Source organism: Streptomyces sp. SCSIO 30461, assembly GCF_037023745.1.
Lineage (GTDB): Bacteria > Actinomycetota > Actinomycetes > Streptomycetales > Streptomycetaceae > Streptomyces.
In genome coordinates this window covers 1,493,548-1,724,233 of the sequence record NZ_CP146101.1, presented here as the reverse complement: position 1 = coordinate 1,724,233, position 230,686 = coordinate 1,493,548, and the positions used below count along the sequence as shown (strand labels likewise).

The following is a 230,686-nucleotide window of genomic DNA, read 5'->3' as shown; positions in this document are numbered from 1 at the left end:
GCCGCCGTCCTCGATGTTGCGCGCGGCACCGAAGAAGCGCTTCGGCGGGTAGAGCGCGGTCGAGTCGACACCACCGGACAGGATGCGTCCGGAGGCCGGGGCCGCCAGGTTGTACGCACGGCCCAGACGGGTGATCGAGTCCAGCAGGACGACCACGTCATGGCCCAGCTCGACGAGGCGCTTGGCACGCTCGATGGCCAGCTCTGCGACGGTGGTGTGGTCCTCGGCCGGACGGTCGAAGGTCGAGGAGATGACCTCGCCCTTGACCGACCGCTGCATGTCGGTGACCTCTTCCGGACGCTCGTCCACCAGGACGACCATCAGGTGGCACTCGGGGTTGTTGTGGGTGATCGCGTTGGCGATCGCCTGCATGATCATGGTCTTGCCGGTCTTCGGCGGGGCCACGATCAGGCCTCGCTGGCCCTTTCCGATCGGCGACACCAGGTCGATGATGCGGGTGGTCAGCACGCCCGGGTCGGTCTCCAGACGGAGCCGGTCCTGCGGGTACAGCGGGGTCAGCTTGTTGAACTCCGGTCGGCCGCGGCCCGATTCAGGCGCCATGCCGTTGACGGAGTCGAGGCGGACCAGCGCGTTGAACTTCTCACGGCGCTCGCCTTCCTTGGGCTGGCGGACCGCACCGGTGACGTGGTCGCCCTTGCGCAGACCGTTCTTGCGGACCTGAGCCAGCGACACATACACGTCGTTCGGACCGGGCAGGTAGCCGGAGGTCCGGATGAACGCGTAGTTGTCGAGGATGTCCAGGATGCCCGCGACGGGGATCAGGACGTCGTCGTCGGCCAGCTGCGGTTCCGGGGCGAACTCGTCACGGCCGCGGCGGCCTCGGCGGTCGCGGTAGCGGCCGCGGCGTCCACGCCGACCGCCCTCGTCGTCGAAGTCGTCCTGCGGGCCGCCGCCCTGGCGCTGCTGTCCGCCGCCCTGCGTCTGGCGCTGTCCACCGCCCTGCTGGTCGTCGCCGCCCTTGCCGCCGCGGCGGTCACGCTGGCGATCGCCACGCTCACCGCGGTCACGCTGGCGATCGCCGCGCTCACCGCGGTCACGCTGGCGATCGGCGCGGCGGCCCTCGGCCGTGTCGGCGGCTGCTTCGGCCTTGGCGTCGACCTGGGTGTCAGTCTTGGCCTCGGCGCGGACCTCGGTCTTGACGTCGCCCTTCGACTGCGCCGCGGCGGTCTCACCCTCGGGGCTGCCCGCGGGCGACGTGGCGCGGCGTCGACGGCGCTCACCGGCCGGTGCGTCATCGCTGGCCGGCTGGCCAGGGATGTCGATCTGCTGCTGGGCCGCGGCCTTCTCGGCCTTCGGCTCGGCTGCCGCGGCGCTGTCGTCGCCGGTACGGGCCTTGGAGGTGGCACGGCGCTTCGGCTTGGTCTCGGCCGCGGCGTCGGAGCCCCCGCTCTTGGCCGGGGAAGCGGCCTGGCCGCCACCGGCCTGCGCCTCCTTGATGACCTCGATCAGCTGGCTCTTGCGCATCCGCGCGGTGCCCCTGATGCCCAGGCCGGACGCGACCTGCTGAAGCTCGGCCAGGACCATGCCGTCGAGGCCGGTGCCGGAGCGGCGGCGCCGTGCGGTGGTGCCGGAGGCAGCACCTGCGGCGGGCGCGGTGGTGTCGACGCTCTTGTCGGCAGTCACGCCCATCAGATCGGTGGTGTCGCTCACGAAGGGTCCTTCCCTGGAGCGGACGTCGGCCATCTGGCTCGGCGACCGGTTGTGCTGTCCGGCACCGGTCCGTGATCTTTCGGATCGTGGACCGAGACCGGGGCGGTAGTCCCGCCGGGTAGGCGGAGGAAATGTACGTGCAAGGTCCGGCCCGAGTCCCCCTGCTCGGCCCTCTCCCGAGATGAGCGAGGGGTGTCGTGCCGTTTCCGGAGCGTGCTCGAAACTGCTCAGGCAGGCTGCTCAGGCAGTTGGGGAGGCTCCCGGAAGAATGGTGGTCCCGGATGGGGACGCAAAGCACCGCTCCACAAGAATGTGGGCTGCGTACTTGAGGTTAACACTACCGGCTCCAACAAACATTCCCCCTCTCGGTCACCGGCAATCCCGTGTCGCTATGAAGCGAGCGGCAGCACGCTCGCCCCGGCCTCGTCGAGCGCCAACCGGTTCGCCGCCCAGCCCTCGCCCGCGAGCCTCGCCACCTTGTCGGCTGCGCCGTCCTCGACCAGCGCGAGCACCGTGGGTCCCGCGCCGGAGATGACCGCCGGAACGCCATCCGCGCGCAGCCGGTTCACGAGGTCGACGCTCTGCGGCATCGCCGGAGCACGGTACTCCTGGTGCAGGCGGTCCTCGGTGGCCGGCAGCAGCAGCTCGGGACGCCGGGTCAGGGCCTCCACGAGCAGGGCGGCGCGACCCGCGTTGGCCGCGGCGTCGACGTGTGGGACGGTACGCGGGAGGAGTCCGCGCGCGGTCTCGGTGAGCACCGGATTCGACGGCACGAAAACCACCGGAACGATGGAATCCGAGGGGTCCATCCTGATGGCTCGGGCCGTGCCGGCTGCCGTCCAGGCCAGGGTGAACCCGCCGAGCAGACACGCCGCGACGTTGTCGGGGTGGCCCTCGATCTCGGTGGCGAGCTCCAGCAGCGCGGCGTCGTCGAGCCGGGTGTCGCCGCCTATGGTCACCGCGCGGGCGGCGACGATGCCGGCGCAGATGGCGGCGGACGACGAACCGAGCCCGCGGCCGTGCGGGATGCGGTTGGCGCAGACCACTTCGAGACCGCGCGGCTGTCCGCCGAGCAGGTCGAAGGCAGTACGCAGGGAGCGTACGAGCAGATGGCTCTCATCGCGGGGCAGGGTTTCGGCGCCCTCACCCGCGATGTCGATATGCAGACCGGAATCGGCCACCCGGACGACGACGTCGTCATACAGCCCCAGCGACAGGCCGAAGGCATCGAAGCCCGGCCCGAGGTTAGCGCTGGTGGCGGGGACACGCACCCGGACGGCGGCGGCGCGGAATGCGGGACCGGCCATCGCTCGACGACACTCCTTGGGTTGGTTCTGGTCGGATTCTGGTCGACGGAATTCTGACTCTGATTCGACGTGAAATGCGGGCCTGACGTGCTCTGACGAACTTGCGAGGACGAGGACCCGTGGGCCGAAACGGCAGCAGCACCGCGGCATATGCGGTGGGCCGGTTCGGCACAGCTTATCGAAGGAAGGTTCAGCGGCGACATAGGGCGTAGGGGAGGCGCGCGATGCGTGTCGCACCCCTGGCGACCACCGTCGGCTACCCGCCGGCTTCCCTCACGTCGCCGCACACGCCCCCGCGATTCCCGCGCTGCGGCGTGTTTCCGCCTGGGCGGAAACACGCCGCGAGCCCTGCGCGGGACACCACGTCGCGGCATCGGTCCCGGACTGGGGCGAACCCCCCGGCGTACGGCTCCGCCACAGAGGCGCGCCCGGCGGCGACGGCTCCGCAGCCGGCCTTCGGGCACCCGCGGCTCCCAGGCCGTCCCCGCACAGCGCGTGGCCGGGAGGGCACCTCCCAGGCGGCCTGCCCGCTCGCACTCCCGCCCGACCGCCTACGCGAGGCCCAGCCGCTCGGCCGCCACGCCCGCGTCCACCGGCACCGTGAGGGGCTGAGGAGCTCCGGCGACCGCCCAGTCGGGGTCCTTGAGACCGTTGCCGGTGACCGTGCAGACGATCCGCTGGCCCGGGTCGACCTTCCCCTCCTCGGCGGCCTTGAGCAGACCGGCCACCGACGCAGCGGACGCCGGCTCCACGAAGACTCCTTCGCGAGAGGCCAGCAGCCGGTAGGCGCGCAGGATCTGACGGTCGGTCACCTCGTCGATGAAGCCGCCCGACTCGTCCCGGGCGGCCAGCGCGTACTCCCAGGAAGCCGGGTTGCCGATCCGGATCGCGGTGGCGATGGTCGACGGGTCCTTGACGACCTCGCCACGCACGATGGGCGCCGAACCCGCGGCCTGGAAGCCCCACATCCGCGGGGTGCGAGTGGACACCTCGTCGGCGGCGTACTCCTTGTAGCCCTTCCAGTAGGCCGTGATGTTCCCTGCGTTGCCGACCGGGAGCACATGGATGTCGGGAGCGTCGCCGAGCGCGTCCACGATCTCGAACGCGGCGGTCTTCTGGCCCTCGATACGGACCGGGTTCACCGAATTGACCAGCGCCACCGGATAGTTCTCGGAGAGCCCGCGAGCCAGCACCAGGCAATCGTCGAAGTTGCCGTCGACCTGGAGGATCTTGGCACCGTGGACCAGAGCCTGCCCCAGCTTGCCCATGGCGATCTTGCCCTGGGGGATCAGCACCGCGCTGACCATCCCGGCGCGCCCGCCGTACGCGGCGGCGGAGGCGGAGGTGTTCCCGGTGGAGGCGCAGATGACGGCCTGCGCGCCCTCCTCCTTGGCCTTGCTGATCGCCATCGTCATGCCGCGGTCCTTGAAGGACCCGGTCGGGTTCGCACCCTCGACCTTGAGATACACCTCACAGCCGGTGGCCTCGGAAAGGGCTCCCGCGGCGACGAGCGGAGTACCGCCCTCGCCCAGCGTGACGACCGGCGTGGTCTCCGTCACCGGGAGCCGGTCCCGGTACTCCTCGATGATGCCGCGCCACTGGTGCGTGCGAGTACTCATGGGTGCCTACTCTCCTTCAACCCGCATGATGCTGGCGACACCGCGCACGGTGTCGAGTTCGCGCAGCGCCTCGACCGTCCCGGAGAGAGCGGCGTCGGGCGCGCGGTGGGTGACGACGACGAGTGAGGCCTCGCCGTCCTTGCCCTTCTGGCGCACCGTGTCGATGGATACGCCGTGCTCGGCGAAGACCGTCGCGACCTGGGCGAGCACACCCGGTTTATCGGCCACGTCGAGGCTGATGTGGTACCGCGTCACGACCTCGCCCATGGGACTCACGGGCAGCTGGGTGTACACGGACTCACCGGGCCCGGTGGCCTCGGCGAGCTTGTTGCGGCAGACCGCGACCAGGTCGCCGAGCACCGCCGATGCGGTCGGGGAGCCCCCGGCGCCCGGACCGTAGAACATCAGCCGCCCGGCGGCCTCGGCCTCCACGAAGACGGCGTTGTACGCCTCGCGGACGGAGGCAAGCGGGTGGCTGAGCGGGATCATCGCGGGATGCACCCGGGCGGTGACCGACTTGCCGTCGGCCGCCCGCTCGCAGATGGCCAGCAGCTTGATGGTGCAGCCCATCTTCCCGGCGGAGGCGAAGTCGGCGGCGGTGACCTCGGTCATGCCCTCGCGGTAGACGTCGTCGAGGCGTACCCGGGTGTGGAAGGAGATGCCGGCGAGGATCGCGGCCTTGGCGGCGGCGTCGAAGCCCTCCACATCGGCCGTCGGGTCGGCCTCGGCGTAGCCGAGCGCGGTGGCCTCGTCCAGCGCCTCGGAGTAGCCCGCGCCGGAGGTGTCCATCTTGTCGAGGATGAAGTTCGTGGTGCCGTTGACGATGCCGAGCACGCGGTTGACCTTGTCACCGGCGAGCGACTCGCGCAACGGCCTGATCAGCGGGATCGCCCCGGCGACCGCGGCCTCGAAGTAGAGGTCGCGGCCGTGTTTCTCGGCGGCGGCGTACAGCGTGGCCCCGTCCTCGGCGAGCAGCGCCTTGTTGGCGGAGACCACGGACGCGCCATGCTCGAACGCGGTGGTGATCAGGGTCCGGGCCGGCTCGATCCCACCGATCACCTCCACGACCACGTCGATGTCGCCGCGCGAGACGAGAGCCGTGGCGTCCGTGGTGACGAGCTCCCGTGGGATCCCCTCACGCACCTTGGAGGGGCGGCGGACGGCGACCCCGGCGAGCTCCACCGGGGCACCGATCCGCGCGGCGAGGTCATCGGCATGCGTCGTCATGAGGCGCGCCACCTCTGAGCCGACCACACCACAGCCCAGGAGCGCCACCTTCAGCGGACGCGTACGCATCATCCGACCTTCGCCTTTCATCGAACACAGCCGTTTCTACATTCAGGGTGCGAACCAGTCTCACTCACCTTTTGGCGGATTCCGGCGCACCGTCCACATCCCGAGACAGATATTCCACCACCCGGCATCACCCGACATCGAGGCGCAGTAGATCCTCCTCCGTCTCACGCCTGACGATCACCCGCGCCTCCCCGTCCCTGACCGCGACGACGGGCGGGCGCAGCGCGTGGTTGTAGTTGCTCGCCATCGAACGGCAGTAGGCGCCGGTGGCGGGCACGGCCAGCAGGTCACCAGGGGCGAGGTCGGCGGGCAGGAAGGCGTCCCGTACAACGATGTCGCCGCTCTCGCAGTGCTTGCCGACGACCCGTACGAGCATCGGTGCGGCCGTCGACGTACGCGAGACGAGAGCGACGCTGTACTCGGCGTCGTACAGCGCCGTACGGATGTTGTCGGACATCCCGCCGTCGACACTGACGTACGTCCGCAGCCCGGCGAGCGGCTTGATCGTGCCCACCTCGTACAGCGTGAAGGCCGCGGGGCCGACGATGGCCCGTCCGGGCTCGACGGAGATCCGCGGCGTACGCAGCCCGGCGGCTTCACACTCACGGGTGACGATCTCGCTGAGGGCCTTGGCGATCTCATGCGGTTCGCGCGGGTCGTCGTCCGGGGTGTACGCGATGCCGAGACCACCACCCAGGTCGATCTCGGGCAGCTCGACCCCGTGCTCGTCCCTGACCTCGGCCAGCAGCCGCACCACGCGCCGGGCCGAGACCTCGAACCCGGCCATGTCGAAGATCTGCGAGCCGATGTGCGAATGGATGCCGATCAGCTCCAGACCGTCGAGCTTCATCGCCCGGCGGACCGCTTCCGCGGCCTGCCCGTCCGCGAGCGCGATGCCGAACTTCTGGTCCTCGTGCGCGGTCGCGATGAACTCGTGGGTGTGGGCCTCGACGCCGACGGTGACCCTGATCTGGACCCGCTGGCGCTTGCCGAGCGACCGGGCGATGTGCGCGACGCGCACGATCTCCTGGAAGGAGTCGAGCACGATGCGCCCGACTCCGGCGCGCACGGCCTTCTCGATCTCCTCGGGGGACTTGTTGTTGCCGTGGAAGGCGATGCGCTCGGCGGGCATCCCGGCGTCGAGCGCCGTGGCGAGTTCCCCGCCCGAACACACGTCGAGGTTGAGCCCTTCCTCCGTCAGCCAGCGCACCACCGCGCGGCTCAGGAACGCCTTGCCCGCGTAGAACACATCGGCGTCCTTGCCGAAGGCATCGGCCCAGGCGCGGCAGCGGGCGCGGAAGTCCTCCTCGTCCAGGAAGTAGGCAGGCGTGCCGAACTCCTGGGCCAGCCGGGTCACTTCGACCCCGGCTACGCTGACGATCCCGTCATCGTTCCGTGTGACGGTGCGGGCCCACACCTTCCCGTCGAGGGCGTTGAGGTCTGCGGGCGGGGCGGAGTAGTGCCCCTCGGGCAGGACGTCTCCGTGGCGGGGACCGGCGGGGTGCGCGGAACGGCTCATTCTGTCTTTCTCACATTCCCTACACGTATTCGGGCGCGCTGATGCCGAGCAGGGTCAGGCCGCCGGCCAGCACCGTCCCGGCGGCTTCGGCGAGGGCGAGCCGTGAACGGTGGGCGGCCGAGGGTTTCTCGTCACCACGGGGGAGCACCGTGTGCTGGAACCCCAGGAAGGCGTCCGCGGTGGTCTCCAAGTGCCGCGCGAGACGGTCCGGGGCCCGGTGACGGACGGCGGACACCAGCACACGGGGGTAGTCACCGACGGCCCCGACCAGTGCGGGCGCGTCGACGGACTCCTCGATCCCGTCGTGGCGGACCGCGAAACCGAGGTGCTCGGCGGCCCGCGCCAGCGCGCGGGCGCGTGAGTGCGCGTACCGCACACGGAAGAACGGATTGGCCTCACCCTGGACGAGCAGCCCCGCGTCAAACCTCGGCCGGTCGTGCGCGGCGGCCCGCAGCATCGCCCAGCGGGCGGCGTCGGCCCCGTAGCGCCGCAGCAACTCCCCCGCACCCGCACCGGCGGCGCCAGGACGCACATCGACCTGTGCGTCCGAGGCAACCGGGTGCGTCACCACACCCAGCCGCGCCCAGCCCGCATCGGCCGCCCCCACACACCCGGCGTCCGCCGCGGCGCCCTGCGCGAGCGCCAGCCTCCGCAGGCCGTCTGCCACGACGGCGCCCCTGACCTCGGGTCCGTGCCGGTACACACAACGCTCACCGGCCATGGCGTCCCCGTGCCCGTACCGGCCGCCCTGCTCGAGCACCGTGCGCACAAGGGACCCGTCGGCCCCTGTGTCCAGCGTGATGTTGAGGAACCCGGGCCCGGTCACCTCGACCCGCGCGATCCCCGGCCGTCGCACGAGCCGCTCCGAGAGCAACTCGGCGACCCGCATCGCGGGCATCCGGGCCTCGTGGGCAAGCCGCAGCGCGGCATTGGTCGCGTAGTCCCCTCGCCCCCCGGGCCGCGGCCGCTCCACGACGACCCGGTCGGGCACCGCCACCGCTTCCCCGAGGGCACCCTCCTCGACCGCACGGCGCACAGCGCCCAGCACGGTACGGGAGAGATCTGCGGGGGTCACGGGACCAGCGTATGTGAGGAAGGGGGTGCGATCGCGAACCGATTCCGCCATGCGGTCAGCTCAGCCGCGCGCGCTCCCGGCCCAACCGGCCCCACGCCTGCCGTCGACGGGCGGCGGCCCCTCCCTGCACAGTCGATGCACCAACCGCACCAACTCGCCCGGCTCGAAAGGCTTCGCGAGAAACGCGTCGACCCCGTCCCCGGCCCCCGCCTCGTACTGCGTGCAGGCACTGACAATGACCACAGGCACCTGCCGCGTCCGCGGATCGGCCCGGAGCCGCGCGGCGGTGCGCAGGCCGTCGAGCCGCGGCATCACCACATCGAGCGTGATCACATCCGGCCGAACCCGGTGCACGACCTCCAGGCACTCGGCACCATCGGCAGCGGTCACGACCTCGAAACCCTCCAGTTCGAGATTGACCCTGATCAGCTGCCGAATGACCCTGTTGTCATCCACAACAAGCACCCGGCCGGACACGCCTGACACAACTCGAGAGTAGGTCGCACGCCCCTCCCCCGTCCGGCTTTTGCCGACTTCCACCCCCACCGGGGCATCCCCTCGCACGACCACCCGGCACCCAGGGCCCCACGTACCCGAGTCCACCCCGCTCACTGCCTGGAAATACCTGTTCACAGGCACCCCTCCGAAGCTGGTAGGGTTCTACCCGTCGCCGCCGAGAGCGGCGGACGCCCCCGTAGCTCAGGGGATAGAGCAACGGCCTCCGGAGCCGTGTGCGCAGGTTCGAATCCTGCCGGGGGCACTCCGGATCAAGGCGCTGAACAGCGGAAACGCGGTTCAGCGCCTTTCTTGTGCATGCCAAAACGCGCACGACCTACTCGGCGACACCCGCTTGGCCCAACAGGGCTGTGACCTGCGATTTCGCGGTGCCAGGCGGATGAGCAGGTACGCCACCGCAGGCCAAGGCCGCTGCGCAGCTCGTGGATGGGTCCGCCTCCGTTCAGTCCCAGGTGAGTTGGCCGCTCGGCGTGTGGGCGCGTGGTGCCGGTACGGCGGCCTCGGCGTGATGGATGCGATGGGTGAGGGCGGTGTTGCGGCGCTGGGTGCGGTTGTTGGCGATCGCGCGTTCGACGGCTTCGCTCTGGCCGATGAGCATGGCTCCGTTGCGGGCGCGGGTGACGGCGGTGTAGAGCAGGTTGCGCTGGAGCAGCATCATCCCGGCCGCGCTGATCATGGGGATGATGACGTAGGGGTATTCGCTGCCCTGGGAGCGGTGGACGGTCAGCGCGTAGGCGTGGACCAACTCGTCGAGGTCGGCGAAGGGGTACGTCGCCGCCTCGCCGTCGTGGAAGGTGACGGTGAGCCGGTGGGCTTCGACGTCGACAGCTGTGATGGTGCCGCTGCTGCCGTTGAAGATTCCGGATTCGCCACGGTGGGGGTTGTTGCGGACCTGCTGCACGCGATCGCCGAGCCGGAAGGCGGCGCCACCGTGATAGTGCTGCGGCTTGTCGTCGGCCGGAGGATTGAGGTGCTCCTGGAGGCGCAGGTTGAGGTCGGTCATACCGGCGATGTTCTTCTTGCCGGGGCACAGGACCTGGATGTCCTCCGGGCGGGCCCCGAAGTGCTTCGGCATGAGCTCGCAGACCAGGTCCACCACACGCTGGGCGGTGTCCTCGGCGGTGGGTACGGGACGATTCCAGAAGACCTTGGGGTCCTCCCTCGGCAGTTCACCGTGCAGGATGCGGTGGGCGTTGATGACGATCGCCGCGCTGTCGTCGTGCTGGCGGAAGACTTTGGTGAGCCGGGTGCGCGGGATGTCCTCGACATCGAGGAGATCGCGCAGCACGCGGCCGGGGCCGACGCTGGGAAGCTGGTCGATGTCGCCGACAAGCATCAGGTGGCAGCCGTTCCGGACGGCGGAGAACAGCCGGCGGGCCAGGGCCAGGTCGAGCATCGATGCCTCGTCGATGACCACCAGGTCGGCGGTCTCCAGAACGCCGGCGTGATCGAAGAGGGAGTCGCCGTCGGGCGGTCTGATCAGCCGGTGCACGGTCATCGCCGCCTGCCCGCAGGTCTCCTCCAGGCGTTTGGCGGCCTTTCCGGTCGGAGCGGCCAGCGCGATTACCGCACCGGCCTCGTCGGCGATGTCGACCAGAGTGCGCAGGGTATGGGTCTTGCCGCAGCCCGGTCCGCCGGTCAGGACCGAGAGAGGGCGGATCAGGGCGGTCAGGATCGCCTGGTGCTGCTCGTCGGTCAGCCCGGCCGTCTCCCGGCCCCTCAGCGCAGCCAGACGCTCGGCCCACGGAGCGAGGTCGGCCAGCGAGGAGGCGGAGCCGAGCAGGCGCCGTACGTGGAAGGCCAGTTGTGCCTCGTCCCGGTGCCGGTGCGCCAGCATGGCGATCTCGGTGTCAGCCACGGTGTCAGTTCCGTCCAGCACGGGTAGCGGCAGCGTCTCCGTGATCACCTCGCCCTGGGCGCGCAGCGTCTCCAGCGCGTGACGCAGGACCGCGTCGTCGAGGATCTCCTCGGTCGCCGGATCGTCATCGGTCAGCAGCTGACGGGTACGGACGATCAGAACGCGCACTGGCTGGTGGCAGTGGCCACTGGCTCCGGCTTGGTCGAGTTCATGCAAGAGCGCGGCCTGAAGGCGTGCGTCGCTGTGCTTCGGGATGCCGACGGCGAGGGCGATCTTGTCGGCGTTGACAAAGCCGACACCGCGTACGTCCCGGCACAACCGGTAGGGGGTACGACGGACGATGTGCATCGGGTCGTCGTCGGTGTCGGCGTACGCGGTGTAGATCTTCACTGCGAGCGCCGGAGTGATCCGGAGGCCCTGCAGGAACAGCATGATCTCGGCGATGGCCTTCTGCTCCTGCCAGGCCGCCGTGATCCGGCCCAGCCGGACCTGGCCGATCCCGTGCACATCGAGGAGCCGCTGTGGTTCGGCGTCGATGACCTTCAGGGTCCGCTCGCCGAAGGCGTCCACGATCGCCGAGGCGAGAATCGGCCCGATCCCGCAGATCATGCCCGAGGCGAGATAGAGACGGATCGCCCGCTCGTCGGCCGGCACCGTCCGCTCGCACCGCTCGGCTCTGAACTGCCGTCCGTGGCGAGGATGATAGACCCAGGCTCCGTGCAGCCGCAGGCTCTCCCCGGGCCGCACCCCGAAGAGCGCCTTGCCGAGGGCGGTGATGCTTTCCTCACCGCCCGTTGTGGCGGTCAGCCGCAGTACCGTGCGCTCATCGAAACTGACGTGCAGCAAGTGGTCGACCACGCCCTCGATGACTTCCGAGGCGTCCAGGGGCACTTGGTGGGGCACGCGCACCATCTCCAGAGGTACGTACGGCTGCGGATCAGGTGGCGCTGCCGGGATACTGCAAGATCAGCATGCGTCCCCAGGTAGCCGTCTGTCGCGCGCTTGAGGAATTCCCTTCACCCCATCGAGTGACATCATCCAGATGGGGCCGCCGTGCAGCCGCCGGCGACGGGGCGCGCCCCGGACAATGCGGGCGCGTGTTCCACGAGTGATGCCTCACGAGGGCTCCGCACGCACCGGGACGCATTGCTTCTCGGTAGGGTTTTCCTGCGAACGAACTCGCTGCCCCTGATGCCCCAACAACCGCTTACGGAGCCTTCCTTGGCACCCAGCGGGGAGAGCCGTCCGCCGCCATGTGCGAACGCTGGGCGGATGAGCACGCCGGTGATCCGGAGGAACCACGGGCACTGGTGGACGCCGGATGGCTCACGGTCCGACACGGCGAGGCCGAGGGGGCTCTGTCTCTGTTCCGGCGCGCCGCCGCCTGCGATGGCGAGTACCGCCTCGACGCCCACGTCGGCATCGTCGACCAGTTGTACGCGCTGGGCCGCGCGACGGAGGCCGAGCACACCCAGGAGGACCTACGGGCTCACCTCGACACCTGCCATGATCGGGTGCCAGCACTTCGGTGCGGGCGCCCGATTTTTTGTTCCATGACTCCAGCTCACGGGTGACGGACACCGGTCCGTCAACCAGGCAGCCCTGGATCGTCACCCGCAAGGTCAGCTCTTCTCGGGGCCGGTTGTAGCGGATCTCCAGCCCGAAGGCGCCGTAGAGCCGCCGTTGGATCTCTTCCGGAACCAGGGCAAGGTCCACAGATCAGCTCCTCTGGCGGTGGCGCTATACCTGCTTGGTCTCGGCCGGTGGGGAGCCAGCAGCCACGGAAACGTCGGAGTCACCCCAGGGCCGCGGGTCACTGCGAGCCCGGGGCCCCGCTGCTCGGAGCAGCCGCTCCAGAGGGTGTTCCACCAAGTGGTAGGCGCAGCCGGACAATGCCTGGCTAACCACGATCACCAGCAGCCATACGAGAGCCGTGTCGGGCAAGCCGTCGGGGCGGCCGTACACACCCAGCCAGGTTCTGATGACGATCTCGTGGATGAGGTACCACGCGAACGACCAGTGGCCGAGGCGCACGGACCAACGGCCTCCCAGGCCGGTCCTGCGGCCGTCCAAATCCGCACGCGCAGCCGCCGCGACGAGCAGGGCGAACACCGGCGTGGACAGGAGGTGCGAGGCATGCAGCGGGCCGTACCACAGAGCGTCGGGGGCATACCACGACCAGGGGATCAGCACGAGGTGCCAGGCAGCCGTCAGCAGCACAGCCGACCAGAGACCGAGAGGCGGTCGCCAGCCACGAGCCACCGCAAGCCCCGCGGCCACTCCGAGCATGAACTGCAGCATGCGCGTCAGAGGCAGGTAGTCCAGCAGCCACACTCTCGTCGCCGTATCGGTGATGAGGGAGCCGCTCAGCCACACCGCGAGCACACCTGCACAGGTCAGAAAGCAGATCCAAAGGCGGCCACGGCTTGAGCGGAACGCCGGGAGGACCATCAGCAGCGGGAAGATCAGATAGAACCAGGCTTCATCACTGAGAGACCAGGCGGCCGGGTTGGCACCCTTGAGGGTTTCGGGGATCCAGGCGTGGATGAGGAGCAAGTTCGCGATCACGGCTTTCACTGACACCGCCTTGCCCAACCAGAGCCACACCCCGACGGACGCAGCGCCCGTGACGGCCATGAGTGGCCAGATACGGGCGAAGCGCCGCCAAAGGAAGACCTTCGCGGGGACCATCGCACCGTCGTAGGTCCATGCCAGGACGAAACCGGACAGCACGAAGAAGAAGGTGACGCCGCTGCGGCCGTACCACACCGTCTGGCTCAGGCCGGGTATCTCCCCGACCAGACGGGACAGGTGATACAGAACGACGAGGAGTGCCGCCCAGAAACGGAGCCCCGTCAGAGACGGCAGCCTGTCCCTGCCCGACAGGTCCACCGTCGGCCGACGGTGGGCGTGAGTCACGAGTTGCATCCCGCGATTATCAGCCCTGACGTGCGGCGCCGAGACCTGCCCTCCGAGCAGCCCGACGCTACCGGCAAGGAAGCACCCTCGCATTCCGCCTTGAAGATGGACATGTCAGCCACGTGCCGGACATTCTCCCTCCATACCAACGGCGTGGGATGCGATGCAGGCCAGTACGCCCGCGGCGGTGCGACTCCCGACCTGGCCGAGCAGGCCACGGTGCCGCGCGCGTCGACGAAGCCGGTGTGCCACCGGTCGCGACCAGTTGCCACAAGCCGGTGATGGGGCCTTTTTCCCAGCGCGGCCGTCTGCGCCCGGGGCTCGTCGATGCCCAGCACCTCCACCTCGAGCAAGAGCGTCACGTGACGTTGCGGGCGGCGGTGCGGAAGGCATCCGTCACCGTCGGCCAGGTCAGGCGCAGGTCACGGGCGGCCCGGACGGTAGTGGACCCGGCATCGCGTATCCGGCGCCCGCCGTGCCCGTTGAAGCACGCGATGCAGCAGCATCGCGGCTGTGCGAGCCTTGCCGTCCGGGATCGTCCCAGGTCAGACGGCGAAATCCGGCTGGAGTACGGGCCCGGCCCCTACATCCCGCGCCAGCTCATGAACTCATGCCGGCCCCTGCCGAGAGCCGTTCGCTGAACGGGTTCACCTCGCCGGTCAGTACCGCCACGCAGAACGACGCCATACCACCGTCGAACACGGTCCAGCGGTTCATCCGGACTGCGCGAGGGGGCCGATGTCGAGCAGATCGCGGACACGGGACCGGACCACGGCAAGGTCCCCTCGGGCGCTCGCGGCCCGCAGCTCCAGGCGCTGCCGCAACTGCCGGTCCTCGCCGATCTGTTCCCTCAGCACAGCGAGCAACTCGTCCTTGGACAGGGCGGACAGCCAACCGTCGAGGTCCTGCGCGCGCTCCCGAGCCGCCTTCCGCTGCCGTGGCAGGCTCTCCCGCTGGGCGAGCACCGTCAGGCCGAGGGCGACCAGGTGCTTGCAGAAGTTGCCCTCCAGGCCGTACGGGCAGTCGCACTCGCCGGCCAGCGCGCCGGGCCCGTCCAGGGTCAGCTCCACCTCGTACCGCTCCGTGCCGTGGACGCTCGCGGTGACCCAGCCGTCACCGACCTCGACCCCGGACACCGCGTCGAGGTACCCGCGGCCGCGTTCGAAGGAACGAGCACCGGCCAGCGTCCTGAGGTTCGCCTCGGTGAGGCCGCGCATGATTCTTTTCCGCCCTGCTGTGGTTGTGGAGTCGATACTCCGCCACCCTAGGAGGGCTGGGGGTGCGAGTCGACGACTTCAGTGGGTTTATCCTCCAACTCGACCAGTGCCAGGGAGGGTTATCCCCGTGAGCGAGTACCACCTTCCACAAGCAGGAAAGGGCTGGGGTCCCCCGACCAGGACACGTACAGGCCGTCGCGGGCCCGGGTGCAGGCGACGAACAGCAGGCAGCGTTCGGCCAGCAGGTCGGCTTCGTGCTGGAGACGGTCGACGTCCACGGGCGTCAGCGCCTTGGGGTGGGGCACGGCGCCGTCGCGGACGCCGACCACCGCGACGCACCGGTACTCCAGGCCCTTGAAGGAGTGCATGGTGCCGACATTCACGGCGTCGGCGGCTGACGGCCGGTCCGCCCGCAGCCGCTGAGCGGGGATGCCTGCCGCGGTGAGGTGTTCCGTCACCTGGTCGCAGGTCCGGTTGGAGCGGGTGCTCACGCCGATGTCACCGGGGGCGATTCCGTCGTCCAGCCAGCCGCGCACGCGCTCGACGAGCGCCGTCAGCTCCGCTTCCGGGGAACCCGCCCCATGGGTCTCGGGGCCGCTCCCGCGCAGGGCCGAGCGGTAGCCGAGCAGGGTTTCGTGGCGGGCGTCGTCCTCCAGTTCCGCGAAGGGGCGGCCGACGAGCAGCGCGGTCGACCAGCTGAGGATCTCGTGCGTGGAGCGGTAGTTCCTGCGCATCTTCGTCGACCGCCCTGTCACCCTGATCCCGACCGCCTTCAGGGAGACCCTGCTGTCGTAGATCCTCTGGTGCGGGTCCCCGGCGATGAACAGGTCGTCCGGGCTGACCGGAGCGGCAGCGCGCAGCAGACGCCACTGGGCGGGATGCAGGTCCTGGGCCTCGTCGACGACCACGTGCCGGTAGCGCGGCCCGGTCCGCTCCAACAGGTCCGCGGCCTCCGCGCAGGTGCCGAGGTGGGTCCGCAGCCCGTCGGAGGCCAGCCGGGCGGTGAACTCCTCGATGGCGGCCCACACCGGCGGCCGGGCCGCGGCGGGCAGCGCGCTGCCGCGCCCCTTGCGCTCGGCGGCCTCGTACTCCTCGTACGTCCGCAGGTTCCGGGCGAGGACCACGTGCTTGTACTCCTGGGCGAGGAACTGCGGGCTCCCGGTGGAGCCCGCGGCCCGCGCGGCCCGTGCCCAGCGAGCCTGCTCCTCGCCTGCACGCAGCGGCCGGCGGGAGGTGGACAGCACCCGTCCGGCGAAGGCGTCGACGGTCATGACGTCCACCCGGTCCCGGAGCGTCGCGTCGTCGACGAGCTCGGCGAGGCCCGAGCGCAGAGCGGCCACCAGAGTGTTCGTGTAGGTGGTGAGCAGGATCCGGTCCCCGTCCCGGAGGTGGCCGAGCAGGTGGCGTACGCGGTGCAGGGCGACGACCGTCTTGCCCGTGCCGGGTCCTCCGGTGACCTGGGCAGGTCCGGAGTACGAGGCCCGGTAGGCCACCTTGTGCTGGGACGGGTGGAGGAAGACCCGCCAGGCGGCGAAGGGTTTGTCGAGGATCTCGCTGAGCTCGTCCGATCCGGTGACCAGGGCGATGCGGGTGCGGGTGTGCCGGATGGCCGTCTCGTAGTCGGCGGGGTTCACGGGCCCCGCGCTGTCGGCGGCGGCGAGGTGGACGGCGACCACGTCCCGCCAGACCTCCTCCACCGTGAAGCCGGCGGCGAGGTATTCGAGCACCTCCCGCTGGTCCTGGGGAAAGAACGGTGCAAAGGCCTCCAGTTGCTCCAGGCTGGTCAGGACCCGGGCCTGGCGCAGGGTGGTCCCGTCGATGCCGAGGGCCGCGAGATCGCCGTCCGAGTGCGCGGCGAAGAGCCGCTGTTCGGGGGCGGGTGCGGTCCGTTCGTACGCGGGGGTGAGCTCCTCCAGGACGGCGATGTCGCGGATCTCGACGGCCCGGGTGACCGTGTTGATGGACGCCTTCTGCTTGACCGCCCACGCGTTGGCCTCGTCGTGCGGCAGTACCCGCAGCAGGACATAGGTGTCCCCGCTGTCGGGTGCCAGCACGACCCCTCGGGTGCCGCGGTCGATCCTGATGGTCCGGATGAGCGGGTCCCGGGCGTTCGTGAGCGACTCCAGTTTCAGGCCGGGATCCTTGAACAGCTGCTTCAGGGTGAGCCGTTCGAACTTCCCCCAGGCGTCGAAGACCCCCTTGCGGACCGTGCCCTGGAGCTTGGGGAGCTGGGCGCAGAAGGCGATGTCGAAGGCGAGGCGGGGCATGGCGGAGCGTCTCTCCCGGTGGTTCTACTGGTCGGTCGGATCCGCACCCGGCACGGGTTCGGTGGGATCGGAGGGTTCGTCCGCCTCGTCGAGCGCGTTCAGGGCTCCCCAGGCGAGGTCGGCCAGCGTCGTACCGGCGACGTCGGGTTCGCCCATGGACTCGGGGTCGAGGAGCCTGAACACCATGTGGGCGACGAGGTAGGCGCCGTGCTCGGTGAGCGCGGCGCCGCGCCCCTCGTAGCGGCGGCGGAGTTCGAACCCTGGGCCAGGGCCTCGGCCACCGCCCGCACAGTCTGGGCGCCGTTCACCACGCTCGCGTTGTGCAGGGTCAGGGCGAGCGGGCGGTGCTGCGGGGCGCGGGCGGACCGCTCGACCTTCTCGACCCGGTCGCACAGCACGGTGATGCCGTTGTTGTAGTACCAGAAGTGCGCGGGCTCCTCGGTGAGGGTGTGGACGAGGGCGTTGTTGATGACGGTGCGGCCCAGCGGGTTGCGGATGTTGAGGCTGAACAGGCCCGCACCGTGTCGGGCCCACTCCCCCACCTGCTCGGCGTCCACGACTCCCTGGTAGGAGTCGTGGAGTGCGTCCGAACCCATGCCGAACCAGGGGTACAGCTCCGCCGTGAGGACCACCGGCTCGGGGGCCTGGTCGCTCCGTACGGACGCCCACACCTCGGGGGCGAGGATGATGCGGTTTCCCAGGACGTTCCCGAAGCGGTTGAATTCGTTCTCCCCGTTGGCGATCACCTGCAGGAAGCCCTGTCCCGGCTGGTCGGGCCGCATCAGGACCACGACCTGGGTGACGGGCACGGGGCCCTTGTCCATGACGGTCTTGGCGTACTCGGCCAGTTGCCGACCGCGCGGGTTGAACGGCGCGAAGTCCTCGTCGTCGATGAGCCGCAGTCCCGCCAGGAGTTCGAGGACGGCCTTGCGGTCGGCTCCGGCCCGCCCCTCGGGGCTCCATTTCGCCTGGACGAGATACACGTGCGGGTCCGGGCCATCGACGACCGCGATGGCGTCGATGCCCTGGTCGGCATGCCCGTCGATCACCGTGGCCGCCGCCTCGGCATGGCTGAAGCCGGTCACGATGCGCACGGCCTGTGCCGTGAGGGCCCGCGACAGCATGCGGTTGTCGTAGGCGTCCCCGGTGTAGCCTTCCAGGTCGTCGATGTCGAGGAGCCCTTGATAGGTGCTCTTCAGAGCGCTGCCCACCTGTCGGACCTGGGTGGCCACATTGGGCGGGGCGCCCGGGCCGTGTGTCGCGCTCATGTTCTTTCCCCTCCCGCCTGCCGGGCCGCGTCGCCCGCCGGGTCGATCGTTCCGGTGGTGTCCCGCCGGTTCAGGCATCCCCGCCGTCGAGGTCGAGCCGTATCAGCGCCAGCGCCTCGGCGACCTCCGCGGTCAGTTCGTCCGCCGGGCCGTAGACGACGTTCAGGTCGGCATGCAGTGGTTCGAGGACGACCGCGGCGTCGGCGGCCCGGCCCTGGGCGAGCAGCAGCATGCCGATGTCTCGGCGGAGCTCCACGGCTTCCTCGCTGACGTCGCTGTCCACGACCCGGACCACGGCAAGTACGGCTTCCAGCGCCGTGAGCGCCTCCGTCACCTGTCCGAGTTCGGCACGGCATCGGGCGGCCTGGGCGCGGCAGCCGCGGGCATGCTCGCTCGTGGGCCCCGCGATGCGGCCGTACGCGTCGGCCAGCGCTGTGAACTCGGGCAGGGCGGCACGGTAGTCCCCGCCGAGCAGCCGGACCGCCGCCCGCTTCGTACGCAGTTCGAGCACCTGCCGGTTCTCGGTGCCGAGGGCGCGGGCGGCGGGTTCGATGACCTCGCTGAGGACCTCTGCGGCCTGTGTGAAGCGCTCCTCTTGGAGGAGGGCGTCGGAGTGCGCGTGAGCGTCTTTGATGTCCGCCCTGAGTTCGTCCGGTACGGGGGCGGGCGCGGGAGCCTGCTTCCCCGAGGGCGTCGGGGCAGCCACCGGCCGGGGCCGGGAGCGGGGCGCGTACGGGTGGCGGAACAGCCCGGTCGGGTCCGGGGCGCCGGCCGGGCCGGGTCCACGTAGACGGACAGCGGGACGCCCTCGACCAGCTCCATGACGAGGAACAGACGCTCGTGGGTGTCGTCGAGCACGGCGTCGTAGACCTGCGGCACACCGGGGTGCCGGATGCGGGCCGTGATCTGGGCCTCGCGCCGGAACCGCTTGGCGAGCTCGTCCGCCAACTGCGGCGAGGTGACGGCCTGGGACCGGATGAGCTTCACGGCCACGGGCCGGTCCAACACGGAGTCGTAGCCGCGCCAGACGTCACCCATGCCGCCGTGGCTGAGCTCCTCCAGGAGTTCGTAACGTCCGTCGATGATCCGCTGCGGCACCGTACCCCTGCCCCGTGGTGTTGCTGTCGCCGACGTGCTACCCGAGGTGGTGTCGGCCGGCCCGACATGTCGGAACCGGTGTGGTGGGCGTGGCGATCTTCCGTCCAGGGAGGTGTACGAGGTCTGTCACATCTGGCCGAGAACCGTCTGTGCGTCGTGGTTTCGCCTGTCGTACTCGGCCCACACGACCTTGCCGGGTGCCTCGCGAAGCCGTGGGCCCCAGCCCCATCGGTCGGCGAGGGCGGCGACGAGGAAAAGACCGCGCCCGTCGGTACGGTCGGGGCCGGGGAAGTGCTGTGCGGGTTCCGGGAGCCGCTCGCCGCGGGTGTCGGCCACCTCGATCCGCACGGTGGAGAACGGCTGTGCGGGCACGGTGAGGCGCACGTGGAAGTCCCGGCCCGGCACGCGGCCGTGGTGGACGGCGTTCGCGGTGAGCTCGGCCACGAGGAGAGTCACGGCGTCATGCGCCTCGGTGCCGTACGGGAGCCCCCAGGCGTGCAGCCGCTCCGCGCACAGCCGGCGGGCGAGCCGGGCGCCGCGGGGCGTGGAGGTGAAGCGCATCTCGAAGTGGTGTGCGGGCATCGTGGGTTGGGTGGGGTCGGCAGTGCCGGTGGGGTTGTTCGTCATGGCTCCACGGTGGGCCGCGGTGGCGTAGCGTGACCATGGGTGACGCGCCGTCGCGTTCCGCTTGTACGCGGGCAGGCGGTGCGGTGTACGCGCGCGGAAGGGTGGCGGCTGTGCGGGAAGATGACGCGAGGGCCGGACGGGAGCCGGAGGAGCCGGAGGAGCGGCCCGGGTCGGCGGGTCCGGTGGGGCAGCGGCCGGAGGAGGAGCCTGGGCAGGGCGTGGTCACGGCGTTCGGAAGGCAGTTGAAGCTGTTCCGGACCCGGGCCGGGCTGGAACGGGCCGAGTTCGGGAAGCTGGTGGGATACGCGGCGCAGTCGATCGCCTCGTTCGAGCAGGGGCGGCGTATCCCGCCGCCGAGGTTCATCGACCAGTCGGACGACGTGCTGGACGCGGGGGGTGTACTCAAGGCGCTGAAGGAGGAGGTGGCGCGGGCGCAGTATCCGGCCTTCTTCCGGGACATGGCGCGGTTGGAGGCGGAGGCCCTTGAGCTGTTCCTGTACGCGACGCAGGCCGTGCCTGGGCTGCTGCAAACGGAGGAGTACACGCGCGCGCTTCTCGCTATGCGGCGACCACTGTTGGATGAGGCCACCATCGAACAGCGCGTTGCCTCTCGGGCAGCCAGACAGGACATCTTCGGCCGATGGCCTGCCCCACTGATGAGTTTCGTCATCGATGAGGCAGTGCTGCGGCGCCCATATGGTGGGACAGTTGTGCTGCGCGGTGTGTTGGAACAGATTCTTCTCATCGGGCAGAAGCGCAATGTCGAGATCCAGGTCATGCCTGTCAGCCGCGAGGACAACGCGGGGGTCGACGGGCCGTTCACTCTGATCACGACCAGGACCGGTGACCACGTGGCGTACCTGGAGGTCCAGGGGCGCAGCATCCTGCTCACAGATCGCAACGAGGTCCGCTCTGTGGCGGCGCGTCATGGGATCATCCGATCGCAGGCGCTCACGCCTCAGGAGACCACGGAACTCGTCGAGAAGTTGCTGGGAGAGCTATGAACACGGCACGAACTTCACCCAAGGAACCGGAACTCCTGTGGCGGAAGAGCAGCTACAGCAGCGGCGAGGGCGGTCAGTGCGTGGAGGTCGCCTGGCGGAAGAGCAGCTACAGCGGTGCTGAGGGCGGCGAGTGCGTCGAGGTGGCCGCCACCCCCGGCACCGTGCACGTCCGCGACTCCAAGCAGCTCGGCGGGCCCGTGCTGAGCGTGAGCCCCCAGGCGTGGGCCGGGCTCGTGGAGTTGGCGGCCGAGCAGACAGCCTGACGCGGAAGGGGCCTCGTACACCGCCGAGGTGTACAAGGCCCCCGACTCATGCCGAGGGCGGCTACGCCGCGTCGTCCACACCCTCCTCGCGGCGGATCATCCGCCACGCGGCGCGGCGTGCGCTGCGGTCCAGGCTGGACTTGAAGTTCCGGTCCGCGCCGAAGTACTGGCGGCCGAGACCGGCGATGGAGTCGACGTGGTCGGCCATCTTGTCGGCGAAGACCTTGTCGAAGACCCTGCCGAAGTTGTCCTCGTCGTTGACGACGGCCGCGGCCCGGACCTTGGCGTCGGCCTTGGCCTCCTCGAAGGGCCGGATGACGTCCTGTTCGGTGAATTCCGTGCCGAACTTGGCGTGCGGACAAGTGTGGTGGATGGGTGCGAAGTTCGGGTGCGGTTCAGGCCGGTTCGGTGTCGGCCGACGGCCCGGCCGTGACCGAAGGCGGGCCCTCGGTCGGGAGCAGCGCGCCGCCCGTGAGGCCGTCCGCCAGCAGGGCCGCCGTCTCCTCCGCGAGCCGCGCGGCCTGCCGTGCCCGGGCGCGCAGGTCGTGGACGTACCGGAAGGCCTCGCCGTAGCGGCGCTGCTCCTCCAGTGGGAGCAGCGGGACCCGGAGCCGGCCCGGGGCGACGTGCAGGACGGTGCTGCCGGTGGAGGCCCCGGCGACGTTCTCCGCCGAGCCGACGAATCCGGCCAGGAACCAGGGGTCCAGGCGGGCCGGGTCGGGGCGCAGGAGGTGGACCTGAGGGCCGAGGAGTGCGCCCGCGTCCGCGTCGTCGGCCACCCGGGCCATCGGCCCGGCACCGCCGACGACCGCCCGGACGAGGACATCTCCGGCGGCGATCACCGGTGCGGTGGCGGTCGCGGAGCCCAGCTCCGTCGGGTCGCCGGTCGGGCCCGTCCCCCGGGCGATGTCGGCCCCGGTGAGGACCGGCGCGGCCGTGGGGTCCCCCCCGTCCGGCTCCGGAGCCTTGGTGTCCGGCACGGTACGGAGCAGGGTCAGTGCCCCGCCCCGGGCGAGGTCGGAGGCGGTGGCCGTTCGCCAGTCCCGGGCCGAGCGGCCGGGTGCCGTCCAGCCGGTGTGGTCAGCCGTGTCGAGGAGGGCGCGGGCGGCCTCGGTCAGCTCTCGGCGGCCCGTCTCCGTACGGGTGGACAGCTCGACGGGGTCGACGTCCGTACGCGAGATGCGGACCAGGCGGGCCGGGGTGAGGTCGACGAGGTCGTCGAGGAGGTCGAGGACCGGTACCGCGCGTGCGGTGCCGGGCTCGGCCTCGAACCGGTCCGGGTCGGCGGTGAAGGCCTCCCAGTGGGCGAGTGTCCGGGTCGTCAGTCCGGGCCAGTCGATCGGGGCCCGGGAGGAACTCGTGCGCGGCCCGCCCGTGGCCCGCTCCCCGGTCTCCGGCGAGGGTGCGCCGGCCGTGTCGACGAACAGCACCGACCTCCGCTCCGGACCGCCCGGCTCGGGCCGGCACAGGACCCACAGGTGCAGGCCCACGTGCAGGGGTGGCGCGGCACCTGCCGGGAGGGCCAGCACGGCCCGCACGGCGCCGCTGCGCACCAGCTCGGCCCGGACCCTGCGCCCGGAGGCGCGGGAGGCGGTGGCGGGCGGCAGGATCAGCACGGCCCAACCGCCGGGGACGAGGTGGGCAAGGCAGTGCTGCACCCAGGCGAGCTCGGACTCGGAACGCACCGGCACGCCGTACGCCCAGCGCGGGTCGTAGGCGAGCTCGTCGTGGCCCCAGTCGCGGTCGCCGTACGGCGGGTTGCACACCACCGCGTCGGCCGTCAGATCGTCGAAGGCGTCCGCGCGCAGGCTGTCGCCGATGCGCACGGTGACCTCGGCGCCTGGCGCGACGATCCTCAGCCCGGCCGCGGCGCGCTGGGCCTGCACGGGTACGGAGTCCTGGCCGAGGAGTTCGGTGACACCGCGCCCGGCGGCGGCCGCCAGGAGCGTGCCGCTGCCGCAGGCCGGATCCAGGACGCGCGCGACCCCGGCCGGGAGCAACGCCTCGACCAGCTGCGCCAAGCGCTCCGGAGTCCCGTACACGCCGGTCGTGGCACCGTCATCGAGCTCCCTTTCCGCGAGCACCGTGAGGGCGGCCGGACCTCCCGCCTCGCGCACGCAGCGCAGGAGCGCGCGCAGCGTGGTGCCGTCGGGCGCGGAGAAGAGAGGGCCTGAGGGTGTCGTCGGACCGGGGAGCGAGGCAAGGAGTCCGGCCGCCTCCTCGGAGGCGCGAGCGGCGAGTTCGGCGTCCGTGAGGTCGGCGAGCGCCGCCGTCTCGTCCGGGGCACGGCGGGCGAGCGCGAGGACGAAGCCGATGCGGCCGGTCGTTCTGTCCGGGTCGGACGTCTGGAGGCGGACCGCGGTGCGGAGTTCCTCCCGGGCGTCGGCGACGCGCGGGTGACCGCGTGAGCCGAGCCATGCCCGGACCGCTCCGAGTTCGTAGAGCGGGCTGGTGTCGGTGCCGCCGGTCGGAGCGGGGAAGTCGTCGTGCCGCCTGCGCCAGTTGCTGACGGTGGCCCGGGTGACACCGGCGATGCGGGAGATATCCGCGGCTGTCACATGGGCTGTTGTCTCGGGCATGGCCGGGCGACACCTCTCCTCGGAGTGAACAGCTCACAGACTACACCACAGCCAAAAAGGCAATTCTTGTTTGACAGTGCTTTCATGACACCCCGGATGGCGGACCGGCGACGCTTCGTCGCTCATGAGGTGGGCTTCCGATACCGGGTGCAGCATGGAAGTACCAGCGATCAGGAGGTGCGTGATCATGGCCGAGTTCATGGACGTTCACCACGGGATGAAGGGGATCACCAGCGAGCAGCTGCAGGAAGCGCATCGCGCGGACCTGGCCATCGAGGGCGAGGAGCGGGTGCACTTCAAGCAGGCCTGGGCAGACCCTAAGTCCGGCGAGGTCTACTGCCTGTCGGAGGCGCCGTCGGCGGAGGCGGTGCGGCGCATTCACGAGCGCGCCGGCCACCCGGCGGACGAGATCCACCCGGTGCCGCTGACGGCCTGACACCGCGCCCGGCGCGGAAATGCGCGCACAAGTTCCGCATACCCCAAAGGGGGCCCTCCTTGCGCGGAGGGCCCCCTCGGTCGCGTGGGCGCGGACAAGGCGCCGTCACCAGCGGCGGCGGAACGGGTACCGGCCGGTCCGCCGTGACCTCGCGGGACTTGAGCCCCCGCCTGCCGTGACGCCTGCCGGAGTCAGTCCACTTCTCGCCGACCACCGGCCGGGTCTCCCGGAGGGTGAGAGTGAGGGTCGGCAGCTCACCGGCCGTTGCGAAGACGAAGACCGGGCGGGACGCATGACACAGTTGCCCACCGGCGGAACGGGACACCAATCGGCAGGCACTTTTCGTCACCGCGGACCCAAGGGCCACCGGCCGAGAAGCGACCTGCGGGCCGGTGATCGCGCGGGCGACCGCTCACAGCACGATCACACGACGGTGGCCCGTCAGCCCGGATGGGCTGACGGGCCACGATGGCGCCGTGCAGGGGCGTCCTCAGGCGGTCGCGAGCTTCGGGTTCTCGCCGTACTCGTTCGCCTCCGGCTTGCCCTCGCCGGCCATGAAGACCAGCACGATGATGGGGCCGACCAGCGGGATGATGCCGAGGAGCACGAACCAGCCCGAACGGCCGGTGTCGTGGAGGCGGCGGACGGTCACACCGAGGCTGGGGAGGAACGTCAGGAGAACGTAGATCGGGCCGAGGATCCCGAGGCCGAGAACTCCGTAGTCGAGGCCCATCAGCACCAGCTGGACGATCACGTTGATGAGCGTGAACATCCAGAACTCCTGGCGGCGCGCGCGGCCGCTGAACACGGCGTACTTCTTGAGGACGTCGAGGTACCAGTGCATGGGTCTTCCCGGGGATCGAGCGGCGGAGCGCCGGTGTGTAAGAACAAGCCAGCGCGGAATGTAGATGGCCTGATGTGCACTGGTCAATAAGTTATCCGGATGCCGCCGATCGGTAACCAAGATCAGCGCCATCTGCCCTGATTTACTCTGATTTGCTCTGACGTTGACGCCATAACGATCGCCGCATCCGCGAGGAGTGCCGACCCGGGTCAGCGCCGATGTCGACACTTCCCCCGCCGGTTCGACACTCCCGCCGCCGACGCCGTAGCGGACGGAGCACCGCGAGCCTGTTTTTTCATTACCCCCATTTCCATGAATAGCCGCGATATGGCGGAGGAATTGGCACAACGCTCGAATGAGTGTTCAGCGCATCATCCCTTCACCGGGCCACCACTAACCCGTTCGGCCCATTCCCGGCCGACGCCGCGCAAGCTCCCCAACCCGGGCCGCATACGCCCCCTGCGTGCGGAAGGCGCTACCGGGCAGGCCGACACGAGTGGCTTCGAGTGGCACCGCGACCAGGGGCGACGGAGACTAGGGGCAGGGTTTTGTGATCAGAAAAGAGAGACTCGCATGGAGGAAAAATCTGTCGAGGTCTTGACGCCCAGGCCGGGTCAATCGGAAATAACGAAAAGCGGCAGCGCGGATCCGGCCAATGGTACCGAGCAGATTTTCGCCGAGGTGCTGGCTGAGGTCGTCAGCATCGAACGGGTGTCTGTCGACAGCCACTTCTTCAATGATCTGGGGGCCAATTCACTGGTGATGGCGCAGTTCTGCGCCCGCGTCCGGAAGCGGGACGACCTGCCTTCGGTCTCGATGAAGGACGTCTACAAGAACCCGACGATTCGCAGCCTCGCGAGCGCACTCATGGAAGTGGAAGTGACGGCGCCGCCTGCCGCAGTCGAGGAGTCGGCCGCCGAGCCGGCGACCGAACCCGGGGCGGAAGCAGCGCGAGCGGACGGCGCCGGGGCCGAACCCGGCCACCGGCCATGCGAGGGCGCGCGGGCCGCGGGGTCGGCCTATGTGCTGTGCGGGACCGCGCAGTTCCTGATCTTCCTCGGCTACTGCTTCGCCGCCGGTACGGTCACCGCCGCCGGGTACGGGTGGGTGTCCACCGCCTCGGGCGCTCTGGACGTCTATCTGCGCTCCATGGTGTTCGGCAGTGCCGGGATGATCGCGCTCTGCACGTTCCCGATCGTGGCGAAGTGGCTGCTCATCGGGCGCTGGAAGCCGCGCGAGTTCCCGGTGTGGGGCCTGACGTATCTGCGTTTCTGGACCGTCAAGGTGCTGATCCATGCCAGCCCGATGGTCCTTCTGGTCGGGAACCCGCTCTATGTGCTGTACCTGCGGGCCCTCGGCGCGAAGATCGGGAAGAACGTCACACTGCTCTCCCGCACCATCCCGGTCTGCACCGACCTGCTGACCATCGGCGAGGGGACGGTGGTACGCAAGGACTCGTTCCTCCTCTGCTACCGGGCGCACGCCGGGCTCGTCCAGACCGGCCCGATCACGCTGGGACGGGATGTCCTCATCGGCGAGAAGACCGTGCTCGACATCGACACGTCGATGGGTGACGGCGCACAGCTGGGGCACTCGTCCGCGCTCCAGAGAGGCGAGCACATCCCGCACGGCGAGCACTGGCACGGGTCCCCCGCCGAGCGCACGGAGATCGACTACTTGCGGGTGGCCCCCGCGAAGTGCGGGACGCTGCGGCGGGCGGGCTACGGCCTCGCCACCCTGCTCCAGATGTTTCTGCTGTATGTGCCGTTGGGTATCGGCGGGGCCTACATCCTGGTCACGGAAATCCCCTCGCTGGGCAAGCTGCTGGACCCCGGGGCATCCGCGGTGACGTCGCCGGCGATATACATCGACGCACTTGTCGTTTCGCTGGTGCTGTTCGGTGGATTCGTCATCCTCGGCCTTGCAGGAATGCTCACCGTGCCCCGGATGATGAATATCTTCATCAAACCGGACAAGGTTTATCCGCTCTATGGATTCCACTATTCGGTGCATCGGACGATCTCCCGGTTCACCAACATCAAGTTCTTCAAATGGCTATTCGGTGACAGCTCCTACATCGTCTACTACCTCAAGGGGCTGGGATACGACCTGTCACGGGTCGAGCAGACCGGTTCGAACTTCGGTACCGAAGTGCAGCACGAAACTCCCTTTCTGAGCACCGTCGGCAGCGGCACGATGATCGCGGACGGTCTCTCCGTCGTGAACGCGGACTTCTCCAGCACGTCTTTCCGGGTCTCCCGGGCGACCATCGGTGCACACAATTTCTTCGGCAACAACATCGCCTTCCCCTCCGGTGCCAGGACCGGCGAGAACTGCCTGCTGGCCACGAAGGTGATGGTGCCGCTGGACGGCGAGATCCGTGAGGGCGTGGGGCTTTTGGGGTCACCGTGCTTCGAGATCCCCCGGTCGGTGGAGCGCGACTCGCGGTTCGACCACCTCAGGACCGGGGACGAACTGCACCGGCAGCTGGGGGCGAAGAACCGCTACAACCTGCGCTCGATGGCGTTGATGCTCTCCATGCGCTGGTTCATGTTCTTCGTCATCACCCTGATCGGCCTGACCACGGTCGACCGCTACGGCGCGCTCGGGCAGGGGCTGATCGCCGTGTCCCTGGCCCTCGTGCTGGCGTTCACCATGCTCTACCTCGTCCTCGTGGAACGCGTCATCGGGCGGTTCCGGCCGCTCGAGCCGCAGCTGTGCTCCATCTACGACCCGTACTTCTGGTGGCATGAGCGCCTCTGGAAGGTCCCCAGCGAGTACTTCAACGTCCTCAACGGCACCCCGTTCAAGAACGTGGTCTGGAGACTGCTCGGGGTGCGGATCGGCAAGCGCGTCTTCGACGACGGCGCCTTGATGACGGAGCGGACCCTCACCACCATCGGCGACGACTGCACCCTCAACGCCGGCAGCAAGGTCCAGTGCCACTCGCAGGAGGACGGCACCTTCAAGTCCGACTACAGCGTCATCGGGTCCGGCAGCACGCTCGGTGTCGGTGCCCATGTCCACTACGGCGTGTCGATGGGCGACGGTGCGGTGCTCGCCGCCGACTCCTTCCTCATGAAGGGCGAGGAAGTGCCCGCGTACGACCAGTGGGGCGGAAACCCGGCAGCCCAGTTGCGGGACGCCCGCAGCACCCGGTCTTGAGTCTCGACAGGAAAGGTCCGATGGGAATGCGCATGGAGACCGCCATCGACGCCCGGGACAGCGCCCGGGACTTCTGGCGCGGTGTGCTGGGCCCAGGCGGTTTCGCCGCCGTACCGCGCTGGACGTCGGATCCGGTGCCCGGGGTGGGCGAGCGGGAGTCCCTGATCCCTGACGAGGCCGCGTCGGCGCTGCCCGGGCTTGCGGCCCAGCTGCGGGTTCCGGTGGAGTCGGTGCTGCTGGCCGCGCATGCCAAGGTGCTGTCGGCCCTGTGCGGTGAGGACGACGTCCTGGCCGGAAATGTGGTCGCGGCGGGCGGGCCGGCCGCTCCGTGCCGGCTGGATCTGACGGCGTCCTCCTGGCGGGAGCTGGTGCTGGGGGCGGACCGGGCCGCCCGTGATGTGCAGGCCCGTCTGGGCTTTCCCTGGCGGGAGCTGGGCGGTGAGCTGGGCTTCTCCGGGGCGCCGTTCGAGGTCGTCTTCGACCCGTACGGCGGGGAGGCCGCACCGGATGAGCACTCGGTGCTGTGCGTCGCGGCCGTACGCCGGGGCGGGCGGTGGGCCATACGGGTGCGCTACCGCACCGACGTCCTGGACGATGAGGCGGGCGAGCGGATCGCCGGGTACCACGTCACCGCGCTGGGGCTGCTGTGCGCGGACATCGACGCGGGGCACACCGGTGAGGGGCTGGTGGGCGCACAGGAGCTGCGCCACCAGCTGGAGGAGCTGGCAGGACCTGAGCGGGTGCTGCCGCAGACCCGCGCGCACGAGTTGTTCGAGCAGCGGGCACGCGCCCACCCGGACGCGGTCGCCGCCGTGCGCGGTCAGGACTCCCGGACGTACGGGGAGTTGAACGGACGGGCGAACCGGCTCGCCCGGGCCCTGCTCGCCGCCGGCCTACGCCCTGAGCAGCCGGTGGCGGTGGTCACCGAGCGCAGCCTGGACTGGCTGACGGCGGTCTGGGCGGTGTTCAAGGCCGGTGGTGTCTACCTGCCCGTCGAACCGCACTTCCCCGCCGAGCGGATCCGCGGCGTCCTCACCCGTGCGAACTGCGCGCTGGTGCTCACCGAATCCGGCAGCACCGACCACCTGGAGGAAGCGCTCGGCCGACTGCCGGACGTACGGCGGCTGCTGATCGACGACGCCGTGAGCACCCAGCGGGACGAAGGCGACCTCGATGTGGTGGTGGGGCCCCACCAGCTCGCGTACATCTACTTCACCTCCGGCTCCACCGGCGAGCCCAAGGGCGCGATGTGCGAGCACGCCGGAATGCTCAACCACCTCCACGCCAAGATCGACGATCTCGGCATCAGTGCGGGCTCGGTGGTCGCCCAGACCGCGCCGCAGTGCTTCGACATCTCGCTGTGGCAGCTCATCGCCGCCCAGTTGGTGGGCGGACGCACCGTACTGGTGGACCAGGACACCATCCTCGACGTACCGCGCTTCATCGACACGGTCGACCGGCACAGGGTCGACGTCGCACAGCTCGTGCCGTCGTACCTGGAAGCGGTCCTCACCCACCTCGAACGCCACCCCCGGCCGCTGCCCCACCTGCGCTGCGTCTCGGTGACCGGGGAGGCCCTCAAGCGTGAACTGGCGGCCCGCTGGTTCGCCGCCCAGCCCTCGATCGCCCTGCTCAACGCCTACGGGCTGACCGAGACCAGCGACGACACCAACCACCAGCTCATGCGCACCGCCCCCGACCGCATCCTGCTGGGACCTCCGGTCCCCAACGTACGGGTGTACGTCGTCGACGAACACCTCCACCCCGTGCCCCTCGGCGCGCCCGGCGAGATCGTGTTCTCCGGCGTCTGCGTCGGCCGCGGCTACATCAACGACCCCGAACGCACCCGCGCCGCCTTCGGCACCGACCCCTACCGCCCCGGCGCGCGTCTCTACCGCAGCGGCGACCGCGGCCGCTGGCACCCGAACGGGGCGCTCGAATTCCTCGGACGGCGCGACACCCAGGTCAAGATCCGCGGTTTCCGCATCGAGATCGGCGAGATCGAGAACACCCTGCTCACTCTCCCCGGAATCCGCGACGCGGCCGTCATCGTCAGCGACCACCCGGCCACCGGCCCTCATCTGACGGCCTACTACACCCGCCACACCGCTCTCGAGCAGAGCGACGACCAGAACGAACTCGCCACCTCGCTCGCGGCCCACCTGCCCGCGTACATGGTCCCGACCGTCTACCACCACCGCGAGGAACTGCCCCTCACCCCCAATGGCAAGGTCGACAAGAAGGCGCTCGCCCGTGAAGGCGCGCAGGCTCCGGCCCGGGACCCCTCCCCGGACACCGCGGCGGGCGGCGCTCCCGACACCCGCACCGAACAGCGCCTCGCCCTTGCGTACGCCGCCATCCTCGGTGTTGCCGCCGACCGCGTCAGCCGTGACGACCACTTCTTCGACTGCGGCGGCACCTCGCTCTCCGCCGTCAAACTCGCCATCGCCCTCGACCGCGCCATCACCCTCAAGGACATCACCGCCCACCCGGTCCTCTCCGACCTCGCCGGCCTCATCGACACCAGGTCCGGTGCGGCACACGAACAGCCCGGCGGCGGGGACCACCACGTACTGCGTACCCGCCCCACCGGGGCGGCCGACGCCGTACTGCACACCGCCGACCGACCGACTGCCTGAAGCCCCGAACCGACCGAAAGGAAACACGCGATGTCGTCCTCACCCCCCGCACCGCTGCTGGAGGCGGAGGTGCCCGCGGGCAAGCCGCCGATGCTGCGCGTCGACAACCCCGGCGATGCCACCACCTGGGCGGCCCGGCACCGAGACGCGCTGCGGGCGACCGTGGCCGAGCACGGGGCGCTGCTCGTCCGCGGTCTGGGCATCAGCGACACCACGCAGGCTGCCGGGGTGTTCCACGTCTTCGCACCTGAGCTGATGGACAACAAGGAAGCGTTCGCGGCGCGCGAGGACTACGGCCGGGGCGTCTATTCCTCCGCGACCTGGCCGCCGAACCAGCCGATGTGCATGCACCATGAGCTCAGTTACGCCCTCACCGTGCCGTCGCTGCTGATGTTCGCCTGTCTCAAGGCGCCCGCCGACGGCGGTGCGACCGGTGTCGCCGACGCCGCCGAGGTCTGCCGGGCACTGCCCGCCGAACTGGTCGACCGGTTCGCGCGGCAGGGCTGGCTGCTGGACCGCTGCTACAACGACGAGATCGGCGCGTCGGCGGCGGAGGCGTTCGGCACGGACGACCGCTCGGCCATCGAGGAGTACTGCCGCGCCAACGCGATCGAGTACACCTGGGACGAGGACGGCAGTCTGCGCACCCGTCAGCACCGCCAAGCCGTCGTCGACCATCCCGCCGACGGGCGCCGCTGCTGGTTCAACCAGATCGCGTTCCTGAGCGAGTTCACCCTCGCCCCCGAGGTACGCGAGTACCTCATCGACGTGTACGGCGCCGACGCCCTGCCGTTCACCACCCGCTACGGCAACGGCGACCCGCTCGACCAGGACACCGTCAACCTGATCAACAGCGTCTACGACGCCCACACCCGACGTGAGCCCTGGCAGGACGGCGACCTGATGCTGGTGGACAACCTGCGCACCGCGCACAGCCGGGAGGCCTACGAAGGCGACCGCAGCGTCCTGGTCGCGATGGCCCAGCCCCATCCCGCCACCAGTCCCGAGGGGCACGGGGGGAGCGCGCGATGACCACGGACACGAACCCTCAGACCGGGCCCGGGGCCGCCACGGGCACAGGCATGCACATGGGCGTGCCGCCGTTCTCAGTGATCTCAGGCGCCCAGGTCCAGCGGGTCCTGCAAGGCCACGAGAAGCACATCGTGGACCTGGTCGAGGCCACGTACCTGCTCCATGGCGCCGGGAAGACCGTCAACCCGCCCTCGTACTTCCTGCGTTTCCCCGACCGTCCCGGCTCGCGCATCATCGCGCTGCCCGCGTCCATCGGGGGAGCCGACGCCGTCGACGGCCTGAAGTGGATCTCCAGCTTCCCCCACAACGTGGAGGCGGGGATCCCCCGCGCCTCAGCCGTGCTCATCCTCAACGACCATGAGACCGGCTATCCCTTCGCCTGCCTGGAGAGCTCCATCATCAGCGCCACCCGCACCGCCGCGTCGGCGGCGCTGGCCGCCGACCACCTCACCCGGCACACCGCACGGCCCACCCGTGTCGGCTTCTTCGGCACCGGTCTGATCGCGCGCTACATCCACACCTTCCTGAACACCACCGGCTGGAGCTTCGACGAGATCGGCATCCACGACCTGTCCGCCGACAGCGCCGCCGGGTTCCGCCGGTACCTCGAAGAGCACAACACCCCGGGTCGTATCACCATCCACGACAGCGCGGAGGAGCTGATCCGCGCCGGCGACCTCGTCGTCTTCGCCACCGTCGCGAGCCGGCCCCATGTCACCAATCCCGCCTGGTTCGGCCACCACCCGCTCGTCCTGCATGTGTCGCTGCGCGATCTCGCCCCCGAGATCCTGCTCGACGCCACCAACATCGTCGACGACGTCGAGCACTGCCTGAAGGCCGACACCTCGCCCCACCTGGTCGAACAGCAGACCGGGAACCGCGACTTCCTCAGCGGCACGCTGGAGGACGTCATCAGCCGGCGGGTCGGTGTCCCCACCGACCGGACCGTCGTGTTCTCACCGTTCGGCCTCGGCGTGCTCGACCTCGCCGTCGGCAAGTACGTCTACGACGAAACCGCCCGCGCAGGGGAACTCCATACCATCCAGGACTTCTTCCACGAACGACGCAGACACGGATAGGAGCCACCACGAACCGCCCACGGCCGGATGTGGGGCATCCGCACGGCCCTGCTTCCTGAGGAGGCCATCGTGCCAGTCATATCCGATCCCTACGCCTTCAACGAGGACGATCTCTATGTCGACCTCAAGTCGGTCTTCGGAGACGGGCATGCCCTCTTCCTGAAGTGCGAGGGATTCAACTTCGCAGGTTCCATCAAGCTGAAAGCGGCCGTGGAGATGGTGGAGGCCGCGGAACGGGACGGCACCCTGGGTCCGGACTCCATCCTGGTCGAGTCGTCTTCCGGCAATCTGGGCGTCGCGCTGAGCATGATCGCCGCCAGTAAGGGCTACCAGTTCCTGTGCGTCACCGACTCGCGCTGCAACCTCTCCACGAGACTGATGATGGAGGCCCTGGGCAGCCAGGTGCATGTCATCGCGGGCCAGGAGGCGAACGGCGGATTCCTGGGCGCCCGGCTCGACTACGTCCGTGCGCTGTGCGCGTCCGACTCGCGGTACGTATGGCTCAGCCAGTACACCAATCCGAGCAACTGGAAAGCCCACCACCGTACGACCGCCCCCGAGATCGCCAGGAGCTTCCCACAGCTCGACGTGCTGTTCATCGGGGCCGGCACCACCGGGACCCTGATGGGCTGCGCGCGCTTCTTCAGGGAGTGGCACCGCCCGGTGCGGATCATCGCCCTGGACAGCGTGGGCTCGGTGGCCTTCGGGGGCCCGCCCGGACGCCGGATGATCCCCGGCCTCGGCATGAGCATGCGCCCCCCGCTGCTCGACGAGTCGTACGTGGACGAGGTGATCCGCGTCGAGGAGGTGGACACCATCCGGGCCTGCCACCGCCTGGCACGGCACGGGTTCCTCTTCGGGGGCTCCACCGGCACGGTGGTGAGCGGGGCGCTGGGATGGCTCGACCGGCACTGGACGCCCGGGCTCACGGCGGTGGCGATCGCCCCTGACCTCGGCGAGCGCTATCTCGACACCGTCTACCACGCCAACTGGCTGGAGGACCTGTACGGGGACGAGCTGTTCAACGCGGCCGCCGATACCGACGCCGAGGCGGAATCCGGACGCATGCCCGCGCCCGAACCCGAGACCGCCGACGATCCGTCCGGTGGGATGTGAACCCCGACGTTCCTCAGCCGGTAGCGCCGTGCAGTCGGACGGGCAACGCGACGAGGCGGTGGTTCACATCGCCCCGCTGCCAGGCGAGTTCGTCCTCCGGCACCGCCAACAGCGCGTCAGGGTAGCGCCGGGTCAGCTCCTCGACGGCCACGGCGATCTCGATCCGGGCCAGGGCTGCGCCCAGACAGCGGTGCATACCGTGCCCGAACGAGAGGTGCGGGTTGTGGGACCTGCGGAAGTCCAGCCGGTCCGGGTCGGCGAAGACGGACTCGTCCCGGTTGGCCGACGCGAAGGCGAGGAAGACGGCGTCCCCGGCCGGGATGGTGACCCCGCCGATGGTGATGTCATCGGTGGCGATACGGGGCAGGCCTGAGGTGTCGTCGCCGAGCAGGTTGACTCCGCGCAGCAGCTCCTCGACGGCCTCGGGCACCTCCTCGGGGTGCTCCCCCAGCCGCCGCCAGACGTCGCGGTGGCGGGAGAGCAGGGTGAGCACCGAGTTGGCGAGCTGGCTCGCGGACGAGTCGCCGCCCGCGCCGAGCAGGGTGTAGCCCAGCCCGATCAGCTCCTCGGTACTCAGCCGGTCGTCGCCGAGCCGGGCGGCGATCAGGGCGGAGAGCACGTCGTCGCCGGGGGCCTGTGCCCTGCCCGTCACCAGGCCTGCCATATAGGCGCCCAGCTGCTCCCGGGCCGCGACCGCCTCGTCCTGGGATCCGCCCACGTCGGCGAACTGCCGTATCCAGCCGTGGAACACCGTCCTGTCCGCTTCGGGGACGCCCAGCAGTTCGCAGATCACGGACAGGGCCAGCGGCCCGGTGAAGGCGCCGAGCAGATCCACCGGCCCTTCGGCCGCCTCCTTCTCGGCCAGGCCGAGCAACTCGTCCACGAGCTGCCGCACCCTCGGCCGCATGCGCTCGATCCGTTCCGGCGAGAACGCCTGGACGGCGAGCGCCCGAAGCCGGGTGTGGTCGGGCGGGTCCAGCGAGATGATCATTCCCGGAGGCGCCTGGAACAGCCCATCGAACTGCGGCGCGGACGGTTCGTAGGTCGCGGCCCGGCTCAGGCGCGAGTCCTCCAACGCGGTGCGGATGTCCTCATGTCGGGTGATCAGCCAGGCCGGCGTGCCGTTGGCGGTGGTCACCCGGACGACGGGCCGCTCGGCTCGCAGCCGACCGAAGAGCGGGTCAGGGCCGCGATGGCTCGATCCTGGGAACGGGAACCGGGGAAGATCTTCGGAGCGGGCCATGGCGGGGGGTCTCCTCGGGCGGCGCCTGCGCGGCGGATGTCGCGAAGGACCCTAGGGACGAGCGCTGGAGTGCCGATGGAGGAAGCAGCGAAGCCGACGGCCCATGGCCGGAAAGAGCCGGTAGCGGAACGGCCACGCATGGCCGGAAACCAGCTCTGATGATCCGCTCTCCCCTTCAAAAGCGCAGCCAGTCAGCAGTGTCCGGCTCCACCCGAGCCCCCCTCGACCGGCATCCGAGGTCTAACCGGAACGGTGCTTCAAGTGGTCTAGGCCGTCATGGCCGCCGACCGCACGCCCCGTCTCACGGGGCCATCGAAAGCACGTCATCGACCACGGGAGTTTCTCGTGACCATTCTCGTCACTGGAGCGCGCGGCAACATCGGCAGCCAGGTCGTCACACGCCTGCACGCCGCCGGAGGGTCCCTGCGCGCCTCCAGTCGCAGATCCGGTGATCTCGCCGTCCCCCCGGGTGTGCAGACCGTCACACTCGATCTCCGGGAACCGGGCACCTACCGTGCCGCGCTGGACGGTGTCACCCGGGTGTTCCTGTACGCGGAGCCGGACGGCGTCGCGGACTTCCTGAAGGCCGCGGACGAAGCGGGCGTACGGAAGGTCGTGGTTCTGTCGTCCAACACCGTGCTGCTGCCCGGCGCCGACCAGGACCCCCTGGCACGGCACCACCGCGTAGTGGAGGAGGCCGTCTTCGCCTCCGGACTGCCCCATGTACTGCTGCGGCCGGGAGCCTTCGCCAGCAACGCACTGGGCTGGAGCACCGACATCCGGGAGGGCCGCGCGGTACAGCAGCCGTTCGCGGATGCCCAGATGGCTCCGGTGCACGACGCCGACGTGGCGGACGTGGCCGCGGCGGCGCTCGCCGAGGGTTCCGGGATGCCCGAGGCCGTCCCGCTCTCCGGGCCCCAGTCGCTGAGCTTCCGCGCCGAGGTAGGCATCATCGCCGACCTGCTGGGGCGGGAGATCCACGTACGCGACATGGACCGCGCCGAGGCGGCGGAGACCATGGGCAGGTTCGTGCCACCGCCGGTGCTCACCTCGTTGCTCGACCAGTGGGAGGCGGCGCTCGCCCAACCCGCCGACACGTCCGCCACCTGCGAGCCGTGGACGGGCGCGCCCGCGCGCACCTTCCGGCAGTGGGTCGAGGAGCATCTCGGTGCGTTCGGGGACGCACCCGCCGGTTAGGCGCTGACCGCGGGAGAGCCGGGAAGACCCGGGAACAGCCGGTCCACAGCGGGAACGGATCGGAGCGGCCCGCAACACCGGGAACGGTTGGGAGCAGTCGGCACAGAAGCGAAGGAGGACGCCAGGGCGTTCCGCTCCGAACGGCCGGCCAGGGTGATCACGACCCGGGTCGGCCGTCCGGCATGCCCGGGTCGTTCCGGTACGTCTCCACCTGTCCTGGACATGGTGTCGAGCACCTGCGGGGACCCTACGCCCACCCAACAGCCCGCACCCCGGGCCTGATCCGAGGAGACGCACCGATGAGCGCTACCACCCGGACACGTGTCAGCCGCCGCGCCACGGGCGCGGTCGCGGCCGTGCTGCTCGCCATGATCGTGCCGGCAGCCGTTCCCGCCACCGCCGCCGCCGGCAGCGTCGAGCAGTCCGTGTCCGCCGCCGCGGCCCACAAGGCGGCGAGCCCGGTCGGGAAGTGGGACGTGGTGATAACCATCCACGCCCAGGACCCGCCGCTGTACTCCTGGATCATCTGCGACGTGACCGCGGACCAGAGGATCCGCTGTGTCAACAAGCCGGGCTCCGCCACACCTCCGCTGGAGGGTACGGGCATCTGGAAGAAGGGTTCCGGGAAGTCGTTCAGCTTCTGGATCACGCACCACGCGCACCGGGACGAGAACGGCAACGAACTCGGCTCCATCAACGCCGTCCACGTCGGCAGCTTCGACAAGAAGGGCTTCACGACCGACGGGACCGCCTTCATCGACATGGAGGACGGCACTCCCTGGACCGGCCCGATCGCCGTCGAGTCGAAGGCCACCCGCATCGGCTGATGCGGCACGGACACACACGAGGAGGCCTCCGGACCCTTGGTCCGGAGGCCTCCTCGTTGTGGTGTGGTGTACCGCGCCGCCGGACTCGTCCGGAGACGCGCCCGTCAGAGCGGCGCCGGTCAGGTCAGCCCTGGCCAGGCGCGCTCACCCGGCGGGGCAGCGCACCCGCCGCGAGGAAGGCGACGACGATGAAGCCGAGGCCGGTGTACAGGGTGAACTGGAAGGCGCCGGAGAAGGTCCGCGCACCTGCCTGCTGCTCGTACGACCGCACCGCGGCGACGGCCTTCTCGTTGCCGCGGACGGCCGGTGCCACGCAGTCCGCAGGCTCCTCGGAGGCGTTCTCCCCGCCGAAGCGCTCGTTGACGCAGTGCTGGTAGGCCGTGGTGGCGGCGCCGAGTTGCTCGGCCGGGACACCGGCAGCAACCAGCTCCTGGCGCAGCTTGGGTGCCAACTCGTCCGCGCTGCCCGTCGCGGCGGAACCCAGCGGGGCGAAGAAGGACAGCGAGACGACGGCGATACCGATGGTGAAGCCGAGCTGCTGCATGGTGTTGATGAGACCGGACGCCGATCCCGCGTCCTCGTGCGGCACGTCCTTGAGGCCGAACAGGGAGATCGGGGTGGCGGCGGCACCGAAGCCCAGACCGATGACGAACAGGGCGGGGGCGATGCTCCAGCTGGTGATGTCCCCGTCGCTGCTGCCGTTGATCCACAGGAACAGTCCGAGACCGAGGGCGATGCCCACCGCGCCCATCTGCACCACGGTGCGGCCGAACTTCGGAACGAGCACGATCACGGAGGCCGAGGCGGTGATGAAGGCGCCGAACGCGAAGGCCAGCAGGGTCACACCGGCGCGCAGCGCGCTCCAGCCCAGACCGAGCTGCATGTACATGTACAGAGCCAGCATGAACATGCCGGTGAAAGTGAAGCAGGCCAGCATCAGCCCGAGGGCCGAGCTGAAGCTGCGCGCCTTGAACAGGTTGAGCGCCACCAGCGGCGAACCGTTCGTCAGGCTCCTGCGGCGCTCGTACGCCACGAAGCCGATGAGCACCGCGACTCCGGCGACCATGGAGGCGAACGCCCAAGCCGGCCAGCCGAGCTCACGGCCGAAGGTCAGCGGGGCGAGCAGCAGCAGCAGACCCAGGGTGGCGAGTGCGACACCGGGGAGGTCCACACGGAGCGCGTGCGGCGCCTTGGACTCGGGGATGTACTTGAGGCCGAGGAAGAAGCCGACGACGCCCAGCGGCACGTTGACGAGGAAGATCGGGCGCCAGTCCCAGCCGAAGATGTCGGCCGCGACGATCACACCGCCGATGAGCGGGGCGATGGTGGCGGCGATACCGCCGACGGTGCCGTGGACGGCGAAGACCGTCCCCTTCTCGTTGTCCGGGAAGGTCACGTGGATGATGGAGAGCACCTGCGGCACCATGATGCCCGCCGCGGCGCCCTGCAGCAGCCGGGACGCGATGAGCATTTCGGGGTTCATGGCGATGCCGCAGAGCAGCGATGCGATGGTGAAGCCGGCGACACCGAGCAGGAACATCTTCCTGCGGCCGTAGATGTCACCGAGCCGGCCGCCGGTGATCAGCATCAGGGCGAACGCCATGACGTAGCCGGCGGTGATCCACTGGACGGCGCCGTAGCTGGCGCCGAGCTCGTGCTGGATGGTCGGGATGGCCACGTTGACGATGCTGCCGTCGAGCATGTCGAGGAACGTGGCGACGGTCATGATGACGAACGCCGCCCAGCGGCGCTTGTCCGGGGCGGGCGAAACCCCCGCCCCGGAGGGCTGCACCGCGACGGCTTCGGCCGGAGGCGGAGACTCGCTGTCGGTGTCCGTCGGCCGGATGTTGGTGGAGGTCACGTCTCACTCCTCGTGGTGACAGGTGGTCATCACTCGGTATAGCCAGCGTCATTGGAGGCGTGCTCGAATATGCCTGGAGTACTTAAAGGATTACGCGGGCGAAGCGAGCGCCGGCCGGGCGCCGGTTCGAGACGCGCTCAAGGTCCCCGCGAGCGGAACAGGGCAGAGTGGGGGGTGCACCGCATGTCCTCCGCCGCGTCTCACGGCACCCCAGACACTGCCACAAGGGGCGTTCCATGACCACACTCGGCCCACGCGCCCTGAACCGTGCGCTGCTGGAGCGCCAGTTGCTGCTGCGCCGACAGCCGCTGACTGCGGCGGAGGCCATCGCCCGGCTCGTCGGTATGCAGGCCCAGGCGCCCGCGCCGCCCTACGTGGGCCTGTGGACCCGGCTGACCGGCTTCCGCCACGAGGAGCTCGCCGAGTTGCTCACCGGGCGGGAAGCGGTTCGTGTCGCGCTGCTGAGGGCCACCGTGCATCTGGTCACCGCCGAGGACTGCCTGGCGCTGCGCCCGCTGGTGCAGCCCGTGCTGGACCGGCAGGTACGCGGGGTGGCGAGGTTCGCGAAGGCGGTCGCGGACCTGGAGCCCGACGACTTGGACACGGCCGTTCGTGAGGCGCTGGCCGATGAGCCGCTGACCACCAAGGAGCTGGGAGCGGCACTGGCCGCGCGTTGGCCGGAGCGCGACCCCGACGGGCTGGCGAACGCCGCCCGCGGCCGGCTCCCGCTGGTGCAGGTGCCGCCACGCGGCATCTGGGGCGTCGGCGGCTTGACCCGGTACGCGACGGCGGAGGCCTGGCTGGGCCGGCCGCTGGGCACCGGAGCGACCGTGGACGACCTGGTGCTGCGCTATCTGCGCGCGTACGGCCCGGCATCGGTGAAGGACGTCCAGATGTGGTCGGGACTGACCCGCCTGCGTGAGGTGGTGGACCGGCTGGGCTCACGTCTGCGGGCCCTTCGGGACGAGGACGGGCGGGAGCTGTTCGACCTGCCGGACGCGCCCCTGCCGGATCCCGAGACCGAGGCACCGGTGCGGTTCCTGCCGGAGTTCGACAACGTGCTGCTCGCCCATGACGACCGCTCCCGCATCCTGGACGAGCGGCGGCGGTCGGCGATCTTCACCCGCAACGGCATCATCCGGGCGACGTTCCTGGTCGACGGGTTCGTGGCGGGGATGTGGCGGGTCACTCGCGAGCGCGGCACGGCGACCCTCGTCCTCGAACCGTTCGGGCGCCTGCCGAAGGCGTCCCGAAAGGCGCTGGAGCAGGAGGGCGCGGATCTGCTGGAGTTCATGGCGCCTGAGGCGCCCGACCGCACGGTGAGCGTCGAGCCGTCGACGTCCTGAACGCGCCGAGGGGACCGCGGGACGGGCCGACCGGAGGCCGGGAGCCCGACCGGTCAGGAGGCCTTCTTCCGCGGCGTCGCCTTCTTCGCCGTGGGCTTCTTGGCCGTGGACTTGGCGGTCGCGGACTTCGCCCCCGACGCCTTCTTGGCGGCCGTGGACTTCGTCGACCGTGACGCGGCGGTCTTCTTCGCGGTGGACGTGGACTTCTTGCCGCCCGTCTCCTTGGGTGTGGCCTTGGCAGCCTTCGGGGCGGACTCCGCCGCTTCCTTTGCTTCCTTGCGAGGCCTCAGCTCCGTGACATCACCGCCGGCTGCCTCCGCTTCGGCGCCGCGCGCCTCCTTCGCCGCCCGGACACTGCTCTCCAATGCGGCCATCAGGTCGATGACCTTGCCGCCACCGGCGGCCGGGGCGCGCTCCGGCTCCAGCTCCACGCCGTCGGCCCTGGCGGCGATCAGCTCTTCGACCGCCGTCCGGTAGTCGTCGTGCAGCGAGGCGAGATCGACTTCGCCGAGGGTGTCCATGAGCGCGTCCGCGAGGTCGAGCTCGGCGTCGCGGACCGTCACATCGGTCTCCGGGGCCACGCCGTCGGGCTGGCGGATCTCGTCCGGCCAGAGCAGTCCGTGCATGGCGATCACATCGCCGACCACCCTCAGCATGCCCAGCCGCTCCCGCCCCCTGAGCGCGAACTTGGCCACCGCCACCTTCTTGCTCCGTTTGAGTGCCTCGCGCAGCAGCGTGTAGGGCTTGGCAGCCGGGACCCCGTTCGCGGAGAGGTAGTACGCCGTATCCATCTGGAGCGGGTCGATCTGGTCCGCGGCGACGAACGCCACGATGTCGATCGTCTTCGCGGTCGGCAGCGGAAGCGAGGCGAGGTCCTGGTCGGTGATCGGGATCATCGTCCCGTCAGCGTCCTCGTACGCCTTGCCGATCTCCGCCGTCGGGACCTCCTCGTCCTCCAGCTCGCAGACCTTGCGGTAACGGATCCGCCCTCCGTCACTGGTGTGGATCTGCCGGAAGGAGATCGAACGGTTCTCGGTGGCGTTCACCAGCTTGATCGGGATGCTGACCAGCCCGAAGGAGATCGCGCCGTTCCAGATGGATCGCACGTGCCATCCCTTTCATCCGGAATTCAGAGTTTTGAGATGTATGTATGGGATTCTCATCGTATGACGCCCATCACAGAGGTGGAGGGGCGGCGCCTGGCGCTCAGCAACCTGGAGAAGGTCATCTACCCGGCGACCGGGACCACCAAAGGGGAGGTGCTGCACTACTACGCCCTCACCGCCGATCCGCTGCTCGCGCATCTGAGGGACCGCCCGCTGTCGTTCCTGCGCTACCCGGACGGGCCGGGCGGCCAGCGGTTCTTCACCAAGAACCCGCCGCCCGGCACACCTTCCTGGGTGCGTGTCGCCGAGGTTCCCCGCTCCTCGCGCGAGCGGGGCGAGCAGGTGGTCGTGGCCGATCTGGCCGGGCTGATCTGGGCGGCGAACCTCGTGGTGGAATTTCACACTCCGCAGTGGCGGGTGGAGGAACCCGGCAGGGCGGACCGGATGGTCTTCGATCTCGACCCCGGTGATCCGGCGACCGTGGTCGAGTGCTGTGAGGTGGCCATGTGGCTGCGCCGGCGGCTCGGCACGGACGGCCTGGACGCCTACGCCAAGACCTCGGGCTCCAAGGGTCTGCACCTGCTGGTACCGCTGGAACCCACGCCGTCCGCCGCCGTGTCGGCCTACGCGAAGTCCCTGGCCGTCGAGGCGGAGACGGAGCTCGGCGGCCTGGTGGTGCACCGGATGGCCCGGGCACTGCGCCCGGGGAAGGTGTTCGTCGACCACAGCCAGAACGCCGCAGCCAAGACCACGGCGACGCCGTACACACTGCGCGCCCGACCCCGGCCCACCGTTTCCACTCCCGTGACCTGGGAGGAGATCGAAGGGTGCAGCTCCCCCGATGAGCTGGTGTTCGAACTGGGCGACATGACGGGAAGGCTCGAACAGTACGGGGATCTGCTGGCACCGCTGTTCGATCCCGAACGTGCGGGCGGCCTGCCGTGAGCACCCACCCACCCAGGACGGGAGCAGGGGCGGGAGCGCGGGCGGGGCCGCTCAGGCCGCCGCTGAAGGTGGCGCTCGCCCGGTCCGTGGCAAGGCTTCCACGCGGAGAAGGGCTCGCCTACGAACCGAAGTTCGACGGCCATCGCATCCTGATCTTCGTCTCCGACGGAGAGGCCACCCTCCAGGCCCGCTCGGGGCGTATCGTGACGGCCGCCTTCCCCGATCTGGCGACGGCAGCACGCGCGCTGCCCGACGGCACGGTCCTGGACGGCGAGGCGGTGGTCTGGAACGAGGGACGGATCGACTTCGCCGCCGTACAGCGCCGAGCCGCCGCGACGCCGCCCAGGGCCGGGCTTCTCGCGCGCCGACTGCCCGCCTCCTACGCCGCCTTCGACCTGCTCGCGACCGGCGGCGACGACCTGCGCGCGGCGCCCTACACACACCGCAGAGAACGCCTTGTCGACCTCGTCGGACCGTTGGGCCCACCGCTCCAGCCGGTGCCGATGACCACCGACCCGGAGACCGCTGCGACCTGGTACGAGACCCTCGTCGCGCGCGGGATCGAAGGACTGGTGGTCAAACGACTCACCGGGCCCTACCGGCCCGGCGGCCGGGACTGGCGCAAACTGCGGCACACGGCCGTCCAGGATGCCGCCGTGGTCGGCTTCACCGGCACGCGGGACCGCCCCAGTGCGCTGGTGCTCGTCCTGCCGGACGATGACACGCCCGTGGTGTCCGGCCCGCTCCCGCCCGCACTGCGGGGCTCGGTCGCGGCGGTGCTGGCCGCGCACACGGCCCATGCGGCCGGGGCCGGGGCGAAAGAACCGCCGGAAGAAGGCGCGAGCACAGCCACCGCGAAGGCCACGGCGACGGCGACCGCGGTCGGGGTGGGCGAGGTGCCGTACCGGAGAGTGCCGGAAGGACTGACGGCCGAGGTGGAGCGTGGGACCACCCGGCACACGGTGTCGACGGTGCTGCGCATCAGGGACGACCTGCCGCCCTGAGCCTCACCCGTTCTCCGACCCTCCCATTAATCAAGTTTGACTACTTCACACGGGAGCAGTACGGTCCCACAGCAAGTAGTCAAACTTGATGAGAGGAAGCGCATCGATGATCCAGCTCCCCGAGACCGGCTACACCCCGACTGCCGACGAGCTCGCGGACATCGAGAAGTGGTTCGCGGAGTACGACGGGGCGAGCGGCCGGCGTGACATCGAGCGGATGGCCGATATGGCGGTCTTCCCACTCAACCTGGTCAGCGACGACTCCACCGGGCAGGGCGTCAGCGCCCAGTGGGACCGGGAGCAGTTCGTCACCGTCATGACCCAGGTGATGGGAGAGGGTTCGCAGGACATCACGTTCACGTCGACACGCACGCCGGTGTTCCTCACGGCGGCGATGGCGGTGGTCTTCACCGACTCCGTCATGACCATGGACGGCGCCGAGCAGCGGTTGCGGTACGCGGACATCCTGATCCGGCGCGACGGGAAATGGGCCTTCCAGACGATGCTCCAGGGCGGCTGGGGCGACAACCTGCGGTGATCACGGCCGCGTGCCCGGACAGACGGGCCGCCCGGGCACGCGCCGGGACCGGCAGGTCCCGGCGGCAGGCCGGAAAGGCACGATGGCGTGCCGGTTTTCGAAGTCCTCGGCGCGGCCCCCGTGGTGCACACTCTCCCCAGGCACCTGGCGTGTGGGAGGCAATGGCGTGTTGGCGGGTATCGACGAGGTCGACTGGTCGTCACTCGGACATGCGTACGGCCCCGCGGATGATGTCCCCGGACTGCTGCACGGGCTCGCGTCGCGCGATCCGATGGAGCGCGAGGCCGCGCTGGACGCCATGTACTCCGCGGTGCACCACCAGGGCGAGGTGTACGACTCGACGCTGGCGGCCATCCCGTTCCTGCTGGAACTCGCCGCCAGCCCCGAAGTCCAGGACCGGGGAGCGATCGTCGAGTTGCTGACCAGCATCGGCGGCATCGAACTCGACGGCGACGACGAACCCGAACCGGGTGCCCACGAGGAGGAGTTCGAGGAGGTCGCCAACTACGCGATGGCCGCGGCCGCGGTGGCGTCGGGGGCTGAGGTGTTCGTGGGCCTGCTCGCGGACGACGACCCCGGAGTGCGGCTCACGGTGCCCTGCGCCCTGGCGATGCTGCACCACGAGCCCGCGCGTGCACTGATGTTGCTACGGGCGCGGCTGGACGCCGAAGGGGACGCGGATGTGCGGCTCGCGCTGGTGGAGGCGGTCGGGCGGATCGCCCTGCGGCACACGGAGATGCACGCCGAGGCGGTGCCCTGGCTGATCGGGCTGCTGGCCCCGGCCCACCCGGCGGGACTGCGCCTCGCCGCGCTGACCCAGCTGGCGCGGTGTGCCCCCGGGAGCCTGCCGCCCGACGCGACCGCGACCGCGCTGCTGCGGGGGACGGACGAGCAGGATGCCGTCGCACGCGGAACCGGCGCACGCGAGGCCTCCGCCGGGACGGTCGACGGAGCAGGAGCGGTCGACGGAGCAGGAGCGGTCGACGGAGGAGAAGACGAAGCGGAGGGCGGCGGGGAACCCCTCGCCCGGGATCACCGGACGCGGGCGGCCGGTGATCCCGGTGCGGAGGAGACCGGCACCGGCACAGGGGCGCCGCGGGGAACCGGCCCACGGCAGCCGGCGCGATCTGGGCGTCCCGGCGACGACGCGGAGCTCCGCTCCGGGGCCGACGAGCTGCTGTGCACCCTCTACGCGGCACTCGGCGACCGGGTCGACGAACGGATCGCGCTTCTCGTCGGGCGCCTGAGCAGCGGCGACCCGGCGCAACGCACAGACGCCGTGTGGATGTGCCACGGGCTGATCCGGACCTGGCGCGGGCCCTACGACGAACTGGTGCGGTGCGTGGGAGCCCAGCTCGGCCACCCCGAACCACAGCTGCGGGCGGCCGCGGCCAGCCTGCTGGAAAGCCTGTCCGCCCTGGCCCTGCCCGCCGCGGACGCGCTCGCCGCGCGGCTCTCGCGGGGCACATCAGACACGGCGGCGTCCGACGAGGCGGGCGAGGACCGCGCCCTGATCGCGCTGGCCAGGCTGGGCGATCCACGCGCCGTACCGGCGTTGGCTGCGGCCCTCGATGAACCCGAGCTGCCCCGCGACGCCGCCTTCGCGGTGCCCTACCTGGGGGCGGCGGCAGCGCCACTGGTACCACTGCTTCGGCGCAGGCTCGCCCGGGTGGAGCTCGACGAGAACCTCTTCGACCTGGCCTGCCCACTACTGCCCGCGCTGGGGGCGCTGCGCGCGGCCGAGGCCCTGCCCGAGGTGCTCAGGGTGCTGCGCGGCGCGTCGGCCCGCGGCGGCGCGTGGACGATGGAGTCGGTGCTGGAGACCGCCCTGCGGACGCTCGCCGCCTTCGGGCCCGCGGCACTGCCGGCGGCGCCTGAGCTGCGTGCGCTGCTGGGCAGCGCCAACCCCTCGGTGGCCACGGCCGCGGCGCGGGCGTTGTGGGCGGTCTCGGGCGACGCGGACGGCGCTGCCGTACTGGCCCTGCTGCTGGAACTGCTCACAGCGGACGGCCCGGACGAGCGCCGCTCGGCGGCGGCGGCGCTGGGCTGCCTCGGCCCGCGGGCAGCGACCGCGGCGCCCGCGCTGCGGTCGCTGCTCGCCGCCCGTGAGCGCTGGCTCCGGATGGACGCTGCGATCGCGCTGTGGCGAGTCACGGGCGAGGCCCGGGACGCCCTTCCCGTACTGACCGCGGCCTGGGAGGAGAACCGGTACGGCCGTGTCGAGGTCGCCGAGTGCCTGACCGAGATGGGTCCCGCGGCCGGACCGGCGGTGCCGCTGCTGCGTGCGGAGCTGAGCCGCCCGCGGCGGCACAACGTGCTCGACGGCGGTTCGGGTACGCATGACATCGAGCAGGACGAACGCCTGCTGACGCTGTGCAGAAGGGCTCTGGCCGGCCCGGGGCTGAGCACCGCGACGGGCCGCTGAGGCTGCCGCCGCCGCCGCAGCCGTGCCGTCCGGCACCCCCGGTGGCGCTCCCTCGGCAGCCCGGTGGCAGCCCTCCGCCATCGGCGACGTTGCCGTCGCCGTTACCCAACCGATGGTTCACCGCAATGGCGGATGACTATCCTCGAAATTTCGCATATGCCTTCAAACCACCCAGCGCCCTGTGTCTCCGCATACTGTTGCCGGAAGATCGACCGGCGAGGAGCCCGCACGTGAAACCGACCCGCACCGCCGTCCGCGCCGCGCTCGTCGCCGCGGCCGGCCTGGCACTGCTCACCGGGTGCGGGGACGCGGGCGGCCTGGAGAGCGCGGGGGCGACCCCCACCGCCGAGGGGCCCCAGCAGCTGTGGCCGGAACTCCCCGCCATCTCCGCTCCCCCGGTCGACTACGGGGAGAGCGACACCGCCCGCATCCCCGGCGTCACCGCGCCGGACGGCGATGTGCGGGCGGTGAGCCCGGTGAAGGTGGTCCAGGCTGATGTGGCGGCCCACCCCGAGCAGATCACCGGGGCCGACGGGCTGTACCGGCAGACCGCGGACCAGATCCGCGACTGCGGCACACGGCCGAAGGAATGCCCCGTACTCCGGCCGTACTACCACGATCTCACCGGCGACGGCAGAAAAGAACTGATCGTCGCCATCAGGATGCCGGGGCAGCAGACCGCGATGCGGGTCTATCTCCCGGACAAGGACGGCCGCTTGACGCGGGTCATGACGTACTCGGACGCGATCGTCGGAGTGGAGCTGGCCGGCCGGGACCTGATCACCCGTGCCGTATCCGCGGGCATCCCCGGGTACGAGTACCGCACGGCCTGGTCCTGGGACGATCGCCAGGACGTGATCCTGCCGACCCGAGACGAGATCATCCGGGTCAAGCCGACCACGCCCCCGACCTCTTCCGCCGCACCGACCGCGACCGCTTCGGCCGCACCGACCGCGACCGCTTCCGTGCCCCCGCCCACCGGAGCCCCCCGGTGACGGCCCCGCGCAAGGGCCGGGCCAGGCTCCGGCTGCCCGCCTGGACGGCAACGCTGACCTGGAAGGCGGCGTTGTTCATCACCGTGATGTGCTGCGCCCTCGCCGCGCTGCTCGGTGCACTCGTCCATGCGTCCGTGACCCGTGAGACGGTCTCCGACGCCCGCGAGAAGGCCCTCGTCCGGCTCGACGAGGTCACCCACGCGTATGAGATGGGCGAGCCGCTCGGCGGCTTCGGCACCATCGACCCGCCGGGGCTCCCCGACCGGTTGCGCGCCCTCGCTCTCTCCGGTCAGCGCGGCACGGTCGTCTCAGACTTCCAGGGCCGCCCCACCATGTGGGCCGCGGGGCCCGCCGACGGCAGGGCCATCGCCGTGCGGGTCGACTACTCGGTCGGTGCCGAGACCATCGGCAATCTCGACCGGGCCATCCTCGGCTCCTCCGTACTCGCGATCGGGGCGACCCTGCTCGTGGGGGCGTTCGCGGTGACCCGGGTGACCCGCAGACTCCATCTGACCGCGCAGGTCGCACGGCGGATCAGCGCGGGCGATCTGGACGCCAGGGTCAACGACCCCCGCACCAAGGACCCGAGCCGGCCCGAGGACGAAGTCGCCACGGTCTCGGGGGCGCTGGACGCCATGGCGTCCACGCTCCAGGGGAAGCTGCTCAACGAGCAGCGTTTCACCGCCGATGTGGCGCACGAGCTGCGCACTCCGCTGACCGGCCTGTCCGCCGCCGCCGAGTTGCTGCCGCCCGGACGACCTTCGGAACTGGTCCAGGACCGGGTGCGCACCATGCGTGCGCTGACCGAGGACCTGCTGGAGATCTCCCGGCTGGACGCGGGCGGCGAGACCGTGGACATGGACATCCACGAACTCGCCCCGCTCGCCGAACGGGTCGTCCGGGCCGTACGCAGCACGGGCTGTGAGACAGAGGTGAACATCAGCGGCCCGGCACGGGTGCGGGTGGAGACGGACCAGCGGCGGCTCGAACGGGTGCTGGCCAACCTGATCACCAACGCCCACAAGCACGGCGCCCGTCCGGTGGTGGTGACGGTCGACGGGCCGACGGTGACCGTACGGGACCACGGCGTCGGCTACCCGCGGTATCTGCTGGAGCACGGCCCCCAGCGGTTCCGTACGGACTCGGGCGGCAAGGGTCACGGTCTGGGACTCACCATCGCCGTGGGGCAGGCCGCGGTGATCGGGGCGAAGCTGGAGTTCGCCAACGCACCTGAGGGCGGGGCGATCGCCCGGCTGAGCCTGCCGGAGTACACGCACACCGATCACGAGCACACCGATCACGAGCACACCGCCCAGGAACGCACGGAGCACGAGCGCACAGACCAGGAACGCACCGGCCGCAAGCCCGGTGGCACGGGCCCGCACCGCGATGCCACGGGGCACGAGAGCACAAGCCGCGACACCCCTGGTTCCCCGGATAAGGGGACATAACACCCCCGCTTGCTACGTTGCCGGTCATGACCGCACCGGCAGCGGACGCTCCCTCGCCAGTCCCGCCACCACCGCCCGCACCGCCCGCACTTCGGATGCCGAAGCGGCGCGGGGTCGAGCTCTCGCTCCTCGTCAGCGCCGTCCTCATCTGCGTGTACGGCTACACGGCCGTCGGCCTCACCCGGTCCGGAGCCGTCCCGCCCGACGCCGCAGCCTACGGCGCCGGACTCGGCCTGCTGGCGCTGTTCGCCCATCTCGCCGTGCGCTTTCGCGCTCCGTACGCGGACCCCCTGCTGCTGCCGATCGCGGTCCTCCTCAACGGCCTCGGCCTGGTCCTGATCTACCGGCTCGATCTGGAGACCCCCGGAGACCGTGCCGCCCCCGCGCAGTTGGTGTGGTCGACACTGGGAGTGGCCCTCTTCATCGGAGTGGTGCTGGCACTGCGCGACCACCGCCTCCTCCAGCGCTACGCCTATGTCTCGGTCGCCGCCGCCCTGGCCCTGATGATGCTGCCGATCCTCTTCCCACCCGTGAACGGAGCGCGGATCTGGATCCGGTTCGGCGGTTTTTCCTTCCAGCCGAGCGAGTTCGCGAAGATCCTGCTCGCCGTGTTCTTCGCCGCGTACCTCGCCGCCAATCGCAACGCGCTCGCCTATACCGGGCGCCGCGTCTGGAGGCTCCAGTTCCCCACCGGCCGGGTGCTCGGCCCGATCGTCACCATCTGGCTGCTCAGCGTCGCCGTGCTGGCGCTGGAACGGGACCTCGGCACCTCGTCGCTGTTCTTCGGACTCTTCGTGATCATGCTGTACGTCGCGACCGGACGCACCGGCTGGATCGCCGTGGGCCTGCTGCTCGCCGGGGTGGGCGCCTTCGCTGTCGGAGCGTTCGAACCCCATGTGCGCGTACGGGTCCAGGAATGGCTGGCCCCGTTCGCCTCCATCGACGCGGGCCTGGGGCCGAGTCAGCTGGCCCAGTCACTGTTCTCCTTCGCCGCGGGCGGGATGCAGGGCACCGGGCTCGGCGCCGGGCACTCGACCCTGATCGGTTTCGCCGCAAAGTCGGACTTCATCCTGGCGACGGCGGGCGAGGAACTCGGGCTGATCGGGCTGAGCGCACTGATCCTGCTCTACGGGCTGCTGGTGGCCCGCGGCTACCGCGCGGGGCTCGCCCTGCGCGATTCCTTCGGGCGGCTGCTCGCCATCGGTCTCGCCTCGATCATCGCCGTCCAGGTATTCGTCATCGCGGGCGGAGTGACCGGCTTGATCCCACTCACCGGAATGGCCATGCCGTTCCTGGCCCAGGGCGGTTCGTCGGTCGTCACCAACTGGATCATCGTGGCACTGCTGATCCGGGTCAGCGACTCGGCCCGCGCCCAGCCCTCCGACGGCGAGGGCACCGACTCCCCCACTCTGGCCGAGATGACCACCGCACCAGGGAGCGGCCGATGACCCGCTACATCCGGCGCGCCGCGACGCTGTGCCTGGTGATGCTGGCGGCACTGCTGGTCAACGTCGTACGGCTGCAACTGCTCCAGGCCGGCGAACTCCGCGAGAACCCGGCCAACCGCCGTCCTCTCATCGCCCGTTACGCCGATCCGCGCGGCGACATCGTGGTCGGCGGCCGGACGGTCACCGGCAGCAAGGACACCCGGCAGCAGCTGCGATACGAGCGCACCTACCACGACGGGCCGCTGTACGCGCCGGTCACCGGCTACTCCTCCCAGCTGTACGGCACCACGCTGCTCGAACACACCGAGGACGAGACCCTGGCCGGAACGGACCCGCTGCTCGCCCCGCTCCCGTTGTGGAACGACCTCACCCGCTCGCGGCAGCCCGGCGGCAAGATCGTCACCACGATCCGGGCGTCCGTACAGCGAGCGGCGTACCAGGGACTCGCCGGGCGGCGCGGCGCGGTCGCCGCGCTGGAACCGTCGACCGGCAGGATCCTGGCGCTGGTCAGCAGCCCCTCGTACGATCCCGCCCTGCTGTCGGGGAACAGCCCGGCGGTGGTCGCCGCCTGGCGGCGACTGAACACGTCCCCCGACCGCCCGATGCTCAACCGCGCCATCCGCCAGACCTATCCGCCCGGATCGGCCTTCAAGATCGTGACGGCGGCCGCGGCGCTGGACGCCCGGATCGTCACCGACCCGAACGCCGCGACGGACGCCCGCGACCCGTACATCCTCCCCGGCACCCGCACCCGCCTCCCGAACCGGGCACCGCGCTGCGACCGCGCCTCGCTGTCGTATGCCCTCCGCTACTCCTGCAACACGGTGATGGCGCACCTGGGGGTGAGGGTGGGCCTGCACCGGATGCGGGAGACGGCTGAGAAGTTCGGTTTCAACGACGCCGGTCTGCGGATCCCGGCCCGGGTCGCCGCCTCCACCTTCGACCGCGAGATGGGCCCGGACCAGCTCGCGCTGTCCTCCATCGGCCAGTTCGATACGGCCGCCACCCCCCTTCAGATGGCGATGGTCGCGGCGGCCGTCGCAAACGGAGGCGAGCTGGTCCGCCCGTACCTGGTGGACCGCGTCACGACCCGGGGCGGCCGCACCGTGAGCGCCGCGCTCCCCCGCACGTACCAGCGCCCCATGAACCCGGTCACCGCGCAGGTCCTCCAGCGCCTGATGATCCAGGCGGTCGAGAAGGGCGGCGGCCGACGCGCCGCGGTCCCCGGGGTCCGGGTGGGCGGCAAGACGGGCACGGCACAGCACGGCGTGGCCAACGCCGGTGTGCCGTACGCCTGGTTCATCGCCTGGGCACAGCAGCGGGAGGCGAGCCGCCCGGCGATCGCCCTGGCGGTGGTGGTCGAGGACGCGGAGGCGAACCGCGAGGACATCAGCGGGGGTGGAGACGCGGCGCCGATCGCGAAGGTGGTGATCGAGGCGGCGCTGAAGGGGCGCGGTGGCTGAGCCCGGCCGCTTCCCCCGGCACCGCCGCGACCGGGTGGGCCGTGCCGACAGCCGCACCCGGCATCCGCGACGTCCGGCGCCCCGCGGGCGCCCCCGGCCGGTCGCGGCGCACGCCGTAAAACGCCCGGTCAGTCCCCGCCCTCGGCGATCGCCTGCCGCACCTCCGCCACCCGCGCCGCCTCCTCAGCCGCGAAGCGCTCCTTGTCCAGCTCCTCCGCCACCTGCTCGTCCTGGCTCATCAGCAGGTCCAGGTTGGAGTCGCCGAGCTCGAACACCCCCATGTCGACATAAGCCCGCTGGAGCCGCTCGCCCCACAGCCCGATGTCCTTCACACACGGCACGATCCGGCTGAAGAGCAGCTTCCTGAAGAGGTGCAGGAACTCCGACTGCTCGGTGTACTCCTCGGCCTCCTTGCGCGAGACACCGAAGTCCTCCAGCACCTCGATGCCCCTGATGCGGTCCCGCATCAGATAGCACCCCTCGATGACGAACTCCTCGCGCTCGCGCAGTTCCGCGTCCGTCAGTTGCTTGTAGTAGTCGCGCAGCGCCATCCGCCCGAAGGCGACATGCCTTGCCTCGTCCTGCATCACATACGCCAGGATCTGCTTGGGCAGCGGCTTGTCCGTGGTGTCGCGGATCATGCCGAACGCGGCCAGTGCCAGGCCCTCGATGAGGACCTGCATGCCCAGATAGGGCATGTCCCATCGCGAGTCGCGGAGGGTGTCGCCGAGCAGGGCCTGGAGGTTGTCGTTGATCGGGTAGAGCATGCCGATCTTCTCGTGCAGGAACCGCCCGTAGACCTCCGCGTGCCTGGCCTCGTCCATGGTCTGGGTCGCGGAGTAGAACTTGGCGTCGAGGTCGGGGGCCGACTCGACGATCCGGGCCGCACAGACCATCGCGCCCTGCTCGCCGTGCAGGAACTGACTGAACTGCCAGGCGGTGTAGTTGCGCCGCAGCTCGCCCTTGTCCTTCTCGGTCATCTTCGGCCAGTGGCGGGTGCCGTAGAGGCTGAGGGCTTCGTCCGGGGTACCGAGCGGGTCGTACGGGTCCACTTCCAGGTCCCAGTCGATCCGCTTGGCGCCGTCCCACTGCTTGTCCTTGCCCTTCTGGTACAGGGCGAGCAGGCGGTCTCGGCCGTCGTCGTATTCCCAGGTGAAGCGGGCGGAGCCGGACGCGGGGACGGACCAGGCCATATCGTCAGGGGTGTTGGTGTAGAAGTCACGTGTCGGCACGAACAGCTCCTTCGCAGTCCGTTGACCGCCCGGCATGTCCCGTTGACCGCCTGACGGTCTGTCTGACGTCTTCCGGCAGGCTCACACGTTGGTAGACGCCGGGTCAACAAGTCCCACGCAAGGGATTGACGACTTTACTGACACGCAGTCTCATAAAGGCCATGACGATGGTGACCCCACGCGACATCACACTCCTCCGCGACGCCCTCGGCCCGCTCAGGGACCGCGAACAGGTCGCCGCACGCCTGCTCGAGTCCTCGTCCAAGCACTCCTTCGACCCGGACAAGGAGCTGGACTGGGAGGCTCCGTTCGAGAACGGCAAGTGGTTCTGGCCGCCTGAGCTGGTGTCCCTGTACGGCACCCCGTTGTGGAAGCGGATGTCCGAAGAGCAGCGGATGGAGCTGGCCCGGCACGAGTCGGCCTCGCTTGCCTCGCTCGGCATCTGGTTCGAGATCATCCTGATGCAGCTGCTGGTGCGGCACATCTACGACAAGCCCGTGACCAGCAACCACGTGCGCTATGCACTCACCGAGATCGCGGACGAGTGTCGCCACTCCATGATGTTCGCGAGGCTGATCCAGAAGGGCGGCACCCCGGCCTACCAGGTACCGCGGGCCTACCACAACCTCGCCCGCGTCATGAAGACCACCTCGACCACCCCCGGCTCGTTCGCCGCGACCCTGCTCGGCGAGGAGATCCTGGACTGGATGCAGCGGCTCACCTTCCCCGATGAGCGGATACAGCCCCTGGTACGCGGGGTGACCCGTATCCATGTGGTCGAGGAGGCCCGCCATGTGCGCTACGCACGCGAGGAGTTGCGCCGCCAGATGGTGACCGCCCCACGCTGGGAGCAGGAGCTCACCCGGGTCGGCTGCGGCGAGGCGGCACGGATCTTCTCCATCTGCTTCGTCAACCCCGGGGTGTACGAGAACGTCGGCCTGGACCGCCGCACGGCCGTGGCCCAGGTCAAGGCGAGCGGCCATCGCCGCGAGGTGATGCAGACCGGGGCCAAACGGCTCACGGACTTCCTGGACGACATCGGCGTACTGCGCGGGGTGGGCCGCAGGCTGTGGCAGAGCTCGGGACTGCTCGCCCGATGACGCCGGGCCGGCAGCCGACGGGACCCGATCGGCGCGAAGGGCCAGAAGGGACCGAAGCGTCTGAAGGCCGCCCCCAGGATCCCGCGTCGCCGGTTACGCTGCCGGTATGACCACTCCCAGTGCCCAGAGCGCTCCGAGTGCTCCCGCGGAGACCCGCGCCTACCGGAGGCTGAGCGTGGAGGAGCGCCGCAGCCAACTGCTGGGTGCCGCCCTCACACTGTTCGCACACCGGGCGCCGGAAGACGTGTCGCTGGACGACGTGGCGGAGGTGGCCGGAGTGTCCCGGCCACTGGTGTACCGCTACTTCCCGGGTGGCAAGCAGCAGTTGTACGAGGCGGCGCTACGCAGCTCGGCCGACGCCCTCGTGCTCTGCTTCGCCGAGCCGCCGACCGGGCCGCCCACCGAGCGACTCGGCCGGGTGCTCGACCGCTACCTCGACTTCGTCGCGCAGCACGACGCCGGATTCAGCGCCCTGCTGCGCGGCGGCAGCGTCGCCGCGACCTCCCGCGCCCACGCGATCGTGGACGAGGTACGCCGTGCCGCCGCCGAGCAGATCCTGGTGCACCTCGGGGTGCTGCCCGGCCCGGGCCCGCGGGTACGGATGATGGTCCGCACCTGGATCGCGTCGGTGGAGGCGGCCTCGCTGATCTGGCTGGACGAAGAGGAACGCCAGCCGGCCGACCGGCTGTGCGACTGGCTCATCGACCACCTGCTCGGGCTGCTGGCGGTGACGGCGGCATCCGACGAGGAGGCAGCGGGCGTGGTCAGAAAGCTCCTGGCGCTGGAGGACGCGTCGGGCAGGGCGGGGACACTGGGGCGGCGACTGCTGCCCATCGTGGGCGACGCGGCACACCTGCTGTGACACTGGAGGGGTGAGAAGCGAGAACACCCCCTTCGTCGGCGGGCCGCTCGACGGCCGGGTGCTGCCCGTCCTCGTCGGCCCGACCGGCAACCCCCCGCTGTGGTACGAGGTGCCCGTGCCGGACGACGCGGGTGGGCAGCCCACCGTGCACGCCTACCGCAGGGTCCCGGCGGGCCATACCAAGCGGCTCGCGCTGCCGCGCGGCTGGAAGTACGAGTACGCGCCCGAGGGCCGCGAGCGCCGCCGGATCAAATGGCCCTGGTCCAAACCGGAACGCGACGCCCCCTAGGATCGTCATGTCCCAATCAGCACGGCGCCACCATGGGGGAACTCGCCGATGAAGCCGCTTCAGCAGGATGATCCGCGCCGCATCGGCCCGTTCGCCGCCTTCGCTCGACTACGCGAGAGCGCGAGCGCGGTGCGGTACCTCGCGCACCGCGCAGACGGCGGCGCGGACGCGCCCGTCGTCGTCTCGCTCGCCCGGCCGGAGCTCGCCGCGCTGCCCGAATTCCGGCAGTGCTTCGAGGACGAGGTCCGCACCGCGGATCGGCTCGCCGGCAGCTGGGTGCCGCCGCGCGCGGGTGCCTCGGCCGCGGACGACGCGAGCGGGAACGCGAACGCGCCACAGCTGTGGACGGCGTGGCCCTATGTGCCTGCCGTGAGTGTGGCCGAGGCCGTCGCCCTTGCGGGCCCGCTCCCGGAGCACGCGGTGCGCACCCTGGGCGCAGGGCTGGCTGAGACCCTCTCGCGAGCCCATGCGACCGGCACGGTGCTGCACGCACTGAATGCCGAAACGGTTCTTCTGTCTGCTGGCGGCCCCCTCCTCACGGCCTTCGGTGCGCTCGGCTCCGCCGCTCATGTCGAGGCGGGTGACGACGGCCGGCTGTCCACCCACCCAGTCTGCCCCTCACCGGAGCAGCTTTCGGGCGACCGGCCCGGCACCCCGGCCGACATCTTCGCGCTGGGCCTGCTGCTGGCCTACGCGGCGACGGGCAGGGCCCCGGGGCTCGCGCAGGACGGAGCATGGAACGGGACGTTCGACGCCGCCGAACTGCAGGGCGTTCCGGAGGCGTTGCGCGGCCTGGTGGCCGACTGCCTGTCCTGGAACGCGGCGCAGCGCCCCACGGCCGGCGCGGTGGCCGCCGCCCTGTCCCTGGCGGGCGCGGCGGCTCTGGTCACGGAGGGCTGGCTGCCGGAACCGGTCACCGCAGCGCTGGCCACGCAGGCCGCAGCGGTGTCCGGGGCCGGGGAGCAGGACGGCGTACGACGCGGCCCTCGTGGCACGGCGCAGAGCGGTGCGTCCGGCACGGCATGGAACGGCGTACCCGGCGCGGCACCGGACGTGGATGTGCGGGGAGCCGCCCAGCACCCGCTGTCGGGCGGGCCGTTCGCCCCGGCCGGCCCCGGTCCCCAGGCGGCGCCACCTGCCCCCGGCACGCCCGCGCCGCCCGGATTCGCAAGCCTTGAGGGACCCGCGCCTTCGGGCATCGGCGGCACGGGTACGGCCGCCCCGCTTCCGGGTCACGGACACCCCGGCGTTGAGGGCCCCGGCGACCAGGGCGCCACCGCACCGCTGTTCCCGGCGGCGCGGACCCCGTCCCCGGCCGAAGCCAACGACTATCTGCTCCCGACGGCGGCCGCCGCCTCCGCCTCGCCGTTCGGCACCGGTGGCGACTCCATGGCATCCGCCCCCAGGTCCACTGTCACTGCCTCCGTCCTGGCGGCCCGGGCCGATGCGCGCCGGCGCGTGTTCGTGGCCGCCGGCGTGGCGGGTACGGCGGGCCTGCTGCTGGGTGGGGGCATCGGATTCGGCGCCGCGAGCGGCTTCTCGAAGGAATCCGATGGCACGGGATCATCGAAGCCCCGCACCGTCCCGGGTGCGCCGCCCGCCCCGCTGTGGTCGTACCAGCACTCGGGCGAGGAATCCGTCGAGCCCGTCGTCTGGCGCAACCGGGTGCTGGTACTCGCCGAGGCGCACCAGTGCACAGGGGTGGACCTGCGCACCGGTCGCCATCTGTGGACGCAGTCGCGTGGCCGTGCCGCGTTCGCTCCCGTGCTCGTGGGCGACAGTGTGTTCGTGGTCGGCCCGACCGAGTTCATCTGGCTCTCTGCGGACGACGGCGCCGTCGAATCGACCTCGACCGCTCCCGGGCACGTCACCGCCATCGCCGGTTTCGAGGGCTCGGTCGTGTGGTTCAGCGGCACCGTGGGCGCGGCCACGTATCTGTTCGCGTACGACATGAAGGCCAAGAAGGAACTCTGGCGCTCCCAGGTCCCGAACGGGCGTTCGCGCAGTGCCCTGCCCGAGTACCAGGCAGTCGCCGTGATGCCCGACGGCATCCTCGTACGGCAGGACAGCGATTCCCTGACGCAGCAGCAGACGAAGGCGAGCAAGGGCCTGGCCCTGTTCTCGCTGCACGACCGCAAGTCCGGGCAGCGTGTGTGGAGCAAGTACCTCGTGGGGGTCAGCGACGAGGCCACCGTCGTCGGCGACGCATCGGGCCGGGTGTACGCACCGGTCCGCAACGACCTCCAGGCATTCGACACGACCAGCGGCAAGAGCATGTGGCAGGCGTTCGGCCCCGCCACTCCGGGTGCCAACAAGGGCGGCGGCTTCGGCAAGGGCGTCATCCAGGACGGGACGCTCTACCTGGGCACCGACGACCACGATCTGTACGCCCTGGAGACGGCGACAGGCAAGATCCGCTGGTCCCGTTCCACGGAAGCGAGCGGGAGCGGGCGGCCGCGCCTGCTGCTGTCCGCCGGGACGGCGCTGACGCTGGAGGAGAACCAGGTGACGGCGTTCAGCACGCGGGACGGCCGGCGGCTGTGGAAGTTCCAGTCCGCGGGTTCGGCCGACCGGCCCACGAAGTCGGGCCGCTACCGCGGGATCGTCGCCGGGGACACGGCGGTGCTCTGGCGGGACACAACCTTGTACGCGCTGCCCCTCGGCCAGTAGCCCCGGCGCCATCCGCGATCATCCATCCATACGACAAACCTACTTGGGGTGCTCGGGTGGTGGACCCGCGTGGCGCGGCCAGCCTCACGCCCGACAGGAGCCAGTCGCAGCATCATCCCTCCCGTGACCAACGGGAGGTGAACGGATGCCAGACAGACTGCTGCGCACGCTCCGGACCACGGCGCTCGCCTCGGCGATCGCCGTCGTGTCCGTGACAGCGCTCGCGGCGGGGCCTGCCGCGGCCGTGCCGGACGGTCCGGCAGAGCCGCGCACCGTACGCGAACTGCTCCCCGTACTCCGGGACCTGTACCGGCAGGCGGAGGAGGCGGGTGAGGCTTACCACACGACCGCCGAGCGGCTGGTGGTCCAGCGCGCCGAGACCAGACGGCTCCAACTCGCACTCCGCCAGGCGCGCAGCGCGCTGAACGAGAGCCGCGACGAAGCGGGCCGCCTCGCCCGCCGCCAGTACCGGGGCGAATCGGAGCTCTCCGCCTACCTCGGACTACTGCTCGCACGCGACCCTCAGCAGGCTCTGGACGAAAGGCACTTGATCGAACGGGCGAGCAGCGGCAGCGCCGCCACCATCGCCCGTCTCAGGAACAGCGAGCTGCGCGCGGACGATCTCGCCGCCCGCTCCCGCGTGGCACTCACCGTCAAGCGGTCGCTCGCCGACCGCCAGCGCAGGCAACACGACAGGCTTCAGGAGAGGTTGGAGTCGGCGCAGGCGCTGCTCGCCAGGCTCTCCGCCGTCGAACGCACCCAGTTGGAGCGGCTGGAGCAGTCCGAGACGGACGAGGCCCAACGCAGACTTCTGGAGTCGGGCGCGCTGGGCGCGAGCACGCGGAAGCCGTCCCGGATGGGCGGCTTGGCGGTCGAGTACGCGGTACACCAGATCGGCAGGCCGTATGTCTGGGGCGCGACGGGGCCGTACGGGTTCGACTGCTCGGGCCTCACATCACGGGCCTGGGCCACCGCGGGTCGCCCCATCCCCCGCACCAGCCAGGAGCAGTGGGCGCGGCTGAGCAGAGTCCCGCTGGGCGCGCTGCGCCCCGGCGATCTGGTGATCTACTTCCCCAAGGCCACCCATGTGGCGATGTACCTGGGCAACGGCCTGGTGGTGCAGGCGCCTCGGCCCGGCACCCGGGTGAAGGTGTCCCCCATCGCCGCCAACCCCGTCCTGGGGGCCGTCCGCCCGGACCCGGCGAGCGGCCCGCTGCTGTCATACGCGCCGCCTATGCTCCCGAAGCACGCGAGGGCGGGCTCGGACAACGGGTACGCCTCCGCCACGGCGCCCTGAGCCGGAAGTCCGGCGCCGCGCGATGACTTTCGCGCGGCGCACCGGTCTTCACCGGTGCCGCCCACCCTGGAGCGAGGAACAGGAGCAAGTCCCCATGCGCATCGTGATCAGTGAGTTCATGAGTCTCGACGGTGTCGTGCAGGCCCCTGGCGGCCCGAACGAGGACACCGACGGCGGCTTCACCCACGGCGGCTGGTCGCATCCGTTCTTCGACCCGGAGGTGGTCGGCGGCGCGTTCGACGCCGCGCTGACCGGCGCCGACGCCCTGCTGTTCGGCCGCCGCACCTGGCAGAACATGGCCGCCGCCTGGCCCGGGCGTGCGGGCGACCCGTTCGCCGACCGGATGAACGCCATCCCCAAGTACGTCGTCTCCAGCAGCCTGGGCGAGGACCGCCTGACCTGGGTGAACACCCGCCGGATTCCCGGCGATGAGGCCCTTGCCCGTATCGCGGAACTCCGCGCGACGGAGGGCCGCGACCTGCTGGTGATGGGCAGCCCGACGCTCGCGCGGACGCTTCTGGAGGAGGGCCTGGTCGACGAACTCCGACTGATGATCATGCCGCTGCTGCTCGGCGGCGGAAAGACGATCTTCCCGGCAGGCGGCACCCGCCACACACTGGAGCTGGTGTCGGCGGTGACCAGTCCCACGGGTACCCAGGTGTGCACATACCGTGCGGTGACCGGGGGGTAGCTCGGCGGGACGCGCCTCCCGCGCGACGGGCGCCTCCGCGGAGCATGGCCTCCGGGGTCCGGCTCCGGCCCCCTTCCGCGCTCTCACCGACCGGTCTCTCCTTCCCGTGGCCTCGGAGGCACACGGAAAAAGCCGAGTGGAACGTCCGCTCGTGTCAGGCCTGCGCCGCGTCGGCGCCCGCGACCTCGCCCAGGTAGGCCGCCGTCTTCTCCGGGTCGTAGAAGTAGTCCTCGAAGTCCGCCGGGTCGTTGAAACCGTTGGCGAACCGGGCTGCCACAGGCGGGAGTTCACCAGCGGCACCGAGCAGGTCGAGTACGTGCTCCGGCGGCGGGGCCAGCATCGCGTTGGTCCACTTGGTGGCGTGCCGGGCGGTGGCCCAGTAGCGGTCGAACGCGGACTGCATCCACGCCTCGTCGAAGGGGCGGTCCCCGTGCTCGGTGATCGACGCCAGATAGGATGCGGCGCACTTGGCGGCCGAGTTGGCTCCCTGGCCGGTGATCGGGTCGTTGGCGACGACGACATCGGCGACGCCGAGTACGAGTCCGCCACCGGGGAGCCGGCCGATGGGATGGCGGACGGTCGGGGCGTAGCGTCCGGCCAAGGTCCCACCGGCATCGGTGAGTTCCACCTTCGTGGCCCGGGCGTACTCCCACGGGGTGAAGGTCTCCATCAGCTCCAGCGTGAGCGCCACATGCTCCGCCGGGTCCTTGACGCCCTGGAAGACGTCGAGCGGACCGCCGGGGACGCCCTCCCAGAAGAGGATGTCGGCGCGGCCGGAGGTGGTGAGGGTCGGCATCACGAAGAGCTCGCCGACGCCGGGCACGACATTGCAGCGGACCGCGTCGAAGTCGGGGTGCTCCGGACGCGGGGCGAGGCCGTGGACGTAGGAGACGGCGAGGGCGCGCTGCGGCTCGGTGTAGGGCGAACGGGCGGCGTCGCGGGCGAACATGGAGACCAGCTCGCCCTTGCCCGCCGCGACCAGCACCAGATCGTAGGTGCGCGAGAAGTAGTCCAGGTCGGAGACGGCGGCGCCATGGATGACGAGCCGGCCGCCGCGCTGGGCGAACGTGTCCATCCAGCCGGCCATCTTCACCCGCTGGTCCACGGACTGGGCGTGGCCGTCGAGCATGCCCACCCAGTCGATGACCCGGGCGGCATCGGGCCCGGCGACGGAGACGCCGAGGCCGTCGATGCTCGGGGCCTGGGACTCCCAGAAGCCGAGCTGGAGGTCGCGCTCATGTCGGAGGGCCGTGTCGAACATGCACTGGGTGGACATGACCCGGCCCGAGAGGATCTCGTCCGCAGTCCGGTTGGACATGAGTGTGACGTCGTAGTTCTGCGCCTGCAGACCGAGGGCGAGCTGGAGTCCGGACTGGCCGGCACCGACGATGAGGATCTTCCGCATGGCCGCTCTTTCGTTGACGGGCAGAATCAATCGGGTGTGACATCGAGCGCATGGCGCAGCAGTGCGAGCAGCGACTCGATCACTGTGATCCGCTGGCGCGCGTCCATGATGACCACCGGGATGTCCGAAGGGATGCTCAGGGCCTCCCTGACATCCTCCGCCTCGTAGGCGGGAGTTCCCTCGAAGTGGTTGACGGCCACGGCATACGGCAGCCCGCAGCTCTCGACGTAGTCGAGTGCGGGGAAGCAGTCCTTGAGCCGCCGTGTGTCGGCCAGCACCACGGCGCCGATCGCCCCGCGCACCAGGTCGTCCCACATGAACCAGAAGCGCTGCTGGCCCGGGGTGCCGAAGAGGTACAGCACCAGGTCGTCTTCGAGCGTGATGCGGCCGTAGTCCATCGCGACGGTCGTGGTGTGCTTGTCCGGCGTCGCGCTGAGATCGTCGGTCGCCTCCCCGGCTCGGGTCATCAGCGCCTCGGTCCGCAGCGGGGTGATCTCGGAGACCGAACCGACGAAGGTGGTCTTGCCGACACCGAAGCCGCCCGCCACCACGATCTTGGTGGCGATCGGGGCTCGGCTGCGGTCGTTCTGCCAGGACTGTACGTTCTCGTCCTCCACCGCGATGGGGAGTTCACAGACGGCGGAGTCCACTCAGCACCCTTTCAAGCAGTGCGCGGTCCGGGTGACCGGTGCCGTGCCCGGTCCCGTACACACGGATCTTTCCCTGGTCCGCGAGATCGCTGAGCAGCACCCGGACCACGCCCAACGGCATCCTCAGCATGGCCGCGATCTCGGCTACCGTACGCATCCGGCGGCACAGCTCCACGATGGCCCGCATCTCCGGCATCACCCGGTTGGCGAGAGTGCCGTTCGGCAGCTCCCTGCGGGTCTTCCCGGCCGGAAGCGCGCGTTCGGCCGGGTCGAGCGTGGCGACGAACGTCTCGACCAGCAGCACATGGCCGAAGCGGGTGCGGCCACCGGTGAGCGAGTACGGGCGCACCCGTGCGGGGCGCTTGCCCTCGCCGCGTACGGGAAGCCGGGGCGCCAGTCCGGTGGAGGGCGTCACCGGACGCCCTCCACCGACTTGCGCAGTTCGCTGCGGACTTCGGGCGTCAGGACGTGTCCGGCCCGCCCGACGAACAACGCCATGTGGTAAGCGACGACGCTCATGTCGCAGTCGGGGGCCGCGTGCACGCCGAGTAGCGAACCGTCGCTGACGGACATCACGAAGAGGCTGCCGTCCTCCATCGCGACCATGCTCTGCTTCACCGCGCCGCCGTCCATCAGCTGGGACGCACCGATGGTGAGGCTGCCGATGCCCGAGACGATGGTGGCGAGGTCCGCGCTGGAGCCGCGCGGACTCCGCGGGCGGGGGGTATCCGTGGGAGCGGCGTGCGCGGGGTCGGACGACAGCAGCAGGAGTCCGTCCGACGACACGACGGCGACGGATCGCACTCCCGGCACCTCCTCGACCAGGTTACCCAACAGCCATTGCAGGTTGCGGGCCTCACTGCTCAGCCCGAATGTGCCGGTCGCGGTCAACGTCGTGCCTCCTCCTCGGTGGTCCCCCCGGCTTGTGCTCTTCCTCGGTCTGGTGCTGGTCGATCCGATGTCGGCTCTCGTACAGGTCTTCCACCGCCGAAAGCTCCGCCGCCACATCCCGGCGGCCTTCCTTCGCGCCCTGCTGGAAGCCGCCGAGGCGGCGGCGCAGCTCCTCCGCGTCCACGGAACCACCGGGCCCGCGGGGTGCGGCGGGCTGGGTGACGAGCTTGGGTGTGCGCTTGGGCAGGCCCTTGTCCGTGACCGGTTCCCGCGCGTCGTCCGCGTCATCCGGACCGTCCGCCGCGGTCGGGGCGTCCATGTCGGGCGCCTCATCGGCGACGTGGTCTGCCCGATCGTGGGTGTCCGGCTCTGATGGCGGCCTGGGAAGGCGGAATCGGAGGGTGGTCTCGGCGCTGCCCTCGGCAGCCTCCGGCTCCGGCTCGGACGCCGGCCGTGGTACCTCCGTACGGCGCGCCGGCAGGGCGTTCGAGTTGGCCTCGGCCACTGAACCCGGGAGGTTCAGCGTGGGCGCCGCCCCCGGTACGGGCGCCGACTGCGGGGCCGCGGTGGGCGGCGCCGTCGGCAGCACGGCCTCGGGGAGGACCACCACCGCGGTGGTGCCGCCCTGCTTCTGTTCCCGCAACTCCACGCGGACACCGTGTCGGCGGGCAAGCAGCGCCGCGACCCGCAGGCCGAGTCCTTCCCCGTCCCCCGCGGCTGTGGCACGCGGATCGTCCGCCTCGAGCCGGGCGTTGAGCTCGGCGAGCCGCTCCGGGGTGATGCCGATGCCCGCGTCCTGGATGGAGAGCATCACCTCGCCGCTCTCCAGCAGCCAGCCGGACAGCTGGACCTGTGCGTCGGGCGGCGAGAAGGACGTGGCGTTCTCCAGCAGTTCGGCGACCAGATGGCTGAGGTCGTCGGCGGCGAACCCGGCCACCTGTGTGTGCGGTGGCAGCGACCGGATGGTGACGCGTTCGTAGCGCTCGATCTCACTGACGGCCGCGCGCATGACGTCGACCAGCGGTACGGGACCCGGGTGGGCGTTTCCGTGCTCGGCGCCTGCCAGCACGAGCAGGTTCTCGCTGTGGCGGCGCATGACGGTCGCCATGTGGTCCAGCTTGAAGAGGGTGGCGAGCCGCTCGGTGTCCTGCTCGCGCTGCTCCAGCTTCTCGATGACGCCGAGCTGCCGCTCGACCAGCCCGAGGGTCCGCAACGAGAGGTTCACGAAGGTGTGGTTGACCAGCTCGCGCAGCCGCTCCAGCTCAGCGGTCAGCTCGGCCGTACGGGTCCGGAGCTCGGTGCGCTGGGCGGACAGCTGCCCGCGGGCCTCCGTCAGGTCCTCCCGGGAGGAGTCCAGCCGCACGGTCCGCGCCGCGAGGTCGGCGAGCTTGCCATGGAGCGTGTTGAGGCTCCGCACCACCTGGGCGAACTCGTCGTTGCGGCCGGTGAAGCGGACCGGTTCCTCGGACTCCGGGGCGGGCGCGGCAGCGAGCCGGGCAGCGCCGATGCGCAGCACCGCGAGCGGGCGGGTCAGCGTACGGGCGACCGCCGCGCTGATGCCGACGGCGATCAGCAGACAACCGCCGAGAAGTGCGATACGCAGTTCCAGGGCGGTGACGTCGTCGTCGCGCAGCTGACCGATCCGCTCGACCTGTGCGGTGGCGAGCGCCGACTCGACTCCGCGCATCTGCTCGATACGGGCGGAGAGCGCCGACTCGACCTTGTCACGGTCCCCCGCGTCCTTCGCGAGTTCGAGATCGCTGTCGGAGAGTTCGGGCCGGTCGGTGAGGCGGGCGAGGTACTCCTCGGCGGTCTTGACCTCGGGGCCGCTGACCGTGGACGCGAACCGCTCCCTGGCTTCGGGGCGCGCGGCCTGTCCGAAGTCGGCGAGCGCTGCCAGCTCGCGCACCCTGGCCTGCTGGGCGGCTCCGCTGAGGGCGTCGCGGGCGGCTTCGGTCGCTTTGGCGGCCTTGTCGTTCCGGTCGTTCCCCGTGTCCTCCAGGGGCAGGCCGGTGACAGGGTCGAAGGCCGGGCCATCGTCCTCGAGCAGCGGCAGGGACAGCGCGGCGGTCAGCAGTCCGCGGCTCGCCGCCGCCTGTTCCACGGCGAGGCCGAGTGCGGCGGGCGCGCGCACCGCGTCGGCGGCGCGCGGCGGGGTCTGCTCGGCGAGCTCGTCGGCGAGGGCGTGCAGGGCTTCGACGATGCGGGTGTACGCCCGGTGCGCCTCCAGGGCGCTGCCCTTGCCGCTCAGGGCGGTACGCCGGATGGACGGCACCCTGCCGAGGTCGCGGGCCAACTCACCGTGCTCGGCGGCCACACCGGGGCGGATCTCGTCGATCTGCCGGTCGACGCGGGCGCTACGGCTCTGGGAGACCCGCCGGTGCTGCTGCCTGTCGCCCTCCTGCCCGTCCCGGCCCGCGGCGATGTACGCGGTGAGGTCGTCGCGCTCGTCGGCAAGCGAGTGGGCGAGCGTGACCGCCTGCCGGTTCAGTTCGGCGAGAGTGACCAGCCGCTGGGAGTCGTTCAGATCGGCGGATGCGGCGAGCACGGCCGGGGTCCCTGCGGCGACCACGGTGAGGGAGACGGCGGCGACACCTGCGACGAGCCTTCGGCGGACCCGTACGGGGCGGCCGCCCGGGAGGGATCCGGAGGACGCGCTTTCGGGCCGGACCTGAGAGGTCTCGGGCGTGGCGGGAGCCCCGGGGGCGGCTTCCCGGCCCGGTTGACCCGGCGACTGACCCGGCGATGCCGTACCGGGCATACCGCTTGTGCCCCGAGGCCGTTTCTCCTGCACCGGTGCTCGCAATCTCGACTCGTCCACCCATGAAGCAGAGGTGACGGCCGGTCATTCTCGCGACATGCCCCCACCCTGGTACGGCTTACGACCATTCCAGCGCTTTTGGGAGCGGGACGCTGATCACTCGGTCCGCCACCCGAACGAGTGAACATCACTCCGGAGTTGGTCAACAACTTGTCAGCAGGATGGCCGGACGAGCCCGCGGAGCTCCGGGTGGACCTTCGGCGCAGGCTTTGACAGGATGCGCGCCCGCACCCGGGGCGAAGTGATCATTCCGGCCAAAACCGCTGGTCGGAGTGGGTGGTAGCGACCGATGGCGGCATATGGCGGAGTTCGTGAAGGTGCGGTGCCCGCTGGGGCAGACTGCAGTTCATGCACTGCACGCTCGCCGCACTCACATCCGAGCCGGGCCACCCCGAACGCCCCAACGAGGACTGGGCTTCCGTCGCCGTCCCGGCTTCGGGCCTGGGAGGTTGCCTGGTCGTACTGGACGGGGTGACACCGCCGCCGGGCGACGACGGCTGCGCACACGGTGTTCCCTGGTTCACCGCACGACTCGGTGGCACGCTGATCGAACTGTCCGGTTCGCTACGGGATATCCGACTGTCCGAGATCCTCGCCCTGTCCATTCGGCGCACCGCGGACGCCCACTCGAACGACTGTGACCTTTCTCACGTGCGCACACCACAGGCCGCCGTGGTCGTCGCACGCTGGGGCGAGCGGTGGGTCGAGCACCTCGTGCTGTCCGACTCGACCCTGCTGCTGGAATCGCCGGACGGTGAGGTGTCGGCGGTACGGGATGACCGTCTGGACCGGATTCCGCGCGAGACGCTGCGTTCGCTGAGCGCGACGGACGCCCTGCGCAACCAGGAGGGCGGCTTCTTCACGGCCGCGGCCGATCCCTCGGTGGCGGACCGCGCGGTGACGGGCCGTACGCCGCGCTCCCGGGTGAAGGCGCTCGCGGCGCTCACCGACGGGGCGTCGAGGTGGACGGACCTGTTCGAGGCAGGCGGCTGGCAGCAGTTGATGGGGTTGCTCCGCCTGGAGGGTCCTCAGGGGCTGATCGGGCGGGTACGGGCCCTGGAGCGGGAGGACGCCGGCCCCGAACCGGGCACGAACACGGAGGCAGGCGCAGAGGCGGTACCCGAGGGAGCACGGCCCCGGGCGAGGCGCTCGAAGGTCCACGACGACGCGACCGCCGGGTACGTACGGCTGTGAGCCCGCCGAGTGGACCCGCGGGACGCACGGCGGCGGGCCGCGGGCCCGCACGACGGCGGTCGGCGGCCGGTTCCGGCGCTCAGCCCTCGGCGCGCTCGTTGAGCTGGTGCAGCAGCCGGGCGAGCTCGGCGACTTCGCCGCGGTCCCAGTCGGCCAGCTTGTGTACGTAGGTCTGGCGCCGTGCGTTACGCACACTGCGGAACCGCGCGAGGCCCTCGTCGGTGAGCCGCACCAGCGAGGCGCGGCCGTCGGCCGGGTCGGGCTCGCGGGCGACGATGCCGAGCTGCTCCAGTGCGCGGAGCTGACGGCTCATGGTGGCCTTGCCGACTCCGAAGTAGACCGCGAGATCGGTGGCCCGCTGACGGCCGCACTCCTCCAGCCGCACCAGCAGACCGTAGGCCGCGGGCTCCAGCTCCGGGTGGACCTCGCGGGCCATCTCGCCGGAGTTCGCCCGGGCCCGGCGCAGGAAGACCGCCAGCTCGCGTTCCAGGGCGAGGAACTCCTCGAAGTCGCGGTCCACGTCACCGCTTCCCGTGGGCTCCGCTTCACTCCCGGCACCGCTTCCGTGCACGCCAGCACTCCTCGCACGCTCAACTGACGAAGATGGTCTCCTCGCGGCGGTCAACGCCGCAGCTCGTCCAGTATTTCGCAGTCGAGGTGCGGCGGAGGCCCCCGGCACCTTCCCGGTCACTCCGGGAGGATTTCGGCACATGCCAGCGTCAGTACCGGGCCGGGGGAACGGTCCGCACCGGCGCATGGATGGAGCCCCCGGCGGCGGCGAGGCCGCGCCGGGGGCTCCGGTCACTGCGGGGGACCGGGGTCGGTCAGCCGCAGAGTCCTGCCGGACGGCTCCGGGTGACCAGGTCGGTCCAGCCGGTGGACCCGTCGAGCCAGACCACCTGCTTGCCCGTGAGGGCCGCCGGGGAGAGTTGCTCGCCCCGGTTGCAGGAGACCCGCTCCAGACGGCTGCCGTCCGTGGTCATCTGCCACAGCTTGGGCAGGGACTCGTTGCGGAACCGCGTGTCGGGCAGCTGGCTGTTGACGGTGACGGCCTCGTCGGACGCCGTCAGGTCGAAGGCGATCAGCGCCCTGGGCTTGGCCTCGGGGTTGATGTCCACGACATTGCCGCCGTCGAGGTCCGCGCGGCGGACGCCCATCTGGCCCTGGTCTTCCATGATCTCGTCGGTGAGCCAGAAGACGTGGCTGCCGTTGATACCGGTCTGCCCGATGCCCTGCGGATCGCCGAGCTGCCCGGTCAGCTTCCTGTCACCGGTCTTCAGGTCCAGGACCTCGATACCGAGCTTGAACTCGAAGCCGTCCAGGTAGAGCTTGGCGTACGCCAGCCTGCCCTTGGCGATGGACGGCAGTGCGGTGCCGTCGAACCAGCCGCCGCCGTCCACGAAGGTGGGCCGGGTGTCGCCGGGGCGCAGGTAGGCCACGTGCCGGTCGCCGAAGAAGCCGTACGACTCGAAGACCACCACGCCGTTCTCCACGCGCAGGCCGGAGACGTCGTTGTACGAGGTGTGCAGCTTCTTGATCGGGCCGCCCGCGAGCGGGCGGGACAGGATGTCCAGGCTGGTGGTGCCGTACGCGACCCACACGACCGTCTTGCCGTCGGTGGCCGGGTACACGTGGTAGCGCCCGTCGTTGGGGCTGATCAGCTTGGGTGACCCCTTGCCGTCGGCGCGCCCGGCCCAGACCGAGTACGGCTCGGAGCCGTCGTCGTTGGACTGGGAGACGGCGTACCAGCCGCCGCCCGCCTGGACGCCGGTGCCGCTGATGTTGAGCTTGCCGAGCAGCCGGTCGGAGTCGACGCCCATGGCGTCCTCCCAGCCGGGCACGATGCCGTGGGCGCTGAACGACTTCTTGACGACGTTCAGCTGCTTCGCCGTGACCTTGAGGTCCTTGGCCGCGGCGAGCACCGCGTTGCGGCCCTCGGTGAAGCCGTCGAGCGGGGTCATGTACTCGGACAGCGCCTTGTAGGCGATCCTGTCCGCGAGCTCGCCGCCGAGGTCCTGCCGGATGTCCCACAACGCACCGGAGAAGATGGTGGAGTTGAGGTGGACTCCGCCGTTGTCGGTGCCGAAGGTCACGCCGAGGAAGTTCTTGGACGTGGTGGCGCCGTCGTTGAGGTCGCGGAACGCGCAGTCGCCCGCCGCCTTGGTGCGGCACAGGTCCTCGCCGATCAGCCCGGCGTCGGGGTCGTCCATCGACTGCCCGGAGGCGGTGACGTCGATCGCGTTGCCGAAGTAGTCGGCGATGGCTTCGTTGAGGGCACCGGACTGGCCCGCGTAGACGAGGTTGGCGGTGTTCTCCACCACGCCATGGGTCATCTCGTGGCCGACGACGTCGAGATCTGCCGACAGCGGCCGGAACTCCTCGTCTCCAGAGCCGTACACCATCTTCTGGCCGTCCCAGAAGGCGTTGACGTACGAGCCGCCGAACAGGGTCACACCGACGAGGGAGTTGACGGTGGAGCCGCGTCCGTCCAGGCCGTTGCGGCCGTGGTTCTTCTTGTAGTAGTCGTACACCTGGCCTGCGGCCCAGTGCGCGTCGACGGCGCCCGCGTCCGTCGCCGCCGTACCGAAATCGGCGGCCGGGGAGCCGAACACCTTGATGCCCTCGGGCCAGACTCCGGCGACGTCGTTGACATCGCGGTCCGACGCGTCCCAGGTGCTGAGGGTGTTCTTGGTGCTGTCGGCCATTCGCGCGAAGTCGGTCATGACGTACTCGCCGCGGGCGGTGTCCTGGTAGAGCTCCAGGGGCACCTTGGCGCCGTTCAGACGGACCCCGCTGCCGGTGGCGCCGGGATGGGCGGCGGGCTCGTCCGCCGCCGCGCCCGTCCTGCCGGCCGCGCGTGCCTTGGCATCGACCACCGCCTCGGCGGGAGCGGTCAGTGTCCTGATCCCGCTGAACTGCAGCACCGGATAGCCGGACCCGGCGTCCACGTACACCTGCTGGAGCACAGGCTCGCCGGTGGCAGGGTTCGTACCGCGCACCGTCACGTGGTAGGCGAGCACGCCCTCTCCGCGCGGGATGACGACGAGTCCGCCGACGGAGCCGCTGAGCGCCTGCGCCTTCTCGGACTTCTCGCCCTCCTTGCGGATGGCGTCGGCCTTGGTCAGCTTTCCGCCGAGTTGGCGCGCGGTGGCGCCGATGGCGCGCTTCAGCGCCAGGTCCTTGGCCACGGTGGGCTCGGTTTCGGCCCTCAGCCCGGTGAAGTACTTGCCGGAGGTGCCGGTGACGACGCGCCTGCCGTCCGCGCGCTCCATCCGCACGACGTACTGGCCGCCGAGCACCGGCACCCCGTGGTGCTTCTGCTGGAGCCGTACGATCTCGTCGTCGCCGCGCCTGACCGTCGCCAGCGGGGCGAGGTCGCGCTGGGGCTCGGCGATGCGGTAGCGGCTCTCCTTGGCGGTGAGGTGGCCGATGGCCGCGGCGGCGGGTGTCGCCTTGGCGTCCACGGCCTCCCGCAGCCCGTCGACGAGGGCGGGGGTCGCCGTGTCCTCGCCGGGGATGACATCGGCGTGCGGCGCCTGGGGCGCCGCAGCGGTCACTGCCTGGGCCGGCACCGCGGTGACGAGGAGCCCCGCCGCGGCCAGGAGCGCGGCGATACCCGCTCCCCTCGGTATCCCGGTTCCGGGTCTCCCGTGGTTGCTGCTGAACGTGCGCACAGTACGTACCCCTCCAGTGGCTTGGTCAGAGCCGGTTCAGGTGGTCATGGCCATGCAACAGCTGGGGCGCGGACGCGACAATGAGCCAAGTGCGTTCACAAGTGGGCATGCACACTTGTGTGTCCTGTGAATTCGCTGTGAGAATCCGGCGCATGATCGAGGCGGAATGGCGCACCCTCGGCCTGGAAGCGGCCGAGGAACGCGCATACGAGGCCCTGCTCACCGAACGCGCCACGGAAAAGGAGGAGTTGGCGCAGCGGCTGGAACTGCCCCAGGACCAACTGCAATCGGCACTCGACCGGCTGGTGGAGCACGGACTCGCCCTGCCGCCGCCGTCCTGCGGCGCGCTGCCCCGCCCGGCGGCCCCGGCCTCCGCGATCCGCACGCTCATCCACCGGCGGCAGGCCGAGCTCCACCTGAAATCGGCCGAGCTGGAACGCCTGCGGATGTCCGCGGACCAACTCGCCGACGCGCTCCTGCCGGGCAGCGGCATCGAAGTGATCGCCGGACGCCGGGAGATCGCGGAGCGGGCCGGGGTGCTGCTCGCGTCGGCCGAGCACGAAGTGGTCATCCTGGACCACCCGCTGTCCGGTCTGGACATCGACGCACTGCTGGAGCGTGGGGTGACCGTGCGGGCGGTGCTCGACCGGGAGCGGCTCCCGGGACCTGAGCGGACGCGTGTGCTGACAGCACTGGTGGAACGGGGCCTCAAGGCCCGGGTGGCACCCGCCGTACCCACCGGGCTCATCGCCGTCGACCGGCGCACCACGCTCCTGCCACCGCACGAGTCGGCGGGGTCGACCGCATCGGCGCTGGTGATCGATGACGCACTGCTGCGCAACGCACTGGTGCCGCTGTTCGAAACCGTATGGGAACGCGCCACTCCACTCGGCGGTGGCACACCCGACGGTCCACTGCCCGCGCCGCAGCGGGAACTGCTGTCCCTGCTCGCCGCCGGCCTCAAGGACGAGGCGATCGCCCGCAGGCTGGGGGTCCATGTGCACACGGCACGGCGGCGGATCAGCAGGCTGCTGGAGTCGCTGGGCGCCGAGACGCGCTTCCAGGCGGGCGCGCAGGCGACGTTACGCGGCTGGCTGGCCACCGAGTGACGTCTTCGCGCCCCTTCCCTAAGGGCTGTCCCGTAATCCGCGGTGGATCAGAGCGCGGCGTCAGGTGCGGTGCAACGCAAGGCGGAGGGTCGCCCGCATACTGGGTGTATTCGGGCGATTCGACAACGCAGCGGGGTGCCGTAGCTGTCGTCGCGCGCCCGCCGGGGATTACGGGACAGCCCTTAAGCCGTCCGGGCGGGGCACGGCTCCGTACGGCACTGTCGAGCGGCGACAGCCCCTGGGCTGCTACCCCGGGCTGTCACGGAGCAGGAACACCCTCGCCGTCGGTGACATGGACGCCGGGACCGTCCGGCGACCGTGAAGGTATCGGTCACCGACACCGAACCACCACAGATGCCGGCGGCATGGACCCGCTTGCCTTCCGGCGGACTCCCGTGAAGTCGGATCGCACACCGCTCCTGACCGGCCCGGTCGACCGGCACCCATGGATCGAGGCGATCAAGACATCAGGTGAGGTTCCGGCTGTCGGGCAACACACGCACCGCGCTCACCCGGCCGAAGCGGAGGCAGGGGGCCGGGCTCCACGGCGAGCGGAAGACGGGAGGGTGGCGAGGGGTCGGGCCTCGGCGGATCTCACCGACTGTCGGGCAACACACGCACCGCGCTCACCCGGCCGAAGCGGAGGCAGGGGGCCGGGCTCCACGGCGAGCGGAAGACGGGAGGGTGGCGAGGGGTCGGGCCTCGGCGGATCTCACCGAGGCCCGACCCCTCGCCGGGTGCGGCCCTGAACCGGCCCTGGGTCACGCCACCGCCGGAACCGGCACCTGTGCCGGAGCGAGAGCCAGTTCCAGGACCTCCCGCACATCCGTCACCGGGTGGACCTCCAATTTCTCCAGGACCTCGGCCGGGACGTCGTCCAGGTCGGCCTCGTTCCGCTTCGGGATGACCACCGTGGTGATGCCCGCCCGGTGCGCGGCGAGCAGTTTCTGCTTCACCCCGCCGATCGGCAGCACACGCCCCGTCAGCGACACCTCACCCGTCATCGCCACACCGGCGCGGACCAGCCGCCCGGACAGCAGGGACGCGAGCGCCGTGGTCATCGTGATGCCCGCGCTCGGGCCGTCCTTCGGGACCGCGCCCGCCGGGAAGTGGATGTGTGCGCCCCGGTCCTTGAGGTCGGCCACCGGCAGCTCCAACTCCGCGCCGTGGGAACGCAGGAAGCTCAGCGCGATCTGCGCCGACTCCTTCATCACATCGCCGAGTTGACCGGTCAGGGTCAGACCGGCCGCGCCGGTCTCCGGGTCCGCCAGCGACGCCTCCACGTAGAGGACATCGCCACCCGCCCCGGTGACGGCGAGACCGGTGGCCACACCAGGCACAGCCGTGCGGCGCTCGGCCGGATCCTGGGCGGACTCGGGGACGTGGTGCGGACGGCCGATCAGCCCGCGCAGGTCCTCGTCCCTGACAGTGAACGGCAGCTCCCGGTCGCCCAGTTCGTGCTGGGCTGCGACCTTGCGCAGCAGCCTGGCGATCGAGCGCTCCAGGTTCCGTACACCCGCCTCACGGGTGTACTCCCCCGCCAGGCTGCGCAGTGCGGACTCGTCCAGGCCGACCTCGCCGTCGGCCAGGCCGGCCCGCTCAAGCTGGCGCGGGAGCAGATGGTTCCGGGCGATGACGACCTTCTCGTCCTCGGTGTAGCCGTCGAGCCTGACCAGCTCCATACGGTCGAGCAGGGCCTCAGGAATGGCCTCCAGTACGTTCGCGGTGGCCAGGAAGACCACATCGCTCAGGTCGAGCTCGACCTCCAGGTAGTGGTCGCGGAAGGTGTGGTTCTGCGCCGGGTCGAGCACTTCGAGCAGCGCGGCGGCCGGGTCTCCCCGGAAGTCGGATCCGACCTTGTCGATCTCGTCCAGCAGCACCACCGGGTTCATGGACCCGGCCTCCTTGATGGCCCGGACGATACGGCCCGGCAGCGCGCCGACGTAGGTACGCCGGTGGCCCCGGATCTCCGCCTCGTCCCGTACGCCGCCGAGGGCGACCCGGACGAACTTCCGCCCCATGGCGTGCGCCACCGACTCACCGAGTGAGGTCTTCCCGACCCCGGGCGGCCCCACCAGGGCGAGCACCGCTCCGCCGCGCCGCCCGCCGACCACACCGAGTCCGCGGTCGGCACGCCGCTTGCGGACGGCCAGGTATTCGGTGATCCGTTCCTTCACGTCGTCCAGTCCGGCGTGCTCGGCGTCGAGCACGTCCCTGGCGCCCCGGATGTCGTAGGCGTCCTCGGTATGCTCATGCCAGGGGAGTTCCAGCACGGTGTCGATCCAGGTACGGATCCAAGGGCCCTCGGGACTCTGCTCGCTGGCCCGTTCCAGCTTCTCGACTTCCTTGAGCGCGGCCTCGCGGACCTTCCCCGGGAGGTCAGCCGCCTCGACCCGGGCACGGTAGTCGTCGGGCTCGTCGCCCTCGGACTCGCCGTTCAACTCGCGCAGTTCCTTGCGGACCGCTTCGAGCTGACGCCGGAGCAGGAACTCGCGCTGCTGCTTGTCCACGCCCTCCTGGACGTCCTTGGCGATGGACTCGGCGACATCCTGCTCTGCGAGGTGCTCGCGCAACTGCTCGGTGGCCAGCCTGAGCCGGGCGACCGGGTCGCCGGTCTCCAGCAGCTCCAGCTTCTGGGCGGTGCTGAGGAACGGCGAGTATCCGGAGTTGTCGGCGAGCGCGGACACGTCCTCGATCTGCTGGACGCGGTCCACCACCTGCCAGGCGCCACGCTTCTTCAGCCAACTGGTGGCGAGCGCCTTGTACTCCTTGACCAGGTCGGCCACCGAGCCGGGGACGGGGTCGGGGACGCTCTCCGCCATGACGGTGCCCTCGACCCAGAGGGCGGCGCCGGGGCCCGTGGTCCCCGCGCCGATGCGCACCCGGCTGCGGCCCCGGATCAGGGCACCCGGGTCGCCGTCGGAAAGCCGGCCGACCTGCTCGACGGTGCCGAGTACGCCGGTGGCGGTGTAGGCGCCGTCGATGCGCGGCACGAGCAGAACCCGCGGCTTACCGGGTTCGGTGCCGGCCGCTGCCTGGGCGGCTTCCACCGCGGCCCGTACATCGGTGTCGGACAGGTCGAGCGGCACCACCATCCCGGGCAGCACGACCTCGTCGTCGAGCGGCAGCACAGGCAGGGCAAGAGCGGTGTCGTACGCCGAGGACTCAGCAGCCATGATCTCCCCTTCTGCATTCAAGTTGAGCTGTACCGACTCAATGCAGAGGACGGCCGGGATGTTCCCGACCCGCTGTTCGCCAGGAGCGATCAGAGGCGCGGACCGCTCGGCCGGGACAGCTCGGCCGGGATCCGGCGACAGGAACGGACGGGGCGGGCGGGTCGGGCCAGGGCGGCCGGAACAGGTGGTGCCGGAACGGGTGGTGCGGGAACGGCAACCGCCGGAGAGCAGACCTGGATGCGCGCCTACGGGGCACGGGAAAGGCCGTGGACACCTCCGGTATCCGCGAAAGGGTTTGTCCTGCCGGGTCCGCCACGGACAGGATGTTCTTGATCCGCGCCGTCCCACCAGCCGCCGGAGGTTCCCGACATGCCGTCCCTCACCCAGACCCCGCCCGCCGAACCCCACCGGCCGGTCACGCTCGACCGGCGCGAAGGACCCCACGGGGAGGTCGTCCTGCGGCTGCGGCAGGAGGCGCACGGGGACCGCACGGTCTACGAGATCATCGCCAACGGCTGCTTCCTGATGGACACATCCGACGGCCGCTCCGAGCGACTGCTGATCGACGCAGCACGCGAAGCCCTGGGCACGGGCGAGCCGATGGAGGACCGCACGGCGCCCCGGCTGCTCATCGGCGGCCTCGGAGTCGGCTTCTCCCTCGCCCACGCCGCCGCCGACCCGTTCTGGTCGCGGGTCGCCGTGGTGGAGCGGGAGCAGGCGATCATCGACTGGCACCGCACCGGACCGCTGTCCGTGCTCTCCGCCGACGCACTGGCCGACCCGCGTACCGAGATCATCACGGGGGACCTCGTCGACTACGTCCATAACGCTTCGGACACATACGACGCGCTCTGCCTGGACATCGACAACGGTCCCGACTGGACCGTCACCGAGGACAACGCGAGCCTCTACTCACCGGCCGGGCTGGCGGCCTGCGCAAGGAGGTTGACGCCGGACGGAGTGCTCGCCGTATGGTCTGCGAGGCCGTCCGCCGACTTCGAGGTGTCATTGCGCAATGCCGGATTCACCAGGGTAAGGACCGAAGAGATCCGGGTTGCCCGAGGCGTACCTGACGTGGTCCATCTCGGCGTTCGCCCTGCGTAGCCGCGAGTCGATCGATGCCTTTACGCTGCTGACCTAGCTGACACACCGATGTACACGATGCACACACATATCTACACGCAGACCGATCAACACCAGCTCGCGGTGCGCGACAAGGGCGGGGCGATGGAGCAGACACACACCAGCAACAACGGCGCGGCGGCGCACTCGACGGCCAGTGCCCAGCGCCGGGTGCTGGTGGTCGAGGACGACACCACCATCGTCGAGGCCATCGGGGCGCGGCTGCGCGCCGAGGGCTTCCTGGTGCAGACGGCATCGGACGGGCCCGCCGCCGTGGAGGCGGCCGAGGCCTGGCAGCCGGATCTGATGATCCTCGACGTGATGCTGCCCGGTTTCGACGGTCTCGAGGTGTGCCGCCGGGTGCAGGCCCAGCGGCCGGTGCCGGTGCTGATGCTCACGGCGCGGGACGACGAGACCGACATGCTGGTCGGTCTGGGCGTCGGCGCCGACGACTACATGACCAAGCCGTTCTCGATGCGCGAGCTTGCCGCCCGGGTGCACGTGCTGCTGCGCCGGGTGGAGCGGGCCGCGCTCGCCGCGGTGACGCCGCGCAGCGGGATACTGAGGCTCGGCGAGCTCGAGGTCGACCACGCGCAGCGCCGAGTGCGGGTCAAGGGCGAGGACGTCCACCTCACGCCGACCGAGTTCGATCTGCTGGTCTGCCTGGCGAGCACCCCCCGCGCGGTGCTCTCTCGGGAGCAGCTGCTCGCCGAGGTGTGGGACTGGGCCGACGCCTCCGGGACGCGCACCGTCGACAGCCACATCAAGGCACTGCGCCGCAAGATCGGCGCCGAGCGGATCCGTACCGTCCACGGCGTCGGCTACGCGCTGGAGACTCCGGTCCCGTGAGCCCCGTGACCGGGCCGCGCGGACCGAGGCGACCGTACCCGGCGGGTCGGCTGCGGCCCGGAGCAGGTCGGCTGCGGTCCCGAGCCGCGCCGTCGGAGTCCCGCTCCGAGCACTCGCGGTCCGGCCGGCCCCCGTCCGAACAGCCTCCTTCCCCGTCCGACCGGGCGAGGCAGCCGTCCCGGTCGGACCGACTGCTGTCGGAGCTCGGGCGGCTGCGGTCGGCGCTGGGCGCGGTCGCGATCTCGATCAAGACCAAGCTGATCGCCCTGGTCGTGACCTCGGTGCTGATCACCTGCGGGCTCGCGCTGGTCACCATCAGGACCGGGGCCGAGCTGCGGTACATCACCGTCTTCGCGATGATCACCACCCTGCTGATCACCCAGTTCGTGGCGCACGGGCTGACCGCGCCGCTGGACGAGATGAACACCGTGGCGAAGGCGATATCCCACGGTGACTACACCCGCCGGGTGAACGGCGCGGACCGGCGTGACGAACTCGGCGACCTGGCGACCACCATCAATCTGATGGCGGACGACCTGGAGGACGTGGACCGCAACCGCAAGGAACTGGTCGCGAACGTCTCCCACGAGCTGCGCACCCCCATCGCCGCCCTACGCGCGGTGCTGGAGAACGTGGTGGACGGCGTCAGCGCCGCCGACCCCGAGACGATGCGTACGGCGCTGAAGCAGACCGAGCGCCTCAGCCGCCTTGTGGAGACCCTGCTGGACCTGTCGCGGCTGGACAACGGCGTGGTCATGCTCAAGTCGCGGCGCTTCGAGGTCTGGCCCTATCTGTCGGGTGTGCTGAAGGAGGCCAATCTGGCCGCCGGGCAGCGCAGACTGCCGTCCGGCTCCGGGAGCCACACCCGCAAGGACGTCCATCTGCACCTGGAGGTGTCGCCGCCCGAGCTGACCGCGCACGCTGACGCCGAGCGGCTGCACCAGGTGGTGGCGAATCTCATCGACAACGCGGTGAAGCACTCCCCTCCGCACGGCCGGGTCACCGTACGGGCCCGCCGCGGGCCGGAGCCCGGGTCGCTGGAGCTGGAAGTGCAGGACGAGGGTCCGGGTATCCCTCGGTCGGAGTGGCACAAGGTGTTCGAGCGGTTCAACCGCGGCAGCGTCCCGGCGCCGCACGGACCGGGCAGCGACGGCGGTACGGGTCTGGGGCTCGCGATCGCCCGCTGGGCGGTCGATCTGCACGGCGGGCGGATCGGGGTGGCCGAATCGGCGCGGGGCTGCCGGATCCTCATCAGCCTTCCGGGAATCCCACAGCGCCGAGGTTGACGTAGGGTTCGAACCGGAAGATCGCGTTCGGCTCGAGGCGGGTTCGCGCTCAGCGAATGTTCGAAGCCGTTCGGCGCGCGTTCGGTACGTGTGCGTGGCGTGTTCGGTGCGTGTTCGCCCCGATACACGGCCGGGATGCGGTCCAGTGGGCCGTAGCCGCGCTACCGCACACCCGTTTCCCAGCGCAACCTCGCTTGTTTCCCGCCATTTCCCGCCCCGAAACCGACTGTCCGGTGTGACTTAGGCGACGAAGGACGTGCCCGGCCTGCACCTCCCGCCCGGGGAGGCGTAGCCTTTATTTCCGCTGTCCATCACCTTGTGAAGCGGAAGAGGGCGGTTACCGCCGTGTCGTCTCAGTCCCCCAGTAACACGAGTTCTTCGACCGACCCGGACGGGCAGGGGAAGCACCCCACTGCCGCGTTCGGCGCCAACGAGTGGCTCGTCGACGAGATCTACCAGCAGTACCTCCAGGACCCGAATTCGGTCGACCGAGCCTGGTGGGACTTCTTCGCCGACTACAAGCCGGGTGGTTCCACCGCCGCCGAACCGACGCCGGGCACCGCACATGCCCCGGCGCCCGCCGCCCCGGCGAAGCCCGCCGCCCCGGCTGCCCAGGCCCCCGCGGCCCCGGCTGCCGCGCCCGCGAAGCCCGCCGCCGTACCGGCGCCCGCCGCCCCGGCGAAGCCCGCCGCCGCCCCGGCTGCCGCGCCCGCGAAGCCCGCCGCCGCGAAGCCGACCGCAGCCGAGGCTCCCGACGGTCCCGAGCTGCTCCCGCTGCGCGGCCCCGCCGCCGCCGTCGCGAAGAACATGAACGCCTCGCTGGAGCTGCCGACGGCCACGTCCGTGCGCGCGGTCCCGGTGAAGCTGCTCTTCGACAACCGGATCGTGATCAACAACCACCTCAAGCGCGCCCGGGGCGGGAAGATCTCCTTCACCCACCTCATCGGCTACGCGATGGTGCAGGCGATCAAGGCCATGCCGTCGATGAACTGGTCGTACGGGGAGAAGGACGGCAAGCCGGTCCTGGTGAAGCCGCCGCACGTCAACTTCGGCCTCGCCATCGACCTGGTCAAGCCGAACGGCGACCGCCAGCTCGTCGTCGCGGGCATCAAGAAGGCCGAGACGCTGAACTTCTTCGAGTTCTGGCAGGCCTACGAGGACATCGTCCGCCGCGCCCGCAGCAACAAGCTGACGATGGACGACTTCACGGGCGTCACCGTCTCGCTGACCAACCCCGGCGGCCTCGGCACGGTCCACTCCGTGCCGCGTCTGATGCCCGGCCAGTCGGTGATCATGGGCGTCGGCTCGATGGACTACCCCGCCGAGTTCCAGGGCACCTCCCAGGACACCCTGAACAAGCTGGGCATCTCCAAGGTCATGACCCTGACCTCGACCTACGACCACCGGGTCATCCAGGGCGCCGCCTCCGGCGAGTTCCTGCGGATCGTCTCGAACTTCCTCCTCGGCGAGGACGGCTTCTACGACGGCATCTTCGAGTCCCTGCGCATCCCCTACGAGCCGGTCCGCTGGCTCAAGGACATCGACGCCTCGCACGACGACGACGTCACCAAGGCCGCCCGGGTCTTCGAGCTGATCCACTCCTACCGGGTGCGGGGCCATGTCATGGCCGACACCGACCCGCTGGAGTACCGCCAGCGCAAGCACCCCGACCTGGACATCACCGAGCACGGGCTCACCCTGTGGGACCTGGAGCGCGAGTTCGCGGTCGGCGGCTTCGGCGGCAAGTCGATGATGAAGCTCCGCGACATCCTCGGCGTGCTCCGCGACTCGTACTGCCGCACCACCGGCATCGAGTTCATGCACATCCAGGACCCGAAGCAGCGCAAGTGGATCCAGGACCGTGTGGAGCGCGGCCACTCCAAGCCGGAGCGCGAGGAGCAGCTGCGCATCCTGCGCAGGCTGAACGCCGCCGAGGCGTTCGAGACCTTCCTCCAGACCAAGTACGTGGGCCAGAAGCGGTTCTCGCTGGAGGGCGGCGAGTCCGTCATCCCGCTGCTCGACGCGGTCATCGACTCCGCGGCCGAGTCGCGTCTCGACGAGGTCGTCATCGGCATGGCGCACCGCGGCCGGCTCAATGTGCTGGCGAACATCGTCGGCAAGTCGTACGCGCAGATCTTCCGCGAGTTCGAGGGCAACCTCGACCCGAAGTCGATGCACGGCTCCGGCGACGTGAAGTACCACCTGGGCGCCGAGGGCACCTTCACCGGTCTGGACGGCGAGCAGATCAAGGTCTCGCTGGCCGCCAACCCCTCGCACCTGGAGGCGGTCGACCCGGTCCTCGAGGGCATCGCCCGCGCCAAGCAGGACATCATCAACAAGGGCGGCACGGACTTCACCGTCCTGCCGATCGCCCTGCACGGTGACGCGGCCTTCGCGGGCCAGGGTGTCGTGGCCGAGACCCTCAACATGTCGCAGCTGCGCGGCTACCGCACCGGCGGCACGGTCCACGTCGTCATCAACAACCAGGTCGGCTTCACCGCCGCCCCGGAGTCGTCGCGTTCCTCGATGTACGCGACCGACGTGGCCCGCATGATCGAGGCCCCGATCTTCCATGTGAACGGCGACGACCCGGAGGCCTGCGTACGGGTGGCGCGGCTCGCCTTCGAGTTCCGCCAGACGTTCAACAAGGACGTCGTGATCGACCTCATCTGCTACCGCCGCCGCGGTCACAACGAGGGCGACAACCCTCAGTTCACCAACCCGCAGATGTACAGCCTGATCGACAAGAAGCGCTCGGTGCGCAAGCTCTACACCGAGTCGCTCATCGGCCGCGGAGACATCACGCTGGAAGAGGCCGAGCAGGCGCTCCAGGACTTCCAGGGCCAGCTGGAGAAGGTGTTCGCGGAGGTCCGCGAGGCCACCAGCCACCCGGCCCCGGCCCATGTCCCGGACGCCCAGGCCGAGTTCCCGGTGGCCGTCACCACCGCGGTCTCCCAGGAGGTCGTCAAGCGGATCGCCGAGTCCCAGGTCAACATCCCGGACCATGTCACGGTCCACCCGCGTCTGATGCCGCAGCTCCAGCGCCGCGCCGCGTCGGTCGAGGACGGCACGATCGACTGGGGCATGGGCGAGACCCTGGCCATCGGTTCGCTGCTGATGGAGGGCACCCCGGTCCGCCTCGCCGGCCAGGACTCCCGCCGCGGCACCTTCGGCCAGCGCCACGCGGTGCTGGTGGACCAGGAGACGGACGAGGACTACACCCCGCTGCTCTACCTGTCCGACGACCAGGCCCGCTACAACGTCTACGACTCGCTGCTCAGCGAGTACGCGGCGATGGGCTTCGAGTACGGCTACTCGCTGGCCCGCCCGGACGCGCTGGTCATGTGGGAGGCCCAGTTCGGTGACTTCGTCAACGGCGCCCAGACCGTCGTCGACGAGTTCATCTCCTCCGCCGAGCAGAAGTGGGGCCAGACCTCCGGCGTCACCCTGCTTCTGCCGCACGGCTATGAGGGCCAGGGTCCGGACCACTCGTCCGCCCGTCCGGAGCGCTTCCTCCAGATCTGCGCCCAGAACAACATGACGGTCGCCATGCCGACGCTGCCGTCGAACTACTTCCACCTGCTGCGCTGGCAGGTCCACAACCCGCACCACAAGCCGCTGATCGTCTTCACCCCGAAGTCGATGCTGCGTCTGAAGGCCGCGGCGTCCAAGGTGGAGGAGTTCACCACCGGCGGCTTCCGCCCGGTCATCGGAGATGCGTCGGTGAACCCGGCCGACGTCCGCAAGGTCGTCTTCTGCGCCGGCAAGGTCTACTACGACCTGGACGCCGAGCGGCAGAAGCGCGGGGTCACGGACACCGCGATCATCCGCCTCGAGCGCCTTTACCCGTTGCCGGGTGCGGAGCTCCAGGCCGAGATCGCCAAGTTCCCGAACGCCGAGAAGTACCTGTGGGCGCAGGAGGAGCCGGCGAACCAGGGCGCCTGGCCGTTCATCGCGCTGAACCTGATCGACCACCTGGACCTGGCTGTCGGCGCGGACGTCCCGCACGGCGAGCGCCTGCGCCGGATCTCCCGGCCGCACTCGTCGTCCCCTGCGGTGGGCTCGGCGAAGCGTCACCAGGCTGAGCAGCAGCAGCTGGTGAACGAGGTCTTCGAGGCCTGACGACAGGCCCCGGTCGCCTCTGATCCGGAACGGGAGCGTCCCCCCACCGCGTTGCCGCGGTGGGGGGACGCTCCCGTTCGGGCTCAGGCCCTCAGACCACGACCGCTCATCGCGGCGGGTGGCTCGTCACCATCCCGTTCGGGCGTCCGGTACGCAGTGCCGCGCGGCACGCGTTCACGGCAGCGGTCTCGGCACTCCTGGGCGCGCCGGCCGTGCCCCCGGGGTCGCTAGGCTGTTCCCATGTACTTCACCGACCGTGGCATCGAGGAGCTTGAGAAGCGGCGCGGCGAGGAGGAGGTCACCTTCGAGTGGCTCGCCGAGCAGCTGCGTACGTTCGTGGATCTCAACCCGGACTTCGAGGTGCCCGTCGAACGGCTGGCCACCTGGCTGGCACGGCTCGACGACGAGGACGACGAGTAGGCCGGCTCGCCCCCTCCCGGCCCCCGCGCGCATCCCACGGACGGGGGCCTTCGCTGTGCCGGGCCGTGCCGTGCCGCTCTGACGCCTATCGCGATACCTCTTGACTTCCCAGTCTCGCGATATATCGTATCTACATCAGGAGACGCGATATATTGCGTCATCGCCGCCGGGAGGTCAGCACCATGCCAGAATCGACGTGGACCGTTGCCGAGCCCCAGAAGCTCGCGTTCGACGAACCCGTGACAGCCCTGAACGTGCGCATCGTCAACGGGGCGGTGAACGTGGTCGGCACCGACGAGCCGACCGCCCGCCTGGAGGTATCGGAGCTCGACGGCCCACCGCTGATCGTGACCCTCAGCGGGTCCACGCTCACCGTGGCCTACGAGGACGTGCCCTGGCAGGACTTCATCAAACTCTTCGACCGCAAGCGCTGGCAGCGCCACGCCGTGGTGTCCCTCGCCGTGCCGTCGAGCGCAGCCGTCGAGGTGGGTGTCGTGGGGGCCGGGGCAGTCGTCTCCGGTATCCACGGCCGCACGGACGTACGCGGCGTCAGCGGGGACACCACGCTGGTGCGCCTGTCCGGACGGATCGACGCCGAGACGGTCTCGGGCGGTCTCGAAGCCCAGGAGGTGACTGGGGAGCTGCGCTTCAGCTCCGTGTCCGGCGATCTGACCGTGATCGACGGCGCGGGTCCCTCGGTGAAGGCGAAGACCGTCAGCGGCGACATGGTGATCGACCTGGACGGGACACCGACGGACGTCCAGGTCAGCAGCGTCTCCGGAGAGGTCGCGATCCGGCTTCCGCACCCCGCGGACGCACGGGTCGAGGCCAACACCACCAGCGGGGCGGTGTCCAGCGCCTTCGAGGACCTGAAGGTCACCGGGATGTGGGGCACGAAGAAGATCACCGGCACGCTCGGCTCGGGCGACGGCTCACTCAAGGCCACCACACTCTCCGGGTCCATCGCCCTGCTCCGGCGCCCGCCCACCGAGGACGAGTACGGCGAGCCCGCCCGCACTGGAAAGGTGCTCTGAGATGCCACCCGTCTTCGCCCACGGCAGGCTCCGGCTCTACCTGCTGAAGCTGCTGGACGAGGCACCCCGCCACGGCTACGAGATCATCCGGCTGCTCGAGGAGCGCTTCCAGGGGCTGTACGCGCCGTCGGCGGGCACGGTGTACCCGAGGCTGGCCAAGCTGGAGGCCGAAGGGCTCGTCACCCACGCCACCGAAGGCGGCCGGAAGGTGTACTCGATCACCGACGCCGGCCGGGCGGAGCTCGCGAACCGCGGCGGGGAACTCGCCGACCTGGAGCTGGAGATCCGCGAGTCCGTCTCTGAACTGGCCGCGGAGATCCGCGACGACGTACGCGGCGCGGCGGGCAAGCTCCGCAGCGAGATGCGGGCCGCCGCGTCGGAGAACCGGCGCGCGGACGCGGGCCTCGGTGACGGCGACACCTGGCGCACGGCCAAGGAGGAGCTGCGGCGGGCCAAGGAGGAGTGGAAGGAGCAGGCCCGCCGGGCGAAGGACGAGTCACGCCGCGCCCGCGAGGACGCGCAGAACGCGCGCCGCCAAGCCAAGGAGGCCCATGAGCAGGCCCGCGAGGAGGTCCAGCGCATCGCCCGCCAGGTCCAGGAGCAGGTACAAGGGCACTTCGCCCGGGGCGACTGGCCGGCCGGCGTCCGGGACGGCATGTCCGAACTCGCCGGCCAGCTGGGCAGTCTGGCCCGGGGCACGACGGCATGGTCTCCGTTCACCAAGCCGGAGCCCGCCGGCGCCGACCCGGACTGGGCGAAGGACGCGGCGGAATCGGACGATCCGGCTCGCGATCTGGAGCGCCTGCTCGACCGCCTGCGCGACGACGTACGTGACGCCGCCCGGGACCACGGCGTGAGCGCGGCCCAGCTCGCTGAGGCACGCCGCCACCTGTCATCGGCGGCGGCCCATGTCATCGCGCTCCTGCGCAACACCTGACCCGGCGGGCGCGGATTCGTGTGGTGCACCGCGCTCCTCGCGGTGCACCACCTGCCCCGGCATCCCGTGCGACACCTCGACCCGCCCCCCCTCCCGCCCGCCGGAAGCGACACCGGGCGACGCCAGGGCTGGCGTCGTACGAGAGCCGGTACACCCCGGCCGGGGAGTCCCACTCCTCGCCTCGCACCACCCCCGCGACCGCCGGGGCGTGGGGGCTCCGCCGTCTGCTCCTTGTCGCTACGGAAGCGGCCGCCCTCGTCCACGGCGCAGTAGCCGCTCCCGTAGCACCACACAAAGCCCGCCGGCCGGAGCTGTGGCGAGCGAGGCAAGAGCCAGTCCTCCCGGTCGACGGAACGCACCGGGTCCGCGAGCCGGTTGTACATCGCCGCGAGCTGCTCGCGTTCGATACGGAGGGCAGTCCTCACCCTCCCGCATCTCCCCCATCGGCTCATTGATCAGGTCGCAGCCGAGCACGACGGGATGCTCAGCGAAGCGCCCGGTCAGCACCCGCCACATCCGGGCCTGCGCCCGCCGTGGGTCGGGGTCCTCTCGGTGACGGCGGACAGAGCCTGGCCGCCCATCAGGAGTTGGTCAGGACGATCTTTCCGAACAGCTCGCCGGCCGCCAGCTTCTCGAAGCCCTCGCGCGCTCTGTCCAGCGGCAGCGCCTCGTCGATCACCGGGCGCACCCCGGTGGCATCACAGAACGCCAGCAGGTCTTCCAGCTCGTCCTTGGAACCCATGGTGGAACCGACGACCTTCAGTTCGAGGAAGAAGATCCGGGTGAGCTCGGCGTGCGAGGGGCGGTCGCCGCTGGTGGCTCCGGAGATGACCACGGTGCCACCGGGGCGCAGCGACTTGACCGAATGCGACCAGGTGGCGGCGCCGACTGTCTCGATCACCGCGTCCACCCGCTGCGGCAACCGGGCGCCGGGCTCGAAGGCGTCCACCGCGCCGAGTTCCACGGCCCGCTTGCGCTTGGCCTCGTCGCGACTGGTGGCGAAGACGCGCAGTCCGGCGGCCTTGCCGAGCGCGATCGCCGCGGTGGCTACGCCGCCGCCCGCGCCCTGGACGAGCACCGAGTCGCCCGGGCGCACCCCTGCGTTGGTGAAGAGCATGCGGTAGGCCGTCAGCCAGGCGGTCGGCAGACAGGCGGCCTCCTCGAAGGAGAGTGCCTTCGGCTTGGGCAGCACGTTCCAGGCCGGTACGGCGACCTGTTCGGCGAAGGTGCCCTGGTAGCGCTCGGTCAGAATGGAGCGGGGCTCGTTCGGGCCGACGCCGTGACCCGTCTGGCCGATGACGGAGTGGATCACGACCTCGTTGCCGTCCGGGTCGATGCCTGCGGCATCGCAGCCGAGGATCATCGGGAGCTTGTCGTCGGAGAGGCCCACACCCCGCAGCGACCACAGGTCGTGGTGGTTGAGGGAGGCGGCCTTGACGTTCACGACCGTCCAGCCCGGGGGCACGTCGGGCGCCGGGCGTTCGCCCAGTTCGAGTCCGGTGAGCGGCTGGTCACGGTCGATGCGTGCGGCGTAGGCGGCGAACATGACCTTGACGATAGGGCTGGCGGGCACACGGCGGGAACCGCCGACGGATGTGACACACACCCTCTTTTCACGGCGGGCCCGAGTTGCTCCCACCCGCCAAGGCCCGGAAAGGAGCGGGGCCGCGCCCGGCACCCCGCAAGGTGCCCGGCACGGCCCGGTCGAACCAACCGGGGCTGGTCAGCGCCTGGCCACACCCTCCGCACGGGCCGCCGCCGCCACGGCCGCCGTGACCGCCGGGGCCACTCGCTCGTCGAACGGCGAGGGGATCACGTAGTCGGCGGCAAGGTCGTCACCCACCACGTCGGCGAGCGCGTTGGCCGCCGCGATCTTCATGCCCTCGGTGATCCGGGAGGCCCGCACCTGGAGCGCGCCCGCGAAGATGCCGGGGAAGGCCAGCACGTTGTTGATCTGGTTCGGGTAGTCGCTGCGGCCCGTCGCCACGACCGAGGCGTACTTGTGCGCCACGTCCGGGTGGACCTCCGGGTTCGGGTTGGCCATGGCGAACACGAAGGCGCCCTCCGCCATCGAGGCCACCGCAGCCTCCGGCACCGTTCCGCCGGAGACGCCGATGAAGACGTCGGCGCCGACCAGCGCGGTCTCCAGCGAGCCGCTGAGCCCGGCGCGGTTGGTGAGCTCGGCGAGCTCCCGCTTGACCGGGGTGAGGTCCTCGCGGTCCCGACTCACGATGCCCTTGCGGTCGGCGACCGCGACATCCCCGAGCCCGGCCTCCAGCAGGAACTTGGCGATGGCCACGCCCGCCGCGCCGGCGCCGGAGATCACCGCGCGCAGGTCGCCCAGCCCCCGTCCGGTCAGCTTGGCCGCGTTCCGCAGGGCCGCGAGCGTCACCACGGCCGTGCCGTGCTGGTCGTCGTGGAAGACCGGGATGTCGAGCCGCTCCTGGAGCTTGCGCTCGATCTCGAAGCAGCGCGGCGCCGAGATGTCCTCCAGGTTCACCCCGCCGAAGGAGGGGGCGAGCCGGACGACGGTGTCCACGATCTCGTCGGCGTCGGTGGTGGCCAGCGCGATCGGCACCGCGTCGACCCCGCCGAACTGCTTGAACAGGATCGCCTTGCCCTCCATCACGGGGAGTGAGGCCTCCGGGCCGATGTCACCGAGCCCGAGCACGGCGGTGCCGTCCGTGACGACCGCCACGACCTGGGACTTCCAGGTGTAGTCGTGGACCAGCTCAGGCTGCTCGGCGATGGCGGTACACACCCGGGCGACGCCGGGCGTGTAGGCGAGGGACAGGTCGTCCTTGTCGCGAATCGGCACCGTGGACCGGACGGCCATCTTGCCGCCGCGGTGCAGGGCGAAAGCGGGATCGAAGGCGTCGCCGGACGCCCTCGCGACACCCTCCGCTTCCGCCTCGCCGGCGCTCTCACTATGGGGATTGACGATCTCGGCTGCCATTTTTGGTTGACCCCTTAAGTCTTCATCGTTTGAGGGTTGCCGCTCCTGGTTGAGGAGGGGTGGGCGGGCACCGCGTCCGTGCCCTGCGCGGGGCGGTTGGCCCGCCCGGCAGGGAGAGGTACGTACGCGCGGGCGCGCCGCACAACGCGCCCTGAGCCCCGGATGAGGGGTGTAAGGATCCTTCTTACCTGACGCACGGTATCGCCGACGAGTCCGTTAGACCGGCTCGGGGCTCCAGCACGACGACCCTTCGCGACATAACCTGACAAAAAGCATCAAGCAACTGAACATGTCACATAAAGTCGATCAACCATCACTCTTCGAGTCGCCCACATCGTGGGACAACCAGAAGATTTTTCCGTCATGGGAAGGTAAAGCCGCAGATGATGCGGCTGGTCCGGTCGTGTTGTACCGGCCTGTAGTGGTTCGGGGGTCACCCGTTATCCGATTTTGACATGCTGAGGCCACTGAATGGGCTAGTCCGAATGGCAAGATGCCGGAAACACACAGGGTCGTAACACTCAATGGCGAGTTCGCGACCGACTTTGGCTACACCCCGACATGCCGGAGGACCACGATCATGACCGCAAGCACCACCCGTCGTACGACCGCCGCACGGTCCCGGATCGCCGCGGTCGGCGCGATCGCGGTCGCCGGCGCGCTGGTACTCACCGCCTGCGGTGACCAGACCAACTCGGCATCGACCTCCACCAAGGAGAGCGGCGCCGACAGCTCCGCCCCGCTCTACTCCAAGCTCCCTAAGAAGTACCAGGAAGCCGGTGAGATCAAGGTCGGCACCGACGCCGCGTACGCTCCGATGGAGTACGAGGAGAGCGGCAAGATCGTCGGTATCGACCCCGACATCGCCGCCGCGCTGGGCAAGGAGCTCGGTGTCAAGTTCGTGTTCACCAGCGGCACCTTCGACGGCCTCATCTCCTCCCTCAACACCGGCCGCCAGGACATCGTGATGTCCGCCATGAGCGACACTCCGGCGCGCCAGCAGGGTCTGGACGACACGGGCAAGAAGGTCGGCGAGGGCGTCGACTTCGTCGACTACTTCACATCCGGCGTCTCCCTGCTGGTCAAGAAGGGCAACCCGCAGAAGATCACCTCGCTCGACGACCTGTGCGGCAAGAAGGTCGCCGTCCAGCGCGGCACGATCTACGAGGACACCTTCAAGACGCAGGCCGCCAAGTGCGTCAAGGACGGCAAGGGCAAGCTCACCATCGAGGCGTTCGACACCGACGCCGAGGCACAGACCCGGGTGAAGTCCGGCGGCGCCGCGGCGGACCTGAACGACTACCCGGTCGCCGCGCACATCGCCAAGACCGCGGGCGGCGGCAACGACTTCGAGGTCGCCGGCGACCAGACCGCCGCCGGCCCGTTCGGCATCGCGGTGGACAAGGACAACACCGAGCTGCGCGACGCCCTCAAGCTGGCCCTGGCCGCGATCATCAAGAACGGTGAGTACGGCAAGGTCCTCGAGAAGTGGGACGTCAAGGACAGCGCGGTCACCGAGGCGACCATCAACGGCGGTAAGTAAGTCGCGGCGTCACCGCCTCGAAGCGTTCCACTGAAGGGCAGTCACTGTGACTGACAAGTTCGACAAGACGCCCGCCGACGAGCCACCGGCGGACAAGCCGTCGGCCGGCTCGCCGGAGAGCAAGGGCGACAGCACGGTCAGCGAGGAAGCCGCCATCGCGGCGCACCCCGAGCAGATCAAGGCCATCCCGGTGCGGCACTACGGGCGCTATGTGTCCGCCGTGATCGTGCTGGGCCTGCTCGGCTGGCTGGGCTACGCCTTCTCTCAGGGCGACATCCGCTGGGCCACGATCGGCGAGTTCCTCTTCGACTCCCGAATCGTCGAGGGCGCGGTGAACACCCTCTTCATCAGCGTGCTGTCGATGATCATCGGCCTGGTGCTGGGCATCGTCTTCGCCGTCATGCGGCTCTCGAAGAACCCGGTGACGGGTGCGGTGGCCTGGTTGTACATCTGGTTCTTCCGCGGGACCCCGGTGTTCGTCCAGCTGCTGCTGTGGTTCAACCTGGCGCTGATCTTCCCGATCCTGAACATCGGGTTCTACAAGGACGAGATGGTCGATGTCATGACCCCGTTCCTTGTGGCCCTGCTGGGTCTGGGTCTGAACGAGGGCGCCTATATGGCCGAGATCATGCGCGCCGGCATCCAGTCGGTCGACGAGGGCCAGACCGAGGCCTCGCACGCGCTGGGCATGTCCAACGGCAAGACCATGCGCCGGGTCGTGCTGCCGCAGGCGATGCGGGTGATCGTGCCGCCGACCGGCAACGAGTTCATCAACCTGCTCAAGACCTCGTCCCTGGTCTCCGCCGTGCAGTACGTCGATCTGCTGCGCGCCGCCCAGAACATCGGTTCGACCTCGTTCGCCATCATGGAGATGCTGATCGTCGCCTCCATCTGGTACCTGGCTCTGACCAGCGTGTTCAGCGTCGGTCAGTACTACATCGAGCGGTACTACGCCCGTGGCTCGCTGCGTCAGCTGCCCCCCACCCCGTGGCAGCGTGTCAGGGCGAACCTGATGATCCTTCGACGCCCCAAGGCGGTGATGTGACATGACCGCCATGGTGAAGGCCGAGGGCGTACACAAGTCCTACGGCGCGGCCCACATCCTCAAGGGCATCGACCTCGAAGTCGCCCCGCGTGAGGTGTTCTGCCTCATCGGCCCCTCGGGATCGGGCAAGTCGACCTTCCTCCGGTGCATCAACCACCTGGAGAAGATCAACGCCGGCCGGCTGTACGTCGACGGCGAGCTCGTCGGCTACCGCCAGAAGGGCGACAAGCTCTACGAGCTCAAGGACAGCGAGGTCGCGCTCCAGCGCCGGGACATCGGCATGGTGTTCCAGCGGTTCAACCTGTTCCCGCACATGACCGCCCTCGAGAACGTCATGGAGGCGCCGGTCCAGGTCAAGGGCGAGGCCAAGGCCGTCGCCCGCGAGCGGGCCCTGAAGCTGCTCGACCGGGTCGGCCTCGGGGACAAGGCCGGGAACTATCCCTCGCAGCTCTCCGGCGGTCAGCAGCAGCGTGTCGCCATCGCCCGTGCGCTGGCGATGGAGCCGAAGCTGATGCTCTTCGACGAGCCCACGTCCGCCCTCGACCCGGAGCTCGTCGGTGACGTCCTCGACGTCATGCGCGACCTGGCCGAGAGCGGTATGACGATGGTGGTCGTCACCCACGAGATGGGATTCGCCCGCGAGGTGGGCGACTCCCTGGTGTTCATGGACGGCGGTGTGGTCGTCGAGTCCGGCAACCCGCGCGACGTCCTGGGCAACCCGCAGCACGACCGCACGAAGGCCTTCCTGTCCAAGGTGCTCTGACGGTCACACCACCGGAGGGCGGGTGCCCGCGCGCGATGCGCGGGCACCCGCCCTCCGCGTCTCACCGCCCGCGCTCACCTCAGGGCGAGCACCATCGAGTCGGAAGGGGACGCCCAGACTCCGCGCGCCTCGGCGAAGCCCGCAGCGCACAGGGTGCGGGCGTGCCAGTCGAGCGAGGGGATCTCCCCGTCGGCGTGCTCGCCGTAGATCTCGAAGCGGCGTGCGGTGGGGGCGGCCAGCACCGGGTCCTTGGCTGCCAACGCCCACCACCCGGCCCAGTCCGGCACACCGGCGGCCTTGGCCCGGTCCATGGCGGCATGGCGCTGGGCGCGCTCGGCGGCATTGATCCGGGGTGTGCTCTCGTCCTTCATGTGGTCGGCGTTCATGAAGACCCCGCCGTCCGCGATGAGCCCGGCGAGCTGCCCGTACAGGGTTGCCAGCGGGCCCGGACGCAGCCAGTGCAGGGCTGTGGCGGTGAGGACTGCGTCGTACGAGTCGTGTGGCAGCGCCGCGGTCCAGTCCGGATCGGTGAGGTCCGCGCTGACGAAGGTGACGCGGCCGTCGCCCTCGAAATACCCCTCGGCGATGGCGAGCAGCGCCGGGTCCTGGTCGACTCCGACGCTCACCGCGTCGGGGAACCGCCTGAGCAACCGGTCCGTGATGCTTCCGGTTCCGCACGCGAGGTCCAAGACCCTCGGCTCGGGCCCGACAACGGCCTCGACCATGTCCAGCATCACCCGGAACCGTTCCTCGCGGTCGGGCAGGTACCACTCCTGCTGCCGGTCCCAGCTTTCCTGCCAGGCCCGCCAGTCGGTGGTGGCCTCTGCGTGTGCCGCGCCGGCTGCTGACTCCATCACGGGAAAACCTCCCCTGGGTAATACCCTGTTTGGAGAGACATCCATTACCTCCCCGGACGCTGACACTAGACCCGATCCGTAAGGACTACAAGTGGAACTTGCCCATTACTCGGACTATGCCGTGCGTCTGGTCAACACCGAGGAGCCCGCCCGCAACAAGGACACACTCAACTCCGTGGAGGCGGTACGCGAGCTGTTCGGCGTATCCGTCCAGGCCGCCCGCCGCGCCACGGACGCGGACGTGACCCGGTTCCGCTCCGTACGTGCCAGGCTGCGCGCGGTCTTCACCGCGGCCGACGCGGGTGACCACACCCAGGCCGTCGACCTGCTCAACTCACTGCTGCTCGAGTTCCCGGTCAGCCCCCAGATCTCCGGCCATGACCACCTCGACGGCGAAGGCCACCCGCGCTGGCACATGCACCTGGCCGAGCACCCGTCCAACGCGACGACGGGCTACGCGGCGATCGCCGCGATGGGGCTGGCCTTCCACCTCACCGAGTTCGGCGCGGACCGGCTCGGCCTCTGCCAGGCCGCCCCCTGCCGCAACGCCTACCTCGACACCTCCACCAACCGCTCCCGCCGCTACTGCTCCGACCGCTGCGCCACCCGCGCCAACGTCGCCGCATACCGCGCCCGCAAGCGCCTGGAGACCGAGCGGTCACCGGACACCGGCCGCACCGCGGACACCAGCCAGAGCGTGCGCGAGCGCAGCGAGCCCTGATCCGCGGCGCGCGGCCGGAAGCGGAGCCGGACCCGGCCGAGGAGCAGTTCGTCGGGCACCACCCCGAACAGCCTGCTGTCCCCCTCCGTGTACGGGTTGTCTCCGAGCACCCACCAGCCACCCTCACGGCGCTCGACGAGCCGCTTCACGATCAGCAGATCCTGCTGCAGCGGATGCCGCATCACCGCGACGTCCCCGGCCCGGACCTCGACCCCGTAGCGCACCAGCAGCCGGTCGCCGTGCGTCAGCGTGGGGTACATGGAAGGCCCCGTCACCTCCGCGACCCCGAAGCGCGCTCCGGGCTCCCGCCCCAGGTCCGTCATCATCCACCTCTCGGCTCCCACCGTACGTTCCGCGGAGGTCCCGGCACCCCCCGGACTTTTGACCCAAGCCCCGGGGGCACTCGCGAAAACGTCTCTCTCACGGAGTAATCTCCCACCTGAGAAGACGATCACGAGGAAGGACAGCTCAATGCTCTCCCGCCTGTTTGCCCCCAAGGTGAAGGTCAGCGCGCACTGCGACCTCCCCTGCGGTGTGTACGACCCGGCCCAGGCCCGTATCGAGGCCGAATCGGTCAAGGCCGTCCAGGAGAAGATGGCCGCCAACGACGACGCGCACTTCCAGGCCCGTGCGACGGTCATCAAGGAGCAGCGCGCGGAGCTCGCGAAGCACCACGTCTCGGTGCTGTGGAGCGACTACTTCAAGCCGCCGCACTTCGAGAAGTACCCGCAACTGCACCAGTTGGTCAACGACACCCTCAAGGCACTGTCCGCGGCCAAGGCGTCCACCGACCCGAAGACGGGCGAGAAGGCGCTTGAGCTCATCGCCGAGATCGACCGCATCTTCTGGGAGACCAAGAAGGCTTGATCTTTGCCTAGGCCGTCTGACCTGCGGTTTCGCGGGTCTGGCTACCTACCTGTCCGCACCCGGTCCGCAGGCCGCCGAGCACGGCGTCCATGACGGGCCGGGTGCGGTTTCTTTCCTCGCCGCTTCGATGCCGCTGGAGTTCGCGGAGATGCTGGCCGCGATGGACCGCGACATCGCCGAGGGCGCCGAAGACCGCGTCAGCGACACCGTCGAACGTGTCACCGGTCGACCCGCACGGAGCTTCCGCGCCCTGCTCACGGCCGGGCAGGACCAGGTATGACAGCGGCGGGACCGGAAGCCTCACTCCGGCCCCGCCCACTTCGAGGAACGCGGTGCGTATCGCGGGTCAGGCGCTTTCGGGCAAGCTCCGTCCGTAGTCCGCACCGTGGGGCAGCCGGCGTCGGATACGAGCCAGCGCCTCGTCGAAGTCACCGCCCGCGATCCCGGATTCGTACGCCGCGCCGCCGAAGTGCAGGGTCAGATTGAGATCGGCCCGGTCCGGCCGTCCGTCGGACCCGCGTTCGCCGAGCGTCAGCAGGCAGCTGAGCGTGGCCTGATGCTCGGTCCCAGCCAGGGTGACCGGCAGCGGCAGGTCCCATTCCAGTACACAGCCGGCGAGCGGTTCGCCCGAATCCGCCGCGGCCAAGGAGGCGAATCCCGAGCCCCCGTAAGCGATTCCCCTGATGCGGGTGCGCACATCCCGCCCGTTCACGGCGACCGCGATGGCGATCGCTTCCGCACCACGGCGGTCCCGGTACCAGCCGGTCCATACGTCCGTCGACTCCGATGACATGGCGCGGACTGTAGCGGTATGACTGGCTCCACCGTGCAGCCGGTCACCCCTTCGAATGCGTCGAACGCCCGAACGGAGCACCGGAAACCGATCTACGGCGACCCTTCGGTACTCCTGGTGCGTTCATGCCTGGCCGCCCGTGCCGGCCCCGGGGGCCCCACCGGCTCTTCGGCGCCGAGCGCACAAGCCTCGTTGTGACAGGGTCCCGGCACCCACTCGGGGACGAACGCGCCCAGAACCTTGCGCCGCTTGATGACGGTACCGACAGGCTTCCCGCAGACCGGGCACGCGTACTCGACCTCCGGGCTGCGGACGGTCCGACGCCCTTCGCTGCCCATGCGTTCCAGCATAGGTCGGCATGCTCAGGACGTACACCTGGTGTACGTGCGCACGAGCGCCCCGTTGCCGAACACGCGCACATCGTCCAGCGAGAAGTCGGTGGGCGAGAATCCGGAGCCGAACATCGGCATACCGGACCCGTACACCTGCGGATAGGTCTTGATCACAAGCTCGTCGATCTCATCGACCAACTCGCCAGCGATCTCCGAGCCACCGCACAACCAGATGCCGAGCCCCCCGTCTTCCGCCTTGAGCTCACGGACCGCGGCGACGAGGTCGCCTGACAGAATCCGCACATGGGGATCCGGGGACGTCTCAAGGGTGCGGGAGGCCACGTACTCGCGCAGATGGCCGTACGGGCTGGTCATCCCGGCGTCCAACCCAAGCTGATAGCTACCGCGGCCCTGGATCACCGTGTCGAAGCGCACGTTCTCCAGTCCGTCGAGTCCGAGCAGCCTGCGACCCTCGGCCGAAATGGTCTCCGGGTACTCCGCCTTGAGGAATTCCAGGAACTCGTCGTCGACGAAGGCGAACATGGACGAGGCATCGCCCTTCGGATCGCCGATGAAGCCGTCGATCGAGCAGGCGATGAAGTACGTGAGCTTACGCAAACCGGTTCCTCCTGTCACAACCACTACGCTTAGAGTGCTTCATATGTAGTGGTTAGTAAAGAGCGATTTCCGGACAGCCGGAGTGAAGAGGAGGTGGCCGCGACGGTGGCCAGAAACCCTGAGCGCAGGATCGCGCTGGTGGACGCCGCCATCGAGGTGCTGGCGCGGGAAGGAGCCCGCGGCCTCACCTTCCGGGCCGTGGACATCGAGGCCGGGGTACCGACGGGGACAGCGTCCAACTACTTCGCGAACCGCGATGACCTGTTCACCCAGGCGGGAGCCCGGATCCATGTGCGTATGGCCCCGGACCCCGCGGATGCGGACGCGGCGATGCGGCAGAGCCCGACCCGCGGGCTCTACGTCGATCTGATGCGATGGCTGCTGCGGCGCATGACGGCCGAGCGCACCGGCTATCTCGCCCTGCTGGAGATGCGCCTGGAGGCCACGCGGCGTCCCACACTGGCGGCCGAGCTGAACAAGGCGGTCCGTGCCGAGCTCGATGCCAACCGTCTGCTGCACCTCGGCTCGGGCCTGCCTGGCGACGCGGACGCGTTCCTCACCCTCTATCTGGCCATGACGGGGCTGATGCTGGAGCACTTCACACTGCCCGGAGTGCTCGCCGACCGGGAGCTCGACCAGCTCGTGGAGACCATGGTCAACCGGATCATCCCGGAGAGCTGACCGGGAGCACCGGCCCTCGGCGCTTCCCCGATGGGGTCCGTCAGCCTCCCGACGGGGCGGTGGCGGGCTCCCGCCACATGGGCCACATGCACGGGCCGTCCGGCAGCTCGATCTCGCGCCCCGTGAAAGCGAACCCGAGGCGCTCGTAGAGCCTGCTGCTACGGAGGCTGCTCGCCTCCAGATACGCGGGGACCCCCTCCCGGTCGCAACGCTCCAGCACCGGGGCGATCAGCGCGGTACCCAGCCCCTCGCCCTGGCGCTCCGGGGAAACGGCGATGAGCAGCAGGTACTCATGGGCCCGGTCGTGTGGATGGACCGCGCCGGTGAGCCGGCCGACCATCTCGGCGCGCTCGTTGTCCGGGTCCGCCACCTCACGCATCCGGGCCGGTGTGTCGTCGTCGGGGTCGGGCGGCCCCGCGGGCACCTGGAGCCAGAGGGCCACAGCCTTCCCGTCCACCGTCATGTCCACCCGCCCTTCGGCGAGTGCGGTGTCGAGGAAGATGCCCATGAACACGCCGTGCACCTTGCGGCGGTGGCTCTCGTCGGGGAAGACCCAGCTGCTCACCGGGTCGTGCATGAATGCCTCGTCCAGCAGGCGTGCCACCGCCTCACGGTCGCCCGCTCCGGCCTGCCTTACCCGTACGCCCATCTCCAGACCTCTCCGCGCTCGACCAACGGATCCGCAAGGATCCTAGGGTTGGGGCCGGAGCCAGGACTCCGGCCGTGGCGGAAAGCACCCTCAGCGGGTGCGCCGGGTGACGAACTCGGCGAGAGCCAGCAGATCACCGGCCGCCCCGAGGTCCGGCACCGCCCGGGACAACTGCTGCACCGCCCTTGCCATCCGGTCCGCCGCCTCCATCTGGGCCCAGTCTCGCCCCCCGGCCCGTTCGACCGCATCAGCGGCGCGGCGCACGGATTCCGTGTCCATGGGGCGCTTGTAGAGCTCAGCCAGCTCCCCTCCCGCCGCCGTGCCCGAGCTGAGGGCCGCGACCACCGGGAGCGATTTCTTGTGCGCCGCGAGGTCGGCCCCCGCGGGCTTGCCCGTGCGCTCAGGGTCGCCCCAGATCCCGATCAGATCGTCGATGAGCTGGAACGCCAGACCCGCCTCCCGTCCGAAGGCGTCCATGGCCGCGACCTCCTCCTCGCCGGCACCCGCGTAGATGGCGCCCAGGGCGCAGGAGCAGCCCAGCAAGGCTCCCGTCTTCGCCGTGGCCATGGCAAGGCACTCGTCGAGGGACACCTCGTGCGGATCGAGCTCCTCGAAGGCGCAGTCGGTCTGCTGTCCCGCACACAGCTCGATCACGCAGGCCGCGAGCCTGGCGGACGCCGCGGCGGCGGCCGGGTGCCGGTCCTCGGCGAGCAGCCGCAGGGCGAGGGCGAGCATGGCGTCACCGGCGATGATGGCGTCGGGCGTACCGAACACGGTCCATGCCGTGGGCCGGTGCCTGCGTGTGCGGTCCTCATCGATGACATCGTCGTGCAGCAGGGTGAAGTTGTGGGCGAGCTCGACCGCGGCGGCTGCCCGCACAGCGTGCTGGGCATCCCCGCCGAGCGCCTGGGCCGCGGCGAGCACCAGCGCGGGCCGGATGGCCTTGCCCGCCGAGCCTGCAGCCGGGCTTCCGTCGGCGCGCTCCCAGCCGAAGTGATACATGGCAATGCGCCGTATGGACCCGGGCAGCGACTCCACGGTGTCCCGCAGCCGCGGCGTGACGGCTGTCCTGGTGCGCTCCAGGAGTGCCGCGGCCTCCTGGCCTTCGGTGGCGGTGTCCGTACCGGTCATCGTCACGGTGTCTCCCTCTGCTGGGGGTCGGAGGTTGGGGCGCAGGTGGGGCGGGGGCGGCCGGTGGGCGGCTCGGCCGCCCCCGCGGGTGGGGGGTGTGGCTTGCGGTATCCGACTCAGCGGCGCAGTTCTGCGCCGGCGATGTCGGGAGTGGTTCGGCGGCACCCCGTAGGACGCGGGAGTCCACGCAGTACTCGGGCCGGGCCCGGCCTGAGCCGACCTGCCTGAGGCGCGCCGTCCGCCCGGAGAGCGGGGCTCGCGGCATCTGGTGCGTGCGATCGGAAGGCGGAGACTCATCCTCGTACTGGACGCACTTGGATGAGTCCGACAACGCAGCGAGTGTGCGTGCCAGGCGGCGCGAGCCAGGCGGGACTTCCGCAGTACGGCCTAGCGCCAGCGGCTCACCTCGACGTTCTCCAGCACACCCAGGGCGTCGGGAACCAGAACGGCAGCCGAGTAGTAGGCGGTGACCAGGTAGGAGATGATCGCCTGCTCGTCGATGCCCATGAAGCGCACCGACAGGCTCGGCTCGATCTCGTCGGGGATGCCGCTCTGCCGGAGCCCGACCACGCCCTGGTCGTCCTCGCCCGTACGCATACAGATGATGGAGGTCGTCCGGGCGTCCGAGATCGGGATCTTGTTGCAGGGGAAGATGGGCACACCACGCCATGCCGGGATACGGCTGCCGCCGATGTCCACGGTGTCCGGGTAGAGGCCCCGCTTGCTGCACTCGCGTCCGAAGGCGGCAATGGCACGCGGGTGTGCGAGGAAGAGCTTGGAGCCGCGCCGACGGGACAGCAGCTCGTCCAGGTCGTCGGGACCGGGCACCCCGTCGTGCGGCTGGAGCCGCTGATCGTAGTCGCAGTTCGCCAGGAGCCCGAACTCCCTGTTGTTGACGAGCTCGTCCTCCTGGCGCTCACGCAGCGCCTCCACCGTGAGCCGCAACTGCTGCTCGGTCTGGTTCATCGGCTGGTTGTAGAGGTCGGCAACCCTGCTGTGCACCTTCAGGACGGTCTGAGCGACACTCAGCTCGTATTCGCGGGGCGCCGCTTCATAGTCGACATAGGTATGCGGAACAACCGCCTCGCCGACATGCCCCGCCGACAGGTCGATGGCGGCCTCGCCGTACTTGTTGGTGCGCTGGTGCGGCAGGGACACCATCGACACCAGATGGGCGGCCAGCGTCTCGGACCGGTCGGCGAGGGTCAGCACATCCTGGCGGGTCAGCTGGAGCACCACACATGTGGTGGCTGCCCTGGCCGTGGAGTCCCAGACCGCGTCGCCGTCGACCAGCGACCGGTCACCGAGGTAGGAGCCGTCGGCCAGGACTCCGAGCACCGCCTCGTCGCCGTAGGGTCCGGTGCCGATCCGCTCCACGCGGCCATGGGCGATCAGGAACACCCGGTCCGCCGTCTCCCCCTTCGTGGCCAGCACCTCGCCCGGCGCGAACTCCCGCTGCCGGCATCGCTGCGCCAGCTCGGCCAGCACCGCCGCGTCCTCGAATCCCCGCAGCGAGGGAAGCTCCCCGAGTTCCGCCGGGATGACCTGCACCTGACCCCCGGTCTGGATGAAGGTGACCCTCCCGTCGCCCACGGAATAGCTGAGACGGCGGTTCACCCGGTACGTACCGCCCTGGACCTCGACCCACGGCAGCATCCGCAGCAGCCACCTGGAGGTGATCTCCTGCATCTGGGGCGCCGACTTGGTGGTGGTCGCCAGGTTCCTCGCGGCGGCCGTGCCAAGACTCTGCTGAGTCACCGCCGCGTCCTGGCCGCCGTCGCGGACCTCGCCACCAACCGAACCAACCGAACCGACCGACATGCGACTCCTCGCAATCAGAACAATCATGGTTTGACCTGCGAGAAGAAGCCTTCCATCACGGAGAGTGCGGCCGCCATTACACAAATGAGTGGGACTAGTCCCGCACCAGCGGGGCATGGCGGGGGCGTTTCCACCCGCCCGGCCCAGCCCGGAGGCGCAATCTGACGCGGGCGCGACAATGGCCAGGTGAACGCGATCGACCTCGGCAGTCTCCGACCCCGGCTCCCCTCCCCCCTGGAGCCGGTCGACGACGAGCGCTTCACCCGGCACGGCGTCAGGTTGCTGCTCAAGCGCGACGACCTGATCCACCCCGCCCTGCCGGGAAACAAGTGGCGCAAGCTCGCGCCGAATCTGACCGCCGCGGCCGGCCGGCCCATACTCACCTTCGGCGGGGCGTACTCGAACCATCTGCGCGCCACCGCCGCGGCGGGACGCCTGCTGGGCTTCCCGACCATCGGGATCGTCCGCGGCGAGGAACTCGCCGGCCGCCCCCTCAACCCCTCGCTGGCCCGCTGCGCGGCGGACGGCATGGTGCTGCGCTTCGTGGACCGGGCCACGTACCGCCGCAAGCACGAACCCGGCGTGCCGGCCTCCCTGGTCGAGCGATTCGGTATCGGGCAGGAAGGCGACGGCTGCTACGTCGTCCCCGAAGGCGGCAGCAACGCCCTTGCCGCCCAGGGCTGCACGGACCTGGGACGCGAACTGCGCGGTGCCACGGACGTGGTAGCCGTGGCCTGCGGTACGGGCGGGACACTCGCCGGACTGGCCGCCGGGCTGGCCCGCTCCGCGCAGGTGCCCGCGAAGAGACCCGCGAAAGCCCTGGGCATCCCCGTACTCCGGGGCGGGTTCCTGGCCGAGGCCGTCGCCTCCCTCCAGCGGCAGGCATTCGGCGGCCGGACGGGCGACTGGCGGCTGGACGACCGGTTCCACTTCGGTGGCTACGCACGGACCACTCCGGAGTTGGACGCCTTCGCCGCGGACTTCGAGCAGCGGCACGGGCTCCCCGTCGAGCGCCTCTACGTCGCCAAACTGCTCTACGCCCTTGTCACACTCACCGGCGAAGGCGCCTTCCCCTCCGGGACCACCGTGACCGCCGTGATCACGGGAAGCCCGGACCCGGCAGCGGCACGATCACCGGGAGAGGACGCTCAGTCCGCGCCCTCCCGGTAGGCGGCCGCCTCCTCCAGGTCCAGCCGCCGCAACAGGGTGCGCATCATCTCGTCATCGATCCGCCGCTCGTCGCGCAGCTGCACGAAGACCGCACGCTCGGCGTCGATCACCTCCCGCGCGAGCCGCCGGTAGGTGTCGTCGGCGGACTCCCCCGTGATGGGATTGCCCGCGCCCAGCCGCTCCCACACGGCGTTCCTGCGGCGCTCCAGCACCCCGCGCAGGCGGTCGGCGAGCGGGCCGGGAAGCGTGTTGCGTTCGTCGGCCAGCAACGCGTCGAGACGCTCCTCGGCCTTACGGGAAGCCTCGCTCTGCGCCTGGGCCTCGGCGAGGGTCTCGGCCTGTACGTCACGACCCGGCAGCCGCAGCGCCCGGATCAGCGGCGGAAGGGTGAGGCCCTGCACGACCAGGGTCCCGATGACCGTCGTGAAGGTCAGGAACAGCACCAGGTTGCGGGCGGGGAAGGGCTCCCCGCCGTGCACGGCGAGCGGGATCGAGAAGGCGATGGCCAGCGAGACCACGCCGCGCATCCCGGCCCAGCCCACGATCACGGGCGCCTTCCAGCTCACCCCGGGCTCACGCTGCCTGATCCGGCTCGACAGTGCCCTCGGCAGGAACGTGGCGGGGAAGACCCACACGTAGCGGATCACCACCACCATGACGAACACGGCGACGGCGTACCACATGGCCTGCCCCATGCTGTAGTCCCCGAGTCCCTGGACCACGTAGGGCAGTTGCAGTCCGATCAGCATGAAGACCGAGGTTTCCAGGAGGAAGGAGACCATCTTCCACACGGCCGCTTCCTGTAGCCGGGTGGCGAAGTCCACCTGCCAGGCACGATGCCCCAGGAAGAGCGCTACGACGACGACCGCGAGCACTCCGGACGCCCCGACCTGCTCGGCGGCGGCATAGGCGACGAAGGGGATGAGCAACGACAGGGTGTTCTGGAGCAGCGCTTCCTTCAGATGTGTGCGCAGCCAGTGGATCGGCACCATCAGGATCAGCCCGACCGCGATCCCGCCGACGGCCGCGAGCAGGAACTCGCCGACGGCCCCCGCCCAGGTCACCCCCTCGCCGATGGCAGCGGCCAGCGCCACCCGGTAGGCGGTGATCGCGGTGGCGTCGTTCACCAGGGACTCGCCCTGGAGGATCGTGGTGATGCGATGCGGCAGTCCGAGGCGACGGGCGATGGCGGTGGCCGCCACCGCGTCCGGGGGCGCCACGACGGCACCGAGCACCAACGCGGCGGGCAACGGCAGATCGGGCACCAGAAGATAGGCGAGATAGCCGACCGCGAGGGTCGCGAACAGCACGTAGCCCACGGACAGCAGGGCGATCGGCCGGATGTTGGCCCGGAGGTCGAGGTACGAGCTCTCCAGCGCGGCCGTGTGCAGCAGCGGAGGCAGCACCAGCGGCAGCACGATGTGCGGGTCGAGGGTGTACGACGGCACGCCTGGCACGTACGAGGCGGCCAGCCCCACGGTCACCAGCAACAGCGGCGGCGGCACCGGCGTTCTGCGGGCCGCCGCGGCGATCACCGCGCTCGCCGCGATCAGTGCCACCAGGGGCAGTGCGTCCATATCGGCGACCTCACGTCCGTCCCGCTCGTCGTAGTCTGGCAATCATGAGCGAGTGCCCCCATGTTCTCGACCTGCCGCGCCCCGAGCCCGCACAACTGAGCGATACCTGCCGGGAATGCCTGGTGGACGGAACGCACCCCGTACAGCTGCGACTCTGCCTGCACTGCGGGCATGTGGGCTGCTGCGACTCCTCGGTGAACCGGCATGCCACCCGGCACGCCGAAGAGGAGGGTCACCCGGTCATCCGGACCCTGGAACCCGGGGAGAGCTGGCGCTGGTGCCACACGGACGGTTCGATCGTCTGAGGTCTGGGTACGTCAACCCTCCGCCGGCTTATCTCAATTGGGCGACGCACACCTCTAGCCACTGTGCGTACCCATGGGCTTACCATGAGTGACAGCGTCGGGTAAGGGTCCGGCGACACGGCACCATGGATCGCGATAGCGTCGCCAGTCCAGGTAACCGACTGCGTACCGACGCGCAGCAACCGGCTCCGGGGCCGTCCCCCCGGAGCCTCGATCGACCTTGTGCCACTTTGGAGGTGAGGGTGTCCCAGATCGCAGGCGAGCCCGGGAACCAGGACTTCGTGGAAGTCCGGCTGCCGGCTGCGGGTGCCTACCTTTCCGTGCTGCGTACGGCCACCGCCGGACTCGCGGCACGCTTGGACTTCACCCTCGACGAGATCGAGGACCTGCGCATCGCGGTCGACGAGGCCTGCGCGATCCTGCTCCAGCAGGCCGTCCCGGGATCCGTCCTCAGCTGCGTCTTCCGGCTCGTCGACGACTCCCTGGAGGTCACGGTCTCGGCCCCGACCACCGACGGGCGCGCACCGGAGCGCGACACCTTCGCCTGGACGGTGCTCTCGGCACTGGCCGGCAAGGTCGACTCCTCCGTGGCCGACGACCGTACGGTGTCCATCAGCCTGTACAAACAGCGCGGCGCGGGACCCGGGCCGGCGTGAGCGACGGGGAAGGTCCGGTGCGGGACGAGGAGCGCGTTCCCGGTACGCCGCACGACGGACGTGCGGCCCCGGCGGATCCGGGGTACGCCCCAGCGGGCATCCCGGAGCAGCAGGCCAGGCCCCACCCGGCGGTGGACGGACATGACGGCGTGTCGGCGGTGCCGGAGGCGCCGGAGCAGGCGCAGGCTGGGGGTACCTCCCAGGCGAAGGACTGGGGGAGGGCGGCCCATATGAGCGAGCAGCACGAGCAGCACTCCGAGAACCACCCGGATCGCGCGGACGACCCGGCCCGGTCCGGCCCCGCCAGTCAGGCGGCCCGCACGGACGCCGGTCGCGCGCGCTCCGAGCCGAACACCCGGAGCGACGACCGAAGCGAGGCGCGGTCGATGTTCATCACCCTGCGGGGGCTGCCCGAGGGCTCCCCCGAGCGGGCGGAGCTGCGCAATCAGCTGGTTCGGATGCATCTGCCGCTGGTCGAGCACCTGGCCCGCCGGTTCCGCAACAGGGGCGAGCCCCTGGACGATCTGACACAGGTCGCCACCATCGGCCTGATCAAGTCGGTGGACCGGTTCGATCCGGAGCGGGGTGTCGAGTTCTCGACCTACGCCACGCCCACGGTCGTCGGTGAGATCAAGCGCCATTTCCGTGACAAGGGCTGGGCCGTCCGGGTGCCGAGGCGGCTCCAGGAGCTGCGGCTGTCGCTGACCACGGCGACGGCGGAGTTGTCGCAGCAGCACGGACGCTCACCGACCGTGCATGAGCTGGCCGAGCGGCTCGGCATCTCCGAAGAGGAGGTCCTGGAGGGGCTGGAGTCGGCCAACGCGTACTCCACGCTGTCTCTTGACGTGCCCGACACGGACGACGAGTCACCGGCGGTGGCCGACACCCTGGGCGCGGAGGACGAGGCGCTGGAAGGCGTCGAGTACCGGGAGTCGCTGAAGCCGCTGCTGGAGGATCTGCCACCGAGGGAGAAGCGGATCCTGCTGCTGCGGTTCTTCGGGAACATGACGCAGTCGCAGATCGCGCAGGAAGTCGGGATCTCGCAGATGCACGTGTCGCGACTGCTGGCACGGACGCTGGCGCAGCTGCGCGAGAAGCTCCTGGTCGAGGAGTGAGCGCTCGACTGGCGGCGGGGTCCGGTGCGTCTGAAGGCGCCCCGCGCCCGTAGGGGAGTCCGCCTCAGACCTCAAGGGCCGGTTGGGCAGGGAGCGCAAGGCCTCCTGCCGCGCCATCCGCAGCACTGGGCGGCGGCACAACGGCGGACGTCACCCGCGCCGGAGGCCCAGCTCATGGGTGGTCGAGGGGCTCAGCAGCAGGACCAGACCGGTCACCGCGACGGCCGCCAGCGCGATCCCGGCGGGGATCATCGCGCCGGAGGATCGAAGCAGTGTCCACGCGACGGGGAGAGCCATCAGCTGGGTGATGATCGCCGGACCGCGGCTCCAGCCGCGCCGCAGCAGCAGACCTCGTGCGGCCAGCAGCGGGATGACACCCAGGGCGATCAGCGTGGCCCCGCCCGATTCCGCCTGGGAGGTGCTCTCGGGGGTGCCCACGAACCCGCTCACCAGGAGATGGATTCCGCCGACGACGAGCGCCAGTGCCTCCAGCGCGCAGACGGCGGCCGCGGCGGTCAGCCTGGGCGGGCGGGGGCCGGGCACGGCGTCGGGTGACGGCTCGACGGACTGCTCGGGGGTCTGGTCAGCGCTGCTCACCCCTGCAGGGTAGCCCTCGGCCGCCGGGCCGGGGGCCGGGCGGGACCCGTACCCGCCGGCCGGGAGACCCGGCCGGTACACGCGGTACCCCCCGGTAGGTACCCTGGCGGCCATGCGCGCACTCCTTGTGGTCAATCCGGCAGCAACCACCACCAGTGCCCGCACACGTGACGTGCTGATCCACGCCCTCGCCAGCGAGATGAAACTGGAGGCCGTCACCACGGAGTACCGCGGCCACGCCCGCGACCTCGCCAGGCGCGCGGCGGAGTCCGCCGACATCGACCTGGTCGTGGCCCTCGGGGGCGACGGCACCGTCAACGAGGTCGTCAACGGGCTGCTGCACGCAGGCCCCGAACCGGACGCCCTCCCCCGGCTCGCCGTGGTCCCCGGCGGCTCCACCAATGTCTTCGCTCGGGCACTCGGGTTGCCCAACGATCCGGTGGAGGCGACCGGCGCCATTCTGGACGCGCTGAGCCTGCGCAGTGAGCGCACCATCGGACTCGGGCTGACGTCCGGCACGCCAGGTACGGACGACGAGGGGGCTCCGCCGCGCTGGTTCACCTTCTGCGCCGGATTCGGCTTCGATGCCGGAGTGGTCGGCCGGGTGGAACAGCAGCGCGAGCGCGGCAGGAAATCGACACACGCCCTCTACATACGCCAGGCGGCGCGCCACTTCCTGGACGACCCGCATCGCCGCCGTGGCGCGATCACCCTGGAGGGCCCCGGCATGGAGCCGGTGCGCGATCTCGCGCTGTCCATAGTCTGCAACACGTCCCCCTGGACCTACCTGGGCAATCGCCCGGTGTACGCGGCACCCGACGCATCGTTCGACACCGCCCTGGACGTCCTCGGACTGCAGCGGCTGTCGGCCCCCGCGCTGGCCCGCTACGCCACCCAGCTGCTCACTTCGACCCCGGAGCGCGGCCCTCGCGGCAAGCACGTGGTGTCACTTCACGATGTAGCGGAGTTCACCTTGCATTCGAAGGCTCCACTACCCTTCCAGATGGATGGTGACCATCTGGGCCTGCGCACGAGCGTGACGTTCACAGGCGTTCGCCGTGCACTGCGTGTGATTGTGTGAGTGGAAGACCCTGATCTCCTTACAGTCGAACGTTTAGACGCGGATCCACCCCATAGAAGTACGGCTGTGATCTAGTCGACACCAAGGAATCAAAAAAAACTTTCCGGAAGGGGTTGTATCCGCCGCCGAGGTTTGCGAATCTCTACGTGGCGATCGGGACAGCCCGCAGGATCGGCACCCAGAGAGCCAGAACCCCTCCTTATCTCAGGACCGCAACCAGTTCAGCTGGGCGTTGGCCCTTCCCGTGCGGAGGGATTCGTGAAAGCGTTCACATTCACAAGCAATCAGTATGTAATACCGAGAGAGGTAGCAGCCATGGACTGGCGTCACAACGCCGTTTGCCGCGAGGAAGACCCCGAGCTCTTCTTCCCCATCGGCAACACCGGTCCTGCGCTGCTGCAGATCGAGGAAGCCAAGGCCGTCTGCCGCCGCTGCCCCGTCATGGAGCAGTGCCTGCAGTGGGCGCTCGAGTCCGGCCAGGACTCCGGCGTCTGGGGTGGCCTCAGCGAGGACGAGCGGCGCGCGATGAAGCGCCGCGCTGCTCGTAACCGGGCGCGCAACGCCAGCGCCTGACCGCCACCGCTAAGAGCCTGAGGCCGGCGGCGCGTACGGCGAGTACGCATTCACCGCCCCCGAGCCGCAGCGCGCAGCAGTAACTCACAGCATTCGAGCCCCGGACCGTATCGATACGGTCCGGGGCTCGCTGCTGTGTCCGGGGGTCTGCGGAATGGTTACTTCTGGCTCTGCACGGGGATGTCGAGGACCACGTGCGTGCCACGCCCCGGCGCCGGCTTCATGTCGAAGGAGCCGCCGAGCTCTCCCTCCACCAGGGTTCTGACGATCTGGAGCCCGAGATTGCCGGCCCGCTGCGGGTCGAAGCCCTCGGGCAGTCCGCGGCCGTCGTCCTGCACGGTGATCAGCAACCGCTCGGCGCCGCGCGGTCCGCCGCGCACCGCCGTGACGTCGACCGTGCCCTGCTCCCCCGGCGCGAAGGCGTGTTCAAGAGCGTTCTGCACGACCTCGGTGAGCACCATCGAGAGGGGGGTGGCCACCTCGGCGTCGAGGATTCCGCAGCGACCGCTGCGACGGCAGACCACCTTGCCCGGGGCGATCTCGGCGACCATCGCGAGCACCCGGTCGGCGATCTCGTCGAACTCGACCCGCTCATCGAGGTTGTGGGACAGCGTCTCGTGCACGATCGCGATGGAGCCGACGCGGCGGACCGCCTCGTTGAGCGCCTCCTTTCCCCGCACCGAATCCATCCGGCGGGCCTGGAGACGCAGCAGGGCGGCCACCGTCTGGAGGTTGTTCTTGACCCGGTGGTGGATCTCCCGGATGGTGGCGTCCTTGGTGATCAACTCCCGCTCGCGTCGGCGGAGTTCGGTGACGTCCCGGAGGAGCACCAGGGAGCCGATACGGGCCCCCTTGGGCTTGAGCGGGATGGCCCGCAGCTGGATCACGCCGCCGTTGCCCTCGACTTCGGTCTCCCGGGGCGCATAGCCGCTGGCCAGCTTGACCAGGGCCTCGTCGACCGGTCCCCGGGACGGGGCGAGTTCCGCGGTGATCCTCCCGAGGTGCTGTCCGACCAGGTCGGCGGCGAGCCCGAGGCGGTGGTACGCGGAGAGCGCGTTGGGCGAGGCGTACTGCACGACCCCGTCGGCGTCGAGGCGGATCAGCCCGTCACCGGCGCGCGGGGACGCGTCCATGTCGACCTGCTGCTCGGGGAACGGGAAGGCACCCGCGGCGATCATCTGGGCCAGGTCGGATGCGGACTGAAGGTAGGTGAGCTCCAGCCGGCTCGGGGTGCGGACCGTGAGCAGATTGGTGTTCCTGGCGATCACGCCGAGGACCCGGCCCTCGCGCCGCACAGGGATGGACTCCACCCGGACCGGCACCTCCTCGCGCCACTCCGGGTCGCCCTCGCGGACGATACGGCCCTCGTCGAGCGCCGCGTCCAGCATCGGCCGGCGCCCGCGCGGAACCAGATGCCCCACCATGTCGTCCTGATAGGAGGTGGGCCCTGTGTTGGGGCGCATCTGGGCGACCGAGACATAGCGCGTGCCGTCCAGAGTGGGGACCCACAGGACCAGATCGGCGAAGGAGAGGTCGGAGAGCAGCTGCCACTCCGAGACCAGCAGATGCAGCCACTCGAGGTCTGATTCACTCAGAGCGGTGTGCTGGCGTACGAGATCGTTCATGGAGGGCACCTTGTGAGCGTACCCTCGGTGTGAACCGGTCCGATCGGGGCTCCGTGACGAAGGATGACCTCGGACTTCTCTCCGCGTGGATGTCTAGTCCACAATGAACGTCAAAGCCTCCGCCCTCCCCGCACAGGAGGGTGGACCCGGGTACCCGCGCTCTCTGCCCTGACTGCGCGGATGCCCCCCAACGGCCGTACGGGAACGCACACCCGTCGGCCGGGTAACTCCGGGCTGCGGTGCCGGACGGGTTGAGGGTCCCGTCCCGGCGCCGCGGCCCGCGGGTGTTTCTGCGCCTGGTTTCCGGGGACCCTTCTGATATATTGGTCTATACCAGATGGCTTTCGTATCCTCCGGCGATAGGCAGGCCCAGTGTGGAAGTCGTCATAGTCCCGGACGCCAAGGCGGGTGGCGAACTCGTCGCCCGGGGCATCGCGGATCTCCTGCGCCACAAACCTCACGCGCTACTCGGCGTGGCCACCGGGTCCACCCCGCTGCCTGTGTACGAGGCGCTCGCGGCGCTGGCGCGGACAGGGCGGGCGGACATGTCCCAGGTCCGGATCGCGCAGCTGGACGAGTACGTGGGCCTGCCCTCCGGGCACCCCGAGTCCTACCGCTCCGTCCTGCTGCGCGAGGTCGTCGGACCGCTGGGCCTGAGCCCCGAAGCCTTCATGGGGCCCGACGGTACGGCCGTCGACCTACCGACCGCCTGCGCGGCCTACGACTCGGCGCTCGCCGAGGCGGGTGGGGTGGACCTCCAGTTGCTCGGGATCGGCACGGACGGGCACATCGGGTTCAACGAACCGTGCTCGTCATTGGCGTCCCGTACGAGGATCAAGACGCTCACGCAACAGACCCTGGCGGACAACGCGCGTTTCTTCGACGGCGACGTCGATCAGGTGCCGCAGCATGTGATCACCCAGGGGATCGGCACCATCCTGGAAGCCCGGCACCTGGTACTGCTCGCCACCGGCAAGGGCAAGGCGGAAGCCGTCGCTTCGGCCGTGGAGGGGCCGGTGGCGGCGGTGTGCCCCGCCTCCGCGCTGCAGATGCATCCGCATGCGACGGTGGTGGTGGACGAGGCGGCGGCGGGCGGGCTGCGCCTGGCCGGGTACTTCCGCCACGCATACGCGAACAAGCCCGAATGGCAGGGGCTGTAGCACCGGCTCACGGTGTGCCCCGTGGGCACGGGGCATCACAGGCGCCTCGCGCCCTGGCTACAGCTGGCGCCGACCGCAGATCGCCTCCGCCGCCGCGACCCCGCACACGCGTGCCGCGCCCCGCGTCGCCACATGGAGGGCGCCGCGCGGCGGCGCCTGGTCGAGGCCCATCTCGACCACGATCGTGTCGGGACGGACGGACAGCAGGGCGTCGAGGGCGGACAGCATCCACGGGTGGCGGTGGGCGTCGCGGACCACCGCGACCACGCGCCGGTCGCCCGCCGCCCGCAGCACCTCGGCCGTCGGGGCGGACGCGGCATAGGTGTCCGTGCGGGTGCCGGGAAACACACGGGCCAGTTCGGCGGCGATGCCCCAGGGAGTCTCGTCGCCCACCGCGATATTGGCCACCGGGGTGAAGGCCGCCACATAGGGCGCGGACACAAGGGGCTCAGGCCGCGGCCCCCGGGTCACCCGTACCGCACGGCGCGCCGCGGCGAGGCCGATCGGATCGGGGCGCGGTGCGGCAGAGCTCTTCTCGGTGCCGGGCGCGGTCCCCTCCTGTGAAGCCGCGCCCGGCTCCGATGCCGCCCCCCTGGCCCCCCTGGTCCAGTCCGCGAGCGCGCGCACGCGCGCAGCCGCGTCGGCCAGTCGTTCCTCGGGCAGCTCGCCCTCCCGTACCGCGGTGACGAGCGCGTCGCGCAGCCGCAGCACGGTGTCCTCGTCGGCCAGGCCGCCGCCGACACAGATCGCGTCGGCACCGGCGGCGATCGCGAGGACACTGCCGCGCTCGATCCCGTAGGTCGCGGCGATGGCCTTCATCTCCATACCGTCGGTGACGATCAGGCCTTCGTAGCCCAGCTCCTGACGCAGCAGATCGGTGAGGATCCGCGGGCTCAGGGTCGCCGGGTGATCGGGGTCGAGCGCGGGTAGCAGGATATGCGCGCTCATGACCGACTTGGAACCCACTTCGATCGCCGAATAGAAAGGCAGCAGCTCACGGGAGCGCAAAGTGGCCGAATCCACATCGATCCGAGGCAGTGCGTGGTGCGAATCGACCGAGGTGTCCCCGTGTCCGGGGAAGTGCTTGGCGCACGCGGCCACGCCGGCGGACTGCAAGCCCTGGACATAGGCGGCCGTGTGCCGGGCGACGAGGGACGGGCAGGAGCCGAAGGAACGCACCCCGATCACGGGATTGTCCGGGTTCGAATTGACGTCGGCCGACGGCGCCCAGTTCAGGTCCACCCCGCAGGCGGCGAGCCGCCGTCCGAGCGCCGCGGCCACCTGTCCGGTGAGCTCGGTGTCGTCCACGCACCCGAGGGCGTAGTTGCCGGGGAAGGACGAGCCGGTACCGACTTCCAGCCGGGTGACGTCCCCGCCCTCCTCGTCGATGGCGACGAGTACGTCGTCGCGTTCGGCCCTCAGCCGGGCCGTGAGGGCGGTGAGCTGAGCGGGTGAAGCGATGTTGCGGCCGAACAGTCCCACGGCGGCGAGGCCCTCGCTGATCCGGCGCAGCAGCCAGTCAGGCGCGGTGGTGCCGGTGAAGCCGGGCTGGAGCACGGCCAGGGCGTCACGGGTGAGTGTGTCGGCTCGGTGCGCGAACGTGGTCATGGGCGACGTCATCCCTTCACCGCGCCGGCCGTCAGGCCCGCGGCCATCTTGCGCTGGACGAGGAGGAAGAGGATCACGATGGGGACGGCCATCATCGTGGCGCCGGCCATCATCGGGGCGTATTCGGTGCCGTGTTTGGTGGTGAAGTTGCCGAGCCAGACGGTGGCGGTCTGGTTCTGCTGGCTCATGAGCATCAGGGCGTACAGATACTCGTTCCACGCCTGGATGAACGCGTACACGGATGTCGCCACCATGCCCGGTGCCAGCAGCGGGAAGACCACCCTGAGGAAGGCGCCCGCACGGGTGCAGCCGTCGACCATCGCGGCCTCCTCGAGTTCCCTGGGGATGTTGACGATGAAGCCGCGCAACGTCCACACGGTGAAGGGGAGGACGAAGGTCAGATACGTGATGATCAGGCCGGTCAGCCTGTCGTACTGACCGAGGTCGTTCAGCAGTAGGAAGACCGGGATGATCATGGCGACCAGCGGCACCATCTGGACGGCCAGGATGCCGACGATCACGACCTTCCGGCCGCGGAAGGCGAACCGCGAGATCGCGAGCGCGGCGAGCATGCCGACCACGATCCCGATGGCGACCACGGCCAGCGACACGACGAGGCTGCGTCCGACCGGGCCCCAGAAGTCGGCCACGTCCAGCGCCCGGGAGAAATTCTCGGCTGTCGGTGTCCCGGGGAAGAAGTGCGGGTCCGGGTCGATGGCGTCCCTGGCCGGCTTGAAGGCCGTGTTGAGCATCCAGTAGACGGGAAAGCCGGCGGTGGCGAACACCAGCAGGCCCAGCAGGTTCCAGCCGAGCCTGCCCCGGGCCTTGCCCGGCTTCCCTGCGGCACGCACGGCGGTGCGATCGGTCTGTTCGGACACGGCACTCACTCGGCTTCTCCGATCCTGAGCATCTGTCGCATGTACACCGCGACCACACCGAGCAGCAGAAGCACGGTGACCAGCGCGATCGCCGAACCGCCGCCGTAGTCGTTGACCACGAAGGCCTTGTCGTACGAGTACGTCGTCAGCACTTGGAACTCGGCCTCGGGGTGGCCGCCCCGCATCACGAACACCTGGGGGAACACGCCCATGTCCCAGATCACCGAGAGCGTCGTCAGCATCACGATGATCGGTTTGAGAACCGGGAGGGTGACGTAGCGGAAGACGCCCCACGCCCCGGCGCCGTCGAGGCGGGCGGCCTCTTCCAACTCCCTCGGCACCTGGGTGAGTCCGGCGCTCAGCGTGATGGCCACGAAGGGCACGGCTCCCCAGACGACCAGAAGCATGATGACGGTGAGGCCCTCGGGACCGCCGGCGAACCAGTTGTGCCCGCTCATGTCGACCCCGGGAAGCCGGCTGAGCAGCCAGTTCAGCACGCCGTAATCGGTGTCGAACAGCCATTTGAAGATCGCGGTGGCGACGATGACGGGCATGCCCCAGCTCGCCACCAGCGCGATGTTGATCAGCGTCCTGACCCAGCCCGAGACCCGCTGGAGCAGCAGTGCGATCAGCATCCCGAGCACCATGGTCAGCACCACCGCGCCGGCGGCGAAGACCACTGTGCGGACGACCACCGACCAGAACTCGCCGTCGCCGAGGATCCTGGTGAAATTGCCGAAGCCCACCGACTCGGGTTCCTGGAAGCCCCACAGCTGCGGCTGGCCGAACTTCTGGAACGAGAGCGTGACCAGCCGGGCCAGCGGATAGCCGAGTACGAGCAGCAGGACGAGCAGACAGGGGGCGAGCAGCGCCCACGGCAGCCCGGCTCCGCCGCCCCCGCGACGCCGACGTCGCACTCCCCGCTGTCCCTGCCCGCCACGCCCCCTGGCCGTCTGCCCGGTGCCCGGCGGTGCCGGTGGCCTCGCGGGGGAAACCTTGGCGGTGGATGTGTCTGCGGCACTCATCAGCGCTCCTCAGCGATGCGTTGCCTCAACGCGTACAGGAGCAGGGCTCCTTCGCCCGGCCGGTGTGCCGGTCGGCCGAAGGAGCCCTGCCGGGGCGGCGGTCACTTGGTGTTGATGACCTTGTCGATCGCCTCGTCCGCCGCCTTCGCTGCCTCCTCGACCGACTTCTTGCCGGTGCCGATCTCCTGGAGCATCGTCTTGAGGATCTGGGCCTTCTCGACCTGGCCCCAGCCCGGCGCCATCGGGACGAACCAGCTGGACTCGGCGGCAATGGCCGGAACCGCCGTCTTGGGGTCGCTCTTGAGTGGGGCGAGGTCCGCCTTGTTGTTGGGCAGATTGCCCTTGGCGACCAAGCCCTTCTGTCCCTGGGCGCCGGTGAAGGCGTTGATCCACTCGACGGCCACGGCCTGCGCGTCGGACTTCACCGGGATGGCGAGGTCGGAGCCGCCCAGGAAGACGGGGAGGTTGCCGCCGGACGGTCCCGGCATGACGAAGTTCTCCAGGTTGCCCTTGAGTTTGCCGGTCTTGTCGTTCTTCGGGTCCTCGGCGGTCGCGCCTTCCCAGGCCGCTCCGAAGATCATCCCGGCATTGCCCTGGCCGTACACGATGTAGCGGTCGGACTCGTCCTTGGTCTTGTCGGCCTTCATATAGGTGTCGAGCACCTTCTTGTACTCGTTCAGGCCCTTGAGGGACTCGGGCGAGGAGAGGCCGGCCTTCCACCGGTCGCCCTCCTGCTCGGCGATGGCGCCGCCCGCGTCGTAGACGAAGGACATCGCCGCGTACCAATCGGGCGAAGGCTGGTACCAGGCACTGAACTTGGGGCCCTTCTCCGCCTGGATCCGGTCCAGGGCCGCGGTCAGCTCCGCGTACGTCTTCGGCGGGGCCTTCACTCCGGCTTCGGCGGCGACGTCCTTGCGCCAGTTGCCCACTCGGCCGCCGGCGTAGTACGGCACGCCGTACGTCTTGCCCCCGTAGCTGACGGACTCCTTGAGGCCGTCGAGCCAGGCGTCCGACTGTTCGAACTGCTTGGGGTCGATCTCGGCGAAGGCCCCGTTGACCACATAGCCGAGCATCTCGGTGTTGCCCATCTCGACCACGTCGGGGGCCTTGTCGGTGGCGAGGACGGCGTCAAGCTTGGCGTTCTTGTCGGGCCAGCCGTAGAACTCGTGCTTGATGGTGAGGCCGGGGTGCTTCCTGACGACCGCGTCGTCGGCCGCCTTGACCAGCTCGGGCCAGTTGTTCTGGGCATCGACGGTCAGCCAGACGGTGAGTTCCTTGACGTCGGCGCCGGCCTTGTCCCCGCCCTTGCCGCCTTCGGAACCGCACGCGGCTATGCCGACCACCATGCCCGCGACACCGATCGCCGCGATGAGCTTGCGCTTCACGCCACCCTCCTCAGGGATGCTGCAACCCCCACATGGCCCTATTGGTTTAGACCAGTAAGCGGAGCTTGGCCTAGACCTTTAGGGGTGTCAAGGGTGTATAAGAAGGGCTGTCGCGTCCGTTACCGGACCGACATCTGAGGGAGGGCGACGACCCGTCACCGGACCGTGCCACCATGTGATCCGCAACCAACGGAGGAGCCGGTGACGGCAGCAGCACACGAGTCGGGAAGGCGGGCCATGGCCACGGACGGGGGCGGCACGGAGACCGAGAACGGAACGGCGGCCCGGTCGGCCCGGGTGCCCAAGTACTACCGGCTCAAGAAGCATCTGCTCGATATGACGGAAACGATGCCGCCCGGCACACCCGTACCCCCCGAGCGCACACTCGCCATCGAGTTCGACACCTCGCGCACCACCGTGCGCCAGGCCCTCCAGGAGCTGGTGGTCGAAGGCCGCCTCGAACGCATCCAGGGCAAGGGGACGTTCGTCGCCAAGCCCAAGGTCTCCCAGGCCCTCCAGCTCACCTCGTACACCGAGGACATGAAGGCGCAGGGCCTCGAGCCCACCTCCCAGCTGCTCGACATCGGCTATGTCAACGCCGATGACTCGCTCGCCGGACTGCTCGACATCGCACCGGGCGGGCGGGTGCTGCGGATCGAGCGGCTGCGGCTGGCGAGCGGGGAGCCGATGGCGATCGAGACGACACACCTGTCGGCGAAGCGCTTCCCCGCGCTGCGCAGGTCACTGGTCAAGTACACCTCGCTCTACACGGCGCTCGCCGAGGTGTACGACGTGCATCTCGCCGAGGCCGAGGAGACCATCGAGACCTCGCTGGCCACCCCGCGCGAGGCGGGACTGCTGGGTACGGACGTGGGCCTGCCGATGCTGATGCTGTCACGGCATTCCCTGGACAGGGACGGCGAACCGGTCGAATGGGTGCGGTCGGTGTACCGAGGCGACCGCTACAAGTTCGTGGCGCGCCTCAAGCGCCCCCAAACGGACTGACACCCCGGACGCCTGCGCGACGAACGGTCGGCTACAGGCGCTGAGCGGCCGGTTCCGGCCGTTCAGCGGCCGTGCCGACCGCCCGGCGATTGACTGTCCGATATCCGGAACACAGGGTTCCCACACGCGAGTCCATCCCCTAGATTTCGTGCGCCACAGCAGCTCAGCGCCGGCAGCCCAGCTGCTCGGCGACTCGGCTGACCAGCGAGGCAACCGAGGGAACGGAGTCGCTCATGTCCGAAGTATCAGCGGGGAGCAGACCGGCCGTCACACCGGCACGGGTGGTGGTGGCCCTCTGTCTTATCGCGCCGTTCGTCGCGATGCTCTGGGTCGGTTCGTACGCGAGGACCGACCCCGCGTTCGCCGGAATCCCCTTCTTCTACTGGTATCAGATGCTCTGGGTGCTCATCTCGACCGCCCTGACGATGGTCGCGTACCAGCTGTGGAAGCGTGACCAGCGCGCAAGGCGCGAGCAGCGGACTCCCCGCCGCGAGCAGGATCAGGAAGGGATGTCGCTGTGAAGGACGGTGTCAACGGCGTCGCACTCGCCGTCTTCGTCTTCTTCTTCCTGGCCGTCACGGTCATGGGCTTCCTGGCCTCACGCTGGCGCCGGGCGGAGAACGAGAACAGCCTGGACGAATGGGGCCTGGGCGGACGCTCGTTCGGCACCTGGGTGACCTGGTTCCTGCTCGGCGGCGACCTCTACACCGCCTACACCTTCGTCGCCGTGCCCGCGGCCATCTACGCGGCGGGCGCGGCGGGCTTCTTCGCGGTGCCTTACACCATCCTGGTCTATCCGCTGATCTTCACGTTCCTGCCCCGCCTGTGGTCGGTCTCGCACCGGCACGGCTATGTGACGACATCGGACTTCGTCCGCGGACGCTTCGGCTCCAAGGGCCTCTCACTGGCGGTGGCTCTCACCGGCATTCTCGCGACCATGCCGTACATCGCGCTCCAGCTCGTCGGCATTCAGGCCGTACTGGACGTGATGGGCGTGGGCGGCGGCGAGAACACCCACTGGTTCATCAAGGACCTGCCGCTGTTGATCGCCTTCGGCGTGCTCGCGGCGTACACCTACTCGTCCGGTCTACGGGCGCCCGCGCTGATCGCGTTCGTGAAGGACACTCTCATCTATCTGGTGATCGCGGTGGCCATCATCTACATCCCCATCAAATTGGGTGGCTTCGGCGAGATCTTCGCCACGGCTGGTGACGCGCTCTCTCAGACCAATCCCAAGACGGACAAGCCCTTCGGCGCGTTGGTGCCGGGCGAGATGGGCCACTGGGGCTACGCCACGCTGGCACTCGGGTCCGCACTGGCGCTGTTCATGTATCCGCACTCGATCACCGCCACGCTGTCCTCGCGCAGCCGTGAGGTGATCCGCCGGAACACGACCATACTGCCCCTCTACTCGCTGATGCTTGGACTGCTCGCCCTGCTCGGGTTCATGGCGATCGCGGCCGGGGTCAAGGTGGCCAACGGGCAGCTCGCCATTCCGCAGCTGTTCGAGAACATGTTCCCCGACTGGTTCGCGGGGGTGGCGTTCGCGGCCATCGGCATCGGTGCACTGGTGCCCGCCGCGATCATGTCGATCGCCGCGGCGAATCTGTTCACCCGGAACATCTACAAGGACTTCCTGAAACCGGACGCGACCCCGGAACAGGAGACCCGGGTCTCGAAGCTGGTGTCGCTGCTGGTGAAGGTGGGCGCCCTGGTGTTCGTGCTCACCATGGACAAGACGGTCGCCATCAACTTCCAACTGCTGGGCGGCATCTGGATCCTCCAGACCTTCCCTGCCCTGGTCGGCGGGCTGTTCACCCGCTGGTTCCACCGCTGGGCGCTGCTCGCGGGCTGGGCCGTCGGAATGCTCTACGGCACGATGGCGGCGTACGGGGTCGCGAGCCCGACCCAGAAGCACTTCGGTGGCTCGTCCGCCGAGATCCCGGGCATCGGCGAGATCGGTTACATCGGCCTGACGGCGTTCGTGCTCAATGTGCTGGTGACGGTGGTCCTCACCTTCGTACTGCGCGCCGCCAAGGCCCCGGACGGTGTGGACGAGACCTCCCCCGAGGACTACACGGCGGACGCGGGTGACCCTGGGGTCGAGACGGAAGCCCCGAAACTGACCGCCGCGACCCACTGACCCGTCTGACGGCGTCTGGCCGCCGCCCTCGAAGGGGCGGCGGCCAGACGTCGTTATCCGGTGCGCTTCCCCCCGCCATGTGCGGGACACTGCCCGGATGGACGTGATCATCAGACTGGTGGAACCGCAGGAGTACAGCGGCCTCGGGGAGCTCACCGCACAGACCTATCTGGACGACGGACTACTGGCCTTCGGGAAGGACGACCCCTATCTCCCGGTGCTGCGCGACACGGCGGGGAGGGCGGCGCAGTCCGATGTGTTGGTCGCCGTCGACGGCTCGGGGCGGATCCTCGGCGGAGTGGCGTTCACATTGGGAGCGAGGCCCTACGCCGATGTCGCACGCGAAGACGAGGCCGAGTTCCGGATGCTCGTCGTCGCCACCGAAGCCCGCAAGCGGGGTATCGGAGAGGCTCTCGTCATGGCATGCCTCGAACGGGCCCGCGCTGTCGACGGCTGCCACCGGCTGGTGCTGTCGACCGATCAGCAGATGCACGCCGCACACCGCATCTACGAGCGCATGGGCTTCGTGCGAACCCCCGATCGGGACTGGTCGCCCTTCGCGGAACTGGACCCGCTGCTGACGTACGCGCTTGAGCTCTGAGAACCGGCACTTCGGGGTAAGACACCCACCGCGACACAACATGTGGGGGGCGCGGCAACGCCGCGCCCCTACATGTATGCTCGACTCCGTTGCCGCAGCAGGGGAATCCGGTGGAAATCCGGAACTGTCCCGCAACGGTGAGTCGGTCTGCATTCGCTCCTTTCGCGAACCCATGAGGCGTGCCCGTGCGGCGTACCCGTGTGCGCGCGTGCCCGTGAGTGCACACCCACGAGTCCGAGGACCTGTCGGCAACGCACCCGGTCCGACCGGCCCGGGTGCCGAGACGTCCGGGCCTCGCGGATCAGGCCGGTGGACGCGGTGCGTTGTGCTGCCCAGACACACGCCCGCACCACCTTCCCCGCCGGCCCCGAGCCGAGTGAGGGAGAGCACCCCCGTGACCATCGCGCCGCCAGACCCTGCTTCATCGCAGCTCGCCGATGGGCCAGGAACCGCGCTGCTGCGGACCCTGACCGACCTCACCGCCGACCTCCCCGACACCGACCCCGGCAGGGTCGCCGCCGCAGCGCTGCGTGGCCGCCACGCGGGCTCGGACGCGACCGAACTGCGGGAGCTGGCCACGGAGGCAGCCGCGGGTCTGATCGCCGAGGACCCGGCGTACTCGCGGCTCGCGGCTCGGCTGCTCAGCCTCACCATCGCCGACGAGGCGGCCTCGCAAGGGGCCACCGGATTCGCCGCGTCCGTGGCCGTGGGCCACCGCGAGGGCCTGATCGCGGACCGTACGCACGCCTTCGTCCAGGAGCACACCGCCCGACTCGACGCGCTGGTCGACCCGGCCGCCGACGACCGCTTCGGCTACTTCGGACTGCGCACCCTCTACAGCCGCTACCTGCTGCGCCACCCGATCACCCGCAAGGTGGTCGAGACCCCGCAGCAGTTCATGCTGCGGGTCGCCTGCGGACTCGCCGAGGACGAGTCGGTGCGCGCCGTGGACGAGGTCGGCGCGCTGTACCGGCTGATGAGCCGACTGGACTACCTGCCGTCGTCCCCGACGCTCTTCAACTCAGGCACCCGGCACCCCCAGATGTCCTCCTGCTATCTGCTCGACTCCCCGCTGGACGAGCTGGACTCGATCTACGACCGCTACCACCAGGTGGCACGGCTCTCGAAGCACGCGGGCGGTATCGGCCTCTCGTACTCCCGCATCCGCTCCCGCGGTTCGCTGATCCGCGGGACCAACGGGCACTCCAACGGCATCGTGCCGTTCCTGCGGACCCTGGACTCCTCGGTGGCCGCCGTCAACCAGGGCGGCCGGCGCAAGGGCGCGGCCTGCGTCTACCTGGAGACCTGGCACGCGGACATCGAGGAGTTCCTGGAGCTGCGCGACAACACCGGTGAGGAGGCGCGGCGTACGCACAACCTCAACCTGGCGCACTGGATCCCGGACGAGTTCATGCGCCGGGTGAACGCCGACGCCGAGTGGTCGCTGTTCTCACCGGTCGACGTGCCGGAGCTGGTCGACCTGTGGGGCGACGAGTTCGACGCCGCTTACCGCAAGGCGGAAGAGTCGGGCCTCGCCCGCAAGACGATCCCGGCCCGTGACCTGTACGGGCGCATGATGAGGACGCTCGCCCAGACCGGCAACGGCTGGATGACCTTCAAGGACGCCTCGAACCGTACGGCGAACCAGACCGCCGAGCCGGGCACCGTCGTCCACTCCTCCAACCTGTGCACCGAGATCATCGAGGTCACGAACGACGGCGAGACCGCCGTCTGCAACCTCGGCTCGGTCAACCTGGGCGCGTTCGTCACCCCTGGTGGGGACATCGACTGGGAGCGGCTGGACGAGACCGTCCGCACCGCCGTGACGTTCCTCGACCGGGTCGTGGACATCAACTTCTACCCGACCGAGCAGGCCGGCCGCTCCAACGCCAAGTGGCGCCCGGTGGGCCTGGGCGCCATGGGCCTCCAGGACGTCTTCTTCAAGCTGCGGCTGCCCTTCGACTCCGCCGAGGCGAAGGCGCTGTCCACCCGGATCGCCGAGCGCATCATGCTGGCGGCGTACGAGGCGTCCTGCGACCTCGCCGAGCGCAACGGCCCGCTGCCCGCCTGGGAGCAGACCCGCACGGCGCGGGGTGTACTGCACCCCGACCACTACGGCGTGGAGCTCAACTGGCCCGAGCGGTGGGCCGCCCTGCGCGAGCGGGTCGCCACCACGGGCATGCGCAACTCGCTGCTGCTCGCGATCGCCCCGACCGCCACCATCGCGTCGATCGCGGGCGTGTACGAGTGCATCGAGCCGCAGGTCTCCAACCTCTTCAAGCGCGAGACTCTGTCTGGCGAGTTCCTCCAGGTGAACTCGTATCTGGTGGACGAGCTCAAGCAGCTGGGCGTGTGGGACGCACAGACCCGTGAGGCGCTGCGTGACTCCAGCGGCTCGGTGCAGGGCTTCAACTGGATCCCCGCCGAGGTGCGGGAGCTTTACCGCACTGCCTGGGAGATCCCGCAGCGCGGTCTGATCGACATGGCCGCGGCCCGCACCCCGTTCCTGGACCAGTCGCAGTCGCTGAACCTGTTCATGGAGACGCCGACCATCGGCAAGCTCAGCTCGATGTACGCGTACGCCTGGAAGCAGGGCCTGAAGACCACGTACTACCTGCGCTCCCGCCCGGCCACCCGGATCGCCCGCGCCGCGTCCGGGACACCGTCGGCCGCCGCCGCGGCCCCCGCCGCCACCATCCTCCCCCGGCCTTCGGCGGGGGAAATCCCAGTACAGCAGGCCGCTCCCGACGCGGACGCCATCGCCTGCTCCCTTGAGAACCCCGAGTCCTGCGAGGCCTGCCAGTAATGTCCACCGAAGCCACCAGCGCCCCGGCAAAGCGCGAGAAGAACCTGCTCGACCCCGGCTTCGAGCTGACTCTCCGCCCGATGCGCTATCCCGACTTCTACGAGCGCTACCGGGACGCGATCAAGAACACCTGGACGGTCGAGGAGGTCGACCTCCACTCCGACGTCGCGGACCTCGCCAAGCTCTCCCCCGGCGAGCAGCACCTGATCGGCCGGCTGGTCGCGTTCTTCGCGACCGGCGACTCGATCGTCGCGAACAACCTGGTGCTCACCCTCTACAAGCACATCAACTCCCCCGAAGCGCGGCTCTACCTCTCCCGCCAGCTCTTCGAGGAGGCCGTGCACGTCCAGTTCTATCTGACGCTGCTGGACACCTACCTGCCGAACCCGGACGACCGGGCCGCCGCCTTCGCCGCAGTGGAGAACATTCCCTCGATCCGCGAGAAGGCCCAGTTCTGCTTCAAGTGGATGGATTCGGTCGAGAAGATCGACCGTCTGGAGAGCAAGGCCGACCGCCGTCGCTTCCTGCTGAATCTGATCTGCTTCGCGGCCTGCATCGAGGGCTTGTTCTTCTACGGGGCGTTCGCCTACGTCTACTGGTTCCGCTCGCGCGGTCTGCTGCACGGTCTGGCGACCGGCACCAACTGGGTGTTCCGCGACGAGACCATGCACATGAACTTCGCCTTCGAGGTCGTGGACACGGTCCGCAAGGAGGAGCCAGACCTCTTCGACGACGAACTCCAGCACCAGGTCACCGAGATGCTGAAGGAGGCCGTCGCGGCCGAGCTCCAGTTCGGCCGCGACCTGTGCGGTGACGGACTGCCGGGCATGAACACCGAGTCGATGCGCGAGTACCTGGAGTGCGTCGCGGACCAGCGGCTGGTGCGCCTCGGCTTCGCCCCGGTGTACGGCTCGCAGAACCCGTTCGCCTTCATGGAACTCCAGGGCGTCCAGGAGCTGACCAACTTCTTCGAGCGTCGCCCGTCCGCGTACCAGGTAGCGGTCGAGGGCTCGGTGGACCTGGACGAGGACTTCTGACCGTCCAGGCGCCCCTTGACTGATCCGAGGGCCCCGGGCCACCGCGCAACGCGCGTGGTCCGGGGCCCTCGGACTGCCGGCACCTCTGCGGGAACCGCCGCCGGCAGGAAGCTCGGTCCTGCGGACCGCTCAGTCGTTCGGGACGGTCTCGTAGCGGGGAGTACCCTCCGCCATCTGCTTCAGCGCGTCCTTGCGCTCCCGCTTCGACAGCCGGTCGATGTACAGCCGGCCGTAGAGGTGGTCGGTCTCGTGCTGGAGGCAGCGCGCGAAGTATCCGGTGCCGCGGACCTTGACCGGGTTGCCCTCGGGGTCCTGGCCGTGGACCTCCGCGTAGTCCGGGCGGGCCAGCGCGGCGTACGCGGTCGGGACGGACAGGCAGCCCTCGTTGGAGTCGTCCAGGACGCGCAGCTCCGGCGGCAGCTCCTGGAGCACCGGGTTGCACACGACACCGGTGTGGCGCACGCCTTCGTCGTCCGGGCAGTCGTAGACGAAGACCTTCAGGTCCACACCGATCTGGTTGGCCGCGAGGCCCACGCCCTCCGCTGCGCGCTGGCTGGCGAACATGTCGTCGATCAGTGCCGCGAGCTTGTCGTCGAACTCGGTGACGTCCTGGCACTCCTTGTGGAGCACCGGGTTGCCCACGACGGTGATGGGACGGGCCGTGCCGCGCTCGCGGTGCGCCTGCTCGCGCTCCTCGCAGTCCTCCGTGTCGACGACGAAGCCGTCGCTGATCTGCTCGTCCGTCTGCTGCGCCATGCCGCCGTAAGCCTTCCTGAAATCCCTGCTCGCTGTCCCGTACAGCCTACGGCCCTGTCCGAGGTGGTCAGCAGACTTCTTCCAGATCCCGCCACTCGCGGGTGTCCGGGCTGTCGGCGACCCAGCCGTCCAGCAGCCCCCGCACGAGTCCGGTGGGCGCGGCGATACCGCATTCGCGCTCCGGTACCCAGAGATCCCCCGCCGTACGGTGCCCGAGCGGCCCCGGGTGGCCGGGCTCGCTGTGGTCGTGCGGATCCAGGTGCTCGCCCTCGCCTTCGGCGCTCGGCATCTCGCTCTCGGAACAGGCCCGGCACAGCAGCCGCACCGACGATGACCAGTCCTCGGCCGCGTATCCGGCGTCGGCCGCGAGCCGCTCCAGGGCGTCCCGGTCCTCCTCCGCCGCCGCCTCGAGCAGCACGACCCAGGTGGGGACGGGCGAAGGAGCCCAGAGCTCGATCTCGTCGAACACCGGGAAGCTGTGCCCAGCGGCGGTGGTGCGCTCACCGTGCGGGACGCCGTCGTGCAGCACCACCTCACCCCAGCGGCGGCCGGACGACGGCAGGGGAATGGAGAGCACTTCTATCCGGGCCGGGTCGAGCCGCTTGCCCCACACGACCTCGGCCTCGCCCTCCGGCGAGAGGCGCACGGCAGCGCTGCCGAGCTGCATACCGAGGGGCTCACCGCCCATGGTGGCCTCACCGGGGACCCGCAGCCCGTACGCCTGCCAGGCTCGGCGGGCGAGCGGCCAGTCCTGGAGGGCGGTGGCGGCGATACCGACGTTCCACCAGTCGGGGGCCCCGGACTCTTTGTCCAGGAGTGCCACGGCGCGCAGACCGGCGGCCCGTGCCTGCTCCCAGTCGTGCCGGAACTTGTGCAGCAGCGCCAGGTTGAACCACGACTCCGAGAGCCAGGGCTCCAGATCCGCCGCACGGGTCAGCAGTGCGCCCGCGTCCTCGTAACGGCCGTCACCGATCAGCGTGAACGCGCGGTCGGTGGCCTGCCGCCATGAGGCGGACGGCCGATGCCGTACCTTCCCGAAGATCCTCACGATTCCCGCCTGCCGGTCGCTCGGGTCACTTCCCCCGGACACGAATGTCGTCCTGTTCGCGTGTTGCCAGTCTCGCCGTGTCGCTTGTGTCTGCCGTCAATCGCATCCAACCATGCCCGGTCGGACGCTCGCTCATTACCCATGGGTTACCCAGACCGGAGGGGATCCACAGCCCCGGCACAGCACCCGTGCGAGAGAATCCACGACTTCCGGTTGGTAGTCGTGGGCCGTGCACAGACGCAGCCGCTCCAGTGCCCCCAGTGCGTCGCCCGGGCGTGCGCCGTCGAAGTCGTCGTACGCGTTGACCGCACGGACGATCCGGGCGGCGAGCGGCTGCTCACGGTACGGATCAGCCTGCCGCTCCACAACCGCCGCGACAGCGGCGGGGGCACCGCTCTGGCGCACCACGGCCCCGCCGAGGAGTGCGATACGGCGCTGCTCCGCCTCCGGCAGCAGGGCCGTGGCACCTTCCGGTACGGGGTCGACCAGGGACAACTGCCCGATGTCGTGCATCAGCGCCGCATGCTCCAGGACCGCGAGATCGGGCCCGGCGAGACCCATCTCACGGCCCACGGCGGTGCTGAGCGCGGCGACCCGGCGGGCATGGCCGCGGGGTGTGTAGCCCGCGACCTCGGTGGCGCGGGCCAGCGAGGCGATGGTCTGCCGGTAGGTGGCGCGTGCCCCTGCGTAGCGCCGGAAGGCCACCTGGGCCAGCAACAGCGGTACGCACAGCACGGGCAGCGCCCACAGCCCGGCGACGGCGGCGCCGAGCGACATCACCGCGCCGGTCGCGCAGACGGCCGAACCGATGCCGGGGAACGCCCGCAGTTCGTCGCGGAGCAGTGGGCCGAAGGGTGTGCGGACGGCTTCCGTGCAGCGCACGCAGTGCGGGACGGCGCGGGTCCACTGGATCAGTGCGGCCAGCACGGCGTCGCAGAGCGCGGTGAGTACGAGGAGCAGCAGCAGGTACAGGGCGTAGGCCGGGCCCTTGCCGAGGCTGCCGACCAGAGCGCCGGCGTTGTAGAGCGGCTGGAAGCAGACCGCGGTGAAGCCCAGGGTGAGCACCCGGCGTGCGATGAGGTCGGGCGCCGGGCCACGACCCCTGGCGATATGCGGTGCGGCACCGGCCAGCACGCCGGTGGCCACGACCGCGACGACTTGGAAGGCACCGTGGCCCGTGCTGCGACCGGCGCATTCGCCGAGCAGCGCGTAGCCCAGTGCTCCGGCCACTCCGATGGGGGCCGGTTCCCGGCCCCAGGACCCGTAGGACATGAGCGGGCGCGCAGCGGGCGGCGCCTGGGCCCAGGGAGCGTTCGCGGGGTCGGCGGGGCCCCGGCGGGCAAGCTCGCCCGCCGCTATGAGCACCCAGAACGCGAGGGCGATGCCCGGGTCCTCGATGCCGTGCCACAGGGTCCGCACGAGGGCCGTCCCGGCCAGTGCCACGGCCGCCGTGTACAGGGCGGCCGTGGCACCGGCCGCGGCCCGTGCGGGCCTGCGCTTCATGCCCGATGGCCTCATGCCCGGTGTCCGTCGGCGGCGGTACGGCCCGAGGCCGTACGGGCAACCGGTGCCGCCGTCCGGGGGTCCCGTGGCCGAAGCCGCGGTGCTCGCGGCGGCGGTGCAGTCGGCAGGTGCGGCCCGTCCGCTGTGACCTCCGTCTGCCAGCCGTGCCGTGACAGCGCGCTGACGAGCGCGCTGACCATGCGCGGGTCGAAGTGGGTGCCCGCGCAGCGCTCCAGTTCCTCGACGGCCTCGGAGACCGGGCGCGCCCTGCTGTAGGAGCGGCTGGAGGTCATGGCGTCGAACGCGTCCGCCACGGCCACCACCCGCGCGGACTCGGGGATCTGGTTCCCGGCGAGCCCGTACGGATAGCCGCTGCCGTCGATCCGTTCGTGGTGGTGCAGGATCGCCGCTCTGGCGTCCCCGAGGAAGCCGATGCCGCGGATCATCTCGTGCCCGTACTCCGGGTGGAGCTCGATCACCCGCCGCTCCTCGGGGGTGAGAGGGCCGTCCTTGCGCAGCACCCGGGTGGGGACGCCCAGCTTGCCGACGTCGTGAAGAATGCCGGCGAAACGGATGACCTCCAGCCGTTCCCCTTCCATACCCAGTTCACGCGCGATCAGCACGGACGCCCGGCCCACGCGCTCGCTGTGGCCCCGGGTGTACTCGTCCTTGATGTCGACCGCCTGGACCAGGGCCCGGATGGTGGCTCGGTGGGTCCCGCGCTCGTGGTGGTACTGGGCGAACACCCATGAGGAGATGTAGACCGGCAGCAGCACGAACAGCGCGGAGACCGGCCCGTAGGCGCTGTGCCACAACACGGCCGCCATCACAGCGGCCAGTCCGTGGACCAGGTGCGGGGTGAGCGAGCGCGGCAGCAGCCCCGACCAGGTGGCAGCCGGTGGTGAGCGCTCGGCGGTGGCCAGGATCGCCGCGTCGAGGGCGGTGAGCACCAGGCAGAACACCAGCACGGACACCAGGGCCACTGGCAGCACCCGGGGAAAGGCCGGGGCGGCCCCGAGCCCTCCGCCCAGCACGGCGGCCCAGGAGGCGGTCCACGTCGCCAGGGCGAGTTGGGCGGCCCGCCACAGCCGCCGGGCGGCGACGGGTGTGCGGTCCACGGGCGCCGCGAGCCCACCGGGGATGGCGGCCAGCGCGGCGGCGGGGGGCGGCAGCACCAGCGCCGCGGCGAGCAGTACGGGTAAGAGCGATCCGGCACCGGCCGGCGAGGTCGTCTCATCCGGCCGACCGCGTAAGAGCCCCAAGCGTCCCAGCGAGGGGCGCAGGGGTAGTTCGCCCGCCGCGTATGCCCCGGCGAGCAGGGCGAGATCCGTCCAGGGCACCTGCGCGCCGGGGCGCAGGGCGGGCAGCGCACTCGCGACGGCGCACACCACGGCGCACAGAATCAGGGTGCGCGCCCTACCCGGAATGCCTCTCACCCGCCCGCAGCCCTCCCTCGGCGACCCCCGTCCCGACCGCCCCTGGCCATCCACCGAAACAGAGCGCCAGGCTAGCGAGTCGAACAGCGGGCAGCGACGGAAGAGCAACGGTTCGCACCATCGGGTGAAGGTACGTGACTTCGCATGACAACGGGCACACGTGAGGGGCGCATCGCGTCGATGCGCCCCTCCACGGATATCGCGTCCCCGACGGACGTACGGACGGCCGCTGCACGGCCGCCGATCGCACTCGGCCGCGGACCGGCCCCGCTATTGCGCCGGCGCGCCCGGCAGTTCCGTCCCGACCGTCACGTCCTGCTCCGGCACCGCCTCGCCGGCCCTGATCAGCTCGATCCGGCCCATGACCTTCGCCCGCAGATCGGACGGCACGTCGTCATGTCCGCAGCAGCGCTGGACGAGCTTCTTCACCGCTTTCTCCAGGCCGTACTTCTCCAGGCATGGGGAGCACTCCTCGAAGTGCGACTCGAACTTGGTGCAGTCGGCGTCGGGCATCTCACGGTCGAGGAACTCGTACAAATGGTCGAGCACCTCAGAGCAATCCGTCTCATGCGGGTCTCCGCAGCTCATGAGCCCGAGCCTTTCCGATCGTTCGTCGACTCCCCGGCGCCGGCGGGCACCAGCCCGCGCTCACGGGCGTAGTCCTCGAGCATTCCGCGCAACTGGCGACGGCCTCGGTGCAGTCGGGACATCACCGTACCGATGGGGGTACCCATGATGTCCGCGATCTCCTTGTACGCAAAGCCCTCGACGTCCGCCAGATACACCGCGATGCGGAACTCCTCGGGGATCGCCTGCAGCGCTTCCTTCACGTCGGAGTCGGGCAGGTGGTCGAGCGCCTGGGACTCGGCGGAACGCAGACCGGTCGACATATGCGACTCGGCACGCGCCAGCTGCCAGTCCTCGATCTCCTCCGCCGCGCTGCGCTGGGGTTCCCGCTGCTTCTTGCGGTACGAGTTGATGAACGTGTTGGTGAGGATGCGGTACAGCCAGGCCTTGAGGTTCGTGCCTTCACGGAACTGGTGAAACGAGCCGTACGCCTTGGCATACGTCTCCTGGACGAGATCCTCGGCATCGGCCGGATTGCGCGTCATGCGCAACGCGGCCGAGTACATCTGGTCCAGGTAGCCGAGAGCGTCCCGCTCGAATCGTGCGTTGCGCTCGGCGGCCGTCTCTTCCGTGCGGCCGTCGTCGGTCCCAGTGACCGGACCCACCTCCTCCAACGCTGGGGCGGGACCGAAAGCGGACCCGCTCGAATCGGAGGATAGACGACCAACCACTCCGCCCGCCGCCTGAACGGCTCCGCTCCTGGGTGCCGGAAGCACGGTCCAGTGCAGGTCAGAGGCGTGCGGGAGGTTCGGGCAGATGGTCGAACCCATGCGGCGGACTTCCTCTCCAAGCTCGTGCGGTGGTGTCGGGGTCAACGGACGCGACACCGCCGGTATTCCCCATGCCCACACGGATTCCCGGGCTCTTCGTGCTCCGTCGCGCCCCGGCTGCGCCCCGGCCTCATGCCAGGCCACCCGGCCACACGGCGGCGCCCCCGCCTCACACCGGCCCCCTGATCCACTTCCGGACACCGTCCACCACCACCGCCAGCGCCTCCTCCTGGCTCAGCGGCGCCCGCTTGGGCACGGAAAGCCCGTGATCGGCGGAGTCGACCGCGATCAGCTCGTACTCCCCCTCGGGGAACTCCTCCGGCCTCCCGAAGGGATCGTTCCCGCCCTGGACGACCAGCACGGGAACCCCCGCACCGAGCAGTTCGTCGGCCCGGGACCTCTCCGGACGGCCCGGTGGGTGCAGCGGGAAGCTCAGCGCGAGTACGGCCCGGGCTCCGAGCTCGCGCGCCGTACGGCACGCCACGCGCGCACCGGCGCTGCGCCCGCCCGCGACGATCGGCAGCCCCCTCTTCTCCAGCGCGGGCCACAGCCCCCGCCAGCCGGCGTCCAGGTTCCTGGGTGCGGGCGCGACCTTCTGGCCGGCCACCCGCCAGGGCTGCTCCACCAGGGCGACGGTCACCCCGGATGAGGGCAGTGCGCCGGCGAGCGCCTGCAGATCGCCCGCCTCGATGCCGCCTCCCGCTCCATGGCTCACGGCCAGCACGAGCTGGGCCTTGTCCTTTCCCCGGGCAGGGTGCCAGGTGATCCGGGCGTCCCCGGCGGGGGTCTCGACGATCTCACTCTCCGTCATGGCGGTCACGCGAGCAGTCTCACATCAGCGAACGGCGGCACCGGGAAACCGGCGGAGCGAATCAGCGGGGCGATTCGCCGGACGAACCAAGCCGGACGAACCAGCGGGACGAACCAGCGATGGCGATTCAGAAGAGCGTGCCCACCTCAGGTGCCGCCAGCTCCTCCAGCAGCTCGGGGCCGTTGTTGCGTACGTTGCTGACGGCCGTCGGCACCGGATACGCCCGCATCAACCCGCCCGGTGGCGGAGCGAGCAGCTCCCGCAGCTCGTCGACGTCGGTGTGCGCCGGGTCGAGCCAGGCGTCCCAGCGGTCCGGGGGCAGCATCAGCGGCATCCGCGGGTGGATGTCGGACAGCGACCGCGGGCCGTCGGCGGGGGCGACCGCGAGCGGGCCCGACTCCGCCTCGGTGGTGATCACCGAGCAGGTCACCCACCACGACTGCGGATGATCGTCCGGCAGGGTCCGGTCCCGCCAGAACTCGTACAGACCCGCCATCGCGAAGACCGACCCGTCGGCGGGCGTGACGAAGTACGGCTGCTTGCGCGGCCTCTTCTTCCTGCCCTGGACCTCCAGTTCCCGCTCCTCGACCCCGGTGACCCACTCGTAGTAGCCGTCCGCGGGCAGGATGCAGCGGCGGGCGCTGAAGGGCCGCCGGAACGAGGGCTTCTCGTGGACGGTCTCCGCGCGGGCGTTGATCATTCGGGCAGCGCCCTCGGGGTTCTTGGCAAAGGACGGGACCAGGCCCCACTTGAGTTTCCGCAGCTGGCGAACCGGACGGTGGTCCACCGCGTCCTTCACAGGACGTTCGAGTACCGCGTAGACCTCCTTTGTGGGAGCCACGTTCCAGTCAGGAGCCAGGGTCTCCGCCGGCTCCCACTTCTCGACCTGAAAGAGCCCCGTGAGGTCCTCGGGCCTGCGACTCGCTGCATACCTACCGCACATGAGTGCCACACTGCCACGACCGCCCGCGTCCCGAGGAGCCTCCCCGAAAATGGCCAGCAGCGAAATCTTCGGCACCCAGCCCGCCCCGGAACTGTGGCTGGTCATAGGCACCGCCGTGCTCGCTCTCGCCGCGGTCGTCCCGCACGCGGTGTGGCGGCTGTCGCGGAACGCGATCACGATCGCCCACGAGGGCGGCCACGGACTGATCGCCCTGGCCACCGGGCGGCGGCTGGACGGCATCCGGCTGCACTCCGACACCAGCGGGCTCACTGTCAGCCGGGGCAAGCCGACCGGGCTCGGCATGATCCTCACCGCGGCGGCCGGTTACACCGCGCCGCCGCTGCTCGGACTGGGCGGCGCCTGGCTGCTCGCCGCGCACCGGATCACGCTGCTGCTGTGGATCGCGACCGCGCTGCTGCTCGCGATGCTGGTGATGATCCGCAACGCTTACGGGGCGCTCACCGTGATCCTGACCGGCTCGGCCTTCCTGCTGGTGTCCTGGCTGACCGGCCCACTGGTGCAGGCGGGGTTCGCCTACACGGCGGTGTGGTTCCTGCTGCTCGGCGGGGTGCGCCCGGCGTTCGAGCTCCAGTCGAAGCGCCGGCACGGAGGAGCGCCCGACTCGGACGCGGACCAGCTGGCGCGGCTGACTCACGTGCCGCCCGCGATGTGGTTCTTCCTCTTTCACTCGGTGTCGCTGTGCGCGCTGATCGGAGGCGGTCGCTGGCTGCTCGGTCTGTGAACGGGGCCGGCACGCGACGAGAGCGCCGCGATGAGCGGGCAACACGGCGTGAGCGAGGCACACCGGCCTTCGTGACCAGCGCGAGGGCGTGATCGGCGCGGCGGCGGTGTCCATCGACCGGTCGGGGAACGGCTCCCAGGCCCGACGCCCACTAAAGTGATGGCCATGACCGACAGCTCCGTGCACCACGACCTCTGGCCCGCCCCTCACGCAAGCGGGCCCGTCCACGCGACGGTCACCGTGCCCGGATCCAAGTCGGTCACCAACCGCGCGCTCGTGCTCGCGGCGCTGGCCGCGGAACCGGGCTGGCTGCGCCGTCCGCTGCGCTCCCGCGACACCCTGCTGATGGCCGAGGCCCTGAGGGCGATGGGCGTCGGCATCGAGGAGCAGGTGTCCTCCAGTTCCACCGGCACCGGCGGACCCGACAGCGGCGAGGCCTGGCGGATCATCCCGGCCGGGCTGCACGGCCCCGCCACCGTCGACGTCGGCAACGCCGGCACCGTGATGCGTTTCCTGCCGCCCGTGGCCACCTTGGCCGACGGGCCCATCCGCTTCGACGGCGACCCACGTTCGTACGAGCGCCCGCTCGGCGGGGTGATCGACGGGCTGCGCGCGCTCGGCGCCCGGATCGACGACGACGGGCGGGGCGCCCTCCCGATGACCGTGCACGGCGGCGGCGCACTGGACGGCGGACCGGTCGAGATCGACGCCTCCTCGTCCTCGCAGTTCGTGTCCGCCCTGCTGCTGTCCGCGCCGCGGTTCAACCAGGGCGTGGAGGTGCGGCACACCGGCTCCACCCTGCCGTCGATGCCGCATATCCGAATGACCGTGGACATGCTGCGTGCGGTCGGGGCGCAGGTGGACGAGCCGGAGACCGGTGGCGAGCCCGATGTGTGGCGGGTCCGCAGCGGCGCCCTGCTCGGCCGGGACCTGACCGTGGAACCCGATCTGTCCAACGCCCAGCCCTTCCTGGCGGCGGCGCTGGTGACGGGCGGACGGGTCACGGTCCCCGACTGGCCGGAGCGGACCACCCAGCCAGGAGACGCGCTGCGGGAGATCTTCACCGAGATGGGGGGTTCCTGCGAGCTCACCGACTCCGGTCTGACCTTCAGCGGCACGGGCCGTGTCCACGGCATCGACGTCGACCTCGGCGAGGTCGGCGAACTGACCCCGGGCATCGCCGCGGTGGCGGCGCTCGCCGACTCCCCTTCGACACTGCGCGGTGTCGCACACCTGCGGCTGCACGAAACCGACCGGCTCGCCGCGCTCACCAAGGAGATCAACGAGCTTGGCGGGGATGTGACGGAGACCGCGGACGGACTGCGCATCCGGCCGATGCCGCTGCACGGCGGGGTGTTCCACACCTATGACGACCACCGGATGGCCACCGCCGGTGCGATCATCGGCCTCGCCGTCCCCGGGGTCGAGATCGAGAACGTGGCGACGACCGCCAAGACCCTGCCCGGCTTCCCGAGGATGTGGACCGACATGCTCGCGGGCAACTGAGCGGAGCAGGACATGCGCCGCTACGGAAAGCACACCGACGAGGACGACGTCCGCGTACGCCCCAACCGCAAGGGCAATCGCCCGCGCACGAACATCAGACCGAAACACGAGGACGCGGCCGAGGGCATGGTCCTGACCGTGGACCGCGGCAGGCTGACCTGCCTCGTCGACGGACGCACCATCATGGCGATGAAGGCTCGCGAGCTGGGTCGCAAGGCGGCCGTCGTCGGGGACCGGGTCGGTCTGGTCGGGGACCTGTCGGGCAACAAGGACACCCTCGCCCGAATCGTCCGCATCGAGGAACGGTCCTCCGTGCTGCGGCGCACCGCCGACGACGACGATCCGTACGAGCGGGTCGTGGTCGCCAACGCCGACCAGCTCGCCATCGTCACGGCCCTCGCCGATCCCGAGCCTCGGCCGCGACTGATCGACCGCTGCCTGGTCGCGGCCTACGACGGGGGCCTCGAGCCGCTGCTGGTGCTGACCAAGTCGGATCTGGCCGGGCCGGAGAAGCTGCTGGAGCTCTACGGGGCACTGGACATCCCGTATGTCGTGACCTCGCGCGAAGAGCTGTACGGAGGGGACGCCGCCGACCGGGTACGCGAACACCTCGGCGGGCGGATCACCGCTTTCGTCGGGCATTCGGGCGTCGGCAAGACCACTCTGGTGAACGCGTTGGTGCCGGAGGATCGCAGGCGTACGACCGGCCATGTCAACGCGGTCACGGGCCGCGGCCGGCACACCACGACTTCGGCTCTGGCGCTGCCGCTGGCGGGCACGGGCGGCTCGGCCGTCCCGGAGGTCGGGCACGAAGGCTGGGTGGTCGACACCCCCGGGGTGCGTTCCTTCGGGCTGCACCACATCGACCCCTCGCGGGTCATCCACGCCTTCCCGGACCTGGAGACGGGCACGGAGGGCTGCCCCCGCGCCTGTTCGCACGACGAACCGGACTGCGCGCTGGACGAGTGGGTGGAGCAGGGACACGCCGATCCGGCGCGGCTGTACTCCCTGCGGCGGCTGCTGTCCACGCGCGAGCGGCGCGACGGCGACTGAGGGGCCTCGTCCGACGTCACGGGCCGGTAGGGGCGCCCCGGCGGTCGCCGAGGGGGCGCCCTACCGGCTCAATGGTGCGGTGACCGCGGCACGTTCCGCATCCGCTCCTCGGCGTCCGGTGCGTCGGCGTGGCCTTCGCCGCCCAAGCGTGCAACGCCCGCCGCGATGACGGCTCCGCACAGCCCCTCGTTCCCGCGCGCCGCCCCGGACAGCGGCGACGCGGATGGTCTTGGCTCGCGCGTTTGCGGGTGCCCGCTCCTGGTAAGTGCATACTCGCACCAAGTGACACGAAGCAGTCACCGACGCGGGAGGCACACACCATGGCGTGGCTGCTCGTAGTGGTCGCCGGGCTCCTGGAGACGGGTTTCGCGGTCTGTCTCAAGCTCTCGCACGGTTTCACCCGGCTGTGGCCGACGATCGCTTTCGCGGTGTTCGCTCTGGGCAGCTTCGGTCTGCTCACCCTTTCGCTGCGCAAGCTGGACGTGGGTCCCGCGTATGCGGTGTGGACCGGTATCGGGGCGGCGGGGACGGCCATCTACGGCATGGTCTTCCTGAACGAGGTCACATCGACCCTCAAGATCGTCTCGATCACACTGGTCATCGCAGGGGTCATCGGCCTCCAGCTCTCGGGGTCGAGCCACTGATGTCGCCGGCACCAGTGGGTCCACCGATTCCCCTGGGGCTGCCGACTCCACCGGTTCCTCTCCCCCCTCTGGCGCCGCCCGCACCCCTGGCGGCGCCTGTTCCGCCGACACCACCGACCGTGTGACGGACCAGCGAGCCGACCCCTGGGCCACTCCCGGGCGGTGGCGCCACGACGCAGGACAGCGCGAGCCTGACGGCCAGTTCGCAGCGCCGCGCCAGCTCCACAGGGTCCTCTCTACTCGTACGCCCCCTGCCTTCGTGTTCGAACACGGCGGCGATGCGGTCACGCACCGCGGCGACCAGTTCCTCCGGTGCCGGATGTCCGGCGTCGGCACGCCGCTGTGCGGGGACGACGGCTCGCGACACGGAAAGGCCGGCCCGGGGAGCGGGAAGTCGCTCGCCCCAGCAGCCGGTGAGCAGGGCGTACAGCAGCGGCCGGGCGCGGGCCTCGCTCACGGTCCACTCGGCGATCACCGCCAGGCGCTCGGCGCAGTCCGCGGCCCGGCCCCGGCTCAGGATGCGGTCGATGCCGTGGATGTAGGAGTCGGCCTCACGCCGCACGAGGGCGCGGGCGAGACCCTCCTTGCTGCCGAACTCGTTGTACAGCGTCTGCCGTGACACTCCGGCCGCCACGGCGACATCGACCATGCGGATCCCTGACCAAGGCAGCTCGGACAGTGCGGTGAGGGCGGCGTACAGCAGTGCTTCGCGGGCTGTGGGCATCGTCGCCTCCCAGGCGGGGGCGGGGCTTCGCGGACCTCGTGGACCGCGCGGGCCTCACCGACTTCGCGTACCGGCATCTCTGCGCTCAGAGTTGACGTATCGGCACACATCGTCAAGAGGGCCTCGGAGTCCCGCCCTCCCCCGTCGGCAGTAGAGTGCGGCCATGGCCGACTATCACGATGATCTGCGTCTTGCCCATGTCCTCGCGGACGCCGCCGACGCGGCGACGATGGACCGGTTCAAGGCACTCGACCTGAAGGTCGAGAACAAGCCGGACATGACACCGGTGAGCGAGGCCGACAAGGCCGCCGAGGAGCTGATCCGCTCCCAGCTCCAGCGCGCCAGGCCACGTGACGCGATCCTCGGCGAAGAGTACGGCATCGAGGGCACGGGGCCGCGGCGCTGGGTCATCGATCCCATCGACGGGACCAAGAACTACGTACGCGGCGTGCCCGTCTGGGCGACCCTGATCTCCCTGATGGAGGCCGGTGAGGGTGGCTACCAACCGGTCGTGGGCGTTGTGTCCGCGCCCGCCCTGGGGCGTCGCTGGTGGGCGGCGAAAGGCGCGGGGGCCTACTCGGGCCGCAGCCTGTCGTCGGCGACCCGACTGGGCGTCTCCAAGGTGTCCCGACTCTCCGACGCCTCCTTCGCGTACTCCTCGCTGAGCGGCTGGGAGGAGCGCGGCAGGCTGAACGACTTCCTGGACCTGACCAGGTCCGTCTGGCGCACCCGTGCGTACGGCGATTTCTGGCCCTACATGATGGTCGCCGAAGGCTCGGTGGACATCTGCGCCGAACCGGAGCTGTCACTGTGGGACATGGCCGCGAACGCGATCATCGTCCAGGAGGCGGGGGGCAGCTTCACCGGGCTCGACGGCGTTCCGGGGCCGCACAGCGGCAACGCCGCGGCATCGAACGGGCTGCTGCACGCGGAGCTGCTCGATTTCCTCGACCCGCGCCGCTGACGGGTACGCACCCCGCACGCCCCCAACAGGCCACGCACCACCCCTTGTTGGCATCGCGATTCGCTGGGACTCTGAGAGTCCCCCCACTTGTGAACTTGTGAACAATTTCTCAGACGCCAGCCGCGTCGCCGAGTCCTGTCCACCGGGGGGGTTCACCCAAGGAGGTGGCTCCGTCCATGCTCGTCCGTGACGCCATGAGCACCGTTGTCCTCACCATCGGCCCCGCCCACACCCTGCGACAGGCAGCCCGGCTGATGTCCGGCCGCCGTGTCGGAGCGGCCATCGTCCTCGACCCCGACACCAGCGGCCTCGGCATCCTCACCGAACGCGACATCCTGAACTCACTCGGCGCGGGCCAGGACCCGGACCTCGAAGCGTCGGGCGCCCACACCACCACCGACATCGTCTTCGCCGCCCCCTCGTGGACACTGGAAGCAGCGGCGGGGGCCATGGCTCACGGCGGCTTCCGCCACCTCATCGTGCTGGACGACACCGAGCCCATCGGCATCGTCTCCGTGCGTGACATCATCCGCTGCTGGATACCCGCGCGTCAGCGCAAAACGACACTCACGGGGTAGCCACGCGGAGCCGGCGCGAGCGGCGACGCAGACGCGCCGATCAGGATCCGAGCGATCACAGTCAGGCATGTCGGCAGCGGGGTGAAGACGCTCCTACGGGCCCACTCCCGCTGTCGGCTGCGCCCGTTCTTACAATGGACATTGTCTAAGTCCCGCCACTGACTGTTAGGCTGATACGTATGAGTGACCTGTTGGAACGACTGCGCGGACGCGGTTGGCGCATGACCGCGCAGCGGCGCGTCGTCGCCGAGGTCCTCGACGGCGAGCACGTCCACCTGACCGCCGACGAGGTGCACGCGCGCGCCGTCGAGCGGCTGCCCGAGATCTCCCGGGCGACGGTCTACAACACGCTGGGTGAGCTGGTCTCGCTCGGAGAGGTACTGGAAGTCTCCACGGACCGGCGCGCCAAGCGCTACGACCCGAACGCGCACCACCCGCACCAGCATCTGGTCTGCTCGCGATGCGGCACGATCCGCGATGTACACCCGACGGGCAACCCGCTGACCGCCCTCCCCGACGCGGAGCGCTTCGGCTTCACGATCTCCGACGTCGAGGTCACCTACCGCGGCCTCTGCCCGAACTGCACGACGGCGTAACCCCACGTAACCCGCGCCCCCGTAAACGTCAACGTCAACCGGTGTCGTCGTCGTACGCGGCGGTCCGACCGGGGCGTACGAACGCCGAAGGCCCGGAAGCATCAGCTTCCGGGCCTTCGGTCTTGAGTAGCGGGGACAGGATTTGAACCTGCGACCTCTGGGTTATGAGCCCAGCGAGCTACCGAGCTGCTCCACCCCGCGTCGGTGAACACAACAGTACGGGAAGCCGACGGCCAGTGCAAAATCCTGAGCCCGGGCCGCGCGGCCCGGGCTCACCACCGGCCCGCACCAGGCCCGCCCGGCCGACATGAGGTGTCGGCCGGCTCGCGCGCCCCGACCCCGACGCTCAGGCCGTCAGCTCCTGACTGAGTGCGTCCCTCAGCCGGGCCGCTCGTTCGGCGACCTCAGCCGGACCCAGCGTCACCGCCCGGCCGCACCACTGCTGCGCCTCCACCAGCTCGCCCCGCCGCGCACAGAGCAGGGCCAGCCGCAGCGCCGCACGTCCGTGCCCTGCGTCCGCCGCGCGCTGCCACCAGAGCGCGGCCTCCTGCTCGTCACCCTCACGGGCGAGCAGCAGCCCGAGGTTGAACGCGCCGTTGCGGCTGCCCGACTCCGCTGCCTCCCGGTACCAGCGCACCGCGTCCACCAGGTCCCCCCGGGCGGCCGCCAGCATGCCGACACGCACTTGCGCACGCCGGTGCCCCTGCTCGGCGGCCCGCTCGTACCACTCCTCACACTCGGACTTCTCCGCGAGCGGCTCCCCGAGCACCGGCGCCCCCGGCGGTGGCTGCCGGGCGTCGAGCACGGTCGCGAGCCGGAACGCCGCTTCGGCGCTGCCGCTGCCCGCCGCGCACCGCAGATAGCGCTCCGCATGACCGTCCTCGCCGTCGCGCAGCAGAGCCATACCCACCTGGAGCGCCGCCTCGGTGTGCCCGGCCGTGGCAGCACGCTCGTACCAGCGCAGCGCGCTCCTGTCGTCGTCCCGCCCGGCGTACAGGATGCCGAGGTTGAACGCGGCGTCCACGCTGCCCGCTTCCGCGGCCTTGGAGAACCACGGCTCAGCGCCGGTCGGATCGCCCGCCTGGAGGATGAGGACCGCGAGGGCGTTGGCAGCCTCACGGTGCCCGGCGTACGCGGCGCGGCGATACCACTGCTCGGCCTGGGCCGTACGGTCCTGGGCGGCACAGAGCAGACCCAGGTTGTACGCACCGTTGACGTCGCCCGCGTCCATGGCCGCGCGGTACCAGCGCTCGGCGGTCTGCTGCTCCCCGCGGGCGGCGTGCAGTGCGCCGAGCGCGTTGGCAGCGTTGCCATCGCCCTCCTTGGCAGCCCGCAGCCACCAGACGGCCGCGGCGTCCTCATCGCCCGCGTCCCGCAGCAGGAAACCGAGCGCACAGGCGGCGCGGGGCTCCCCCTCCTTGGCCGCGGTGAGGTACCAGCGTCCGGCCTCCCTCAGCTCACCTCGCCGTTCGAGGACGGCCCCGAGCTGGAGCGCCGCTCGCCGGTGTCCTCGTGCGGCCGCCTGGCGGTACCACTGTTCGGCTTCACGCCAGAGCTCTTCGGCAGCGTCGGCGCCGTCCGCGGCATCGTCCGCGATGGCAGCGCCCGCACGCGCCGCCTGCCGGGGCACGGCCCCATCGGCAGTGAGCCGCCGCGCACCGGTGGATCCGCCCACGGACACCGTTCCGTCGCCGCAGCGCGGTGCCGGAACGGTGTCCGTCGCCGTGTCGATGGTGAGTCCCGCATACGCCGTCCGGACCGCCGGAGCGGCGGCCCGGACGGCGGCGCGCGCGCGCCGCTCCAACACGCCGGCCAAGCGGTACGCCGCCTCGCGATGCCCCCGCTCGGCAGCAGAGCGCAGCCAGCGCTCGGCTCCGGGCTCACTTCGGTGTTCCAGCAGATCCGCCAGGGCGTAGGAGCCGAGGGCGTGCCCCTGCTCCGCGGACTGGCGCAGCCAGTACTCAGCGGCGGGCTCGTCCCCGCGCTCGCGGTAGTACCGGCCCAGTGCGTGCGCGGCGGCGGCCGAACCCGCGACCGCGGCGATACGCCACCAGCCGGCGGCCTCGTCCGGGTACCCGCGCTGGTGAAGCAGCACGCCCAGGTTGTTCGCGGCGGCGCGGTCGCCTTCGGCGGTTGCGGCTCGCAGCCGGGGCTCGGCGCCGTCGAGGTCGCCCCGGCGCAGCAGTATGGCCCCGAGGACGCTCATGGACGCGATGTCACCGGCCTCGGCCGCACGGCGGTACCGCGCCTCGTCCTCCGCCTCGGCGGTGTCGCCGGCGGCGACGGAGTCGAGGCCGGCGCCGAAGCGGTCGGGGTCAGCGGGCTCGTCGGGCTCGTCGGGCTCGTCAAAGTCGTCGGACTCGGCGAGTCCGGCCGGAGCAGCGGCACCGGCGAGGTCCGCGGCACCGGCCGGAGCGGTGGCACCGGCGAGGCCGACGGGCCCGATCGGAGCGGCGGGGCCAACGGGGTCGACAGGTGCGGCCGGCAGGGGCACGGCAACACGCTCGGCAAGCCGAAGGGCGCTCCCTGCCTCGACGTCATCCACTCCGACCGCTGCCATCGCGGCTCCGGTATGCCTCTGCGCAAACCGCCCTGTTCCCAACAGAGTTACCCTGTCCCCCATAAATCCCATCGTCGCACCACCCGCAACCCGCGCACACCTGGTATATCGCAGCCAGTGAGGTCACTTCAGCGTTTTGTCGACATGCCCACAGAGAGACAAGTCAAACACGTCTCAGCCCAACTCGGCCCCCACGGCACGCGCTTCTCCCCCCACGGGTTTCCCACACATGCGAACACACAGGATCGTGCCTGCATGAAGAAGGCCCGGATCCTGATGGATCCGGGCCTTCATTTCAGTAGCGGGGACAGGATTTGAACCTGCGACCTCTGGGTTATGAGCCCAGCGAGCTACCGAGCTGCTCCACCCCGCGTCGTTGTGCGACTACCGTACCACGCCGCGTGGTGTGCCCTGGTCGGCGGCCTTGCGGACGGGCTTCGCCGCCGGCCAGGGCACGGTGCTGATCTCCGTTCAGCGCGTCAATCGCCTTACGGCGCCTGCGAAGTGGCTGCCGATGGAGCGGCTCGGGGCGTCGTCGGCGGCGCTGACGACGCGGGCGGTGACTGCGGCTGCTGCGCCGATGGCTGCGAACCGGACGACTGGGCCGCCGCCGCACGCTCCAGCGCCGCCTGAAGGTCCGCCTGGGCGCGGCCGTAAGCCGTCCAGTCGTTCTTCTTGAGTGCTTCCTGCCCCTCCTCGTACGCCTTCTGGGCATCCGCGATGGCCTGCTGCAGAGCGGCGTCGCCTGTGGCCGGCGGCGGCTGCGTGTCGCCGGGAGGCTGCGGAGTGGTCGGCGTCGGCTGCTCGGTGCCTTCGACTCCGAACACCGCGTTGAGCGCCTCCGCAAGACTGTCCTTGAAGACGGGCTTCCCGCCGTACGACACGGCGACCTTCTTCAGCAGCGGGTAATTGGCGGTGCCACCGCGTGCGTAGACCGGCTCGATGTAGAGGAAGCCTCCGTCCAGCGGCACGGTCAGCAGGTTGCCGTACTCGATGTCCGAGTCCGTTCCCCTGAGGTCGCGCACGAACGTCGCGACCTCGGGCACACCGTTCAGCTCGGACTGGACCTGCTGCGGGCCCTGCACGGTCGAGGTGACTCTCAACAGCCTTATCGACCCGTACTTGTCGCTCGTCGCATCCGCATCCACCGCCATGAACGCCCCCAGGTTGGGCCGTCCGCTCGGGGTGAAGGTCGTGGTCAGCGAGAACTTCTGCTCCGGGTCCCCGGGCATCTTGAGGCTCAGGTAGTACGGCGGGACCGTCCGGGTGTTCTTGTTCGTCGGGTCGTCCGGCACCTGCCAGGCGTCGCTGCCGCTGTAGAACTGGTCGGCGTCGGTGACGTGGTACCGGGTCAGCAGCTCCCGCTGGACCTTGAACATGTCCTGCGGGTAACGAAGGTGGGCCTTGAGGGCGGGTGCGATGTCGCCCTTGGGCTTCACCGTGTCCGGGAAGGCCTTCATCCAGGTCTTGAGGACCGGGTCCTCGGTGTCCCACTGGTAGAGGTCGACCTTGCCGTCGTACGCGTCGACGGTCGCCTTCACCGAGTTGCGGATGTAGTTGACCTGGTTCTGCTGTGCGACCACGGCCCGCTGGCTGTCGGTCAGCGAGTCGGCCGTGGTGTCGCCCAGGGTCGTACGCGAGGCGTAGGGGTAGCCGTTGGTGGTGGTGTAGGCGTCGACGATCCACTTGATGCGGCCGTCGACCACCGCCGGGTAGGCGTCACCGTCGATGGTGAGCCAGGGCGCCACCGCTTCGACGCGCTCCTTGGGCGTGCGGTTGTACAGGATCCGCGAGCCCTCGCCGATCGCACCCGAGTAGAGGATCTGCGGCTCGCTGAACGCGACGGCGTACGCCGCGCGGTTGAACGCGTTGGAGAGATCGACCCCGCTCTCGCCTCGGTAGCTGGTGGTCGCTTCCCCCTCGCTCTTGCGCTCGTAGTCGAGTTCCTTCTGCGGACCGCCGACGATCGAGTACTGCACGGTCTTCTCGCCATAGTAGATCCGCTGCTCGTACTTCCCGAACTGGCCGGTCGTGGGAAGTCCGGACTCGGTGAAGTCCGGCGAGCCGATCGTGCCCTCGTCCTCGTTCGTGATCGCGTTGGTGCCCTTGGCCGCGATCGCGCCGTAACCGTGGGTGTAGGTGAAGTGGTCGTTGATCCAGTTGTGCTTGGGGATGCCCTGGACGTTGAGCTCCCGCAGCCCGATCACCGTGTCCTGCGGTTTGCCGTCCGCACCCCGGTACCGGTCGACATCAAGGGTGGCCGGGAACTGGTAGTACTTGCGCTCCTGCTGGAGCTGCTGGAAGGCGGGCGAGACCACGTTGGAGTCGACGAGCCGGTAGCTGGCGGCGGTCGCCGCCTGCTCGCGCTGCTGCGCCTTGCGCTTGGGATCGGCCTTGCCCGAGTAGTCCTCGGCCTTGGTCTGGTCGATGCCGTACGCCTTGCGCGTCGCCTCGATGTTCTTCTCGATGTACGGGGCTTCCTTGGCCTGCTCGTTCGGCTGGACCTGGAACTTCTGCACGATCGCCGGGTAAAGGCCGCCGATCAGGATCGCCGACAGGACCATCAGACCGAAGCCGATCACCGGCAGCTGCCAGGTGCGCCGCCACAAGGTCGCGAAGAACAGCACGGCGCAGATCGCGGCGATGCAGAAGAGGATCGTCTTCGCCGGCAGATAGGCGTTGGCGTCGACGTAGCGCAGCCCCGTCCAGTTGCCGGCCGCCTTGAAGTCGCTGGACTTGACCGCCAGGCCGTACCGGTCGAGCCAGTAGGCGACGGCCTTGAACGCGACGAAGAGGCCGATCAGCACCGACAGGTGCCCGGTGGCCGCGGCGGTGGCCCGGGCTCCGGGGCTGGTGACGCGCAGCCCGCCGTACAGGTAGTGGGTGAGTGCGGCGGCGATCACCGAGAGCACGGCCGCGGCGAAGCCGAAACCGAGCAGGAAGCGGTACCAGGGCAGGTCGAACGCGAAGAACGCCACGTCAAGACCGAACTGGGGGTCCTTCTGCCCGAACGGGACTCCGTTTACCCACATCAGCCAGGTGCGCCACTGTGTGGACGCGGATGCGCCCGCGATCAGCCCGACCAGAGCGGTGATCGCGAGGAGAACCCACTTTTTGTACGGGGCGACCCCCATGCGGTACCGGTCGAGGCTCTGCTGCTCCATGGACATCGCACTGAGCGGCGGGCGCAGCCGGTAGGCCAGCCAGATGTTCACCCCGACCGCGGCCGCCATCAGCAGCCCGAAGACCGCGAAGAGACCGACCTTGGTCCACAGGGTGGTCGTGAACACGGACAAGTAGTCCACCGAGCGGTACCAGAGCCAGTCGGTCCAGAACCCGGAGAACATGACGAAGGCCATGGCCAGGACGGCCAGCACGCCCAATGTCATCAGCAGAGTGCGGGCGCGCCGGGACGGCCGACCGACTCTGATCCGTGGCCCGCTAGGGCCTCCGCCGCGGTCCGGCATCTGGAAAGCCAACGTGCGCCCCTCGAAGTTCGCGGTTGTGTAGAGCATGCGAAAGCGTGCGAGCGTACCCGCGCGCCGCGGGTATACCCGGGCCCTGGCGATCGTAGGGCCCACTCATGGAACTTACTGATGCTTTACCTAGTTCCCGACAGCGGGGGGCGAGGAGGCAGGATATTGGCCATGTCCAACGTTTCCCCTTCATCGTCCTCCTCATCGTCTGACGACCAGCCGTCCCCGGCCGGGACCCCAGTGGCGGGAAGCCCGCTGACCCGCGCGGTGCTCGAGATCGACGAGTACGCGTCCGGCCTGGGCTGGGACCAGCCCGCGCGGCTCTTCGCCCTGGTCGACACCGCACGCCTGCGCGCCCAGGAGCCGGGTCTCGCCGATCAGCTCGGGCTGGCGGAAGGCGACCAGGCCAGCGCACTGACCCCGGTGGAGCAGGACGAGATCCCGTCCGGCACCCCGCTTGACGAGTTCCTCGGGACGATCGCCTGGCCCGAAGCGGTCGCGGGCTGTGCTCTGACCGTGGAGCGGCTGATGCTGCCGCCGTCCGCGGAGGCGTCCGTGCCGGATGGCCTCGACGAGTCCGCTCTGGCCGCGTGGGTGGCCGCGCATCCGGGCCGCCAGGAGGTGCGGATGACCGTGGCCGTACTTCGCGACGGGACTCGGGAGTCGGCGCTGCGACTGCGTGAGAAGGACTCACCGACGCAGGTGCTCACCGGTGCCGGTCTGGTGCCGGGCCTGGCGGAGGCCCTTTCGGCGACGTTCGAGGCGTGACGGCCCGGCGGCAGGGGGTGGCCTCCGGATGGGCCCCCTGCCGCGGTTCCGCGCCGGGGCCCGTACCGGGGCGATCAGCCCTTCGAGCAACTGGGCAGGCCCTTGGTGTCCCCGCTGCGGATCTTCTCCAGGGACTGAACGGCATCGCTGATGGCCTTCACCTTGACCAGGGTGAGTCCGGCGGGGGTGTCCGAAGCGGCGGCCGCGCAGTTGGCCTCCGGCGTCAGGAAGAAGTCCGCGCCCGCGTCCCGCGCGCCGACCAGCTTCATCTCGATCCCGCCGATCGGACCGACGATCCCCTTCTCATCGATCGTGCCGGTGCCGGCGACGAACCTGCCGCCGGTCAGGTCGTCCGGAGTGAGCTTGTCCACGATGCCCAGCGCGAACATCAGTCCCGCGCTGGGACCGCCGACGTCGGCGAGCTTGATGTCGATGGTGAACGGGAAGGTGTGGTCCGTACCGGCGGTGATGCCGACGACGGCCCGGTCGCCCTCGCCGGACTTCACGGTCTTCACCCGCACCTCCCGGGTGGCGGACGGTTCCTTGCCCGCCTTCTCCGCGACCGCTGCCTCCTTCGCGGGCACGACGGTGAAGACGACCTGCCGGCCCGGGGTGTGCTTGGTGACGGCCTTGGCGACCTGGTCCGGTTCGTTGACCGGCGTACCGTCCACGGCCTTGATCACGTCGCCCGCGTGCAGCGTGCCCTCGGCGGGGCTTCCCTTCCGGACGGAGGAGACCACCACACGGGTGCTCACCGGGATACCGAGCTGCTTCAGCGCGGCGACCTTGGCGCTCTCCTGGGACTGGCTGAACTCTTCGGCGTTCTCCTGGCTGGACTGCTCCTCGGTCTTGCCGTCCGGGTAGAGCGTGTCGTGCGGCACCACCACGTTGTCGTGAGCCAGCCAGCCATACACGACCTCGACCAGGTTCATCCGGTACTCGGCACCCGTCACCCTGACGGTCGTCATATTGAGGTTCCCCGAGGTCGGGTAGCTCTTGCGGCCCGAAATCTGCAGCACCGGTTCGCCACCGGCGTCGCCGAGTGTGTTCACCGTCGGGCCGGGGGTCATCTCGGAGTACGGCGGCGCCATGTACACGCCGACGCAGAGCAGCACAATGAGGACGAGGGTGGAGGCGAGCATCGTCGCTGTGCGGCGTGGCATGGAACGACAGTACGGGACTGGTCCGCCAGTGCACTCGCCGGGACGGGCCGTACGAGCGCGAGAGCCCAGCGCACGTCCACTGGAACGCGCGCGCCGGTACGAGGTCGGAACGACACCGGCGAAGGAACGTCAGGCGGCGTCCGAACCGGAATGGGACTTCTCCATCGCGTCCCGGAACTTCGCATAGCCCGCCAGCTCGGCGATATCCCCGGTAGTTCGACTGCGAGAGGCCCAGCTTCCCCAGATCGCCGCTCCGACGGCGGCGAAAAGCGGAATGAGCAACCAGGCAAGTGCCGCCATCCCCTACCTCCCGACCCATGGACTGGTACAACCACCGCTACAGCTAGCCGATCAGCAGATTAACCATCCGTCTGTTCAACGCTGCTGGCAGGGTGGTAGTTACGCAAATCGGTTTCCTACCCTCGACCAGCCTGCCGCCAGTCCTTCCACGGGTACCCATGACGCACACCTGTACGCCCCAAAGAGGCGTTTAAGGGTCTATACGCAGCAAAGAGGCCCGTGCCCCGGCAGTCGAGGGTGCTACGCACCTACCCATTCATTCGTTCCGTCGGAGAAGCGCTGGTGCTTCCAGATGGGGACTTCGTGCTTCAGGCCGTCGATCAGCTTCCGGCAGGCTTCGAAGGCCTCACCGCGGTGCGGGCACGAGACCGCGACCACGACAGCGAGATCGCCGACCTCAAGGTCACCCACTCGGTGTACGGCGGCCAGGGCGCGGACCGGGTACTCGGCGACGACCTTCTCCGCGATACGGCGCATCTCCGCCTCGGCCGTGGGGTGGCAGGAATACCCGAGCGCGTCGACATCGGCGCCACCGTCATGATTGCGCACCGTGCCGACGAACAGCGCCGTGCCGCCCGCCGCCGAATCCCCGACGGCGCGGAAGACCTCGTCCACCGAGAGCGCGGTCTCGCGAATTTCCAGCAGCCGGATCGGGTCCGCCGCCGCCCGCTCACCGGGATGATCGCTCATGTCTGCCATGCCTCCATCGTGCCGCACTACGTCGACGCCCCGGAACCGCGCTTTCCCCCGGGCGCCACAGGCCGCGTTTGGAGACTCCTACAAAGAGCGGTCGCTACAGCCCTCGCCTCTTGCGTGCACGCCGCACCAGAGCTGCCGTGCCCAGCAGCGCCACGGTCGCGCCCGCCGCGCCGGCCGCCGCGGTGGCGTCCTTGCGTCCCAGACGGCGCCCGGCCACGGTGTGCCGGCCCTCGACCTCCTGCAGCAAAGCGGCGAGCACCTCCTCATTGGTCCACTGGGGCCGCCATCCGGCGTCGTGCAACCTGCCGACGCTGACCACCCAGGGGTGCATCGTGTACGCGAGGTCGCCCGCGGGGGACGGGGTGAGGCCGATCCGGTGCAGCCTGGCCGCAGCGCCCAGCGCGACCGCTGACGGCAGCTCCATCCGGCGGATGCCGCTGAGTTCCTCGACCTCCTCCTGCTCAAGCCAGCCGTCGCAGCCGACCGCGAACTCACCGTCCACCTTCTCGAGCGCCGCGTACTCCAGGGCACCCACCAGGTCCTCGACATGACAGAACTGCCAGGTCGGCCGGGATCCGGCGACGACGAGCAGCCTCGGTGACTCGAAATAGCGGGTCAGTGCCGTGTCCGTACCGCCCACCAGCACCGCGGGCCTGACCACCGTGACGTTCAGCCCGGGATGGGCGCGCGGGGCACGGCGGCCCAAACGTTCGATCTCCAGCAGATCTCCGACACCGGTGGCTTCGGCGGTCGCCCGGAGCTCGGCGTCCTCGGACAGGGGGACGTCGTTGTCGGGCAGCGCCCCGTAGACCATGGCCGAGGTACACAGCACGACCCGGTGGACGCCCGCGGCAGCGGCGGCTGTGAGCACGGTCTGGGTGCCGCGCACGTTGTACGCGGTGCGGGCGGCGGAGTCGGTCTCCAGATCCAGGTCGAGTGCCAGGTGCACGACGACATCGACGCCCCGCAGCTTCTCGGCGATCGCCGGGTCCCGTACATCGAGGATGTGCCAGTGGGCCTCCGGGATCTCGCCACGCCTCTCGTCGATGGCGATGACCTGCTTGATCTCGTCGGATTCGACGAGGCGCCCCGTCAGCAGCTCTCCGATGCCCGAAGCGGCGCCGGTCACCGCGACCACGGGGCCGCGCCCCGCGCCGGGGCTGAGGGGGTTTCGCGCTGCGCGAACCTGCGGATCTGCTGCGCGAACCTGCGGATCTGGGGAACTCACCAGGCGTCTCCAGCGGTTGTCTTCAGTACGTACGCGAAAGCCGCGCACGTACCAGGTGGCGTCCATCCTGCCGCAGCCAGCGGGTCGGCGGAGCACCCAGCCCTCGTCCGGTCCGGATCAGCCATGGTCAGGTCCGGATCCGTGCGGTCTTACGACCGGAGTCGGCCGATGACGCCACCGCGGCCAGCCAGTCCATGCTTAGGCTGGTGGTGTTGTCGGGCATTCGCCGCCGGCCGGAGTCGGCGGCCCTACGAGCCGAGGAAACCCGTGAGTGACACCCCATTCGGATTCGGCCTTCCGCCGGAGGAGCCGGAGAACGGCGACGAGGGCAAGAAGAAGGACCCCACCGGAGGTGGGCAGGGTTCCGGTGGCGGCCAGAGCGGGCCGGGCGACCCCTTCGGGTTCGGCTTCCCTGGCGCCGGAGGGCCAGGCGGCGACAACCCGTTCGCCGCGATGTTCGGCTCGCTGAATCCCAACGACCTCGGCGCGGCCTTCCAGCAGCTCGGGCAGATGCTGAGCTACGAGGGCGGCCCGGTGAACTGGGACATGGCCAAGCAGATCGCCCGCCAGACGGTGGCGCAGGGCACCCAGGACGGCACAAAGGACGCGAGCGTGGGCCCGGCCGAGCGTTCGGCGGTCGAGGAGGCCATGAGGCTCGCCGACCTGTGGCTCGACGGAGCCACGTCGCTACCGTCGGGTGCCACGAGCGCCGTGGCATGGAGCCGGGCCGAGTGGGTCGAGGCGACCCTGCCCGCGTGGCAGCAGCTGGTCGACCCGGTGGCCGAGCGGGTCGGCACGGCCATGGGCGACGTGCTCCCCGACGAGATGCAGGCGATGGCGGGTCCGCTCATCGGCATGATGCGCTCCATGGGCGGCGCCATGTTCGGCCAGCAGATCGGGCAGGCCATCGGTGTGCTGGCGGGCGAGGTCGTGGGCTCGACGGACATCGGGCTGCCGCTCGGTCCTGCGGGCAAGGCCGCGCTGATCCCACTGAACGTGGACGCGTTCGGCAAGGACCTCGGCGTCCCCAAGGACGAGGTCCGGCTGTACCTGGCCCTGCGCGAGGCCGCCCACCAGCGGCTGTTCGCCCATGTGCCGTGGCTGCGTTCGCACCTGTTCGGTGCGGTCGATGGCTACGCGCGGGGTATCAAGGTCGACACGACCAAGCTGGAGGACGTGGTCGGGCAGTTCGACCCGACGCATCCGGAACAGTTGCAGGAGGCGCTCCAGCAGGGGATGTTCCAGCCGGAGGACACCGCGGAGCAGAAGGCCGCCCTGGCTCGGCTGGAGACAGCGCTGGCACTGGTCGAGGGCTGGGTGGACGCCGTGGTGCACGACGCCGCCAAGAACCGGCTGACGTCGGCTGACGCTCTGCGCGAGACGCTGCGCCGCCGGCGCGCCTCCGGTGGTCCCGCCGAACAGACCTTCGCGACGTTGATCGGCCTCCAGCTGAGGCCGCGACGGCTGCGGGACGCCTCCCGACTGTGGGCATCGCTGACCGACGCGCGCGGGCTCGACGGACGCGACGCTGTGTGGGAGCACCCGGACATGCTGCCGACGGCGTCCGACCTCGACGACCCGGACGGCTTCGTGCACCGCGAGCAGCTCGACTTCTCCGAGTGGGACAAGATGCTCGGCGAGGCCGCGCAGGGCCGGGGTGAGGGCGGTACAGGCCACGGCGGCGGCAACAGCGACGGCGACAAGGACGACACCGACAAGTGAGCCTGTACGACGACGCCGTCCACGTGCTGAAGGACTACACGGACCAGGTACAACTGCGCCAGGACTACCTCGATCATCTGGCGGCCCACCCGGATGGCATGTGGAAGGCTTGCACGGCCGGACATCTGACGGCCAGTGCGCTGGTGATCGACCCGTCCCGGGACCGGGTGCTGCTGACCCTGCACAAGAAGCTGGGCATGTGGCTGCAGATGGGCGGCCACTGCGAACCGGGCGACACCACTCTGGAGGCCGCGGCCCTGCGCGAGGGGTCCGAGGAATCGGGCATCTCAGGTCTCGAACTACTGCCGGGCGGACCGGTGCGGCTGGACCGGCATCCGATCCCCGCGCCATGCCACTGGCACTTCGACGTGCAGTACGCGGCCGTCGCACGGCCGGACGCAGTGGCCGCGATCAGCGACGAGTCGCTGGATCTGCGCTGGTTCGGGTACGACGACGTGGCGGGGGTGGCCGACGAGTCCGTCGTACGGCTGCTGGAGCGCACTCGCGCCAGGCTGTGACGGAGTGCCCGGGAGGGGCGGGGCCTGGGCCCCGTCCCTCCCGAAGGACGCTCAGCTCCAGACGTTGCCCTGGTTCTGGGAGTGCGAGCCGTGCTGGCCCATTCCGAACTGCGCCCGCGCGCCAGGCCCGATCTGGGCGTTCTGCGGCGGAAGCAGCTCACTGGGCTGTACCAGGGCGAAGCCCTGCCCGAGGAAGCTGAGCTCCCAGCCCTCTCCTGTGTTGCCCCGGCGCCGCCACACCCCTGAGGAATGGGTCTGGGCCTGCATCTGGACCCGCAGCGAAGAGGACCAGGCGACGATCGCGTCCGCGTCCACGTTGACGTACTTGTCCGGAGTGACCTGCATCATCAGCGGCTGCCCCGATGTCATAAGGGCGACCTTGCCCCGCCCGGAGATGTTGAGCTGGTACTTCCCGGAGCCGGAGATCCCGTACTGGCTGTCCACGGCGATGACCTCGGTGTGCAGACCGGAGTCGAGCGCCAGCACATAGGCGCTGTCGACGGTCATGCCCTCCTGCTCGACGTCCACCACATGGATGTACTGCGCGAGGTTGGCCAAGTAGACCGTGCCCTGGCCGGAGCAGCGCATCAGGTCGAGGCCCTCACCGGTGCGGGCGCGGGCTCGCCGCTGGTTCCCCGACTGGTACTCGCCATCGAAGTCGACGAGTCCCTGATAGGCGACCATGGCGCCCTTGCGGGCGAGGACATCGTCGTGTCCGGTGAGCACCACCCGCAGGAGCTGCGGGTTCTGGACGACGTACCGATCCTGGGACTGCAGTTCGGCGTAGCTGAAAAGCGGGCTCTGCATGGTGTGTTCTCGCTCCCCCTCAGCCCCGGATCCGCAGGCGGTCGGTGCTGTCCTCACTAGGCTGTACGACGACGATGCCCTGGCCCGAGAAGGCCATCTGGTACGCCTCTCCGCTGCCCCGGCCGATCAGGGACGCGGCCTTGAAGCTGCGCTTGCCCTTCACCTTCAGGTTCGGGGACCAGGCGACAAGGGCGTCCGGGTCCACATAGGTCTCGTCATCGCCGCGCCCGCAATCCACCACGATGGGTGTGCCGCGCGAGGTGAGGGCGACCCACCCGGTGCCGGCCACCGTGACGTTCCACAGACCCTGCCCGGCGAACTTGGCGAGGCCCTTGACGCGTTCGACACCCCACTGGAGGTGGGCGTCGAAGGCCAGCACGCTGGTGCCGTTGACCGAGAGCGAGTCGTTGTCGAGGTTGACGACGACGACATCGGCGCCGTAGTCGGCCAGATAGAGCAGACCGTCGCCGGAGCACTTCATGATGGGCGCCCCCTCGCCGGTCACCCACTGCGAGGCGACCCGGCGGACGGCGGACGGGTTGGGCTCGTACTGGATGAAACCCTCGTACGCGACCATCGAGCCGGCACGGGCGAACAGATCCTGGCCCGTGGCCATGGCCACCTTGAGCATCGTGCGGCCGTGGTTCTCCATCCTGGCCGTGACGGCGGTCGGGGCGTAGCCCGCGAGTTGCTGGTTCATTCTCCGGGCTCCCTCAGACCTCGTAGGGCTGGACGACGATGAAGTTGCCGGGTGCGCCCCGGAACTGGAGGTTCACGGTCTCCCCGCTGTGGCCCGGGTAGGAATTGCGGCGCAGCCTGACCTGGCTGGCCAGGATCACCTGGGAGGCGGCGGACCACGCCACGATGGCGTTGGAGTCGGCGAAGGTAGTCGGGGTGACCGGGAGCACCACCGGGGTGCCGCGGGTCTTCACGATGACCGTGCCGGTGCCCTGGAAGAGCATGGTGAACAGCGCGCCGCCGGGGATGCCGTGGCCTTCGATACGGCGGACCTCGTGCTGGAGGGACTCGTCGAAGGCGAGGACGCTTTCGGCGGAGACGCAGATTCCGTCGCCCTGGAGCTCGATCGGGTGCAGATGGGCGCCTTCCTCGGCGAGGAAGACCTGGCCGCGGCCGGTGCAGCGCATCAACTGCATTTCCTGGCCCGTCGCGTTGCCGACGATCCGGCCGGCGAAACCCGCGCCCTTGTAGCTGAAGTCGATCTTGCCCTGGTACATCACCATGCTGCCCTGCCGGGCGAGCACGGGAGCGCCGCCCATGGCCAGATCGACCCGCATGAGCTGCTGGTTCTGCGGGGTCCAGCGCTGACCCGTGGGCAGCTCCTTGTAGGGCTGGAGTGCCGCCTGGAGGCCGGCGCCGCCCTGGGGCACGCCTTGCGGAACGCCCTGGGGCGCACCGGGCTGGCCGTACGGGGCGGACTGCTGGCCGAAGGCCGGAGCCTGAGTGCCCGGGGCCTGACCGGGCACCTGGCCGAACGGCGGCTGCTGGGGCGGCTGGCCGTACGGCGCCTGCGGTGGGACCGTGCCCGTGGGCGGGGTCATGGGGGCGGCGATGGTGGGCGCTGAATGCATCTGCGGGCCGCCGGGAGCCTGAGGCGCGGCCGGAGCAGCGGTGTGAGGCGCGCCGAACGCGGGCGTCGGCTGCGGGGCCACGGGTGTCCGCGGGGCCGGCGGCGCCACGAAGGACGGAGCCTGAGCAGGCGGGGCGAACCCTGGCACGGCCTGCGGCGGCTGCGCCTGCTGTGCGGCGGGCTCCTCCTCGGCAACCTCGCCGCCGAAGTTCCTCAGCAGCGCGTCGAGTCCGCCGTCGAAGCCCTGTCCGACGGCGGCGAACCGCCAGACGTCCTTGAGGTAGAGGTCGCCCAGCATCACTGCGCGCTCGGTGGAGAACTCCGAGCCGGTGAAGGCGTATCTGACGACTTCCTCGCCACCCGCGACGATCCGGATGTACCCGGGGCCGATCTGCGACATCTGTCCGGCGCCGTCGATCGTGGCGGTGAACGACAGCTTGTGGATGCTCGCCGGGACACGGTCAAGCGTGACCCGGAACGACTCGGTGTCACCGGCTTGCGCGCCGAGCAGCTGGACGGACTCCTCGGGCGACTTCGGCTGGTTGAAGAAGATGAAATACCGGTCGTCCGAAAGCTGCTCGTCGGCGTCGAGGCCGAAGCAACTGATGTCGAAGGTCAGTCCGGGCGCCGCGATCTGCACTCCCACGTACAGATCCGTACCCGGAGTGAGATCACTGATCTTGGCCTTGTGGCCCCGTTGGAATTCCCTGGCCATGCGTTACGACCGTCCCCCATCCCGACGACTGTGACTACGTCGCGCCAGGCTAACCGCTGCGGGCGACATTGAGTCGACTCGGGACAGATTCGGTACAGGATCGACAAGCCCCGTTTGCGGGTGCCTGTCGGCGAACGGCTTTCAGCCGTCGGCGAGTTGCCCGCCGGGATCGGCATGATCGGCGGTTTGGGAAAGGTCGCCGCAATCCGCGGGATCGACCGAGTCGAGGAGAGCGACGGAATCACCAGCGTCGAAACCGGCGCCGGAGCCCGGCCCGGAGCCGGAGTCGCCGGGCAGGCGCGGCAGCCGGGCAGCGGCCGCCACACCCTCGAGATAGCCGCGGGCCCGTTCGGTACGCGGATAGGCCTCCAGGAGCTTCCAGAAGCGCGGTCCATGGCCTGGTACGAGGAGGTGCGCCAGCTCGTGGACGAGCACATAGTCGACCACGTAATCCGGCATGCCCTGGAGCCGGTGGGACAGGCGGATGCTGCCCTCCGCGGGGGTGCAGGAGCCCCAGCGGGTGTTCTGGTTGGTCACCCAGCGCACGGAGTCAGGCCTGGCCCGCCCGCCGAAGTACTGCGCGGAGAGCCTCGCGGCCCGCTCCGCCAGCTCCGCGTCGCCGAGAGACCGCTTGCTCTCCTGGGCGGCGAGTTTGTCGAGCATCACCGTCACCCAGCGCTGCTCCTCCGCCTCGGACATCCGGGCGGGGATGAGCACGATCGTCCGGTCTCCCTCACGGTAGGCGGAGACCGTTCTCCTGCGTCGGGCGCTCCTGCGTACCTCGACAGCGCTCGTCGCCGAGGGCCGGGACGAGTATCGGGGCGCACTGCGCTGCCGGCTTTCGGCGCTGTGCGGGGGCTCGGCGGACACGCCCCGACGTTACCCGCTGCGCGTCGGGTAAGTCCCGCCCGCGAGCCGGATGAACCTTGATCCGTCCGGCGGGCTTCAACGACGCGCGCGATTTGGACGATTAGTACGCACCGCCTGTGGACAACTTTCCGCGTCTGTTGCCGGGGAAGAGCATTCTGCTCGTCAGACGGCTCCATCCGAAATCCGGACGGATGTCGCGGCGGGGAACGCGGTCCGCGCGGTCGGACGGGTCCCCTTTCCGGAGAGGACGGGGGAATGGTGCATCCAGTGGTGAAGCGAAGTCTTAGGCGGGCTTGGCGGGATATGCGGCATGTGCAGTTCGGTGCCACCTCGGCGCATGCGGTGGTCGTCGGACCGGTCGACGTGGCGACCGGGAGTCTGCTCTCTCTGATCGACGGCACTCGCGGGCTGCCCAGGCTGCGGGAGGAGGCCAGGGCGCTGGGACTGCCCGACGGCCGGGTGGACGCCTTGCTGGCACGGTTGGCCACAGCGGGACTGGTCGACGACCCGACAGGGGGCGGACCGGACGCCGACGCTCTGCGTAGGCGGGTCGGCCCCGCGCTCGACCGGCTGCGGCCCGATCTCGCCTCGCTCTCGGTGGTGCATCCCGAACCAGGCGCCGCGATGGCCCGGTTGGCCGGGCGGGCAGCGCTGCGCGTCCAGGTGCGCGGTGCCGGTCGGGTCGGAGCGGCGATCGCGGCGACATTGTCCGCCTCGGGTGTGGGTCGGGTCGACGTCCTGGACTCGGGCGATACCGCGCCCGGTGATGTGGCTCCCGGCGGTCTGCCCGACGGCGCGGTCGGCGAGCGCCGGGACGCCGCGGCCGGTCGGCTGGTGCGGAAGTGGGCGGCCGTCAGACCGCCGCGCGCGGCATGCCGGCAGCAGCGTGGTGGGACGGCACGGGATGAGCCGCCGCTTTCCCTGGTCGTCATCGCGCCGAGGGACGGTCTCGCGGTCTACGCCCCCGACCCCGCTGTCGCCGAGCAATGGGTCGCCACCGGCACCCCGCATCTGTACGCCGGGGTGTTGGAAGGCACCGGGATGGTGGGGCCGTTGGTGCTGCCGGGTGGCAGCGCCTGCGCGGGTTGTCTGCAGGAGGCGCGGACCGACCGTGATCCGGCATGGCCTCGGATGCTGGCGCAGTGGCGCTCGGGACGCGACGCCACCCTCGCGGGGCCCTGTGACCTGGGGCTCGCCACCGCGGTCGCAGGACTCGCCGCGGCCCACGCGCTGGCGTTCCTCGACGGCGACGTGCCGTCCGGCACCGGCGCCCGCTGGGAGGTTTCGCTGCCGCTCTTGGAGTGGAGGTCGGAGCTGTTCCGGGGCCACCCTGACTGCTTGTGTGGTGCGGTTGGGCAGACTGGGGGAGAGCGCGCAACGGGGGCCGGGGTCACCGCACGACGAAATGAACGGCTATCCCCTGCACGCGGCACGGCAGTCTGCGAACTGGAGGGGCGCAATGTCTGATCTTCCCCGGAAGGCGGTCACCCGTACCGCCAAGTTGGCCGCTCTGCCCTTGGGCTTCGCGGGTCGCGCGACATGGGGTCTGGGCAAGCGGATCGGCGGCAAGTCCGCGGAGATCGTGGCCAGGGAGCTTCAACAGCGCACAGCGGAGCAGTTGTTCCGGGTGCTGGGCGAGCTCAAGGGCGGTGCCATGAAGGTCGGACAGGCGCTGTCCGTGTTCGAGTCCGCGCTCCCCGAGGAGGTCGCGGGCCCCTATCGGGCCGCCTTGACCAAGCTCCAGGACGCCGCACCGCCGATGCCTGCGAGCAGGGTCCACCAGGTGCTGGCGGAGCGTCTCGGAGAGGACTGGCGAGAGCTGTTCCCGGAGTTCGAGGACAAGCCCGCGGCAGCGGCATCGATCGGCCAGGTCCATCGCGCCGTCTGGCACGATGGACGCGAGGTCGCGGTGAAGGTGCAGTATCCCGGAGCCGGTGAGGCACTCCTCTCGGACCTGACCCAGCTGAGCAGGTTCGCACGGCTGCTGAGTCCGCTGGTTCCGGGGATGGACATCAAACCGCTGATCGCCGAACTGCGGGACCGTATTTCGGAGGAACTCGACTACAGTCTCGAGGCCCGGGCCCAGCAGGAGCACGCGAGGAGGTTCCACGGTGATCCAGATGTGGTGGTCCCGGACGTGGTCCACCAGGGTGATCAGGTGCTGGTGACCGAATGGATCGGCGGGATACCGCTCGCCGATGTGATCAGCGACGGCACCCCGGAGCAGCGCGACCGCGCGGGGCAGTTGCTCGCCCGCTTCCTGTTCTCGGGACCGGCTCGCACGGGACTGCTGCACGCAGACCCGCACCCGGGCAACTTCCGGCTGCTCCCGGCGGGTGATCCAGGCGATGCCGATGAGGACTTCGGCTCCTGGCGGCTGGGCGTGCTGGACTTCGGTACGGTCGACCGGCTCCCAGGCGGGCTGCCCTCGACCATAGGCGAGTCGCTGCGGCTCGCTCTGGCGGGAGAGGCCGAGGCCGTCTACGGGCTACTGCGCGCGGAAGGCTTCGTCAAGGAGTCGGTCTATCTGGAGCCCGACGCGGTGCTCGACTATCTGCTGCCGATCATCGAGCCGGCCGAGGCCGACGCGTTCACCTTCACCCGAGGCTGGATGCGCGGCCAGGCGGCCCGGATCGCCGATCCCCGCTCCCCCGCCCACCAGTTGGGCAAGCAGCTCAACCTTCCGCCCGCGTATCTGCTGATCCACCGGGTGACGCTGAGCACCATCGGAGTGCTGTGCCAGCTGAACGCGACCGTCCGGCTCCGGGACGAACTGGAGGAGTGGCTGCCGGGGTTCGTGGCGGATGGCGCGGTGAAGCACGGCCATCCCGACGCTACCGACGCCGACGGCAGGAACCTGGGCGGCGACGGGAACGACGATGAAGAGGACGGCAATGACGACGAGCCGAGTGCGGCGTCCGACGCGGATGAACTGGTCGCGGGGGCCTGAGCCGTGCGTGTCCGGGTAGACGACCTTCACCACCACGAGGAGTCGAGCCGCCCCTCGATGGCTCTGATGTTGGCTCGGGCGCAGTCCTCGCAGAAGTAGCGGCGCCTGCCGTTCTCCACGGAGCAGATCCAGGTCGGTGGAGTGCCCTCGGCGACCTTGCCGCACCGGGAACACACGGCGTTCTCGGCACCCGGCTGAACAGGGTGATGAGTGTGCTGGTCCACCACGTGACGATACCTCGGACGGCTCGGGCGGCAGGGCCAACGCACCGGGGAGACGACACACCGCGCAAGGGGCGACGACCGCGGGGGCCGGTCCGCTCGGACCGGCCCCCGCGTGGGAGCTCATACTCGGGTGGCAGCCGGGCTGCCGGTCAGTGCATGACGGCCATGGCCAGCGCGCGGCGAGCGCGCAGCGACACCCGCTCGGCGCGGCGCTGCATCCGCCGGGCGGCGATCAGACGCGCGGCCTGACGTTCCGCATCGGCTTCCCGCATGCGGTCGTGCATATGCGCACGAGCCAGGGCTTCTTGGATGAGTTGCATTTCACGGGTCCTGTTCTGACGCGAGGCGTTCGCGTCGATGGTGCTGAAGGCTGGAGTCGCGGAGCCGGACGGCTCACTGGCGGAAGAGGTCATCGGGGCCTGCTTCTGGGGATCGTGCGTGAGGGGGTTGTCGATGGTGCCGATGGCGTTCATGCCGCGACCGGGTTCTTGCGCGGACGGCCACGGGGCCGCTTGCGGGCTACCACCACACCCTGGACGAACAGCTCGCCGCCCCAGACGCCCCACGGCTCACGCCGCTCCTTGGCTCCCGCGAGGCAGGCCGCCATGAGCGGGCAGGTCCGGCACAGGGACTTGGCGTACTCGACATCGGCCGGCGACTCGGCGAAGAAGACTTCCGGGTCGTAGGAACGGCAGGGGACGGGTACGCCGAGGTTCTCGATGGCGTCGTCGAGCGCGGTGAGCGCGGTGAGCGGGGTCAAGGTGGAGTCCTCTGTGGGGCAGGGCGGGGAGAGCGTCTCGGAAGGCGGTACGGACGGGGCGTGCGCTTCGAGTTGCACGGTGGTGTTTTCCTCGTCTGTTTGTTCCGGTCTGTGGACCGGGTTTCGGCTGGTACCGGGTCTTGCTGGTCCCGAGGCGCCTCCGCTTGTTTCCTCATCGGGGAAAACAGAAGGGCCGCGGATCCCGGGTGGGGTTCCGCGGCCCTGAAGGCGCCGGCCTGATCATGGATCAGGCTGGATCACTCCAGGGTTCGAGCCCACGGAAGGCCCACATCGTGTGGTGGTGCGTCTGCTTCATTCCGGCACTGGCGGCTGCGAAGCCATAGGCCTTCGCCTCTGCCTTCACTACTCCTGCTGCCAGTGCCTTGGTCGGTCGCTCATTGCGCTCCCGGACGGGCAGAGCCGCACGCGGGGAGACCGGAAGTTCGGCAGCGAAGCCGGACAGACCGGTGCCAATGAACGCCGAGCCGGAGAGACCGAGCGAGCAGGCGGAGACGACCGAGCGATCGGTCATTTCGGTGGTGCAGATGAAGCTGGTGTCGATGCTGATCACTGGAATCGCCTCCTCTCGGCGTCTCTGGGACCGGCCGGGGCCGATCACGCGTATTCGGATAAGTACAGCACGAGGACAGAGCTTCAGAGAAGCCGCTGTGCTCGTGGTTAAGAACCTATGGGGATGACCAGGGCGGGCGCAAACTATTTTCTCGACGAGTTTGCATCAGTCCTCGTCGCCGTCGCCCTCAAGCTGCTGACCTGTACAGATGGCGAGGACGTCGACTCCGAAACGCTCCAGCTTGCGGCTGCCGACACCGGAGATCACAGCGAGCTCCCCCTCGCTGCCGGGGACGGCTTCGGCGATCGCCATCAGGGTCTTGTCCGTGAAGACGCAGTACGCGGGCTGCCCGAGCTCCCTGGCCTGCCCCGAGCGCCACTCGCGCAGCCGCTCGTAGAGTGCCTCGTCCATATCGGACGGGCAGTCCTCACAGCGCATCAGCTTCATCTCGCCGGCGTCGGTCAGCGTCTTGCCGCACACCCGGCACAGCGCAGGTCCGCGCCGCTTGCGCCGGGCGGCCTGCCCACCGCCCCGCTCGGTACCTCCCGCACCGCCCGCCCCACCGCCACCGGGCGCCGACGAACCGGGACGCAGTCCGGCCAGGAAGCGGGTGGGGCGGCGGGAGGCCCGGCCGCCGGGCGCCCGGGACAGCGCCCAGGACAGTGACAGATGGAGCCTGGCGCGGGTGACGCCCACGTAGAGCAGTCGGCGCTCCTCCTCGACCTGCTCGTCGGTCTTGGCATAGGTGATGGGCATCATGCCCTCGGTGAGACCGACCAGGAACACGGCGTCCCACTCCAGGCCCTTCGCCGAGTGGAGGGAGGCCAGGGTGACGCCCTGGACGGTCGGGGCATGCTGGGCGGCGGCCCGCTCGTCGAGCTCCGAGACGAGGTCGGACAGTGTCGCCCCCGGCTTGGCTCTGACGAAGTCCTCAGCCAACCGGACCAGCGCGGCCAGGGACTCCCAGCGGTCGCGGACCGCCCCGGACCCAGCAGGCGGCTCGGTGGTCCAGCCCTTGGTCGACAGCACCGCCCGCACCTGGGAACCCAGGTCTTCGGCGTCGTCCAGCAGGGAGTCGTTCCCCCCGGCCCTGGCGGCGCCGCGCAGGGCGACCCCGGCCTCCCTGACCTCGGCACGCTCGAAGAACCGCTCCGCGCCACGCAGTTGGTAGGGCACACCGGCATCGGAGAGCGCCTGCTCGTAGACCTCGGACTGGGCGTTGACCCGGAAGAGCACCGCGATCTCACCCGCGGGGACTCCCGACGCGATCAGCTCGCGGATACGACGGGCGGTGCCCTCCGCCTCCGCGGGCTCGTCCCCGTACTCCGTGTAGGCGGGCTCGGGGCCCGGATCGCGCTGCGAGACGAGTTCGAGCCGGTGCTCGGCAGCACGGCCGCGTGCCTGCCGCAGCAGCCCGTTGGCGAGGTGCACCACCTGGGGGGTTGAGCGGTAGTCGCGCACGAGCTTGACGACCGTGGCCTGCGGATGGCGTGCGCGGAAGTTCAGCAGATGGTCCGGGGTGGCCCCGGTGAAGGAGTAGATGGTCTGGCTTGCGTCGCCGACGACGCAGAGGCTGTCCCGGTCGCCCAGCCACAGGTCCAGCAGTCGCTGCTGGAGCGGTGACACGTCCTGGTACTCGTCCACCACGAAGTGGTGGTACTGGCGGCGGACCTGTTCGGCGATGTCGTGGCGGTCCTGGAGGATGCCGACCGTGAGCAGCAACACGTCCTCGAAGTCGATGACCGAGCGGTCCCGCTTCAGCTGCTCGTACAGCGCATAGATCTGGCCGATCTCGGCCGGGTCGCGGGGGGCGTCCCTGAGTGCCTTGGTGACTGCCGCCGGATAGTCCGCGGGCACGGTCTGGGTGACCTTGGCCCACTCGATCTCGCTGGTCACATCGCGGAGCTCGTTGCGGTCCAGCCGGATCCGGCAGCGTGCCGCCGCCTCGGCGACCAGCTGGATCTTGCGCTCAAGCAGCCTGGGTAGCTCCCCACCGACGGCTTTCGGCCAGAAGTACTGGAGCTGGCGCAGGGCGGCTGAGTGGAAGGTGCGTGCCTGCACTCCGCCCGCTCCGAGCTGCCGCAGCCGGCCTCGCATCTCCCCCGCCGCCCGGTTGGTGAACGTGACCGCCAGCACACTCGACGGCTGGAGTATCCCCGCGCGCACCCCGTAGGCGATGCGATGAGTGATCGCGCGCGTCTTGCCCGTGCCGGCACCGGCCAGCACACACACCGGACCGGCCAGGGCGGTCGCGACCTCGCGCTGCTCGGGGTCGAGCCCGTCGAGCACCGCGTCGGCCGACTCGGGGACCTGTGGGAAGAGTGTGGAGTGCGTTGCTGCTGTCACGCCGCCATGCTGCCAGGTCCGGGAAGATCACCGAGTCGGTTGTCCACAGGCGGAGCCGACCGGTCGTATGAATCGGGTGTGAGGTGTGTGACGGGCGTGTGGGGAATGGCGCCGTCGTCACGTACGTTCGAGTAGCCGGACAGGCCCACGAACCGGAGGAGCGGAGAAGAAGATGCAGGGATCTCTGACGATGTACAGCACGACCTGGTGCGGCTACTGCGTTCGGCTGAAGGGCCAACTCGACCGGGAAGGCATCTCGTACGTCGAGGTCAACATCGAGGAGGACCCGGAGTCGGCGGCCTTCGTGGAGAAGGCGAACGGGGGCAACCAGACCGTCCCCACCGTTCTCGTCGTGCCGCCGAGCGGGGGCGAGAACATCGTCATGACGAACCCCAGCCTGGCCCAGGTCAAGCAGGCTCTCACCGGCTGACCCGCCTGGACCTTCACCCGCGTTCCGCGAGCCGCGCGCCACGCCCCTCCGGCACCGTCGTGACCGGAGGGGCGCTTCGGTGCGCCGACGGCGTGCGGAGGTCAGACTGCCGATCCGGGCTTCGGCAGCGGTTTGCCGAACCACGTCTCGACCAGGTGGGACGCGATCGAGATGCCGTACGGGGGCAGTACCTCCCCCGACTCGAAGGCGGCGCCCAGCTCCTCTCGGGAGAACCAGCGGGCCTCGTGCAGTTCCTCGCCGTCGACCGTGATCTCCGGGGAGGTGGCACGGGCCATGAATCCCAGCATCAGGCTGGCCGGGAAAGGCCAGGGCTGGCTGGCGACATACGAGACCTCGCCGACCGTGACACCCGCCTCCTCGTAGACCTCCCGCACCACGGCCTGCTCGATCGACTCGCCCGGCTCCACGAAGCCGGCCAGAGTCGAGAAGCGTCCCTCCGGCCAGTGCACCTGGCGCCCCAGCAGCGCACGGTCCTGCTCGTCCGTGACCAGCATGATCACGGCCGGGTCGGTGCGAGGGTAGTGCTCGGCACCGCAGGCCGGGCAGCGGCGGACATGGCCCGCCGCCGCGATGGTGGTGCGTTCGCCGCAGCGGGAGCAGAAGCGGTGCAGGCGCTGCCAGTTCTCCAGCGCGACCGCGTGCGCCATCAGGCCCGCGTCGCGCGGCGACAGGAGCAGCCCGGCCTCACGCAGTCCCGCGGGACGCGCCGACTGGTCGATGCGCCCCGGCAGGGCGTCCTTCTGCAGGGCGAAGTAGCTGACGCCGTCCTCGTCGGTGCCCAGGAAGTACCGGTGGGTCTCGGTGACGGGGGCTTCGAAGGCCGGGGTCATCACGAGTCCGGTACCGCCGTCGGGTGTGTCGTCCACGAGCACCTGACCGCCGGAGACCACGAAGACCCGGGTGGAGGGGTGGCTCCACGCCGCCGCCAGCCAGGCCTCGTCCAGCCGGTGATGGGCGGCGCGGTCGATTCCGCTCGGCGCGGTCAGCCCGATCGGCCGTCCGTCGGCAACGTGATGGAAGATGCTCACAGGTGCGTTCCACTCCCCCGGTCGTTCGGGTCGTTCGGGTCGTTCGGCGTACTGGCGTTGGGACGGTGTGCCCGCGTTCAGCTTCGGGCGGTCCGGGAGGCACTCAGCTCTCCCCACAGGTAGGCGCTCGCTTCGACGCCCTTGAACAGCAGGTCCAGCTCGACCTTCTCGTTGGGCGCGTGCCATCCGTCGGACGGAACGGAGATGCCCAGGAAGAGCACCGGTGCACCGAGCACGTCCTGGAGGTCGGCGGCCGGGCCCGAGCCTCCCTCACGGGTGAAGCGGATCTTCCGGCCGTCGAAGGCCCGGCTCATGGATCGGGCGACCGCCTGGAGGGCGGGATGCTCGAGCGGGGTCAGGCAGGGGCGAGTCGCTCCGCCGAAGGTGATCTCGTGGCGGATACCGGTGGGGATCAGGGAGGCCACCCAGTCGCGTACGGCCTCCTCCACACGGTCCGGGTCCTGGCCCGCGACCAACCGGAAGGACAGCTTGAGCATGGCGGACGACGGGATGATCGTCTTGCCGCCGGGGCCCTGGTAGCCGCCCCCGATGCCGTTGACCTCGGCGGTCGGCCTGGCCCAGACACGCTCCAGGGTGGAGTAGCCGGCCTCGCCGAGAGTCGCCCGGGACCTGGCGGTACGCAGCCACTCGTCCTCGTCGAACGGCAGCTCGGCGAACAGTTCGCGCTCCGGGTCGGTCAGCTCCGCGACCCCGTCGTAGAAGCCTGGGACGGCCACCCGCTCGTGCTCGTCGTGGAGTGCTGCGACCAACCGGGCGGCGACCGTGGCCGGGTTGGGCACAGCCCCGCCGAAGGAGCCGGAGTGGATGTCCTGCCCGGGTCCGTACAGCTCGATCTCACACTCGGCGAGACCGCGCATCCCGGTGCAGACCGTGGGGGTGGTCTCCGACCACATCCCGGTGTCGGAGACGATCACCACATCGGCGGCGAGGCGATCCCGGTGCCGCTCCACGAGCGCCCGGAAATGCGGGGAGCCGGACTCCTCCTCTCCCTCGACGAGCAGCTTCAGATGCACGGCGGGGGAGGTACGGCCCGTCGCGGCCAGATGGGCGCGTACACCCAGGGTGTGGAAGAACACCTGACCCTTGTCGTCGGCCGCGCCCCGCGCGTACAACCGGCCGTCCTCGACGACCGGTTCGAACGGGTCGGTGTGCCAGCCGTCCTCGCGTGCCGCGGGCTGTACGTCATGGTGGCCGTAGACCAGGACCGTGAGGGCGTCCGGGTCGTCGGACGGCCACTCGGCGAACACGGCGGGGGCGCCCGGAGCGGCCTCCTCCGCCGCCGGTGGGACCTCCCACACCTCGGCGGCCGGGAAGCCGCTCTCCTTCAGCTTGGCGGCGAGCCACTCGGCACTGCGCCGTATGTCCCCTGCGTGCTCGGGCTGTGCCGAGACCGACGGGATGCGCAGCCACTCGGCGAGGTCGTCGAGGAAGGCTGCGCGGTGCCCGTGTATGTAGGTGCGGACGGCGTTGTCCTGGGTCTCGCTCATGTCCCTGAGCCTATCCGGCGCCCGGCGCGGGTTCGTCTGCGCGGTCGTGCGCCGGTTCCACGACTGGGGACGGTGCTGTGAGCAGTCTTTCGAGCGCGCCGCGGCCCGGCAGGGCACCCGGGCGTACGACCTCGCCGGTGCGTACGTAGACGAAGGCGGCGGCCACGGAATCCGGCGGGAGTCCGTGCTGCTCGGCCCAGGCGAGCCGGTAGACGGCGAGCTGCAACGGGTCGGCGTCGCGCTCCCTGCTGGTCTTCCAGTCCACGATCTCGAACGCCCCGGTGGCGGCGTCGCGGTAGACGGCGTCGATACGCCCCCTGATGACCCGCCCAGCGAGGGTGAGCCGGACCGGGGCCTCCACCCGGTACGGGGTGCGGCGTGCGTACGGGGTGCGCTCGAACGCCTCCTTGAGGGCTGCGAGGTCGCGTTCGTCGGCGATGTCCATCGCGTCCGGGTCGTCCGGGTCCAGGCCCGGAAGCTCATCGGGCCCGAGCATGGGCAGCGGCAGCTCCTCGAAGCGGGACTGCACCCAGGCGTGGAACCGGGTGCCGCGGCGGGCCGCCCGCTGGGGCGGGCGCGGCATGGGGCGGGCGAGTTCCTGGGCGAAGCCGTCAGGGTCCGCGGCGAGGTGGAGCAGTTGGGATGCCGAGAGGGCCGGCGGGACCGGAACCTCGCGCACCGCGGCGCGGGCGCGACGCAGCTCGCCGGCGAGCGCTTCGAGGTCGCGGTCCCAGGAGGCGATGGTGCGGGCGTCCTCGGGGGTGAGGGGCTCACGCGGCGCCGGGTCGGCCTCTGCCGGGGCGGCCAGGACGGACCCTGCCGGACCGGCCGGCAGGTCCGCCTCGGCGCGGCGTTGGCCGGGGAGCGTGGGGGGCGCCGGGTATGCGCGGGGCGCGGAATCGTCGTGCTCCGGCCAGACCGCCGGGTCGGTGCCCTCCGCCGGGTGCGCGTAGTCGTGGGTGTCGGCGTCGTCCTCCGGCCAGGGCTCCTCGTCGGGCTCCGCGAGCTCCGCAGGCCAGAGGTCCTCGTCGTCCCCGCGGTCCGCCTGGTCGACGGAACCGGGACCGGGGCACTCGGGCTCGTCTGATGCCGCCGCCAGATAGGCCAGGACCGTGTCGGCAGCCCGACGGCGTCGCTCCTTCGCCGCCGGGTCGAGGGGCAGCGGCCAGACGTGGTCGTCGGCTGCCTCCGCGTCCGCGTGCAGGACGGGGTTCTCCGCGTCCTCGTCCGGCTCGTCCGCCCACACCTCGATCTCGCCGTGACCGGCCGCGCAGTGCTCGTACAGTGCGCGCAGGAATTCGGAGGGGCCGCGGCGCCGCTTCTGGGTCGGGCCCCACCAGTGGGCGGAGGCGAGCAGCAGGGAGCGGGGCCGGGTGAAGGTCACATAGCCGAGGCGCAGCTCCTCGATGTGCTGGTGGTCCTTCATCTCCGCCTTGAACGCCTTGAGCCCCTTCGCGTCCCAGTCCGCCACGTCGGGAAGGGTGTCCGCGTCGCCCCGCAGCGCATGCGGCAGGACCTTCGCCTGGGCGGTCCAGGACTCCCTGGCACGGGTGCTCGGAAACTGGTCGGCGACAAGTCCGGGAACGGCGACCACGTCCCATTCCAGCCCCTTGGACTTGTGGGCGGTGAGGACCTTCACCGTGTTCTCCCCGCCGGGCAGTGCGTTGTCCAGGCCCTTCTCGTACTGCTCAGCGGTGCGCAGGAAGCCCAAGAAGGCGAGCAGGCTCGCTTCACCGTCCAAGGAGGCAAAGGAGGCGGCTGTGTCGAGGAAGTTGGAGAGGGTCTCCCGTCGGCGAGCCGCCAGGGCTTGCGGAGAAGCGGAGAGCTCGACCTCCAGGCCCGTGGTGGCGAGGACGCGGTGCAGCACGTCCATCAGCGGGTCGGCGAGAGAACGGCGCAGCTCGCGCAGTTCCTGGGCGAGATGGGCGAAGCGGACCCGGGCCGCGCGGGAGAACGGCAGTCCGTCGTCGGGCTCGCTCGACTCCAGGAACGTGTCGAGCGCGTCGGCGAGCGAGACCACCTCGGCGGGGTCGGTGCCTTCGACCGCCTCGGCGAGTCGCTGGTCCGCGTCGGCGGCGGCACCGTCGCCGCCCGAGCGTGCGCGGTGGACGAGGACACGTGCGCGGCGGCCGAGCAGCGCGAGGTCACGGGGACCGATGCGCCAGCGCGGGCCGGTAAGGAGCCGCACCAGCGAGGCGTTCGCCCCCGGATCCTGGAGCACTTCGCACACAGCGACGAGATCGGCGACCTCGGGCAGGTGCAGCAGGCCCGAGAGCCCGACCACCTCCACCGGCACGTCCCGTGCGACGAGCGCGCCCTGGATCGCCGCGAAATCCCCTGCCGTACGGCACAGGACCGCGATCTCTCCCGGTTCCTTGCCCGTGCGGACGAGATGGGAGATCGAGTCGGCGAGCCACTCGATCTCCTCCGTGTGGCCGGGCAGCAGGGCGACGCGTACGGATCCGTCGCGTTCGGCACCGGGGGCTGGGCGCAGCGCCTCGACGCCTTCGTGCATGGCCCGCAGCGGCTCGGCGAGTCCGTTGGCCAGGTCGAGCAGTCGGCCGCCGCTGCGGCGGTTCTCGCCGAGGGAGTACCGGACGGCGGGACGCCCGTCCGCGAAGGCGAAGTGCTCCGGGAAGTCGTCCAGGTTGGCCACGGACGCGCCGCGCCAGCCGTAGATCGCCTGGCAGGGGTCGCCGACCGCGGTGACGGCATGGCCCGTGCCCGTGCCGAACAGGCCGGAGAGCAGCAGTCGCTGGGCCACCGACGTGTCCTGGTACTCGTCGAGCAGGACCACCCGGAACTCGTCCCGCAGGATGCGGCTCACCTCGGGGCGGGTACGCGCGAGCTCGGCGGAGAGGGCTATCTGGTCGGCGAAGTCCAGCAGGTCTCGAGCCCGCTTCGCCGCGCGGTAGCGCACGACGAGATCCAGCAGTTCACGGCGGGCTCCCGCGGCCTCGGGGACCTTGCGCAGCTCCGCGTTGGTCAGCCTGGCGGACTCCAGGTCCCGCAGGAGGGCGGAGTCGTACGCCAGCAGCCGTTCGGGGGCCACGAGATGCTCGGACAGCTCGGCGTCGAGCGCGAGCAGATCGCTGACCAGGGAGGCGAAGGACCTGGTCAGCGCCGGATAGGGCCCCGGAGCCTCCCTCAGCACACGCGCGGCGAGCTGGAACCGGGTCGCGTCCGCGAGCAGCCGGGAGGTCGGCTCCAGGCCTATCCGCAGTCCGTGGTCGGTGAGCAGCTGCCCGGCGAAGGCGTGGTACGTGGAGATTCGGGGCTCACCGAGGGGCTGGGCTTCGGTGCCGGGGCCGCCGCCCACTCCCGAAGTCGTCCCGGAGGTCCCCACGGATACCGCCTCGGGATCAACCACTCCGGCGCGGACCAGCGCCGTGCGGACACGCTCGGCGAGCTCGCCGGCGGCCTTGTTGGTGAACGTCAGACCGAGCACCTGCTCGGGGGCGACCTGTCCGGTGCCCACGAGCCAGACCACCCGGGCCGCCATCACCGTCGTCTTGCCCGAACCTGCCCCGGCCACGATGACCTGCGGGGCAGGTGGCGCCGTGATGCAGGCCATCTGCTCCGGGGTGAACGGGATACCGAGGAGCTCCTTGAGCTGCTCGGGGTCGGTGATACGTGCGGACACCCGAGAGAGGCTAACGGCAGCCGCTGACATCGACCGCCGAACCGCTCGACCGCCGTCCGGCGGGCCGCCACCCTGCTGCCCTATGGTCGCCGCCACGCCGAGGGGCACGGCTCACTCCACGACGTACCGCCCCTCGGGCCGGGCACTGCACGAGGCCCGGAAAGCACACTGACCGCAGTGCGGGCCGGTCGTGGGCGTGAATCGTTCGTCCAGCACCCGGCCCGCGGCTGTGGCGAGCAGCTCGCCCACCCATGTGCCGGACAGCGCCTCCTGGGACTGGATCTTCGGCAGGGCGTCACCGCCCTCCTTCTGGGGGGCGGGCTGACGCAGCTGTACGAGTTCGGCGCCACCCGGCTCGGGCCTGCGGCCGTCGAACACCTCGTCCACCGCGCCCTCGCGGACCGCGAGCTGGTAGACGGCGAGCTGGGGGTGGTGGGCGACCTCGTCCCTGGTGGGTGCCTGTTTGCCGGTCTTGAAGTCGACCACGTAGGCCCGGCCGTGCTCGTCCTGTTCGACGCGGTCCATGGAGCCGCGGATCCGCACCTCGTACTCCCCAGCCTCCAGGGTGACGTCGAACGCGTGCTCGGTGGCGGCGGACCGACGTCCGCCGCGGTCCATGACGTGCCAGCGCAGGAAGCGCTCCAGGGCGGCGCGTGCCTGCTCCTTCTCCTGCACGGACTTCCAGGGGGCGTCGAAGGCGAGCGCGTCCCAGACCGCGTCGAGGCGCTCCACGAGGACGGCGAGATCGGCCGGCGTCCGGCCCGACGCGACATCGTCGGCAAGCACGTGGACGACGTTCCCGAAGCCCTGCGCGGCGCTCGCGGGAGCGTCAGCCCGCACCTCGCGTCCGAGGAACCACTGGAGGGCACAGGTGCCGGTGAGCTTTTCGAGGGAGCTCGGGGACAGGGCGAGCGGACGCTCCCGGTCACGCAGCGGCACATCGCTGTGCGTCGGTTCGTTCAGCCCCCACCAGCGGTTCGGGTGCGCCGCCTGGACCAGCGGCTGCCCCTCGTCGTCGGCGAGCGCCGCAAGCCGGGCGAGCCGGCGGGCTGCCGCGTCACGCAGTTCCGGGGACGCGTTCGGGTCGACGGTGGTGGCGCGCAGCTCGGCGACCAAGGGGGCCACCGCGAGCGGGCGACGCGGGCGGCCGGTGATGTCGCGTGGTTCGGTGCCGAGTTCGGCGAGGAAGCGCGAAGGCTGGTCCCCGTCCTCCGCCGGCGCCTTGACCGCGGTGACCACCAGCCGCTCGCGGGCGCGGGTGGCCGCCACATAGAAGAGCCGGCGCTCCTCGGCGAGCAGCGCACCTGGCGGCAGGGGCTCGGCGATACCGTCGCGGCCGATGCGGTCGGCTTCGAGCAGGGACCCGCGACGGCGCAGATCGGGCCAGAGCCCCTCCTGCACGCCCGCCACCACGACGAGACGCCATTCGAGGCCCTTGGACCGGTGCGCCGTCATGAGGCGTACGGCGGCGGGGCGGGCACCTCGGCGGGTGAGCGTGTCGGCGGCGATGTCCTGGGCTTCCAGTTCCTCCAGGAAATTGAGTGCGCCACGGCCACCGGTACGCTCCTCCGCCCGCGCGGCGGTTTCGAACAGGGCGCAGATGGCGTCGAGGTCGCGATCGGCGTTACGGCCGGCGGCGCCGCCGCGCAGCGAGGCGCGCTGGAGGCGCTGCGGCCAGTTGGTGCCGTTCCAGAGTTCCCAGAGCGCCTCCTCCGCGGTGCCCCCTCCTTCGAGGAGTTCACGCGCCTTGCGCAGCAGGGCACCGAGCTGTTGAGCGCCACGGGCATACGCGGGATCGTGGGCGGTGAGCCGCTCCGGCTCGGCGAGCGCACGGGCGATGAGCGAGCTCGACGGCGCGGGCACCCGGTGACCGGCCGCGCGCTCCTCGTCGCGAAGGGCTCGGCCCAGGCGGCGCAGGTCGCCGGTGTCCATGCCGCCCAGGGGGGAGGTGAGCAGCGCGTGGGCGGTCTCGGGGTCGAGCTGCTCGTGCGGCACTGCGGCCGAGGGGGTGCGCTCGCGGATGTCCGCATCCTGCGTGCCTTCCGGGTGCTGCGTGTCCTCCGGATCCTGGGTGGCCCCCGGGTCCCGCTTGCCTTCCGGATCCTGCGTCTCCTCCGTGTGGTCCCTGTCCGCGGCGTCCCGCTCGGTGACCTCGACGCGCCCGGCGCCGGCCGAGGTGTGCCGTCCGGCGATGTCCTGCCCTCCGCGGGGCCCTGGGCCGGCGGTGTCAAAAGGCGCGGCCACCACCCGCAGCGCCGCGAGCAGGGGGCCGACGGCGGGTTCGTGGCGCAGCGGGATGTCGTCGCCGTCCGTCTCGACCGGCACCCCGGCCGCCGTCAGCGCACGCCGCGCCGACGACAGGATCCGCGCCCCCCCGCGCACCAGGACGGCCATGTCGTTCCACGGCACACCGTCCTCGAGATGGGCTCGGCGCAGGATGTCCGCGATGTTGTCGAGTTCGGTCGACGCCGTGGGGTATGTGTAGACCTCGACCCGGCCACCGGATCGGACCGGGGCCAGCGCGCGGTGGGCCCGGACCGCGTCGGCCGGCAGCCGGGACAGTGGCATGCGCTGCGTGAGCAGCCGGGTCGCCGACAGCAGCGACGCGCCCGAGCGCCGGGACGTGGTGAGCACCGCGACCGGTGCGGGGCGGCCGTCCGACCGCGGAAACGTGCTCGGGAAGTCGAGGATGCCGTTCACATCGGCGCCCCGGAACGTGTAGATCGACTGATCGGGGTCGCCGAACGCGACCACTGTGCGGCCGCCTCCGGCCAGTGCCCGCAGCAGCCGGACCTGCGCAGGGTCCGTGTCCTGGTACTCGTCCACGAAGACGGCGTCGTACCCCGGCAGTGCGGTGGTCTCGGCGAGCAGCGCCGCACGGTGGACCAGCTCCGCGTAGTCGAGCACCCCTCCCATGTCGAGGACATCGAGGTACTCGGCGAGGAACGCGGCGGCCGCTCCCCAGTCCCGGCGGCCCGCACGCTCCGCGAATCCGGCCAGTGAGCCGGGTCCCAGGCCCAGCTCGCGGGCGCGGGCGAGCACGGCGCGCACCTCGTCCGCGAATCCGCGCGTGGTCAGGCAGGCACGCAGCTCGTCGGGCCAGCGGACCCTGCCCGGCAGCCCCTCACGCTCCAACTCCAGCTGTCCGGCCAGCAGGTCGCGTACCGCCACGTCCTGTTCGGGGCCCGACAGCAGCCGCAGCGGCTCGGCGAACAGCTCCGCCTCCTGGTGGGCGCGGACCAGTGCGTAGCAGTACGAGTGGAACGTCGTGGCCTGCGGTGCCCTGGCGAATCCGGGCCCGCCCGGTCCGCCGCGCGGCTCGCGTTCCCGGCCGTCGATCCGCAGTGCCATCCGGTCGCGCAGCTCGACCGCCGCCCTGCGGCTGAAGGTGAGCACCAGCAGCCGCTCGGGGTCGGCGCCCGCCGCTATCCGCGCAGCGACCGCTTCCACCAGAGTGGTCGTCTTCCCGGTGCCCGGTCCGGCCAGGACGAGCAGCGGTCCCCGCCGGTGGTCAACCACCGCGCGTTGGGCCGCGTCCAGGAGAGGGGGATCCACCGTGCCCGGCGTGGTACGCACCAGTCGGTACGCGCCCGGGGTCCGCCCTCTGCCGTCCCCCCTCGGGCGCGGGGGAACCCCTTGCCGTACCCGACGGTGCGGTGTACGCCCGGTGGAAGAGGAGGAACTCACGTGGATCGCCGGTCCTGGTGGGTGTGCTGGTGATGAGCTGCGCGGGTGGCCGCCGTCACGGCGGCGGGAACGGATCTGCGGATGCCGCGAACGGCTCCGACGACGCTACTCCACGCGCTGCCCGACCCGCAGGTGGTCCGGTCCGGGCCTTCGCGGGTACCTCGTACGGGGATCGGGGCACTCCCCGCACGGCCCGATGGCGGAAGCTGTCAGTTGTGAGCCTCAGTGTCCGCGACGTCCGCGGCATCCGGAACATCAGCGGCGCCCGTGACGTCCGTTGCGCCGTCCCAGCGCGCCCGCCGTATGTCGAGACGGGGCATATGGCCTTCCGCGCTGCGTGCGGCTTCGCGCAGGGGTGTGCCCTCGGCGCGGTAGTGGTCCAGCGCGCTGAGCTCATGGCCCGGCAGGAGCGCACCATCCGCACGCACCACACGCCACCAGGGCACCGCGCCGCCGTACAATGCCATGACGCGGCCGACCTGGCGCGGACCTCCCTCGCCCAGCCACTCCGCCACATCCCCGTAGGTCATGACACGGCCGGGCGGGATGCGCTCGGCGGTATCGAGTACGCGCTCCGCGTACTCCGGCAGCTCCGGCGACTCCGTCGATCCCGGCATCTCGTCGCTCATCCGGCCCATCCTGCACCATGGCACCGACAGCGAGCGGGCACCCTGATGCCCCCGTACATCGACGCGGCATGCCACCATCATCCGGGCGGTGACTGGTGATACGAGATCAAGAAGAGACCGACACGACGAGGGAGCGGGGCGTGCAGCCTGCGGCAGCGGCAAGCACCTCCGGTTCCGAGTCACGCCCGGAACCGGCCGGTCCGCGAAGCGGTGAGGGGGCTGACCCGGATCGGGGCGCGGTCTCCGAGGTGAGGTCCGGCACCGAGGCAGTCGGCGGGGCCGGCGCGACCGGCAGGACCGGTGGGCCTGAGGACACTGTTGCGACCGGCGGGATCGAGGTGCCGAAGGGGAGCTCGGACGGCGATGAGTCCAAGCCCACCGACGGGTACCCCGACGAAGCCCCGGCGAACGAGGCGCCCGCAGGTGGCACCCCGACCCACGAGTCCCCCGCAGGCGCGACCCCCGACGACGACGCCACCGCCCGAACGTCCGCTGCCGGCGGCACCGCGGACGGCACGTCCACGACCGGCTCATCCGCAGCCGCCGAGACCCCGGCGGCCAGCGAGCAGGTGTTCGGTGACGCACCCCTGCTCCCGGCCCGGGTGCACCGCCCGTCCGATCTGACTCGGCTGCTGACCGGCATCCTGATGATCGCGGCCCTGCTCGCCATCGCCGCCTTCGCTCACGGCACGACGTCCGGCCTGGAGTCGGACATCTCCAAGCGCACCGGTCAGGCCCCCGATCTGCTGGTCAAGCTCGCCGGTCTGGTCTCCAGCATCGCCGTGCTGCTCGTCCCCGTCGCGTTCGCGATCGAACGGCTGATCAAGCGGGACGGACTGCGGATCGCGGACGGTGTCCTCGCCGCCGTGCTCGCTCACGGCGTGACGCTGGCAACCGACCTGTGGGTCGCCGACGCCGCGCCCAGCCAGATCCAGGACGCGCTGACCCAACCGCAGACGGGCGGCGGCCTGACCGATCCCGTGCACGGCTATCTCGCACCGGTGATCGCCTACATGACGGCCGTCGGCATGGCGAAACGCCCGCGCTGGCGGGTGGCACTCTGGGGAGTGCTGCTGCTCGACGCGTTCGCGATGCTGGTCGCGGGCTACACCACCCCGTTCTCGATCATCCTGACGGTACTGATCGGCTGGACCGTCGCCTACGGCACGATCTACGCGGTCGGCTCCCCGAACGTCCAGCCCACCGGGCAGACCCTGCTGGCCGGACTGCGCCACGTGGGCTTCCACCCGGTCACGGCCATGCGCGCGGAGGATGCTCCCGACTCCGCCGAGAACGGAGACCGTGGCCGTCGTTACCTCGTCACCCTGGAGGACGGCCCGCCGCTCGACGTCACCGTCGTCGACCGAGAGCAGCAGGCTCAGGGCTACTTCTACCGGGTGTGGCGTCGGCTCACGCTGCGCGGCATCTTCACCCGCCGTTCCACCCAGTCGCTGCGCCAGGCACTGGAGCAGGAGGCGCTCCTCGCCTACGCCGCCATCGCCGCCGGTGCCCACGCCCCCAAGCTGATCGCCACCTCCGAGCTGGGGCCCGACGCCGTGATGCTGGTGTACGAGCACCTCGGCGGACGCTCGCTGGACTCCCTCCCCGACGAGGAGATCACCGACGAGGTGGTGCGGGGTGCCTTCCAGCAGGTGAAGGCACTCCAGTCGCGACGCATCGCGCACCGCAGGCTGACCGGCGACGCGATCCTGGTGGATCGTTCCGGCACGGTGCTGCTCACCGACCTGCGCGGTGGTGAGATCGCCGCGGGCGACATCGTGCTGCGGATGGACATCGCTCAATTGCTGGCCACGCTGGGCCTGCGGGTCGGGGCTGAGCGCGCCGTGGCGGCGGCCGTGGACGTCCTGGGGCCTGACGCGATCGCCGTCTGCCTGCCCCTGCTCCAGCCGATCGCCCTGAGCCGCTCCACGCGCGCCACCCTTCGGCGGCTCGCACGGGAGCGGTCGCAGCGCGAACGGGAGGAGGTGCTGGCTGCAGCCGAAGCGGCGAAGCAGGCCAGGGCACAAGCCTCCGTAGCGGACGAAGGCGAGCAGGACGGGCGCGGCCGTAAGGCCGCCCGCAAGTCGCTACGGGCCGAGAAGCAGGCTGAGAAGCGCGCCATGGACGCGGCGCTGGACGAGGCGCGCGAGGAGGACCTGCTGGCGCAGATCAGGCGGCAGGTGCTGCTGATCCGTCCGCAGGCACCGGTCGAGCCGGTCCGGCTGGAGCGGATCAAGCCGCGCACCCTGGTCTCGCTGATCGCCGGAGCCATCGGCGCCTACTTCCTGCTGTCGCAGCTGACCCAGACCGACCTCACCGTGGTCGCCAGGGCGCACTGGGGCTGGGTGGCCGCTGCGGTGCTCTTCTCGGCGGTGAGCTATGTCGCGGCGGCGATGAGCCTGCTGGGCTTCGTACCGGAGCGGGTGCCGTTCCTCCGTACGGTCGTGGCGCAGGTCGCGGGCTCGTTCGTGAAGATCGTCGCCCCGGCCGCGGTCGGCGGGGTCGCCCTCAACACGCGTTTCCTCCAGCGCTCCGGTGTACGGCCCGGGCTCGCCGTGGCGAGTGTGGGTGCCTCCCAGTTGTTCGGGCTCGGCGCCCACATCCTGCTGCTGCTCGCCTTCGGCTACCTGACCGGCACGGAGCGGACCTCGCCGGTGACACCGTCCAGGACCGTCATCGCGGGCCTGCTGACGGTGGCCGTGCTGGTGCTTGTGGTGACCGCGATCCCGTTCCTGCGCAAATTCGTGTCGACGCGGCTGCGCTCGCTGTTCGTCGGCGTCGTCCCGCGCATGCTGGACGTGCTCCAGCGGCCGGTGAAGCTGCTCACCGGAATCGGCGGCATGCTGATGCTGACCGGCGCCTTCGTGATGTGCCTGGACGCGTCGATCCGAGCCTTCGACAACGGCAACCAGCAGCTCAGCTACGCCAGCATCGCCGTGGTCTTCCTCGCGGGCAACGCACTCGGATCGGCGGCGCCGACACCGGGTGGCATCGGCGCGGTCGAGGGCGCGCTGACCCTCGGCCTGGGCGCCGTGGGGCTGCCGCTGGAGGTCGCGGCCCCCGCCGTGCTGCTCTACCGGCTGCTGACGCTGTGGATCCCGGTGCTTCCGGGATGGGTGTCCTTCAACCACCTCACCCGAAAGGGTGCACTTTAGGGAACGCGTCAGTGGCGCGCGGCCACGGGCGTTCCTGCTGGTGTCCGCCGCCATCGGACCGCCAGAGCCCGAGAGGCGGGCCCTGCCGGAACGCCGCAGGATGGGCTCATGCCGACCTCCACCCCCCTCCTCGCAGCGGCGACCGCGGCGGCGACCGCGGCGGTGCTCCTCGCGACGACCGGCTGTTCGAGCGGCGGAGGGGGGAGCGGCGACGAGACAGCACAGAGCAAGCGGGATCTGAGCGCCCAGAAACTCGACTGGCAGCCGTGCCCGGCTCCCTCGGAGGCCGAGGGCGGCGGCCCCGCGCCCTCGCCGCTGCCCGGCGGCACGAAGTGGGAATGCTCGTTCATGGACGTCCCGCGCGACTACGGGGATCCGGACGGCGACACGTTCGAGATCGCGCTGATACGGGCGAAGGCCAAGGACCAGTCCAAGCGAATAGGTTCCCTGCTCTTCAACTTCGGCGGCCCCGGTGGTTCCGGAGTCAGCGCGCTGCCCTCGATGGCCGAGGACTACGAGAAGCTGCGCGAGCGCTACGACCTGGTGAGCTTCGACCCGCGCGGCGTCGGCCGCAGCGAGCCGGTCGAATGCGCGGACAACAGGCAGCTGGACGAGTACTACGCGCAGGACGCCACGCCCGACGACGCCAAGGAGGAGGCGGCTTACACCGACCGGCTGCGCTGGTACGCCTCAAGCTGCGAGAAGAACTCCGGCGACTACCTGCCCCATGTCAGCACCACCGATGCCGCCCGAGACATGGATCTGATGCGCCAGGTGCTCGGCGACGACAAGCTCCACTACCTCGGCTTCTCCTACGGCACCGAACTCGGCGGCGTCTACGCGCACCTGTTCCCGGAGAAGGTGGGCCGGGCCGTCTTCGATGCCGTGGTCGACCCGAACAGCACGTCGGAGCAGGGTTCGCTGGCGCAGGCCAAGGGCTTCCAGCTGGCACTGGACAACTTCGCCGCGGACTGCGTCGCCCGCGGCGACGAGTGCCAGCTGCCGGGCAGCACTGCGCAGGAGGTCGAGCAGTTCGTCGTCGACCTGCTGGCACGGCTGGAGAAGAAGCCCATCCCGGCATCCGGGGACCGTGAACTCACCCAGACGCAGGCGACGAACGGCATCGCCCAAGCCCTGTACTCCAAGGAGTACTGGCCGCTGCTTGAGCAGGGCCTGGATGAGGCGGACGGTGGCAACGGCGCGCTGTTGCTGGCCCTTTCCGACGCGATGAACGGGCGCAATCAGGAAGGCCAGTACAGCAACATCCAGGCGGCGAACACCGCGATCAACTGCCTCGACTCCAAGCAGCGCTTCTCGCTGGAGGAGACCAAGGCCAAGCTGCCCGAATTCCGCAAGGCGTCACCGGTCTTCGGCGACTACCTCGGCTGGGGCCTGATGAGTTGCACCGACTGGCCGGTGCCGGGCCAGTCGGAGCACCCGGACGTCACGGCGGCGGGCGCCGCTCCGATCCTGGTGATCGGCAACACCGGTGACCCCGCCACACCGTACGCGGGCGCCAAGGCCATGGCCGAACAGCTCGGCGAGGGGGTCGGCATCGAGATGACCTATCGCGGCCAGGGGCACGGGGCCTACGGCAGCGGCAGCGCCTGTGTGCAGTCGGCCGTCGACAGGTACCTGTTGGACGGGGTGGTACCGGCCGCCGGCACGGTGTGCGAGTGACGCCCCGCGATGCGCGACCGCGATCAGCGCGATGAACGTTCCGTCATCGTCGGCATCGGATTCCGAAGTTATCCCCAGGGATTGTCACTGTCAGTGACGGCGCCTAGGCTGGCACAGCAGTCGATCACCGAGCATCGATCAGACAGACGGGGGCGTGGAATGACGTGGCGGACACGGACACGGACACGATCGAGGATGGGCTCGAAGGCCGGAGTGACGGCGCTCGCGCTGGCCATATCGGCGGCCTGCGGGGTACTGACCGCCTGTGACACTCTCGGTGGCGCAGGCGGGAGCGAGGGCACCGGCCGCGGGCCGCAGGCGCCGCTTCCGGTCCGGAAGGGAGACGCGGCGAGCGGACTGCCCCGGGCTCTGGCCGAGCAGCGGCTCGACTGGCGGCCCTGCGAAGATGACGGCTGGACCTGTGCCGAGGTCAAGGTACCGCTGGATTACGCGGATCCGGACGGTGAGACGATTTCCCTGGCCATGATCCGTCGCGAGGCACGCGACCAAGGCGAGCGCATCGGCTCCCTGCTGTTCAACTTCGGTGGGCCTGGAGGGTCCGGAGTGCAGAGCCTGCCCGGCTTCGCCCCGGAGTTCGAGACCCTGGGCGCCCGCTACGACCTGGTGAGCTTCGACCCGCGCGGGGTCGCGAAGAGCTCCGGCGTGGTGTGCCGCAGCGACCGGGAGCAGGACGACGCGGCCACTCGGGTCGACCTCACTCCCGATAACCCGGTCGAGGAAGCGGCGTACTTCCGGGACGCCGAGTCCTTCGGAGCGGGCTGCGCAGCGCGCTCAGGGAGGATGCTGCCCCATGTCGGCACGACGAACGCCGCTCGAGACATGGATCTGATGCGCCATGTACTGGGCGACCGCAAGCTCAACTACTTCGGCATCTCCTACGGCACCGAACTCGGCGGGACCTACGCGCACCTCTTCCCGGGGAACGTGGGGCGGACGGTGCTGGACGCGGTCGTGGATCCCACGGCCGACGCCACCGGCCATGCCCGCAACCAGACCACCGGCTTCCAGCGCGCTCTGGACAACTACCTGACCGCCAGAGGGGAGGACGCGACGGCAGGGTCGCAGCGGATAGCGCGGTTGCTGGAGCGCATCGACCAGCGGCCACTGCCCGCCGGCGACGGGCGCGAGCTCAATCAGAGCCTCGCCCTCACCGGCATCGTCATGGCGCTCTACTCCGAGACCCTGTGGCCGAAGCTGACCGAGGGCCTGGAGGAGGCCGAGCAGCGTGGCCGCGGCTCAAAGCTCCTCGCACTCTCGGATCACTACAACGACCGTGACGAGAGCGGGCATTACAGCACGCAGAGCCATTCACAGCGGGCGATATCGTGCGCGGACAGCAAGGGGCGGCCGAGCGCGGCGGAGGCGAAGGCTCTGCTGCCGGAATTCCGGAGGATATCCCCGGTGTTCGGCGAGTTCCTGGCCTGGGACACGGCGGGCTGGTGCGCCAAGTGGCCGGTGCCTGGCGAGCGGTCGACCCCGGAGGCCAGCGCGCCGGGAGCAGGCCCCATCCTGGTCGTCGGCACGACCGGAGACCCTGCGACGCCTTACGAGGGCGCCCGCCGGATGGCGGACGAGCTGGGCGAGGGCGTCGGGGTGCTGCTGACCAACAAAGCCGAGGGCCACGGCGGTTACAACCCGGAGAATCGCTGTGTGACCGAGGTCGTGGACGCCTACCTGCTGAACGGCACGGTTCCTCAAAACGGGAAGACCTGCGGCTGAAGTGTGTTGCGGAAGCCCTGTCCCGCACCGCGGGAAAGACCTGCCGACAGGGGCCGACCACAGGCGCTGCAGGCCGGCCCCGCCCGCGAAGCCCGAAAGCAGGGCCGGAGGACCCGGCGGCAACGATCCAGTGGACCGGTCCGGCGGATCGGTGGAACAGATCGGCCGGACCGGCCCAAGGGGTGGTTCTAGGTGACTGGTGTTAAGCGGGTCGTCCTGGGCGTGCGGTGTCGCCGTTGGGGGTGTCAGGGTCGTGGTTGCTGGCTGGTGGTCGGGCGGCGTGTGGGCGGTTCGTGGCCGTCGTGGGGGCTGTTGAGGGCTTGGCACGGCCGCGTGCGGGTCGTTTGCATGGTCCAGGGCGCCCTCGGGACGGTCAGCCGGCGGCGACCGCCCACTTGTCACTGCCTGTGGACATGATTCCGAGCACGCCGAGCCGCGCGACGTTGACGGCGGCGGCCAGCAAGGAGAAGTCGGCGGCGATCTTGGCCCGGCCCCGCACCCGGGCGCGGCGTCCGCCGTGTCGCCGCCGCATCAGGTGGGCGATCTTGCGTTCGACCTTGGGGCGGGTGGCCCGGTAGGCGGCCAGCCAGACGGGGTCCGCACTGCGAGCCCGGCCCCGGGCCAGGTGTTCTTCGTGAGGGCCGATGGTGATGACGCGTCCGTTCCTGGCGGTAGTGCACTGCGCCGCAAGGGGGCAGGCGGCGCAGGCGGTCTTGAAGCAGGCCGCCCCACCGCCATCAGACTTCGGGCGGATCGCGGCGGTCACCTGGTTCGGGCAGGTGACCTGCCCTGCCTCCAGATCGATGGTGAAGGCGTCCTTGGAGAACCGCCCACCGGGCGCGTTGGCCGCCTGCACCTTGACCATCACCCGGGCGCCCGCGTCGTCCAGCTCGGCCAGCAGCGGCCCGGTCCCGTAAGCGGCGTCGCCGTAGACTTCGGCCCGCGCCTGGTCTGCCTGCTCGGCGGCAGGTGGTTGGAGAACGTCGGCGAGCAGGTCGGCGGCGGGCTCGGCATCGCCGGCGTTGCCCGCCGTGACCTCGGTCGCGGTGATGACCTCGCTGTCGGGTTCCTCGGCCACATGACCCTTGTAACCGTCGAAGGACCGGCGGACGGTCTTGTGGCCGTGCCGGGCCTCGGGATCAACCGTGGAGATGACCCGGTCCGCGGCCACCTTGCGGGCGATCTTGAAGACGCCCCCGTCCTGCTCCAGGTCCTGGCCCAGCACGGTGGCCAGCAACCGCGCGGCCTGGCCCACATCCCCGGGCACGGCCCGGCCGTCCAGCACGGTCAGCAGCGCGAACCCGTCACGGGCCCGCGAATCGATGAGGGCTTCCCGCTCGGCCGCGTCCGTCCAGTCGATGACCGGCTTGTCCGTGCTGGTGTAGGCGTCCCCGCTGGAGATCACCGCCCGCAGCTCGGCCCGCAGCACGTGATCGGCCGCCCGCAGCAGGCCGCGGATGGCCGAACGGATCAGCGTGATGGTGTCCTGCGTGGCCACCGCGTCATAGATCGGTGCCGAGTCCAGCACCCTCCTGCGGCCGACCAGTCCGGCCTGTGCAGCAACCTCTACCGTCCGCTCGAAGATCCGGTTCGGCCGGGCGGAAGCGGCAAGCCTCGCCCGCATGTCGACCAGCACGGTGTGCACGAACCCCGGATGGTCGAAGTCCAGCCCGCCGGCGGCGTACTTCCAGCGCACATCGAACGCGAACCGCTCGACCGCCTCGCGATCGGACAAACCCTCCAGACGCTGCAGGACCATCACGACCGCCACGATCATCGGCGGCACCGACCTGCGGCCGTCCTCGGCGAACAGATCGGCGAACATCTCATCGGGGAACAACGCCCGGCACTCGCGGTGCAGCACCGCGTAGATCGAGTTCGGCGCCAGCCGACCCTCGCAGAAACCCACTGTGGAGGAGAGCAACCCCGGCTGCATCGGAGTCCGGCCCACTGCCATCGCTCAACCTCTCCCCACACCCAGCGACCAACACCCCGCAGCCTGACACAGGACGAAGACCCAGCGCGAGCTCACGCGATTAACACCAGTCACCTAGGGCGTGTTGCGAAAGTCCCTCCTGACCCGCGACGCCTGGCACGCACGCTCGCCGCGTTGTCGGAGTCATCCAAGTACGTCCAGTACGAGGATGATCCTCCGCCTTGCGATCGCACGCACCAGACGCCACAGGCCCCGCCCTGCGGGCGGACGGAGCTACTTTCGCAACACGCCCTAGTAGATCGGCTTCTGCGGCTCGATCTGGTTGACCCAGCCGATCACACCGCCGCCGACGTGCACCGCGTCCGCGAAGCCCGCCGACTTGAGCACGGCGAGGACTTCCGCACTGCGGACGCCCGTCTTGCAGTGCAGGACGATCTTCTTGTCCTGCGGCAGCCCCTGGAGGGCATTGCCCATCAGGAACTCGTTCTTGGGGATGAGCCGCGCCCCGGGGATGGAGACGATCTCGAACTCGTTCGGCTCACGAACGTCGATGATGTCGATGTTCTCGCCGTCGTCGATCCACTCCTTGAGCTGCTTCGGAGTGATCGTCGAGCCGAGCGCCGCTTCCTGGGCCTCCTCCGACACGACGCCGCAGAAGGCCTCGTAGTCGATGAGTTCGGTGACGGTCGGATTCTCCCCGCACACCGCGCAGTTCGGGTCCTTGCGGACCTTCACCTGGCGGTACTGCATCTCCAGTGCGTCGTAGATCATCAACCGGCCGACCAGCGGCTCGCCGATACCGGCGAGCAGCTTGATCGCCTCGTTCACCTGGATGGACCCGATGGACGCGCAGAGCACGCCCAACACGCCGCCTTCGGCGCAGGAGGGCACCATCCCCGGCGGCGGCGGCTCCGGGTAGAGGCAGCGGTAGCAGGGGCCGTGCTCGGACCAGAAGACGGAGGCCTGACCATCGAAACGGTAGATCGAACCCCACACGTAAGGCTTGCCGAGCAGCACGCAGGCGTCGTTCACCAGATAGCGGGTGGCGAAATTGTCCGTACCGTCGACGATCAGGTCGTACTGGCTGAAGATGTCCATCACGTTCTCGGCCTCAAGCCGTTCCTCGTGCAGGACCACGTTCACATACGGGTTGATGCCCTTGACGCTGTCACGCGCCGACTCGGCCTTGGAACGGCCGATGTCCGACTGGCTGTGGATGATCTGGCGCTGCAAGTTCGACTCGTCCACCTCGTCGAACTCAACGATTCCGAGGGTGCCGACCCCGGCCGCTGCCAGGTACATGAGCGCCGGGGAACCGAGCCCGCCCGCGCCCACGCAGAGCACCCTGGCGTTCTTGAGGCGCTTCTGCCCCTCCATCCCGACGTCCGGGATGATCAGGTGGCGGGAGTACCTGCGGACCTCGTCTACGGTGAGCTCGGCAGCCGGCTCGACCAGGGGTGGCAGCGACACGGAGACCTCATCAATACAGCTGGTGGTCGTTACGTCAGGACGGTTGTTCTCGCTGTAACAGTGCCATGCGTCTTCTCATTCCGAGACACCCGGTCCAATACGCGAGACAATTTCGTCCCAGTAGCCGGGCAAGGAGTCAAACGCCCCGGTTCGCCCCGTGCGGTCGGTGAAGAAGATCGTGCCCGCTCCCTGCCAGCGGGCGATACGCATGGCCTCCTCCAGATGCGTCCGCGGCACCCCGTGGACGAAATGCACGAACCGCTCGGGCGGATGGTCCGCTGTCCACTCCGCGACCTGTGACCAGCGGTAGTCGGCCCAGGGTCCGGAGAAGGTGACGAGTTGGTCGGCGACCTCCGCGTAGCCCGGATGGGGGTGCGTGCCCTGGCCGAGGACCAGGTGTCCTCCGTCGAGAAGGGCGTGGAGGGTGGCCGTCAGACGCCGCACGCCGGGCAGATCCACCCGGTCCACCGGGCAGCGGCCCAGCAGGAAGCCACGGACCCGGTACCAGTCGAGGTAGCGCTGGGCGTCGGTGATGAGCTCGGCGAATGGGCGGGTGCCATGGGCCAGGTCGAGATGGCCCAGCACCCGGCTCCCGGCGTTGTTCAGCCGCCCCGCGGCCTCCAAGCAGTGCGGGTCCGGCTGGATGCCGGGGCCGCCGCCGGACACATTGAGCACCGCCCAGTGCAGCGGAGTTCCGGGCCGGGTCAGCTCGGCCCATTCCACGGGGGCCACCAGCGGATGCGCATAGCCGGGGACGCCGAAACCGAGTCGGTCCGCGTCGGGTGCGGAGAGCACGGGACCCGTGGACGTCAGATACGGCACGCCGCCTCCATCCAGATGTCCGCAAGTGACTCCTCCAGGTTGATCCGGGGCCGCCAGCCGAGCCGGTCGCGAGCCGTGCGCACATCCGCCTGCTGCCAGCTTCCGCAGCCGTCGGGGTAAGGGAAGGGGGTGGCGCCGAGTTGCTCGGCGAGGCTCTCGGGGCCGCGCGGTGCACCGATGTGACCGTGGCCGGAACGCGCGGGAAGCGCGTCCACCTCATGGAGCGCCCCGGTGAATCCGGCGACCCGGGCGAGCACGGTGGCGGCGTCCCTCAGCCGCACGGCACGGCCGGTACCGATGTTCACGACACCCTGTGCCGCGGAGAGTGAGGCGGCGTGCACGGCACGGGCCACATCCCGTACGTCCACGAAGTCACGCTGCACGCCGAGGCCGCTCAGCTTCAGCTCTCCGTCGCCGGACTGCATGGCTCGGCGCATTGCCTCAGCGAGGCGTCCCAGCGGGGATCCGGCGGGCGTGCCGGGTCCCACCGGCGAGAACACCCGCAGCACGACCGCGTCCAGTCCGGAGCCCAACACCAGCTCGGTCGCAGCCAGCTTGGAGACTCCGTAGGGGCCACCCGGCCGCGGTACCGCGTCCTCGGCCGTGGACGAGCCGGCCTGCGACGGTCCGTACTCGGACGCGCAACCGAGCTGCACGAGGCGGGCGCCGCAGCCGCTGCGGCGAAGGGCCTCGCAGACGGTGGCGACGGCCACGGTGTTGTGCCGGGTGAGATCGCGGGCTCCGCCACGGGTCGCTCCGGCACAGTTGATCACCACTCCGGGATGGACAGCGTCCAGGAAGCGGGTGAGCGCCCCCGGGCTGCCCCCCGCGAGGTCGAAGCGTACGTCGGCGTCGTCACCTCGCCCCAGAGCCGTGAGGTGCACGGCAGGGTCGGCCAGCAGCCGTTCGGCGACGAAACGGCCGAGGAATCCATTGGCTCCGAGCAGCAGCACCCTCATCGCGTGGCTCCCCGCTGCCGACGGGCCACTCGGGCCAGGACGGCCGGTGCTGGATGGGACGGGTTCATGTCGTGCGTCTCCTCAGGATGTTGCTCGATGGTTCTTCCGGTACGCCCGCGGCGTCGGCCCCGCGGGTGTTGTGTGTGTGGGGGGGCTCCGGTGGGCCCGGGAAGGCCCACCGGAGAGTCAGGGGGTGTGCGCGGACGCCCGGGACAGCGCCGCGGTGGCATGGAACAGCAGGCCGAGCGCTGCCGCTCCGCAGGCGAGCGCCGGAACGGCTCCCGGTCCCCAGGCGAGCACGGCGGACTCCACGGGCCGGGCCAGAGCGCCGCACCCGGGCAGTCGGCCGACGAGCACACAGGCCAGCGCGAGGACTTCCGCGGCAGCGGCGGCCGCGAGGCCCATGCAGGCGGACCGGGCGAAGCCATGGACCGTGAGAAGCCGCGCCAGAAAGAGCAGCAGGCCCAGGGCGACGGCGGCCACCGCGGGCACCGGCTGGACGAGTCCGACGAGTGCCACCAGGGCGGTCAGCGCGATCGCGTAGAGCGCGACGACCGCCAGCACTAGAGGCCGCACCCCGGCGGCGAAGTCCTCAAGGCCACGGCTGCCACCCAGCCTGCTGCGCGCCGCACGGGCGAACAGCCAGGCGCTGAGCGCCGCGGGGGCGACCGCGAGGGCGAGGGACAGCAGCAGGCCCACCGTCGGCTGCCAGAGGTCACCGACCTCCATCGAGTGGACCCTGCCACCGGCGAAGCGCGCCAGGAGTCCACCGCCCGCCACGGAGAAGGCGAGCAGCAGGCCCACCCAGAGCCTGCCGAAGCGCGCCGCGCGACCGGGCGCCCGCAGCGGGCCGCGCCGGAGGCTGCCGACCAGTGCCGCAGCCAGCGCCAGCGTCGCGCCTGCCGCCACGCTGACGCGTATCAGGCCGCTGCCGAGGTCAAGGGCGGTCACCCCGGCGATGGCGACGGCGCCCGGCAGCAGCGCGGGGAGCAGTGACGCCGCCCCAGGCGCGGTCTCAACCGGCCCTACCCACCCCGCTGCCCCGACGGCAGCGGATCGGGAGGTGATGGCGGGCTCACCACGGGGCACCCGGGCGTACATCTCCTCGGCCAACGAGAACACGTCCCGGTGCCGGAACCGGGCAGCGGTGCGGTCGGTCAGCCCGTGTGCTTCGAGTCCGGCCGCGATCTCCAGCGAGTCGACGGCCCGTGCGCACAGCTCGCGATGCCGGTGCATCAGCGTCTTCACGGGGTCGACGGGGCCCCGGCGGGCAGCGGCGGGGACACCCGCGGTGGTCTGCCCAAGGGGCGCCTCGTGGGTCACGGTGGTATCGATCGCCGGGCTCGCCGGGAGATCTGCGGTGGTGTCAGGCATCGGGGGCTCCTGCGGTGACCGCGTCGGCCAGGGCGCCGTCCGCCCACGAGGGACGGGCGCGGGCCCCGGTCCAGTGGCCCGGTACATGGGCCTCGGCGGGGGTGCTGAAGGGGAGGGAAGGGGAATCCGTGTCGCGGTGCGGGCAGCTGTGGGACAGGAGCTCCAGATAGATGCCGCGGAACGCGGCGAGGTTCTGCTCGACGGTGAAGAGCTCGGTGGCCCTGGCCCGTGCCGCCGCCCCGAGCCGGGCGCGGCGCTCGGGGTCGCGCAGCAGCGCGACACAGGCGTCCGCCAGTGCCTTCGGGTTGCGCGGGGGCACCACGAGCCCGGTACCGCCGATGACCTCGACGACGGCTCCGGCGTCCGTGGACACGGTGGCGCACCCGCAGAACATCGCTTCGACCAGGCTGACGGGGAAGCCTTCGACCACGCTCGACAGGACGACGACGGCACCCGCGGCATAGGCGTCGGCGAGCTCAGGCGCCTCGGGTCCGCCGATCTCCTCGAACGAGACGGGGTTGTCGCCGACGGCGTGCGCACCGGCTGCCTCGTCGGGAAACAGCTGAGCGGCCAGGGCCCGGCAGTGCGCGAGGTAGGCGGGTCCTTCGGGCCCTCGCACCGACGCGGCCAGGATCCGCAGCCGGGTGTCCGGCTCCGCTCTGCGCACCTGCGCGAAGGCGTGCAGCAACGCGACCAGGTCTTTGGCGGGTTCGATCCTGCCGACCCAGACGAGGGTGCGCGGGTCGCCGCAGAACTCGCCTTCGCCCACCTCGGTGAAGCGGTCGGCGTCCATCCCCGGATAGACCGTGCGCAGTCGCGCGGGATCGGCTCCACAGCGTTCCTGCCACCGTCGGGCGTGCGTGTTGCCGGGGGTGATGAGAGCCGCCTCGCGGTACACCTCTTTGGCCAGCAGCCCGTGGAAGCGCGCCAGAAGGGCGCGCACGGGTGCCGCCGCGCCCTCGCCTCCGGCCCCGCTTCCGGCCACCGCCAGATAGTGCGCGCGCAGTTGTACGCCGTACTCCGTGACCAGCAGCGGCACACCGAAGAAGCGTTTGGCCAGCAGACCGGGCAGCGCCCCGGCTCCGCCGGTCGTGGCGTGGCAGAGGTCGACCGCCCCGAGCGAGTCACTCCCGTACCAGTCGAGGCTCAACGGACGCAGAGCCCGCTCCAGGTGGTCGGCGAAGGCCAGGAAGTCGGGCACCGTGGCGGTGTGCGCCGCGCGGACGGCGCCAGGAGCGCGGCAGGCCGATTCCATGGCACGTACGGCGAGTTCGGACCGAAGGGCGGTGTGGAGTCCCCCCCGCTCCCGCGCCAGCTCCGCGAGTCCGTAGAGGCCATCGGCGAAGCGGTGTCGGTCGCCGCCGCAGATCCCGCCGGCCAACTCCCCGAAATGCTCGGCGAACCGCCTGCGCGCGCGCCGCCCGTGGCTGCGGCCGTCGTCCTCCGGCGCCCAGAGCGGTGCCGTGCGCACCCGCTCGACCTGCGGCGGCAGCTGGACCCAGCCGGCGTCTTCCTGTTCGGCGCTGCGGCTCAGGGCGTAGACATCGAATTCGTGCTGCGTGAGCCCACGCACGAGCCGGTCACACCAGAGCCTGCACTCACCCGTCACATATGGATAGCCACCCTCCGTGAGCAATCCGATCCGCACGACTACACCCCCGATCCCTTTTGTGGACAGCCGCTGTCGGTCACACCGGCCGGGCGTGCTGTCGCGGCCTGGCGGCGGGACGACGTTATGCGGACAAGACAGTGGCGCGACGGACGGTTGTCCATCGCGCCACCGGAAGGGGTGAATACACGTAACTTTCCCGGGCCCGCGGCGTTCGATAGCGCTACGAACGACACCCCGGCAACGGCCTCGCGCCGCCGGCCGACTTCGCGTCGCCCGGCGCGCCGCGGCGCGTCAGTCGCCGGGGTAGACCCAGGGATTGGGACGGCATCGCACTCCGTCGACGGCGAGCGACTTGGTCTGCTGCTGCATCACGGGCGCCAGGGCGCCGGGCGTCCTGCAGTCCACATGGCCGTGTCCGAGCCGGTGGCCGACCTCGTGGTTGATCAACATCTGGCGGTACGCGAGCATGGCCTCGGGCCCGTAGGTCGGGGAACCCTGGGCCCAGCGGTAGGCATTGATCATCACGCGTTCCGTCCTGTCGGAGTTGCATGAGACGTTGCCGACGGTGGTGTCCAGATCGGACTTGGCACACCAGACCCCGGTGGTACCCGGGCTGGCGAGGGTGATCACGAACTGAGGATCCCCGGAAGAGATGCGCTCGAACGTCATGTCCCCGTCGTGGGCCCAGCTCCGTTTGTCGTTGAGCGTCTGCTGGACGGCCTTTGCGAAGAGCGCACCGTCCAGGCCGATGCCCTTCTCGACATCGATCCGGTAGCGGATCTTCCTGCCGCTGCCCGGGGCCTTGTCGAAGCCGGGCACCGCCGCGAAGTCGCCCGGCCCCTTGAGCTCGGGGTCGAGCTCGAACTGCTTGGCCATCAGCTGCGCGTAGCCGAGTGGGGCGGCCGGCGCCCGGGGAGCCTGCCGCTGCGGGATGGGCCTGCTGTCGGAGCGGGACGCGGAGCCGTCCGCGCTGCCCCGGTCCGCTTCCCCCGCTGCCCGCGCATCGGACTCGGCCGCGCCATCGCCCGTGACCTGGCCCGCGACGACGACCGCGAGGACGGTGGTCACGGCCGCAGCGGCGATGCCGGTGACCGTGCGGCCCTTGATGCTCTTGCCGGCCGGCCTCGCGGCCGTTTCGTCATCCGATACTCCGTCAGGAGCCGTCTGCTTCCCGAGCTCGGACGCCTCCGTGGCGCCCCTCGCACCCGGGACACCAGGGGCGAAGGGCGGCGCACCCGGCGCGCTCGGAGCGTCGAACGCCTCGACGAACTCCCGCCGCGGACCGGGGATCCGCGCTCCGGCGCCGATGGGCTGGCCCTTCCGCACGGAGCCGGATGGACCCACGACCGGTTGCCCGCCCGTCATGGTGGCCGTCTGCCCGCGAGGGACACCCCGCCAGTCGCCGTACCGGGAGCCGCCCTGCGGCGCGCCCCAGGCGCCGCCCGGCTCACGCTGCTCCGGATGGCCGCCGCGCACCTGGGGGGAACCATGCGCCGGGGTTCCGTCGGCCCGTGTGCCGTGCACCGGTGTTCCGTGGGTCGGGGTGTCGTACGCCGGAGTCCCGTGGGCGGGCATACCGTACGCCGAAGTCCCGTGGGCCGGGGTCGGATACGTGTCCCGCCCCCCGTACGGCCCGCTCCCGCCCTCGACCCCGCTCGCCGCCGGGGCGGGCCCCGCGACACCGCCGTCGGCGGCCTTGGGCGCGGGGCCCTTGCGACTGTGTCGTCCCACGCCCCGGATCAGCTCCTACCGCTGTTGTCGTCCAGAAATGACCTGACGGCCGCCCCCACGGTCTCCGGGTACTCCATCATGGCGACGTGCCCGGCGTCCGGCAGGGTCAGCAGTCGGGAGTCGCGGAACGCCGCGGCCGCCTTGCGTGCCATCCGGTACGAGACGAGCTGGTCCCGGCACCCGTAGACGAGGAGCGTCGGTGCGAGGACCCGTTCGGCCTGCCGCCACAGTCCGTGCTGCCCGCCGAGCGTATAGGCGTCCACGAGGCCGCGGGCCGAGCGTGCCATCGCGTCCCAGAAGTACGGGAGTTCGAGCCGTCGCTCCATCTCCTCGACGGCATGCCGGAAGCCCTGGTCGGTCACCCGGCCCGGATCCCCGTAGCAGAGCGCCGTCACTCCGCGGACCCGCATCTCCGGGGTCCAGTGCTTCGTCACACGGCTGAACAGCCGGGCCGCACCGGGCAGCGCGAGCGCCGCCGTGGGCCAGGTGGCGCGCTGGGCGCGCAGCTCCGGGAGCGCGGGCGAGACGAGGGTGAGCGTGCGGACGAGGTCGGGGCGGACGGCGGCGACACGAGTGCAGATCGCGCCGCCCAGCGAGTTCCCGAGCAGGTGCACCGGACCGCGCCCGGAGGCGTCCAGCAACCGGATGACCGAGCGGGCATGCCCCGTGACGGAGTAGTTTCCGTCGTCCGGTGGCGGGGAGTCGCCGAATCCGGGCAGGTCGACCGCCTCGCCGTCCACCCGCCCTTCGAGCCGCTCCATCAGTGCGGACCAGTTCTGGGACGAGCCGCCGAGACCGTGCACGTACAGCGCGCGTGGCAGTCCGGCGGCTGCCGGGGGGCGCGTACGCACGGTGAGCGTCAGACCGGGCAGGGCGACGGAGCGCAGCTCCTCACCCGCCGCGACCCGCACTTCGCGGATCCGCGGAGAAGCCGGTGCGGAGGCACGGGAACCCGGCAACTCGGTCGAAGACATGGGGCAATGTTACGAGACGATCACGCCACCGATGCTGTGTTCGCCGTCACACGCCCCGGCTCCCCCACCCGCCCCCGGGACCGACCTCCGGATGGGCCGGGACCTCCCGCACTCCGGATCGACACCGAAACGGCACACTCCACCGCGTAGCGCCGAGCAGGAGGAACTCCTACGCTCGTATCTATAAACAGGGCACGCACCCCGCCCCCTGCTGCCCCGGACGCACAGGAAGGGATTCCGATGGCTGTCGATCCGGCGGACCCGGACACCTTCGCGGAGGACGACCAGGGCCAGGCGGTCGCTCTTGACGAATTCGCCGACCTCGAGGGGCTCGATGAGGAGGTCCCCGAGGCGGACGCGGCGGAACAGCACACGGAGCTGCAGCAGCGCCGGGACGACCCGCTGACGAGGATCAGCCTGTTCGCAGCCAACGAGGCGGACGCGGCAGAACAGGCGCGAGTGGTCGCCTTGGACGAGGACGACTACCGCTGATTCGGTCGGCTTCCGGTCCGTTCCGGCTTCCGTGGGCGCCCGGTACGTGAAATTCTGCGCTCGCACCGCGCACACCACGGTTACCGAAAAGTACGATGGCGGGCGCGGCGCCAGTGGCCGCGGCACAGGACACTGTGCGTGTACATCGAACGTGGGAGGCGGCGTGACAGCCATCGAGCAGACAGAGGCGGCGCGCCCGCGAGGCACCCGCCTGCCGCGCCGTGCCCGACGCAATCAGCTCCTGGGCGCGGCTCAGGAAGTGTTCGTCGCCCAGGGGTACCACTCGGCGGCCATGGACGACATCGCCGAGCGCGCCGGTGTCAGCAAGCCGGTGCTCTACCAGCACTTCCCCGGGAAGTTGGAGCTCTACCTCGCGCTCCTCGACCAGCACTGCGAGTCGCTGCTCCAGGCCGTGAGGGGTGCCCTCGCGTCGACGTCGGACAACAAGCTGCGGGTCGCGGCGACCATGGACGCGTACTTCGCCTATGTGGAGGACGAGGGCGGCGCATTCCGTCTGGTGTTCGAGTCGGACCTCACCAACGAGCCCGCGGTGCGTGAGCGCGTGGAGCGGGTGTCATTGCAATGCGCCGAGGCGATCTCGCAGGTCATCGCGGAGGACACCGCACTGTCCGAGGAGGAGTCCATGCTGCTGGCCGTCGGTCTCGGCGGCGTCTCGCAGGTGGTCGCCCGCTACTGGCTGTCGAGCGGATCGTCGATCCCCCGGGATCAGGCGGTGCAGCTCCTGACCTCGTTGGCGTGGCGGGGCATCGCCGGCTTCCCGCTCCAGGGCGGCGAGGCCGCCTGACCACGGCGCGGGTTCGCCCGGCCACAGCGCGGGCTCGGCACGCCGAGTCGGCCGCAGGACCGCCGTCCGGCGCGCTCGTCCCTCCACGCGGGTGCACCCGTGTTCGCTCCCGGCGTGCGCGAGGGCGCCGTACCCGGTCCCCTTACCGGGCTAATGTGTGCAGCGTACGGCGCGGCTGACCGCGCATAGCTGACCGTTCGGAGGGACAAAGCCGTGGAGGTCAAGATCGGCGTGCAGCACGCGCCCCGGGAGATCGTTCTGGAGAGCGGTCAGACCGCCGAGGAGGTGGAGCAGGCCGTGGCCGACGCTCTGTCCGGCAAGGCGCAGCTGCTCAGCCTGCTGGACGAGAAGGGCCGCAAGGTGCTCGTGCCCGGCGACCGGATCGCCTATGTGGAGATCGGCGAGGTGACGGCGCGCCGCGTCGGCTTCGGAGCGCTCTGAACCACACTTGCTTTCGAAGGGCCCGGCGGAATGCGCCGGGCCCTTCCCATGCCCCTGTTGCGGCGGGGGTTGCGCCATGGCGGGTTCGGGTAGGACGGGCTGTGACCGCAAATGCCCTGAGGTCCCCTGGAATCTCCCCCTCGGCGGGGAGAGCTCGCGGGGGCCGGTGCACGTGAGGTGATCCCGTGGTGATCGTGGAAGCTCTCGGCTCCCTACTGCTCGGAATCGTGCTGTCCTGGGCCGCCGTGCGATGGCTTTCCGACCGGCTGCCCGCACCGCGCGCGGTGTACGGGACCGGCGCGCTGGGCGCGCTCTTCGGGGCGTATCTCACGCATACGGCGATCGGGTCCGGCCATCAGCCCGCCACCCTGATCGGCGCGCTGCTCGTCGCGGGCGTCACCCTGTCGCTGCTGGTCCGCCCCTCGGGCCGCAGGCTGCGGCGGGGATCAGCCGCAGCCTGATCCCCGCCGACCCGCAGGTCCAGTCCGCCCGAAGACCGAAGTGCCGGCCCGCGGGCACCGTCCGAACGAAGCCCGCCCCCGCGCGAGTCCCGGCGCGTCAGCCGCCCGCATGGCCCGCTCATGCGCTTGCGAATACCTTCGGGCGACATCAAGGCCGGCCGCCGCTACGCCGCCAGCCCCAGCGCGGCCATCCGCTTGGTGTGCGCCTTGGTGATACGGGTGAACATCTCGCCCACCGCGGCCAGATCGAAACCGCCCGCGACCCCGCCCACCAGCATGGTCGACAGCGCGTCCCGCTCCGCGACGACCCGCTGCGCCTGGGACAGCGCTTCGCCCATCAGCCGACGCGCCCACAGCGCGAGCCGTCCACCGACCCGGGGATCCGCCTCGATGGCCGCACGCACCTTCTCCACGGCGAAGTTTCCGTGCCCGGTGTCGTCCAGGACCGCCAGCACCAGACCACGGGTGTCCGAGTCCAGGCGCACCGCGACCTCGCGGTAGAAGTCACTGGCGATCGAGTCGCCGACATATGCCTTGACCAGCCCTTCCAACCAGTCCGACGGTGCGGTCTGCCGGTGGAACTCGTCCAGCGCGGTAGCGAAAGGCTCCATGGCGGCGGTCGGGTCCGTCTCGATCGCCGACAGCCGGTCCCGCAGCCGCTCGAAGTGGTGGAACTCCGCCGAGGCCATCTTCGCCAGCTCCGCCTTGTCGGCCAGTGTGGGCGCCAGCTTGGCGTCCTCCGCGAGCCTCTCGAAAGCCGCCAGTTCGCCGTAGGCGAGCGCGCCCAGCAGATCCACCACCGCGGCGCGGTACTGGGGATCGGTCGAGGCTGCGGCCCAGTCCTGGGCGGCGATCCCGGTGAGTTCTTCGTCGGTGCCGGACACCGGCTCGGTCGCGTTGTCTGACGTCTCCATGGAGCGCACAATAGCCCGCCGACCAGTCGGGTGAAGGCCCTGGTCAGCACCGGGCACAAGATGGCTCGCCGGAATTCGCCCAACACAGATGCGCGAATCCGGGGTACAGTGCTATGAGAGCCCGTGGCGTATGCACAGTCGCGTACGCGGACGGGCCCTATGAATGAGGATGCCCGGTCGGTGGCCCGATCGGCTCCGACCCGACAGCCCTCTGTGCATCCTTTCGCACACGAGGGGCCCTCAGCGGCATGAGCGCTCGAGCGACGGCAGTGGTCCCGCGCCTTCCGGCCAACCCACGGCCGGGCCACCAGTACCAAAGGTGCGGTAAGACCCCCAGCGTTCGCCTCACGCCGCGTCTCACAGAAGAGGCAACACCCTGACTACGCAGATCATGACTTTCCGGGAACTCGGGATCTTCCCCGAGACCGCCGAGGCCCTTGAGGCCGTCGGCATCGTCACCCCCTTCCCCATCCAGGAGATGACCCTCCCCGTCGCACTGTCCGGCACGGACGTGATCGGGCAGGCGAAGACCGGCACGGGCAAGACCCTCGGCTTCGGCCTTCCGCTGCTTGAGCGGGTCGTCGTGCCCGTGGACGTCGAGGCGGGCCGGGCCAAGCCGGAGGATCTCACGGACACCCCGCAGGCACTGGTGGTGGTGCCCACCCGCGAGCTGTGCACGCAGGTCACCAACGACCTGCTGACGGCCGGCAAGGTACGCAACGTCCGAGTGCTCGCGATCTACGGCGGGCGTTCCTACGAGCCGCAGGTCGAAGCGCTCAAGAAGGGCGTCGACGTGGTCGTCGGCACCCCCGGCCGACTGCTCGACCTCGCGGGCCAGCGCAAGCTGAACCTGTCGAAGGTCAAGGCGCTGGTGCTGGACGAGGCCGACGAGATGCTCGACCTCGGCTTCCTGCCCGACGTCGAGAAGATCATCCAGCTGCTGCCGGCCAAGCGCCAGACCATGCTGTTCTCGGCGACCATGCCCGGCGCGGTGATCGGCCTCGCCCGCCGCTACATGTCGCAGCCGACCCACATCCGCGCGACCGCACCCGACGACCAGGGCGCGACCGTCGCAAACATCACCCAGCGCGTCTTCCGGGCTCACTCGATGGACAAGCCGGAGATGGTCGCCCGCATCCTCCAGGCGGAGGGACGCGGGCTCGCGATGATCTTCTGCCGCACGAAGCGTACGGCAGCGGACATCGCGGACCAGCTGTCGCGGCGCGGCTTCGCCTCCGGCGCCGTCCACGGCGACTTGGGGCAAGGCGCCCGAGAGCAGGCACTGCGCGCCTTCCGCAACGGAAAGGTCGACGTACTCGTCTGCACCGACGTCGCCGCCCGTGGCATCGACGTCGAGGGCGTCACCCATGTGATCAACTACCAGTCGCCCGAGGACGAGAAGACCTACCTGCACCGCATCGGCCGCACCGGCCGCGCAGGTGCGTCCGGTACCGCCGTGACGCTTGTCGACTGGGACGACATCCCGCGCTGGCAGCTGATCAACAAGGCACTGGACCTGGGCTTCAGCGACCCGGTCGAGACGTACTCCACTTCGCCGCACCTCTTCGAGGAACTGGGCATCCCCGCCGGCACCAAGGGCGTGCTGCCCCGGGCCGAGCGGACCCGCGCCGGTCTGGCCGCCGAGGAGATCGAAGACCTCGGGGAGCCCGGCGGCCGCGGCCGTTCAGGGCGGGCGAAGAAGGAGGAGGTTCCGGCCCGTACGCGTCCCCCGCGCCAGCGGCGGCGCACACGCGGTGGTTCGGCACTGGACGAGACCGCGGGCACGGCGGCGGAATCCGTCGAACCCGCGGCGTCCGGACCGTCCGACGCTCCGGGCCAGTCCGACGCGGACGAGGGCGCGGCTCCGCGCACCCCGCGGCGCCGTCGCCGCACCCGGGCCACCGCGACGGCCGAGGTCCCGGAGACCACCGCGGCGCCGGCCGAGCCGGCCGCGGACGAGACGGCGCCCGAGCCCGCCAAGCCGCGCCGCCGTCGCACCCGCTCCACTGCCGCCAAGGTCGTGGCCGCCGACGCCCCCGTGACGGAGACAGCCGCGGCCGAGACGGCGGCGGACGAGACGGCGGCCGAGCCCGCCAAGCCGCGCCGTCGCCGCACCCGTGCGAAGGCCGTGGCCCAGCCCGAGAGCTGAGTCCCGTCCGCTCGAGTACGTCCGGAAGAGCCCGTACCCCCTGGGTACGGGCTCTTCCCAACTGCTCGGTAACCTCGTTGTATGAGCCGTCCGCCCACCTTCGTGCCCCCCGTCTGCGCCCGGTCCCGCGTGCTGGAGACCTCGCGCGGCAGTTTCGCCGTGCTGGACGCCCAGCCGGATGGCGCGCCCCGGGGCACCGCGCTCCTCCTGCCCGGGTACACCGGGAGCAAGGAGGACTTCATCGCCATGCTGGAGCCGCTCACCGCCGCCGGATACCGCGCGATCGCAGTCGACGGCCGTGGCCAGTACGAGAGCGAGGGACCGCAGTCCCAGGAGGCGTACGCCCAGGACGAGCTGGCCCGGGACGTGCTGGCGCAGGCGGCGGCAGTCGGCGGCCCGGTCCATCTGGTCGGCCACTCGCTGGGCGGCCAGATCTCCCGTGCCGCGGTCCTCAGCGACGCGCGGCCGTTCCTCACACTGACCCTGGTCTCGTCCGGTCCGGCCCGGATCGCCGCCGAACAGCGTGACAAGGTGAAACTGCTGAGCGAGGCCATCTCGGCCATGACCATGGCCGAGATCTGGGATGCCATGCGGGCCATGGACACCCCGGAGGAGGCGGCGCTCAACGGGGACCGCGAGGATCTGCGGCACCGCTGGCTACGCCACAACCCGTACCAACTGCTCGCCACAGGCCATCAGCTGACCGTCGAGCCGGACCGGGTGGACGATCTGGCCGCCTTGCCGCTGCCGAAGCACGTGGTCTCCGGTGAGCACGACGACACGTGGCCTGTGCCCCTGCTGGACGAGATGGCGGTACGGCTCGGCGCGCGGCGCACGGTCGTCGAGGGCGCCGAGCACTCACCGAACACCGACCGTCCCGCCGAGACGGCCGCGGCTCTGGCGCGGTTCTGGCACGAGCACTGAGGCTCAAGGCCCGACGAGCCCTGAGCCCGCCCCGGAGCCGGACCAGCCCGACCAGGCCCCGACGAACCCGATGAGGCTGGCGGGCTCTGACGTCAGAGCTGGCTCTGGAGGTGTTGCCAGAACCCGTCCCGCAGGGCCCGCCTGAGGTGGGCGTGGCCGCGCAGTGAGTGCTGGAGCCGTTTCTCGGCCTCTACGAGCAGGTCCTGGTCCACAGGACCCGGCAGGTAGGGGTGCCCGGGAAGCAGTTCCAGAAGCGTCGCCCGGCCGCGCTCGGCGAGCCAGGTGGCGGCTATCTGGGCACCGACGAAGCGCACGTCGTCGCGGGACGGGGTGGGGGTGTCGTCCTCGTATGTGGTGACCGGTCGACGGGTCACATAGGGGCGGCAGAAGTCGAGGTCGAAGGTGCGCCGGCTGTCGACCTCCCACAGCAGCGGCTCCGCCTGGTTGCGGCCTTCGGCCGCCTCGATGCCCCAGAGGTGCACGCGCGCGCCGTATCCCTGGGCCGCCTCGACCGCGGAGACCAGGTCCTCGTCTCCGCCGACGAGTGCCGCGTCGCTGATCGCCCGGTGCCGCGCCAATGACTCCAGGTCGCTCCGGATGAGGGAGTCCACGCCCTTCTGCTGGTTGTTGGCGTTCAGGTTGCCCAGTCGGACCTTCACGTCGGGAAGTTCGGCGATGGACTGCTGCTCGGCGGTGTGGATGCGGCGCCTGGCGCCGTCGTACCAGTAGACCCTCAGCAACCGGCTGTCCGCGAAGATCGTCCGGGCCTTGTCGATGAAGGCCTCGATCAGCCCTTCCGCGTCCAGGTCGAAGGAGCGCCGGTCCTCGGTGCCCGCGACCAGCAACCCGGCGGAAGCATGGACGTAACCGGCGTCGACGAAGATGGCATGGGTGGACGGGGTCTTGGCGACCTCGGCGAGCATGCGCTGGAGCAGCTCGTTGGTGCGCTCCATGCGGGCACTGATGCTGCGGAGCTGGAGCTCATCGTCGGCGCTCATGTCGTTCATACGGGCCTCATGGATCTCATGGGTCTCATTGTGATGCGGATGAGGTGCCATACCGGTGAGTAGTTAGTCATCCAAAAATTTTCTTTAGCGTAGGGAATGTTTGCGGCTCTGCTCCTGTTGGCAAGGGTGGAACTGGGACGGACAGAAGGGAGAAGCTCTTTATGCGCTTCGAGATCATGCGACTGGACGACGTCGACGGCACGGCCGTGGACAGCACCGTTGTCGATGCAGCCTCCGTCAACCGGATGGTCCTCCAGGCCGCCGCGATCGGCCAGCGGATCTACATCCGGCCGGCCGAGTGCACGGCCTCATAATCCGCACGGCGCCGCCGATGCCGCCGGCCGTGGGCCGAACGCAGAATCGCCCCCGCACGGACACCTCCGTGCGGGGGCGTTGTGCTGCTCCGGGCAGCCGGGACGGCCTAAGAGCCCTGGATCACCTGAGTGATGCCGTTGATGATCTGCTGCACGGCGATCGCCGAGAGCATCATTCCGGCGAGCCGCGTCACCAGGACGACCCCGCCGTCCTTGATGAGCCGAATGATGAGCAGCGAGTAGCGCAGCGTCACCCACAGCACGACATGCATCGCGACGATCGCCGCCCAGACGGCCACCTGCTCCCCGGTCCCGGAGGCGTTCTGCACCGCGAGGATCACCGAGACGATGGCGCCAGGACCGGCCAGCAGCGGCATCCCGAGGGGCACGAGCGCGACGTTGACGTCCTTGGTCTGCTTGGGCTCGTCGGTCTTGCCGGTGAGCAGGTCCAGCGCGATCAGCAGCAGGAGCAGGCCACCCGCGATCATCAGGGCGGGCACGGAGACATGGAGGTATCCGAGGATCTGCTGGCCCAGGATGCCGAACACGGTGATCACGCCGAACGCCACCACCACGGCCTGCCAGGCCATCCGGCGCTGCACCTTGGTGGCGCGGCCTGAGGTGAGGGCGAGGAAGATCGGGGTGATCCCGGGGGGATCCATGATCACGAAGAGGGTGAGGAAGAGCGAGCCGAAGACGGCGAGGTCGAACACAGTGAGGCCTTGCGGGGGTGTGGTGGGTGTGCTGGGTGCGGTGAACGCGTGATGTCCCGCGGCTTGGTGTGCCGAGCCGGTCCCCGGCACGGCGTACGTGCCGGGGCGTACCGGATCTGCGGCAGGCGCGGATCAGCGCGTATCAGTGGGGATGCGGAGGAACGCCGGAGACCGGCGCCGGTGCTCAGCGGGCGGGCGTTCCGCCCGTGCCCGGGACAGGGAAGGCGCCGGTGGCGCGGCGAGTGATCTCGCCGTAGATCTCCGGGTCGGTCGTGTAGTCCCCGAGCCGACAGGTCTTGCGGCTGCCGTGGTAGTCGCTGGACCCGGTGGTGAGCAGTCCGAGCTCGGTGGCAAGTGAGCGCAGCCGGGCACGGGACGGCTCGTCGTGGTCCATGTGGTCGACCTCTATGCCGTCGAGTCCCGCCTCCGCCAGCCGGGCAATGGTGCCTTCGGGCACCACTTCACCGCGGGTGACGGCCAGTGGGTGGGCGAAGACCGTCACGCCCCCGGCGGCCTTGACCAGGCGGACGGCGTCGAAGGGGTCGAGCTCGTGCTTCTCGACGTAGGCCCGCCCGTCGTTCGCCAGCCAGTCGGGCGTGAAGGCCGCGGAGACGTCCGGGACGACGCCCAGTTCGACGAGCGCGGAGGCGATATGGGGGCGGCCGACGGACTTCCTGCCTGCCGCCTCGTCGCTGTGCCCGGCGATACGGGCCACCTGCTCCCAGGTGACCGGCACACCCAGCTCCTGGAGCTTGGCGACCATGGCCTTGGCCCGCGGCACCCGGTCGTCCCTGACCAGCTCACGCTCGCGCGCGAGCTCGGGCTCATCGGGGTCGAAGAGATAGGCCAGCAGGTGCAGGCCCACCCCGTCGGTCCGGCAGGAGAGCTCCGCTCCGGGGACGAAGGTGAGCGGTGCGCTCTGCCCGGCGAGCGCGGCGATGGCCTCGGCGTGCCCGGCGACAGTGTCGTGATCGGTCAGCGCGACGACGTCGAGTCCGGCGGCGACGGCGTTCCGGACGAGCTCGGCCGGGGTGTCCGTACCGTCCGAGGCCGTGGAGTGGGTGTGCAGATCGATACGCACGACGCATGGCTCCAGAGCTCGGGTCGGAAGGGGACGTTCCATCCTAGCGGGGCGCCTTACACCCCCGGGGCACCACCCTGGTGGCCGCGACCGACGAGGGCGGACGGGGGCCGCCGGCATCCGGCACCGCTGATCGCCCGAGTCGACACCACCACCGCCCCTGCATCTGCACGCCCGCCGCAGCAGCCGCTACAGCAGGAGCCGCGGGGACAGCGCCCCGCACGGCAGCAGGTCCACCTCCGAGCCCGCGTCCCGCAGATCGGTGAGTATCAACTCGTCGTACATCAGCAGCCCGGTCGACTCGGGCCAGACGACGGCCCACAGCCACAGCCCCAGTGCCTCGCCCGCGAAGACCGCGCGGTCCTCGGGCACACCGTCGACCTGCCAGAGCGGGGTCGGCCGGCCCGCGGCGAGCACCTTGGCCTGGGGTGGCTTGTCGACGGTCATACGGGGGCCCGGGTCAGGTCCGTCGATCCCCGCGAACCGGGCACCGAGACCGACGCCGAGCTCCTCCGCGACCAGCAGCAGCTCGCCCACACCACCCAGCGGTCCCGGACCGGAGCAGGCGACAGCGGCGGCGCGGCCTCCGCTGCGGTCGTCACCCGCGTAGGCGACGCCGGTGAAGAGCCAGCCGACCGGCAGTGGCCAGGGCATCCACACCGGCACCTTGGCCCGGGCCACGACGACGGTGAGGGCTTCGACACTGGGCGGGATCACCGGTTGCAGCGGCTGCACGGCACCATGCACGTCGCACTGCCACGTATCGGCGAAGAGACCGGGCGCCCTGACCCGGCCACCGCACTTCGGGCAACTGGGTTCGCCCCTCATAGCGCTCAACGGTCCTACCCGTCCGGCGTCACGTCAAGGACGATCACCCGTCCGGTTCGACGGTTTCACCCTGGTTCACCATCAAGAGCCAGATGCGCAATGCAACGATTCACCGCTCCCAGCCTCGCGTTCACGGCTCCCGCTCGGCACGGAGCGGGCCGAACCCCGCGCCTGGGATGGACCGCTCCACCAGGACTGACGTCATGTCAGCGAAACCGGTCCGCGCAGCGGGTCCCGCAGATCCGTGCCGTGCTTCAGCCACCGCTCCTGGAGTGCGGCCGCCCCGTGCACCCGCTTCCAGGCCGCCTCGTTCGGCGTCATCGGCAGCAGCGGCAGGAAGCGCACCGGCTCCATCGGCTCCGGCAGCTCCAGGTCATCGACCAGACCTCCGGGCTCGGCGACCAGCACGGAACTGAACGAGGCGTTCGGCCAGAGCGGCTCACCGACGTCCAGGGAATTCCCCGGAGCCATGATCACCCCTTCCACCTGCGGCGACGAGGCCAGCACGGCAAGCGGCCGCAGCACCTTGTCGGTGTCGGCGAGCCCACCCCGCACCGACAGCAGCAGCTCGGCGCGCGGTCCCTTCACCGGGTCGGCGAGGAGGTCCTTGGGGTCGTTCATGGGTTGCGCCGACATGCCCAGCGTGGCGTACCGGACGACGCCTCCGCCGCCCCCGTCGATGAAGCGGAGCACCTCGATCCGGTCCGTGCCGAGGAACGTCACCGCGGCACGCGCGTCCGGCTCTCCGAACGCGGTGAGCAGACGGGCCTCGACCAGAGCAAGAATTTCTCCCATCCCGCGAGCATAGATCTCATCGGGAACGGGCAAAGGAAGAGATTGACCCTCAGTCGGCTGATAGGCTTGGCCGCCTGTTCGGGAATACCTGTGTGTGACGGCGCCTCCGCGAGGACCGGAGATCAGCGACCGTTCCCGACGACACGTCATCCCCTACGGGGGACCGGCCGGAGGAGGTGGGGCTGCGGTGGATCGAAGTCGACCGTGCAGTACCAACCGCTCTTCCGCGCATTTCCTCGTCTTCTGACCGACTTTCAGCACCCCTGGGCCGACTGAGCCCTCCGGTCCGTCGAACTCTCGCGCCGCGCACCACGGCATCGCGCACGTCGGAAGAGCACATCGCCCTTGCCTGACTGTCTGTAGCGAACGCCGTCATCGCGTCCCGCGGTGCCGCCCGCTTTGCGGACGTATCCAGAAAACGTCCCCATTCCGGGCTGTGCCACGTCACGCACCGGCGGCTTCCCGTGAAGGAGCCTGCCATGTCGATGATCCGCGACCTGCGTCAAGCGGTCCGCCCCGCGCTGCGCAAGACCAGCAGCGCCTACAGCACTTACGACACCACCCGCGACCCATCCGCCTCCAGCGCCGTCGTGGACTGCGCCGTCTACCGTGACGGCGAGCGGGTGAAGGACGGCAGCTGCCTCACCCCGCAGCAGGCCATGCTGCGGGTACGCGAGGACGGCGGCTTCGCCTGGATCGGGCTGCACGAGCCGACGGAGGAGGAGTTCGCGGGAATCGCCGCGGTGTTCGGTCTCCACCCGCTGGCCGTCGAGGACGCCGTGCACGCCCATCAGCGCCCCAAGCTGGAGCGGTACGACGACACCCTCTTCACCGTGTTCAAGACCATCCACTACGTGGAGCACGCCGAGCTGACCGCCAACAGCGAGGTCGTGGAGACCGGCGAGGTGATGTGCTTCACCGGGCCCGACTTCGTCATCACCGTGCGGCACGGCGGGCAGGGTTCGCTGCGCAATCTGCGGCACCGGCTCCAGGACGACCCCGAGCTGCTCGCCAAGGGCCCGTCGGCGGTGCTGCACGCCATCGCCGACCACGTCGTGGACGGGTACATCGCGGTGGCGGACGCGGTCCAGGTCGACATCGACGAGATCGAGAGCGATGTCTTCTCGGCACCCGCCAAGGGGAGCACCCGGGGCACCGACACCGGGCGCATCTACCAGCTCAAGCGCGAGGTGCTGGAGTTCAAGCGCGCGGTGACCCCGCTGCTGCGCCCCATGCAGCTGCTGAGCGAGCGGCCGATGCGGCTGGTGGACCCCGACATCCAGAAGTACTTCCGCGATGTGGCCGACCACCTGGCCCGGGTTCAGGAGCAGGTCATCGGGTTCGACGAGCTGCTGAACTCGATCCTCCAGGCGAATCTGGCACAGGCGACGGTCGCGCAGAACGAGGACATGCGCAAGATCACGTCCTGGGCGGCGATCGTCGCCGTCCCGACGGCCGTGTGCGGTGTCTACGGGATGAACTTCGACCACATGCCGGAGCTGCACTGGCGCTACGGCTACCCGATGGTGCTCGTCGGCATCGTCGGAGTCTGTCTCACCATTCACCGCACCCTGAAGCGCAACGGCTGGCTCTAATAGGCTGCTCGCATGACTGACGCCGCTACCCCGCTGTCGCTGCCCGACCAGGCCCTGGTCGAAGAGGCCACCAAGAAGTCCGGCCTCATCTGGGTCCGTGGCACCGGCCCCGCCCGTGCACTGTGGCACGTGTGGCACGACGGCGCGGCTCATGTGGTGGGCGACGGGCACGGCGAGCAGCCGTTGCCCGGCCTCGCCGCGGGCTCCACCGCCGAGGTGACCGTGCGCAGCAAGGACAAGGGCGGCCGACTGGTGGCCTGGACCGCCGCGGTGAGCGAGCTCGCGCCGGGGTCCGATGAGTGGGAGGCCGCGGTGGGCGAACTGAAGGGGAAGCGCCTGAACGCGCCGGACGGCGAGGCGATGACGGAGCGCTGGGCACGGGAGTGCAGGGTACTGCGCCTGTCGCCGTGCACGGCCTCCACGGAGCACCCGGACGGGTCCCTGGCCGCGCCCCCGCTGCCCACGTCGGCGACCACGCGCCACCCCATCCCCCCGGGCCTCCCCCGCCTCCTGCTCCGCCGCGGCAAGCGGGGGTAGCGGGACTCGCGGGGCCCGCACGCAGGTCCTGCCCGCAGGATGCCCGTAGGCAGCTCCTGTCCGCCGGCGGCCTCGCCCGCCGGGTGCTCGGGGGCTACTTCGTGCGCGGGAGCTCGCGGCCGTAGTCCACGCTCTCCCCCTTCTCAGGCGCGGTCAGCTCGAACGCCTCGTTCCAGTCCGCCAGCGTCAGCACCCCCGCCCCGCCCGCGCGGGCGAAGCGCAGGGGATACGGGCTGCCCTTGAGGGACACGTCCAGCGTGCCGCCGCTGCCCTCGCCGCCGAGGACCTTGATGGTGCGGCTGCCGCCCACCGTGTCGTAGGCGCCCTTGCTGAGCGGGCCGTGCAGATCGAGGACCCCGTCCAGCAGGGTGGCCATCTCGGTGAAACCGCGCAACTGCTTGTACGTGGGGTCGTCCTCCGGGACCCTCACGTACTTGTCGTCCAGCTTCTCCGCTGACGTTCCGCCCGCCTGCTTCCAGAAGTCCCTGTCGGCCTTCAGATACAGCTCGTCACCGACCCGCAGCAGCGCGAACGTCGAGTTCTTCGTCGTGACCGACCCGCTGCCGCCGGCCTTCTTGAGCCGCATGTTCAGCTTGTAGGTGCCGCCCTTGGACACCAGCGTCCCGGTGAGCCGTACCGACTGCGCCCCGTCCACCGCCGCCTTGGCCCTCTCCTCGATGGCGGGGGCGTCGAGCTTGCCGACGCCGTTCGTGCCCGCGTCCGGGTCCTCGCCGCATCCGGTGACCGCGGTGAGGGCCGCGGTGATCCCCGCGCAGAGTGCGGCGGAGAGTGCCGTCCGACGGGCCCGTGCTGCGGCAGCCGGGGGGAGAGCGGTCACGTGCGCACTGCCTCTCGTCCTGGTGGTGGGGTGGCAAGAGGGCAGCGTACCCGGGGTTGTCGAGCGCTCGGGGGGCGAGCCGGACGGACCGCTCACAGGAGCGGTGACGACCGGTGCGGGCTAGCCTGAACCAGTCCGAAGCCACCACAAAGCGACGTACCGGAGCATGTGTGAGGAGGCGCAGAGCATGGCGGCTGGCGCTTCGCGGATCTTCGTCTCACACCTCGCGGGCGTGCCGGTCTTCGACCCCAACGGGGATCAGGTCGGCCGGGTACGCGACCTCGTGGCCATGCTCCGGGTCGGCCAGCGCCCGCCGCGGCTGCTCGGGCTTGTCGTGGAAGTGCACGGGCGCCGCCGGATCTTCCTGCCCATGACCCGGGTCACCGGTGTCGAGTCGGGCCAGGTCATCACCACCGGTGTGGTCAACATGCGGCGTTTCGAGCAGCGGCCGACCGAGCGCCTGGTGCTCGGCGAGTTGCTCGACCGCAGGGTCAGCCTCACCGGCTCGGGCGAGCAGGTCACGGTGCTCGACGTGGCCATCCTGCAGTTGCCGGCCCGCCGTGACTGGGAGATCGACAAGGTCTTCGTGCGCAAGGGGAAGGGCGGGGCCCTGCGCCGCAAGGGCGAGACGCTGACCGTCGAGTGGTCCGCGGTCACCGGCTTCTCCCTGGACGAGGACGCTCAGGGCGCCGAGAGCCTGGTCGCCACCTTCGAGCTGCTGCGGCCGGCCGACGTCGCCAACGCCCTGCACCATCTGACGCCCAAGCGGCGCGCGGAGGTCGCGGCGGCGCTCGACGACGACCGGCTGGCCGACGTCCTGGAGGAGCTGCCCGAGGACGAGCAGGTGGAGATCATCGGGAAGCTGAAGGAGGAGCGGGCCGCCGACGTGCTCGAGGCGATGGACCCGGATGACGCCGCCGACCTGCTCTCGGAGCTACCGGAGGAGGACAAGGAGCGGCTGCTGATGCTGATGCGGCCGGACGACGCCGCCGATGTCCGCCGGCTGCTGTCCTACGAGGAGCGCACCGCGGGCGGGCTGATGACGCCCGAGCCGATCGTGCTGCGTCCTGACGCGACGGTGGCGGACGCCCTGGCGCGAGTGCGCCAGCAGGACCTCTCGCCCGCGCTGGCCGCCCAGGTCTACGTCTGCCGTCCGCCCGACGAAACCCCCACCGGAAAGTACCTGGGCACGGTGCACTTCCAGCGGCTGCTGCGGGACCCGCCGTTCACCCTGGTCAGCTCGATCGTCGAGACCGATCTGCCGCCGCTCTCCCCTGGGACGGGTCTGGCCGCGATCACCAGCTATCTGGCCACTTACAACATGGTCGCTGCGCCGGTCGTGGACGAGAGCGGTTCGCTGCTGGGAGCGGTGACGGTGGATGACGTGCTCGACCATCTGCTGCCGGAGGACTGGCGCGAGGCCGAGTTCGAGGGGACAGGGTCCGCCGATGAGTGAATACGGGCTCAGCGAGCGCGGCGACGGCAGGGACAGAGACCGGGAACGTGATCGGGAACGGCAGTCGGGTGGGCAGCGGCCACGGACCCGGCTGGACGTCCCGCGGGCCCCCCGCCCCAGGATGCTCCCCGAATACGACCCCGAGGCCTTCGGGCGGCTGTCCGAGAAGATCGCCCGCTTCCTGGGGACCGGCCGGTTCATCGTCTGGATGACCCTCACGATCATCGTCTGGGTCCTGTGGAACATCTTCGCGCCGGACGAGCTGCGCTTCGACGAGTACCCGTTCATCTTCCTGACCCTCATGCTGTCGCTCCAGGCCTCGTACGCGGCCCCGCTGATCCTGCTGGCGCAGAACCGCCAGGACGACCGCGACCGGGTCAATCTGGAGCAGGACCGGGCACAGAACGAGCGGTCGATCGCCGACACCGAGTATCTGACCAGGGAGATCGCGGCGCTGCGGATGGGGCTCGGCGAGGTGGCCACCCGCGACTGGATCCGGTCCGAGTTCGAGGACCTGCTGCGGGAGCTGGCGGACCGGCCCGGGGTATTCCCGCCGGACGCGCCTCGGGCACGTGACGAAGGCGACCGCTGAGGAGCGTCCCCCGGCCGGTACCCGGCGCCGTACCATCGTCCGTATGGTTACGGAAGACGCGGTGCTCGAAGCACTGGCGACGGTGAACGACCCCGAGATCAACAAGCCGATCACCGACCTCGGCATGGTCAAATCGGTCGGGATCGGGGACGACGGCGCGGTGGCCGTCACGGTCTACCTGACCGTCTCCGGTTGCCCGATGCGCGAGACGATCACCCAGCGTGTCACGGACGCCGTCACGGCCGTCGAGGGCGTCACCCGCGTCGATGTCTCCCTGGACGTGATGAGCGACGAGCAGCGCCGCGAGCTCGCGGCCACGCTGCGCGGCACGACCGCCGAGCGCGAGGTGCCGTTCGCCAAGCCCGGCTCGCTGACCCGGGTCTACGCGGTGGCATCCGGTAAGGGCGGTGTGGGCAAGTCGTCCGTGACCGTGAACCTCGCCGCGGCCATGGCAGCCGACGGGCTGAAGGTCGGTGTGGTGGACGCCGACATCTACGGCCACAGCGTGCCCCGGATGCTGGGCGCCGACGGCCGTCCCACCCAGGTCGAGAACATGATCATGCCGCCGTCGGCGAACGGTGTGAAGGTCATCTCGATCGGCATGTTCACCCCCGGAAACGCGCCGGTGGTCTGGCGCGGCCCGATGCTGCACCGCGCGCTCCAGCAGTTCCTGGCCGACGTGTACTGGGGCGACCTCGACGTGCTGCTGCTCGACCTGCCCCCGGGCACCGGCGACATCGCGATCTCCGTGGCCCAGCTGGTTCCGAACGCCGAGATCCTGGTCGTCACCACCCCGCAGCAGGCCGCCGCCGAGGTCGCCGAGCGGGCCGGTTCCATCGCCGTGCAGACGCATCAGAAGATCGTCGGTGTGGTCGAGAACATGTCGGGCCTGCCCTGCCCGCACTGCGACGAAATGGTCGACGTCTTCGGTACGGGCGGGGGCCAGCTGGTCGCCGACGGGCTGACGAAGACGACCGGTGCGACGGTGCCGGTGCTGGGTCAGATCCCGATCGACGTCCGGCTGCGCGAGGGCGCCGACGAGGGCAAGCCGGTGGTGCTCACCGACCCCGAGTCCCCGGCCGGTGCGGCGCTGCGGGCCATCGCCGGGAAGCTCGGCGGCCGTCAGCGCGGCCTGTCCGGCATGTCGCTGGGCATCACCCCGCGCAACAAGTTCTGAACCGGGCGGGCGCGGGCCGAATCGAGGCGACCGCGGGCCAAGCGAACCGCCGCACATGCCGAGGGGCACCGTTCATCGCGAACGGTGCCCCTCGGCGTATGTCCGCGCCGCGGCGGCCCTACCGATACGTGCCGAGGTCCCGCACCATCGAGAAGCCGAGTCCGTACGCGCTCATCCCGCGCCCGTACGCGCCGATGTGCACGCCGTTCTCGGACGAGCCGGCCAGCACCCAGCCGAACTCCGACTCGCGGTAGTGGAAGGGCATGGGAACCCCGTCCACGGGCAGTGAGAGCTCCGACCAGGCCGGTCCCGCCAGGTCGTCCGCCAGCTCGAAGGCGGTCTCGGTCTGCTGCCTCAGCCAGTCATCGCGCAGGCCGTGGTCGAGCTGCCCAGGCCAGGTGTAGGCCAGCAGCCCGGAACCGGCCAGCCACGCCGCGGAAGACACCGTGGTGGCGTCCAGGACTCCGGTGCCGTCGCCGGTGCGGCGTACCGGGCTCGCGGCGACCGACACGACCACAGCGAAGCGTTCCTTCTCGGCGGTCGTGGCGTCGGACTTTATCGTCGGCTCGTCGCCGTGACCCACGGATCCGTGCTGCACAGTGCCGTCGGCCGCGGCGCCGACCTGCATCAGCCAGCGCGGCCCGCTGAATGCCTCGTCCAGTCCGTACCAGGGGAAGGGCGCGCGCAGATATCCGTCGACCGTACGCCGGGCCGCGGGCACCTCCTCAGCGGTGGATGCCATGGGCGCGCTCTGCGCCGCCCCTAGCCGACTCGTCGTCTCCATCTGTTCGGCCGCCTCTCGTTCACCAGGGTCCGGAGTGGCCCGCCCCCCTCGGGCGTCCTCGTTTCCCGGACAGATGGAGGATAGCCATCCGGCACCGGCTCGCCGGGATTGATGGCACGGGCGTGACTCGGGTGGCGTCTGGGACAGCGGCTCAGGTGGCGTCCGCGTCGAACGGCGGGCGCTCGCCCTTCTCGACCGTCTCCCGCTTCCTGAGCAGGTCGCCGGTGCCCGGCGAACCGTTCATGACGGCCTGAGCCGGAGCGCTGGGCTCCTTGCCGTTCACCGCGTCGGCGACGTCGTTCAGGTCCTGCCGGAAATCGAAGCTGCTGCGGATCTCCCGGAGGTCGTCGTTCTCCAGCTGCTTGCGGATGAACGCCTTCGGGTTGAGGTCGTCGAACTCGAAATCCTTGAATTCCGGTCCGAGTTCCCGGCGGATGTCGTGCTTGGCGTTGTCGGAGAACTCCCGGACCTTGCGAATGAAGCGCGAGACGTCCTGGACGACCTTCGGCAGCTTGTCCGGGCCGAAGACGAGCACGGCGAGCACCACGAGCGTGACCAGCTCGAGTGCGCCTATGTCATTGAACACCTGCTGCTCCTTGTGTTCGTGTTCTCCGTGTCCCGCCCGACCGCGCATTCGGCGACCTGGTCCACGGTACCCGGCGAATCCGTCGGGGCGGTACCTCCGGGGTGTCCGTTACGTACCGCTGGATGAACCAAGGGTCAGAGTCCTGGCCTGCTCCTTGCCGCCGCGCGTCACGGTGAGTTTCAGCTTGTCGCCGGGCCTATGGGCGCGGATCTTCACGATGAGCTCCTCGCCGTTGTGCACCCGCTGGCCGTCCACCTTGGTGATGACGTCTCCTGGGCGGATGCCGGCCTTGGCGGCCGGGCCGCCGGGGGTGATCGAGGACGAGCCGTCCCGGCTCTTCTCGCTGACCCGGGCTCCGTCGCCGGTGTACTGCATGTCGAGGCTGACACCGATCACGGGATGGGTGGCCTTGCCCGTGTTGATCAGCTCTTCGGCGACCCGCTTGCCCTGGTTGATCGGGATGGCGAAACCGAGCCCGATGGAACCTGCCTGGCCCCCGTCCCTCTCGGAATCGGTGCCACTGCCCGCCGCCCTGATGGCACTGTTGATACCGATCACCCGGGCCTTGGCGTCCACGAGCGGGCCGCCGGAGTTGCCCGGGTTGATGGGGGCGTCGGTCTGGAGCGCGTCGACATAGCTGACGTCGCTGCCGTCGCCCTTCTCACCGCCCGCGGTGATGGGGCGCTCCTTGGCGCTGATGATTCCGGCCGTGACGGTGTTCTGCAGGTCGAAGGGAGCGCCGATGGCCACGACCGGGTCGCCGACCCGGACGCTGTCGGAGTTTCCGAGGGGCAGCGGCTTGAGCCCGGACACTCCGCTGACCTTCACGACCGCCAGGTCGTACCCGCTGTCCTTGCCGACCAGCTTGGCCTCGGCCGTCTCGCCGCCACTGAAGGTGACGCTGATCTCGCCGGAGCCGCCGGCCGGGGCGACCACATGGTTGTTGGTGAGGATATGCCCCTGCTTGTCGAGCACGAAGCCGGTGCCGGTGCCGGACTCGCTGCTCCCGGTCACATGCAGGGTGACGACACCGGGGAGGGCGCTGGCCGCGATGCCCGCGACGCTGCCGGGCGCCCGTCCTGAGTTGTCGGCGGCGGCCTGGGGCAGTTCCAGTGTGGTGAGGCTGCCTCCGTTGCGCTCCAGATAGGCGCCGACGGCTCCTCCGGCGACCCCGGTGACCAGCCCGAAGGCCAGGAGGATCGCGACGGCGGAGCCCCTGCGCTTCTTCTTCGGCGGCTCACCGGTCTGGCTCAGGGTGGCCGTGCCGGGAGTGCTCCACGGGTCGTACTGCGCCCACTGCTGCGGCTGGGGCGGCGCCGCGGTAGGTGCGAGGGGTGCCGGGGCGGGTGCGGTCGGCGCGGGTGGGCCGTAGCCGGCCGGAGCCGGAGGCTGCGCGGGTACGGCGGTGCCGTGCGCGGGAGTGCCGAGCGGGTGCTGGACCGGCGGGGCAGAAGCCCATGGTCCGGTGCCTCCGTAGGGCGGCGTGTGGCTCTCGTCGAGGTCCTGCGGCGGCTGCCCACCGGTCGCCTGGGCCGGAATGGTGGGCGCCGGGGCATCGGGAGCGGGGGCGCCCGCCTGGGGCTGGGCGGCCTCGAACACGGGCTGGTCCGTCCTGGGGCCCGGCACCGTCGGCGCGGGTACGCCGGGAGCGGGCTCCGGCGGAGGCGCCGTGAGGGACGGCACCGTGGGCGGCTGGGTGGCCATCGGCGCGGGCTCGGGCGCCGCCAGGGTGTACTCGGACCGATCATCCACGGGACGGGCGGCAGGGGCCGGGACCGTATCCGTGAGACCGGGCTCCGGGGCGGCTCCACCGGGGCGGCTCCACCACTTCGGCTTCGGCCCCGTCTGCTTCCCGTGCTCCATGCGCTCCCCGCAACAGCTCGTCCATGCGCCCCGCCCGGGGGCACCCCAACCTGGATTCAACCAGGTTTGCGCATGGCGTCACACAGTGCGGGCAACCGGGAAGCCGGGCGGATCACCCGGCTTCCGGGCGTCAGCGCGCGTCGCGCGCGACGAGCCGCGTGGGGTGCGGGTCGGCGGCAGGCGCCGACTCCGCGGCATCCGCCAGCCGGTAGGCGGAGTCCATGGGGCGTATCAGCGCTGGTGGCGTCGGGGAGAACAGGTCCGACGGCACGAACGGCTGGGTCAGGGGCCGCACCGGAGACAACGAGGCGGTGCCGCCGGTACCGGCCGCCTGCTGGGCCCCGACACCGCGGCGCCGCGCGTCGGCGCCCGACACCGGGTTGGGGTTCGCGCTCCGCTGCGGAGTGACGTTGTTGCCCCGTCCGTCCCCGCGAGCCGCGCCATCGCCCGGGGCGCCCATCGGCAGCGTCCCGCTCAGGGCGATCGCGGCGAACGACACCGCGCTCGCCGCCGTCAGCGCCAGCCTGCGACCGCGCCACACCGAGCGCTCGGCCTCCTGCCGCCCCACCTCATGGATCCGGAACCCGGGGTCGGGGAAGCCTTCCGGCCTCATACCGAAGACACCGTCGGGAAGACGCCCTCCGCCGAAGGGGCCTCGCGACAGGTCGTCATCGGCGGGCCGCCCGGCGGGCGGCCCGCCGGGCAAGCCCTGCAAGCGTGCGAGGAACCCTTCAGACGGCGGCGGAGGAGCGGTCGCCGCGAACACACTCTTCAGCCGGCGCTGCGCGTCGGCCTCCGCCTTGCACTTGGGACAGGTCGCCAGGTGCGCGAGAACCCGGTCACGTGTGTCGTGTTTCAGCTCGCCGTCGATCAGGGCCGCGAGCCGGTCCCCCAAGTGCTGCTCCGCGGGGGAAGGACCGATGCCGCTCACTGCGCACCGCCCTCCCCCGCCCCTGTCACCGCTGCCGCGAAACCGGCCGGGTCACGCTGCTCGGCGCGCGCCTCCGGGGAGCGGTGCTGCAGCGCCTTGCGCAGATGCGAGCGCCCTCGGTGGATACGGCTGCGGACGGTGCCGAGCTTGACGCCGAGCGTCGCGGCGATCTCCTCGTAGGAGAGCCCCTCGATGTCGCAGAGCACCACGGCGGCGCGGAACTCGGGGGCGAGGGTGTCCAGCGCCTGCTGCACGTCCGCGTCGAAGTGGGTGTCGTGGAAGACCTGTTGCGGCGACGGCTCCCGGCTGGGCAGCCGCTCCGCCGCGTCGTCACCGAGCGCGTCGAAACGGATCCGCTGCTTGCGGCGGACCATGTCCAGGAACAGGTTCGTGGTGATGCGGTGCAGCCAGCCCTCGAAGGTCCCCGGCGTATAGGTGGCCAGGGAACGGAAGACCCGGACGAAGACTTCCTGGGTGAGGTCTTCCGCGTCGTGCTGGTTTCCGGTCAGACGGTAGGCGAGGCGGTAGACCCGGCCGCTGTGCGTACTGACGATGTCCTCCCAGGTGGGAGGGGTCCACACGGTCGATTCCGCAGCCGGTGCGAAGGTCGCGGTGGATACGGGGTCGGCCTGGCTGGAGCGGGTTTCGTCAGCGGTGTCGGTCACGGATTTCGGCTCACCCGCCGACCGGAGCAGGCGCCGCAGCACCCCTTTCCGATCCACAGGCGCAGCCGCACCTCCCCTGTCGGCTCTGGTGGTGTCCAGTGGAGCCCCTACCATAGCCACCTCGCCCGTTAGCTCCGGATAAGAATCTTTACGCGAATTTGGGGTCGGCGGCACCCACCCACCCATTACCTGCGCCCCCGCACGACCGCGCCTACGCCTCTTCTCAACGCCCCATCCCATCTGCGGGTTCCCGGGCGCAGCGGATACAGTCACCGTTGCGCCGACTACGGGAACAGGAGAGGGCCATTACCGCCAACCGGCAGACGAGCTGGGCGTTCGCCGACGCCTTCGTCGCCGAGGACGAAGCATTGCGCTGGGCCCGTGATCGGGCCCGGGACGCGGCGCTGCCCTCGGTGTCTCCAGGCACCGGCGCCGCTCTGCGACTGCTGGCGGCGGCGGCCGACGCCAAGGCGGTGGCGGAGATCGGGACGGGCACGGGAGTGTCCGGGATCTACCTCCTCCGGGGCATGCGCCCCGACGGCGTGCTGACCACCGTGGATCCGGTACCGGAGCTCCAGCAGTTCGCCCGGGAGGCGTTCCGCGCCGCGGGCTTCGCCGGCAACCGGGCGCGGTTCATCCCCGGACGCGCGCTGGAAGTGCTGCCCAGGCTCGCCGACGGCGGGTACGACCTCGTCTTCTGCGACGGCGACCGGCTGGAGCTGCTGGACTACCTCGCTGAATCGTTGCGCCTGCTGCGACCTGGGGGTCTTGTGTGCTTCGAAGGGGCCTTCGCGGATGGCCGCACGGTGGACGCGGCGGCACAGCCGGTCGATGTGCTGCGGATGCGGGAGCTGTTGCGGGCGGTCCGGGAGAGCGAGGTGCTCCTGCCGTCGCTGCTGCCGGTGGGAGACGGGCTGCTGTGCGCCGTGCGGCGCGGCTGAGTCTCGCGCGGCGGGACTTCGCGGCGTGAACGCACCCCCTCGCCCCCTCCCCGGGTCGTCACCCGGAATCGAGGCGGGTCCTGATTCCGCGCGCCCGCCCGACGCCGTGCTGCGGCGTCGGGCGGATCGTACGAGCGGCGAAGCCCCGGATGCGGATCAGCGGCCCAGGTACCGGGGCTTCTCCTTGTCGAGGAACGCCTGGACCGCGATGCCGTGGTCCTCGGAGGCGCCTGCCAGGCTCTGGAGTTCGTCCTCCTTCTCCAGCGAATCGGCCAGCGAGTGCGACGAGCCGAACGCCAGCGATTCCTTGATCGCCGCATAGGCGACCGTCGGGCCGTCCGCCAGGTCCCGGGCGACCGACTCCGCCTCGGCGGCAAGCCGGTCGGCGGGGACGACCCGGTTCGCGATGCCCAGGTCGTACGCCTCCTGCGCCGAGATCGAACGCGGGAAGAACAACAGGTCGGCGGCTCGGCTCGCGCCGATCAGACGGGGCAGTGTCCAGGAGACCCCGGAGTCGGCGGTCAGCGCGACCCCCGCGAAAGCGGTGGTGAACTTCGCCGAGTCGGCGACCACCCGGTAGTCGGCGGCCAGCGCGAACCCGAATCCGGCCCCGGCCGCGACGCCGTTCACCCCGGCGACCACCGGCTTACGCATCTCGGTGAGTGCCCGCACGATGGGGTTGTAGTGGTCGCGCACCGTAATCATGGTGTGCCGGGTGCCCTGCTGCTTGTCGGACATCAGGAGGGTGACGTGCTCCTTGAGGTCCTGGCCCACACAGAACGCCTTGCCGGTGGCGGTCAGCAGGACCGCCCGGACGGCGGTGTCCGCGGCGGCGGCGCGCAGGCTGTCCCGGAGCGCCTCCTTGGCCTCGACGTTCATCGCGTTCATGGCCTCGGGCCGGTTGATCGTGATGGTGGCGAGTCCGTCGTTGACCTCGTACAGCACGGTGTCGGCCATGTGGTGTCCCCTTCGCGGCGTGCTCGTGTCGATCGCGGTGATCGTGTCGGCCCCAGCATGGCGGAGATCGCCTGGGCCGGACATACGCACCGGTATGTGACCTGGCTCAAAGGGCACACCCGGAAAACGCACCCCCCGGCGAGAACGCGATGGCGAAGTATCGCAGGCGGATCCCCGAATTGGGTGGTTTTGCGAAAGCGCGTTGCGCAAGCGATGCAGACCGATGTTGGTCATCGGGTCCCGCCATGCGGGATAATGGCCAGGAAGCAATGTGTTCGATGCCGGTGACGTGTGCCCACCCAGGGGCCGTCGGCTGACGATGAGCTGGTTTCAGGAAGGGGAACGAGCATGGCGGCCATGAAGCCGCGGACGGGTGATGGCCCGCTCGAGGTGACCAAGGAGGGGCGGGGCATCGTCATGCGCGTTCCGCTCGAAGGCGGCGGTCGGCTCGTCGTCGAGCTGACACCGGACGAGGCTGACGCCCTTGGTGACGCCCTCAAGAAGGTCGTCGGCTGACGCAGAAGGCGCCCACATCTTTCTGTTCTCGCGATGCCCCGGCACGGTACGACCGCGCCGGGGCATCGTCATGCCCGCACACGACAGGTGCCGCGTCAGGCACGGCGGGCGACGCAGTCCGCCAGATGGTCGTCGACCAGTCCGCACGCCTGCATCAGGGCGTACGCCGTGGTGGGGCCGATGAACCGCAGGCCGCGCTTCTTGAGGTCCCTGGAGAGGGCCTTGGACTCGTCCGTGACGGCGGGCACGTCCGCCGTCGTGCGCGGCACGGGCCGGGCCGCGGGGTCGGGGGCGTACGACCAGACCAGCGTGTCCAGCTCACCGGGGCTCCACTCCGCCAGCACGCGTGCGTTCGCGAGCGTCGCTTCGACCTTCGCGCGGTTGCGGATGATGCCGGGGTCCGAGAGCAGGCGTTCCTGGTCGGCTTCGGTGAAGCCGGCGACCGCGGCGACACGGAAGCCGTCGAAGGCCTTCCGGAAGGTCTCCCTGCGGCGCAGGATGGTGATCCAGGAAAGGCCGGACTGGAACGCCTCCAGGGAGAGCCGCTCGAACAGGGCGTCGTCCCCGTGGACCGGGCGGCCCCATTCCTCGTCGTGATAGGCGACGTAGTCCGGGGTCGACACACCCCAGGGGCAGCGCAGCCGACCGTCGGGGCCCGTGATCGCGCCGCCGCCCGTCATCGCTGTTCCTCGTCCGGCCCGGGCTCCGGACGCTTGTCGAACAGGTCGCCCTGCCGCTCTCCCGGCTCGGGCTCCGACCGCCCGCCCGGCTCAGGCTCCTCGTCGAACATGCCGCCGCTCACGCCGCCGCCCTGCTCGCCCGGCCCGGGCTCCGGACGCTTGTCGGACATGCCGCCGCCCGACTGCCTCGGCTCGGCCAGCGCCGACTCCAACTGCAGGATCCGGGCGTCCCGCTCGGCGATCTCGGCGCCCAGCCTGTCAAGCACGTCGTCCACATCGGCCATCCGGTAGCCCCGCGGCGCGAGCGGCAGCCGCAGCGCCTCGATGTCGGCGCGCCCCACGGGACGGGCCACCGGCAACGGGTCCACGAGCTGCTCGGGGGCCGCGTCCGGAAGGATCTCGCTCCCCCCGCCGCCGACCACCGCGAGCGTGACCGCGGCGACGACCACGACCATCGCGATCAGCAAGAACCAGAACACAGCGCGCCTCTCCCCTGAGCAGGAAACCGTCTGCTGCCGATCGTGCCATGCGCGACCGACGGCTAAGGTCGCAGGCGACGGCAGGCGGGGAGGGAACGAGGAGGAAACAGGGGATGCGCGGCGGAAATCTGCGGCTGGGCCGACGCGAGTTCGATCCGCGTGAACCGGTGGTCATGGCGATCGTGAACCGGACACCGGACTCCTTCTACGACCAGGGCGCCACGTTCCGTGACGAGCCGGCGCTCACCCGTGTGGAGCAGGCCGTGGCGGAGGGCGCCGCCATCGTCGACATCGGAGGAGTGAAGGCCGGCCCCGGCGAAGAGGTGTCGGCCGAGGAGGAGGCCCGCCGTACGGTGGGCTTCGTCGCCGAGGTCCGCCGCCGCTTCCCCGATGTGGTGATCAGCGTGGACACCTGGCGGCACGATGTGGGGGCCGCCGTCTGCGAGGCGGGCGCGGACCTGCTCAACGACGCCTGGGGCGGGGTGGACCCGAAGCTGGCCGAGGTGGCCGCACGCTACGACGTGGGCCTGGTGTGCACCCACGCCGGAGGTGCGGAGCCGCGGACCCGCCCGCACCGGGTCGAGTACGAGGACGTGATGGCGGACGTCCTGCGGGTGACCAACCGTCTCGCCGAACGTGCCGAGCGGCTCGGAGTGCGGAGGGATGCCATCCTCATCGACCCGGGGCATGACTTCGGCAAGAACACCCGGCATTCCCTGGAGGCGACGCGGCGTCTGGGCGAGATGGTCGAGACGGGCCGACCGGTGCTGGTGTCGCTGTCCAACAAGGACTTCGTCGGCGAGACCCTCGACCGCCCGGTCAAGGAGCGGCTGATCGGCACGCTCGCGACCACGGCCGTATCGGCCTGGCTCGGCGCTCAGGTGTACCGCGTCCACGAGGTGGCGGAGACCCGCCAGGTGCTGGACATGGTCGCCTGCATCGCCGGGCACCGCCCCCCGGCCGTCGCTCGCCGCGGCCTGGCCTGAGCGGGAGGGTGCCACACGGGTACGGGCCGCGACCGCCGGGCCCGTACCCGCGTCGGCACGGCGGCCGTCAGGCCTCGTACCCCTCGAACGGTACCGCGACGGGCGTGCCCGCCTCCTTGGTGACCAGCGCGACCGCCTCTTCCACGTCGTCCGTGACGTGGAAGAGCAGCAGATCGTTCTCGGATGCCTTGCCCTGCGCGACCACGGTGTCCCGCAGCCATTCGACCAGACCGCTCCAGTAGGCCGTGCCGAAGAGCACGATCGGGAAGCGGGTCACCTTGCCGGTCTGGACGAGGGTGAGGGCCTCGAAGAGCTCGTCCAGAGTGCCGAGACCGCCGGGCAGGACGACGAAGCCCTGCGCGTACTTCACGAACATCGTCTTGCGGACGAAGAAGTAGCGGAAGTTCACGCCGATGTCGACATGCGGGTTGAGCCCCTGCTCGAAGGGCAGCTCGATACCGAGCCCGACGGAGATCCCCTTGGCGTTCCCTGCCCCCTTGTTGGCGGCCTCCATGGACCCCGGTCCGCCGCCGGTGATCACGGCGAAGCCCGCGTCGGCGAGCGCCGTGCCGATCCGGATGCCTGCCTCGTACTCGGGGCTGCCGGGGGTGGTCCGAGCGGAGCCGAAGACGCTGATGGCGCTGGGGAGCTCTGCGAGGGCACCGAACCCCTCCACGAACTCCGACTGGATGCGCATGACCCGCCAGGGATCGGTGTGCACCCACTCGGAGTCACCCTCGGTATCCAGCAGCCGCTGGTCCGTGGTGCCGGGCTGGATCTGCTCCCTTCGGCGCAGCACCGGCCCCGTCCGCTGCTCCTCCGGTCGCCCTGCTTCCTCGGGGTTGCTCATGACCTGCTCCCTCCGCTGCATGCTCGCATGCTCATTCCTGGTCAGGGTAGGTCCACGAAGGTCGACTGGAGCTGAATTCCATGGGTCGGACAGGGAGATCCGCGGCAGCGGGACGAGCGGATCAGACCGTGAGCCAGTTCCGCAGGCGCTCCTCGCAGTGCGTGATCCTGGCCACGGCCACATGCTCGTCCCGCTTGTGGGCGAGCAGCGCGTCCCCGGGTCCGTAGTTCACGGCGGGGACGCCCAGGGCGCTGAACCGTGAGACGTCCGTCCAGCCGAACTTGGGCTGGGCCGTGCCACCCACGGCCGTCATGAACGCGGCGGCGGCCGGATGGGAGAGCCCCGGCAGCGCGCCTCCCGTGTGGTCGTCCACGATGAATTCGGCGACCCCGCAGTCCGCGAACACCTCGCGGACATGGGCTTCCGCCTCCGCCATCGTGCGGTCGGGGGCGTAGCGGTAGTTGACCACCACGGTGCACGCGTCGGGGATGACGTTGGTGGCGACACCGCCCTCGATGCCCACGGCATTGAGGCCCTCTCGGTATTCGAGCCCGTCGATCACCGGACGGCGCGGCTCGTACGCGGCGAGCCTGGCCAGTACGGGCCCTGCGGCGTGGATCGCGTTGGAGCCCATCCAGGCGCGCGCAGAGTGCGCGCGCTCCCCGGTCAGCCGCAGATGGACCCGCAGGGTTCCCTGGCAGCCGCCCTCGACCTGGGCGTCGGACGGCTCCAGCAGCACGGCGAAGTCACCTTCGAGCCAGTCGGGGTGAGCCTCGGCCACGTGCCCGAGTCCGTTGAGGTGTGCGGCGACCTCCTCGTTGTCGTAGAACACGAAGGTGAGGTCGCGGTTGGGGGCGGGGACGGTCGCCGCGATCCTCAGTTGCAAGGCCACGCCCGACTTCATGTCGGAGGTACCGCAGCCCCACAGCACGCCGTTCTCGTCCAGCCGCGAGGGGACGTTGTCCGCGATCGGCACGGTGTCGATGTGCCCGGCGAGTACGACCCGCTCGGCACGACCCAGCATGGTGCGGGCCACGACGTTGTTGCCGTGCCGGTCGACGGTGAGGTGCGGCAGCGCGCGCAGGGCCTCCTCGATCGCGTCGGCGAGTGGCTCCTCGTTTCCGCTGACCGACGGGAAGTCGACGAGGCGCGCGGTGAGTGCCGGGGCGTCCAGGGTGAGGTCAAGCGCGGTTTCGGGCATGCCCCGACCCTAAGGGCTGTCCCGCTCGCCCCGGCCCTCGGGCGGTCGGAGGAGCCGGACGGTCGGGGCGCGTTTCGGGCTGCCCCCGCACGCGAGAACGGTCCCTGCGGAGCCGGCCGTCGGGACCGGTACCTTTGGCGCGTGACCGAGACCGTCTCGAACGCCTCCGCCTCCCGGTTCGGCCGTCTGCTGCGCGCCATCGCCGGGCTCTCCGTACTGCTGGCACTCGTCGCGTACGTGTTCGTGCGGTACGAGAGCTGGGAGACGGGCACACCGGGGTGCGTCGTGCGTGCCGCCGGCGGACCCGACTCCGGGACGGATCCGGATGCCTCGTTCGAGCTGACCCCGGAGATGGCGGCCAACGCCGCCACGATCTCCGCCGTGGGCACCGTCCGGGGAATGCCGGAGCGCGCGGTGACCATCGCCCTGGCGACGGCGATGCAGGAGTCGATGCTGCTCAACATCAGCTACGGGGACCGGGACTCGCTCGGGCTGTTCCAGCAGCGGCCGTCCATGGGCTGGGGCACCACCCGGCAGATCCTCGACCCGGTGTACTCCGCCGGGAAGTTCTACGAGCACCTGGCCGATGTGCCGGGCTATTCACGACTCCCGCTGACCGAGGCGGCACAGCGGGTCCAGCGCAGCGGCTATCCGCGGGCGTACGCCAAGCACGAGCCGGGGGCCACGCTGCTCGCGGCGGCACTCACCGGACGAGCCCCGGCGGCGCTGACCTGCACCACGGGACGCCAGCCGGGAGCCGGTGACCCCGCGAAGGTGCGCACCGAGCTGGTTCGGACCTTCGGCGAGGGCGTGCTGCCCGCGGTCACCGGTGCGGGCCGCGCGGGTGCCCGGCACACCGCCGGCGCAGGGGCCGAGCTGCGGGTGCCGGTGACCGTCGCGCCGGGCGGCGGCTCCCGGGCCGCGGCGAAGGCGCGGCGCGGCTGGGAACTGGCGCACTGGGCGGTGGCGCAGGCGGATCTGCTGCGCATCACCCAGGTCTCGTACGGGGGCCGCGTCTGGAACGCGGACGAGGCGTACGAGGGCTGGCAGCAGGTGGGGCGGGGCGTGGACGGTACCGGCGAGGTCGGGATCCGGGTCGATCAGTAGGGCACGTTCGGTGCTGCGCCCCCGCGGCCCTGGCGTCCGGCTCGGTCCGCCGTTCCGCCCTGACGGCGGATGACCGGGGGGTTGCGGATGGCCGGGTGGCCGGTCGGCGCGGGCAGGGCCCATCGGCTCCATGGGCACCGCCTGCAGGCCGCCTCGATAGGCCAGACAGTCCCCTATCCGGGGTCGGGCATATGTCCGGGACATCACCCGGAAGGGGTCACCGCCGATACATCGGGCGATATTCCCCGGACTCATTCGACGACGTTCGACGCAACACGTCACTTCCCTTGCGCCAAAGGGGAAGTGACGGTTCAGCAGACTGTCTGGACAGGCATTGTTCGCCCGTTTTTGTCCCCGGCTGATTATGCGATGCATTACCGACTCTTTACCTTGGCGTACCGCAACCATCCCTGCCCCACGAGCGGTTGTCATGGCGTCCGATCGCCCAATAGGCAACACCGAAACGTTCTCGTCGAAGGAGCACCATGTCCCTCCCCCTGACCCGTCGGATCGCCCGTGCCGCGCTGCTCGTCGCAGCCGGTGCAGCTCCCGTGGTCGGTGCGGCCGGCTCCGCGAGCGCCGTGGACCTCACGCCCGCCCATGACCTGGGCGGCGGGCTGACCCAGCTCGACGGCGTCGCGGTCGGCGACGCCACGGACGGTACGGCGCAGAAGGCCGCCACGACGGCGCAGGAGGCCGGCGGGAAGCTGGTCGGCACGGCACTCCCGGTCGCGAACAGCACCTTCACCCAGACCGCCCGCACCGGCGCCCCCGCCGCCCAGGAGACGGCCGGGCAGGCCGTCGACTCCGCGACCTCCCTGATGGGGGAGACCGGGTCCGCGACGGTCTCACGGGGCCTGCCCACGGCCGAGGCACTGCCCGCCGGGGTGCCGGCTGCAGGCACCACGCTGCCCGCCGACGCGCTCCCTGCCGACCCGATGGCGACCACGCCGATCCCCTCCCGCACCCTCCCGGCCCCCGCGCTCCCCACCGAGGCGCTGCAGGTCGCTCCGGTCCCGGCCACAATGCCGATCGCCACTCCGGCGGTCCCCGCCACACCGCTCCCGGCGACCCTGCTTCCCAAGGCCGAGCTCCCCGCGACTCCGGCGGTCCCCGGCACTCCTCTGAGCGTGCTGCCCGTCGACACCCTCCCGGGGGCCGAGCTCCCGGCCGCCCCGGCCCCGGTGAGCGTGCTGCCCGTCGACACCCTCCCGGCGCACACGCTGCCCGCCGCCCGCTAGGAGCAGGCCCCGGCGTCGGCGTCCATAGGGAAGGGGCCTCGGGAGCACAGCGTCATATGTGCCCCCCGGGGCCCCTTCCGTCTGCCGCGCGCCTCGCCGGAACTCGCCGGAACTCGCCGGTTCACGGCATCGCCGTGCCGCGGCTCTCGCAGCCTCAGCCCAGCCGCTTGACCGCCGTCTCGACGCGCTCGTCCGTCGCCGTGAAGGCGACCCGTACGAAACGCTCGCCGGCGGGCCCGTAGAAGTCCCCTGGAGCCACCAGGATGCCCAGCTCGGCCAGATGGGCGACGGTGTCCCAGCAGGTTTCGTCGCGGGTCGCCCACAGATAGAGGCTGGCCTCGCTGTGCTCGATCCGGAAGCCGTGCCCCCGCAGCGCCTCACGCAGCGCCGAGCGCCTGGCTGCGTACCGCGCCCGCTGCTCGGCGACATGGGTGTCGTCGCCGAGGGCCGCCACGGTCGCCGCCTGTACCGGCGCGGGCGTCATCATTCCGCCGTGCTTGCGGATCCCCAGCAGCTCGCCGAGCACCGCCGCGTCACCGGCGATGAACGCGGCGCGGTAGCCGGCCAGGTTCGAACGCTTGGACAGCGAGTGGACGGACACGATGCCCTCGTACGTACCCCCGCAGACGTCCGGATGCAGCACGGACACCGGCTCGGTCTCCCAACCCAGCTCCAGGTAGCACTCGTCACTGAACACCAGCACCCCGTGCTCGCGCGCCCAGGCCACGATCCGGGTCAGCTCGTCCTTGGGCAGCACCCGGCCGGTGGGGTTCGACGGCGAGTTCAGCCACAGCAGCTTCAGCCCGGCCGGGTCCAGCTCGGTGGGATCGTCGTAGACCACGGGCGCCGCCCCGCACAGCCTGGCCCCGACCTCGTACGTCGGGTAGGCCAGCCGGGGGTACGCGACCGTGTCACCGGCGCCCAGACCGAGCTGCGTCGGCAGCCAGGCGACCAGCTCCTTGGACCCCATCACCGGCAGCACGTTCGAGTGGGCGAACGAGACCGCGCCGAGCCGCCGTTCGCACCAAGCCACCAGGGCGTCGCGCAGCGCGGTCGTGCCCCACACCGTCGGATAGCCGGGCGAGTCCGCGGCGGCGATCAGGGCCTGCTGGACGACGGCCGGAACCGGATCGACAGGCGTGCCGACGGAGAGGTCGACGATGCCGTCGGGGTGGGCGGCGGCGGTCGCCTTGTACGGCTCCAGCTTGTCCCAGGGGAAGACGGGGAGACGTGAGGAGACTGCGGACACGGTGCTCACTTTCTCGATCTCGTAGTCGCACCGAGGTGCGACACAAACGCCGCGGTCCCGTACGGCGGACGCACCGTACGGGACCGGGATCGCAGGATCAGCCGTTCTGCGGCGGCAGGGCGGCGATGAAGGGGTGGTCGCGCTCGATCAGGCCGAGCTTGGAGGCGCCACCGGGCGAGCCGAGCTCGTCGAAGAACTCGACGTTCGCCTTGTAGTAGTCCTTCCACTCCTCCGGAGTGTCGTCCTCGTAGAAGATCGCCTCGACCGGGCACACCGGCTCGCAGGCACCGCAGTCGACGCATTCGTCCGGGTGGATGTACAAGGACCGCTGGCCCTCGTAGATGCAGTCGACGGGGCACTCCTCGATGCACGCCTTGTCCTTGACGTCGACACAAGGCTGCGCAATGACGTAGGTCACGCTGTCGTTCCTCCTCGGTAGGGCGCGGCGTCCGGTCTGCGGCTCGCCGCGGGGCTGCGCGGGAGCGCGGCGTCGTCGATGCCCGCACCTAGTATCTCCGTTCCTGGGGATGATCCGAACAGGAGGGGCGGACCGAGCTGTGGAATTCACTGCGAGCGGACAGTGGGAGGTCCGTATCACCCCTCTTGACGTGGGAAAACGAGTAAGTGTACGAAGGCTCGCCGAGGCCGGCGGCATCGGCGGGACGTTCACCGACGCGGTCGGAGTTCTCACATCCTGGGACGAGGGTGTGCTGGTGATCACACGAAGGACCGGGGAGATCGTCCGAATCCCGGAAACTTCGCTGGTCGCGGGCAAGGTCGTCCCCACGGCTCCGGCGCGTCGGCGAGGACTTCCGGCAGCGTCGTTCGAGGAGCTTGCGCGGATCTCGGCGCGGGCTTGGCAGCCGGTCGAGAGCGAGCCGCTCGGCGAGTGGCTGCTGCGGGCGGCCTCGGGGTTCACCCGGCGGGCGAACTCGGTGCTGCCCCTCGGTGATCCGGGCCTGCCTCTGGATGAGGCGCTGGAGCGGGTGGGGGCCTGGTACCGGACACGGGGCTTGCCCGCCTGCATACAGGCGGCGACGGGCGCGGAGGGCACCCAGGAGGCGCTCTGCGCGGAGCTGGAGCGACGCGGCTGGGTGCGCGAGGTCACGACGGAGTTGCGGGTGGGCGGTCTCGCGCCGGTCGGCGACCTGGACACCGACGTCTCCCTGGTGCGGATCGACCGTTCCTTCGACGAGGACTGGCTGCGCCGGTACCAGCGGTTCGACGCCCCCGGGCCCCATGTGCGCGCGGTGCTCTCCAGCGGGCCTTCGGTGTGGTTCGCCACCGTGCCCGGCGAGCCCGGGGTGCCTGCGGCCATCGGCCGCTGTGTCGTCGACGGACGCTGGGCGGGCTTCATGGCGGTGGAGGTCGACCCGGCCCGCCGCAGGCAGGGGCTGGCCAAGGCCGTGATGGCGGCACTGGCGCGCCGGGCGCTGGAAGAGGGCGCTTCGGCCGCCTGGCTCCAGGTCGAGTCGGACAACGACCACGCCCGCGCGATGTACGAGGGGCTGGGCTTCGCGACCCATCACCTCTACCACCACTTCCGGCACACCACCGGGTCCTCCGAGCACTTCTGATCTTCCTGAACGGGTACGAGACGCATATGCACCCTCCACCACCCGAGGCCCGTCCGTGGCGCAGCCGGTTCGCCGACGAGGCACGATCCGAGCGGCCGGATCTCGCGACGCTGTGCCTGCTCGTCGGGGCCGAGGCGGACCCGGCTCTGGACGAGACCGCTCTGGACGCGGCGCAGATCGAGCTCGACCGGCTCGCGGGACTGCTGCCGTACGGCATCAGGGGCCCGGAGGCATGGGTGGCGGCACTCGCCTCGCTACTGGGCGAGCGCTGCGGCTTCCACGGCACTCCCGGCTGCTACCAGCGCCTGGAGTCATCGCTGCTGCCCGAGGTCCTGCGCCGCCGCCGGGGGCTGCCAATCCTGCTCTCCGTGGTCTGGCTGGAAGTCGCCCGCCGAGCGGGCGCACCGGCCTACGGGGTGGCCCTACCGGGCCACTTCGTGGTCGGTTTCGGCGATCCGTCCGAGCCGGTGCTCGCCGACCCGTTCACCGGCGGCGGACTGCTCACCGGCGCGGACGCGGAACTGCTGGTCGCCGGTGCGACCGGCGAACCGCTCGACTCATCGATGCTGGCCCCGGCCGGGCCGCTGGAGATCGTGCTGCGTGTCCTCAACAACATCCGCGCCTGGTCGGCCGCCCGCCCGGAGCGCTCGGACGTGGGCCTGTGGGCCGTCGAGCTCTCCCTGCTGCTCCCCTCGCACCCGGCCCGCCTGCGCTTCGAGCGCGCCCAACTCCTGGTCCAGCGCGGAGACTTCCTCACAGGCGCGGCGGAGATGGACGCGTACGCGGACATCGTCTCGGCGATGGAACCCACTGCGGCGGCGATGATCAGGCAGCGCGCGAACGCGGCCCGGTCGATGCTGAACTGAGGTGTGGCCGTGTTGATCGTGGACGGGGCGAACGTGGTGGGCTCGGTGCCCGACGGTTGGTGGAAGGACCGCCGTGGTGCCGCCGAGCGGCTGCGAGACCGATTGGCGTCGAGGGCCGGTGACGAAGAGATCATCCTGGTCGTCGAGGGCGCTGCCCGGGGCGTCGAGTCCGTACCCGGTGTGCGGGTGGAGTCCGCCCACGGCAGCGGGGACGATCTGATCGTGCGACTGGCCGCCCGGTACGCCGGAGAAGGCTGCGTGGTGGTCACGGCCGATCGCGAGCTGCGCGACCGGGTACGGGCCGTCGGAGCCCGGTGCGCGGGTCCGCGGACGGTGCGCCCGGCGGAACGCTGAGACCAGGGGTGCTCACTTCAGCGCGATCTCCTGGGTGCGCTCCTCTGGCGTCTTGCCCAACAGCGCCTTCTGCATCGCGTAGGCGACGTCATCGGCTGACACCGGGCGCTCCTTGCCGTCGCGCTTGGTGATGGTGATGCCGTCGAAGACGCCGTCCAGCAGCTCCGTGATCGCCTTCTTGTCGTAGACCTCGACCAGACGACCGTTGACGGCCTTCATCGAGAGGATCTTCGGCAGGGAACGGGCGGGGCCGAACTGAATCTGCTTGCCACCCGCCTGGATCGTGACGAGTCCGGACATGGCGGGCTCGGCGAACTCCTTCATCGCCCGGTCCAGTTCGGCCTGGTCGACGGTGGGCTCGCTGGTACCGACGGGCAGTTCGACCAGATTCGGCCGGCCCGTCCCGACCTGGGCCCGATAGGCGTCCTTCACCGAGATCACCGACTTGCCGACGTCCAGTGACGCGCCCGCCTTGCCGGGTACGGCGACGGCCTTGTTGGGCTCGAACCTGATCGTCCCTTCGGTGGCGGAGCCGGAGGCGATCGCCAGGTCGGAGAGCGCGACCTGGAGCTTCTCCTCGTCCACCGGGAAGACCGGCTGGGCGACCAGCTCGGCGCCGAAGAGGGAGCCGATGACGGAGACCGGGTTGTAGTCGGTGCCCGCTGCGGCCCGCACGGTCGCCTGGCTGTCGAGGGCGAGTCCCGCATTGCCCGGAGCGAGCTTCTCCCTCTTGCCGCCCACCGCGAGCTCCAGCGGGGCGGCGGCCCGGTCACCGAGGGCGGCGTCCAGCTTGGAGACCGCCTCCTCCTTGGTGCCGCCACCGATGTCGACGCCCAGAACCGTGGTGCCCTTGGGGACGTCGGAGTGGTTGAGGAGCAGTCCGGCGCCGTAGGCGACGACCAGCACACCGAACACGCCGGCACCCGCGAGTACGGCCTTGGACCGCCCCTTCTTCGCCGGCTTCGCGGGGCGCGGGGCCTCGGCCTGAGCCTGCGCGCCAGTGGGCGCCGGGGCACCCTGCGCGAACGGTGACGGCGGTCCTGACGGGCCGGGGAAGTTCCGCGCGGCGTGGTCCCGTGCGTCGAAGTCCCTCCCGGGGCCCGAGCCGCGAACGGGCCCAGGGCCGGACGAAGGCCACGGGCTCACCTCCGGACCGCTCACGGGAGTGGAGGGGGCCGTGGGCGCCATGGGGGCCATAGGGTCCGGCGGCGCGAACGGAGAGCGCTGCTGGGACGGGACCACGGGGATACCGCTGGTCAGCGTGTCACCGGAGACATTGCCCGCGGGGGTCGACGGTCCGGGCATGGCGGTGGGGCCTGTGTCGGACGGTGACTGCGGAGTCAGTACGGCCGTGTCGTCGCCCATCCTCGGGGCGCGACCTGCACCACCCCCCGTCGCACCCGGAACTCCCGGCGCCGCAGGTGCTCCTGACACCCCTGCGGGGCTTGCGTCCCCCTTGGCGAAGGGCGAGGTTCCGGTGACCGGCCCGGTGGTGGGTCCCGCGGGACCGCCGGTCCGGGTGGGACCGGCGGGACCGGCGGCTCCCAGCGCACCCTGCGGACGCGGGCCGGACTGAGGCGCGGTGCGTGCCGCCGGGGCAGCAGGGGCGGCTGGTGCGGCCTGCGCGGGTACGGAGGCCTGGGTGGGCGACTTGCGCGGCGCGAACCAGTCGCTCGTCTTCTGCTCGGCCGGCTTGTCCACCGGCCCCTGGGCCGGGCCCTCTCCCTCGACGGGAGCCGCGTCGCGCGGCCGGAGGGGCGCGGACGCGTCCGGCGTCTCGCCGACCGCCACGGGCCGGGCGGTGCTGCCGGTGCGTTCGGCCGGCCGCTCTCCCGCGCCTCCCCGGGTTCCCGGGGTATCGAGCGGACCGAGCGCACTCATCGGAGCCGACGTGCTCTTCGCTCCGCTCGCACTCTTCGCACCCTCGGTACTTCTCGCCCCGTCCGCCATACGGCGGGCGTCCAGATCGCTCATCGGCGTACGCATGACGACCGGCGGGATCGGCCGCGAGCCCGGGATATTGATCCGGATACGCGTGGTCAGCGTGGTCTCTGTCCTGGGCTCATCCGGCTTCGCAGCGGCTTCGGCGCTCTCATCCTGGGCGTCCTGCGCGGGGTGCAGCGACGGATACTGGCGCGATCCGTACGGCGGTGTACCGGAGGGGTACGCGGTTCCGCCGCCCCCCTGGGGGCCGGAGGACGAACTGTCAGTTTCACGACTCAAAGCAGGTTCTCCCGATCGGCTCCGCCGCCCGCTTCCTACTGGTACCACTGCTTCGGGCGACTCGGCAGCGCGCACCACCATACTGGCCGCCGTCGACAGGTACCTGTGGGCAGGGGACACGAAGCGGTGCGCGCACTGCCGGCCACCACACACCCACAGCGGCCATTTCGGCCCGAGAAGGACACCTCACGTGCCAAGTGAGCCGGTTCGTCCGCCCGATGACCACGACCGCGTCATGGTGGCACAGATCACAGCCAGTGCCACCCCTCCCAGCAGGAACAGGACCTCGCCGAGCCCGCCGACGAAGAGGCCGTCGCCTTCCGGACGGCCGGCACTCAGCAGCAGCACCGCCACCATCCAGCCGGCAGCCGGCACCAACGCCCCGAACTGAGTCCCGGCGGCGCGCATACCTCCCCAGAACAGTCCCGCGCAGCCGAAGAGCGCGAGCAGCAACCCGGCCGGGAACCAGGCCGCCTGAACCAGAGAACCGGCCGCCCCCACCACGAAGCCGAGGACCAGCAACGCGAAATAGCCCGCGATCCGCGCGGGTTTCAGCGACCGGACCAGCCCTGCTCCGGGCTGGGGTAGCTCATTCGGCTGAGCCGCCCGGCTCTGCTGACGCTGCCGCTCACCCGGCCCCCGCGCCCCACTCGGCCCCTTGGACCCCTTCGGCTCCTTCACAGGCCCACTCCCTCGAACAGGTCGTACTCGCACTCGCCCGCGCGGGCGCCTGACGTGCCTCGCGCCAACTCGTAGCACTCGGTGGTGAACAGCGGCTGACCAAGACCATTCGAAAGCGCGAAAAACGGACCGTCCACCACGATCTGGGTTGTATGCGCGCGCATCGCGGCGGCCTTGCGGTCGGCGTAGGCGCCGCCGTCGATCACGGCGGTGACGCACGCGTCATCCACGACACCGGGAATATCCGCCATGCCCGCGATGCCGGAAATCCCGGGAACCGCACCGGAGATCCCGGCGGCACGCAGCGCGGCGAAGCCGTCTTCGGCGACGGACTTCGGCACACGGTTCCAGTAGATCTTGGCGATGGAGTGCGGCTCGCCGAGGTCCGGCCGGACGGCCGGATCTGCGGCGAGTTCGGCAGCCCGCATCGCGACCCGGTGCGCCTGGATGTGGTCGGGGTGGCCGTAGCCGCCGTCCGGGTCGTAGGTGATGAGGACCTGCGGCCGTACCGAACGGACCACCTCGACGAGAAGGTGCGCGGCCTCGTCCACGTCCGCGCTCCAGAAGGCGCCGCCACGCCGGTTCTGCGGCAGTCCCATCATCCCGGAGTCACGGAAACGCCCAGGGCCTCCGAGGAAGCGGTGGTCGGTGACACCCAGCTCGGCCATGGCTGCGGCCAGTTCCCCGATCCGGTGCGCGCCGAGCGCGTCGTCCCGGTCGGCGGTGAGCCGGGCGAGGGCGGGCGGGATGACCTCGCCCTCCTCACCGAGAGTGCAGGTCACCAGGGTGACCAGGGCACCCTCGGCGGCATACCGCGCCATCGTGGCACCGTTGTTGATCGACTCGTCGTCCGGGTGCGCGTGCACCAGCAGCAGACGACGGGCTGGGAGCTCCGTCATGCCCCCAGCCTACGAGGCCCCCGGACAGGAGCTGGGTCCTGTCCGGCCCTGGAGCCTTGCGTGTGGATCCTGCCGGGCTGGTCCAGACGAAAGGCACGCAGGTCCCGTCCGGGCGATCGTCTCGGGCCGCGAGGCGAAGCTAGAACTTGAGGCCCCCGATCATCCCCGCGACGTTCGTGGTCAGCTGGCTGATCGTGGGCGCGATGGACGAGCTCGCGAGATAGAACCCGAGCAGCATGCAGACCGCCGCGTGTCCCGCCTTCAGGCCGGATTTCCTGACCAGCAGGAAGACGATGATCGCCAGCAGCACCACCGCCGAAATCGAGAGTGCCACGGCGGTTCACCTCCACAGATATTCAGCCGGTAAGGGGCAGAGCGCATGTGCCGGAGGAGTCATACCCACCTCGCGCTAGGGATCATAACTATCCATAGGCACGCATCGATCGGTGCACGGCAGCACGTGGGGGCGCACAGCACTAGATTCGGCCATATGACCTCGAGGCCGCTGCACTCCCCTGTCCCCACAGCCCCTTCGGCTCCGCTCAGCTTCCCTCGCCAGTACGCCAGGACCCAGCGCTTCGGGCTCGGCGCACCCCGGTCGTTCACGGTGGCGCCGGACGGCTCGCGGGTGGTCTTCCTGCGCTCCCCCTCGGGGACGGAAACGGCCAACCGGTTGTGGGTGCTGGACCTTGAAGGCATCGACGGAACGGGCGGCGGCGCCCAGGAGGGCGCTGTCGGCGCCGAGCGGCTGGCGGCGGACCCCGATGTGCTGCTGGAGGGAGCCACCGAGGAGCTGTCGGCCGAGGAACGGGCACGGCGGGAGCGCAGTCGTGAGGGTTCCGGAGGGATCGTCTCGTATGCCGTCGACCATGCGGTGGAGTTGGCGGCGTTCGCGCTGTCCGGACGGCTGTTCACGGCGGAGCTGCGCGCCGGCACGGCCCGCGAACTGCCCGCGACCGGGCCGGTGCTCGATCCCCGGCCGTCCCCGGACGGGCGGCTGGTCGCCTACGCGGCGCGGGGCGCGCTCCGGGTGATCGGCGCGGAGGGCGACGGGGATCGCGCGCTGGCCGAGCCGGAGGACGACCAGGTCTCCTACGGCGTCGCGGAGTTCATCGCGGCCGAGGAGATGGGGCGTTCTCGCGGGTTCTGGTGGTCGCCCGAAAGCGACCGGCTGCTGGTGGCGCGGGTCGACGAATCCCCCGTACAACGCTGGTGGATCGCCGATCCGGCACGGCCGGAGCGGGAGCCGGCCCGGGTCGCCTACCCGGCGGCCGGGACACCCAACGCGGATGTACGGCTGCTCCTGATCGGTCTCGACGGGACGCGCACCGAGGTGGAATGGGACCGGGCGCGGTACCCGTATCTGGCCCGGGTGCACTGGTCGGCGAGCGGCGCTCCGCTGCTGCTGGTGCAGGAGCGCAGGCAGGGCGCCGCCGCGTTTCTCACCGTGGACACCGCCACCGGCGCGACCCGCACGGTCCAGGTGGACGTGGACCCTGTGTGGCTCGAACTGTGCGGCGGGGTGCCCGCCTGGTCTCCGGACGGGCGGCTGGTGCGGATCACCGACCAGGACGGCACCCGGGTGCTCGCGGTGGGCGACCGGCCGCTGACCGGACCCCGTCTGCATGTGCGGGCGGTGTTGGACGTCGGCGAGCAGGACATCCTTGTGTCGGCCTCCGCCGGCGCGCGGGCGGCCGAGCCCGAGATCGGCGAGATCCATGTGTACCGGGTCGGCGAGAGCGGCGCGAAGCGGGTCTCGGAGGGCGCCGGGGTGCATACGGCGGTGCGTTCCTGCGGGGTGACCGTGCTCGCGTCCGCCCGGCCCGAATCGAGCGGCGCGACGGTACGCGTGGTGAGAGACGGCATTCAGCTCGCCGTGATCGCCTCGTATGCCCAGCGGCCGGTGCTGTCCCCGCGCATGGAGTTCACGGAAGGGGGCACGCGGCGCATCCCGTGCGCCGTCCTGCTCCCGTCGGGCTGGCGGGAATCGGACGGTCCGCTCCCGGTTCTGATGGACCCGTACGGGGGACCCCATGGACAGCGCGTGGTTGCCGCGCACAACGCGCACCTCACCTCGCAGTGGTTCGCCGATCAGGGCTTCGCGGTGATCGTCGCGGACGGCCGGGGCACCCCTGGCCGCTCACCCGACTGGGAGAAGGCCGTCAAGGGCGACTTCACCATCACGCTGGACGACCAGGTCGAGGCGCTGCGCGCGCTCGCCGAGCGTTACCCGCTCGATCTGGGTCGGGTCGCGATCCGCGGCTGGTCGTACGGCGGCTATCTGGCGGCGCTTGCCGTGCTGCGCCGACCGGATGTGTTCCACGCGGGTGTGGCGGGCGCCCCGGTGACCGACTGGAGGCTCTATGACACCCACTACACCGAGCGGCATCTGGGCCTTCCCGCCGAGCAGCCCTCGGTGTATGCCCGGAACTCCCTGGTCACGGAAGGGGGTTTGAGCGGTGCTGCGGACCCGGCACGGCCGCTGATGGTGATCCACGGCCTGGCGGACGACAACGTGGTGGCGGCGCACACCCTGCGCCTCTCGTCGGCGCTGCTGGCGGCCGGCCGTCCGCACGAGGTGCTGCCGCTGAGCGGGGTCACCCATATGACGCCGCAGGAAGAGGTCGCGGAGAACTTGCTGCTGCTTCAGGTCGACTTCCTGAAGAGGTCCCTGGGGATGCGGGTCTGACGATCTACAGGAGCTTCAGCGGGAAGGGGACCGGCCGGTGGACTCGCGTCCCCCGACCGGTCAACGGCACCCGCACGGCCGTACGGGGTTCAGAGTGCCGCGTCCGTATATCGGATGCGCTTCGGCGGCATTGCCCGGGTGTAAACGCGCCGACCGCCAAGTGGGCTGGTGCGCAGCGGATCAGACGGTGCGCCAGTAGCCGAGCGCGTTCACCCGGTCCTTGGGGACACCGAGCTCCCTGCGCAGGTACGAGGCGAGCCCCCGGGTCGTCGCGGCGTCGCAGGCGACCCAGACGAAGGCCTTGGCCGGGTCGTCGCCGAGCAGCCCGGGCAGCGCGGCCCGCACCTCGTCCACCAGGTGCGCCCCGGCGTCCCGGCGCGGCACCGTACGCAGATCGTGCCGCGCCGCGTCGATCCGTATCGGCAGGTCGGCGTCGGACGGGTGCGGGGTCTCGAACCAGATGGTGGCGGGGGTGTCCGGCATTGCGTCGAGGAGCGAGTTGACCGCCGGAAGCGAGGCGGGGTCGCCGATCACGAACATCCGTGGCGGCAGCGGGTCGGGGGCGGTGAAACCGGTGCCCTGGACGGTCGCGTCGATGGTGTCGCCGGGCTGCGCCTCGCGGGCCCAGTCGCTCGCCCGGCCGTCGTGCAGGGCGAACT

Annotated in this window: 193 protein-coding genes, 3 tRNA genes, 5 pseudogenes and 1 riboswitch (2 of these 202 running past the window's edge); of the genes and pseudogenes, 93 read left to right on the top strand and 108 right to left on the bottom strand. The window is 70.5% G+C overall.

Annotated features, from left to right (window positions below):
* The 7 genes from rho to V1460_RS07840 form a co-directional block, all read right to left on the bottom strand.
* Nucleotides 1-1,671 carry the 5' portion of a transcription termination factor Rho gene (rho, locus tag V1460_RS07870; protein WP_338672970.1) on the bottom strand. The gene continues 351 nt to the left of window position 1, outside the view, so 1,671 of the gene's 2,022 nt are visible here — the first part of the coding sequence; it begins with the start codon at nucleotides 1,669-1,671; its stop codon lies off the left edge, out of view.
* A 389-nt stretch (nucleotides 1,672-2,060) separates the two neighbouring features.
* Nucleotides 2,061-2,978 carry a homoserine kinase gene (thrB, locus tag V1460_RS07865; protein WP_338672969.1) on the bottom strand — a complete coding sequence of 306 codons (918 nt, stop codon included), beginning with the start codon at nucleotides 2,976-2,978 and terminating at the stop codon, nucleotides 2,061-2,063.
* 551 nt (nucleotides 2,979-3,529) lie between these two features.
* Nucleotides 3,530-4,597 (bottom strand): threonine synthase, encoded by a 1,068-nt coding sequence (gene thrC / locus V1460_RS07860; protein WP_338672968.1) that lies wholly within the window; start codon nucleotides 4,595-4,597, stop codon nucleotides 3,530-3,532.
* Nucleotides 4,598-4,603: 6 nt separating this feature from the next.
* A complete protein-coding gene (locus tag V1460_RS07855; RefSeq protein WP_338672967.1) occupies nucleotides 4,604-5,896 on the bottom strand; it encodes a homoserine dehydrogenase in 1,293 nt (430 codons plus the stop codon).
* A 124-nt stretch (nucleotides 5,897-6,020) separates the two neighbouring features.
* The gene (gene lysA / locus V1460_RS07850) at nucleotides 6,021-7,412 is read right to left on the bottom strand and encodes a diaminopimelate decarboxylase (protein ID WP_338672966.1); all 1,392 of its coding nucleotides are present in this window, start codon (nucleotides 7,410-7,412) and stop codon (nucleotides 6,021-6,023) included.
* 19 nt (nucleotides 7,413-7,431) lie between these two features.
* Nucleotides 7,432-8,487, bottom strand: a complete 1,056-nt coding sequence (gene nrtL / locus V1460_RS07845) for an ArgS-related anticodon-binding protein NrtL (protein ID WP_338672965.1) — start codon at nucleotides 8,485-8,487, stop codon at nucleotides 7,432-7,434.
* A gap of 60 nt (nucleotides 8,488-8,547) precedes the next feature.
* Entirely contained in the window at nucleotides 8,548-8,964 is a 417-nt protein-coding gene (locus V1460_RS07840) for a response regulator (RefSeq protein WP_338677956.1), read from the bottom strand.
* Nucleotides 8,965-9,175: 211 nt separating this feature from the next.
* On the opposite strand from V1460_RS07840, the gene V1460_RS07835 reads away from it, so the two are divergent.
* Nucleotides 9,176-9,247, top strand: a tRNA-Arg gene (locus V1460_RS07835).
* A gap of 198 nt (nucleotides 9,248-9,445) precedes the next feature.
* On the opposite strand, the gene V1460_RS07830 is transcribed toward V1460_RS07835, so the two are convergent.
* Nucleotides 9,446-11,764 carry an ATP-dependent RecD-like DNA helicase gene (locus V1460_RS07830; protein ID WP_338672963.1) on the bottom strand — a complete coding sequence of 773 codons (2,319 nt, stop codon included), beginning with the start codon at nucleotides 11,762-11,764 and terminating at the stop codon, nucleotides 9,446-9,448.
* Between the two features lie 350 nt (nucleotides 11,765-12,114).
* Here V1460_RS07830 and V1460_RS07825 point away from each other — a divergent pair, with 350 nt between their 5' ends.
* Nucleotides 12,115-12,435: a hypothetical protein gene (locus tag V1460_RS07825; RefSeq protein WP_338672962.1), complete on the top strand. Its 321-nt coding sequence runs from the start codon at nucleotides 12,115-12,117 to the stop codon at nucleotides 12,433-12,435.
* Between the two features lie 166 nt (nucleotides 12,436-12,601).
* On the opposite strand, the gene V1460_RS07820 is transcribed toward V1460_RS07825, so the two are convergent.
* The 6 genes and pseudogenes from V1460_RS07820 to V1460_RS07795 all read right to left on the bottom strand — a co-directional run bounded on the left by V1460_RS07820 (nucleotide 12,602) and on the right by V1460_RS07795 (nucleotide 20,257).
* Complete coding sequence (locus tag V1460_RS07820) at nucleotides 12,602-13,789, bottom strand: acyltransferase (RefSeq protein WP_338672960.1); 1,188 nt, start codon at nucleotides 13,787-13,789, stop codon at nucleotides 12,602-12,604.
* Nucleotides 13,790-14,496: 707 nt separating this feature from the next.
* A pseudogene (locus tag V1460_RS07815) lies at nucleotides 14,497-14,997 on the bottom strand (SWIM zinc finger domain-containing protein); the annotation flags it as partial.
* 119 nt (nucleotides 14,998-15,116) lie between these two features.
* Nucleotides 15,117-17,264 (bottom strand): UvrD-helicase domain-containing protein, encoded by a 2,148-nt coding sequence (locus V1460_RS07810; protein WP_338672959.1) that lies wholly within the window; start codon nucleotides 17,262-17,264, stop codon nucleotides 15,117-15,119.
* 98 nt (nucleotides 17,265-17,362) lie between these two features.
* Nucleotides 17,363-18,532 carry an AIPR family protein gene (locus tag V1460_RS07805; RefSeq protein ID WP_338672958.1) on the bottom strand — a complete coding sequence of 390 codons (1,170 nt, stop codon included), beginning with the start codon at nucleotides 18,530-18,532 and terminating at the stop codon, nucleotides 17,363-17,365.
* Between the two features lie 70 nt (nucleotides 18,533-18,602).
* Nucleotides 18,603-19,630: pseudogene (locus V1460_RS07800) on the bottom strand (protein kinase domain-containing protein).
* A 126-nt stretch (nucleotides 19,631-19,756) separates the two neighbouring features.
* Nucleotides 19,757-20,257, bottom strand: coding sequence for an ATP-binding protein (locus V1460_RS07795; RefSeq protein ID WP_338672957.1), 501 nt, complete (start codon nucleotides 20,255-20,257; stop codon nucleotides 19,757-19,759).
* Nucleotides 20,258-20,367: 110 nt separating this feature from the next.
* Between V1460_RS07795 and V1460_RS07790 the strand changes: the two genes are divergently transcribed.
* Together V1460_RS07790 and V1460_RS07785 are read left to right on the top strand one after the other, a co-directional pair.
* Nucleotides 20,368-21,261 (top strand): helix-turn-helix domain-containing protein, encoded by an 894-nt coding sequence (locus V1460_RS07790; RefSeq protein ID WP_407077421.1) that lies wholly within the window; start codon nucleotides 20,368-20,370, stop codon nucleotides 21,259-21,261.
* The gene (locus tag V1460_RS07785; protein WP_138053142.1) at nucleotides 21,258-21,524 is read left to right on the top strand and encodes a DUF397 domain-containing protein; all 267 of its coding nucleotides are present in this window, start codon (nucleotides 21,258-21,260) and stop codon (nucleotides 21,522-21,524) included. The genes V1460_RS07790 and V1460_RS07785 overlap by 4 nt, the downstream gene beginning before the upstream one ends.
* 61 nt (nucleotides 21,525-21,585) lie before the next feature.
* Here V1460_RS07785 and V1460_RS36240 read toward each other — a convergent pair.
* Together V1460_RS36240 and V1460_RS07775 are read right to left on the bottom strand one after the other, a co-directional pair.
* A pseudogene (locus V1460_RS36240) lies at nucleotides 21,586-21,873 on the bottom strand (hypothetical protein); the annotation flags it as partial.
* A gap of 46 nt (nucleotides 21,874-21,919) precedes the next feature.
* Nucleotides 21,920-24,103: an N-6 DNA methylase gene (locus tag V1460_RS07775; protein ID WP_338672954.1), complete on the bottom strand. Its 2,184-nt coding sequence runs from the start codon at nucleotides 24,101-24,103 to the stop codon at nucleotides 21,920-21,922.
* A 187-nt stretch (nucleotides 24,104-24,290) separates the two neighbouring features.
* On the opposite strand from V1460_RS07775, the gene V1460_RS07770 reads away from it, so the two are divergent.
* Entirely contained in the window at nucleotides 24,291-24,539 is a 249-nt protein-coding gene (locus V1460_RS07770; protein ID WP_338672953.1) for an SCO4226 family nickel-binding protein, read from the top strand.
* Between the two features lie 490 nt (nucleotides 24,540-25,029).
* On the opposite strand, the gene V1460_RS07765 is transcribed toward V1460_RS07770, so the two are convergent.
* A complete protein-coding gene (locus tag V1460_RS07765) occupies nucleotides 25,030-25,383 on the bottom strand; it encodes a DUF805 domain-containing protein (protein WP_338672951.1) in 354 nt (117 codons plus the stop codon).
* Between the two features lie 573 nt (nucleotides 25,384-25,956).
* Between V1460_RS07765 and V1460_RS07760 the strand changes: the two genes are divergently transcribed.
* From V1460_RS07760 to sbnA, 5 genes are all read left to right on the top strand, one after another.
* On the top strand, nucleotides 25,957-28,548 hold the full coding sequence (locus tag V1460_RS07760) for a Pls/PosA family non-ribosomal peptide synthetase (RefSeq protein WP_338677954.1): 2,592 nt from the start codon (nucleotides 25,957-25,959) through the stop codon (nucleotides 28,546-28,548).
* Nucleotides 28,549-28,568: 20 nt separating this feature from the next.
* Nucleotides 28,569-31,187 carry an amino acid adenylation domain-containing protein gene (locus V1460_RS07755; RefSeq protein ID WP_338672950.1) on the top strand — a complete coding sequence of 873 codons (2,619 nt, stop codon included), beginning with the start codon at nucleotides 28,569-28,571 and terminating at the stop codon, nucleotides 31,185-31,187.
* 30 nt (nucleotides 31,188-31,217) lie between these two features.
* Nucleotides 31,218-32,219: a TauD/TfdA family dioxygenase gene (locus V1460_RS07750; RefSeq protein ID WP_338672948.1), complete on the top strand. Its 1,002-nt coding sequence runs from the start codon at nucleotides 31,218-31,220 to the stop codon at nucleotides 32,217-32,219.
* A gap of 50 nt (nucleotides 32,220-32,269) precedes the next feature.
* The gene (sbnB, locus tag V1460_RS07745; RefSeq protein WP_338677952.1) at nucleotides 32,270-33,298 is read left to right on the top strand and encodes a 2,3-diaminopropionate biosynthesis protein SbnB; all 1,029 of its coding nucleotides are present in this window, start codon (nucleotides 32,270-32,272) and stop codon (nucleotides 33,296-33,298) included.
* Nucleotides 33,299-33,367: 69 nt separating this feature from the next.
* Complete coding sequence (sbnA, locus tag V1460_RS07740) at nucleotides 33,368-34,414, top strand: 2,3-diaminopropionate biosynthesis protein SbnA (RefSeq protein ID WP_338672946.1); 1,047 nt, start codon at nucleotides 33,368-33,370, stop codon at nucleotides 34,412-34,414.
* Nucleotides 34,415-34,427: 13 nt separating this feature from the next.
* Here the strand turns inward: sbnA and V1460_RS07735 are convergent, their stop codons facing one another.
* On the bottom strand, nucleotides 34,428-35,657 hold the full coding sequence (locus V1460_RS07735; RefSeq protein ID WP_338672944.1) for a cytochrome P450: 1,230 nt from the start codon (nucleotides 35,655-35,657) through the stop codon (nucleotides 34,428-34,430).
* A 345-nt stretch (nucleotides 35,658-36,002) separates the two neighbouring features.
* Between V1460_RS07735 and V1460_RS07730 the strand changes: the two genes are divergently transcribed.
* Together V1460_RS07730 and V1460_RS07725 are read left to right on the top strand one after the other, a co-directional pair.
* Nucleotides 36,003-36,854 carry an NAD(P)H-binding protein gene (locus V1460_RS07730; protein ID WP_338672942.1) on the top strand — a complete coding sequence of 284 codons (852 nt, stop codon included), beginning with the start codon at nucleotides 36,003-36,005 and terminating at the stop codon, nucleotides 36,852-36,854.
* Nucleotides 36,855-37,153: 299 nt separating this feature from the next.
* A complete protein-coding gene (locus V1460_RS07725; protein ID WP_338672941.1) occupies nucleotides 37,154-37,681 on the top strand; it encodes a hypothetical protein in 528 nt (175 codons plus the stop codon).
* Between the two features lie 124 nt (nucleotides 37,682-37,805).
* Here the strand turns inward: V1460_RS07725 and V1460_RS07720 are convergent, their stop codons facing one another.
* Complete coding sequence (locus tag V1460_RS07720) at nucleotides 37,806-39,542, bottom strand: MFS transporter (protein WP_338672939.1); 1,737 nt, start codon at nucleotides 39,540-39,542, stop codon at nucleotides 37,806-37,808.
* A 236-nt stretch (nucleotides 39,543-39,778) separates the two neighbouring features.
* Between V1460_RS07720 and V1460_RS07715 the strand changes: the two genes are divergently transcribed.
* Nucleotides 39,779-40,888, top strand: coding sequence for a winged helix DNA-binding domain-containing protein (locus V1460_RS07715; RefSeq protein WP_338672938.1), 1,110 nt, complete (start codon nucleotides 39,779-39,781; stop codon nucleotides 40,886-40,888).
* A 53-nt stretch (nucleotides 40,889-40,941) separates the two neighbouring features.
* Here V1460_RS07715 and V1460_RS07710 read toward each other — a convergent pair whose 3' ends face one another.
* Nucleotides 40,942-41,994, bottom strand: a complete 1,053-nt coding sequence (locus V1460_RS07710; RefSeq protein ID WP_338672937.1) for a Ku protein — start codon at nucleotides 41,992-41,994, stop codon at nucleotides 40,942-40,944.
* A gap of 60 nt (nucleotides 41,995-42,054) precedes the next feature.
* Between V1460_RS07710 and ligD the strand changes: the two genes are divergently transcribed.
* From ligD to V1460_RS07670, 8 genes are all read left to right on the top strand, one after another.
* Nucleotides 42,055-42,939: a non-homologous end-joining DNA ligase gene (gene ligD / locus V1460_RS07705; RefSeq protein ID WP_338672936.1), complete on the top strand. Its 885-nt coding sequence runs from the start codon at nucleotides 42,055-42,057 to the stop codon at nucleotides 42,937-42,939.
* A 62-nt stretch (nucleotides 42,940-43,001) separates the two neighbouring features.
* A complete protein-coding gene (locus tag V1460_RS07700) occupies nucleotides 43,002-43,943 on the top strand; it encodes an ATP-dependent DNA ligase (protein ID WP_338677951.1) in 942 nt (313 codons plus the stop codon).
* Nucleotides 43,944-44,049: 106 nt separating this feature from the next.
* Nucleotides 44,050-44,481: a nuclear transport factor 2 family protein gene (locus tag V1460_RS07695; protein ID WP_338672935.1), complete on the top strand. Its 432-nt coding sequence runs from the start codon at nucleotides 44,050-44,052 to the stop codon at nucleotides 44,479-44,481.
* A 166-nt stretch (nucleotides 44,482-44,647) separates the two neighbouring features.
* The gene (locus V1460_RS07690; RefSeq protein ID WP_338672933.1) at nucleotides 44,648-46,906 is read left to right on the top strand and encodes a PBS lyase; all 2,259 of its coding nucleotides are present in this window, start codon (nucleotides 44,648-44,650) and stop codon (nucleotides 46,904-46,906) included.
* Nucleotides 46,907-47,136: 230 nt separating this feature from the next.
* Entirely contained in the window at nucleotides 47,137-47,901 is a 765-nt protein-coding gene (locus V1460_RS07685; protein ID WP_338672932.1) for a hypothetical protein, read from the top strand.
* A complete protein-coding gene (locus tag V1460_RS07680) occupies nucleotides 47,898-49,352 on the top strand; it encodes a HAMP domain-containing sensor histidine kinase (protein ID WP_338672930.1) in 1,455 nt (484 codons plus the stop codon). The genes V1460_RS07685 and V1460_RS07680 overlap by 4 nt, the downstream gene beginning before the upstream one ends.
* A gap of 26 nt (nucleotides 49,353-49,378) precedes the next feature.
* Nucleotides 49,379-50,800 (top strand): FtsW/RodA/SpoVE family cell cycle protein, encoded by a 1,422-nt coding sequence (locus tag V1460_RS07675; protein WP_338672928.1) that lies wholly within the window; start codon nucleotides 49,379-49,381, stop codon nucleotides 50,798-50,800.
* On the top strand, nucleotides 50,797-52,263 hold the full coding sequence (locus tag V1460_RS07670; protein WP_338672926.1) for a penicillin-binding transpeptidase domain-containing protein: 1,467 nt from the start codon (nucleotides 50,797-50,799) through the stop codon (nucleotides 52,261-52,263). The genes V1460_RS07675 and V1460_RS07670 overlap by 4 nt, the downstream gene beginning before the upstream one ends.
* A 128-nt stretch (nucleotides 52,264-52,391) precedes the next feature.
* Here V1460_RS07670 and V1460_RS07665 read toward each other — a convergent pair whose 3' ends face one another.
* The gene (locus V1460_RS07665; RefSeq protein WP_407077420.1) at nucleotides 52,392-53,495 is read right to left on the bottom strand and encodes a ferritin-like domain-containing protein; all 1,104 of its coding nucleotides are present in this window, start codon (nucleotides 53,493-53,495) and stop codon (nucleotides 52,392-52,394) included.
* Between the two features lie 161 nt (nucleotides 53,496-53,656).
* Between V1460_RS07665 and V1460_RS07660 the strand changes: the two genes are divergently transcribed.
* The 6 genes from V1460_RS07660 (at nucleotide 53,657) to V1460_RS07635 (ending at nucleotide 60,404) form a co-directional block, all read left to right on the top strand.
* Nucleotides 53,657-54,595, top strand: a complete 939-nt coding sequence (locus V1460_RS07660) for a diiron oxygenase (protein ID WP_338672925.1) — start codon at nucleotides 53,657-53,659, stop codon at nucleotides 54,593-54,595.
* 106 nt (nucleotides 54,596-54,701) lie between these two features.
* Nucleotides 54,702-55,457 (top strand): TetR/AcrR family transcriptional regulator, encoded by a 756-nt coding sequence (locus V1460_RS07655; RefSeq protein WP_338672923.1) that lies wholly within the window; start codon nucleotides 54,702-54,704, stop codon nucleotides 55,455-55,457.
* Between the two features lie 10 nt (nucleotides 55,458-55,467).
* Nucleotides 55,468-55,746: a hypothetical protein gene (locus V1460_RS07650; RefSeq protein WP_338672921.1), complete on the top strand. Its 279-nt coding sequence runs from the start codon at nucleotides 55,468-55,470 to the stop codon at nucleotides 55,744-55,746.
* A gap of 48 nt (nucleotides 55,747-55,794) precedes the next feature.
* Nucleotides 55,795-58,416, top strand: a complete 2,622-nt coding sequence (locus V1460_RS07645) for a PQQ-binding-like beta-propeller repeat protein (RefSeq protein ID WP_338672919.1) — start codon at nucleotides 55,795-55,797, stop codon at nucleotides 58,414-58,416.
* A gap of 145 nt (nucleotides 58,417-58,561) precedes the next feature.
* On the top strand, nucleotides 58,562-59,713 hold the full coding sequence (locus V1460_RS07640; RefSeq protein WP_338672917.1) for an NlpC/P60 family protein: 1,152 nt from the start codon (nucleotides 58,562-58,564) through the stop codon (nucleotides 59,711-59,713).
* Between the two features lie 94 nt (nucleotides 59,714-59,807).
* Nucleotides 59,808-60,404, top strand: a complete 597-nt coding sequence (locus V1460_RS07635) for a dihydrofolate reductase family protein (RefSeq protein ID WP_338672915.1) — start codon at nucleotides 59,808-59,810, stop codon at nucleotides 60,402-60,404.
* 154 nt (nucleotides 60,405-60,558) lie between these two features.
* On the opposite strand, the gene V1460_RS07630 is transcribed toward V1460_RS07635, so the two are convergent.
* From V1460_RS07630 to V1460_RS07610, 5 genes are read right to left on the bottom strand one after another with little or no spacing between them, the layout of a single operon-like run.
* Entirely contained in the window at nucleotides 60,559-61,809 is a 1,251-nt protein-coding gene (locus tag V1460_RS07630; RefSeq protein ID WP_338672914.1) for a styrene monooxygenase/indole monooxygenase family protein, read from the bottom strand.
* Between the two features lie 26 nt (nucleotides 61,810-61,835).
* Nucleotides 61,836-62,459 (bottom strand): ATP/GTP-binding protein, encoded by a 624-nt coding sequence (locus V1460_RS07625; protein ID WP_338672913.1) that lies wholly within the window; start codon nucleotides 62,457-62,459, stop codon nucleotides 61,836-61,838.
* A complete protein-coding gene (locus V1460_RS07620; RefSeq protein ID WP_338672912.1) occupies nucleotides 62,440-62,874 on the bottom strand; it encodes a DUF742 domain-containing protein in 435 nt (144 codons plus the stop codon). The genes V1460_RS07625 and V1460_RS07620 overlap by 20 nt, the downstream gene beginning before the upstream one ends.
* Nucleotides 62,871-63,350 carry a roadblock/LC7 domain-containing protein gene (locus tag V1460_RS07615; RefSeq protein ID WP_338672910.1) on the bottom strand — a complete coding sequence of 160 codons (480 nt, stop codon included), beginning with the start codon at nucleotides 63,348-63,350 and terminating at the stop codon, nucleotides 62,871-62,873. Before V1460_RS07615 ends, V1460_RS07620 begins: the two co-directional genes overlap by 4 nt.
* Nucleotides 63,316-66,111, bottom strand: a complete 2,796-nt coding sequence (locus tag V1460_RS07610; RefSeq protein ID WP_338672909.1) for a nitrate- and nitrite sensing domain-containing protein — start codon at nucleotides 66,109-66,111, stop codon at nucleotides 63,316-63,318. Before V1460_RS07610 ends, V1460_RS07615 begins: the two co-directional genes overlap by 35 nt.
* Nucleotides 66,112-66,519: 408 nt before the next feature.
* Between V1460_RS07610 and V1460_RS07605 the strand changes: the two genes are divergently transcribed.
* Nucleotides 66,520-67,365: a hypothetical protein gene (locus tag V1460_RS07605; protein WP_338672908.1), complete on the top strand. Its 846-nt coding sequence runs from the start codon at nucleotides 66,520-66,522 to the stop codon at nucleotides 67,363-67,365.
* Between the two features lie 79 nt (nucleotides 67,366-67,444).
* Here the strand turns inward: V1460_RS07605 and V1460_RS07600 are convergent, their stop codons facing one another.
* On the bottom strand, nucleotides 67,445-67,885 hold the full coding sequence (locus V1460_RS07600; RefSeq protein WP_338677948.1) for a MarR family transcriptional regulator: 441 nt from the start codon (nucleotides 67,883-67,885) through the stop codon (nucleotides 67,445-67,447).
* 304 nt (nucleotides 67,886-68,189) lie between these two features.
* Nucleotides 68,190-71,039 (bottom strand): M4 family metallopeptidase, encoded by a 2,850-nt coding sequence (locus tag V1460_RS07595; RefSeq protein ID WP_338672906.1) that lies wholly within the window; start codon nucleotides 71,037-71,039, stop codon nucleotides 68,190-68,192.
* 152 nt (nucleotides 71,040-71,191) lie between these two features.
* On the opposite strand from V1460_RS07595, the gene V1460_RS07590 reads away from it, so the two are divergent.
* Nucleotides 71,192-72,148: a helix-turn-helix domain-containing protein gene (locus V1460_RS07590; RefSeq protein ID WP_338672905.1), complete on the top strand. Its 957-nt coding sequence runs from the start codon at nucleotides 71,192-71,194 to the stop codon at nucleotides 72,146-72,148.
* Nucleotides 72,149-72,909: 761 nt separating this feature from the next.
* Here V1460_RS07590 and lon read toward each other — a convergent pair.
* Complete coding sequence (gene lon, locus V1460_RS07585; protein ID WP_338672904.1) at nucleotides 72,910-75,324, bottom strand: endopeptidase La; 2,415 nt, start codon at nucleotides 75,322-75,324, stop codon at nucleotides 72,910-72,912.
* 369 nt (nucleotides 75,325-75,693) lie between these two features.
* On the opposite strand from lon, the gene V1460_RS07580 reads away from it, so the two are divergent.
* The 7 genes from V1460_RS07580 to V1460_RS07550 all read left to right on the top strand — a co-directional run bounded on the left by V1460_RS07580 (nucleotide 75,694) and on the right by V1460_RS07550 (nucleotide 85,094).
* The gene (locus V1460_RS07580) at nucleotides 75,694-76,428 is read left to right on the top strand and encodes a spermidine synthase (protein ID WP_338672903.1); all 735 of its coding nucleotides are present in this window, start codon (nucleotides 75,694-75,696) and stop codon (nucleotides 76,426-76,428) included.
* A 123-nt stretch (nucleotides 76,429-76,551) separates the two neighbouring features.
* On the top strand, nucleotides 76,552-77,295 hold the full coding sequence (locus tag V1460_RS07575) for a response regulator transcription factor (RefSeq protein ID WP_338677947.1): 744 nt from the start codon (nucleotides 76,552-76,554) through the stop codon (nucleotides 77,293-77,295).
* A 212-nt stretch (nucleotides 77,296-77,507) separates the two neighbouring features.
* Complete coding sequence (locus V1460_RS07570) at nucleotides 77,508-78,581, top strand: ATP-binding protein (RefSeq protein WP_407077597.1); 1,074 nt, start codon at nucleotides 77,508-77,510, stop codon at nucleotides 78,579-78,581.
* Between the two features lie 345 nt (nucleotides 78,582-78,926).
* A complete protein-coding gene (locus tag V1460_RS07565) occupies nucleotides 78,927-82,703 on the top strand; it encodes a multifunctional oxoglutarate decarboxylase/oxoglutarate dehydrogenase thiamine pyrophosphate-binding subunit/dihydrolipoyllysine-residue succinyltransferase subunit (protein WP_338672902.1) in 3,777 nt (1,258 codons plus the stop codon).
* Between the two features lie 240 nt (nucleotides 82,704-82,943).
* A complete protein-coding gene (locus V1460_RS07560; RefSeq protein WP_003992906.1) occupies nucleotides 82,944-83,123 on the top strand; it encodes a DUF6104 family protein in 180 nt (59 codons plus the stop codon).
* A 182-nt stretch (nucleotides 83,124-83,305) separates the two neighbouring features.
* Nucleotides 83,306-84,157: a DUF4097 family beta strand repeat-containing protein gene (locus V1460_RS07555; protein WP_338672900.1), complete on the top strand. Its 852-nt coding sequence runs from the start codon at nucleotides 83,306-83,308 to the stop codon at nucleotides 84,155-84,157.
* Nucleotide 84,158: 1 nt separating this feature from the next.
* Entirely contained in the window at nucleotides 84,159-85,094 is a 936-nt protein-coding gene (locus V1460_RS07550) for a helix-turn-helix transcriptional regulator (RefSeq protein ID WP_338672899.1), read from the top strand.
* Between the two features lie 580 nt (nucleotides 85,095-85,674).
* On the opposite strand, the gene V1460_RS07540 is transcribed toward V1460_RS07550, so the two are convergent.
* Together V1460_RS07540 and V1460_RS07535 are read right to left on the bottom strand one after the other, a co-directional pair.
* A complete protein-coding gene (locus tag V1460_RS07540; protein WP_338677945.1) occupies nucleotides 85,675-86,640 on the bottom strand; it encodes a zinc-binding dehydrogenase in 966 nt (321 codons plus the stop codon).
* Between the two features lie 177 nt (nucleotides 86,641-86,817).
* The gene (locus V1460_RS07535; protein ID WP_338672898.1) at nucleotides 86,818-88,050 is read right to left on the bottom strand and encodes an NADP-dependent malic enzyme; all 1,233 of its coding nucleotides are present in this window, start codon (nucleotides 88,048-88,050) and stop codon (nucleotides 86,818-86,820) included.
* A 580-nt stretch (nucleotides 88,051-88,630) separates the two neighbouring features.
* Between V1460_RS07535 and V1460_RS07530 the strand changes: the two genes are divergently transcribed.
* From V1460_RS07530 to V1460_RS07520, 3 genes are read left to right on the top strand one after another with little or no spacing between them, the layout of a single operon-like run.
* Nucleotides 88,631-89,593, top strand: coding sequence for an ABC transporter substrate-binding protein (locus tag V1460_RS07530; RefSeq protein ID WP_338672896.1), 963 nt, complete (start codon nucleotides 88,631-88,633; stop codon nucleotides 89,591-89,593).
* 46 nt (nucleotides 89,594-89,639) lie between these two features.
* Nucleotides 89,640-90,638 carry an amino acid ABC transporter permease gene (locus V1460_RS07525; RefSeq protein ID WP_407077419.1) on the top strand — a complete coding sequence of 333 codons (999 nt, stop codon included), beginning with the start codon at nucleotides 89,640-89,642 and terminating at the stop codon, nucleotides 90,636-90,638.
* A gap of 1 nt (nucleotide 90,639) precedes the next feature.
* Complete coding sequence (locus V1460_RS07520) at nucleotides 90,640-91,401, top strand: amino acid ABC transporter ATP-binding protein (protein WP_338672894.1); 762 nt, start codon at nucleotides 90,640-90,642, stop codon at nucleotides 91,399-91,401.
* A gap of 74 nt (nucleotides 91,402-91,475) precedes the next feature.
* Here the strand turns inward: V1460_RS07520 and V1460_RS07515 are convergent, their stop codons facing one another.
* A complete protein-coding gene (locus tag V1460_RS07515; protein ID WP_338672893.1) occupies nucleotides 91,476-92,255 on the bottom strand; it encodes a class I SAM-dependent methyltransferase in 780 nt (259 codons plus the stop codon).
* A 94-nt stretch (nucleotides 92,256-92,349) separates the two neighbouring features.
* Between V1460_RS07515 and V1460_RS07510 the strand changes: the two genes are divergently transcribed.
* Nucleotides 92,350-92,979: a CGNR zinc finger domain-containing protein gene (locus tag V1460_RS07510; RefSeq protein WP_338672891.1), complete on the top strand. Its 630-nt coding sequence runs from the start codon at nucleotides 92,350-92,352 to the stop codon at nucleotides 92,977-92,979.
* On the opposite strand, the pseudogene sodX reads toward V1460_RS07510, so the two are convergent.
* A pseudogene (gene sodX / locus V1460_RS07505) lies at nucleotides 92,886-93,302 on the bottom strand (nickel-type superoxide dismutase maturation protease); the annotation flags it as partial. The gene V1460_RS07510 and the pseudogene sodX overlap by 94 nt on opposite strands.
* A 148-nt stretch (nucleotides 93,303-93,450) precedes the next feature.
* Between sodX and sodN the strand changes: the two are divergent.
* Together sodN and V1460_RS07495 are read left to right on the top strand one after the other, a co-directional pair.
* Nucleotides 93,451-93,846 (top strand): superoxide dismutase, Ni, encoded by a 396-nt coding sequence (sodN, locus tag V1460_RS07500; RefSeq protein ID WP_338672890.1) that lies wholly within the window; start codon nucleotides 93,451-93,453, stop codon nucleotides 93,844-93,846.
* Nucleotides 93,847-93,973: 127 nt separating this feature from the next.
* The gene (locus V1460_RS07495) at nucleotides 93,974-94,126 is read left to right on the top strand and encodes a hypothetical protein (RefSeq protein ID WP_338678382.1); all 153 of its coding nucleotides are present in this window, start codon (nucleotides 93,974-93,976) and stop codon (nucleotides 94,124-94,126) included.
* A 66-nt stretch (nucleotides 94,127-94,192) separates the two neighbouring features.
* Here the strand turns inward: V1460_RS07495 and V1460_RS07490 are convergent, their stop codons facing one another.
* Nucleotides 94,193-94,639, bottom strand: a complete 447-nt coding sequence (locus V1460_RS07490) for a DUF6304 family protein (protein ID WP_338672889.1) — start codon at nucleotides 94,637-94,639, stop codon at nucleotides 94,193-94,195.
* A 362-nt stretch (nucleotides 94,640-95,001) separates the two neighbouring features.
* On the bottom strand, nucleotides 95,002-95,589 hold the full coding sequence (locus V1460_RS07480; RefSeq protein ID WP_338672887.1) for a dihydrofolate reductase family protein: 588 nt from the start codon (nucleotides 95,587-95,589) through the stop codon (nucleotides 95,002-95,004).
* A 105-nt stretch (nucleotides 95,590-95,694) separates the two neighbouring features.
* On the opposite strand from V1460_RS07480, the gene V1460_RS07475 reads away from it, so the two are divergent.
* The gene (locus V1460_RS07475) at nucleotides 95,695-96,270 is read left to right on the top strand and encodes a TetR family transcriptional regulator (RefSeq protein ID WP_338672885.1); all 576 of its coding nucleotides are present in this window, start codon (nucleotides 95,695-95,697) and stop codon (nucleotides 96,268-96,270) included.
* Between the two features lie 40 nt (nucleotides 96,271-96,310).
* On the opposite strand, the gene V1460_RS07470 is transcribed toward V1460_RS07475, so the two are convergent.
* The 3 genes from V1460_RS07470 to V1460_RS07460 all read right to left on the bottom strand — a co-directional run bounded on the left by V1460_RS07470 (nucleotide 96,311) and on the right by V1460_RS07460 (nucleotide 99,871).
* A complete protein-coding gene (locus tag V1460_RS07470) occupies nucleotides 96,311-96,919 on the bottom strand; it encodes a GNAT family N-acetyltransferase (protein WP_338672884.1) in 609 nt (202 codons plus the stop codon).
* A 90-nt stretch (nucleotides 96,920-97,009) separates the two neighbouring features.
* The gene (locus V1460_RS07465; RefSeq protein WP_338677943.1) at nucleotides 97,010-98,050 is read right to left on the bottom strand and encodes a family 2 encapsulin nanocompartment cargo protein polyprenyl transferase; all 1,041 of its coding nucleotides are present in this window, start codon (nucleotides 98,048-98,050) and stop codon (nucleotides 97,010-97,012) included.
* Between the two features lie 387 nt (nucleotides 98,051-98,437).
* Nucleotides 98,438-99,871: a family 2B encapsulin nanocompartment shell protein gene (locus V1460_RS07460; RefSeq protein WP_338672883.1), complete on the bottom strand. Its 1,434-nt coding sequence runs from the start codon at nucleotides 99,869-99,871 to the stop codon at nucleotides 98,438-98,440.
* Between the two features lie 186 nt (nucleotides 99,872-100,057).
* Between V1460_RS07460 and V1460_RS07455 the strand changes: the two genes are divergently transcribed.
* Nucleotides 100,058-101,041, top strand: a complete 984-nt coding sequence (locus tag V1460_RS07455) for a pyridoxal-phosphate dependent enzyme (protein ID WP_338672882.1) — start codon at nucleotides 100,058-100,060, stop codon at nucleotides 101,039-101,041.
* Here V1460_RS07455 and V1460_RS07450 read toward each other — a convergent pair.
* Nucleotides 101,020-102,618, bottom strand: a complete 1,599-nt coding sequence (locus tag V1460_RS07450; protein ID WP_338677942.1) for a Na+/H+ antiporter — start codon at nucleotides 102,616-102,618, stop codon at nucleotides 101,020-101,022. The two genes, V1460_RS07455 and V1460_RS07450, sit on opposite strands and share 22 nt — an antisense overlap.
* Nucleotides 102,619-102,662: 44 nt before the next feature.
* On the opposite strand from V1460_RS07450, the gene V1460_RS07445 reads away from it, so the two are divergent.
* The 3 genes from V1460_RS07445 (at nucleotide 102,663) to V1460_RS07435 (ending at nucleotide 104,694) form a co-directional block, all read left to right on the top strand.
* The gene (locus V1460_RS07445) at nucleotides 102,663-102,923 is read left to right on the top strand and encodes a UBP-type zinc finger domain-containing protein (RefSeq protein WP_338672881.1); all 261 of its coding nucleotides are present in this window, start codon (nucleotides 102,663-102,665) and stop codon (nucleotides 102,921-102,923) included.
* A gap of 242 nt (nucleotides 102,924-103,165) precedes the next feature.
* Nucleotides 103,166-103,579 carry an anti-sigma regulatory factor gene (locus V1460_RS07440; protein ID WP_067163834.1) on the top strand — a complete coding sequence of 138 codons (414 nt, stop codon included), beginning with the start codon at nucleotides 103,166-103,168 and terminating at the stop codon, nucleotides 103,577-103,579.
* The gene (locus tag V1460_RS07435; RefSeq protein ID WP_338672880.1) at nucleotides 103,576-104,694 is read left to right on the top strand and encodes a SigB/SigF/SigG family RNA polymerase sigma factor; all 1,119 of its coding nucleotides are present in this window, start codon (nucleotides 103,576-103,578) and stop codon (nucleotides 104,692-104,694) included. The genes V1460_RS07440 and V1460_RS07435 overlap by 4 nt, the downstream gene beginning before the upstream one ends.
* A gap of 150 nt (nucleotides 104,695-104,844) precedes the next feature.
* On the opposite strand, the gene V1460_RS07430 is transcribed toward V1460_RS07435, so the two are convergent.
* A complete protein-coding gene (locus V1460_RS07430; RefSeq protein ID WP_407077418.1) occupies nucleotides 104,845-105,291 on the bottom strand; it encodes a hypothetical protein in 447 nt (148 codons plus the stop codon).
* A 112-nt stretch (nucleotides 105,292-105,403) separates the two neighbouring features.
* On the opposite strand from V1460_RS07430, the gene V1460_RS07425 reads away from it, so the two are divergent.
* Both V1460_RS07425 and V1460_RS07420 read left to right on the top strand, forming a co-directional pair.
* The gene (locus tag V1460_RS07425; protein ID WP_338672879.1) at nucleotides 105,404-106,372 is read left to right on the top strand and encodes a diacylglycerol kinase family protein; all 969 of its coding nucleotides are present in this window, start codon (nucleotides 105,404-105,406) and stop codon (nucleotides 106,370-106,372) included.
* Between the two features lie 315 nt (nucleotides 106,373-106,687).
* Nucleotides 106,688-106,945, top strand: coding sequence for a WhiB family transcriptional regulator (locus V1460_RS07420; protein WP_003953983.1), 258 nt, complete (start codon nucleotides 106,688-106,690; stop codon nucleotides 106,943-106,945).
* Between the two features lie 158 nt (nucleotides 106,946-107,103).
* On the opposite strand, the gene V1460_RS07415 is transcribed toward V1460_RS07420, so the two are convergent.
* The gene (locus V1460_RS07415) at nucleotides 107,104-108,570 is read right to left on the bottom strand and encodes a PAS domain-containing sensor histidine kinase (RefSeq protein ID WP_338672878.1); all 1,467 of its coding nucleotides are present in this window, start codon (nucleotides 108,568-108,570) and stop codon (nucleotides 107,104-107,106) included.
* 374 nt (nucleotides 108,571-108,944) lie between these two features.
* Between V1460_RS07415 and nagB the strand changes: the two genes are divergently transcribed.
* Entirely contained in the window at nucleotides 108,945-109,730 is a 786-nt protein-coding gene (nagB, locus tag V1460_RS07410) for a glucosamine-6-phosphate deaminase (RefSeq protein ID WP_338672877.1), read from the top strand.
* 57 nt (nucleotides 109,731-109,787) lie between these two features.
* Here nagB and V1460_RS07405 read toward each other — a convergent pair whose 3' ends face one another.
* From V1460_RS07405 to V1460_RS07390, 4 genes are all read right to left on the bottom strand, one after another.
* The gene (locus tag V1460_RS07405) at nucleotides 109,788-111,338 is read right to left on the bottom strand and encodes a glycoside hydrolase family 3 protein (RefSeq protein WP_338672876.1); all 1,551 of its coding nucleotides are present in this window, start codon (nucleotides 111,336-111,338) and stop codon (nucleotides 109,788-109,790) included.
* An 8-nt stretch (nucleotides 111,339-111,346) separates the two neighbouring features.
* On the bottom strand, nucleotides 111,347-112,189 hold the full coding sequence (locus V1460_RS07400; RefSeq protein WP_338677940.1) for a carbohydrate ABC transporter permease: 843 nt from the start codon (nucleotides 112,187-112,189) through the stop codon (nucleotides 111,347-111,349).
* 32 nt (nucleotides 112,190-112,221) lie between these two features.
* Nucleotides 112,222-113,241: a sugar ABC transporter permease gene (locus V1460_RS07395; protein WP_338672875.1), complete on the bottom strand. Its 1,020-nt coding sequence runs from the start codon at nucleotides 113,239-113,241 to the stop codon at nucleotides 112,222-112,224.
* A gap of 101 nt (nucleotides 113,242-113,342) precedes the next feature.
* Nucleotides 113,343-114,626, bottom strand: coding sequence for an extracellular solute-binding protein (locus tag V1460_RS07390; RefSeq protein WP_338672874.1), 1,284 nt, complete (start codon nucleotides 114,624-114,626; stop codon nucleotides 113,343-113,345).
* A 237-nt stretch (nucleotides 114,627-114,863) separates the two neighbouring features.
* On the opposite strand from V1460_RS07390, the gene V1460_RS07385 reads away from it, so the two are divergent.
* The 6 genes from V1460_RS07385 (at nucleotide 114,864) to V1460_RS07360 (ending at nucleotide 122,218) form a co-directional block, all read left to right on the top strand.
* Nucleotides 114,864-115,631, top strand: coding sequence for a GntR family transcriptional regulator (locus V1460_RS07385; RefSeq protein WP_338677939.1), 768 nt, complete (start codon nucleotides 114,864-114,866; stop codon nucleotides 115,629-115,631).
* Nucleotides 115,632-115,864: 233 nt separating this feature from the next.
* The gene (locus tag V1460_RS07380; RefSeq protein WP_338672873.1) at nucleotides 115,865-116,152 is read left to right on the top strand and encodes a DUF3311 domain-containing protein; all 288 of its coding nucleotides are present in this window, start codon (nucleotides 115,865-115,867) and stop codon (nucleotides 116,150-116,152) included.
* Nucleotides 116,149-117,774 (top strand): monocarboxylate uptake permease MctP, encoded by a 1,626-nt coding sequence (mctP, locus tag V1460_RS07375; protein ID WP_338672872.1) that lies wholly within the window; start codon nucleotides 116,149-116,151, stop codon nucleotides 117,772-117,774. The genes V1460_RS07380 and mctP overlap by 4 nt, the downstream gene beginning before the upstream one ends.
* 97 nt (nucleotides 117,775-117,871) lie before the next feature.
* Nucleotides 117,872-118,375: a GNAT family N-acetyltransferase gene (locus V1460_RS07370; RefSeq protein WP_338672871.1), complete on the top strand. Its 504-nt coding sequence runs from the start codon at nucleotides 117,872-117,874 to the stop codon at nucleotides 118,373-118,375.
* A 70-nt stretch (nucleotides 118,376-118,445) separates the two neighbouring features.
* Nucleotides 118,446-118,640: riboswitch (cobalamin riboswitch) on the top strand.
* A 129-nt stretch (nucleotides 118,641-118,769) separates the two neighbouring features.
* On the top strand, nucleotides 118,770-121,181 hold the full coding sequence (locus tag V1460_RS07365; RefSeq protein WP_338672870.1) for a ribonucleoside-diphosphate reductase subunit alpha: 2,412 nt from the start codon (nucleotides 118,770-118,772) through the stop codon (nucleotides 121,179-121,181).
* Complete coding sequence (locus V1460_RS07360; protein ID WP_338672869.1) at nucleotides 121,181-122,218, top strand: ribonucleotide-diphosphate reductase subunit beta; 1,038 nt, start codon at nucleotides 121,181-121,183, stop codon at nucleotides 122,216-122,218. The genes V1460_RS07365 and V1460_RS07360 overlap by 1 nt, the downstream gene beginning before the upstream one ends.
* Nucleotides 122,219-122,347: 129 nt before the next feature.
* On the opposite strand, the gene def is transcribed toward V1460_RS07360, so the two are convergent.
* The 8 genes from def to V1460_RS07320 form a co-directional block, all read right to left on the bottom strand.
* Nucleotides 122,348-122,974 (bottom strand): peptide deformylase, encoded by a 627-nt coding sequence (gene def, locus V1460_RS07355; RefSeq protein WP_338672868.1) that lies wholly within the window; start codon nucleotides 122,972-122,974, stop codon nucleotides 122,348-122,350.
* A gap of 67 nt (nucleotides 122,975-123,041) precedes the next feature.
* Entirely contained in the window at nucleotides 123,042-124,022 is a 981-nt protein-coding gene (locus tag V1460_RS07350) for a hypothetical protein (RefSeq protein WP_338677938.1), read from the bottom strand.
* 135 nt (nucleotides 124,023-124,157) lie between these two features.
* Entirely contained in the window at nucleotides 124,158-125,525 is a 1,368-nt protein-coding gene (locus tag V1460_RS07345) for an HD domain-containing protein (RefSeq protein ID WP_338672867.1), read from the bottom strand.
* Nucleotides 125,526-125,536: 11 nt separating this feature from the next.
* Nucleotides 125,537-126,961, bottom strand: a complete 1,425-nt coding sequence (locus V1460_RS07340; protein WP_338672866.1) for an HD-GYP domain-containing protein — start codon at nucleotides 126,959-126,961, stop codon at nucleotides 125,537-125,539.
* 270 nt (nucleotides 126,962-127,231) lie between these two features.
* Entirely contained in the window at nucleotides 127,232-127,549 is a 318-nt protein-coding gene (gene rsrA / locus V1460_RS07335) for a mycothiol system anti-sigma-R factor (RefSeq protein WP_338672865.1), read from the bottom strand.
* Nucleotides 127,546-128,193: a sigma-70 family RNA polymerase sigma factor gene (locus tag V1460_RS07330; protein WP_407077417.1), complete on the bottom strand. Its 648-nt coding sequence runs from the start codon at nucleotides 128,191-128,193 to the stop codon at nucleotides 127,546-127,548. The genes rsrA and V1460_RS07330 overlap by 4 nt, the downstream gene beginning before the upstream one ends.
* A 334-nt stretch (nucleotides 128,194-128,527) precedes the next feature.
* Nucleotides 128,528-129,169 carry an alpha/beta family hydrolase gene (locus V1460_RS07325; RefSeq protein WP_338677937.1) on the bottom strand — a complete coding sequence of 214 codons (642 nt, stop codon included), beginning with the start codon at nucleotides 129,167-129,169 and terminating at the stop codon, nucleotides 128,528-128,530.
* A 127-nt stretch (nucleotides 129,170-129,296) separates the two neighbouring features.
* Entirely contained in the window at nucleotides 129,297-130,112 is an 816-nt protein-coding gene (locus tag V1460_RS07320) for an SOS response-associated peptidase (RefSeq protein WP_338672861.1), read from the bottom strand.
* A 49-nt stretch (nucleotides 130,113-130,161) separates the two neighbouring features.
* On the opposite strand from V1460_RS07320, the gene V1460_RS07315 reads away from it, so the two are divergent.
* From V1460_RS07315 to V1460_RS07300, 4 genes are all read left to right on the top strand, one after another.
* A complete protein-coding gene (locus V1460_RS07315; protein WP_338672859.1) occupies nucleotides 130,162-130,854 on the top strand; it encodes a M50 family metallopeptidase in 693 nt (230 codons plus the stop codon).
* Between the two features lie 165 nt (nucleotides 130,855-131,019).
* Complete coding sequence (gene aroA / locus V1460_RS07310) at nucleotides 131,020-132,360, top strand: 3-phosphoshikimate 1-carboxyvinyltransferase (RefSeq protein WP_338672857.1); 1,341 nt, start codon at nucleotides 131,020-131,022, stop codon at nucleotides 132,358-132,360.
* A 12-nt stretch (nucleotides 132,361-132,372) separates the two neighbouring features.
* On the top strand, nucleotides 132,373-133,413 hold the full coding sequence (gene rsgA / locus V1460_RS07305; protein ID WP_338672856.1) for a ribosome small subunit-dependent GTPase A: 1,041 nt from the start codon (nucleotides 132,373-132,375) through the stop codon (nucleotides 133,411-133,413).
* A 320-nt stretch (nucleotides 133,414-133,733) separates the two neighbouring features.
* Nucleotides 133,734-134,057 carry a multidrug efflux SMR transporter gene (locus tag V1460_RS07300; protein WP_338672854.1) on the top strand — a complete coding sequence of 108 codons (324 nt, stop codon included), beginning with the start codon at nucleotides 133,734-133,736 and terminating at the stop codon, nucleotides 134,055-134,057.
* On the opposite strand, the gene V1460_RS07295 is transcribed toward V1460_RS07300, so the two are convergent.
* Nucleotides 134,023-134,781, bottom strand: a complete 759-nt coding sequence (locus V1460_RS07295; protein ID WP_338672852.1) for a TetR/AcrR family transcriptional regulator — start codon at nucleotides 134,779-134,781, stop codon at nucleotides 134,023-134,025. The two genes, V1460_RS07300 and V1460_RS07295, sit on opposite strands and share 35 nt — an antisense overlap.
* Nucleotides 134,782-134,944: 163 nt before the next feature.
* Between V1460_RS07295 and hisN the strand changes: the two genes are divergently transcribed.
* From hisN to V1460_RS07280, 3 genes are all read left to right on the top strand, one after another.
* Entirely contained in the window at nucleotides 134,945-135,745 is an 801-nt protein-coding gene (hisN, locus tag V1460_RS07290; RefSeq protein ID WP_338672850.1) for a histidinol-phosphatase, read from the top strand.
* Nucleotides 135,746-135,921: 176 nt separating this feature from the next.
* On the top strand, nucleotides 135,922-136,323 hold the full coding sequence (locus V1460_RS07285; protein WP_338672849.1) for a CBS domain-containing protein: 402 nt from the start codon (nucleotides 135,922-135,924) through the stop codon (nucleotides 136,321-136,323).
* A gap of 179 nt (nucleotides 136,324-136,502) precedes the next feature.
* A complete protein-coding gene (locus V1460_RS07280; protein WP_338672848.1) occupies nucleotides 136,503-136,919 on the top strand; it encodes a transcriptional repressor in 417 nt (138 codons plus the stop codon).
* A gap of 127 nt (nucleotides 136,920-137,046) precedes the next feature.
* Here the strand turns inward: V1460_RS07280 and V1460_RS07275 are convergent.
* The 4 genes from V1460_RS07275 to V1460_RS07260 all read right to left on the bottom strand — a co-directional run bounded on the left by V1460_RS07275 (nucleotide 137,047) and on the right by V1460_RS07260 (nucleotide 142,946).
* Nucleotides 137,047-137,120, bottom strand: a tRNA-Met gene (locus tag V1460_RS07275).
* A 145-nt stretch (nucleotides 137,121-137,265) separates the two neighbouring features.
* Complete coding sequence (locus tag V1460_RS07270) at nucleotides 137,266-139,551, bottom strand: sel1 repeat family protein (RefSeq protein ID WP_338672847.1); 2,286 nt, start codon at nucleotides 139,549-139,551, stop codon at nucleotides 137,266-137,268.
* 227 nt (nucleotides 139,552-139,778) lie between these two features.
* A tRNA-Met gene (locus tag V1460_RS07265) sits at nucleotides 139,779-139,852 on the bottom strand.
* A 115-nt stretch (nucleotides 139,853-139,967) separates the two neighbouring features.
* Nucleotides 139,968-142,946 (bottom strand): UPF0182 family protein, encoded by a 2,979-nt coding sequence (locus tag V1460_RS07260; RefSeq protein ID WP_338677935.1) that lies wholly within the window; start codon nucleotides 142,944-142,946, stop codon nucleotides 139,968-139,970.
* A 180-nt stretch (nucleotides 142,947-143,126) separates the two neighbouring features.
* On the opposite strand from V1460_RS07260, the gene V1460_RS07255 reads away from it, so the two are divergent.
* Nucleotides 143,127-143,723 (top strand): PPA1309 family protein, encoded by a 597-nt coding sequence (locus V1460_RS07255; protein WP_338672846.1) that lies wholly within the window; start codon nucleotides 143,127-143,129, stop codon nucleotides 143,721-143,723.
* A gap of 74 nt (nucleotides 143,724-143,797) precedes the next feature.
* Here V1460_RS07255 and V1460_RS07250 read toward each other — a convergent pair whose 3' ends face one another.
* The 4 genes from V1460_RS07250 to V1460_RS07235 form a co-directional block, all read right to left on the bottom strand.
* Nucleotides 143,798-144,886 carry a PDZ domain-containing protein gene (locus tag V1460_RS07250; protein WP_338672844.1) on the bottom strand — a complete coding sequence of 363 codons (1,089 nt, stop codon included), beginning with the start codon at nucleotides 144,884-144,886 and terminating at the stop codon, nucleotides 143,798-143,800.
* A gap of 129 nt (nucleotides 144,887-145,015) precedes the next feature.
* Nucleotides 145,016-145,186, bottom strand: coding sequence for a hypothetical protein (locus V1460_RS07245; protein ID WP_338672842.1), 171 nt, complete (start codon nucleotides 145,184-145,186; stop codon nucleotides 145,016-145,018).
* Nucleotides 145,187-145,426: 240 nt separating this feature from the next.
* Nucleotides 145,427-145,885: a molybdenum cofactor biosynthesis protein MoaE gene (locus tag V1460_RS07240; RefSeq protein WP_338672840.1), complete on the bottom strand. Its 459-nt coding sequence runs from the start codon at nucleotides 145,883-145,885 to the stop codon at nucleotides 145,427-145,429.
* A gap of 94 nt (nucleotides 145,886-145,979) precedes the next feature.
* Nucleotides 145,980-147,113 carry an SDR family oxidoreductase gene (locus tag V1460_RS07235; protein ID WP_338672839.1) on the bottom strand — a complete coding sequence of 378 codons (1,134 nt, stop codon included), beginning with the start codon at nucleotides 147,111-147,113 and terminating at the stop codon, nucleotides 145,980-145,982.
* 267 nt (nucleotides 147,114-147,380) lie between these two features.
* On the opposite strand from V1460_RS07235, the gene V1460_RS07230 reads away from it, so the two are divergent.
* Together V1460_RS07230 and V1460_RS07225 are read left to right on the top strand one after the other, a co-directional pair.
* A complete protein-coding gene (locus V1460_RS07230; protein ID WP_338672838.1) occupies nucleotides 147,381-148,835 on the top strand; it encodes a zinc-dependent metalloprotease in 1,455 nt (484 codons plus the stop codon).
* Entirely contained in the window at nucleotides 148,832-149,353 is a 522-nt protein-coding gene (locus tag V1460_RS07225; protein ID WP_338672837.1) for an NUDIX hydrolase, read from the top strand. The genes V1460_RS07230 and V1460_RS07225 overlap by 4 nt, the downstream gene beginning before the upstream one ends.
* A gap of 51 nt (nucleotides 149,354-149,404) precedes the next feature.
* Here the strand turns inward: V1460_RS07225 and V1460_RS07220 are convergent, their stop codons facing one another.
* The 4 genes and pseudogenes from V1460_RS07220 to V1460_RS07205 form a co-directional block, all read right to left on the bottom strand.
* Nucleotides 149,405-150,160, bottom strand: coding sequence for an AIM24 family protein (locus tag V1460_RS07220; RefSeq protein WP_338672836.1), 756 nt, complete (start codon nucleotides 150,158-150,160; stop codon nucleotides 149,405-149,407).
* 19 nt (nucleotides 150,161-150,179) lie between these two features.
* Nucleotides 150,180-150,860, bottom strand: coding sequence for an AIM24 family protein (locus V1460_RS07215; protein WP_338672834.1), 681 nt, complete (start codon nucleotides 150,858-150,860; stop codon nucleotides 150,180-150,182).
* A gap of 13 nt (nucleotides 150,861-150,873) precedes the next feature.
* Entirely contained in the window at nucleotides 150,874-152,463 is a 1,590-nt protein-coding gene (locus V1460_RS07210) for a TerD family protein (protein WP_338672833.1), read from the bottom strand.
* Between the two features lie 288 nt (nucleotides 152,464-152,751).
* A pseudogene (locus V1460_RS07205) lies at nucleotides 152,752-153,333 on the bottom strand (M48 family metallopeptidase); the annotation flags it as partial.
* A gap of 258 nt (nucleotides 153,334-153,591) precedes the next feature.
* Between V1460_RS07205 and V1460_RS07200 the strand changes: the two are divergent.
* Complete coding sequence (locus tag V1460_RS07200; protein ID WP_338677934.1) at nucleotides 153,592-154,800, top strand: ThiF family adenylyltransferase; 1,209 nt, start codon at nucleotides 153,592-153,594, stop codon at nucleotides 154,798-154,800.
* A complete protein-coding gene (locus V1460_RS07195; protein WP_338672832.1) occupies nucleotides 154,793-156,283 on the top strand; it encodes an AarF/ABC1/UbiB kinase family protein in 1,491 nt (496 codons plus the stop codon). The genes V1460_RS07200 and V1460_RS07195 overlap by 8 nt, the downstream gene beginning before the upstream one ends.
* A gap of 26 nt (nucleotides 156,284-156,309) precedes the next feature.
* Here the strand turns inward: V1460_RS07195 and V1460_RS07190 are convergent, their stop codons facing one another.
* From V1460_RS07190 to V1460_RS07170, 5 genes are all read right to left on the bottom strand, one after another.
* Nucleotides 156,310-156,507, bottom strand: coding sequence for a hypothetical protein (locus V1460_RS07190; protein ID WP_338672831.1), 198 nt, complete (start codon nucleotides 156,505-156,507; stop codon nucleotides 156,310-156,312).
* A 149-nt stretch (nucleotides 156,508-156,656) separates the two neighbouring features.
* Nucleotides 156,657-156,980: a hypothetical protein gene (locus tag V1460_RS07185; protein ID WP_338672830.1), complete on the bottom strand. Its 324-nt coding sequence runs from the start codon at nucleotides 156,978-156,980 to the stop codon at nucleotides 156,657-156,659.
* On the bottom strand, nucleotides 156,977-157,345 hold the full coding sequence (locus V1460_RS07180; RefSeq protein WP_338672829.1) for a WhiB family transcriptional regulator: 369 nt from the start codon (nucleotides 157,343-157,345) through the stop codon (nucleotides 156,977-156,979). The genes V1460_RS07185 and V1460_RS07180 overlap by 4 nt, the downstream gene beginning before the upstream one ends.
* 169 nt (nucleotides 157,346-157,514) lie before the next feature.
* A complete protein-coding gene (locus V1460_RS07175; protein ID WP_338672828.1) occupies nucleotides 157,515-157,838 on the bottom strand; it encodes a hypothetical protein in 324 nt (107 codons plus the stop codon).
* 165 nt (nucleotides 157,839-158,003) lie between these two features.
* A complete protein-coding gene (locus V1460_RS07170) occupies nucleotides 158,004-160,184 on the bottom strand; it encodes an ATP-dependent DNA helicase UvrD2 (protein ID WP_338672827.1) in 2,181 nt (726 codons plus the stop codon).
* Between the two features lie 172 nt (nucleotides 160,185-160,356).
* Between V1460_RS07170 and V1460_RS07165 the strand changes: the two genes are divergently transcribed.
* Nucleotides 160,357-160,614 carry a glutaredoxin domain-containing protein gene (locus tag V1460_RS07165; protein ID WP_338672825.1) on the top strand — a complete coding sequence of 86 codons (258 nt, stop codon included), beginning with the start codon at nucleotides 160,357-160,359 and terminating at the stop codon, nucleotides 160,612-160,614.
* 101 nt (nucleotides 160,615-160,715) lie between these two features.
* Here the strand turns inward: V1460_RS07165 and nudC are convergent, their stop codons facing one another.
* From nudC to V1460_RS07140, 5 genes are all read right to left on the bottom strand, one after another.
* The gene (gene nudC, locus V1460_RS07160; protein WP_338672824.1) at nucleotides 160,716-161,663 is read right to left on the bottom strand and encodes an NAD(+) diphosphatase; all 948 of its coding nucleotides are present in this window, start codon (nucleotides 161,661-161,663) and stop codon (nucleotides 160,716-160,718) included.
* Nucleotides 161,664-161,740: 77 nt separating this feature from the next.
* On the bottom strand, nucleotides 161,741-163,171 hold the full coding sequence (locus V1460_RS07155) for a dipeptidase (protein ID WP_338672823.1): 1,431 nt from the start codon (nucleotides 163,169-163,171) through the stop codon (nucleotides 161,741-161,743).
* 10 nt (nucleotides 163,172-163,181) lie between these two features.
* Entirely contained in the window at nucleotides 163,182-166,814 is a 3,633-nt protein-coding gene (locus V1460_RS07150; RefSeq protein WP_338672822.1) for a UvrD-helicase domain-containing protein, read from the bottom strand.
* Nucleotides 166,815-166,925: 111 nt separating this feature from the next.
* Nucleotides 166,926-170,501: an ATP-dependent DNA helicase gene (locus V1460_RS07145; RefSeq protein WP_338672821.1), complete on the bottom strand. Its 3,576-nt coding sequence runs from the start codon at nucleotides 170,499-170,501 to the stop codon at nucleotides 166,926-166,928.
* A 209-nt stretch (nucleotides 170,502-170,710) separates the two neighbouring features.
* On the bottom strand, nucleotides 170,711-171,130 hold the full coding sequence (locus V1460_RS07140) for an MGMT family protein (protein ID WP_338672819.1): 420 nt from the start codon (nucleotides 171,128-171,130) through the stop codon (nucleotides 170,711-170,713).
* 248 nt (nucleotides 171,131-171,378) lie between these two features.
* Here V1460_RS07140 and V1460_RS07135 point away from each other — a divergent pair, with 248 nt between their 5' ends.
* The 3 genes from V1460_RS07135 to V1460_RS07125 all read left to right on the top strand — a co-directional run bounded on the left by V1460_RS07135 (nucleotide 171,379) and on the right by V1460_RS07125 (nucleotide 177,705).
* Entirely contained in the window at nucleotides 171,379-174,285 is a 2,907-nt protein-coding gene (locus tag V1460_RS07135; RefSeq protein ID WP_407077416.1) for a lysylphosphatidylglycerol synthase domain-containing protein, read from the top strand.
* Between the two features lie 108 nt (nucleotides 174,286-174,393).
* The gene (locus V1460_RS07130; protein WP_338672817.1) at nucleotides 174,394-175,965 is read left to right on the top strand and encodes an alpha/beta hydrolase; all 1,572 of its coding nucleotides are present in this window, start codon (nucleotides 174,394-174,396) and stop codon (nucleotides 175,963-175,965) included.
* Nucleotides 175,966-176,160: 195 nt separating this feature from the next.
* The gene (locus V1460_RS07125; protein WP_338672816.1) at nucleotides 176,161-177,705 is read left to right on the top strand and encodes an alpha/beta hydrolase; all 1,545 of its coding nucleotides are present in this window, start codon (nucleotides 176,161-176,163) and stop codon (nucleotides 177,703-177,705) included.
* A 373-nt stretch (nucleotides 177,706-178,078) separates the two neighbouring features.
* Here V1460_RS07125 and V1460_RS07120 read toward each other — a convergent pair whose 3' ends face one another.
* The 8 genes from V1460_RS07120 to V1460_RS07085 all read right to left on the bottom strand — a co-directional run bounded on the left by V1460_RS07120 (nucleotide 178,079) and on the right by V1460_RS07085 (nucleotide 188,583).
* Nucleotides 178,079-179,662 carry an IS1182 family transposase gene (locus V1460_RS07120; RefSeq protein WP_338672703.1) on the bottom strand — a complete coding sequence of 528 codons (1,584 nt, stop codon included), beginning with the start codon at nucleotides 179,660-179,662 and terminating at the stop codon, nucleotides 178,079-178,081.
* 270 nt (nucleotides 179,663-179,932) lie between these two features.
* Nucleotides 179,933-181,111 (bottom strand): adenylyltransferase/sulfurtransferase MoeZ, encoded by a 1,179-nt coding sequence (gene moeZ / locus V1460_RS07115; RefSeq protein WP_338672815.1) that lies wholly within the window; start codon nucleotides 181,109-181,111, stop codon nucleotides 179,933-179,935.
* A 75-nt stretch (nucleotides 181,112-181,186) separates the two neighbouring features.
* Nucleotides 181,187-181,933 carry a spherulation-specific family 4 protein gene (locus tag V1460_RS07110; protein ID WP_338672814.1) on the bottom strand — a complete coding sequence of 249 codons (747 nt, stop codon included), beginning with the start codon at nucleotides 181,931-181,933 and terminating at the stop codon, nucleotides 181,187-181,189.
* Nucleotides 181,921-182,892 (bottom strand): NAD-dependent epimerase/dehydratase family protein, encoded by a 972-nt coding sequence (locus tag V1460_RS07105; RefSeq protein ID WP_338672813.1) that lies wholly within the window; start codon nucleotides 182,890-182,892, stop codon nucleotides 181,921-181,923. Before V1460_RS07105 ends, V1460_RS07110 begins: the two co-directional genes overlap by 13 nt.
* A gap of 186 nt (nucleotides 182,893-183,078) precedes the next feature.
* Entirely contained in the window at nucleotides 183,079-184,266 is a 1,188-nt protein-coding gene (locus tag V1460_RS07100) for a hypothetical protein (RefSeq protein WP_338672812.1), read from the bottom strand.
* The gene (pelF, locus tag V1460_RS07095; protein WP_338672811.1) at nucleotides 184,259-185,914 is read right to left on the bottom strand and encodes a GT4 family glycosyltransferase PelF; all 1,656 of its coding nucleotides are present in this window, start codon (nucleotides 185,912-185,914) and stop codon (nucleotides 184,259-184,261) included. The genes V1460_RS07100 and pelF overlap by 8 nt, the downstream gene beginning before the upstream one ends.
* Nucleotides 185,915-186,169: 255 nt before the next feature.
* The gene (locus V1460_RS07090) at nucleotides 186,170-187,609 is read right to left on the bottom strand and encodes a DUF3152 domain-containing protein (protein WP_338672810.1); all 1,440 of its coding nucleotides are present in this window, start codon (nucleotides 187,607-187,609) and stop codon (nucleotides 186,170-186,172) included.
* Nucleotides 187,610-187,617: 8 nt separating this feature from the next.
* Nucleotides 187,618-188,583 (bottom strand): alpha/beta hydrolase, encoded by a 966-nt coding sequence (locus V1460_RS07085; protein ID WP_338672808.1) that lies wholly within the window; start codon nucleotides 188,581-188,583, stop codon nucleotides 187,618-187,620.
* Between the two features lie 240 nt (nucleotides 188,584-188,823).
* On the opposite strand from V1460_RS07085, the gene V1460_RS07080 reads away from it, so the two are divergent.
* From V1460_RS07080 to V1460_RS07065, 4 genes are all read left to right on the top strand, one after another.
* Entirely contained in the window at nucleotides 188,824-189,075 is a 252-nt protein-coding gene (locus V1460_RS07080; protein WP_338672806.1) for a hypothetical protein, read from the top strand.
* A 163-nt stretch (nucleotides 189,076-189,238) separates the two neighbouring features.
* Complete coding sequence (locus V1460_RS07075; protein WP_338672805.1) at nucleotides 189,239-189,880, top strand: TetR/AcrR family transcriptional regulator; 642 nt, start codon at nucleotides 189,239-189,241, stop codon at nucleotides 189,878-189,880.
* A 213-nt stretch (nucleotides 189,881-190,093) separates the two neighbouring features.
* The gene (locus V1460_RS07070; RefSeq protein WP_338672803.1) at nucleotides 190,094-190,321 is read left to right on the top strand and encodes a DUF3107 domain-containing protein; all 228 of its coding nucleotides are present in this window, start codon (nucleotides 190,094-190,096) and stop codon (nucleotides 190,319-190,321) included.
* Nucleotides 190,322-190,509: 188 nt separating this feature from the next.
* Nucleotides 190,510-190,782 carry a hypothetical protein gene (locus V1460_RS07065; protein WP_338677933.1) on the top strand — a complete coding sequence of 91 codons (273 nt, stop codon included), beginning with the start codon at nucleotides 190,510-190,512 and terminating at the stop codon, nucleotides 190,780-190,782.
* Between the two features lie 164 nt (nucleotides 190,783-190,946).
* Here the strand turns inward: V1460_RS07065 and V1460_RS07060 are convergent, their stop codons facing one another.
* Nucleotides 190,947-191,696 carry a ferritin-like fold-containing protein gene (locus V1460_RS07060; RefSeq protein WP_338672801.1) on the bottom strand — a complete coding sequence of 250 codons (750 nt, stop codon included), beginning with the start codon at nucleotides 191,694-191,696 and terminating at the stop codon, nucleotides 190,947-190,949.
* Nucleotides 191,697-192,174: 478 nt separating this feature from the next.
* Here V1460_RS07060 and V1460_RS07055 point away from each other — a divergent pair, with 478 nt between their 5' ends.
* A complete protein-coding gene (locus V1460_RS07055; RefSeq protein ID WP_338677932.1) occupies nucleotides 192,175-193,845 on the top strand; it encodes a DEAD/DEAH box helicase in 1,671 nt (556 codons plus the stop codon).
* An 81-nt stretch (nucleotides 193,846-193,926) separates the two neighbouring features.
* A complete protein-coding gene (locus V1460_RS07050) occupies nucleotides 193,927-194,769 on the top strand; it encodes an alpha/beta hydrolase (RefSeq protein ID WP_338672800.1) in 843 nt (280 codons plus the stop codon).
* 92 nt (nucleotides 194,770-194,861) lie between these two features.
* Here V1460_RS07050 and V1460_RS07045 read toward each other — a convergent pair whose 3' ends face one another.
* Nucleotides 194,862-195,767 carry an NYN domain-containing protein gene (locus V1460_RS07045; RefSeq protein ID WP_338677931.1) on the bottom strand — a complete coding sequence of 302 codons (906 nt, stop codon included), beginning with the start codon at nucleotides 195,765-195,767 and terminating at the stop codon, nucleotides 194,862-194,864.
* Between the two features lie 170 nt (nucleotides 195,768-195,937).
* Between V1460_RS07045 and V1460_RS07040 the strand changes: the two genes are divergently transcribed.
* Entirely contained in the window at nucleotides 195,938-196,090 is a 153-nt protein-coding gene (locus tag V1460_RS07040) for a hypothetical protein (protein ID WP_338672799.1), read from the top strand.
* A gap of 107 nt (nucleotides 196,091-196,197) precedes the next feature.
* On the opposite strand, the gene V1460_RS07035 is transcribed toward V1460_RS07040, so the two are convergent.
* The 4 genes from V1460_RS07035 to V1460_RS07020 all read right to left on the bottom strand — a co-directional run bounded on the left by V1460_RS07035 (nucleotide 196,198) and on the right by V1460_RS07020 (nucleotide 199,507).
* A complete protein-coding gene (locus V1460_RS07035; RefSeq protein WP_338672798.1) occupies nucleotides 196,198-196,803 on the bottom strand; it encodes a MarC family protein in 606 nt (201 codons plus the stop codon).
* Between the two features lie 184 nt (nucleotides 196,804-196,987).
* Complete coding sequence (locus V1460_RS07030; RefSeq protein WP_338672797.1) at nucleotides 196,988-197,884, bottom strand: PHP domain-containing protein; 897 nt, start codon at nucleotides 197,882-197,884, stop codon at nucleotides 196,988-196,990.
* Nucleotides 197,885-198,073: 189 nt separating this feature from the next.
* On the bottom strand, nucleotides 198,074-198,712 hold the full coding sequence (locus tag V1460_RS07025; RefSeq protein WP_338672796.1) for a DUF6758 family protein: 639 nt from the start codon (nucleotides 198,710-198,712) through the stop codon (nucleotides 198,074-198,076).
* Between the two features lie 201 nt (nucleotides 198,713-198,913).
* A complete protein-coding gene (locus V1460_RS07020; protein ID WP_338672794.1) occupies nucleotides 198,914-199,507 on the bottom strand; it encodes a suppressor of fused domain protein in 594 nt (197 codons plus the stop codon).
* A 479-nt stretch (nucleotides 199,508-199,986) separates the two neighbouring features.
* On the opposite strand from V1460_RS07020, the gene V1460_RS07015 reads away from it, so the two are divergent.
* Complete coding sequence (locus V1460_RS07015; RefSeq protein ID WP_338672793.1) at nucleotides 199,987-201,102, top strand: magnesium and cobalt transport protein CorA; 1,116 nt, start codon at nucleotides 199,987-199,989, stop codon at nucleotides 201,100-201,102.
* A 12-nt stretch (nucleotides 201,103-201,114) separates the two neighbouring features.
* A complete protein-coding gene (locus V1460_RS07010) occupies nucleotides 201,115-201,639 on the top strand; it encodes a hypothetical protein (RefSeq protein WP_338672792.1) in 525 nt (174 codons plus the stop codon).
* A gap of 94 nt (nucleotides 201,640-201,733) precedes the next feature.
* Here the strand turns inward: V1460_RS07010 and V1460_RS07005 are convergent, their stop codons facing one another.
* On the bottom strand, nucleotides 201,734-202,477 hold the full coding sequence (locus V1460_RS07005) for a hypothetical protein (RefSeq protein WP_338672791.1): 744 nt from the start codon (nucleotides 202,475-202,477) through the stop codon (nucleotides 201,734-201,736).
* 187 nt (nucleotides 202,478-202,664) lie between these two features.
* On the opposite strand from V1460_RS07005, the gene V1460_RS07000 reads away from it, so the two are divergent.
* Genes V1460_RS07000 through V1460_RS06990 form a run of 3 tightly spaced genes read left to right on the top strand, consistent with a single transcriptional unit; the run spans nucleotide 202,665 to nucleotide 205,702 of the window.
* Nucleotides 202,665-203,933 (top strand): magnesium transporter MgtE N-terminal domain-containing protein, encoded by a 1,269-nt coding sequence (locus tag V1460_RS07000; RefSeq protein WP_338672790.1) that lies wholly within the window; start codon nucleotides 202,665-202,667, stop codon nucleotides 203,931-203,933.
* The gene (locus tag V1460_RS06995; RefSeq protein ID WP_338672789.1) at nucleotides 203,926-204,525 is read left to right on the top strand and encodes a DUF1003 domain-containing protein; all 600 of its coding nucleotides are present in this window, start codon (nucleotides 203,926-203,928) and stop codon (nucleotides 204,523-204,525) included. Before V1460_RS07000 ends, V1460_RS06995 begins: the two co-directional genes overlap by 8 nt.
* A gap of 43 nt (nucleotides 204,526-204,568) precedes the next feature.
* A complete protein-coding gene (locus V1460_RS06990; protein WP_338672788.1) occupies nucleotides 204,569-205,702 on the top strand; it encodes an Mrp/NBP35 family ATP-binding protein in 1,134 nt (377 codons plus the stop codon).
* 118 nt (nucleotides 205,703-205,820) lie between these two features.
* Here the strand turns inward: V1460_RS06990 and V1460_RS06985 are convergent, their stop codons facing one another.
* From V1460_RS06985 to sigE, 5 genes are all read right to left on the bottom strand, one after another.
* Entirely contained in the window at nucleotides 205,821-206,486 is a 666-nt protein-coding gene (locus tag V1460_RS06985; protein ID WP_407077415.1) for a hypothetical protein, read from the bottom strand.
* 151 nt (nucleotides 206,487-206,637) lie between these two features.
* On the bottom strand, nucleotides 206,638-207,072 hold the full coding sequence (locus tag V1460_RS06980; RefSeq protein WP_338672786.1) for a sec-independent translocase: 435 nt from the start codon (nucleotides 207,070-207,072) through the stop codon (nucleotides 206,638-206,640).
* Between the two features lie 108 nt (nucleotides 207,073-207,180).
* Nucleotides 207,181-208,935: a trypsin-like peptidase domain-containing protein gene (locus V1460_RS06975; RefSeq protein ID WP_338672785.1), complete on the bottom strand. Its 1,755-nt coding sequence runs from the start codon at nucleotides 208,933-208,935 to the stop codon at nucleotides 207,181-207,183.
* 130 nt (nucleotides 208,936-209,065) lie between these two features.
* Nucleotides 209,066-209,866 carry a zf-HC2 domain-containing protein gene (locus tag V1460_RS06970; protein WP_338672783.1) on the bottom strand — a complete coding sequence of 267 codons (801 nt, stop codon included), beginning with the start codon at nucleotides 209,864-209,866 and terminating at the stop codon, nucleotides 209,066-209,068.
* On the bottom strand, nucleotides 209,863-210,645 hold the full coding sequence (sigE, locus tag V1460_RS06965; protein ID WP_338672781.1) for an RNA polymerase sigma factor SigE: 783 nt from the start codon (nucleotides 210,643-210,645) through the stop codon (nucleotides 209,863-209,865). Before sigE ends, V1460_RS06970 begins: the two co-directional genes overlap by 4 nt.
* A gap of 161 nt (nucleotides 210,646-210,806) precedes the next feature.
* On the opposite strand from sigE, the gene V1460_RS06960 reads away from it, so the two are divergent.
* Nucleotides 210,807-211,472: a class I SAM-dependent methyltransferase gene (locus V1460_RS06960; RefSeq protein ID WP_338672779.1), complete on the top strand. Its 666-nt coding sequence runs from the start codon at nucleotides 210,807-210,809 to the stop codon at nucleotides 211,470-211,472.
* A 156-nt stretch (nucleotides 211,473-211,628) separates the two neighbouring features.
* Here V1460_RS06960 and V1460_RS06955 read toward each other — a convergent pair whose 3' ends face one another.
* Entirely contained in the window at nucleotides 211,629-212,429 is an 801-nt protein-coding gene (locus tag V1460_RS06955; RefSeq protein WP_338672777.1) for an enoyl-CoA hydratase-related protein, read from the bottom strand.
* A 348-nt stretch (nucleotides 212,430-212,777) separates the two neighbouring features.
* On the opposite strand from V1460_RS06955, the gene V1460_RS06950 reads away from it, so the two are divergent.
* On the top strand, nucleotides 212,778-212,945 hold the full coding sequence (locus V1460_RS06950) for a DUF3117 domain-containing protein (RefSeq protein WP_003966491.1): 168 nt from the start codon (nucleotides 212,778-212,780) through the stop codon (nucleotides 212,943-212,945).
* Nucleotides 212,946-213,040: 95 nt separating this feature from the next.
* Here the strand turns inward: V1460_RS06950 and V1460_RS06945 are convergent, their stop codons facing one another.
* Nucleotides 213,041-213,625 (bottom strand): DNA-3-methyladenine glycosylase I, encoded by a 585-nt coding sequence (locus V1460_RS06945; RefSeq protein ID WP_338672776.1) that lies wholly within the window; start codon nucleotides 213,623-213,625, stop codon nucleotides 213,041-213,043.
* Complete coding sequence (locus V1460_RS06940) at nucleotides 213,622-214,104, bottom strand: DivIVA domain-containing protein (RefSeq protein ID WP_338672774.1); 483 nt, start codon at nucleotides 214,102-214,104, stop codon at nucleotides 213,622-213,624. The genes V1460_RS06945 and V1460_RS06940 overlap by 4 nt, the downstream gene beginning before the upstream one ends.
* 113 nt (nucleotides 214,105-214,217) lie before the next feature.
* Between V1460_RS06940 and folP the strand changes: the two genes are divergently transcribed.
* Entirely contained in the window at nucleotides 214,218-215,090 is an 873-nt protein-coding gene (gene folP / locus V1460_RS06935) for a dihydropteroate synthase (protein WP_338672772.1), read from the top strand.
* 67 nt (nucleotides 215,091-215,157) lie between these two features.
* Here the strand turns inward: folP and V1460_RS06930 are convergent, their stop codons facing one another.
* Nucleotides 215,158-215,940, bottom strand: coding sequence for a TIGR00730 family Rossman fold protein (locus tag V1460_RS06930; protein ID WP_338672770.1), 783 nt, complete (start codon nucleotides 215,938-215,940; stop codon nucleotides 215,158-215,160).
* A 121-nt stretch (nucleotides 215,941-216,061) separates the two neighbouring features.
* Nucleotides 216,062-217,141, bottom strand: coding sequence for a succinyl-diaminopimelate desuccinylase (gene dapE, locus V1460_RS06925; RefSeq protein ID WP_338672769.1), 1,080 nt, complete (start codon nucleotides 217,139-217,141; stop codon nucleotides 216,062-216,064).
* A gap of 141 nt (nucleotides 217,142-217,282) precedes the next feature.
* On the opposite strand from dapE, the gene V1460_RS06920 reads away from it, so the two are divergent.
* Together V1460_RS06920 and V1460_RS36235 are read left to right on the top strand one after the other, a co-directional pair.
* Nucleotides 217,283-218,248: a hypothetical protein gene (locus V1460_RS06920; protein ID WP_338672768.1), complete on the top strand. Its 966-nt coding sequence runs from the start codon at nucleotides 217,283-217,285 to the stop codon at nucleotides 218,246-218,248.
* Nucleotides 218,249-218,733: 485 nt separating this feature from the next.
* A complete protein-coding gene (locus V1460_RS36235) occupies nucleotides 218,734-219,489 on the top strand; it encodes a hypothetical protein (protein WP_407077414.1) in 756 nt (251 codons plus the stop codon).
* A gap of 154 nt (nucleotides 219,490-219,643) precedes the next feature.
* Here the strand turns inward: V1460_RS36235 and dapC are convergent, their stop codons facing one another.
* Both dapC and fdxA read right to left on the bottom strand, forming a co-directional pair.
* Entirely contained in the window at nucleotides 219,644-220,738 is a 1,095-nt protein-coding gene (dapC, locus tag V1460_RS06910; protein ID WP_338672767.1) for a succinyldiaminopimelate transaminase, read from the bottom strand.
* A 97-nt stretch (nucleotides 220,739-220,835) separates the two neighbouring features.
* Nucleotides 220,836-221,156, bottom strand: coding sequence for a ferredoxin (fdxA, locus tag V1460_RS06905; RefSeq protein ID WP_010474859.1), 321 nt, complete (start codon nucleotides 221,154-221,156; stop codon nucleotides 220,836-220,838).
* 139 nt (nucleotides 221,157-221,295) lie between these two features.
* Here fdxA and V1460_RS06900 point away from each other — a divergent pair, with 139 nt between their 5' ends.
* Genes V1460_RS06900 through V1460_RS06890 form a run of 3 tightly spaced genes read left to right on the top strand, consistent with a single transcriptional unit; the run spans nucleotide 221,296 to nucleotide 223,535 of the window.
* On the top strand, nucleotides 221,296-222,315 hold the full coding sequence (locus V1460_RS06900) for a GNAT family N-acetyltransferase (protein WP_338672765.1): 1,020 nt from the start codon (nucleotides 221,296-221,298) through the stop codon (nucleotides 222,313-222,315).
* A 26-nt stretch (nucleotides 222,316-222,341) separates the two neighbouring features.
* Nucleotides 222,342-223,181 carry a transglutaminase-like domain-containing protein gene (locus tag V1460_RS06895; RefSeq protein WP_338672763.1) on the top strand — a complete coding sequence of 280 codons (840 nt, stop codon included), beginning with the start codon at nucleotides 222,342-222,344 and terminating at the stop codon, nucleotides 223,179-223,181.
* A gap of 3 nt (nucleotides 223,182-223,184) precedes the next feature.
* Nucleotides 223,185-223,535 (top strand): NTP pyrophosphohydrolase, encoded by a 351-nt coding sequence (locus V1460_RS06890; protein ID WP_338672761.1) that lies wholly within the window; start codon nucleotides 223,185-223,187, stop codon nucleotides 223,533-223,535.
* 12 nt (nucleotides 223,536-223,547) lie between these two features.
* Here V1460_RS06890 and V1460_RS06885 read toward each other — a convergent pair whose 3' ends face one another.
* The 4 genes from V1460_RS06885 to V1460_RS06870 form a co-directional block, all read right to left on the bottom strand.
* A complete protein-coding gene (locus V1460_RS06885; protein WP_338672760.1) occupies nucleotides 223,548-225,758 on the bottom strand; it encodes a hypothetical protein in 2,211 nt (736 codons plus the stop codon).
* 186 nt (nucleotides 225,759-225,944) lie between these two features.
* The gene (locus V1460_RS06880) at nucleotides 225,945-226,439 is read right to left on the bottom strand and encodes a DUF6113 family protein (protein ID WP_407077413.1); all 495 of its coding nucleotides are present in this window, start codon (nucleotides 226,437-226,439) and stop codon (nucleotides 225,945-225,947) included.
* On the bottom strand, nucleotides 226,436-227,338 hold the full coding sequence (gene mshB / locus V1460_RS06875) for an N-acetyl-1-D-myo-inositol-2-amino-2-deoxy-alpha-D-glucopyranoside deacetylase (protein WP_338672759.1): 903 nt from the start codon (nucleotides 227,336-227,338) through the stop codon (nucleotides 226,436-226,438). The genes V1460_RS06880 and mshB overlap by 4 nt, the downstream gene beginning before the upstream one ends.
* Nucleotides 227,339-227,477: 139 nt before the next feature.
* Nucleotides 227,478-227,672, bottom strand: a complete 195-nt coding sequence (locus tag V1460_RS06870; protein ID WP_338672758.1) for a hypothetical protein — start codon at nucleotides 227,670-227,672, stop codon at nucleotides 227,478-227,480.
* 156 nt (nucleotides 227,673-227,828) lie between these two features.
* Here V1460_RS06870 and V1460_RS06865 point away from each other — a divergent pair, with 156 nt between their 5' ends.
* Nucleotides 227,829-230,027 carry an alpha/beta fold hydrolase gene (locus V1460_RS06865; RefSeq protein WP_338672757.1) on the top strand — a complete coding sequence of 733 codons (2,199 nt, stop codon included), beginning with the start codon at nucleotides 227,829-227,831 and terminating at the stop codon, nucleotides 230,025-230,027.
* Nucleotides 230,028-230,207: 180 nt separating this feature from the next.
* Here V1460_RS06865 and V1460_RS06860 read toward each other — a convergent pair whose 3' ends face one another.
* Nucleotides 230,208-230,686, bottom strand: partial view of a siderophore-interacting protein gene (locus V1460_RS06860; protein WP_338672756.1) — the 3' portion only. 250 nt of this gene lie beyond the right edge of the window; the window shows 479 of its 729 coding nt (coding positions 251-729); the start codon falls outside the window, past its right edge; it ends in the stop codon at nucleotides 230,208-230,210.

What these genes read in the sequence shown, in the direction of transcription:
- V1460_RS07610 (WP_338672909.1), bottom strand. Translation starts at nt 66,111, where the DNA reads ATGCCCGGTACGGCATCGCCGGGTCAGTCGCCGGGTCAACCGGGCCGG.
- V1460_RS07025 (WP_338672796.1), bottom strand. Translation starts at nt 198,712, where the DNA reads ATGAGGGGCGAACCCAGTTGCCCGAAGTGCGGTGGCCGGGTCAGGGCG.
- V1460_RS07100 (WP_338672812.1), bottom strand. Translation starts at nt 184,266, where the DNA reads ATGCCTGACACCACCGCAGATCTCCCGGCGAGCCCGGCGATCGATACC.
- V1460_RS07630 (WP_338672914.1), bottom strand. Translation starts at nt 61,809, where the DNA reads ATGCGGAAGATCCTCATCGTCGGTGCCGGCCAGTCCGGACTCCAGCTC.
- V1460_RS07605 (WP_338672908.1), top strand. Translation starts at nt 66,520, where the DNA reads ATGCACTGCACGCTCGCCGCACTCACATCCGAGCCGGGCCACCCCGAA.
- V1460_RS07130 (WP_338672817.1), top strand. Translation starts at nt 174,394, where the DNA reads ATGCCGACCTCCACCCCCCTCCTCGCAGCGGCGACCGCGGCGGCGACC.
- V1460_RS07825 (WP_338672962.1), top strand. Translation starts at nt 12,115, where the DNA reads ATGTGCGAACGCTGGGCGGATGAGCACGCCGGTGATCCGGAGGAACCA.
- V1460_RS07470 (WP_338672884.1), bottom strand. Translation starts at nt 96,919, where the DNA reads ATGGGCGTACGGGTAAGGCAGGCCGGAGCGGGCGACCGTGAGGCGGTG.
- folP (WP_338672772.1), top strand. Translation starts at nt 214,218, where the DNA reads ATGCGCGGCGGAAATCTGCGGCTGGGCCGACGCGAGTTCGATCCGCGT.
- V1460_RS07255 (WP_338672846.1), top strand. Translation starts at nt 143,127, where the DNA reads ATGTCCAACGTTTCCCCTTCATCGTCCTCCTCATCGTCTGACGACCAG.
- V1460_RS07210 (WP_338672833.1), bottom strand. Translation starts at nt 152,463, where the DNA reads ATGGCCAGGGAATTCCAACGGGGCCACAAGGCCAAGATCAGTGATCTC.
- V1460_RS07300 (WP_338672854.1), top strand. Translation starts at nt 133,734, where the DNA reads ATGGCGTGGCTGCTCGTAGTGGTCGCCGGGCTCCTGGAGACGGGTTTC.
- ligD (WP_338672936.1), top strand. Translation starts at nt 42,055, where the DNA reads ATGACGCCCATCACAGAGGTGGAGGGGCGGCGCCTGGCGCTCAGCAAC.
- V1460_RS07695 (WP_338672935.1), top strand. Translation starts at nt 44,050, where the DNA reads ATGATCCAGCTCCCCGAGACCGGCTACACCCCGACTGCCGACGAGCTC.
- V1460_RS07040 (WP_338672799.1), top strand. Translation starts at nt 195,938, where the DNA reads ATGCGCTTCGAGATCATGCGACTGGACGACGTCGACGGCACGGCCGTG.
- rsgA (WP_338672856.1), top strand. Translation starts at nt 132,373, where the DNA reads ATGCGCCGCTACGGAAAGCACACCGACGAGGACGACGTCCGCGTACGC.
- V1460_RS07640 (WP_338672917.1), top strand. Translation starts at nt 58,562, where the DNA reads ATGCCAGACAGACTGCTGCGCACGCTCCGGACCACGGCGCTCGCCTCG.
- V1460_RS07295 (WP_338672852.1), bottom strand. Translation starts at nt 134,781, where the DNA reads ATGCCCACAGCCCGCGAAGCACTGCTGTACGCCGCCCTCACCGCACTG.
- V1460_RS07280 (WP_338672848.1), top strand. Translation starts at nt 136,503, where the DNA reads ATGAGTGACCTGTTGGAACGACTGCGCGGACGCGGTTGGCGCATGACC.
- V1460_RS07805 (WP_338672958.1), bottom strand. Translation starts at nt 18,532, where the DNA reads ATGAGCGCGACACACGGCCCGGGCGCCCCGCCCAATGTGGCCACCCAG.
- V1460_RS07450 (WP_338677942.1), bottom strand. Translation starts at nt 102,618, where the DNA reads ATGGACGCACTGCCCCTGGTGGCACTGATCGCGGCGAGCGCGGTGATC.
- V1460_RS07285 (WP_338672849.1), top strand. Translation starts at nt 135,922, where the DNA reads ATGCTCGTCCGTGACGCCATGAGCACCGTTGTCCTCACCATCGGCCCC.
- V1460_RS07380 (WP_338672873.1), top strand. Translation starts at nt 115,865, where the DNA reads ATGTCCGAAGTATCAGCGGGGAGCAGACCGGCCGTCACACCGGCACGG.
- V1460_RS07245 (WP_338672842.1), bottom strand. Translation starts at nt 145,186, where the DNA reads ATGGCGGCACTTGCCTGGTTGCTCATTCCGCTTTTCGCCGCCGTCGGA.
- V1460_RS07515 (WP_338672893.1), bottom strand. Translation starts at nt 92,255, where the DNA reads ATGGAGTCAGCAGCCGGCGCGGCACACGCAGAGGCCACCACCGACTGG.
- thrC (WP_338672968.1), bottom strand. Translation starts at nt 4,597, where the DNA reads ATGAGTACTCGCACGCACCAGTGGCGCGGCATCATCGAGGAGTACCGG.
- V1460_RS06975 (WP_338672785.1), bottom strand. Translation starts at nt 208,935, where the DNA reads ATGGAGCACGGGAAGCAGACGGGGCCGAAGCCGAAGTGGTGGAGCCGC.
- aroA (WP_338672857.1), top strand. Translation starts at nt 131,020, where the DNA reads ATGACCGACAGCTCCGTGCACCACGACCTCTGGCCCGCCCCTCACGCA.
- sbnB (WP_338677952.1), top strand. Translation starts at nt 32,270, where the DNA reads ATGCACATGGGCGTGCCGCCGTTCTCAGTGATCTCAGGCGCCCAGGTC.
- lysA (WP_338672966.1), bottom strand. Translation starts at nt 7,412, where the DNA reads ATGAGCCGTTCCGCGCACCCCGCCGGTCCCCGCCACGGAGACGTCCTG.
- V1460_RS07645 (WP_338672919.1), top strand. Translation starts at nt 55,795, where the DNA reads ATGAAGCCGCTTCAGCAGGATGATCCGCGCCGCATCGGCCCGTTCGCC.
- V1460_RS07045 (WP_338677931.1), bottom strand. Translation starts at nt 195,767, where the DNA reads ATGAGCGCCGACGATGAGCTCCAGCTCCGCAGCATCAGTGCCCGCATG.
- V1460_RS07220 (WP_338672836.1), bottom strand. Translation starts at nt 150,160, where the DNA reads ATGCAGAGCCCGCTTTTCAGCTACGCCGAACTGCAGTCCCAGGATCGG.
- V1460_RS07495 (WP_338678382.1), top strand. Translation starts at nt 93,974, where the DNA reads ATGCCGCTGGAGTTCGCGGAGATGCTGGCCGCGATGGACCGCGACATC.
- V1460_RS07535 (WP_338672898.1), bottom strand. Translation starts at nt 88,050, where the DNA reads ATGGCAGCCGAGATCGTCAATCCCCATAGTGAGAGCGCCGGCGAGGCG.
- V1460_RS07445 (WP_338672881.1), top strand. Translation starts at nt 102,663, where the DNA reads ATGAGCGAGTGCCCCCATGTTCTCGACCTGCCGCGCCCCGAGCCCGCA.
- V1460_RS06985 (WP_407077415.1), bottom strand. Translation starts at nt 206,486, where the DNA reads ATGGAGACGACGAGTCGGCTAGGGGCGGCGCAGAGCGCGCCCATGGCA.
- V1460_RS07250 (WP_338672844.1), bottom strand. Translation starts at nt 144,886, where the DNA reads ATGCCACGCCGCACAGCGACGATGCTCGCCTCCACCCTCGTCCTCATT.
- V1460_RS07270 (WP_338672847.1), bottom strand. Translation starts at nt 139,551, where the DNA reads ATGGGATTTATGGGGGACAGGGTAACTCTGTTGGGAACAGGGCGGTTT.
- V1460_RS06990 (WP_338672788.1), top strand. Translation starts at nt 204,569, where the DNA reads ATGGTTACGGAAGACGCGGTGCTCGAAGCACTGGCGACGGTGAACGAC.
- V1460_RS07370 (WP_338672871.1), top strand. Translation starts at nt 117,872, where the DNA reads ATGGACGTGATCATCAGACTGGTGGAACCGCAGGAGTACAGCGGCCTC.
- V1460_RS07320 (WP_338672861.1), bottom strand. Translation starts at nt 130,112, where the DNA reads ATGTGCGGTAGGTATGCAGCGAGTCGCAGGCCCGAGGACCTCACGGGG.
- V1460_RS07735 (WP_338672944.1), bottom strand. Translation starts at nt 35,657, where the DNA reads ATGGCCCGCTCCGAAGATCTTCCCCGGTTCCCGTTCCCAGGATCGAGC.
- thrB (WP_338672969.1), bottom strand. Translation starts at nt 2,978, where the DNA reads ATGGCCGGTCCCGCATTCCGCGCCGCCGCCGTCCGGGTGCGTGTCCCC.
- sodN (WP_338672890.1), top strand. Translation starts at nt 93,451, where the DNA reads ATGCTCTCCCGCCTGTTTGCCCCCAAGGTGAAGGTCAGCGCGCACTGC.
- V1460_RS07060 (WP_338672801.1), bottom strand. Translation starts at nt 191,696, where the DNA reads ATGGAGACGTCAGACAACGCGACCGAGCCGGTGTCCGGCACCGACGAA.
- V1460_RS07795 (WP_338672957.1), bottom strand. Translation starts at nt 20,257, where the DNA reads ATGACGAACAACCCCACCGGCACTGCCGACCCCACCCAACCCACGATG.
- V1460_RS07050 (WP_338672800.1), top strand. Translation starts at nt 193,927, where the DNA reads ATGAGCCGTCCGCCCACCTTCGTGCCCCCCGTCTGCGCCCGGTCCCGC.
- V1460_RS07105 (WP_338672813.1), bottom strand. Translation starts at nt 182,892, where the DNA reads ATGAGGGTGCTGCTGCTCGGAGCCAATGGATTCCTCGGCCGTTTCGTC.
- V1460_RS07765 (WP_338672951.1), bottom strand. Translation starts at nt 25,383, where the DNA reads ATGCACTGGTACCTCGACGTCCTCAAGAAGTACGCCGTGTTCAGCGGC.
- V1460_RS07810 (WP_338672959.1), bottom strand. Translation starts at nt 17,264, where the DNA reads ATGCCCCGCCTCGCCTTCGACATCGCCTTCTGCGCCCAGCTCCCCAAG.
- V1460_RS07540 (WP_338677945.1), bottom strand. Translation starts at nt 86,640, where the DNA reads ATGTTCGCCGCCTACGCCGCACGCATCGACCGTGACCAGCCGCTCACC.
- V1460_RS07775 (WP_338672954.1), bottom strand. Translation starts at nt 24,103, where the DNA reads ATGCCCGAGACAACAGCCCATGTGACAGCCGCGGATATCTCCCGCATC.
- V1460_RS06945 (WP_338672776.1), bottom strand. Translation starts at nt 213,625, where the DNA reads ATGACGGGCGGCGGCGCGATCACGGGCCCCGACGGTCGGCTGCGCTGC.
- rsrA (WP_338672865.1), bottom strand. Translation starts at nt 127,549, where the DNA reads ATGAGCTGCGGAGACCCGCATGAGACGGATTGCTCTGAGGTGCTCGAC.
- V1460_RS06955 (WP_338672777.1), bottom strand. Translation starts at nt 212,429, where the DNA reads ATGGCCGACACCGTGCTGTACGAGGTCAACGACGGACTCGCCACCATC.
- V1460_RS07360 (WP_338672869.1), top strand. Translation starts at nt 121,181, where the DNA reads ATGTCCACCGAAGCCACCAGCGCCCCGGCAAAGCGCGAGAAGAACCTG.
- V1460_RS07425 (WP_338672879.1), top strand. Translation starts at nt 105,404, where the DNA reads ATGCGCGCACTCCTTGTGGTCAATCCGGCAGCAACCACCACCAGTGCC.
- V1460_RS06995 (WP_338672789.1), top strand. Translation starts at nt 203,926, where the DNA reads ATGAGTGAATACGGGCTCAGCGAGCGCGGCGACGGCAGGGACAGAGAC.
- V1460_RS07000 (WP_338672790.1), top strand. Translation starts at nt 202,665, where the DNA reads ATGGCGGCTGGCGCTTCGCGGATCTTCGTCTCACACCTCGCGGGCGTG.
- V1460_RS07670 (WP_338672926.1), top strand. Translation starts at nt 50,797, where the DNA reads ATGACCCGCTACATCCGGCGCGCCGCGACGCTGTGCCTGGTGATGCTG.
- V1460_RS07325 (WP_338677937.1), bottom strand. Translation starts at nt 129,169, where the DNA reads ATGACGGAGAGTGAGATCGTCGAGACCCCCGCCGGGGACGCCCGGATC.
- dapE (WP_338672769.1), bottom strand. Translation starts at nt 217,141, where the DNA reads ATGCCCGAAACCGCGCTTGACCTCACCCTGGACGCCCCGGCACTCACC.
- V1460_RS07405 (WP_338672876.1), bottom strand. Translation starts at nt 111,338, where the DNA reads ATGACCACGTTCGCGCACCGAGCCGACACACTCACCCGTGACGCCCTG.
- V1460_RS07260 (WP_338677935.1), bottom strand. Translation starts at nt 142,946, where the DNA reads ATGCCGGACCGCGGCGGAGGCCCTAGCGGGCCACGGATCAGAGTCGGT.
- V1460_RS07465 (WP_338677943.1), bottom strand. Translation starts at nt 98,050, where the DNA reads ATGACCGGTACGGACACCGCCACCGAAGGCCAGGAGGCCGCGGCACTC.
- V1460_RS07420 (WP_003953983.1), top strand. Translation starts at nt 106,688, where the DNA reads ATGGACTGGCGTCACAACGCCGTTTGCCGCGAGGAAGACCCCGAGCTC.
- V1460_RS06895 (WP_338672763.1), top strand. Translation starts at nt 222,342, where the DNA reads ATGCACCCTCCACCACCCGAGGCCCGTCCGTGGCGCAGCCGGTTCGCC.
- sigE (WP_338672781.1), bottom strand. Translation starts at nt 210,645, where the DNA reads ATGGTAGGGGCTCCACTGGACACCACCAGAGCCGACAGGGGAGGTGCG.
- V1460_RS07855 (WP_338672967.1), bottom strand. Translation starts at nt 5,896, where the DNA reads ATGATGCGTACGCGTCCGCTGAAGGTGGCGCTCCTGGGCTGTGGTGTG.
- V1460_RS07760 (WP_338677954.1), top strand. Translation starts at nt 25,957, where the DNA reads ATGGAGGAAAAATCTGTCGAGGTCTTGACGCCCAGGCCGGGTCAATCG.
- V1460_RS07820 (WP_338672960.1), bottom strand. Translation starts at nt 13,789, where the DNA reads ATGCAACTCGTGACTCACGCCCACCGTCGGCCGACGGTGGACCTGTCG.
- V1460_RS07415 (WP_338672878.1), bottom strand. Translation starts at nt 108,570, where the DNA reads ATGAACGATCTCGTACGCCAGCACACCGCTCTGAGTGAATCAGACCTC.
- V1460_RS07155 (WP_338672823.1), bottom strand. Translation starts at nt 163,171, where the DNA reads ATGAGCGAGACCCAGGACAACGCCGTCCGCACCTACATACACGGGCAC.
- V1460_RS07675 (WP_338672928.1), top strand. Translation starts at nt 49,379, where the DNA reads ATGACCGCACCGGCAGCGGACGCTCCCTCGCCAGTCCCGCCACCACCG.
- lon (WP_338672904.1), bottom strand. Translation starts at nt 75,324, where the DNA reads ATGGCTGCTGAGTCCTCGGCGTACGACACCGCTCTTGCCCTGCCTGTG.
- V1460_RS07185 (WP_338672830.1), bottom strand. Translation starts at nt 156,980, where the DNA reads ATGAACGCCATCGGCACCATCGACAACCCCCTCACGCACGATCCCCAG.
- V1460_RS07575 (WP_338677947.1), top strand. Translation starts at nt 76,552, where the DNA reads ATGGAGCAGACACACACCAGCAACAACGGCGCGGCGGCGCACTCGACG.
- V1460_RS07195 (WP_338672832.1), top strand. Translation starts at nt 154,793, where the DNA reads ATGTCTGATCTTCCCCGGAAGGCGGTCACCCGTACCGCCAAGTTGGCC.
- def (WP_338672868.1), bottom strand. Translation starts at nt 122,974, where the DNA reads ATGGCGCAGCAGACGGACGAGCAGATCAGCGACGGCTTCGTCGTCGAC.
- V1460_RS07590 (WP_338672905.1), top strand. Translation starts at nt 71,192, where the DNA reads ATGATCGAGGCGGAATGGCGCACCCTCGGCCTGGAAGCGGCCGAGGAA.
- V1460_RS07655 (WP_338672923.1), top strand. Translation starts at nt 54,702, where the DNA reads ATGACCACTCCCAGTGCCCAGAGCGCTCCGAGTGCTCCCGCGGAGACC.
- V1460_RS07715 (WP_338672938.1), top strand. Translation starts at nt 39,779, where the DNA reads ATGACCACACTCGGCCCACGCGCCCTGAACCGTGCGCTGCTGGAGCGC.
- V1460_RS07215 (WP_338672834.1), bottom strand. Translation starts at nt 150,860, where the DNA reads ATGAACCAGCAACTCGCGGGCTACGCCCCGACCGCCGTCACGGCCAGG.
- V1460_RS07165 (WP_338672825.1), top strand. Translation starts at nt 160,357, where the DNA reads ATGCAGGGATCTCTGACGATGTACAGCACGACCTGGTGCGGCTACTGC.
- V1460_RS07315 (WP_338672859.1), top strand. Translation starts at nt 130,162, where the DNA reads ATGGCCAGCAGCGAAATCTTCGGCACCCAGCCCGCCCCGGAACTGTGG.
- V1460_RS07010 (WP_338672792.1), top strand. Translation starts at nt 201,115, where the DNA reads ATGACTGACGCCGCTACCCCGCTGTCGCTGCCCGACCAGGCCCTGGTC.
- V1460_RS06950 (WP_003966491.1), top strand. Translation starts at nt 212,778, where the DNA reads ATGGCGGCCATGAAGCCGCGGACGGGTGATGGCCCGCTCGAGGTGACC.
- V1460_RS07560 (WP_003992906.1), top strand. Translation starts at nt 82,944, where the DNA reads ATGTACTTCACCGACCGTGGCATCGAGGAGCTTGAGAAGCGGCGCGGC.
- V1460_RS07460 (WP_338672883.1), bottom strand. Translation starts at nt 99,871, where the DNA reads ATGTCGGTCGGTTCGGTTGGTTCGGTTGGTGGCGAGGTCCGCGACGGC.
- mshB (WP_338672759.1), bottom strand. Translation starts at nt 227,338, where the DNA reads ATGACGGAGCTCCCAGCCCGTCGTCTGCTGCTGGTGCACGCGCACCCG.
- V1460_RS07080 (WP_338672806.1), top strand. Translation starts at nt 188,824, where the DNA reads ATGGCTGTCGATCCGGCGGACCCGGACACCTTCGCGGAGGACGACCAG.
- V1460_RS07140 (WP_338672819.1), bottom strand. Translation starts at nt 171,130, where the DNA reads ATGAGCGACGAGATGCCGGGATCGACGGAGTCGCCGGAGCTGCCGGAG.
- V1460_RS07345 (WP_338672867.1), bottom strand. Translation starts at nt 125,525, where the DNA reads ATGAAGCGCAGGCCCGCACGGGCCGCGGCCGGTGCCACGGCCGCCCTG.
- V1460_RS07550 (WP_338672899.1), top strand. Translation starts at nt 84,159, where the DNA reads ATGCCACCCGTCTTCGCCCACGGCAGGCTCCGGCTCTACCTGCTGAAG.
- V1460_RS07120 (WP_338672703.1), bottom strand. Translation starts at nt 179,662, where the DNA reads ATGGCAGTGGGCCGGACTCCGATGCAGCCGGGGTTGCTCTCCTCCACA.
- V1460_RS07785 (WP_138053142.1), top strand. Translation starts at nt 21,258, where the DNA reads ATGAACACGGCACGAACTTCACCCAAGGAACCGGAACTCCTGTGGCGG.
- V1460_RS07580 (WP_338672903.1), top strand. Translation starts at nt 75,694, where the DNA reads ATGCCGTCCCTCACCCAGACCCCGCCCGCCGAACCCCACCGGCCGGTC.
- V1460_RS07125 (WP_338672816.1), top strand. Translation starts at nt 176,161, where the DNA reads ATGGGCTCGAAGGCCGGAGTGACGGCGCTCGCGCTGGCCATATCGGCG.
- V1460_RS07770 (WP_338672953.1), top strand. Translation starts at nt 24,291, where the DNA reads ATGGCCGAGTTCATGGACGTTCACCACGGGATGAAGGGGATCACCAGC.
- V1460_RS07555 (WP_338672900.1), top strand. Translation starts at nt 83,306, where the DNA reads ATGCCAGAATCGACGTGGACCGTTGCCGAGCCCCAGAAGCTCGCGTTC.
- V1460_RS36235 (WP_407077414.1), top strand. Translation starts at nt 218,734, where the DNA reads ATGTCCCTCCCCCTGACCCGTCGGATCGCCCGTGCCGCGCTGCTCGTC.
- V1460_RS07395 (WP_338672875.1), bottom strand. Translation starts at nt 113,241, where the DNA reads ATGAGTGCCGCAGACACATCCACCGCCAAGGTTTCCCCCGCGAGGCCA.
- V1460_RS07015 (WP_338672793.1), top strand. Translation starts at nt 199,987, where the DNA reads ATGTCGATGATCCGCGACCTGCGTCAAGCGGTCCGCCCCGCGCTGCGC.
- V1460_RS07385 (WP_338677939.1), top strand. Translation starts at nt 114,864, where the DNA reads ATGGCCACGGACGGGGGCGGCACGGAGACCGAGAACGGAACGGCGGCC.
- V1460_RS07055 (WP_338677932.1), top strand. Translation starts at nt 192,175, where the DNA reads ATGACCCTCCCCGTCGCACTGTCCGGCACGGACGTGATCGGGCAGGCG.
- V1460_RS06865 (WP_338672757.1), top strand. Translation starts at nt 227,829, where the DNA reads ATGACCTCGAGGCCGCTGCACTCCCCTGTCCCCACAGCCCCTTCGGCT.
- V1460_RS07490 (WP_338672889.1), bottom strand. Translation starts at nt 94,639, where the DNA reads ATGTCATCGGAGTCGACGGACGTATGGACCGGCTGGTACCGGGACCGC.
- V1460_RS07530 (WP_338672896.1), top strand. Translation starts at nt 88,631, where the DNA reads ATGACCGCAAGCACCACCCGTCGTACGACCGCCGCACGGTCCCGGATC.
- V1460_RS07660 (WP_338672925.1), top strand. Translation starts at nt 53,657, where the DNA reads ATGACGATGGTGACCCCACGCGACATCACACTCCTCCGCGACGCCCTC.
- V1460_RS07020 (WP_338672794.1), bottom strand. Translation starts at nt 199,507, where the DNA reads ATGGGAGAAATTCTTGCTCTGGTCGAGGCCCGTCTGCTCACCGCGTTC.
- V1460_RS07520 (WP_338672894.1), top strand. Translation starts at nt 90,640, where the DNA reads ATGACCGCCATGGTGAAGGCCGAGGGCGTACACAAGTCCTACGGCGCG.
- V1460_RS07755 (WP_338672950.1), top strand. Translation starts at nt 28,569, where the DNA reads ATGGGAATGCGCATGGAGACCGCCATCGACGCCCGGGACAGCGCCCGG.
- V1460_RS07750 (WP_338672948.1), top strand. Translation starts at nt 31,218, where the DNA reads ATGTCGTCCTCACCCCCCGCACCGCTGCTGGAGGCGGAGGTGCCCGCG.
- V1460_RS07240 (WP_338672840.1), bottom strand. Translation starts at nt 145,885, where the DNA reads ATGGCAGACATGAGCGATCATCCCGGTGAGCGGGCGGCGGCGGACCCG.
- hisN (WP_338672850.1), top strand. Translation starts at nt 134,945, where the DNA reads ATGGCCGACTATCACGATGATCTGCGTCTTGCCCATGTCCTCGCGGAC.
- V1460_RS07085 (WP_338672808.1), bottom strand. Translation starts at nt 188,583, where the DNA reads ATGTCTTCGACCGAGTTGCCGGGTTCCCGTGCCTCCGCACCGGCTTCT.
- V1460_RS06930 (WP_338672770.1), bottom strand. Translation starts at nt 215,940, where the DNA reads ATGAGCAACCCCGAGGAAGCAGGGCGACCGGAGGAGCAGCGGACGGGG.
- V1460_RS07725 (WP_338672941.1), top strand. Translation starts at nt 37,154, where the DNA reads ATGAGCGCTACCACCCGGACACGTGTCAGCCGCCGCGCCACGGGCGCG.
- V1460_RS07635 (WP_338672915.1), top strand. Translation starts at nt 59,808, where the DNA reads ATGCGCATCGTGATCAGTGAGTTCATGAGTCTCGACGGTGTCGTGCAG.